162 protein-coding genes, 4 tRNA genes and 1 riboswitch are annotated in these 182,261 nt (G+C 32.1%); of the genes, 83 read left to right on the top strand and 83 right to left on the bottom strand.

Going from position 1 to position 182,261, the window contains the following annotated elements; translation table 11 throughout:
• Window positions 1-174: dodecin family protein (locus ACVC5O_RS12735; RefSeq protein WP_452219501.1), on the bottom strand; the 174-nt coding region annotated here is incomplete at its 3' end.
• Window positions 175-301: 127 nt separating this feature from the next.
• Entirely contained in the window at window positions 302-1,207 is a 906-nt protein-coding gene (locus tag ACVC5O_RS12730) for a NifU family protein (protein ID WP_452221864.1), read from the bottom strand.
• Window positions 1,208-1,468: 261 nt separating this feature from the next.
• On the opposite strand from ACVC5O_RS12730, the gene ACVC5O_RS12725 reads away from it, so the two are divergent.
• Window positions 1,469-2,485 carry a PorP/SprF family type IX secretion system membrane protein gene (locus ACVC5O_RS12725; protein WP_452221863.1) on the top strand — a complete coding sequence of 339 codons (1,017 nt, stop codon included), beginning with the start codon at window positions 1,469-1,471 and terminating at the stop codon, window positions 2,483-2,485.
• A 77-nt stretch (window positions 2,486-2,562) separates the two neighbouring features.
• Here ACVC5O_RS12725 and ACVC5O_RS12720 read toward each other — a convergent pair whose 3' ends face one another.
• Together ACVC5O_RS12720 and ACVC5O_RS12715 are read right to left on the bottom strand one after the other, a co-directional pair.
• Window positions 2,563-3,723, bottom strand: a complete 1,161-nt coding sequence (locus tag ACVC5O_RS12720; protein WP_452221862.1) for a vWA domain-containing protein — start codon at window positions 3,721-3,723, stop codon at window positions 2,563-2,565.
• A gap of 11 nt (window positions 3,724-3,734) precedes the next feature.
• The gene (locus tag ACVC5O_RS12715; protein WP_452221861.1) at window positions 3,735-4,754 is read right to left on the bottom strand and encodes an SIMPL domain-containing protein; all 1,020 of its coding nucleotides are present in this window, start codon (window positions 4,752-4,754) and stop codon (window positions 3,735-3,737) included.
• A 204-nt stretch (window positions 4,755-4,958) separates the two neighbouring features.
• On the opposite strand from ACVC5O_RS12715, the gene ACVC5O_RS12710 reads away from it, so the two are divergent.
• From ACVC5O_RS12710 to ACVC5O_RS12700, 3 genes are all read left to right on the top strand, one after another.
• Window positions 4,959-7,124: a histidine kinase gene (locus ACVC5O_RS12710; protein WP_452221860.1), complete on the top strand. Its 2,166-nt coding sequence runs from the start codon at window positions 4,959-4,961 to the stop codon at window positions 7,122-7,124.
• 97 nt (window positions 7,125-7,221) lie between these two features.
• Window positions 7,222-7,956 (top strand): LytR/AlgR family response regulator transcription factor, encoded by a 735-nt coding sequence (locus ACVC5O_RS12705; protein WP_452221859.1) that lies wholly within the window; start codon window positions 7,222-7,224, stop codon window positions 7,954-7,956.
• 247 nt (window positions 7,957-8,203) lie between these two features.
• Window positions 8,204-8,719 carry a gamma carbonic anhydrase family protein gene (locus tag ACVC5O_RS12700; protein ID WP_452221858.1) on the top strand — a complete coding sequence of 172 codons (516 nt, stop codon included), beginning with the start codon at window positions 8,204-8,206 and terminating at the stop codon, window positions 8,717-8,719.
• A gap of 5 nt (window positions 8,720-8,724) precedes the next feature.
• Here ACVC5O_RS12700 and murI read toward each other — a convergent pair whose 3' ends face one another.
• From murI to ACVC5O_RS12660, 8 genes are all read right to left on the bottom strand, one after another.
• Complete coding sequence (gene murI / locus ACVC5O_RS12695; RefSeq protein ID WP_452221857.1) at window positions 8,725-9,504, bottom strand: glutamate racemase; 780 nt, start codon at window positions 9,502-9,504, stop codon at window positions 8,725-8,727.
• A 67-nt stretch (window positions 9,505-9,571) separates the two neighbouring features.
• Window positions 9,572-10,072 (bottom strand): OmpH family outer membrane protein, encoded by a 501-nt coding sequence (locus ACVC5O_RS12690; RefSeq protein WP_452221856.1) that lies wholly within the window; start codon window positions 10,070-10,072, stop codon window positions 9,572-9,574.
• A 47-nt stretch (window positions 10,073-10,119) separates the two neighbouring features.
• Complete coding sequence (locus ACVC5O_RS12685) at window positions 10,120-11,148, bottom strand: OmpH family outer membrane protein (protein WP_452221855.1); 1,029 nt, start codon at window positions 11,146-11,148, stop codon at window positions 10,120-10,122.
• A gap of 233 nt (window positions 11,149-11,381) precedes the next feature.
• Window positions 11,382-13,982, bottom strand: coding sequence for an outer membrane protein assembly factor BamA (gene bamA / locus ACVC5O_RS12680; RefSeq protein WP_452221854.1), 2,601 nt, complete (start codon window positions 13,980-13,982; stop codon window positions 11,382-11,384).
• Window positions 13,966-14,706 carry an isoprenyl transferase gene (locus ACVC5O_RS12675; protein WP_452221853.1) on the bottom strand — a complete coding sequence of 247 codons (741 nt, stop codon included), beginning with the start codon at window positions 14,704-14,706 and terminating at the stop codon, window positions 13,966-13,968. Before ACVC5O_RS12675 ends, bamA begins: the two co-directional genes overlap by 17 nt.
• A complete protein-coding gene (porG, locus tag ACVC5O_RS12670; protein WP_452221852.1) occupies window positions 14,707-15,399 on the bottom strand; it encodes a type IX secretion system protein PorG in 693 nt (230 codons plus the stop codon).
• A 157-nt stretch (window positions 15,400-15,556) separates the two neighbouring features.
• Window positions 15,557-16,420, bottom strand: coding sequence for an NAD kinase (locus ACVC5O_RS12665; protein ID WP_452221851.1), 864 nt, complete (start codon window positions 16,418-16,420; stop codon window positions 15,557-15,559).
• A gap of 6 nt (window positions 16,421-16,426) precedes the next feature.
• Entirely contained in the window at window positions 16,427-17,086 is a 660-nt protein-coding gene (locus ACVC5O_RS12660; protein ID WP_452221850.1) for a CBS domain-containing protein, read from the bottom strand.
• Between the two features lie 91 nt (window positions 17,087-17,177).
• Here ACVC5O_RS12660 and ACVC5O_RS12655 point away from each other — a divergent pair, with 91 nt between their 5' ends.
• The 8 genes from ACVC5O_RS12655 to ACVC5O_RS12620 all read left to right on the top strand — a co-directional run bounded on the left by ACVC5O_RS12655 (window position 17,178) and on the right by ACVC5O_RS12620 (window position 24,401).
• The gene (locus ACVC5O_RS12655; protein ID WP_452221849.1) at window positions 17,178-17,891 is read left to right on the top strand and encodes a pyridoxine 5'-phosphate synthase; all 714 of its coding nucleotides are present in this window, start codon (window positions 17,178-17,180) and stop codon (window positions 17,889-17,891) included.
• Window positions 17,892-17,981: 90 nt separating this feature from the next.
• Window positions 17,982-18,749, top strand: coding sequence for an alpha/beta fold hydrolase (locus ACVC5O_RS12650; RefSeq protein ID WP_452221848.1), 768 nt, complete (start codon window positions 17,982-17,984; stop codon window positions 18,747-18,749).
• 14 nt (window positions 18,750-18,763) lie between these two features.
• Complete coding sequence (locus ACVC5O_RS12645; protein ID WP_452221847.1) at window positions 18,764-19,849, top strand: hypothetical protein; 1,086 nt, start codon at window positions 18,764-18,766, stop codon at window positions 19,847-19,849.
• Window positions 19,850-19,919: 70 nt separating this feature from the next.
• Complete coding sequence (locus ACVC5O_RS12640; protein ID WP_452221846.1) at window positions 19,920-20,267, top strand: phage holin family protein; 348 nt, start codon at window positions 19,920-19,922, stop codon at window positions 20,265-20,267.
• Window positions 20,268-20,394: 127 nt separating this feature from the next.
• The gene (gene tig, locus ACVC5O_RS12635; protein ID WP_452221845.1) at window positions 20,395-21,723 is read left to right on the top strand and encodes a trigger factor; all 1,329 of its coding nucleotides are present in this window, start codon (window positions 20,395-20,397) and stop codon (window positions 21,721-21,723) included.
• Window positions 21,724-21,821: 98 nt separating this feature from the next.
• Complete coding sequence (gene clpP, locus ACVC5O_RS12630) at window positions 21,822-22,496, top strand: ATP-dependent Clp endopeptidase proteolytic subunit ClpP (protein ID WP_452221844.1); 675 nt, start codon at window positions 21,822-21,824, stop codon at window positions 22,494-22,496.
• Between the two features lie 76 nt (window positions 22,497-22,572).
• On the top strand, window positions 22,573-23,805 hold the full coding sequence (gene clpX, locus ACVC5O_RS12625; RefSeq protein WP_452221843.1) for an ATP-dependent Clp protease ATP-binding subunit ClpX: 1,233 nt from the start codon (window positions 22,573-22,575) through the stop codon (window positions 23,803-23,805).
• A 50-nt stretch (window positions 23,806-23,855) separates the two neighbouring features.
• Entirely contained in the window at window positions 23,856-24,401 is a 546-nt protein-coding gene (locus ACVC5O_RS12620; protein ID WP_452221842.1) for a GNAT family N-acetyltransferase, read from the top strand.
• On the opposite strand, the gene ACVC5O_RS12615 is transcribed toward ACVC5O_RS12620, so the two are convergent.
• The gene (locus tag ACVC5O_RS12615; protein ID WP_452221868.1) at window positions 24,390-25,904 is read right to left on the bottom strand and encodes a GH3 auxin-responsive promoter family protein; all 1,515 of its coding nucleotides are present in this window, start codon (window positions 25,902-25,904) and stop codon (window positions 24,390-24,392) included. The genes ACVC5O_RS12620 and ACVC5O_RS12615 overlap by 12 nt on opposite strands.
• A gap of 43 nt (window positions 25,905-25,947) precedes the next feature.
• Here ACVC5O_RS12615 and ACVC5O_RS12610 point away from each other — a divergent pair, with 43 nt between their 5' ends.
• Both ACVC5O_RS12610 and ACVC5O_RS12605 read left to right on the top strand, forming a co-directional pair.
• The gene (locus ACVC5O_RS12610) at window positions 25,948-26,742 is read left to right on the top strand and encodes a DUF2797 domain-containing protein (RefSeq protein ID WP_452221841.1); all 795 of its coding nucleotides are present in this window, start codon (window positions 25,948-25,950) and stop codon (window positions 26,740-26,742) included.
• A 65-nt stretch (window positions 26,743-26,807) separates the two neighbouring features.
• On the top strand, window positions 26,808-27,032 hold the full coding sequence (locus tag ACVC5O_RS12605; protein ID WP_452221840.1) for a hypothetical protein: 225 nt from the start codon (window positions 26,808-26,810) through the stop codon (window positions 27,030-27,032).
• Window positions 27,033-27,105: 73 nt separating this feature from the next.
• On the opposite strand, the gene rpsU is transcribed toward ACVC5O_RS12605, so the two are convergent.
• The 4 genes from rpsU to ACVC5O_RS12585 form a co-directional block, all read right to left on the bottom strand.
• The gene (gene rpsU, locus ACVC5O_RS12600; protein ID WP_452221839.1) at window positions 27,106-27,300 is read right to left on the bottom strand and encodes a 30S ribosomal protein S21; all 195 of its coding nucleotides are present in this window, start codon (window positions 27,298-27,300) and stop codon (window positions 27,106-27,108) included.
• A 99-nt stretch (window positions 27,301-27,399) separates the two neighbouring features.
• Window positions 27,400-28,263 carry a sigma-70 family RNA polymerase sigma factor gene (locus ACVC5O_RS12595; RefSeq protein ID WP_452221838.1) on the bottom strand — a complete coding sequence of 288 codons (864 nt, stop codon included), beginning with the start codon at window positions 28,261-28,263 and terminating at the stop codon, window positions 27,400-27,402.
• Between the two features lie 129 nt (window positions 28,264-28,392).
• A complete protein-coding gene (locus tag ACVC5O_RS12590) occupies window positions 28,393-31,086 on the bottom strand; it encodes an AsmA family protein (protein WP_452221837.1) in 2,694 nt (897 codons plus the stop codon).
• Window positions 31,087-31,196: 110 nt separating this feature from the next.
• Window positions 31,197-31,901, bottom strand: coding sequence for a queuosine precursor transporter (locus ACVC5O_RS12585; protein WP_452221836.1), 705 nt, complete (start codon window positions 31,899-31,901; stop codon window positions 31,197-31,199).
• A gap of 72 nt (window positions 31,902-31,973) precedes the next feature.
• On the opposite strand from ACVC5O_RS12585, the gene folK reads away from it, so the two are divergent.
• On the top strand, window positions 31,974-33,104 hold the full coding sequence (gene folK / locus ACVC5O_RS12580; protein ID WP_452221835.1) for a 2-amino-4-hydroxy-6-hydroxymethyldihydropteridine diphosphokinase: 1,131 nt from the start codon (window positions 31,974-31,976) through the stop codon (window positions 33,102-33,104).
• Here folK and ACVC5O_RS12575 read toward each other — a convergent pair whose 3' ends face one another.
• Window positions 33,105-33,692, bottom strand: coding sequence for a hypothetical protein (locus ACVC5O_RS12575; protein ID WP_452221834.1), 588 nt, complete (start codon window positions 33,690-33,692; stop codon window positions 33,105-33,107). It lies immediately after the preceding gene.
• Between the two features lie 13 nt (window positions 33,693-33,705).
• Window positions 33,706-34,236 carry an RNA methyltransferase gene (locus ACVC5O_RS12570; RefSeq protein WP_452221833.1) on the bottom strand — a complete coding sequence of 177 codons (531 nt, stop codon included), beginning with the start codon at window positions 34,234-34,236 and terminating at the stop codon, window positions 33,706-33,708.
• 155 nt (window positions 34,237-34,391) lie between these two features.
• Between ACVC5O_RS12570 and mutS the strand changes: the two genes are divergently transcribed.
• From mutS to ACVC5O_RS12550, 4 genes are all read left to right on the top strand, one after another.
• Entirely contained in the window at window positions 34,392-37,004 is a 2,613-nt protein-coding gene (gene mutS / locus ACVC5O_RS12565; RefSeq protein ID WP_452221832.1) for a DNA mismatch repair protein MutS, read from the top strand.
• A 98-nt stretch (window positions 37,005-37,102) separates the two neighbouring features.
• Window positions 37,103-37,174, top strand: a tRNA-Gly gene (locus tag ACVC5O_RS12560).
• Between the two features lie 29 nt (window positions 37,175-37,203).
• Window positions 37,204-37,287, top strand: a tRNA-Leu gene (locus ACVC5O_RS12555).
• A gap of 245 nt (window positions 37,288-37,532) precedes the next feature.
• Window positions 37,533-38,528, top strand: a complete 996-nt coding sequence (locus tag ACVC5O_RS12550) for a LacI family DNA-binding transcriptional regulator (protein ID WP_452221831.1) — start codon at window positions 37,533-37,535, stop codon at window positions 38,526-38,528.
• 64 nt (window positions 38,529-38,592) lie between these two features.
• Here the strand turns inward: ACVC5O_RS12550 and ACVC5O_RS12545 are convergent, their stop codons facing one another.
• On the bottom strand, window positions 38,593-39,027 hold the full coding sequence (locus tag ACVC5O_RS12545; protein WP_452221830.1) for a hypothetical protein: 435 nt from the start codon (window positions 39,025-39,027) through the stop codon (window positions 38,593-38,595).
• 110 nt (window positions 39,028-39,137) lie between these two features.
• Window positions 39,138-40,373, bottom strand: coding sequence for a 3-deoxy-D-manno-octulosonic acid transferase (locus tag ACVC5O_RS12540; protein ID WP_452221829.1), 1,236 nt, complete (start codon window positions 40,371-40,373; stop codon window positions 39,138-39,140).
• A gap of 98 nt (window positions 40,374-40,471) precedes the next feature.
• Between ACVC5O_RS12540 and ACVC5O_RS12535 the strand changes: the two genes are divergently transcribed.
• Together ACVC5O_RS12535 and ACVC5O_RS12530 are read left to right on the top strand one after the other, a co-directional pair.
• Window positions 40,472-41,632 (top strand): DegT/DnrJ/EryC1/StrS family aminotransferase, encoded by a 1,161-nt coding sequence (locus tag ACVC5O_RS12535; protein ID WP_452221828.1) that lies wholly within the window; start codon window positions 40,472-40,474, stop codon window positions 41,630-41,632.
• A 167-nt stretch (window positions 41,633-41,799) separates the two neighbouring features.
• Window positions 41,800-41,991, top strand: coding sequence for a hypothetical protein (locus tag ACVC5O_RS12530; protein WP_452221827.1), 192 nt, complete (start codon window positions 41,800-41,802; stop codon window positions 41,989-41,991).
• 45 nt (window positions 41,992-42,036) lie between these two features.
• On the opposite strand, the gene lspA is transcribed toward ACVC5O_RS12530, so the two are convergent.
• The 10 genes from lspA to ACVC5O_RS12480 form a co-directional block, all read right to left on the bottom strand.
• Window positions 42,037-42,531, bottom strand: coding sequence for a signal peptidase II (lspA, locus tag ACVC5O_RS12525; RefSeq protein ID WP_452221826.1), 495 nt, complete (start codon window positions 42,529-42,531; stop codon window positions 42,037-42,039).
• Window position 42,532: 1 nt separating this feature from the next.
• A complete protein-coding gene (gene fabD / locus ACVC5O_RS12520; protein ID WP_452221825.1) occupies window positions 42,533-43,426 on the bottom strand; it encodes an ACP S-malonyltransferase in 894 nt (297 codons plus the stop codon).
• A gap of 211 nt (window positions 43,427-43,637) precedes the next feature.
• Window positions 43,638-45,194 carry an NAD(P)/FAD-dependent oxidoreductase gene (locus tag ACVC5O_RS12515; protein WP_452221824.1) on the bottom strand — a complete coding sequence of 519 codons (1,557 nt, stop codon included), beginning with the start codon at window positions 45,192-45,194 and terminating at the stop codon, window positions 43,638-43,640.
• 42 nt (window positions 45,195-45,236) lie between these two features.
• Entirely contained in the window at window positions 45,237-46,145 is a 909-nt protein-coding gene (locus ACVC5O_RS12510; RefSeq protein WP_452221823.1) for a dihydrofolate reductase, read from the bottom strand.
• Window positions 46,146-46,182: 37 nt separating this feature from the next.
• Window positions 46,183-47,040: an energy transducer TonB gene (locus ACVC5O_RS12505; protein ID WP_452221822.1), complete on the bottom strand. Its 858-nt coding sequence runs from the start codon at window positions 47,038-47,040 to the stop codon at window positions 46,183-46,185.
• Between the two features lie 15 nt (window positions 47,041-47,055).
• On the bottom strand, window positions 47,056-47,880 hold the full coding sequence (locus ACVC5O_RS12500) for a thymidylate synthase (protein ID WP_452221821.1): 825 nt from the start codon (window positions 47,878-47,880) through the stop codon (window positions 47,056-47,058).
• A gap of 237 nt (window positions 47,881-48,117) precedes the next feature.
• Window positions 48,118-49,848 (bottom strand): NupC/NupG family nucleoside CNT transporter, encoded by a 1,731-nt coding sequence (locus tag ACVC5O_RS12495; RefSeq protein ID WP_452221820.1) that lies wholly within the window; start codon window positions 49,846-49,848, stop codon window positions 48,118-48,120.
• 14 nt (window positions 49,849-49,862) lie between these two features.
• Complete coding sequence (locus ACVC5O_RS12490) at window positions 49,863-50,477, bottom strand: bifunctional nuclease domain-containing protein (RefSeq protein WP_452221819.1); 615 nt, start codon at window positions 50,475-50,477, stop codon at window positions 49,863-49,865.
• 165 nt (window positions 50,478-50,642) lie between these two features.
• Window positions 50,643-51,602 carry an electron transfer flavoprotein subunit alpha/FixB family protein gene (locus ACVC5O_RS12485; RefSeq protein WP_452221818.1) on the bottom strand — a complete coding sequence of 320 codons (960 nt, stop codon included), beginning with the start codon at window positions 51,600-51,602 and terminating at the stop codon, window positions 50,643-50,645.
• A 133-nt stretch (window positions 51,603-51,735) separates the two neighbouring features.
• On the bottom strand, window positions 51,736-52,482 hold the full coding sequence (locus ACVC5O_RS12480; protein WP_452221817.1) for an electron transfer flavoprotein subunit beta/FixA family protein: 747 nt from the start codon (window positions 52,480-52,482) through the stop codon (window positions 51,736-51,738).
• A 330-nt stretch (window positions 52,483-52,812) separates the two neighbouring features.
• Here ACVC5O_RS12480 and ACVC5O_RS12475 point away from each other — a divergent pair, with 330 nt between their 5' ends.
• The 8 genes from ACVC5O_RS12475 to ACVC5O_RS12440 all read left to right on the top strand — a co-directional run bounded on the left by ACVC5O_RS12475 (window position 52,813) and on the right by ACVC5O_RS12440 (window position 62,529).
• Entirely contained in the window at window positions 52,813-53,790 is a 978-nt protein-coding gene (locus ACVC5O_RS12475) for a pyruvate dehydrogenase complex E1 component subunit beta (RefSeq protein ID WP_452221816.1), read from the top strand.
• Between the two features lie 63 nt (window positions 53,791-53,853).
• Window positions 53,854-56,355 carry a DUF5686 family protein gene (locus tag ACVC5O_RS12470; protein WP_452221815.1) on the top strand — a complete coding sequence of 834 codons (2,502 nt, stop codon included), beginning with the start codon at window positions 53,854-53,856 and terminating at the stop codon, window positions 56,353-56,355.
• 430 nt (window positions 56,356-56,785) lie between these two features.
• Window positions 56,786-58,183, top strand: a complete 1,398-nt coding sequence (locus tag ACVC5O_RS12465; protein ID WP_452221814.1) for an arginine decarboxylase — start codon at window positions 56,786-56,788, stop codon at window positions 58,181-58,183.
• Entirely contained in the window at window positions 58,173-59,111 is a 939-nt protein-coding gene (gene speB, locus ACVC5O_RS12460) for an agmatinase (protein WP_452221813.1), read from the top strand. The genes ACVC5O_RS12465 and speB overlap by 11 nt, the downstream gene beginning before the upstream one ends.
• Window positions 59,101-60,075 (top strand): deoxyhypusine synthase family protein, encoded by a 975-nt coding sequence (locus ACVC5O_RS12455; protein WP_452221812.1) that lies wholly within the window; start codon window positions 59,101-59,103, stop codon window positions 60,073-60,075. The genes speB and ACVC5O_RS12455 overlap by 11 nt, the downstream gene beginning before the upstream one ends.
• Complete coding sequence (locus ACVC5O_RS12450; protein WP_452221811.1) at window positions 60,075-61,613, top strand: GNAT family N-acetyltransferase; 1,539 nt, start codon at window positions 60,075-60,077, stop codon at window positions 61,611-61,613. Before ACVC5O_RS12455 ends, ACVC5O_RS12450 begins: the two co-directional genes overlap by 1 nt.
• A gap of 83 nt (window positions 61,614-61,696) precedes the next feature.
• A complete protein-coding gene (locus ACVC5O_RS12445) occupies window positions 61,697-62,020 on the top strand; it encodes a hypothetical protein (protein ID WP_452221810.1) in 324 nt (107 codons plus the stop codon).
• 173 nt (window positions 62,021-62,193) lie between these two features.
• Window positions 62,194-62,529, top strand: coding sequence for a hypothetical protein (locus ACVC5O_RS12440; RefSeq protein ID WP_452221809.1), 336 nt, complete (start codon window positions 62,194-62,196; stop codon window positions 62,527-62,529).
• 44 nt (window positions 62,530-62,573) lie between these two features.
• Here ACVC5O_RS12440 and ACVC5O_RS12435 read toward each other — a convergent pair whose 3' ends face one another.
• From ACVC5O_RS12435 to ACVC5O_RS12410, 6 genes are all read right to left on the bottom strand, one after another.
• Window positions 62,574-64,025: a mannosyltransferase gene (locus tag ACVC5O_RS12435; RefSeq protein ID WP_452221808.1), complete on the bottom strand. Its 1,452-nt coding sequence runs from the start codon at window positions 64,023-64,025 to the stop codon at window positions 62,574-62,576.
• 163 nt (window positions 64,026-64,188) lie between these two features.
• A complete protein-coding gene (locus ACVC5O_RS12430) occupies window positions 64,189-65,679 on the bottom strand; it encodes a cellulose synthase family protein (protein ID WP_452221807.1) in 1,491 nt (496 codons plus the stop codon).
• Window positions 65,676-66,368 carry a glycosyltransferase family 2 protein gene (locus ACVC5O_RS12425; RefSeq protein ID WP_452221806.1) on the bottom strand — a complete coding sequence of 231 codons (693 nt, stop codon included), beginning with the start codon at window positions 66,366-66,368 and terminating at the stop codon, window positions 65,676-65,678. The genes ACVC5O_RS12430 and ACVC5O_RS12425 overlap by 4 nt, the downstream gene beginning before the upstream one ends.
• Window positions 66,365-66,835 carry a toxin-antitoxin system YwqK family antitoxin gene (locus ACVC5O_RS12420; protein WP_452221805.1) on the bottom strand — a complete coding sequence of 157 codons (471 nt, stop codon included), beginning with the start codon at window positions 66,833-66,835 and terminating at the stop codon, window positions 66,365-66,367. Before ACVC5O_RS12420 ends, ACVC5O_RS12425 begins: the two co-directional genes overlap by 4 nt.
• On the bottom strand, window positions 66,835-68,415 hold the full coding sequence (locus tag ACVC5O_RS12415) for a 4Fe-4S binding protein (RefSeq protein ID WP_452221804.1): 1,581 nt from the start codon (window positions 68,413-68,415) through the stop codon (window positions 66,835-66,837). Before ACVC5O_RS12415 ends, ACVC5O_RS12420 begins: the two co-directional genes overlap by 1 nt.
• A gap of 112 nt (window positions 68,416-68,527) precedes the next feature.
• On the bottom strand, window positions 68,528-69,877 hold the full coding sequence (locus tag ACVC5O_RS12410) for an NAD(P)/FAD-dependent oxidoreductase (RefSeq protein ID WP_452221803.1): 1,350 nt from the start codon (window positions 69,875-69,877) through the stop codon (window positions 68,528-68,530).
• Between the two features lie 193 nt (window positions 69,878-70,070).
• Between ACVC5O_RS12410 and ACVC5O_RS12405 the strand changes: the two genes are divergently transcribed.
• From ACVC5O_RS12405 to ACVC5O_RS12390, 4 genes are all read left to right on the top strand, one after another.
• Window positions 70,071-70,778, top strand: coding sequence for a DUF547 domain-containing protein (locus ACVC5O_RS12405; RefSeq protein WP_452221802.1), 708 nt, complete (start codon window positions 70,071-70,073; stop codon window positions 70,776-70,778).
• A gap of 46 nt (window positions 70,779-70,824) precedes the next feature.
• The gene (locus tag ACVC5O_RS12400) at window positions 70,825-71,685 is read left to right on the top strand and encodes a hypothetical protein (protein WP_452221801.1); all 861 of its coding nucleotides are present in this window, start codon (window positions 70,825-70,827) and stop codon (window positions 71,683-71,685) included.
• Between the two features lie 84 nt (window positions 71,686-71,769).
• Window positions 71,770-72,768, top strand: coding sequence for a glycoside hydrolase family 113 (locus ACVC5O_RS12395; RefSeq protein ID WP_452221800.1), 999 nt, complete (start codon window positions 71,770-71,772; stop codon window positions 72,766-72,768).
• On the top strand, window positions 72,765-74,024 hold the full coding sequence (locus ACVC5O_RS12390) for an outer membrane protein assembly factor (protein WP_452221799.1): 1,260 nt from the start codon (window positions 72,765-72,767) through the stop codon (window positions 74,022-74,024). The genes ACVC5O_RS12395 and ACVC5O_RS12390 overlap by 4 nt, the downstream gene beginning before the upstream one ends.
• Here ACVC5O_RS12390 and ACVC5O_RS12385 read toward each other — a convergent pair.
• The 14 genes from ACVC5O_RS12385 to ACVC5O_RS12320 form a co-directional block, all read right to left on the bottom strand.
• Window positions 74,021-74,710 carry a TIGR04283 family arsenosugar biosynthesis glycosyltransferase gene (locus ACVC5O_RS12385; RefSeq protein WP_452221798.1) on the bottom strand — a complete coding sequence of 230 codons (690 nt, stop codon included), beginning with the start codon at window positions 74,708-74,710 and terminating at the stop codon, window positions 74,021-74,023. The genes ACVC5O_RS12390 and ACVC5O_RS12385 overlap by 4 nt on opposite strands.
• 32 nt (window positions 74,711-74,742) lie before the next feature.
• Window positions 74,743-75,672 carry a DUF547 domain-containing protein gene (locus ACVC5O_RS12380; protein ID WP_452221797.1) on the bottom strand — a complete coding sequence of 310 codons (930 nt, stop codon included), beginning with the start codon at window positions 75,670-75,672 and terminating at the stop codon, window positions 74,743-74,745.
• A gap of 12 nt (window positions 75,673-75,684) precedes the next feature.
• Complete coding sequence (locus ACVC5O_RS12375) at window positions 75,685-76,584, bottom strand: sterol desaturase family protein (RefSeq protein WP_452221796.1); 900 nt, start codon at window positions 76,582-76,584, stop codon at window positions 75,685-75,687.
• A gap of 3 nt (window positions 76,585-76,587) precedes the next feature.
• A complete protein-coding gene (locus ACVC5O_RS12370; protein ID WP_452221795.1) occupies window positions 76,588-77,400 on the bottom strand; it encodes a purine-nucleoside phosphorylase in 813 nt (270 codons plus the stop codon).
• A 30-nt stretch (window positions 77,401-77,430) separates the two neighbouring features.
• Window positions 77,431-78,033, bottom strand: coding sequence for a TIGR04282 family arsenosugar biosynthesis glycosyltransferase (locus ACVC5O_RS12365; protein ID WP_452221794.1), 603 nt, complete (start codon window positions 78,031-78,033; stop codon window positions 77,431-77,433).
• Window positions 78,034-78,146: 113 nt separating this feature from the next.
• On the bottom strand, window positions 78,147-78,662 hold the full coding sequence (locus ACVC5O_RS12360; protein WP_452221793.1) for a rhodanese-like domain-containing protein: 516 nt from the start codon (window positions 78,660-78,662) through the stop codon (window positions 78,147-78,149).
• An 84-nt stretch (window positions 78,663-78,746) separates the two neighbouring features.
• A complete protein-coding gene (locus tag ACVC5O_RS12355; protein ID WP_452221792.1) occupies window positions 78,747-79,574 on the bottom strand; it encodes a metallophosphoesterase family protein in 828 nt (275 codons plus the stop codon).
• Window positions 79,575-80,212: 638 nt separating this feature from the next.
• Window positions 80,213-81,550, bottom strand: a complete 1,338-nt coding sequence (locus ACVC5O_RS12350) for a sodium:solute symporter family transporter (protein WP_452221791.1) — start codon at window positions 81,548-81,550, stop codon at window positions 80,213-80,215.
• Window positions 81,551-81,717: 167 nt separating this feature from the next.
• Window positions 81,718-83,160, bottom strand: coding sequence for a SusD/RagB family nutrient-binding outer membrane lipoprotein (locus tag ACVC5O_RS12345; RefSeq protein ID WP_452221790.1), 1,443 nt, complete (start codon window positions 83,158-83,160; stop codon window positions 81,718-81,720).
• A 309-nt stretch (window positions 83,161-83,469) separates the two neighbouring features.
• Window positions 83,470-86,664, bottom strand: a complete 3,195-nt coding sequence (locus ACVC5O_RS12340) for a SusC/RagA family TonB-linked outer membrane protein (RefSeq protein ID WP_452221789.1) — start codon at window positions 86,662-86,664, stop codon at window positions 83,470-83,472.
• Window positions 86,665-86,821: 157 nt separating this feature from the next.
• Complete coding sequence (locus ACVC5O_RS12335; RefSeq protein ID WP_452221788.1) at window positions 86,822-87,508, bottom strand: TIGR04282 family arsenosugar biosynthesis glycosyltransferase; 687 nt, start codon at window positions 87,506-87,508, stop codon at window positions 86,822-86,824.
• A 121-nt stretch (window positions 87,509-87,629) separates the two neighbouring features.
• Complete coding sequence (gene arsS / locus ACVC5O_RS12330) at window positions 87,630-88,685, bottom strand: arsenosugar biosynthesis radical SAM (seleno)protein ArsS (RefSeq protein WP_452221787.1); 1,056 nt, start codon at window positions 88,683-88,685, stop codon at window positions 87,630-87,632.
• Between the two features lie 182 nt (window positions 88,686-88,867).
• Window positions 88,868-89,203: an arsenosugar biosynthesis-associated peroxidase-like protein gene (locus ACVC5O_RS12325; RefSeq protein WP_452221786.1), complete on the bottom strand. Its 336-nt coding sequence runs from the start codon at window positions 89,201-89,203 to the stop codon at window positions 88,868-88,870.
• 66 nt (window positions 89,204-89,269) lie between these two features.
• Window positions 89,270-90,724: a membrane dipeptidase gene (locus ACVC5O_RS12320; RefSeq protein WP_452221785.1), complete on the bottom strand. Its 1,455-nt coding sequence runs from the start codon at window positions 90,722-90,724 to the stop codon at window positions 89,270-89,272.
• Window positions 90,725-90,993: 269 nt separating this feature from the next.
• Between ACVC5O_RS12320 and xdhC the strand changes: the two genes are divergently transcribed.
• Complete coding sequence (xdhC, locus tag ACVC5O_RS12315; protein WP_452221784.1) at window positions 90,994-91,764, top strand: xanthine dehydrogenase accessory protein XdhC; 771 nt, start codon at window positions 90,994-90,996, stop codon at window positions 91,762-91,764.
• A gap of 59 nt (window positions 91,765-91,823) precedes the next feature.
• Here xdhC and ACVC5O_RS12310 read toward each other — a convergent pair whose 3' ends face one another.
• From ACVC5O_RS12310 to ACVC5O_RS12280, 7 genes are all read right to left on the bottom strand, one after another.
• Window positions 91,824-92,237 carry a hypothetical protein gene (locus ACVC5O_RS12310; protein ID WP_452221783.1) on the bottom strand — a complete coding sequence of 138 codons (414 nt, stop codon included), beginning with the start codon at window positions 92,235-92,237 and terminating at the stop codon, window positions 91,824-91,826.
• A 1,099-nt stretch (window positions 92,238-93,336) separates the two neighbouring features.
• Window positions 93,337-95,661, bottom strand: coding sequence for a xanthine dehydrogenase molybdopterin binding subunit (locus ACVC5O_RS12305; RefSeq protein ID WP_452221782.1), 2,325 nt, complete (start codon window positions 95,659-95,661; stop codon window positions 93,337-93,339).
• A complete protein-coding gene (locus ACVC5O_RS12300; protein WP_452221781.1) occupies window positions 95,654-97,063 on the bottom strand; it encodes an FAD binding domain-containing protein in 1,410 nt (469 codons plus the stop codon). Before ACVC5O_RS12300 ends, ACVC5O_RS12305 begins: the two co-directional genes overlap by 8 nt.
• Before the next feature lie 413 nt (window positions 97,064-97,476).
• On the bottom strand, window positions 97,477-97,950 hold the full coding sequence (locus ACVC5O_RS12295) for a nucleoside deaminase (RefSeq protein WP_452221780.1): 474 nt from the start codon (window positions 97,948-97,950) through the stop codon (window positions 97,477-97,479).
• A gap of 142 nt (window positions 97,951-98,092) precedes the next feature.
• The gene (tamL, locus tag ACVC5O_RS12290) at window positions 98,093-100,414 is read right to left on the bottom strand and encodes a translocation and assembly module lipoprotein TamL (protein ID WP_452221779.1); all 2,322 of its coding nucleotides are present in this window, start codon (window positions 100,412-100,414) and stop codon (window positions 98,093-98,095) included.
• Complete coding sequence (locus ACVC5O_RS12285) at window positions 100,414-105,507, bottom strand: translocation/assembly module TamB domain-containing protein (protein WP_452221778.1); 5,094 nt, start codon at window positions 105,505-105,507, stop codon at window positions 100,414-100,416. Before ACVC5O_RS12285 ends, tamL begins: the two co-directional genes overlap by 1 nt.
• Window positions 105,508-105,742: 235 nt before the next feature.
• Window positions 105,743-105,818 (bottom strand) — tRNA-Phe (locus tag ACVC5O_RS12280).
• A gap of 100 nt (window positions 105,819-105,918) precedes the next feature.
• On the opposite strand from ACVC5O_RS12280, the gene ACVC5O_RS12275 reads away from it, so the two are divergent.
• The 7 genes from ACVC5O_RS12275 to ACVC5O_RS12245 all read left to right on the top strand — a co-directional run bounded on the left by ACVC5O_RS12275 (window position 105,919) and on the right by ACVC5O_RS12245 (window position 113,728).
• Entirely contained in the window at window positions 105,919-106,650 is a 732-nt protein-coding gene (locus ACVC5O_RS12275; protein ID WP_452221777.1) for a type III pantothenate kinase, read from the top strand.
• Complete coding sequence (locus ACVC5O_RS12270; RefSeq protein WP_452221776.1) at window positions 106,647-107,957, top strand: hypothetical protein; 1,311 nt, start codon at window positions 106,647-106,649, stop codon at window positions 107,955-107,957. The genes ACVC5O_RS12275 and ACVC5O_RS12270 overlap by 4 nt, the downstream gene beginning before the upstream one ends.
• Window positions 107,958-107,967: 10 nt before the next feature.
• On the top strand, window positions 107,968-109,344 hold the full coding sequence (locus ACVC5O_RS12265; protein WP_452221775.1) for a tetratricopeptide repeat protein: 1,377 nt from the start codon (window positions 107,968-107,970) through the stop codon (window positions 109,342-109,344).
• Window positions 109,344-109,898 (top strand): LPS export ABC transporter periplasmic protein LptC, encoded by a 555-nt coding sequence (gene lptC / locus ACVC5O_RS12260; RefSeq protein WP_452221774.1) that lies wholly within the window; start codon window positions 109,344-109,346, stop codon window positions 109,896-109,898. Before ACVC5O_RS12265 ends, lptC begins: the two co-directional genes overlap by 1 nt.
• A 48-nt stretch (window positions 109,899-109,946) precedes the next feature.
• Window positions 109,947-110,147 carry a hypothetical protein gene (locus ACVC5O_RS12255; RefSeq protein ID WP_452221773.1) on the top strand — a complete coding sequence of 67 codons (201 nt, stop codon included), beginning with the start codon at window positions 109,947-109,949 and terminating at the stop codon, window positions 110,145-110,147.
• Entirely contained in the window at window positions 110,148-111,437 is a 1,290-nt protein-coding gene (locus tag ACVC5O_RS12250; protein ID WP_452221772.1) for a hemolysin family protein, read from the top strand. It abuts the gene before it with no gap.
• Window positions 111,438-111,577: 140 nt separating this feature from the next.
• A complete protein-coding gene (locus ACVC5O_RS12245; RefSeq protein ID WP_452221771.1) occupies window positions 111,578-113,728 on the top strand; it encodes a peptidylprolyl isomerase in 2,151 nt (716 codons plus the stop codon).
• 76 nt (window positions 113,729-113,804) lie between these two features.
• On the opposite strand, the gene ACVC5O_RS12240 is transcribed toward ACVC5O_RS12245, so the two are convergent.
• Both ACVC5O_RS12240 and ACVC5O_RS12235 read right to left on the bottom strand, forming a co-directional pair.
• Entirely contained in the window at window positions 113,805-114,770 is a 966-nt protein-coding gene (locus tag ACVC5O_RS12240; protein ID WP_452221770.1) for a GYDIA family GHMP kinase, read from the bottom strand.
• The gene (locus ACVC5O_RS12235; RefSeq protein WP_452221769.1) at window positions 114,770-116,056 is read right to left on the bottom strand and encodes a hydroxymethylglutaryl-CoA reductase, degradative; all 1,287 of its coding nucleotides are present in this window, start codon (window positions 116,054-116,056) and stop codon (window positions 114,770-114,772) included. The genes ACVC5O_RS12240 and ACVC5O_RS12235 overlap by 1 nt, the downstream gene beginning before the upstream one ends.
• Before the next feature lie 149 nt (window positions 116,057-116,205).
• On the opposite strand from ACVC5O_RS12235, the gene ACVC5O_RS12230 reads away from it, so the two are divergent.
• The 3 genes from ACVC5O_RS12230 to ACVC5O_RS12220 all read left to right on the top strand — a co-directional run bounded on the left by ACVC5O_RS12230 (window position 116,206) and on the right by ACVC5O_RS12220 (window position 120,702).
• A complete protein-coding gene (locus ACVC5O_RS12230; RefSeq protein WP_452221768.1) occupies window positions 116,206-118,395 on the top strand; it encodes a S9 family peptidase in 2,190 nt (729 codons plus the stop codon).
• A 47-nt stretch (window positions 118,396-118,442) separates the two neighbouring features.
• Entirely contained in the window at window positions 118,443-120,053 is a 1,611-nt protein-coding gene (locus tag ACVC5O_RS12225) for a peptide MFS transporter (protein WP_452221767.1), read from the top strand.
• Window positions 120,054-120,144: 91 nt separating this feature from the next.
• The gene (locus ACVC5O_RS12220; RefSeq protein WP_452221766.1) at window positions 120,145-120,702 is read left to right on the top strand and encodes a thioredoxin family protein; all 558 of its coding nucleotides are present in this window, start codon (window positions 120,145-120,147) and stop codon (window positions 120,700-120,702) included.
• A 2-nt stretch (window positions 120,703-120,704) separates the two neighbouring features.
• Here ACVC5O_RS12220 and ACVC5O_RS12215 read toward each other — a convergent pair whose 3' ends face one another.
• Both ACVC5O_RS12215 and ACVC5O_RS12210 read right to left on the bottom strand, forming a co-directional pair.
• A complete protein-coding gene (locus ACVC5O_RS12215; protein ID WP_452221765.1) occupies window positions 120,705-122,738 on the bottom strand; it encodes a ComEC/Rec2 family competence protein in 2,034 nt (677 codons plus the stop codon).
• A gap of 33 nt (window positions 122,739-122,771) precedes the next feature.
• Entirely contained in the window at window positions 122,772-123,320 is a 549-nt protein-coding gene (locus tag ACVC5O_RS12210; protein ID WP_452221764.1) for a C40 family peptidase, read from the bottom strand.
• Between the two features lie 47 nt (window positions 123,321-123,367).
• Here ACVC5O_RS12210 and ACVC5O_RS12205 point away from each other — a divergent pair, with 47 nt between their 5' ends.
• A complete protein-coding gene (locus ACVC5O_RS12205; protein WP_452221763.1) occupies window positions 123,368-123,712 on the top strand; it encodes a hypothetical protein in 345 nt (114 codons plus the stop codon).
• Here the strand turns inward: ACVC5O_RS12205 and lpxB are convergent, their stop codons facing one another.
• From lpxB to surE, 3 genes are read right to left on the bottom strand one after another with little or no spacing between them, the layout of a single operon-like run.
• Window positions 123,713-124,822, bottom strand: coding sequence for a lipid-A-disaccharide synthase (gene lpxB, locus ACVC5O_RS12200; RefSeq protein WP_452221762.1), 1,110 nt, complete (start codon window positions 124,820-124,822; stop codon window positions 123,713-123,715).
• Window positions 124,823-124,882: 60 nt separating this feature from the next.
• Entirely contained in the window at window positions 124,883-125,161 is a 279-nt protein-coding gene (locus tag ACVC5O_RS12195; protein ID WP_452221761.1) for a hypothetical protein, read from the bottom strand.
• Window positions 125,154-125,936: a 5'/3'-nucleotidase SurE gene (gene surE / locus ACVC5O_RS12190; RefSeq protein ID WP_452221760.1), complete on the bottom strand. Its 783-nt coding sequence runs from the start codon at window positions 125,934-125,936 to the stop codon at window positions 125,154-125,156. Before surE ends, ACVC5O_RS12195 begins: the two co-directional genes overlap by 8 nt.
• A 166-nt stretch (window positions 125,937-126,102) precedes the next feature.
• On the opposite strand from surE, the gene ACVC5O_RS12185 reads away from it, so the two are divergent.
• Window positions 126,103-128,268 (top strand): carboxy terminal-processing peptidase, encoded by a 2,166-nt coding sequence (locus ACVC5O_RS12185; protein ID WP_452221759.1) that lies wholly within the window; start codon window positions 126,103-126,105, stop codon window positions 128,266-128,268.
• A 7-nt stretch (window positions 128,269-128,275) separates the two neighbouring features.
• Window positions 128,276-129,370, top strand: coding sequence for an ABC transporter permease (locus ACVC5O_RS12180; RefSeq protein WP_452221758.1), 1,095 nt, complete (start codon window positions 128,276-128,278; stop codon window positions 129,368-129,370).
• Between the two features lie 62 nt (window positions 129,371-129,432).
• On the opposite strand, the gene metK is transcribed toward ACVC5O_RS12180, so the two are convergent.
• A complete protein-coding gene (gene metK, locus ACVC5O_RS12175; RefSeq protein ID WP_452221757.1) occupies window positions 129,433-130,686 on the bottom strand; it encodes a methionine adenosyltransferase in 1,254 nt (417 codons plus the stop codon).
• Between the two features lie 257 nt (window positions 130,687-130,943).
• Window positions 130,944-131,064: riboswitch (SAM riboswitch) on the top strand.
• A 120-nt stretch (window positions 131,065-131,184) separates the two neighbouring features.
• On the opposite strand from metK, the gene ACVC5O_RS12170 reads away from it, so the two are divergent.
• The 6 genes from ACVC5O_RS12170 to ACVC5O_RS12145 all read left to right on the top strand — a co-directional run bounded on the left by ACVC5O_RS12170 (window position 131,185) and on the right by ACVC5O_RS12145 (window position 137,787).
• Window positions 131,185-132,480, top strand: coding sequence for an O-acetylhomoserine aminocarboxypropyltransferase/cysteine synthase family protein (locus tag ACVC5O_RS12170; protein WP_452221756.1), 1,296 nt, complete (start codon window positions 131,185-131,187; stop codon window positions 132,478-132,480).
• A 12-nt stretch (window positions 132,481-132,492) separates the two neighbouring features.
• Window positions 132,493-133,509 (top strand): alpha/beta fold hydrolase, encoded by a 1,017-nt coding sequence (locus ACVC5O_RS12165; protein ID WP_452221755.1) that lies wholly within the window; start codon window positions 132,493-132,495, stop codon window positions 133,507-133,509.
• Complete coding sequence (locus ACVC5O_RS12160; protein ID WP_452221754.1) at window positions 133,472-134,542, top strand: aspartate kinase; 1,071 nt, start codon at window positions 133,472-133,474, stop codon at window positions 134,540-134,542. The genes ACVC5O_RS12165 and ACVC5O_RS12160 overlap by 38 nt, the downstream gene beginning before the upstream one ends.
• A 79-nt stretch (window positions 134,543-134,621) precedes the next feature.
• Entirely contained in the window at window positions 134,622-135,881 is a 1,260-nt protein-coding gene (locus tag ACVC5O_RS12155) for a pyridoxal phosphate-dependent aminotransferase (RefSeq protein WP_452221753.1), read from the top strand.
• 68 nt (window positions 135,882-135,949) lie between these two features.
• The gene (locus ACVC5O_RS12150) at window positions 135,950-137,038 is read left to right on the top strand and encodes an acyloxyacyl hydrolase (RefSeq protein ID WP_452221752.1); all 1,089 of its coding nucleotides are present in this window, start codon (window positions 135,950-135,952) and stop codon (window positions 137,036-137,038) included.
• A gap of 5 nt (window positions 137,039-137,043) precedes the next feature.
• On the top strand, window positions 137,044-137,787 hold the full coding sequence (locus tag ACVC5O_RS12145; RefSeq protein ID WP_452221751.1) for a head GIN domain-containing protein: 744 nt from the start codon (window positions 137,044-137,046) through the stop codon (window positions 137,785-137,787).
• A 116-nt stretch (window positions 137,788-137,903) separates the two neighbouring features.
• Here the strand turns inward: ACVC5O_RS12145 and gldA are convergent, their stop codons facing one another.
• A complete protein-coding gene (gene gldA / locus ACVC5O_RS12140) occupies window positions 137,904-138,797 on the bottom strand; it encodes a gliding motility-associated ABC transporter ATP-binding subunit GldA (RefSeq protein WP_452221750.1) in 894 nt (297 codons plus the stop codon).
• A 333-nt stretch (window positions 138,798-139,130) separates the two neighbouring features.
• Here gldA and ACVC5O_RS12135 point away from each other — a divergent pair, with 333 nt between their 5' ends.
• The 12 genes from ACVC5O_RS12135 (at window position 139,131) to rlmN (ending at window position 149,484) form a co-directional block, all read left to right on the top strand.
• Window positions 139,131-139,958 (top strand): prephenate dehydratase, encoded by an 828-nt coding sequence (locus ACVC5O_RS12135; RefSeq protein WP_452221749.1) that lies wholly within the window; start codon window positions 139,131-139,133, stop codon window positions 139,956-139,958.
• Window positions 139,955-141,097: a pyridoxal phosphate-dependent aminotransferase gene (locus ACVC5O_RS12130; RefSeq protein WP_452221748.1), complete on the top strand. Its 1,143-nt coding sequence runs from the start codon at window positions 139,955-139,957 to the stop codon at window positions 141,095-141,097. Before ACVC5O_RS12135 ends, ACVC5O_RS12130 begins: the two co-directional genes overlap by 4 nt.
• A gap of 42 nt (window positions 141,098-141,139) precedes the next feature.
• Window positions 141,140-141,991: a prephenate dehydrogenase gene (locus tag ACVC5O_RS12125; RefSeq protein ID WP_452221867.1), complete on the top strand. Its 852-nt coding sequence runs from the start codon at window positions 141,140-141,142 to the stop codon at window positions 141,989-141,991.
• Window positions 141,992-142,048: 57 nt separating this feature from the next.
• The gene (locus ACVC5O_RS12120) at window positions 142,049-143,131 is read left to right on the top strand and encodes a chorismate mutase (protein WP_452221747.1); all 1,083 of its coding nucleotides are present in this window, start codon (window positions 142,049-142,051) and stop codon (window positions 143,129-143,131) included.
• An 88-nt stretch (window positions 143,132-143,219) separates the two neighbouring features.
• On the top strand, window positions 143,220-143,747 hold the full coding sequence (locus tag ACVC5O_RS12115) for a hypothetical protein (protein WP_452221746.1): 528 nt from the start codon (window positions 143,220-143,222) through the stop codon (window positions 143,745-143,747).
• A gap of 89 nt (window positions 143,748-143,836) precedes the next feature.
• Entirely contained in the window at window positions 143,837-144,790 is a 954-nt protein-coding gene (rsgA, locus tag ACVC5O_RS12110; RefSeq protein WP_452221745.1) for a ribosome small subunit-dependent GTPase A, read from the top strand.
• A gap of 12 nt (window positions 144,791-144,802) precedes the next feature.
• Window positions 144,803-145,255 (top strand): D-aminoacyl-tRNA deacylase, encoded by a 453-nt coding sequence (dtd, locus tag ACVC5O_RS12105; RefSeq protein ID WP_452221744.1) that lies wholly within the window; start codon window positions 144,803-144,805, stop codon window positions 145,253-145,255.
• 66 nt (window positions 145,256-145,321) lie between these two features.
• Entirely contained in the window at window positions 145,322-145,645 is a 324-nt protein-coding gene (locus ACVC5O_RS12100) for a nucleotide pyrophosphohydrolase (protein ID WP_452221743.1), read from the top strand.
• Window positions 145,646-145,648: 3 nt separating this feature from the next.
• Window positions 145,649-145,855 (top strand): hypothetical protein, encoded by a 207-nt coding sequence (locus ACVC5O_RS12095; RefSeq protein ID WP_452221742.1) that lies wholly within the window; start codon window positions 145,649-145,651, stop codon window positions 145,853-145,855.
• Window positions 145,848-147,089 (top strand): 3-phosphoshikimate 1-carboxyvinyltransferase, encoded by a 1,242-nt coding sequence (locus ACVC5O_RS12090; protein ID WP_452221741.1) that lies wholly within the window; start codon window positions 145,848-145,850, stop codon window positions 147,087-147,089. The genes ACVC5O_RS12095 and ACVC5O_RS12090 overlap by 8 nt, the downstream gene beginning before the upstream one ends.
• 80 nt (window positions 147,090-147,169) lie before the next feature.
• Complete coding sequence (gene queA / locus ACVC5O_RS12085) at window positions 147,170-148,219, top strand: tRNA preQ1(34) S-adenosylmethionine ribosyltransferase-isomerase QueA (protein ID WP_452221740.1); 1,050 nt, start codon at window positions 147,170-147,172, stop codon at window positions 148,217-148,219.
• A 224-nt stretch (window positions 148,220-148,443) separates the two neighbouring features.
• On the top strand, window positions 148,444-149,484 hold the full coding sequence (rlmN, locus tag ACVC5O_RS12080; RefSeq protein ID WP_452221739.1) for a 23S rRNA (adenine(2503)-C(2))-methyltransferase RlmN: 1,041 nt from the start codon (window positions 148,444-148,446) through the stop codon (window positions 149,482-149,484).
• Window positions 149,485-149,555: 71 nt separating this feature from the next.
• Here rlmN and ACVC5O_RS12075 read toward each other — a convergent pair whose 3' ends face one another.
• Window positions 149,556-150,803: a T9SS type A sorting domain-containing protein gene (locus ACVC5O_RS12075; protein ID WP_452221738.1), complete on the bottom strand. Its 1,248-nt coding sequence runs from the start codon at window positions 150,801-150,803 to the stop codon at window positions 149,556-149,558.
• Window positions 150,804-150,930: 127 nt separating this feature from the next.
• Here ACVC5O_RS12075 and ACVC5O_RS12070 point away from each other — a divergent pair, with 127 nt between their 5' ends.
• Entirely contained in the window at window positions 150,931-151,908 is a 978-nt protein-coding gene (locus ACVC5O_RS12070; RefSeq protein WP_452221737.1) for a polyprenyl synthetase family protein, read from the top strand.
• A 163-nt stretch (window positions 151,909-152,071) separates the two neighbouring features.
• Window positions 152,072-154,027, top strand: coding sequence for a DNA primase (gene dnaG, locus ACVC5O_RS12065; RefSeq protein ID WP_452221736.1), 1,956 nt, complete (start codon window positions 152,072-152,074; stop codon window positions 154,025-154,027).
• Here the strand turns inward: dnaG and ACVC5O_RS12060 are convergent.
• A complete protein-coding gene (locus ACVC5O_RS12060) occupies window positions 154,010-154,651 on the bottom strand; it encodes a response regulator (protein ID WP_452221735.1) in 642 nt (213 codons plus the stop codon). The genes dnaG and ACVC5O_RS12060 overlap by 18 nt on opposite strands.
• 104 nt (window positions 154,652-154,755) lie before the next feature.
• Window positions 154,756-155,544, bottom strand: coding sequence for an NAD(+) synthase (nadE, locus tag ACVC5O_RS12055; protein ID WP_452221734.1), 789 nt, complete (start codon window positions 155,542-155,544; stop codon window positions 154,756-154,758).
• A gap of 92 nt (window positions 155,545-155,636) precedes the next feature.
• Between nadE and gldB the strand changes: the two genes are divergently transcribed.
• Both gldB and gldC read left to right on the top strand, forming a co-directional pair.
• A complete protein-coding gene (gldB, locus tag ACVC5O_RS12050; RefSeq protein WP_452221733.1) occupies window positions 155,637-156,599 on the top strand; it encodes a gliding motility lipoprotein GldB in 963 nt (320 codons plus the stop codon).
• Window positions 156,599-156,931: a gliding motility protein GldC gene (gldC, locus tag ACVC5O_RS12045; RefSeq protein WP_452221732.1), complete on the top strand. Its 333-nt coding sequence runs from the start codon at window positions 156,599-156,601 to the stop codon at window positions 156,929-156,931. Before gldB ends, gldC begins: the two co-directional genes overlap by 1 nt.
• Here gldC and ACVC5O_RS12040 read toward each other — a convergent pair whose 3' ends face one another.
• Both ACVC5O_RS12040 and pruA read right to left on the bottom strand, forming a co-directional pair.
• A complete protein-coding gene (locus tag ACVC5O_RS12040) occupies window positions 156,932-159,310 on the bottom strand; it encodes a T9SS type A sorting domain-containing protein (RefSeq protein ID WP_452221731.1) in 2,379 nt (792 codons plus the stop codon).
• A 145-nt stretch (window positions 159,311-159,455) separates the two neighbouring features.
• On the bottom strand, window positions 159,456-161,084 hold the full coding sequence (pruA, locus tag ACVC5O_RS12035; RefSeq protein WP_452221730.1) for an L-glutamate gamma-semialdehyde dehydrogenase: 1,629 nt from the start codon (window positions 161,082-161,084) through the stop codon (window positions 159,456-159,458).
• Window positions 161,085-161,260: 176 nt separating this feature from the next.
• Here pruA and ACVC5O_RS12030 point away from each other — a divergent pair, with 176 nt between their 5' ends.
• Window positions 161,261-161,983 carry an NRDE family protein gene (locus tag ACVC5O_RS12030; RefSeq protein WP_452221729.1) on the top strand — a complete coding sequence of 241 codons (723 nt, stop codon included), beginning with the start codon at window positions 161,261-161,263 and terminating at the stop codon, window positions 161,981-161,983.
• The gene (locus ACVC5O_RS12025; protein ID WP_452221728.1) at window positions 161,976-162,983 is read left to right on the top strand and encodes a DUF6695 family protein; all 1,008 of its coding nucleotides are present in this window, start codon (window positions 161,976-161,978) and stop codon (window positions 162,981-162,983) included. The genes ACVC5O_RS12030 and ACVC5O_RS12025 overlap by 8 nt, the downstream gene beginning before the upstream one ends.
• Here the strand turns inward: ACVC5O_RS12025 and apaG are convergent.
• Window positions 162,980-163,366 carry a Co2+/Mg2+ efflux protein ApaG gene (apaG, locus tag ACVC5O_RS12020; protein WP_452221727.1) on the bottom strand — a complete coding sequence of 129 codons (387 nt, stop codon included), beginning with the start codon at window positions 163,364-163,366 and terminating at the stop codon, window positions 162,980-162,982. The genes ACVC5O_RS12025 and apaG overlap by 4 nt on opposite strands.
• 64 nt (window positions 163,367-163,430) lie before the next feature.
• A complete protein-coding gene (locus ACVC5O_RS12015; protein WP_452221726.1) occupies window positions 163,431-164,681 on the bottom strand; it encodes a type IX secretion system plug protein in 1,251 nt (416 codons plus the stop codon).
• 201 nt (window positions 164,682-164,882) lie between these two features.
• Between ACVC5O_RS12015 and ACVC5O_RS12010 the strand changes: the two genes are divergently transcribed.
• The 6 genes from ACVC5O_RS12010 (at window position 164,883) to nqrF (ending at window position 171,142) form a co-directional block, all read left to right on the top strand.
• Window positions 164,883-166,232 carry a Na(+)-translocating NADH-quinone reductase subunit A gene (locus ACVC5O_RS12010; protein ID WP_452221725.1) on the top strand — a complete coding sequence of 450 codons (1,350 nt, stop codon included), beginning with the start codon at window positions 164,883-164,885 and terminating at the stop codon, window positions 166,230-166,232.
• Window positions 166,233-166,335: 103 nt separating this feature from the next.
• Window positions 166,336-167,550, top strand: coding sequence for an NADH:ubiquinone reductase (Na(+)-transporting) subunit B (locus ACVC5O_RS12005; RefSeq protein WP_452221724.1), 1,215 nt, complete (start codon window positions 166,336-166,338; stop codon window positions 167,548-167,550).
• Between the two features lie 2 nt (window positions 167,551-167,552).
• Window positions 167,553-168,362, top strand: a complete 810-nt coding sequence (locus ACVC5O_RS12000; RefSeq protein WP_452221723.1) for a Na(+)-translocating NADH-quinone reductase subunit C — start codon at window positions 167,553-167,555, stop codon at window positions 168,360-168,362.
• Window position 168,363: 1 nt separating this feature from the next.
• Complete coding sequence (locus ACVC5O_RS11995; RefSeq protein ID WP_452221722.1) at window positions 168,364-169,023, top strand: NADH:ubiquinone reductase (Na(+)-transporting) subunit D; 660 nt, start codon at window positions 168,364-168,366, stop codon at window positions 169,021-169,023.
• Window positions 169,024-169,095: 72 nt separating this feature from the next.
• Complete coding sequence (gene nqrE / locus ACVC5O_RS11990; protein WP_452221721.1) at window positions 169,096-169,833, top strand: NADH:ubiquinone reductase (Na(+)-transporting) subunit E; 738 nt, start codon at window positions 169,096-169,098, stop codon at window positions 169,831-169,833.
• A gap of 1 nt (window position 169,834) precedes the next feature.
• Window positions 169,835-171,142 carry an NADH:ubiquinone reductase (Na(+)-transporting) subunit F gene (nqrF, locus tag ACVC5O_RS11985; protein ID WP_452221720.1) on the top strand — a complete coding sequence of 436 codons (1,308 nt, stop codon included), beginning with the start codon at window positions 169,835-169,837 and terminating at the stop codon, window positions 171,140-171,142.
• A 91-nt stretch (window positions 171,143-171,233) separates the two neighbouring features.
• On the opposite strand, the gene ACVC5O_RS11980 is transcribed toward nqrF, so the two are convergent.
• Window positions 171,234-171,686, bottom strand: coding sequence for a Na(+)-translocating NADH-quinone reductase subunit F (locus ACVC5O_RS11980; RefSeq protein WP_452221719.1), 453 nt, complete (start codon window positions 171,684-171,686; stop codon window positions 171,234-171,236).
• 112 nt (window positions 171,687-171,798) lie between these two features.
• Here ACVC5O_RS11980 and ACVC5O_RS11975 point away from each other — a divergent pair, with 112 nt between their 5' ends.
• Genes ACVC5O_RS11975 through ACVC5O_RS11965 form a run of 3 tightly spaced genes read left to right on the top strand, consistent with a single transcriptional unit; the run spans window position 171,799 to window position 174,089 of the window.
• On the top strand, window positions 171,799-172,665 hold the full coding sequence (locus tag ACVC5O_RS11975; RefSeq protein WP_452221718.1) for a DUF4846 domain-containing protein: 867 nt from the start codon (window positions 171,799-171,801) through the stop codon (window positions 172,663-172,665).
• A 53-nt stretch (window positions 172,666-172,718) separates the two neighbouring features.
• On the top strand, window positions 172,719-173,096 hold the full coding sequence (locus tag ACVC5O_RS11970; protein ID WP_452221717.1) for a Na(+)-translocating NADH-quinone reductase subunit F: 378 nt from the start codon (window positions 172,719-172,721) through the stop codon (window positions 173,094-173,096).
• 18 nt (window positions 173,097-173,114) lie between these two features.
• Window positions 173,115-174,089 carry an FAD:protein FMN transferase gene (locus ACVC5O_RS11965; protein WP_452221716.1) on the top strand — a complete coding sequence of 325 codons (975 nt, stop codon included), beginning with the start codon at window positions 173,115-173,117 and terminating at the stop codon, window positions 174,087-174,089.
• On the opposite strand, the gene ACVC5O_RS11960 is transcribed toward ACVC5O_RS11965, so the two are convergent.
• The 3 genes from ACVC5O_RS11960 to map all read right to left on the bottom strand — a co-directional run bounded on the left by ACVC5O_RS11960 (window position 174,090) and on the right by map (window position 176,148).
• Complete coding sequence (locus ACVC5O_RS11960; protein WP_452221715.1) at window positions 174,090-174,857, bottom strand: class I SAM-dependent methyltransferase; 768 nt, start codon at window positions 174,855-174,857, stop codon at window positions 174,090-174,092.
• A gap of 25 nt (window positions 174,858-174,882) precedes the next feature.
• Complete coding sequence (locus tag ACVC5O_RS11955) at window positions 174,883-175,257, bottom strand: GxxExxY protein (RefSeq protein WP_452221714.1); 375 nt, start codon at window positions 175,255-175,257, stop codon at window positions 174,883-174,885.
• Between the two features lie 72 nt (window positions 175,258-175,329).
• Window positions 175,330-176,148, bottom strand: a complete 819-nt coding sequence (gene map, locus ACVC5O_RS11950) for a type I methionyl aminopeptidase (protein WP_452221713.1) — start codon at window positions 176,146-176,148, stop codon at window positions 175,330-175,332.
• A 120-nt stretch (window positions 176,149-176,268) separates the two neighbouring features.
• Between map and ACVC5O_RS11945 the strand changes: the two genes are divergently transcribed.
• Window positions 176,269-177,540, top strand: a complete 1,272-nt coding sequence (locus tag ACVC5O_RS11945; RefSeq protein ID WP_452221712.1) for an acetyl-CoA hydrolase/transferase family protein — start codon at window positions 176,269-176,271, stop codon at window positions 177,538-177,540.
• Here the strand turns inward: ACVC5O_RS11945 and ACVC5O_RS11940 are convergent.
• The 5 genes from ACVC5O_RS11940 to ACVC5O_RS11920 all read right to left on the bottom strand — a co-directional run bounded on the left by ACVC5O_RS11940 (window position 177,537) and on the right by ACVC5O_RS11920 (window position 181,560).
• A complete protein-coding gene (locus ACVC5O_RS11940) occupies window positions 177,537-177,941 on the bottom strand; it encodes a BT0820 family HAD-type phosphatase (RefSeq protein ID WP_452221711.1) in 405 nt (134 codons plus the stop codon). The two genes, ACVC5O_RS11945 and ACVC5O_RS11940, sit on opposite strands and share 4 nt — an antisense overlap.
• Window positions 177,942-177,974: 33 nt before the next feature.
• Window positions 177,975-179,492 carry a 2,3-bisphosphoglycerate-independent phosphoglycerate mutase gene (gpmI, locus tag ACVC5O_RS11935; protein ID WP_452221710.1) on the bottom strand — a complete coding sequence of 506 codons (1,518 nt, stop codon included), beginning with the start codon at window positions 179,490-179,492 and terminating at the stop codon, window positions 177,975-177,977.
• 75 nt (window positions 179,493-179,567) lie between these two features.
• Window positions 179,568-180,335 (bottom strand): M48 family metalloprotease, encoded by a 768-nt coding sequence (locus tag ACVC5O_RS11930; RefSeq protein WP_452221709.1) that lies wholly within the window; start codon window positions 180,333-180,335, stop codon window positions 179,568-179,570.
• A 32-nt stretch (window positions 180,336-180,367) separates the two neighbouring features.
• On the bottom strand, window positions 180,368-181,093 hold the full coding sequence (locus ACVC5O_RS11925; RefSeq protein ID WP_452221708.1) for a M15 family metallopeptidase: 726 nt from the start codon (window positions 181,091-181,093) through the stop codon (window positions 180,368-180,370).
• Window positions 181,090-181,560: a GNAT family N-acetyltransferase gene (locus tag ACVC5O_RS11920; protein WP_452221707.1), complete on the bottom strand. Its 471-nt coding sequence runs from the start codon at window positions 181,558-181,560 to the stop codon at window positions 181,090-181,092. Before ACVC5O_RS11920 ends, ACVC5O_RS11925 begins: the two co-directional genes overlap by 4 nt.
• Window positions 181,561-181,596: 36 nt before the next feature.
• Here ACVC5O_RS11920 and ACVC5O_RS11915 point away from each other — a divergent pair, with 36 nt between their 5' ends.
• Both ACVC5O_RS11915 and ACVC5O_RS11910 read left to right on the top strand, forming a co-directional pair.
• Entirely contained in the window at window positions 181,597-182,022 is a 426-nt protein-coding gene (locus ACVC5O_RS11915) for a GNAT family N-acetyltransferase (protein WP_452221706.1), read from the top strand.
• Between the two features lie 122 nt (window positions 182,023-182,144).
• Window positions 182,145-182,217: transfer RNA gene (locus ACVC5O_RS11910), tRNA-Gly, on the top strand.
• The last annotated feature ends 44 nt before the right edge of the window (window positions 182,218-182,261 follow it).

Here is a 182,261-nt window from a genome sequence, read left to right as displayed (position 1 = left end):
GTTCACTCTAAAATCAGAAACTTCACCATCTTTAACACTAGCACTCTGATCTTTTACATATACAGAACGAATGTTCTTAACGCTTTTAGAGGCGTGTTTTACTGCTTTTTTTGTTGCATCTTCCCAGCTCTTGTCTGAATTTGATAATACTTCAATTACTTTTAATACTGCCATAATTATTATTTTGTGTTATTAATTTGTTTTCCTAAAATTACAAATAATAAAAGGAAGAAGGAATAGATTTATAATTGTATTAATACAAAGTTTAGATAAAGTGTATTTATTATAGATGAAATGACTTTTACCCATTAATAGCTTCAACTGTATTAACTTTTCCAGGCATCATTTCTTTAAGCATATTTTCAATACCATTTTTTAATGTAAAAGTAGAAGATGGACAACCACTACAAGCACCTTGAAGAATAACTTTAACAGATTTAGTTGCACTATCATAGGATTGAAACTGTATGTTTCCGCCATCACTAGCAACTGCAGGTTTTACATATTCTTCTAAAATATTAGTAATTTCTTTTGAAACATCATCTAATTTTTCATAAGTAGTATCTAACTTTTCAGCAGATTTATTTAATTGTTCTGGCGCTTCAGGTGAAATTATATTTTTTCCGCTTTCAATGTAGTTTTTAATAAATTCTCTAACCTCTATAGTGATGTCTTCCCATTGTGCTACTTCAAACTTTGTTACAGAGATGTAGTTTTCATCTATAAAAACACTTTTAACAAAAGGAAAGTGAAATAACTCTGTGGCAATTGGAGAATATTTAGCTTCATCAATAGATGTAAACTCATAAGAGGTAGTTGCTAATTTCTTATTTGCAACAAATTTTAAAACAGAAGGATTTGGTGTACTTTCTGCGTAAACAGTTACAGCTACTTTTTTCTGAGTTGCTTCTTCTTCTGTAATTACAATGCCATCATTATTTAAATAGGTTTCGATTTGCGTAGCTACTTCTTGTTTTACGTCCTCCCAATCTACAATATCAAACTTTTCAATAGCAATAAAATTACTGGTTAAATACACTTTTTTTACAAATGGTAAGTAAAATAATTGTTGTGCTATTGGAGAGGGTTTGGCTTCGTCTATATTACTAAACTCGAAGCTTTGGTGTTTGGTAATAAATTGATTTATCTCAAACTTTAATATCGATTTATTGGAGGTCTCTTGTATTGAAACTTTATATGAATTCATTTTAAGCTAATTTTTATGCAAAAATACTAAAAGAAATCTCTAGATATTATATATTTGATTTATTAATTAGACTTTATACTTTAGATTTTGTGTGTAATTGCTAAAACATTTATATATTTAAATCTTTAACTTTTGAGTTTAAATAAATAGAAACTAAATTTATATATTTGGGTTTCATTATAATTTAATTGAAAAAATTAAGTTTATATAAAGTTGAAGATTATTATATAGATACCAAATCTTCCTTTGAAAACAGAAACTATGAGATTAAAACAATTTTATATGTTAGCATTTGTGTTTGCTATCTTTACGCAACTTGCTAAATCCCAAGAAGGACTTCCAGTTTATTCAGATTATTTAACGGATAATTACTATCTAATTCATCCCTCTATGGCTGGTGTTGCTAATTGCGCAAAAGTTAGGATTACTGGTAGGCAACAATGGTTTGGGCAAGATAATGCACCTAAGTTACTTACGGCAAGTGTAAATGGAAGAATAGGAGAATCGCAATCTGGTATTGGAGCAATTTTTTACAGTGATCAGAATGGTTACCACTCTCAAAATGGTGCTTATTTAACTTATGCACACCATATTTTATTTTCTAGAAATGAAGTAGATTTAAATATGTTATCGTTTGGATTGAGTGCTGGAGCAATACAATATAAATTGGACGAAACTACTTTTTTAGCAGATGGACCAGACCCTTTAATTGGAGGCATTGAGCAAACTGCAACAAATTTTAATGTAGATTTTGGATTTTCTTACCATTTATATGATTTTTATGCACATGCAACAATTAAGAATGTACTTAAAAATGATGGTGTAAACTTTAATAATAATCCTGGAGATTTAAATTTTAATAACCTAAGAACATATTTAGTTTCTGTAGGTAATACGTTTAGTAATTTTGGAAGCGATTGGAGTTTTGAGCCTTCTATTTTATTTATGTATAGAGATGCTACAGAAGAGGCTTCTTTTGATATTAATGCTAAGGCTTACAAACAAATGGAATTTGGTAAACTTTGGGGTGGATTATCTTATAGACGTAGTTTAGATGGAGCGCAATTTGTAGATGGTACAGGTGTTAGCAGCCAAAAACTACAATATATTACACCTTTGATTGGAGTTAATTATAACGATTTTATGTTTGCCTATACATACAGTTACCAATCAAATTCTGTTGTGTTTAATAATGGTGGTTTTCACCAAATCACTTTAGGGTATAACTTTAATTGTAGAAGAGACCGTTACGATTGTAACTGTCCTGCTGTAAATTAATTGCACGATATATTATATTAAAAAAACGTCTTGAAAATCAAGACGTTTTTTTATGCGTATTAATTCCATTTTTTAAATTATTCCCAGTTATAGTTTTTGTCTTTAGCTTGTGTTTTAATAGCTTTTATCATTGCACTCTCTAATGCATTTTCAGTATCATTTTTTTGGCTAGAGAGGTATTGCTTTCGTTTACTATTAAGCTGTTGTATTTTATTTTGAATTGCTTTTCTTTCTTTTTTCTTTTTAGCAACATAAGCTTTAATTTCTGAAGTAGATTTCCCTTTTAATTCCGTTGGTAATTGTGATTCTTTAATGGCTTCATATTTAAATTTTTTGTCTTTTGAAGCATCTACTAGATCCCAAGATTCATTTTTGTAAAGGTGAGAACTTTTACTAACAGTTCTACTTACTGCGTTGGCACTGCTATAGCCTTCTGCATTTACATCTTGTTCTGCTTGCAACATCATTTTAGTACGTCCCAAATTACCATAAGCGACATAGGTTTTATTTAATTTTCTGTTTAGATTAAGAATCTCATCATCATAAGGAGAAGCAACGTGTACAGTTGCATGATTGTGGTTTATGGCCATATAGTTACCATGTGCTAAATCTGCACCATCTTTCCAATACGAAGCAATGCCTCCTTCGTAATTTCCGCAGAAAATAGTATTTATTGTTACATTTTTATCATGTGCTTTTTTAGCTGCTGTTTTATAGTTAATTGTGCCTTGGTTAAAAGGCTCGTTACCAGCAATGAAAATAAGTTTTAAATCGTCTTTGTTTTCATTCCACTGTAATTGGTCCAATGCAGTGTCTATAACTTGTCCGCAATATTCGTTGCCTCCTTTTGTGGTTAAGGAAAATAACTCTTTGGAAATATCGTCTAGGTCTTCGCTAAAGGCTAATACTTGCCTTATATAGCCTTCGTCTGCGTTAAGTTTATCGTTACCATATTCATACAAAGCTATTTGTAAATTAGGTTTTTCGTCTTCGCATTTTGCATAGGATAACTCGTTTACAATTTCCCAAAGTTGTGCTTTTGCTTGGTCTATTAAGCCATCCATACTATTACTTGTATCCAATAATAAAGCTACTTTTATATACTTTTTACTGGGCTTTGGAGTGTTTTTAACGTTAATGGCTAAGGCATTTTGATTCACTGTGTTCTCTTTTGCAGGACAAGCTGTGAGGCTAGCAAAACTTAATGCTATAACACTCAATTTTAATAATTGTTTCATGTTTTTTGTATTTAATTTTCTAGTTTTAATTCTTTTACTTTAATATCTCCATCGTTAGAAATAACAAAATATTTATTTTTAATAATCTCTTTTTCAACGGGTTCAGGTGTTTTTTCTTTTGGTTTTAATACATATTGTAATTTTAACTCCATCCCAAATTGCACTACAGGCTCTACTATTGAAGCGTTTATAACAGCATCATAATCCTTAAACGAAATAGGATCGTAGTAATAAGAGGTTTGTTTTTTTACGCTAACAATACCTTTAGGGTTCTTTATAGCTTCTAATGAAATACTATTAAAAGCCTGGTAATTTTTATAAAATTCTCTTGGAAAAAAACAATACTCATTCTCTGCAACTGTTATGTTGTACTGTTTAAGATCAAAGCCTAAATCACTATAAAACTGTTGTTTTTCTTTTAAAACAGTAAGCATTTCAGCTCTTAACTGTGTGTAAACGGCTTTAATATTGTCAATAAAATAATCGACTTTAACAAGATTGTAAATTTCATTATTTGCGCAAGCGGAGAGAATACTTTCAAACTGATTCACTTTTGTAAATTTTATATGAAGGTTTTGCTGTAGCTCAAACCCTTTTGGGACTTCATTATATTTTTTACTAAATAATTTGCGCTCCACAACAGTTTCGTAAACAGGCACAAACGAAATCACATCTATTACAATATCTTTACCAAAAACACCTTTAGAGAGTAGCATACTTTTTACTTTGGCTACACGCTCATTCATTAAACGATTCGTTTCTTCAGACGTTTCACCTATTTGAACCATGTTAAAAACAGCAGTGTAAGAGTCTGCAATTACATTATTAAGCGCTTTTACATCTATAGTAATTACAGGATTAGGCACTAAATTTTGAGTTCTAAAATTCCTAACACTGTTTCCGTAAACAGCTGCATTGCCTAGCTCATCTTGTGTAATAACATTTTGTCTAGAAATTGTTGCATTTCCTTTTATTTGTGCTTGTGCAAACATGGAGGAAACAAATAGAAGTACTAAAAAAGGATATCTCATAAAATTGGTTTTATATTATGAGGTAAACCTATGGCAACATTTTTTTTATAAAAACCGAGAATGAGTAAACGCTATTGTTTAATGAGTGAATGTGTTTTTTAACTTAGTGAAGCCTTCATTTTAATAGAAAAAAATGATAAAAACCATAAATGACCATTTTATTATACCAAGTAAAGTATGTAAGTTTATCTTTTAAAATTAAATATGAAACAGTTATTTGCTTCTTTATTATTATCGTGTTTTCTGTTAAGCGCTATTTCTCTAAGCGCACAGCAGGAACCTGCAATGGATAAAACACAAAAAAGGATAACTATAAAGGGATCGATTATAGAGACTGAAAGTAACAAGCCAATTAGCAAAGTAAACATTCAAGTTAATGGTGGCGAATACACAACATCTAATTTATCTGGTGACTTTAGAATTAAGGCTAAAGTTGGAGACGAAATGATAATTACACATAAAGATTTTGAAACTATTTATTATACTGTAAGAGACGATGATAAATTAACGATTAAAGTAGAGCCAAATGCAGCAAGTGAAGATTATGTAGTAAAACGAAAACAATCTAGCACGTTTAAAAGTTTAATAGATTCTGCACAAACCTATAAGAAAAAATCTGCCGAGAGAAGTATTGAGTTTATTGAAGATGCACTTTCCGAAACCAGTTCTGGCAAAGAAAACGGAGAGGCTTACGAAACCTTAGGCGATATTTACATGCACTGGAAACAGTACGATTTAGCAGTTTCTAATTACAGAATTAGTCAACAAAGTTATAAAACTAATACGATACAATTAAAGTTAGCTAAAGCATACGAGGCTAATAAAAACTATCAGGAAAGTATAACACTTTATAAGAGGTTAGAATCCAGTGATTTGTCCAATTACCAACAAGTAGAATTATACGAAGGTTTAGGCGATGTTTATGCAAAGACTAAGGATTACAATGCATCCACAAAAACCTATAAAAAAGGGTTAGAAATTGCTAAAAAGCACTTAATAACACCAAAAATAACAGATTTAACCTCTAAATTAGGTGCTATTTATAATGCAAGTGGAGCCACAGAAAAAGCAGAAGACTTTTATAATAGTTCTTTAGATTTAGCCTCTAAAGAAAATAAAAAAAGAGCTGTAATAGAAAAAATTAAGGTGGCCGATTTCCAAAACAGTAACCAATTATACCCTAAGGAAATACAATTAAGAAAAGAAGCTGTTAAAGAGATTGAAGATATTGAAACAGACTCTATTATAGATAATGAAAGCACATTTACATCTCAAAAACAAAACTATAAAATTGGTAATGCCTATTATTTACAACGCGACTATAATGAAGCCATTCCTTATTTAGAAAAAAGTATTACAGAAGCAAAAAAACGAGAAGATTTAGTTGTAGAAAAAGATGCTAAACGGAAGCTTTCTGAAGTCTATACAGCATCTGGAGATTCAGACAAAGCTTTAGAGGTTTTTAAAGATTACGTAGCTACTGTAGATGAGTTATATATTAAAAAAGAACAAGAAATCTCACAAGCTGCTCGTTTTAGTAGAGATATTGCTAATAAACAAAACCGAATTACAAGCCTTGAAAAAGACCGACAATTAAACATTAGCACCTTTCAATTAGCACAAGAAAAAAATAAACGACAGCAATTAATTATTTACTCATTAATTGGAGGTGTTCTATTGTTAATTTTAACAGCTTATTTAATGTACAAATCCATTAAACAGCAAAAATTAGCAAATAATTTATTAGCTTTAAAATCGTTACGAAGCCAGATGAATCCTCATTTTATTTTTAATGCTTTAAACTCTGTAAATAGTTTTATTGCTACAAATGATGAGCGAACAGCAAATAAATATTTATCGGATTTTTCAAAATTAATGCGTTCGGTTTTAGAAAATAGCGAGCAAGATTTTATTCCTTTAGAAAAGGAAGTAGAATTGTTAGAACTCTATACAAAGTTAGAGCATTTTAGGTTTCAAGATAAGTTTGATTATTCTATAACTGTGGACGAAGCCATTGCAGTTAACGACTTTAAAATTCCACCAATGCTCTTACAACCTTATATAGAAAATGCAGTTTGGCATGGCTTAAGGTATAAGGAAGAAAAAGGCCAATTAGATATTGCTATTACTCAAAAAAATAAAGATGAAATAGCCATAACCATAACAGATAATGGTATTGGTCGGGAAAAGTCCAAAGCCTTAAAAACCGAAAATCAGCAAAAGCAAAACTCTAAAGGCATGGGAAATATTAAAAAGCGAGTTGCTATTTTAAACGAAATGTATAAAGATAAAGTAGATGTTTTTATAGACGATTATCAATTGGAAGGCGATAAAGGCACAAAAGTAGTAGTGACTTTAAAAAAGGATTAGGTAAATAAAGGAAGGTGTTACCTCAAGAACATGTGAGAGGTCTTTTTAAAAACCAATATGTAACTAAATAAGGTTCCTGACTTTGCAGGAAATGACTATGAAATTAAACGCAATAATAGTAGAAGACGAAGAAACAAGTAGAGAAATAATAAAAAGCTACTTAAAAAAATACTGCCCAAATGTTTTGGTAAAAGGTGAAGCTGCTAATATAAATGAAGCTTTAGAGCTTATTAATAATCTAGAATTAGATGTGGTATTTTTAGACGTAGAAATGCCTTACGGAAACGCCTTTGACCTCTTAGAAAAAGTAGGAGACAGAACCTTTGAAACTGTTTTTGTAACAGCCTATAACCATTATGCTATAGAGGCTTTAAATGCACATGCGAGTTATTATTTAATGAAACCAATTTCTATAGATGAGCTTATTAAAGCTGTAGATTATGTAGTAGAAATTAAAACAAAAGAAGACGCGTTACAAGACCAAGTATTAGTACCAAAAACAAATAGTGTTAATGGTAAAATCACCTTACCACAACAAGATGGCTTTGAGGTTATAGAAACAGCAACAATTATGTTTTGTAAAGCAGACGATAATTATACCGAAATTTACCTTAACAACAACAAAAAGAAACTAGTAAGTAAAACACTAAAATATATTGAGGAGGCTTTGTCTAACGCTAATTTTGCAAGAGTACACAAGTCGTATTTAGTAAATGTAGATGAGATTGTAAAATATCAAAAAGGAAAAGGAGGCAGTGTAGTGTTGAGTAATGGAAAAGAAATCATGGTTTCAGCGTCTAAAAAATCGGATTTATTATCTTATTTTAAATGAATTCCTGCGTTAAGTAGGAATCTCATGACTATGAGTTTAAGACATTAATGATATTAAAATCAAAACAATTTCAAGCAATGCGAGAAGCACTAAATTATTTACTGTTATTATGCACCTGATGAAGTATCCAATTAAAAACAAAACAGTAAATTTTTTACAAGAAAAAGAATTCAATTAAAAAATAATAGTAACACAGAGCGAATCTTGTAGATTAAAGCCATGAGATTTTTTTTAAAAACGAATAGATATGCCAATAATACAACCCGTAAATAATAAAGCACCACAAATAGAAAAAGACTGTTATATTGCAGAAAATGCTACTATTGTTGGCGATGTTACCATAGGAAAACAATGCAGTATATGGTTTAATGCAGTATTGCGAGGCGATGTGCATTACATAAAGTTAGGCAATAAGGTAAATGTGCAAGATGGAGCAGTAGTGCATTGTACGTACCAAAAATACCCAACAACTATTGGTAATAATGTGTCTATTGGACACAATGCTATTGTACATGGTTGTATAATACATGATAATGTTTTAATTGGTATGGGAAGTATAGTAATGGATAATTGTGTAATAGAAAGCAATAGTATAGTTGCAGCAGGAGCAGTGGTTACCCAAAATACAACAGTAGAGTCTGGTAGTATTTATGCTGGAGTACCAGCAAAAAAAGTAAAAGACATTAGCCAAGAATTAATTAATGGCGAAATTAATAGAATTGCTGAAAATTATGTAAAATATTCTGGTTGGTTTAAGGAGTAGGTTTTTTAAAACTCTAAAAACTCAATCTCATATTTTCCTTTCAGTAAAGAGTTCATTACTTCTGTGTTTCCATTGGTGTAAAACGTATGATTTGAGATTCGTGTATTTAAATTTAGTAAATTATTAGCTTGTAAAACAGCCTTAGTTTGTTTGGCAACAGCCTCGCCAGAATCAATAATTTTTACGTGTTTCGGAAGTAGGCTAAGTAATTGTGGTATTAAATAAGGATAGTGTGTACAGCCTAAAACCAAATAATCAATATTAGCGGCTAACATTGGAGCAACGTAGAGTTTTAAAAGCGCTGTCATTTCTACAGAATTTATTTTGCCTGTTTCAATAAGCTCTACAATGCCTTCTCCTTCTTGCTCAATAACTTTTATGCCATTACTATACAAGCTAGTGGTTTCGTGGAATAAGTGGCTAGAAAGTGTTCCTTTAGTGGCTAAAATACCTATAGCTTTAGTTTTTGTATTTAATGCGGCTGGTTTTATTGCTGGTTCAATACCTATAAAAGGAACAGTGTACTTTTTACGCAGTACAGCAATAGCATTTGTAGTGGCTGTGTTACAAGCAACAACAATTATTTTACAGCCTTTACTAATAAGTAACTCTGTGTTTTTAATACACAACTCAATTATTTTTTCCTCACCTTTTGGACCATAAGGTGCGTTTTTACTATCTGCTAAATATAAGGTATGCTCGTATGGTAGTAATGCGTGCAACTCTTTCCAAATGGAAGTGCCACCAACTCCAGAATCAAATAATCCTATTTTTTGCGTATTCATAGTTTTACAAAAATAAAAAAGCTGCCTTTATAAAGGCAGCTTTGATATGTTTTATTTAAGCGTGTAATTATATTCCCATTTCTGCTTTTACAGCTGGTAATAAATCTGTGCCTTCTGCAACAATTAGCGATGCTCTATCCATAACATATTGGATACCTTGTGCTTTTGCTACTTTGTTAATTGCAGCCATTGCTTTTTCTTGAATAGGCTTTAATAACTCTATTTCTTTTTTCTGTAAATCTTGTTGCGCTTGGTTTTGTAGCAATTGGATGTTTTGTTGTAAAGTACCAACTTCTTCAGAGCGTGTTTTGTTTACTTCGTCTGTTACATTGTTTACCTCTGCTGCGTACTGCTTCATTTTGTTTTGGTAATTTGTAATCTGCGTTTTAATATCGGCTTCATAAGTTTTACCTAATTGCTCGATTTGAGTTTGTGCACTTTTCATCTCAGGCATAGCAGATATTAATGCTTGCGTATCGATATGAGCTACTTTATTTTGAGCTTGTGTAAAACTTGTTGCTCCAATAAATAATGCTGCTGCGATTAAAAGGGTTTTGAATTGTTTCATTTTTAAAAATAGTATTAACGTGTTATAAATTATTATTAATTGTGATTTTAGTTATCGTCTTTTTGCTCGTTTTCTTTATCTTCTTTAGCTTTTTTACGACTCTCTAAAATTTTCTTTTTTCTTTCTTCTAAGGCTTTTTTTCTAGCTTCTCTATCTGCTAATTTTTTTTGTTTACGTGCTTCAAGAATTTCTTCTCTTGTTCTTGGCTTATTACTAGATGTTGCCTCTGGTTTTTCTTCTGTTGTATTTTCTTTTACTTCTTCTTCATCTTCACTTGCATTATCACTACTCGATTTTCTTCCGCTAAGCTTATCTTCCCTTGCTTTTAATCGTGCAGCAAGTATGCTATCTCTTCTTTTTGTTGCTCTTAGTTTTTTCTCTTCTCGTTCGGCTAAAATTTCTGCTCTTCTTTTTTCTGAAGCCGATTTTCTTTCATTTATCTTATCTTCTACTTCTTTGTCTTTAGCTTCTTGTTTTCTGTCTATTTCAGGCAGTAATTCTTCATTTTTAGCGGCTCTTCGTTCTGCTTTTGTTTTAGCTTGTGTTCGTTTTGTAGATCGTGTTATGGATCTTAAAACTTCATCACTAATGTCAAATCGTTCCGCCGAATATAACATGACCACATCTGCCGATTTATCAAAAACAAAATCATATTTTCTTTTTTCGGCCATATCTTGCACTGCTGCAAAAATTTGATCTTGTACAGGTTGCATTAATTGCTTTTTCTGAATCATTAAATCACCATTTGGGCCAAATCGCTTTTGTTGGTAATCTAAAATTTCTTTTTCTTCAAAGGCAATATCTTCTTCGCGCTCCTCAATTAACTCTTTGGTTAATAATGCCTTCTCATTATTTAAATCCACTCTTTTTTGAGCGATATCTGCTAACTTTGATTCAATTTCTGTTTTCCACTTTTGAACTTTAGTTTGCATTTGTGAGGTTGCTTCCTGATATTCTGGAACGTTTTCTAAAATATATTCTGTATCAATGTAACCTATTCTAACACCACGTTGTGCTTGCGCGCTAAAAGTAAGTCCTGTGACTGCTATCAATAATAAAAGAACTTTTAATTTCATCTGTTTTGTGTTTTATAACTTTTTAGTTTCAAAAATCTTTGACAGATGTTTTAATGATGCTGTCTTGTTTTTGAATTGTTGTTTTCAAAATAACGAATTTTAATTTTAAAAATTTTAATTCTTCAAGTAAATCATCGATTTGTTATATTGAAAATATCGTGCCAAAAATAAGAATTAATTAAAATATACTATTATTTCTAGCCTTAAAAAGCACTAACTATCTATTTAAGGTTTTAAAATTGCTGTCCTATAATAAAGTGAGTTTCCCATCCATGTTTTAAGGTTTGACCTGGTAAAGCATCAAATCCATGACCAAAATCTATACCTAATAATCCAAAGGCTGGCATAAATATACGAATCCCTAAACCTGCAGATCGCTTAACAGTAAATGGGTTGTAATCTCTAAAATTATCATACGATGCTCCTGCTTCTAAAAAGCCAAGTGCATATATCTTTGCAGATTGTTTTAGTGTTATTGGATAGCGCAGCTCTAAAGAGAACTTATTATATATTGATCCACCATCTTGTGATGATAGTGCTTGGTTAGGATAACCACGCAGAGCTACTGCTTCTCTACCATCTAAACTATAGGTTCCTAATCCATCTCCTCCTAAAAAGAAACGCTCGAAAGGAATGACACCTCGATCTTGGTTATAAGCTCCAAGGAAACCAAACTCTATACTCGATTTAAATACAAAATCATCTATTACATTTGTGTACCAATCACCTTTAAATTTAATTTTATAAAATTCTAAGAGTTTAAAACGTTCTTGATCTATTTCTGCAACTCTATCACTTGCTGCAAGATTTTCCACAACATTACTTGTAGGATTGCTAAGTATAGCTAATTGGTCTTCGCGATCTTCGGCCAATGCTTTATAATCTACACCATTAAATAAAGAATACGGTAAAGAAAGTTTTGCTGTAACACCAAAACTAGATCCTCCTTTAGGGAAAATAGGATCGTTAAATGTGTTATTTCTACTTAATCCAACTGTATAGGCTAGGTTGTTTGAGTAACCATCTCCAAAAGTAAAGAGTCCTGTATTATAGTTTTTTAGGTTATAATGTTGAAAACTTAAGGCTTGTGATAGCGTAAAATAATCATCCGGAACCGATAGTCTTTTTGCTAAACCAACCGTTATACCTGTAATATTAAAGCGTCTGCTTTTGTCTGCACTTCTTGTTGAAGGATTGTATAAAAACTGTTTTGTATGCGATAATGATGTAGAAAACGATACTGGTTTTTTACCTCCTAACCAAGGTTCTGAAAAAGAGAAACTATAGGTTTGGTAAAAACGACTTGCTTGTAATCGTAAGGCTAATTTTTGTCCATCTCCAGAAGGGATTGGTGTATAGGCTTCTTTTTTAAAGATGTCTTTTATAGAAAAGTTATTAAAGGAGAGTCCTAGGGTACCTATAAAACCTCCACCTCCATAACCACCTTGTAGTTCTATTTGACTAGAGCCTGCTTCTACAACAGCGTATTCCATGTCTATAGTACCTTCGTCTGGATTAGGATTTTTAAAGTTAGGTGTTAATTGCTCTGCATCGAAAAAGCCTAATTGACTTAGTTCTCTAACGGTACGTACTACATTTGCTTTACTATATAGTTCACCTGGTCTTGTACGTAATTCTCTATAAATAACATGATCGTTGGTTTTATTATTACCAACTACTGTTACGTTATTAAAATAGACAGGTTTCCCTTCCGAAATTCGGATTTCCATGTCAATTACATTTCCGTCGGCATTAGTTTCTACAGGATTAATTGTAGAGAATAAATACCCATTATTTTGATACAAGTTAGTAATATCGTCTGCATCTGGTCTCGTATTGTCTGCAATTCGTTTTTCTAGCTCTACACCATTATAGGTGTCTCCTTTTTCAATTCTTAATTTACGTTTTAAAAAGGCATCAGAATAGACAGTGTTTCCAATAAACGAGATTTCTCCATAGCTGTACTTTTCTCCTTCCTCTACCTTAATAGCTAACGAAATGGTTTCGTCATTATTAAATGTAAGTGTGTCTGAAATTACACGTGCATCTCTATAACCGTTTTCTTTATATTTATCGACAATACTTGTTAAATCTTCTTTAAAGTCTGCTTCAATATATTTTGAGCGCTTAAGTACTCTTAAAAAGTTTTTCTTTTTAGTGTTTCTCATGGCTTTTCTAAGTTTTTTATCACTTAAAACGTCATTGCCAATAAACTCTATGTCTTTAATTTTAACTTTTTCGCCTTTATCTACATTAACAACCATATTAACTCTAGATTTTGCAATAGAATCTTTTACAGGAGTTGTGCTAATGTTAACTTTAGTATTTAAAAAGCCTTGTTTTTTATACTTATTTTGTAAGTAATTTTTAGTTGTAGTTACAAGGTTTTCGGTAACCTTAGAGCCTTTTATTAATTTACTCTCTTTAAGTGTGCTCTCTTTTTTCCCTTTTTTTACACCTATTAAATTTACGTCGTTTAATTCTGGTAAATCGGCAAGTCTAATTTCTAGGTTTGCAGTATTTCCATCGATATTAGTAAGGTAAATATCTATATCAGCAAATAGATTAGAATTCCATAATTTTTTAATTGCATTACTAATTTCTTCTCCAGGAATAAGCATGCTTTCTCCTTTTTTAAGACCTGAATATGCAATAATTGTTTGTTCACTAAAAGACGTATTGCCATTTACAGTGATTTCGTTTATTGTATAACGTTTTCCGTTACCATAAGTTAATTGCTGCGCTTGTAAATACGAGCAACTTATTATAATTAAAGCGGTAATTAAGTACTGTGTAAATGTTTTCAATGCTAATTTATTAGGTAATTTGTTCACTTGTTTTTCCAAAGCGTCTTTCTCTTTTTTGATATTCTATTATAGCCTCATACAAATGCTGCTTCGTAAAGTCTGGCCAAAGTACTTTTGTAAAATACATTTCGGCATAAGCTATTTGCCAGAGTAAAAAATTACTAACTCGTTGTTCTCCACTTGTTCTAATAAGTAGGTCAACATCTGGTAAATTTTGCGTGTAAAGATGCTCATTAATAACTGATTCATCAATATTTTCAGCAGAAATTATATTATTTTTAACTTTAAGGCTTATTTCTTTAACGGTATTTATGATTTCTTCTCTAGAGCCATAACTAAGCGCAAGGGTTAAAACCATCCTTGTATTACTTTGTGTAGCAGATATAACTTCATTTAATTCTTTGTACACTTTTTGTGGTAATGTGTTAAGATTACCAATGGCATTTAATTTTATATTATTTTTTTGAAGTGTTTTAATTTCTTTTTTTAATGAAGACACTAATAGCTTCATTAAGGTATCAACTTCTAATTTTGGTCGTTTCCAATTTTCGGTAGAAAAGGCATAGAGGGTTAAGTTTTTAATACCAAGTTCTGCAGACGCTTCTACAGTTTCTCTAACCGATTTTGTGCCATTTTCATGACCAAAAGCGCGCAGCATTCCTTTTTGTTTTGCCCAACGCCCATTGCCATCCATAATAATGGCAATGTGTTGTGGTAACCTATTTGTATGTATTTGTTGTAGTAAATCCACTTAATAAACGCAATAACAAGGGTTTCTTCCAAAGGTGTATGTTAATGTAATGCCACTAAACACATACCAATCGTTATTATTTAGATTTCCAAAGCCAAAATTATCTATATTGGCTTTAGAGTCTGGAACGCTTCCATCTAACTCATCAGAAAATGTATATCTAGCTGCAATTTCTATTCCTAATATTAAATTATTAGATACTGTAGTTTTATATCCTAACCCAATAGGAATTCCAAAAGCGAAACTAGAGGTGTTTTCGTCTGTAATTTCACCAGCAGAATTAAAATAAAAATTATCGTGACTAGCTATACTTACACCTGTAAATATATATGGTGTAGATTTACTGCCTCCATCGTGCAGGTTAAAATCGAAAAATGTAAATTCTATTCCTGCAGCAACTTCCAGGATTTGAGTATTAAATTTATAATCTCTTTGTATGCGTCGTGGATCGTCAGATTTGTTATCTATGCCTTCTAAGTCTGTAAAACTCACAGAAAGTCTGTAGGAGTGACGTGGACTTCTATTCCATTTGTAAATTCCACCAATAGCAAGTTGGTTTGGCGACACAAAGTCTGTTGCACCAACATCTCCAATAAAATTACTGCCACCAAGAAATCCACCAATTTCGTGAATTTGTGCGTAATTAAATTGAAAGCCGAATACTATAATTAATACGATGGTTAAATACCTCATAATTCTTCAAAGTTTGCAAATATAATAAATAAGATTAGCCTATTACAATTTGTTTGAAATAGTTATACTTTTAAACAGTTTTTGATAGAATTTATTGTTTATTCTCAACAGAAGAACGAATAATAACTATAAAATAAAAATTTTAGACAAACAGAAGTTAATTACGTTTATCTTCTCCCCAAAGTAGTTTTTTTCGTAGTGTATCTAAAAAACTTTCGTTTAAAAGCTCAATCATTTTTATTTTAAAATCGGCTTTTTTAATCGTAATTATAGTGTCGTTATGCAAGGTTGCGATTCTAGAATCTAAAGAGACTAAATAGTTATCCTCACGACCATCTACTTTTAATTGTATAGTTGTAGAGTCTTCTATAACTAGTGGTCTTGCACTTAAATTATGTGGTGCAATTGGTGTTAAAACAAAACTATTAGTGTCTGGAGTAATTACTGGTCCACCACAACTTAATGAGTAACCTGTAGAGCCTGTTGGTGTAGATACAATTAAGCCATCGCTCCAATAGGAGGTTAAATACTCATCGTTTAATTTAGTTTCTACAGTAATCATAGAGGTGGTATTTTTTCTACTTACTGCAATTTCGTTTAGTGCAAAATTTAATTCTGTTAAAGTGTTGTTTTTAGGGCTTGTTTCTATAGCAAGCAAGGAGCGTTCAGAAATCTTGTAATTCTTTTTTAAAATTTCACTAATTGCAGTTTTTATGTCTTCGGTTTGTATGGTTGCTAAAAACCCTAATCGTCCTGTGTTTATACCTATTATTGGAATGTCTAAATCCTTTACATAAGTTATGGCTCTTAAAATAGTACCATCGCCTCCAATACTTACCAGAAAGTCGTAGCTTCTATCTAATTCTGTAAATGTGTCAACATTAAAGTCGCTATTAATTGTATTAAAAAAAGTATTTTCCACAAAAACAGAAGCTTTTTCTTTTAACAATGCTTCAATTAATACCTTAAATGCAGTATTTGATTTTTCTGGATAATATTGACTGTAAACGGCTACCTTCATAACTAATTAAATGTCTAAATATTTTTTTAGGTAATCCGAGCGTTCCTTTAGGCTTTCAATAAAAGTATCTTCTTCATGACCAGACACTATATTATAACTGTAACGTCTAAAACTTTGCATAATATCATTTAGGCTTGTATTACCTACTTTTAATGTTATTTGTGCAATATCATTTTCAATTTTAGAAATAAATGCGCCAAACAGTTTTCCGTCGTTAGATTCTACAATTTGGCTAATTTCGCTAAAACTATAATCTGCCAAGCCTTTTTCCACAACCAGAATACCTCCAGCTTCAGCAAAAAATGGTGTTTCATTAAATAAAGTAATAATGTCGTTTAACTCAAAATAACCCAAATACGCATTATGCTCGCTTAAAACAGGCATAACGTTAGACGAGTTTTGAGCAAAAGCCTCCAAAATGTCTAGCCAATTGGTGTCTTTTCTAACAAAAAAACCTTCAATCGCATAGCTGTATTCGTTTAAAGATTTATTACTTTCAAAACAATGCGCATCTGTTTCAGAAATACAACCTAAATACACACCATCTTCATTTACTATAGGAATGTGCGAATAGGTAAGTTGGTTAAAAAGTAATTGTATATCGCTAACCAAACCAGTATTTAAAAGTGGCTTAATGTCGTTAATTATAAATTCTGAAGTATTCATGTCTTGTACCATATTGAGAGTGCAAATTAATCAAAAAAATGCTACTAATTGCGTGTTCTACTTTGTATTTTTGTGAAGTAAAAATTAAAAAATGACAAAACTTAGTGTAAACATAAACAAGATTGCAACCTTAAGAAACTCTCGAGGAGGTGATGTGCCAAACGTGGTTCAATTTGCTAAAGATGTGCAGCGTTTTGGAGCGCAAGGCGTAACCATACATCCACGACCAGACGAGCGTCACATTCGCTACCAAGATGCTTACGATTTAAAACCTATTGTCCATACAGAATATAATATAGAAGGAAATCCTATTGAAAAATTTGTGGATATGGTATTAAAAATTAAACCTACACAAGTTACTTTAGTACCAGATAGTGTTGATGCTATTACCAGTAATGCAGGTTGGGATACCATTAAAAACAAAGATTTTTTAGTTGAAGTAATTAAAGAATTTAAACAAAATAACATTAGAACTTCCATATTTGTAGATCCTGATGTAAAGCAAATTGAAGGTGCAAAACACACAGGAACAGATAGAATAGAGTTATATACTGAAGCTTTTGCACACCAATACAGCTTAGGAAATACAAACGCTATTGCGCCTTATATTGCATGTGCAGAATTAGCAAACTCGTTAGATTTAGGCGTTAATGCAGGCCATGACTTGTCCTTAGAAAATATTAAATTTTTTAAAGACAATATTCCTGGTTTATTAGAAGTTTCTATTGGTCATGCCTTAATTGCAGAAAGTCTATATTTAGGTATAGAAAACGTAGTTAATATGTATTTAAATAAGTTGCGTTAGCGCAATAGTTAGCACGTTGGAAAATTAAAAATTTTAATAATCCTCTGTGAAACAAGAGCAAAATTTGAAACAAAGTATTAAAACAATAAAATGCAGCAACTACATTCAAACATATTAGGAAAAGGGAAACCATTTTTAATCCTTCATGGGTTTTTAGGCATGAGTGATAACTGGAAAACACTAGGCAAGCAATTTGCCGAAGCTGGTTACCAAGTTCATTTAATAGACCAACGAAATCATGGTCGGAGTTTTTATAACAATACTTTTAATTACGAGGTATTAACCCAAGATTTAAAATACTATTGCGAGGAACATAACCTAAAAAATTGTATCGTTTTAGGGCATTCTATGGGAGGAAAAACAGTAATGACATTTGCAACGCAATATCCAGAATTAGTCTCTAAATTAATAGTCGCAGACATTTCTCCGCGTTTTTATCCTGTACATCACGATGCTATTTTAAATGGATTAAGCGCCTTAAATTTTGAAAGCTTAACAAGTAGAGGAGAAGCAGATGAGCAATTGTCGCAATACGTATCGGATTTTGGAACACGACAGTTTTTGTTAAAAAATTTATATTGGATAGAAAAAGGAAAACTAGCATTACGTATTAATCTAAAAATCCTTAAAGAGCAAGTAGAAGAAGTAGGCGAAGCGTTACCAATACATGCAAAATACAATGGAGATACTTTGTTTTTAAGAGGCGATAAAAGCGAGTATATTTCCAATCAAGACACCACAATAATAAAAAGCCATTTTCCAAACGCAATTATAAAAACAATTAAAAACGCAGGTCATTGGTTACATGCTGAAAATCCTAAAGATTTTTATAATGCTGTAACAGAGTTTATAAATTAAATAGTTTCATTATTATGAAATCATTACTAATCCTATTATGTTTTTTTGTAACTACAACTTATGTGTGGTCTCAAAACACTGAAACTGTTCAGAAATATTATGATAATGGACAACTTAAGTATGAAGGTCAAAAAATTGACAATGTACGTTCTGGAGATTGGAAATCCTATTATGAAACTGGAGAGTTAGAATCGGAATACAGTTATACCGAAGGTAAAAAGAATGATAATACTATATTTTATTTTAAAAATGGAGAAGTTAAATCTATAACAAAAAAAATTGACGATCTTGTTTTTTATAAAGAATATTACGAAAGCGGTAAACTATTTGTAGATCGTATTATTGGAATTGGAGCTTATAAAGAATATTTAGAGGATAATACGCTAAAAGTATCTGCAGAATATAATGGATTAGATATTATTGGTATTTGGAATAGTTACTACGATACAGGAGAGCTACAATGGCAAGTGCAATATGTTGATGGATACAAAGATGGATTTTATAAAGAATTTTTTAAAAGCGGAACACTTAAAACAGAAGGAACGTATAAAGAAAATTTTAAAAACGGAAAAGAAAAGAGATACAACGAACAAGGTGTTTTAACATGGGAAGGTGGTTATAAAAATGATGAATTAGATGGAAAATGGAAACAATTTAATACCGAAGAAAAAACCTTAGGTACAGTTAAATATGACGAAGGCACTTTAATCAAATCCGATGAAGACCTAGAGGTAAAACCCACAACTGTACCAGATGGTCTAATCGAAAAAGTGCCAATGCACCCAGAGTGTAAAACAGCTTTAGGTAATAATGCTGTAAAAAAATGCTTAAACGATGTTTTGAAAACGTTTATTATAAAGTCATTTAATACAGATTTAGCAGGTAGTTTTGGTTTGTCAGGAAAAAACAGAATTAATATTTGGTTTAAAATTAGTAAAACCGGAGATATAATTGATGTTAAAACTAAGGCGCCTCACGTCGCGTTATCTAGAGAAGCAGAGCGCTTATTAACTTTGCTACCAATTATGGAGCCTGGACAACAGCGTGGAGAAAAAGTGGATGTGCAATTTTATTTACCCATTACATTTATGGTTCAGTAGCTTTTTAAAGCTAATTCCCCTAAAATATATATAACATTACTAATTTATAACATACTAATAAAACAAAACTATGAACCTAATTATAAGATTATTATTAAACGCAATTGCTGTATTTTTTTTAGCTAACGTATTATCTGGTGTTACTGTAAATGGCTATGTCACTGCAATTATTGTAGCATTAGTAATTGCTATATTAAACTTACTTGTAAAACCTATTTTGGTAATTTTAACCTTACCAATAACCATTTTAACACTAGGTCTGTTTTTATTTGTAATAAACGCTTGCATCATATTATTAGCAGATAAATTTATAGATGGCTTTGGAGTAAAAAACTTTGGTACAGCACTTTTATTTAGCATATTATTATCCATTTTGCAATGGTTATTACAATCGTTTTTGAAAAAAGATAAAAAATAATTTAAGCATTGAAATACAGTGTGTTAAAAACTTTGTTGGAGTCTAAAAAAAGTAGTATTTTTGCACTCCTTTTTAACAGAAGAAAAACTAATGTTAAACGCCAATTAAAGGCTATAGATCATTTATAATGAATATTACAAGAGAAAACATTGATGCATTAAATGCAGTAGTAAAAGTAGATATCGCTAAAGACGATTATAGCGATAAAGTGGAGAAAATCTTAACAGATTACAGAAAAACTGCAAACATTCCTGGTTTCAGAAAAGGTCACGTGCCAATGGGAATGGTTAAAAAACAATATGGTAAGGCTGTATTAGTAGATGAGGTAAATAAACTAATTCAAGAAGGATTAAATAAATATTTAACCGAAGAAAAATTAGACGTTCTAGGTCAACCTTTACCAAAAACACAAGATGAAATAGATTGGGATTCAGATACTTTTACTTTTGAGTTTGAATTAGGTCTTGCACCAGAATTTAGTGTAGATTTAAAATCTAAGAAAGCCATTACTCATTATAAAATCGTTGCAGACGATAAAATGATTGATGAGCAAGTAGAAAATATCCAGAAACAATACGGAAAATTAATTTCAGAAAATGTAGTTTCTAAAGACAGTGAAATTACAGGAACCTACACTAACGAAGAAGAAGGAATTGAGAATACAGTAACTCTAACGTTAGATAAGTTTAAAGGTAAAGCGACCGAGAAGCAATTTATTGGAGCTAAACCAGGAGATGTAATTACACTTAAAACAAAAGGACTTTATAACGATGATCACGATTTAATGCATGCATTAAAAGTAGAACACGATAAAGCACATGGTTTAGATATTGAAGTGAATTTTGAAATTACAGAAATTAACAAACGCGAATTAGCAGATTTAGACCAAGAGTTATTCGATAAGTTATTTGGTAAAGACACCGTAAAATCTGTAACAGAATTAAAAGCAAAAATAAAAGAAGATGCAGAGAAGCAATTTGTACAGCAATCCGACCAAAAGCTTTTAAATGATGTTACTGAGCACTTAGTAGAAAACACAAAATTTGATTTGCCAGCAGAATTTTTAACAAAATGGATGCAAACTGCAGGTGAGCAAGAAATGGACGAAGCACAAGCAAAAGAAGAATACGAAAAATCCGAAAAAAGCTTACGTTACCAATTAATAGAAGGCAAACTAATGCAAGATCACGATGTAAAAGTCGATTTCGAAGACGTTAAAGCAAGTGCTAAAAACATGATTAGAATGCAAATGGCACAATTTGGTCAAATGAATCCTTCAGATCAAGAATTAGACGATATTGCTGCACGTGTATTATCAAATCAAGATGAAGTACGTCGTATTTCTGAGCAAGTTGTTAGTCAGAAATTATTAGAATTATACAAAGAAAAAGCCAACATCAAAAACAAAGAATTAACATACGAAAAGTTTGTTAAAGAAGTTTATGGTGATAAATAAACGTTCTTTCTTTTAAAGAATAATCATTATCTTTAGAGCGTTAAACAAGTTGTTGTTTAACGCTTTTTGTTTCAATTAAAATTAGATAAAAACAAACTATGGATTTAGGAAAAGAATTCGAAAAATTCGCAATAAAAGACCAAGGGATTAACAGTAACTACTATCACAAAATTGTAAGTAGCATGTATCCACAAGGGTTAACACCAAATATTATTGAGGAGCGCCAAATGAATGTTGTAGCAATGGATGTATTCTCGCGTTTAATGATGGATCGTATTATATTTTTAGGTATGGGAATTAGCGATCAAGTAGCAAATATTATACAAGCACAATTATTGTTTTTAGCAAGTACAGATGCTAATAAAGACATCCAAATATATATTAACTCTCCAGGAGGAAGCGTTTATGCTGGTTTAGGTATTTACGATACTATGCAATTTATTAAGCCAGATGTCGCAACAATTTGTACAGGTATGGCTGCATCAATGGGAGCAGTATTATTATGTGCTGGAGAAAAAGGAAAACGTAGTGGCTTACCTCACTCTAGAGTGATGATTCACCAACCACTAGGTGGAGCGCAAGGCCAAGCTAGTGATATTGAAATTACAGCTCGAGAAATTTTAATTCTTAAAGAAGAATTATATAAAATTATAAGTAAACATTCTGGTCAAGATTACGACAAAGTCTATGCAGACAGTGATAGAGATTACTGGATGAAAGCAGACAAGGCTAAAGAATACGGAATGATTGACGAGATTTTAAAGCGAGAGTAATAAGTATAACCTATAATAAAGCGTTAAGTATAAGCAGTTTTTTAACACTTTACTTTTCACTTTTAATGCATAAAAAATGGCAAAAGAAGAATTAGAATGTTCGTTTTGTGGTCGCAAAAAACCAGAAACCAATTTGTTAATTGCAGGTCTCGATGCGCATATTTGTGATCGATGCATACAACAAGCAAATGGCATTGTAATAGAAGAGTCTAAACAAAGCGATAATAGTGAACTTTCAGCAGAATTGATGCTGAAAAAGCCACAGCAAATTAAAGCCTTTTTAGACGAATATATTATTGGACAAGAATACACCAAACGCGTAATGTCTGTGGCTGTGTATAACCACTACAAGCGTTTACTGCAACCGCCAACAAATGATGATATTGAAATACAAAAATCAAACATCATAATGGTTGGTCAAACAGGAACTGGTAAAACATTAATGGCAAAAACAGTAGCCAGAATGTTAAATGTGCCTTTAGCAATTGTAGATGCAACCGTTTTAACAGAAGCTGGTTATGTTGGAGAAGATGTAGAAAGTATTTTAACACGCTTATTACAAGCAGCCGATTATAGTTTAGAAAAAGCAGAAAAAGGAATCGTTTTTATAGACGAAATAGATAAAATTGCACGTAAAAGTGATAACCCTTCAATAACTAGAGATGTCTCTGGAGAAGGCGTGCAACAAGCTTTACTAAAACTATTAGAAGGTACAGTTGTTAACGTACCACCAAAAGGAGGACGTAAGCATCCTGATCAAAAATTTATAGAAGTTAATACAGAAAATATTTTATTTATTGCAGGTGGTGCTTTCGATGGTATAAATCGTGTTATTTCTAAGCGTTTAAATATGCAAGCGGTTGGTTATAGTGCAGCTATGAATGATGATGATGTGGATAGAGATAATTTATTGCAATACATTATACCAAAAGATTTAAAAGATTTTGGTTTAATACCAGAAATTATAGGTCGTTTGCCAGTGTTAACCTATATGGATCCTTTAGATTCAAAAACCCTAAGAGCAATTTTAACAGAGCCCAAAAACGCTATTATAAAACAGTACAAAAAACTGTTTTCTATGGATGAAATTGAGTTAAATATAACTGAAGGTGCTTTAGAGTATATTGTAGATAAAGCCATTGAGTACAAATTAGGTGCAAGAGGGTTACGATCGCTCTGCGAAGAAATTTTAACAGATGCCATGTTTGAGTTACCTGGTTCCGATATTAAAAAACTAAACGTCACTAAGGCTTACGCCGAAGAAAAACTTAGTAAAACAACTCTAAAAAAGTTAAAAGCAGTGTCTTAATTATTATAATCACACATTACTATATAAACCATTTGTAAAACAATTTGCAAATGGTTTTTTGTTTATATTTAAATATGAATTTTTCGGAGTTAAAACCCATTACAACTAAAAGATTAGTGTTGAATTTAATTAATGAAAATGATATTGAGCTAGACTTTGCGCTTCGGTCCAACCCAATAGTTGGTCAATTTATTAATCGACCACTATTAAAAGATAGAACAGAAGCAATTACTCATATTCAAAAAGCTATAACATTAATAGCAGAAAATAAAGCAATAATTTGGACTATAAGAGATGCTAGAACAAGAATAGGTTTTGGTACAATTTGTTTATGGAATTTTTCTGAAGATAAAAAAACGGCAGAAGTAGGTTATAATATGTTACCAAGCTATTTTGGAAACAGGTTTATGACCGAAGCTTTAAAGGCAGTACTTCAATTTGGTTTTAAAACAATACACCTTCAAACTATTGAAGCCTATACAAGTTATAAAAACATAAAATCAATTCAGTTATTAGAAAAACAAGAATTCAAACTTATAAAAGGAAAACAGGACGAAGGTTTTCCAGACAATCGTGTGTATAGTTTAAGTGTTTAGTTTTAATAATTCATCTAAATAATGACGTGTATTAGAAAGTCTTGGTACTTTATGCTGTCCGCCAAGTTTATTATTCTGTTTTAACCAATCGTAAAATAACTTTTCTCTAGCAATGTGTATGGTTGGTTTGTTTAACGTCATATTATTATAACGTTTCGCTTCATAATCAGAATTTAAAGATTTTAATGCATTGTCAAACAATTCATTAAAATAATTAATATCACTTGGAGGTGTTTTAAATTCTATTAACCACTCATGCGCACCTTTTTCTTTACCATCCATAAATATAGGTGCAGCAGTATAATCTACAATTTCGGCATTGGTTTTTTTACAAACTTTTCTTAAAGCATCTTCGGCATTTTCAATAATTAGCTCTTCGCCAAAAGCATTAATATGGTGTTTTGTTCTTCCAGAAACCTTTATTCTATAAGGTGTAATTGAAGTAAATCTTACAGTATCGCCAATTTTATAACGCCATAAACCAGCATTTGTAGTAATTATTACAGCGTAATTTTTACCAATTTCAACACCACTTAAAGGAATCACTTTTTGATTTGGTGTTCCATAAGTATCCATTGGTATAAACTCGTAAAAAATCCCATAATCTAGCATAAGCAGTAACTCGCTAGAGTTGTTTTGATCTTGGATGGCAAAAAAACCTTCCGAAGCATTGTAGATTTCGTAATATCTAAAATTATTACGTGGTAAAATGGCTTTGTATTGATCTATATAAGGGTTGAAATTTACGCCTCCATGAAAATAGACTTCTAGGTTAGGCCAAATATCAAACAAACTGTTTTTGTCTGTTTTTTCGAGCACATTATTAAGCAATACCAACATCCAAGAAGGCACACCAGCCAAACTGGTTACGTTCTCATTTATGGTTTCATTAACTATGGCATCCATTTTGGTTTCCCACTTACTCATTAAAGATACTTTACTACTTGGTGTACTACTAAATTCTGCCCAAAACGGCATATTATCTATTAAAATAGCACTTAAATCGCCAAAAACAGTTCCGTTTTCTTTATACAACTCTTTACTGCCTCCAAGTCGTAAACTTTTACCAGTAAACAGTTGCGAGTTTTCATTATTGTTTAAATACATGCACAATAAATCTTTGCTTGCTGCATAATGGCAATCTTCTAAAGATTCTGTGCTTACAGGTATAAATTTGCTTTTCGCGCTTGTTGTTCCGCTAGATTTTGCAAACCATTTTATTGGTCTTGGCCAAAAAATGTTAGATTCTCCTAGTCTAGACCGTTCTATTAAATCTTGGTAATCTTCGTAAGTAGAAATAGGCACACGATCTGCAAATTCGCGATAACTTTTAATGGAGGCAAAGTCGTATTTTTTTCCAATTTGTGTGTCTTTAGCTGTATTTATGAGACTAAAAAGTAATTCTTCCTGTACTTCGTTTGGGTATTTTAAAAACAATTCAATTTGATGAAATCGTTTTTTTAAAAACCACGAAGCAATAGAATTTACTAAAGGAATTGGCATATTTATGGTATCTTTAAGTGCTAAAAATAACACTTTTTTTTATATGATTTATCAAGGCGTTTTAAGAAAAATGGTAACGGAATACGCAGAGCCTATTCAATATTATTTAATTTTTGAAAATGATTTTATTAATATGAATCAATTATTAAATAAAACCCTTGATTTTAAGTTTGTTAAACACCAATGCTTACATTGTAGTTTAGATAAAGACATTTACAGACAAGGGTTTTGTAAGTCTTGTTTTTTCGATATTCCGCAAGCCGCAGATTGGATTATGCGACCAGAATTAAGTACAGCACATTTAGATAAAGAAGATAGAGATTTAGAGTACGAGAAAAAGGTGCAGTTACAACCACATATTGTGTATTTAGCAAATTCTAGCAATGTAAAAGTTGGTGTGACTAGAAAAAGCCAAGTACCAACACGTTGGATAGACCAAGGTGCGCACGAAGCTATTGAAATTGTTGAGGTGCCAAACCGTTATTTAGCAGGTATTACAGAAGTTGCCTTAAAAGACCACGTTGCAGACAAAACCAATTGGCGAACCATGCTTAAAAACGATGTTAAAGACGAAGACTTAGTGCTTTGGAGAGATAAATTAGAGCAATATATTCCTGAGGAAGCAAAAGCCTATTTTATAGCCAACAATAAAGAAACTACTATTGATTTTCCTGTATTAGAATATCCTGAAAAACCAAAATCTTTAAATTTTAAGAAAACAAAAAATTACAAAGGTGTTTTAAAAGGTATAAAAGGCCAATACTTAATTTTTGAAGATAATACGGTTTGTAATATTAGAGGTAATGAAGGTTTTGTGGTGAGTTTGGAGATTTCTTGAATCCAATTTTAACACCTCTTTGAGAGAGTAACTATTTGTTTTTTAGTATTTTTAAAATAAAAGTTATGAAAATTCCAGTATTATTTTACGTTTACTTTACTACCTTGTTGTTAATCACATTAACTATAATGGCAACTATGAACATGTCTTTTGGTTGGGTGTTTTATACCATGTGTTTTGGTCAATTAATGGTTTTAGTTATGGTCTATAAAGTTTTAAGAGACCAATACACTACAACCAAAACCTTTAAGCATTTTTATGAAGATAATCCTATAAATTATAGGCAATAAGCATGCTGCAACCAAAAAAACCACGTCATTTTAAAATGCGTGGTTTTAATATATGGTTAGAGAAGTTTAAGATCTAAACTTCTTCTTGATCTCTTAAATGCTGAATATAGGCAGCCTTTTGTATCTCGCGTCTGCGTGCTACAGATGGCTTTGTAAAGTACTGCTTATCACGTAAGTTTTGCATAATTTTTACATTTCTATGCTTACGTTTATAGCGCTTAAGTGCTCTCTCTATATTCTCTCCTTCTTTAATTTCTATTTTAATCATAGTAACTATATGTATTGTTTGCTAAAATTTTCGGATTGCAAAGATTGGTATTTTTTCAATACTAAACAAATCTTTTAAATACTTTTAGCAAGCAATTAATTATCCTAAATAGGTTTTTAATATTTTACTTCTAGAATTTTGGCGTAAACGCTTAATTCCTTTCTCTCTAATTTGTCTTACACGCTCTCTGGTAAGGTCAAAAGTTTCACCAATTTCTTCTAAACTCATTGGAGATCCATTAGTTAATCCAAAGTTTAAACGTATAACATCACTTTCTCTTGGTGTTAACGTATCTAAAGCACGCGTAATTTCTAAATTAAGCGACTCGTGAATTAATTTTTTATCTGGATTTGGCGACTCGCTAGAACGTACCACATCATATAAACTATAGTCTTCACCTTCTTTTAAAGGCGCATCCATAGAGACGTGGCGACCAGAGTTACGCATAGATTGTTTTACATCACTAATAGTCATGTCTAACTCTTTTGCAATTTCATCTGGACTTGGTGGTCTTTGGTTTGCTTGCTCTAAATGCGAAACAACTTTACGAATTTTGTTTATAGACCCAATTTTGTTTAATGGTAAACGTACAATACGCGACTGCTCTGCCAAGGCTTGCATAATCGCTTGACGAATCCACCAAACTGCATAAGATATAAATTTGAAACCTCTAGTTTCGTCAAAACGCTGTGCTGCTTTTACCAATCCTGCATTACCTTCGTTAATTAAATCTGGTAACGATAGACCTTGATTTTGGTATTGTTTAGCAACAGAAACTACAAAACGTAAGTTAGCCGTTGTGAGTTTATCTAAAGCTTGTTGGTCACCTTCGCGTATGCGCTGTGCTAATTCAACCTCTTCTTCGGCTGTAATTAGTGGCAGTTTACTTATGTCTTGAAGGTATTTATCTAGTGATTTAGATTCTCGGTTGGTTACTTGCTTGGTAATTTTTAATTGCCTCATTCAGTATGTGTTTAATTATTATGAACCCATCAATTTACACCTTTTTTTGACAAATCCTAATTTTGTGTGGTTTATTTTTTATTTTAATTTTTTGCCTCTAAAAAATAATGGTGTAATACCTTGTTTTTATTAGTTAACGGAGTCTTTCTTTTTTTTCTTTTTCTTGCCTCCAAAAAGCCCTCCTAAAACATCTTTTACAGTCTCTTCTGTGCTAGATTTTGTTGAGTCTTTAGTGGTTTGGTTTCCACTTATAATGTCGTCTAAAACACCTTTTATAGGATTTGAATTTGGTGCTTGTGTTGTAGTAGAATCGTTTGGAGTAGTCTGTGTGTTTTGGTTTCCAATTACATCGCCTAATAAATCCTTAATTTTATCTTTACCAGTATTTAATAGTTTTTGCTTTTCAATTTCTATTAATTGCTGAGTTAAATTAGAAACTCCACTTGTTAAATCTGTTTTAACTGAAGGATTAGAGAGTGTACCTCCAATATTTGCAGTAATTGGAATGCTAATATTGTTTACAGCATTATCGTTTATTTTACCAATTAAACGATTAACCTCACTTCCTAAGTATTTTGCTGGAACTTGTAAAACAGCTTTATAATCCATAGTGTTACTAAAACTGTGGGAACCATCTATAGTTATGGCAATGTCTTTATATTTAATGTTAAACGGTTGTACGTTAACTTTTCCGTTTTCAAAACTTAATTTTGTGGTTAAGTCTTTTAAATCTAACTTACTAAAATCTACGAAACTCAGTGCATTGTTTAAAGCAGAAAATAAAGCTTCGTTTTTAGGTTTGTACTGTGCAGTTAATATTTCGGCAAAAGCTTCACCAGTTATAGAGTTTAAAATTGGAGTAAAATCGTCTCCCAAAACACCATTAAGCGCTATTGTACTGTTTAATTTTCCATCCAAAGCACTTGCAATTGGCGCTAAATTTTGCAGTAATTCTAAATCTTTAAACGATTGTGAGAGATTAAAATTTTTCATTCCAAGATTCATTGTAAATGCTGGAGTTTTAGTCGAAGTGTCCACGTAGCCATCCATCATTAAATTTCCATCAAAAATACTTGAGCTCATTTCGCGCAACACTGCTTTTTCATCTTTTATGTATAAATCTCCCTTTATATCATTTAATATAAGGTTATCGTAATATACCGTTTTTGCATTGGCATTGATTTTACAATCTAAAAAGGCAGGTATTTTTAAAGCATCTGCTGGTTCTGCACTTTGGTTTACTGGTTTGTCCGAGCCACCTTCAACCATAAAATCATTTACATAAAACGTATTAGAATTCACATTAAATTCGCCTTTTAATTTTTTATCGCTTAATAAAAAACCAAGCAAATTAGTAATTGTTCCTGTAGCTGCCATATCGCTTTTCCCTGTAGTCGCTTTAAAATTTTCTAAAGTAACTGTAGAGGGATTAAAAGTTACCGAAGCTTGCGAAATATTAATAGGATTTACAATATCTGCAGACGAGAATACAAAATCCGAAACAGACAGGGTTCCGTTGTTTTTAATGCGGTCGTAGGCATTAGTTTCAATAGCATTCATATCGAATTTTGTGTTTATTTTACCTTTTAAAACACCACTTAATTTGTTGTCTAATTCTAATGGATACGCTTGTGTAATATTAGCTAAATTTAAAACACCATCAATATTCGCATCTACAAGCATATTACCTGTAAGATTTTTTATAGTTGCTGAAGATTTAAAAACATCTTCATCAATTTTAAAATTTAAAGTATTTAAATCTACATACGTATCGTCTGTTTTTCCTGTTTTGTTTTTAATTGAAGCATTAATCGAAATAGTTTCGACACGTTTTGGTAAGTCAGGATATTTAAACGATGCATTGTTAGACATAATATTAATATCTAAAGTAGGAATCGTCTCCTCTGTAATTTTACCTTTTATAAGTCCGTTGACTTTAAAATTCCCTGTAGTTTCAACGTTTTCAATATTTTTAGAGTAGGCTTCTGGAGCAACGGCAAGAAAATCTTTAAAAGACGATCCTGGATTTTCGAATGTAATATCTACTTCTTGGCCTTCTTCTATTAATTTAACGTAGCCTTTAAATTCTAGAGGCAAATTATTTATAAATCCTTTATTGTCTTTAAAAGTATAGGTGTTAGTTTTTAGGTCTAAATCTATTAAAGCATTTAATTTTACCAGGTTATTGTTTAAATAATTTGTGCTATCAATATTTAAACTTACATAAGCTTCAGATTTAGTATCTAATTCAGAAATGGTTTCAGAAAACGTTCCGTTTCCAGAATGGTTAAGTTTATTCACATAAATAGAAGTATTATTGGCTTCGTCTAAATAAGTAAATGCACTATTTGTAATACTATAATTTTCTATATCTAACACAAAACCTTCAGTAGATGTCGTGTCTGCTGTGGTTGTGCTTTCTTTTGCAATATCGTAATTAGCATCACCTAACGCGTTTGTTTTTAACGTAATTAGTGCTTCGTTTATAGAAATACCATTAACTTTAATAGGACCTTCGTTGGCTTTTTTAAAGAGTTCTTTAATAGACATATCAAACGATAGGCTTTTTACAGTCGCTAAAGTTTCATCTTTAAAAGGTTGGAAATTAGTGATTGTAATCTCGTCCACACTCACATTAGCCTGTGGAAAACTACTTAAAAAACTAAGGTTTACATCCTTAAAATCCACATGTGCATTTACATTATTGTTTATAAAATTGCGCACCATATTTTTTATTTGCGATTGAAATAAAAATGGAGAAAAAATAAGGAGTAATAAAATTATAAGTAAAGATATTCCTGTAATTTTTAATATTTTTTTCATAGTAATATACTGAGAAAAGTTTAGTGTTAGTTTAAATTTAGTAGTATATATTATACGCAAAATTCTGCTTAAAAGACGTAATAAACGGCTATTTTAGGATAAATTTAGCATTATAAAAGTTTAATTTCTTCGTTAAGTTTTAAGTTGAAACGTTTTCGGAATAAATAAACACCAAGATATAAAAAAGGAGTGTCTAAAAATGCAACAAGGACTTTAAAAACAAAACCGCTTAATAGCAAGCCTATAAAGCTGCTCCAATCAATAATACTAAACGAACACAATAAAAACAGTACAGAAAAAGTATCTATAAATTGCGACAACCACGTCGAAAAATTGTTTCTTAACCAGAGGTGTTTGCCTTTGGTTAGCTTTTTCCAGAAATGATAAATTTGAATGTCTATAAATTGAGCAAATAAATATGCGGTCATACTTGCAAAAACAGCAATTGCAGAAGCACCAAAGACAGTATTAAACATATCATCTTTTACTGGAGAATTTGCTATTGCAGGCACAGCATTTGCCACTAAAACAATAAGTAACGAAAATAATGAAGCAAAAATACCAGCGATAACCACATCGTTAGCGCGTTTTTTACCATAAACCTCGCTAATTAAATCGGTTACTAAAAAGGTGATTGGATAAGGCAAAATACCAACCGAAATTTCAAACAGTTTAAATCCAAAGAGTTCTAAATCTAAAGGATACCAATAAAAAAACTTTTGAAAAATGAGATTGGAAACCACTAAAGCGGTAATAAATAAAGCGCCTAAAAACAGATAGATACGTTGTGCTAATAAGGTGTCCTTTATTGTCATTAAAAATTGTGAATAAATAGCTCACGTAAATATAAGTTAATAAATTATGTTTTAGTTATTTTGTGAGTTCCTATGGAGCAACCAAAAAAAGTATATATCGCACTTGGAAGTAATAAAGGCGACAAGTTTAAAAACTTGCAAGACGCTGTTAATCTTATTTTTGAAAAAATAGGAACAGTAATTATTGTCGCTAAAGTATTTAAATCTCCAGCAATGGGTTTTGAAGGTGATACTTTTTTTAATACCTGTTTGTGTTTAGAAACAACATTAAAACCCAAACAAGTTTTAAAACAATTATTAGCTATTGAAAACACTTTAGGACGTGTAAGAACACAAAAAGAAGGTTACGAATCTCGGATTATAGATTTAGATATTTTGTTTTATGGTGAAGAGATTGTAGATGAAAAAACGTTGCAAATTCCGCATCCTGAAATCCAAAACAGGCGTTTTGTTTTAGAGCCTTTATACCATATTGCTCCTAAGCTGAAGCATTACTCATTAGATATTGCTATTGCAGAACTGTTAAACAACACAAAAGATAAAAGTGTTTTAGAACCTGTAAATATTTGGTTAAAAAACCCATCTAAAAAATACCAATTTACCAACTATAATTATATTGCTATTGAAGGAAATATTGGTGCAGGAAAAACAAGTTTAGCCACAAAAATAGCGCACGATTTTAATGCGAAACTGGTATTGGAACGCTTTGCAGACAATCCGTTTTTACCAAAGTTTTACGAAGATGCTCAGCGTTATGCCTTTACTTTAGAGATGTCTTTTCTTGCCGATCGTTACCAGCAAATTAGCGACGATTTAGCGCAATTAGATTTGTTTAAAGATTTTGTAGTGAGTGATTACGATGTGTTTAAATCACTAATTTTTTCTAAAATCACCTTACAGCCAGACGAGTTTAAACTCTATAGGAAACTCTTCTATTTAATGTATAAAGATATTGCAAAACCAGATCTGTATGTGTATTTATACCAGAATACAGAGCGTTTGCAGGCAAATATTAAAAAACGTGGACGTAAATACGAAAGTAATATTGAGGATGACTATTTAGAAAAAATAAACACTGGTTATTTAGAGTTTTTAAAAACTCAAACCGAATTTAATGTGAAAGTTATTGATATTTCGGATCGTGATTTTGTAAAAAACCGCGAAGATTATTTGTGGATTTTGGGAGCGATTTGTGGTGAGTGATTAGTCTAACCAAATAGCTTCTCCGTTTTCACTAGATCTTGGAGGCATGCCTTGTCGTCCTTTAGTATGCCAGAAAATGTATTCTTTTTTATATTCTGAAATTCTGCCAGCATTATATTCCTCAGAAATTAATTCTTCTATTTCTGCAAAACTTTCTTTTGGTGAGTGAACAAAAATAAAATATGCTTTGGATTTGTAAACGCCAGTTCTTTTATTGTTTGGGAAGCCATATTTTTTAGTTAAATTAATTAGTAAATCGGTGTTGGAGTTGTCTATTTCATTAATTTTCAACCATAGACTATCAATAGATTTTCTGTAACTTTTGTAATCAATAGAGTCTAAAATAGTAGTGTTTCTATATTTTGAAATCATCCACGAGTTTGTTTCCAAGCCATAAATAGAATCTATTTGGTCTATATAAAGTCTAGGGTTTTGATCTAATTCATAAATGGAGTCAATAATTTTGTTTAAATAGATTTTATCTATTTCAGTTAATTCTGCTTTAATAGCTTCAATTTGTTTGTTTTTATCTTTTACACATCCTAAAATTAGTATAAGAATAAGTATTAAAAGATATTTTAACTTCATATAAATTAATATTTTAAACCATTAATTTAGAAAACAAATCCCAAACCACAACACCACAACTCACAGATATATTTAACGAATGCTTAGTGCCAAACTGAGGGATTTCAATTACATAATCACTAACATTTACCACATCTTGCGCTACACCTTTAACCTCATTGCCAAAAACAAGAGCATATTTTGTGTTCGTTTCAACGTTAAAATCATTGAGCATAATAGCGTTTTCGGCTTGTTCAATACTTGCAATTTTATAGTTTTTAGTTTTTAATTGTTCAATAATTTCTAGAGTATTTTCAGCATATTCCCAAGCTACAGTATCTGTACTACCTAAAGCAGTTTTGTGCATGTCTTTGTGTGGAGGAGTAGCAGTAATACCACAGAGGTAAATTTTTTCTATTAAAAAAGCATCACTCGTTCTAAACACAGAGCCTATATTATTTAAACTTCTAATGTTATCTAATATAATAACAATAGGTGTTTTCTCTGTATTTTTAAATTCAGCAACCGTTAATCTGTCGAGCTCGCTGTTTTTTAATTTTCTCATTAAAAATTTTTATTTTTTATTCCCATGAAGATAGGAGTCTCTTAATTATAGTTCTATACGATTTTGTGAACAACTGTAAATAACTTATGTGAGTTTCCCTTCTAAAAAAATCAATATTTAATTACATTTACAAACTTACTAAAATCAATTTTCCTTTGGCAAAAAAAGCAAAAAAAGTCACACCATTAATGAAGCAATACAATGCGATAAAAGCAAAGTATCCAGATGCTTTATTATTATTTCGAGTAGGTGATTTTTACGAAACTTTTGGAGCAGATGCTGTAAAAGCAGCAGGTATTTTAGGTATTGTGTTAACCAAACGAGGTGCTGGTAGTGAAACCGAAACCGAATTGGCTGGTTTTCCGCATCATTCTTTAAACACTTATTTGCCAAAGTTGGTAAAAGCAGGAGAGCGTGTTGCTATTTGTGACCAGTTAGAAGATCCTAAACAAACAAAAACCATTGTAAAACGTGGTGTTACAGAATTAGTAACTCCTGGTGTTGCATTAAATGATGAGGTTTTAAACTCTAAAAGCAATAATTTTTTATGCTCTGTTTATTTCGGGAAACTTAAAATAGGAATTTCATTTTTAGATATTTCTACAGGTGAGTTTTTAATGGCAGAAGGCAATCAAGAATATATAGATAAGCTGTTGCAAAACTTTAAGCCTAGCGAAGTACTAGTGTCTAAACAAAAGCGTAACGCATTTACTACTGCTTTTGGTAATGACTTCCATACGTTTAATCAAGAAGATTGGGTGTTTCAAAGTGATTATGCTTACGAAACTTTAACCAAGCATTTTGAGACTAAAACACTAAAAGGTTTTGGTGTTGAAGAGTTACAAGAAGGTATTATAGCCTCTGGTTCTATTTTACATTATTTAGGCGAAACCCAACACAATAAATTGCAACATATAACTGCTATTTCCAGAATTGCAGAAGATGCTTACGTGTGGATGGATAAATTTACTATCCGAAATTTAGAACTCTATAATTCCACCAATAATAATGCAGTAACCTTACTCAATGTTATTGATAAAACGTTGTCTCCAATGGGAGGACGTTTGCTAAAACGTTGGTTAGCATTGCCTTTAAAACAAGCCAATGTTATAAAACAACGTCATGAAGTGGTACAGTTTTTTACTGAAAACGAAACAGTTCATAAAAACATTCAAAATCATATAAAAGGGATTGGTGATTTAGAACGCTTAATTTCTAAAATCGCTACAGGTAAAGTAAGTCCACGAGAAGTGGTTCAGCTTAAAAACTCGTTAGATTCGCTTATACCAATAAAGTCATTATCGTCTAATTGCGATAACGAATCATTGAAAATTATTGGAGATACGTTGCAAGGTTGCGACGTGCTTAGAGCAAAAATTAAGGAAACTTTAAATGAAGAAGCTCCAGTTAATATTTTAAAAGGAAAAACTATAGCTAGTGGCTTTTCTGAAGAATTAGACGAACTAAGAGCATTATCTAAATCAGGAAAAGACTATTTAGACAATATGTTAAAACGCGAAAGCGAACGCACAGGAATTACATCGCTTAAAATTGCCTCTAACAATGTTTTTGGGTATTATATAGAAGTAAGAAACACGCACAAAGATAAAGTGCCAGAAGAGTGGATTAGAAAGCAAACTTTGGTAAGTGCAGAGCGATATATTACGGAAGAATTAAAGGAATACGAAACTAAAATTTTAGGAGCAGAGGAGCGCATTCTAACAATAGAGCAAAATTTATTTGCAGAATTGGTATTGTGGATGAATCAATACATAAAACCAGTACAACAAAATGCTTATTTAGTTGGGAAATTAGATTGTTTATGTGGTTTTGCACAATTAGCAAACGACAATAATTATGTATATCCTGTTATAGACAACTCGTTTGCTTTAGATATAAAAGAAGGAAGACATCCTGTTATTGAGCAACAATTACCTTTAGGTGAAAATTACATCTCAAATTCTGTATATCTAGACAGAGAATCACAGCAAATAATTATGATTACTGGACCAAATATGTCTGGTAAGTCTGCTATTTTAAGACAAACAGCACTAATAGTTTTGTTAGCGCAAATGGGAAGTTTTGTGCCTGCAGAAAGTGCAACTATAGGATTAATAGACAAAATATTTACTAGAGTAGGTGCGAGTGATAATATCTCTATGGGAGAATCTACATTTATGGTAGAAATGAACGAAACAGCTTCCATACTTAATAATATTTCAGAAAGAAGTTTAGTGTTGTTAGATGAAATTGGTCGTGGTACAAGTACTTACGATGGGATTTCAATTGCTTGGGCAATTAGTGAATATTTGCACGAACATCCTGCGAAGCCTAAAACCCTTTTTGCAACGCATTATCACGAGCTAAATGAAATGACTGAAACCTTTAGTCGCATAAAAAACTTTAATGTTTCGGTTAAAGAATTAAAAGACAATGTGCTGTTTTTGCGTAAGCTAGTAGAAGGAGGAAGCGAGCATAGTTTTGGAATACATGTTGCCAAAATGGCTGGTATGCCACAGCAAGTTTTACATCGTGCAAACAAAATATTAAAAAAATTAGAGCAGTCACATTCTAGCGAAGAGCTTACAGATAAGGTAAAAACTATTAAGGATGATATGCAAATAAGTTTCTTTAATCTAGATGATCCTTTATTGGAAAACATTAAAGACGAAATCTTACACATTGATATTGATACACTTACACCTGTAGAAGCTTTAATGAAATTAAACGAAATTAAGCGAATGTTGATGAAAAATAAAATGGCGTAAAATAAATTGAATTTATTTTACAAAAAGGCTTTGCAATTAATATAAAAATTTTAAATTTGCATCCGCAATAGCAATATTGTTTAGTTCATTTAAAGACTGCGAAAGTAGCTCAGGGGTAGAGCATCACCTTGCCAAGGTGAGGGTCGCGGGTTCAAATCCCGTCTTTCGCTCTGAGAATTTTTCCTAAAAATATTCCAATGCTGAAGTGGTGGAATTGGTAGACACGTTGGACTTAAAATCCAATGTCCATTAGGACGTACGGGTTCAAGTCCCGTCTTCAGTACACATAAAAAGTCGAAAACGAAAGTTTTCGGCTTTTTTGTTTTATAATGTTTCCGATTGTTTGCATTTATCAACACTTTTTATAACAAAAAGCGATTTATTTTATAAATCTACTTTTCTCAAAATGTTAACCTGGACTTGTTGTAGCCAATTTGCGTATTCCGTAATAAAGACTTTAATCAAATTGATAGCGCCTTTTTATTATGCCTTTATTTTAATTCAAAAAAATAGTTGTAATTTTAAAACATGAGTAATACAAACATGACATTAAAGGAACTAGCCAAAATAATAGGTGTTTCTGTATCTACAGTATCTAAAGCGTTAAATAATAGTCCGGAAATTAGTGAAAAAACAATTGTAAAAGTAAAGGAATTAGCCGCTTTGCATAACTACCAACCTAATAGAGTTGCTTTAAATTTAAAATCAGGTAAAACCAATACTATTGCTGTATTAATCCCAAGTATCCAGAATAATTTTTTTGCTGAAGTGCTTCGAGGTATAGAGGAAATAATAGATCAATCTAATTATAATTTAATTATATCTATTACAAATGAATCTAATACTAAAGAAGCGAGTAGTATTACTTCATTAGCAAATGGTGTGGTTGATGGTTTTATTGTTGCAGCTGCAGAAGAGACTCAAATCACAAAAAATATAGACCATTATCACAAAGCATTGAAATCCAATAAAGTAATTGTGATGTTCGATAGAGTAATAAAAGACCTTAATGTTGATAAAGTAATTGTTAATGATAAGGAAGCTGTACAAAATTTAACACTTGAGCTTATGTCTAAAGGTAAAAAGACTATTGCTTTAGTGAGTTCGATACATAATTTAAGCGTTGGAAAGTCTAGAAAATCTGGTTATCTAGAGGCTTTGGAATCTAATAATACCAATTTTATAATTGAAGCGCTTGTTGAGGATTTAGACCGTAAAATAGAGTATTTATTAACTACAACGCAAATAGATGCAATTATCGCTTTAGATGAAGATGCATCATTATCTGCAATAAAAATTGCTAAGAAGACTAATTATAAAGTTCCAGAGCAATTATCTATTGTTGGTTATGCAGGTGAGAAATTAGCAGAAAACACCAATCCTAATTTAACAACTATAAACCAACATGGAGCAGAAATAGGAAGGCAAGCGGCAAAGCTATTATTAAGTAAACTTGTAGATAAAAATAAAACCCCAGAAAAAACAGTTATAAAATCTACAATTGATAATAGAGGAACTTATTAAATTTATGATATAAAAAAAACCGTTTAAAAATTTAAACGGTTTTTATAGAATATTACGATAAAACTTATAGCTTATCTGCTTCTTTTTTAACTGCATTTGCAGCATCTTTAACGCCTTCTTTAGTTGCGTTAGCAGCTTTCTTTGCACCTTCTTCTACTTTGTTAGCAGCATCTTTAGCTCCTTCTTTAGTAGCTTTAGCTCCATCTTTAATAGCTTCTCCAGTTGCATCAATTGCATCACCTGTAGCTTCAGCAGCATTCTCTAAAGCATCACCTGTAGCTTCTGCAGCATTTTCTAAAGCGTTACCTGTTGCATCAACAGCATTTCCAACAGCATCACCTGTAGCTTCTGCAGCATCTTCTAAAGCCTCTCCAGCCTCGTTCATTGCATCACCAGTAGCTTCTACAGCATTTTCAGTCTTTTCTTTTGCATCTCTACAAGAAGTGAATGTTGCGCTTAATGCAAGTAATAAAGCAGCGCTTAATAATAATTTTTTCATTAGTTAAAGTTTTAGTGTTAAAATATTGGGCCAATTTACTAACTTATAAATAAATTATGCCAAAAAAATTAACATTTTTGCTAATATAGACAAAAGGTTAATTTCTTTGCTTATCTACGAATATAGTGCATGATTTGGATTACGGCTCCTCGATTATTTTTTATAAACTCACTATTTGCCTTGCCAGTTCTAGTTCTAAATTCAGCATTAATTAATAATTTATCTAAAACTTGGGTCAATTGATTAGTGTTTGATATGGAGAACATACCTCCATTAGAAATCATTCTTTCTGCTTCAGGAAATTTGTTATAGTTTTTTCCAATAATTATTGGAATACCAAAAACTGCAGGTTCTAGGGTATTATGCAATCCAGTTTTTCCCATCGCTCCTCCAACATAAGCAATATCTGCATAGCTATATACTTTACTTAAAAGGCCAATGGTATTTAGTATTACTACTTGAAAATCTTTAAGAGTGGTATTGTTTATTTCAGAATATAAAATTGTTTTTTTATTCAGGCTTTTTTTAAGACTATTAATTTGATTCTCATTGATGTTATGAGGAGCAATTATAAATTTGGTGTTCGAGGAATCTTGAGTGTTTATATAATTTACAATATGTTTTTCGTCTTCTTGCCAAGAACTTCCAATTACAGTTAGTAATTTATTGTCTTTAAATTGTTCTACAAAATCTAATGTATTATCTGTGTTTAATTGATTACTAACACGATCAAATCGAGTATCGCCAGAAACTGTTGTAGCATTATAGTTTATAGAGCTTAATAGCTTTTTTGAGGCTTTATCTTGAGTGAAAATGTGTTCGAAAGTAAAGAGTGCCTTTTTAAATAAACTTCCATACCACTTAAAATAGATTTGGTTTTCTCGGAATAATGCTGAAATCAAAATCGCACGATATCCTTTACGTTTTAAAGCTTTTAAATAATTTGGCCAAATGTCATATTTAACAAAAACTGTTAATTCAGGATTTACAAGGTTTATAAATCGCGAGGCATTTTTTTTAGAGTCTAAAGGCAAGTAGATTACACAATCTGCAATTGGAGAATGTTTTCGAATTTCGTAACCAGAAGGAGAAAAAAATGACAATACAATTTTATGTTCCGGAAAATCTGTTCTTAATGCTTCAAAAACAGGTAAACCTTGCTCATATTCACCCAAAGAAGCGCAATGAAACCATAAGGTTTTATCTTTAGGTTGTAGGCATTCATTTAAAATCTTAAACGTTTTTGCTCTGCCACTATTTCCTTGCTTAATTTTATTATTAAATAAGCCAATAGCTTTTAAAACTATAGCAGAAATACTAATTAATATGTTATATATAAAATTCAAATAGGTTCAACTTTAATGCTAAAATACGCTTCTTTAATAAAAATTCATTGGTTAGAATAATGAATTTCGTAAATTCGTAAGAATTAAAATTTTTACGTGTGAAAAAGATACAGATGGTTGATCTTAAAGGTCAGTACGAAGGGATTAAGAATAAAGTTAATCCAGATATTCAAGAAATTATAGACAATACAAGTTTTATAAATGGACCAAAAGTTCATGAATTTCAAAAAAACCTTGAAGATTATCTTAATGTAAAACACGTAATTCCATGTGCTAATGGAACAGATGCTTTACAGATTGCAATGATGGGTTTAGGATTAAAACCTGGTGATGAGGTTATTACAGCCGATTTTACTTTTGCAGCAACTGTTGAGGTTATTGCATTGTTAAATCTTACTCCAGTTTTAGTGGATGTCGATGCAGAAACTTTTAATATAGATATAGAGGCAATAAAAAAAGCAATTACTCCTAAAACCAAGGCCATTGTGCCAGTACATTTGTTTGGTCAATGTGCAGATATGGATGCTATTATGGCAATTGCTAAAGCGCATAATTTATATGTTATAGAGGATAATGCACAAGCAATAGGAGCAAATTACACGTCTTCTAATGGCAAAAAACATAAGGCAGGAACAATAGGCCATGTAGCATCAACATCCTTTTTTCCATCTAAAAACTTAGGATGTTATGGCGATGGAGGTGCAATTTTTACAAACGATGATGCTTTAGCTCATACCATAAGAGGTATAGTAAATCATGGCATGTATGAGCGTTACCATCATGATGTAGTTGGTGTAAACTCTAGATTGGATTCTATACAGGCAGCAGTTTTAGATGCTAAATTGCCAAAACTAGATGGCTATAATAAAGCAAGGCAAGATGCTGCCAGAAAATACAATAAAGCCTTTAGTAACCATCCCAATATTATAACACCTAAAACTGTGATGCCTTGCGAAGGTATTTGCGATACTTGCGATTGCCACGTGTTTCATCAATACACATTAAAAATAAAAGACACTAACAGAGATGCGTTAGTGAAGCATTTAAACAGCAAAGGTATTCCTTGTGGTGTTTATTATCCAATTCCGTTACATAAGCAAAAAGCGTATGCAGATTCTAGGTATAATGAAGCAGATTTCCCAGTAACAAACCAGTTAATTAAAGAAGTAATTTCCTTACCAATGCATACAGAGTTAGATGATGAGCAAATAGATTTCATTACTAAAACAGTGATTGATTTTATAAATTCCAAAAATTAACCATTGTAAAATCTGAAAAAAATTGTTACTAGAATTCCACATCTGTTAACGATATGGAGTATTTATTAACAGATTCTGATTAATAAATTGATTAACAAGGTTTTAACCACTTAAATTTGGAGTTGCATAGTTACTTTTGTTTCTTTGTAGTAATGAAATTAGATACTATGAAACTGATAAGAGTAAAAAGACAAACAAAATTAGAAAACAGATTTGCACCAAAAATGGGCAAATTGAAAGCAAAAGTAACTTATGTAAATAAGCAATTTTTAGGCATTACATTTGCAACATTACACAAGTATAGAGAAACCTATTATGGAGAGGTGAAAGATTGTAAAGATTGCCAATTAGCTAGATAGCACAACACTGTAAACACCATAAAAAAATATAAAAGCTTCGAAAATTTATTCGGAGCTTTTTTGTTTTTTATAACTTCTGAAATTGGAAACAATTAAACAACCCATTCCAAACATTACAGACATATCTGCGACATTAAAAATACCTGTTCTAAAAACACCTCCAAGATCTATATGAAACATATCGGTTACAGAGCCATAAACAATTCTGTCGTAAATATTAGCTAATCCTCCTCCTATAATACAGCAAAATCCAACAAGTGTTAATTTATCTAATCCTTTGTCTCTAAAAATATGAAGTAATACTAAGCCTAAAACAGCAATAGGTAACACTAATAATAACACAATTCTAAGAGCAGGACCTAAATCGCTTCCCAAACCTAAAAAAGCACCAGAATTTTCAACATTATGAAGCGTTAAATAGTCACCAATAATTTCGGTAGTACTACCAAAAGCCACATGAACTCTGGTAAAGTATTTTGTAACTTGATCTAAAGCAATATTAATTGCAATGAGCAAAACAATAAAAACAGTTCTATTCATATTAAGCTTTAGGTTCTATTATTGCAGATGCAGTTTCAGCTTCTCTATTAATTTTTTTAACTAAACCTTGTAGCACTTTTCCTGGACCAACTTCGGTAAATAATGTTGCTCCATCTGTAATCATTTGTTGTACAGACTGCGTCCAACGTACAGGAGCCGTTAATTGAGAAATTAAATTTGCTTTTATGTCTGCTTCGCTAATAACAGCATTTGCAGTTACGTTTTGGTATATCGCACAATTAGGTTTGCTAAACGTTGTATTTTCTATAGCAGCAGCAAGTTCTTCTCTAGCAGGTTCCATTAATGGCGAATGGAATGCTCCACCAACAGGAAGAACTAAAGCTCTACGAGCACCTTCTTCTTTTAAAGCCTCACAGGCTCTATTAACAGCATCTATTTCTCCAGAAATCACTAATTGACCAGGACAATTGTAGTTTGCTGCTACAACCACACCTTCTGTTAGTCCGCAAATTTTTTCAACAATATCATCGTCTAAACCTAAAACCGCAGCCATTGTACTTGGTTGTAACTCGCACGCTTTTTGCATCGCTAAAGCGCGTTGAGAGACTAAACGTAAACCATCCTCAAAAGTTAATGCACCATTGGCAACTAATGCAGAAAATTCTCCTAAAGAATGACCTGCAACCATATCTGGTTTAAAATTATCACCTAAAGTTTTAGCGAGTATAACAGAGTGTAAAAATATTGCTGGTTGCGTTACTTTAGTTTCTTTTAAAGCGTCTGCAGTACCTTCAAACATAATATCTGTAATATGGAACCCTAAGATTTCGTTAGCGTCCTCAAATAAATGTTGTGCAACGTCTGAGTTTTCGTATAAGTCTAAACCCATTCCTGAGAATTGAGCACCTTGACCTGGAAATATATATGCTTTCATTTGTCTTATTTTGAAATGCAAAAATAGGGATAAATTCTGTAAAGTAGAAAGACCAATTTGTTGAAAGAATTAAGAGTAAGGAGTTGACTAATTTCAATTTGAAATGCTTATCAAAAAAGTAAGATTTTCCGATTTTTCACTAAGTTATAATGTCCTTTAAATCAAGTCTAGATTTTAACAGCGAAGCGATCTTTGCTCTTGGTTCTGTTCTTTACAACCCAACACCAGCAGCTTCAGCGCAACGTTCGCCATCCATTGCAGCGCTAACAATTCCTCCAGCATAGCCACCTCCTTCACCACAAGGGAATAAATTAGTGATTTCAGGATGCTGTAATTTTTCGTTTCTGGGAATACTAACAGGAGATGAGGTTCTGGATTCTACACCAATAATATTTGCTTCTGCAGTATAATAGCCTTTCATTTTTTGTCCAAAGGCTTCAAACCCTTTTCGGAGTCTGCTTCCTATAAGTTTTGGTAATAATGAGTGCATTGGAGCACTATTTAATCCTGGTTGATAAGAAGTTGGATTAAGATCTTGCGACAGTTTACCTTCAACAAAATCGGTTAATCGTTGTGCTGGTGCAGTTTGCGTTCGTCCTCCAGAAGTAAAGGCTAAACGCTCTAAATCTTTTTGAAATTCTAAGCCTTTTAACTCACCAAAGGCTTCGTATTTGCGTAAATCTTTTTCAGCATTAATTTCCACAACAATACCAGAATTCGCAAAGCTATTATTTCGTCTAGAAGGTGACATACCATTAACAACAACCTCTCCATTTGCAGTGGCTGCTGGTACAATAAATCCTCCAGGACACATGCAAAACGAGTACACTCCTCTATCATTGACTTGGTGAACTAAACTATATGACGCAGCAGGCAATAACTCGTGTCGCTCTCCAGAACAATGGTATTGAATACCGTCTATGATATGCTGTGGATGTTCTACGCGAACTCCCATTGCAAAGGATTTTGCTTCTAAAGCAATGTTTTTATCGTTTAGTAAATAAAAAATATCTCTTGCAGAATGTCCTGTTGCTAATATTATACGTTGCGTTGCAAACTCTTTCTCATTATTAATGAGTAAAGATTGAATAGTATTGTCTTTAATATTAAAATCGGTTACTCTAGAATTAAAATGAATTTCTCCACCAAAATTTAAGATGGTTTCTCTAATATTCTGAACCACTTTTGGCAATTTATTAGTACCAATATGAGGATGCGCATCTACTAAAATTTGGTCTGTTGCACCATGAAACACGAGATTCTCGAATATACGTCGTACATCGCCTCGTTTTAAACTGCGCGTGTATAATTTACCATCGCTGTAGGTTCCTGCTCCACCTTCTCCAAAACAATAATTAGAGTCTTCATTAACATGATGGTCTTGGTTTATGGCTTTTAAATCTCTACGTCTGTCTTGTACATTTTTTCCACGTTCTAAAACAATGGGTTTAAAACCTAATTCTATACAACGCAAAGCTGCATACATTCCTGCAGGACCGAAACCAATAATATGAATAGGTTTTGCTTTAGAAACATCTTTATGATCAAACGTATAAGCAGAGTTTTCTGGTACAGGTTCGTTAATATAAACAGCTACTTTGTAGTTAAATATAATTTTGGGTTTACGTGCATCGATAGATTTACGCAGTATTTTGATTCCAGAAATTGTACTACGAGAAATATTTAGCCATTCCGCAGATTTTTTTAATAAAATATCTGGAATCTCCTCTTCCTTAAGAGTAACACGCAGTTGGATGTCTTTAATCATAGTGCAAAACTACGTAAAATACTATAAAGGAATTGTGTAATTTTATTTCCTTTCATAAGTCACAAACGAAAACGCGTATTTATGATTTTCGTCTTGTGAGTGTACTTTACTGGCTACCTCTTTCCAAAGAGATTGGTCAATTTCTGGGAAAAAAGTATCGGCATCAAAAGTTGCATGTACACGTGTGAGCTCAATTATTTCGGCATAAGGCATAGACTGTTTGTAGATTTCTCCTCCACCAATTATAAAAGGTTGGTCGTCGGTTTTTGCAATAATTAATGCGTCTTCAATAGAGTTTACAACCTGAACACCTTCAGGTACTTTATAATTTGTTTGTCTAGAAATAACAATATGTGTTCTGTTAGGCAATGGTTTCGGGAAGCTTTCAAAAGTTTTACGTCCCATAATTATATGGTGACCAGAAGTAAGTGTTTTAAAACGTTTTAAATCGTCTCGCAAATGCCAAATAAGATCATTGTTTTTTCCTATTTCATTATTTTCGCCAGCAGCTACAATTAGCGTTAGGTTTTTAATTGTTTTAATTTGCTTTGCTTTAAAAACATCGCTTTCTGCAATGTGTTTGTCTTCTTTAACTAATTGGGTTTTTAATTTTTCTATACGTACCTTTTGTTTGGAAACTAGCTTATCTAATTGAGCTTTTTCCCATTGTGATCCCATAAATTTATTAGTCACAAACACATTAAAAGTGTGGTATAAAATAAAGAATAGCCAGATTGCAATTGGATACACAAACCAATCGATATCGAAAGGTCTAAAGTGTTTACCAATTCCAAGAACAATATTTGCAATAATTAATAAAATGGCAAAAATTAAAAAAACTATAATATGTGTGTATAGGCGTTTTTTTTGCTTAATTCTGCGTTGCGCATTTTGTATAAGTTCTAATTGCTCCTGATCTATTTGTGGTTTACTTTTCTTTTTTCCAAACATGATGTGTAATTTATAAGAGTAATTTAGCTATTATTTATTAAAAAAATAGCATCATTTCTAAACTGTATTTTGTAACCACTGGTTTTCCGTTTGAATCGTAACCAGGTTTTAAAAATTTAGGTAAGCGTTTGGCAACTCTAATAGCCTCAATAGCAATTGCTTTATGGTTTGCTTTAGCGTTAACATTTGTAACTTTCCCTTTTTTATTAATATCAAAAGTTACTAAAAATTTAGTAGATTTTGCTTGTGGTAGAGCAGTTGCTGCAATATCGATATCAAAGCTTGATTTTATAAAATTTTTAATCCTGTCTTTTGTGCAAATTTTTAAACTTTCGGTGTCTAATTTTGCGCTACATTTTTTATGTAAAGGAAAGGTGTTGTTAGAATGGATTTTATCTTCAATATTTAATGTTATTGGTAGCCCAAAGGTGACCCTTACGGCTTTGCCACGTTGAAATCCAGGTTTTTTAAATTTAGGGATAGTAGCTACTACTCGTTTTGCTTCTTTCTCTAAAGCAGGATGCGCAGCTCTCGATTTTATATCGGTCACAGAGCCTTCTTTATCAATAGTAAAAAACACATGAATACGTTGAAGTCCTGCAGGTAAACCTAGCGAATTAGATAGTTTAATATTGAAGTTTTTAGACACATGTTTATTAATGGCATCACTCATGCACTTTTTACGTGCTTGATTGTCTAATTTTTCATTACAGCCTTTATAAATGGGTACATTTTCAATTACTGCAAAAGGAACTATAGCATCTTCACTTTCCTCAGGTTCTGGAATATGGTGAGTTGCTATTATAGTTTCGTCGTCGTTAGGACTTAGTGGTATTTCTTGACCTTGAATTATTAAAACGTGACATAGAAATGCTAGGAGTAGGATTTTTTTCATAAAAATAATAAAGAATTAAACAGCAACTGCACCTTTAATGTGTGGATGCGGATTATAGTTTTCTAACGTGAAATCTTCAAACTTAAAATCGAAAATATCTTTAACCTCAGGATTTAGTTTCATTGTAGGCAGTGGTCTGCACTCTCTTGTTAACTGAAGCTCTAATTGCTCAATATGATTGTTGTAAATATGAGCATCTCCAAAAGTATGAATAAAATCTCCTGGTTGGTAGCCACAAACCTGAGCCATCATCATAGTAAATAAAGCATAGCTAGCAATATTAAAAGGAACGCCTAAAAATATATCTGCACTACGTTGGTAAAGTTGGCAAGATAGTTTACCATCTGCTACATAAAACTGAAAAAAGGCATGACAAGGAGGTAAAGCGGCTTTGCCATTGGCTACATTTTCGCTAAACGATTTTGAAGTGTCTGGTAATACCGAAGGATTCCAGGCAGAAACCAACATACGACGACTATTAGGATTGTTTTTTAACGTTTGGATGGTTTCTTTAATTTGGTCAATTTCATCATCATTCCAATTGCGCCATTGATGACCATAAACTGGACCTAAATCTCCGTTTTCATCTGCCCAACTGTTCCATATTTTTACACCATTTTCGGTAAGGTAATTAATATTTGTATCGCCTTTTAAAAACCAAAGGAGTTCGTAAATTATGGATTTAAGATGTAGTTTTTTTGTGGTTACCATTGGGAAACCTTCATTTAAATCAAAACGCATTTGGTGTCCAAACACACTTTTAGTGCCTGTTCCTGTGCGATCTCCTTTTTGGTTTCCGTTGTCTAAAACGTGTTTTACTAGGTCGTGATATTGTTTCATCCCATCTTCCGTCTTCCCAAAGGGAAGAAACTTTCTTAAAATTAATAATTAATTATGCTTGAACGAATTTAAGCAAATTGAAATATATCTACTTGAAATTTTTAATAACAGATATTAAAAGTTATTAACGTAATGGTCTTGAAGAAAAAATACTTATGGCAATTATTAGCTATCAGTATTTTTAATATAGGATTTCGTTTTTTTGTGAAATGAGATTCTTGCATGCGCAATAATTGGTTACCCAATTATCATTCCTGCAATAGTCGCAGAAATTAAAGAGGCAATTGTACCACCAATTAAAGCTTTCATTCCAAATTTAGAGAGTTGCTTACGTTGTCCTGGAGCTAAAGATCCAATACCTCCAATTTGGATACCAATAGAAGCAAAATTTGCAAATCCACATAACATATAAGTTGCCATGATAATAGATTTTTCGAATTTTAAATGTGTTGAGTTGGCTACGTTTTTAAGTTCTGCCAATTGGATGTACCCAATAAATTCGCTTGCTGCTAATTTAACACCTAGTAATTGTCCCATAAGTGCCATGTCTTCTTTTGCAACTCCAATTAGCCACATTAATGGCGCAAATATATAGCCTAAAATAAACTCTAAAGATAAGCCATTGTAAGGCGTATTTGCAGCAATTATTTCGTTTAAAGAGGTGAAATGCCAATCTATATTTAGAGCTTGTATTGTAAAACCATCAAAACCAGCAATACCACCTAAAATACCATTAATCATTGCTATAAATGCAACAAATACTAATAACATTGCGCCAACATTAACTGCTAAACGTAAACCCTCTGTTGTTCCGTTTGCAATAGCTTCAAGGATATTTGAACCTATTTTTTCTTGCGATACTTTTACGTCTGTATTAACGTCTTCGGTTTGAGGAAATAATATTTTAGAAACAACAATAGCTCCAGGTGCTGCCATTACAGATGCTGCTAATAAATGTTTAGCGTAAAACAGCTGTAACGCTTTGTCTTCTCCTCCTAAAAATCCAATGTATGCTGCCAATACAGCTCCTGCAACAGTTGCCATGCCACCAATCATTACTAAAAGGATTTCAGATTTATTCATTTTTTCTAAATACGCTTTAATCAATAAAGGCGCTTCAGTTTGACCTAAAAAGATGTTTCCTGCAACGCTTAAGCTTTCGGCTCCAGAAATCCCTAAGACTTTAGTAAGTAATAAACCCATAAGTTTTACTACCTTTTGAATTATGCCTAAGTAAAATAATACTGAGGTTAACGCAGAGAAAAATATAATTGTTGGGAGGACTTGAAAAGCAAAAATAAACCCAAACGAATTGACATTTAACATACCACCAAATAAAAACTCACTTCCTGCTTGTGTATAGCTTAATATTTCGATAAAGCCTTTTCCAACAAACTCAAAAGCTGTTTTTACAAAACCTACTTTTAGTACTCCTATTGCAATTACAAGTTGTAATGCTAAACCCAATCCAACGGTTTTCCACTTAATACCTTTACGATTGCTACTAAATAAAAAGGCTACAAAAATAAGAGTAATCATACCTAAAGCACCTCGCCACAAACTTCCAAATGAGAAACCTTGACTAGGAATAATTTTACTTGTAGAGTTTGAAGCTACAGGTAAAGCTAATGCTTCGCTTTTATTTTCTTTGGACTGAAAATAGAATAGTTTATCCTTTTCTTTAAAAACTAAAGTCGAATCTGTGAGTTCTTTTATTTTAAAACGACGTATAGTGTCCTTAGGTGTGTTATAATAAAAAAGCAATAAGTTATTTTGAATGATATAATCTCCTTTTGCAGTCAGACTATTTTCATTTGAAAAAGTAGAAGTAAACTCTCCATTATTTAAATTTAGAGTTTTAAAACTAGTATTAGATTGTGTTGAAGACCATTCTTTGTCAATTGCCTGAGCAAGTAATGAGGTAATTCCAAAAAAAATAGCTGCAAGAGCTAAAACAATCTTTTTCATGTGGTACTGTTTAGTTAGCGTTTAGAAATTTCATCTCTAATTTTTGCTGCTTTTTCATAATCTTCGTTAGCGACAGCTTCGTCTAGTAAATTGTGGAGTTCCTCCATAGATTTAGATTTATAATCATCTATGGTGGTAATTTCTACTTCTTCATTTATAATATCTTCGACTAAAATAGGGTCGTTTTCATCGTGTTCATCTTCTTTTTTAGGGTCAACTTTTAGGTAAATTCCTGCTTTGTCTAAGATATTTTTATAAGTAAATATTGGTGCTTGGAAACGTAGTGCTAAAGCTATAGCATCACTGGTTCTAGCATCTATAATTTCTTCAATTTTATCGCGTTCGCAGATAAGGCTAGAGTAGAAGACGCCATCCACTAATTTATGAATAATGACTTGTTTGACTACAATATCAAATCTATCGGCAAAATTTTTAAAAAGATCGTGTGTTAATGGTCTTGGAGGTCTAATTTCTTTCTCTAAAGCAATGGCTATAGATTGTGCTTCGAAAGCTCCAATTACAATTGGTAGTTTACGGTCGCCATCTACTTCGTTTAAAATGAGCGCATAAGCACCATTTTGTGTTTGGCTATAAGAAATTCCTTTAATATTTAGTTGCACTAAACTCATAAATGATAAAACACAAAGAACTGTTTAAATTAGGACTTTACCAAACTGCATCTTGCAGATTTTGGGTTTTGTCTTTACAGCATAACACTCTTTAATGTTGTGGTAACGTGTAAAACCTAATTTAAACAGTCCTTATTATTATGAAATAAATTTATAAAAAATAATTTACTGTTGTGCTTTAAAAGCTTTTAATTTTTCAATAAGAGCAGGAACAACCTCAAAAGCATCACCAACAACACCATAATCTGCAGCTTTAAAGAAAGGTGCTTCTGGATCTGTATTGATAACTACTTTTACTTTAGAGGCATTAATACCTGCTAAATGTTGTATTGCACCAGAGATACCAATAGCAATATATAAGTTAGAAGCTACTGGCTTACCAGTTTGTCCTACGTGTTCGCTATGAGGTCTCCAGCCTAAATCACTCACTGGTTTAGAACATGCAGTTGCAGCGCCAAGCACTTCTGCTAACTCTTCTACCATTCCCCAATTTTCTGGACCTTTTAAACCACGACCAGCAGAGACTACTATTTCTGCGTCTGCAATTGTTACTTTATCTGTTGCTTTATCTACAGATTCTACTGTAACTCCAGAGCTAGGTAACGAAGGAGAAAAACTTTCCGCGGAAGCGTTACCACTAGCTTCTACTAATCCAAACGAGTTATTAGAGACTCCAACTATTTTGACTTCTGTATCTATAGTTGTTAGGTTAAAGGCTTTATTTGTAAATGCTGTGCGTTTAACTGTAAAAGGAGACGTGGCTGTTGGAGCTTCTACGACATTTGAGGCATAACCAGCTTCTAAATTTACCGCTAAAACTGGTGCTAAATATTTACTATCTGCACTTTGGCTAAGTATAACTACTTTTGCGCCTTCTTTTTCGGCAGCTTGTTTAATTGCTGCAGCATACATTTTTGCATTAAATTTATTTAAACTAGCGTCTGAGATGTTTAACACTTTATCCACACCATAGTTGCTTAAAGTGCTTGCATCGTCAACATTTACTGAAACTGCAGTAACACTAGTTCCCATTTGGTTGGCTACTGCTTTAGCGTAAGATGCTACTTCGTAAGCCGTTTTTTTAAATTTTCCGTTTTCTGATTCTGTATATACTAAAACTGACATAAAATTTTAAAATTTTAATTCCAAAACTAAATTCCAAAAGTTAACTATTGAGATTTAAGTTTTTAGATTTGATTATTTTTTAAGAAAAGCTTCCGTAATTATTCCCTTTTTTTGGAAGGGTTAGGGAAGGCTTTTATATTACCTTAGCTTCGTTGTGAAGTAAGTTTACTAATTCATCTAAATTATCTGCCTCTACAAGAGTTACTGCGCCTTTAGGAGCAGGTTTTTCAAATTTAACAGATGTAGTTTCTGTTGTTGTAGCACTAGCTTCAACGACATTAAGTGGTTTTTTACGAGCCATCATAATTCCTCTCATATTAGGAATACGCAAATCACTTTCTTCCACTAATCCTTTTTGTCCAGCGATAACTAAAGGCAAACTTGTGCTAACAGTTTCTTTTCCACCATCAATTTCTCTAGTTGCTTTAGCATTTGTGCCATCTACTTCTAAATTAATACAATTGGTTACAAAATTTGCATCTATCATTTCTGCTAACATACCAGGAACCATACCTCCATTGTAATCAATAGATTCTCTGCCAGCGATTACCAAGTCGTAACCACCTTCTTTAACCACTTTAGATAATTCTTTAGCCACTTGGTAACCATCTTTAGCTTCTGCGTTTACTCTAATCGCAGAATCTGCTCCAATAGCTAATGCTTTACGTAACGTTGGTTCTGTTTCTGGTCCACCTACATTTACAACATCTACACTTGCTCCTTGTTTTTCTTTAAACCACATGGCACGTGTTAAACCAAACTCGTCGTTTGGGTTAATTACAAATTGTACACCATTAGTGTCAAATTTTGTGTCATTTTCTGTGAAATTAATCTTTGAAGTCGTATCAGGAACATGACTAATACATACTAATATTTTCATATTTAAATAGTTTATTTTGAATATAATATTTACTTGAGTACGAAGATAATTATAATAATTTGAATTTTACTATGCGTGCATAATAAAATTTATATAAAATTGAGTATTTCTTTATAAACTTATGAGATTCTTAAAATTTTTCTGTTTTACTGAATAATATTCAATTAAAAATTAATTATTAAGGGTTTTATAATTGAGTTTCAGTTAAAAAAAGTGAAAGCAGTAATAAATTATTACTTCTTAAGCTTTAGTTCTTACCTTCAACTACATTTTTATGATATTTTATAACCAATAATTATTACTTTTGCTATTCGATTAAAAAACTAACACATGAAGACAATTCAATTTAGAGAAGCTATTTGTGAAGCTATGAGCGAAGAAATGCGCAGAGATGAAAGCATTTATTTAATGGGTGAAGAAGTGGCAGAATATAATGGAGCGTATAAAGCTTCTAAAGGCATGTTAGACGAGTTTGGAGCAAAACGCGTTATAGATACACCAATTGCAGAGCTTGGTTTTGCAGGTATTGCTATTGGCTCTACAATGACTGGTAATAGACCAATTGTTGAGTATATGACTTTTAACTTTTCTTTAGTTGGGATTGACCAAATTATAAATAATGCGGCAAAAATTAGACAAATGTCTGGAGGACAATTTAAGTGTCCAATAGTATTTAGAGGTCCAACTGCCTCTGCAGGACAATTAGCTGCCACGCACTCACAAGCCTTTGAAAGTTGGTTTGCAAACACGCCTGGTTTAAAGGTAGTTGTACCTTCTAACCCTTACGATGCAAAAGGTTTATTAAAATCTGCAATACGTGATGACGATCCAGTAATTTTTATGGAAAGTGAGCAAATGTATGGTGATAAAGGAGAAGTGCCAGAAGGAGAATACACAATCCCTTTAGGAGTTGCAGAAATAAAAAGAGAAGGAACAGATGTTACTATTGTTTCTTTTGGAAAAATTATAAAAGAAGCTTACAAAGCTGCAGAAGAGTTAGAAAAAGAAGGCATCTCTTGTGAGATTATAGATTTACGTACAGTACGTCCTATGGATCGTGATGCGATTGTAAAATCGGTTAAAAAAACTAACCGATTGGTAGTTTTAGAAGAGGCTTGGCCTTTTGGAAATGTCGCTACAGAAATCACTTATTTAGTACAATCTGAAGCCTTTGATTACTTAGATGCTCCTATTGTTAAAATTAATACTGCAGATACTCCTGCACCTTACTCACCAGTTTTATTAGCCGAGTGGTTACCAGATTATAACGAGGTAATTAAAGCGGTTAAAAAAGTGATGTACAAATAAAAACACAATATTTACGTTAATCAAACTTCATTAGCATGATTGTTGATGAAGTTTTTTTGTATTATGAATCATAAACTATTTATTTTATTCTATTTCATAGGAAGCCTATCGCTAATCGCACAAACTAAAGTTAGCGGTTACGTGTACGACGATTTCGATTATCCTGTTCCTTATGCCAATGTTGTTTTTGAAGGGTCTAACATTGGAACCATCACAGACGAAAATGGTAAATTTTACTTAGAGGACGACAAACGCTGGACAGCCATAAAGATATCTTTTATAAGTTACAAAACACAAACTATACCTTTGGATAAAGCAGTAACTTACGACTTAAATATTAAGTTAGAAGAAGACGTAGCAGCATTAGATGAGGTGGTTATTGTCTCTGGTAAACAACCCAAAAAGAATAATCCTGCTATAGATATTTTAAGAAAAATCTGGGAGAATAAGCGTAGTAACGGACTTCGAAAATACAAACAATACCAATACGATAAATACGAAAAAGTAGAATTTGACCTTAATACTATAGACAGCGCAACTATAAAAAGTAAGCTGTTTAGAGGTATGGAATTTGTTTTTGACCAAGTCGATACCTCTCGTGTTACAGGAAAAACTTATTTGCCAATGTTTATAAACGAAGCAGCAAGTAAAGTATATGGTGATAATAACATTAAAGAAGAACGCGAAGTCTTAAAAGGAAACAAAAACTCAGGCTTTAGTAATAATCAAATAATTATAGATTTTATAGACGATTTATATTCGGAATATGATGTGTATGATAACTACCTTAAGTTTTTCGATAAAAGTTTTACAAGTCCAATTTCACGAACAGGAATTAACACCTATAACTATGTGTTGGCAGACAGTTCTTTTATAGATAATAAATGGTGTTACAATATTATTTATTATCCAAGACGAAAAAACGAACTCACTTTTAAAGGCGACTTTTGGGTTGCAGATACCACCTTTGCGATTAAGGAAATTAATATGCAAGCCTCTAAAAGCGCCAATATAAATTGGGTGAAAGAAATTTATATTGAGCAAGAATTTGAGGTATTAAACGACTCTGTGTTTTTAATTAAACGCGATTATTTTATGTCGGATTTTGCTTTTAATAAGAAAGAAAAATCAAAAGGAATTTATGGTAAGCGTACTACCTTGTACGATAATTATGAATTTGATATTCCTAAAGAAAAAGAATTTTACAGCAAAAAAGTATATAGTTTTGATGAAGATTTATACAACCAAAGTGATGAATTTTGGGAGAAAAATAGACTAGAAGACTTAAGTAAAGACGAAAAAGGCGTTTATACCATGTTAGACACCTTAAAAAAGACTAAAAAATTTAAAAGGCTTTATAATATTGGAAGCATTTTGGCTTCAGGATATGTGGAGTTTCCAAGTTTGAACTTAGATTATGGTCCAATATTTTCAACCTTTGGATTTAATGATGTCGAAGGACTGCGTTTACGAGCAGGAGGACGTACCTACTTTGGTCAAAACGATCTATGGCGAATAGAAGGCTTTGGAGCTTATGGTTTTAGAGACGATAAGTTTAAATACGGAATCTCTGGGAAGGTACTAGTCGATAAAAAGAGTCGTTTTATAATCTCTGGAGGTACACGACGCGATGTTGAGCAAATAGGTGTTAACCTCACCTCATCTACAGATGTTTTAGGACGTAGTTTAGCATCATCCTCTGTAGTAGGAACTGGAGTAAACGATAAATTAACCAATGTTAACTTAACAACTTTGGCTGTAGAAGCTGAGCCAGCACGAAATTTTATTACTAGATTAAGTGGAACCTACAGAACCTTAGAGTCTGCTTCAAACACCTTTAGTTTAGATTATTATACAGACGATTCGCAAACCACAACAGCTTCAGAAATTCAACAATTTGAAACTGCTTTGTCTTTATCTTATTTCCCAAAACGAGAAATGACAGGTTATGGTGTAGAACGACGAACAAAAAACGATGATTTTGCACGTTTATTTACACAAGTAACCATTGGAGATCAAGGGATGTTTAATAGTGATTTTAATTATACAAAACTACAATTTTCGTACACGCAACCTTGGGCTTTAGGTGGTTTTGGACGTCTATATACAACAATTGAGGCAGGTAAAACTTATGGAGATGTACCATTAGGTTTATTAAGTGTTGTACCAGGAAACCAATCGTATTTCTCTATTTATAACACATTTTCAAACTTGGATTTTTACGAATTAGTAACCGACGAGTATGCCACATTACATGTAGAACATAATTTTAACGGTCGCTTATTTTCTAGAATTCCTTTTCTTAAAAAATACAACCTAAGAGCTATTGTTGGATTTAGAGGAGTTATTGGAGATATTTCGCAATCTAATAGAGATTTAAATGCATCTAATTTAGTTTATGTAGCTCCAAATAAAGAACCTTATTATGAGTATAGCGTAGGAGTAGGAAATATTTTTAAAGTCTTCCGAATCGATTTTAACTTTAGAGGTAATTATTTAGACCCAGTTTTAAATCCAGATGCTCGTAAATTTGGCGTTACTGGTAGTTTTGGGTTTTATTTTTAGAGTTATAGCATTTGAAAGTTTCTTATTTAACTTCCAATACACTAAAAATTAAAGTTTTAATTTTTTTTAATTTTTTTTTGAAAATAAGTTTGCAATTCAAAAAAAAGGTTTTCATTTGTATAATAATTAGCTGAACACTTTGAACTCTGTTTCTATGTTCGGGCTTTTGAAAATTAGGAAGTCATATTCAAAAGCAGCTTATAGATTAAGCAACCGAATTTTAAAGCTAACTTCCGCTTACTACATTTTAAGCCAACACTTGTTTGGCTTTATTCCTACGACTCAACCTCAAATACAGGTCTGAAAATTTTTGTGTTAGCGTTTTTCATTTTTAAAAACGACTACTAACAGTCCATTTTTAATATCTATTTTTTATTAACTTATCCATAAGTTAAAAACCATTTTTTACAATTAAAGTTTTTTAACACTAATGAATACTAAATACATTGACTTAATAAGTCAAACTTTCGATTTTCCACAACCAGAATTTAAGTTGGAGGAAAAAACGCTACAATTTCACGATATTGATTTAATGAAATTAATTGAGGAACATGGAGCGCCTTTAAAGTTCACCTATTTGCCTCAAATATCTAACAACATCCAACGTGCTAAAACCTGGTTTAACAATGCTATAGAAAAGCATAATTATAAAGGGAAGTACAACTATTGCTATTGTACTAAAAGCTCACATTTTAAACATGTGCTAAACGAAGCTTTAAAAAATGATATCCATATTGAAACCTCTTCGGCTTTTGATATTGATATTGTTGAAAACCTTAAAAAAGAAGGTAAAATCACTAACGACACCTATGTGATAAGCAACGGTTTTAAACGTGCGCAATATGTTACTAATATTGCAAGACTTATAAATGAAGGGCATAAAAACGCCATTCCAATTATTGATAATTACGAAGAAATTGAGCTACTATCCAATGAGATTGATGGTAAGTTTAATATTGGAATCCGTATCGCTTCAGAAGAAGAACCAAAGTTTGAATTTTATACTTCTAGACTTGGAATTGGGTATAAAAACATAGTACCATTTTACAAAAATCAAATTCAGAATAACAAAAAAGTAGAACTAAAAATGTTGCACTTTTTTATTAATACAGGGATTAGAGATAATGCGTATTATTGGAACGAACTTTTAAAATGTTTAAAAGTATATACAAGCTTAAAAAAGATTTGTCCAAGTTTAAATAGCTTAAATATTGGAGGAGGTTTTCCTATTAAAAACTCTTTAGCATTCGATTTTGATTACGAGTATTTAGTAGATGAGATTGTAAATCAAATACAAACTACATGTGAGGAAGAAGGTGTAGAGGTGCCAAATATATTTACAGAATTCGGAAGCTTTACAGTTGGCGAAAGTGGAGGCGCGATTTACGAAGTGTTGTACCAAAAGCAACAAAACGATAGAGAGAAATGGAATATGATTAACTCGTCTTTTATTACAACATTACCAGATACTTGGGCAATTAATAAGCGTTTTATTATGCTACCAATAAACCGTTGGGACCAAAGTTACGAGCGTGTTTTACTTGGTGGTTTAACTTGCGATAGCGACGATTATTACAATAGCGAACAACACATGAATGCTATTTATTTACCAAAATACAACAAAGAAAAACCATTATACATTGGCTTTTTTAATACAGGAGCATACCAAGAAACTATTGGTGGATTTGGTGGTTTACAACACTGTTTAATTCCGTCACCAAAACATATATTAATAGACAGAGATGCCGACGGAAACATCTCAAAAACAATTTTTAGCGAACAACAAAAAAGTGAAGACTTACTTAAAATTTTAGGCTATGCAAACTAAAACTTATGCAGGTATTTCGGAAGAATTTTCGAAACTTGAAACCTCAAAAATCGTATTAATTCCTGTGCCTTACGATGGTACAAGCACATGGCAAAAAGGAGCAGATAAAGGGCCAGAGGCTTTTTTAAATGCTTCAGAAAACATGGAGCTTTACGATATTGAAACAGAAACCGAAGTATATAAACAAGGTGTGTACCTTGCGGATGCTGTGACCGAAAATAGCTCGCCAGAAGCTATGGTAGATGCTGTGCATAAAGCAACAAAAAGCTTTATAAAACGCAATAAATTTGTGACTATTTTTGGAGGAGAGCACTCAATATCTATTGGTACTATTCGTGCGTTTAATGAGATGTTTCCAAGTTTAACTGTGCTGCAATTAGATGCACACGCAGATTTACGTAAGGAGTACGAAGGATCTAAATGCAATCATGCTTGTGCAGTTTACGAAGCCAGCCAAAACACTAATTTAATTCAAGTTGGAATACGTTCTATGGACGTTATTGAAACTACAGTAATGGACAAAGAGAAAACCTACTTTGCACACGAAATGGCTATTGACGATACGTGGATGGATGCTGCAGTAGATCAAATGACAGAGAATGTGTTTATTACAATCGATTTAGATGTTTTCGATCCTTCAATTATGCCAAGTACAGGAACTCCAGAACCTGGTGGATTATTATGGTACGAAACACTAGAGTTTTTAAAGCAGGTGTTTACAGAGAAAAATGTGGTAGGTTTTGATATAGTAGAATTATGTCCTAATAAAACAGACAAATCTTCAGACTTCTTAGCTGCAAAATTATACTATAAAATGCTAAGCTATAAATTTGAAAATGATGAAGCTGATGATGATTACGATAACGCATATAATACAATAAAAGAAAAAAATAACAGTGCAAAATACAACGAAGACGATGAGTACTAAAGGACCAATTTCACAATTTATAGAAAAACACTATTTACATTTTAATGCAGCAGCTTTAGTTGATGCAGCAAAAGGTTACGAGGCACAACTAGACAATGGTGCAAAAATGTTAGTATCGCTTGCAGGAGCTATGAGTACTGCAGAACTTGGTAAAAGTTTTGCCGAAATGATTAGGCAAGACAAAGTGCAAATTATCTCTTGTACAGGTGCAAACTTGGAAGAAGATATCATGAATTTAGTGGCACATTCACACTACAAGCGTGTGCCTAACTATCGTGATTTAACACCTCAAGACGAGTGGGATTTATTAGAGAAAGGCTTAAATCGTGTAACAGATACGTGTATTCCAGAAGAGGAAGCGTTCCGTAGAATACAAAAACATATTGTAAAAATTTGGAAAGATGCCGAAGCTGCAGGAGAACGTTATTTACCACATGAATATATGTACAAAATGCTACTATCTGGTGTTTTAGAAGCGTATTATGAGATTGATATTAAAGATTCATGGATGTATGCTGCTGCAGAAAAAAACCTTCCAATAGTTTGTCCTGGTTGGGAAGACAGTACAATGGGAAATATTTTTGCAAGCTACGTGCTTAAAGGCGAACTTAAGGCAAGTACAGTAAAATCTGGTATTGAGTACATGACGTTTTTAGCAGATTGGTACACAGCCAATTCATCAAAAGGCATCGGCTTTTTCCAAATTGGAGGAGGAATAGCTGGAGATTTTCCTATTTGTGTCGTACCAATGCTATACCAAGATATGGAACGTCCAGAAACACCATTTTGGAGTTATTTCTGCCAGATTAGCGACTCTACAACTAGTTACGGTTCGTATTCTGGAGCAGTACCAAACGAGAAAATTACTTGGGGAAAGCTAGATATTGACACGCCAAAGTTTATTATTGAAAGTGATGCAACAATAGTAGCACCTTTAATTTTTGCTTACCTTCTTGACTTATAATGGAAGACCATAAAATTGAAAATATAGAGTTAAAGTTTTTAACTGTTGACGATTTTGAGGAATTAAAATCGGCAACACTAGAATCTTATGGAGGCGTTTTAGATTCTTTTTGGAAAAAAGAACATATTGAGCGTTTAACTACTATTTTTCCTAAAGGTCAAGTCGTAATAAAAATTGATGGTAAATTGGCTGGTTGTGCCTTGTCGTTAATTGTAGATTACGATAAAATTGAAGACAACCACACCTATGCAGATATAATTGAAGGTGATAAGTTTAAAAATCACGATTCAGATGGTGATGTTTTATACGGAATAGATGTTTTTATAAAACCAGAATTTAGAGGGTTACGATTAGGAAGACGTTTGTACGATTACCGAAAGGAAATCTGCGAAGAGTTGAACTTAAAAGGCATTGTTTTTGGCGGAAGAATGCCAAATTACCACAAGCATCAAAATGATTTAACACCAAAAGAATACATTGAAAAAGTAAAGCGTAAGGAAATTCATGATCCTGTTTTAAACTTTCAAATTTCTAACGATTTTCATCCTTTAAGAGTAATAAAAGGCTATTTACAAGGCGATACAGCTTCAAACGAGTATGCTGTGCTAATGGAATGGGATAATATTTATTATACTAAAAAAAGCAAAAAAGCAAGTACTGTAAAAACCGTTGTAAGATTAGGTTTAATACAATGGCAAATGCGACCTTATAATGGCTTAAACGATTTGATGCAGCAAGTAGAGTACTTTGTAGATAGTGTAGCTGCTTACAGATCGGATTTTGCATTGTTTCCAGAGTTTTTTAATGCACCATTAATGGCAAAATATAATCATTTACACGAGCCAGATGCTATTAGAGAATTAGCAAAATATACTAAGGAGATTGTTAATAAAATGCAGCAATTATCTATCTCGTACAACATTAATATTATTACTGGTAGTATGCCAGAATTAATAGGAAATAAACTATATAATGTAGGTTATTTATGCCGAAGAGATGGTAGTTTAGAGCGATATGAGAAAATTCATGTGACTCCAGACGAAGCTAAAGTTTGGGGAATGCAACGTGGTAACAAACTACAAACATTTGAAACTGATGCAGGAAAAATAGGCATTCTAATTTGCTACGATTCGGAGTTTCCGGAGTTGTCAAGGTTACTCTCAGACGAAGGCATGGATATTTTATTTGTTCCCTTTTTAACCGATACTCAAAATGGCTATTCTCGTGTGCGTTTATGTGCACAAGCACGTGCAATTGAAAACGAATGCTATGTTGCCATAGCAGGAAGTGTAGGTAATTTACCAAATGTAAATAATATGGACATCCAATATGCGCAATCTGCCGTATTTACACCATGTGATTTTTCGTTTCCAAGTAATGGAATTAAAGCAGAAGCCACTACAAATACAGAAATGATTTTAGTAGCAGATGTTGATTTAAGTTTATTAAGAGAATTACACTCTTTTGGTGCAGTAAAAAATTTAAAAGACAGACGAAAAGATTTTTACAATGTTATTAGAGTGAATAACAATAAATAGTATTTTTATAATATATAAGCGTATAATTATTTCGCTTTCGCGGAAGTTAAAAAATAAGATTCCCGCTTTCTCGGGAAATAAATATGAAACATAGAAATGAAAATTTAAAACGCGTTATCGTAGATTTTAAAAAATTAACGCCAGAAATCTTAGCGATGTTAGTCGCAAAATTTCCTGATGGTTATGACGATAGACATATTATTTCATTTAGAAATGCAAAAAATGAATTAATTGAAGCTGTAGAGTTAATTACTGAAGATACAAAGTACTTAGTAAAAGTAAGTACAAAGCTAGAAATGACAATGGAGAATTATGATGAAGATGATTACGAAGATTTTGAAGATGACGATCCAGAAGCAATACAAGATCCTATTGAACCTTCTGAGGATTCAGATGATGACTTTTAATCATTTAATTTATTACTATTAAAACCGTAATCCAAAACACAAATAAAAGCGTATATCACTAAATTAAAAACCACGTGTAAGTAAATTGTTTACTTACTAAAAGCATTTCAGACTTGAGGTGGCAAACTTCTGAAAAAAGAAACACACTTTTTAATTTATATATTTTTTTATTTATGAAAACAAAATTAGTATTAGTTATAGCGTTACTATCGTTATCTCTAACAGGATTTACAACTTCAAATGTTGACTCAATTACAGGTGTTTATGATGGTTTTGATGAGTACAGTTACAACTTTGTAATTACAGACGAGGATGATAATGACACTATAATGTCTTTTCAAAATGTTTCTGATAGTGTATTAAAAGCATTCGATTTAAGTTCAGACGATTTAGTTGGTAAAACTTTCGAAATCACTTACGAAGTGGCAACAGAAACTTACGAAGACGAAGAAGGAAACGAAGAAGAAGCTGAGGTTTACAACATAGTAGCTTTAAAAGCTGTAAAATAAACCGCTAAAGCAATTTAGTTTAGCTTTTTAAAAATTTAATCTGTCTAAAATGAAATGGTGTTCTGTTTCTTTTTAGGCAGATTTTTTTTAATGAAAACTTCCCAAATAAACACACTATAAACAATTAGATATTCTAAAGCAATAATCCAGAGGTTTTCAGATTTGTCAGCTTTATTACTATTTAAATACGCTAAATAGCTTAAAATAATTACAAAACTCCAAACTAAAGGAAATTTATAATTTGTAAAAACACTTAATATTAAAAGTGTAGCAATATACCAAGGATGCACAGTTGTACTTAAAAACAAGTATAATGTAAAGGCAAAAAGCATAGTAGTAATTAAAGATTTCGTGGTATTGTTTTTTCTGAAAAAAGCCAAACATAAAACAGAAATAAATACAGTTAACGATAGTATTTTACCTATTACAGCAATCTCGTTGTAACCTCTAAATAAATAGCCAATTTCTCTAGCAACATAGTAAATACTTGCATTAAACTCAAAATTATTAAACCATAAGGCTACAGTTTGCGCATAATTAGAAACAAATTCTGAAGCGTAAAACGGAAGAAAAAAGAGTAGTGTGGTTATACCAACAATTGAGTAAAAGTAAAGCAGTTTTAAAAAAGGTTGAGTTTTAATTGGTAAAGTACTGTCATCCTGAACTTGATTCAGGATCTCATTGTTTGTAAACTTGTTATCAGATTTAGTAAACCACCTGAAAAACAAAGGCAAAAATAAAAGAGGTATTAATTTAACCGAAACGGAACAGGCAAACGCTACAGCAGCAGTTTTCCAATGGCCACAATGCAACAAATATAAGCTCCAAATTAAAAAGAAAATCATGACGCCTTCAAAATGCAAATTACCAGTAAGTTCAATAATTATAAATGGATTTAAGATGTACCAAAAAATGTGATGCGCAGGAAGTTTTAGTTTTTTTAAAAGCTTTTTCCCAAAATAAAGTGTCCCAAAATCGGCTGCAATTATTAGCAGTCTTAATACAACCACCGAACCTAAAATACTTTTACTAGTAAATAAGCCAGCGATTAAAAAACATAATTGATTAATTGGTGGATAATTGGTAAAGTGGCTTCCGTTTAAAGATCCCATTCCTGCATATAGTTCCTGAGCTTGTGCTACTGGAAGTGTATTTGCACTTATAAAAGATTCTGGAGTGTATAAATAAGGATTAAAGCCTTCTAAAATCATACAACCATCCCAAATAAAACGGTAAAAATCTTGAGATAAATTGGGTATGGCAAGTATAAAAACTGCTCGAAAGAGAAAGGCAATTGCAGTTAAAAACTTAATATTATAGTTGTTTTTTTTTACTAAAACATAGAATAAAAAAAATAAAATAGAGTAGAGAACTATAAGTTTTAAATATTCTGTTCTCACTAAATTATATGCAAAAATAATGTAGAAAACAATACTTAGTAACGCTAATAAAACAGGAAGTTTGTTTAGTTTTAAGAACGAAATATTTAGTCGCATACTCATTGTTTTTATGTTAACTGTATCTCTGCGTTAGTGATTGATGCGGCATCCTTTTTTGGTGTCAGTTCGAGTAAATTTGTGAAGCATGAGCAAATTTTTGTCGAGAACAAACCAAAAAAGATATAGCGGAAAGCACGACCTTTAGGGAACGCCAAAACAACTAAACTTTTGAGGTTAACGATTTAAAAAACACATAACCAAATCCTAAAAATAGCATAAGGTGAAATGGAAATAAACCAAAATCGCCTCCTTGGTCACCAACCACAAATGCACTGTACATTCCAAACGCGAAATAGAGCATGAGAAGGCCTTCAATAATTACATGCGCAGAAATATTTTTCTTTAAATATTTATTGCCTTTCCAGCTGTCTTTTAGGTTGTTAATATTGAATTTTGGTGTGCGAACAAAATCGCTACGTTTACCAAAATGACCTTCTAAAACAGCAATACTATTGTGTAGCGAAAATCCCATGGCTATGGAGAAAAACGTAAAAAACATAACTATATATTGTACAAAGTTTTTTGCACCACTGCCATAAGTTTTTTTGTACATAAACCAATAGCAAATAAAAAAGATTACTGTACTTACAACAAAGAAACTCATGACCAAAAAGTATAGTTTTAAATGCTCATATTCGTTTTTAATGTATAACATTGGAATACTTAATACACCAACAATAAGTACATTTAAAAACATAGTGCTGTTTAATAAATGCAATATGCTATGTATTTTTGTTTTAGATGAAATGTTTTTGCTTTTAAGAACGCGCCACATCATTTTTCTAAAATTTTCAGCACCACCTTTATTCCATCTAAATTGTTGTGAACGTGCTGCACTTATTACAACTGGCAATTCGGCAGGAGTTTCTACGCCTTCTAAATATTTAAATTTCCAGTTTTTAAGCTGCGCTCTGTAGCTTAGGTCTAAATCTTCGGTAAGTGTATCGCCTTCCCAATTACCTGCATCTACAATACAGGTTTTTCTCCAGATGCCTGCAGTACCATTAAAATTAATGAAATGGCCTTTACTATTACGTCCTACTTGCTCTAAAGTAAAGTGTGCATCTAAAGCGAAGGCTTGTATTTTTGTAAGTATAGAGTAGTTTCTGTTAATATGGCTCCAACGGGTTTGTACAACTCCAATGTCTTCAGTTTCAAAATAAGGAATGGTTTGTTTTAGCCAGTTTTTTTTTGGCAGAAAATCGGCATCAAAAATTGCTATAAATTCTCCTTTTGCAATTTTTAACCCTTCTTTTAATGCGCCTGCTTTAAAGCCTTGTCGATTGGCTCTGCAAATATGAGTAATGTCTAAACCTGAGGCTTTTATTTTTGCTATTTGTGCTGCTGTGGTTTGTACAGTTTCGTCTGTAGAATCGTCTAAAACTTGGATTTCTAGTTTTTCTCTTGGATAATCAATAAGCGCAATATTATCTAGCAAACGCTCCATAACATACAACTCGTTAAATACTGGCAATTGTATAGTAACAAAAGGGACTTTATTAGGATTAGAAAAATCTAATTCTGGTAATTTTTCTTTGTTTTTTTGTGCTGTTAGATAATTAAAAAGCAAGTTGAGTTGCGCTAAAGCATACATAAATATAAGCAATAGTGCTATGGAATAAATTACAATTATTATGCTTTCAATTATCATTTTTTAAAACTATACTTAAAAATCCAACCAAGGATTTTGATGCCTGCAAATATACTACCTTTTACGGTTCCTGAAACTTTAGAGACTCCTATCCTGTTTCTGTAGTTTACAGGAATTTCTTTATATTTTATATTTTGCTTTAATACTTTTAGTTGCATTTCTACTGTCCAACCATAGGTTTTGTCTTCCATATTTAAGCCTAATAGTGTAGTGTATTTTATGGCTCTAAAAGGGCCTAAATCTGTAAAGGTTGACTTAAAAAACAAACGCATTAAACTTGTGGCTAACCAATTGCCAAAAATTTGTTGAGGTGTCATGGAACCTTCCTCTCTAAGTCGTTTTACTCTGGCACCAATTACAAAATCTACGTCTTTATTTAGTATTGGAGCTATTATTTTGGTGAGTTCTTCGGGGAAATCACTATAATCGCCATCCAAAAACACTACGATGTCTGGTTTTTGAGTTTGTAAAGCAATATAATCCATGCCTTTTAAACAGGCATAACCATAGCCTTTTCTGTTCTCAGTTAAAACGGTTGCACCTGCTTGTTTTGCATTAGTTTCTGTAGCATCTGTGGAGTTGTTATTGACTACAATAATTTCATCTACAATTTTTGGAATGTCATGTATAACATTCGCAATGGAATCTTGTTCATTATAGGCAGGAATGATCACTTTTATTTGGGTCATTTTAAATCTCTTAAATTATTTTCTTTTTTAAAGGACTTAAAATCGGTCCATTCTTTTAGTAGTTTTCCTGCTTTAAATTTTTTGGCAGAGATTAGCTTTTTATTTTTGTATTGTAAACAGTAGCCATTTTTTTGATTGTTTTTTAGTTGGCACTTGTGGTTAATGTGTTCTTTTTTGTCGTAAAATAACCACCAATCGATTTTTGCTCCATTTAAATAATGGCCTTCTTTTTCTATAGTGCCATTTTTGCGATAAAAATACCAATACTTTGTTTCTTTACCATATTTAAAATGACCTTCTTTTTTTAACTTACCATTAGTGTAGTAGAATTTCCAGAATCCTGTTTGTTCTGTGTTTTTTATCCAACCTTCAGATTCTAAAACACCTGTATTAAAATAAAGCTTTTCGTACTTTTCTTGAGCAGAAATAGTAAAAGTAAAAACTAAAAACAGAATAAATAAACGCATTATTTTTGGTTTAATAAATCCATTAAATTTACATCGTTACCTAATAAAATTTCGGTTGGATTTATGCGTCCTGCTTCAGGTCCATTTTCTAATTTTAATACACCACGCGGACAAACAGCACTACAAACACCACAACCAACACAGCTAGAACGAATTATGTTTTCGCCCTTTTGTGCATAAGCTCTTACATCAATACCTTGCTCGCAATAGGTAGAGCAATTTCCGCAAGAGATACATTGTCCACCATTGGTTGTAATTCTAAAACGCGATTTAAAACGTTGTACAAACCCTAAATACGCAGCTAAAGGACAACCAAAACGACACCACACTCTATTTCCAAAAATTGGGTAGAAACCTGTACCAATAACTCCAGCAAAAATAGACCCAATCACTAAACTGTAAATACTTTGTACAGTCGATGTTTGAATACCTAAAACGGTTCCTGTATCACTAAAAAAGCTATATAGAGTCATCACTGTCATTACTACAACAAAAACCAGAACAGCATGTACTAAATAACGTTCTACTTTCCATGCAAATAATGATTTATCGGAGTGTTGCCTATAAGGATCACCAAGTGTTTCGGCTAAACCACCACAGCCGCAAACCCAAGAACAATACCAACGTTTACCAAAAAAATAGACCATTATTGGTACAATAACTAAGGTAAGTATAATACCCCAAACCAGAATAAAAATTCCTATTCCACCATTATTTATTAACTCTTTTAAATTCCATTGAAAAAAGAAATCGTAGTCTAAAGGGAATGCATTTTTAAAATCATAATATGGCATTTGTAGTCTTACCATAATTTCTGGAATAATAAACGCAAACACAATTTGAAAAAATAAAACAGAAGTCGTTCTAAAGACTTGGTAAATATTATGACGGTATTTTATGTACATTCTTACTGCCATAACTGTCATTACCACACAATACATAAACCCGTAAACAAACCATTGTCCAGCAGGATTTCCACTTAAAAACTCACTTATTGGATCTACTAAAAATGTCCAATTTGTGGCATATTCTGAGGCAAAATAAAGGACTAAATAAAATGAGACTAAAAAAATAAACACCATCCAACCAATCCAACCTCGATTTGTAGCACTGTTATGATAAATACCATCATTTTTTATGCCTTTTTTACCCAATAAAATAGCGTTAGGAAGAATAAACATAAGCGCTCCAATACTACCTAATCCAAAGGTTAAAAGCCACATTAACCCTTTATTGTTAACAATAAATCCATTCGCAGATTTTTTACCAATTGCAGCAGCTAAGTCACTGGACTTTGTATAAATAATTTTATCCCATTCCTTGTTGTTTTTATGGATTTCGTTAGCATTTTTTAATGCCTTTGAGATTACTGGAGATAGATTTTGCATTCCATTAAAGGTCTTATTATAAACATCATCCTTTAAGCTTTGAATAAAAACCTCACTTTTAAATTGGTTATCTCCAACAATTCCTTTTAGTTCTGGTGCTTCTAATTTAAAAGTACCTAAAAGAGGTAATGCAGTAAAAATGGCTAATCCAATTAAGAAAATGACCAATCCTATATTTTTTATTAATTTCATGCGTTTTTATTCTTTTTATATCTCCTGCAAGGTCTCAACAACCTTGTAGGCATGTTTAATTATTTAAAACTACAAGGTTTTTAAAACCTTGCAGTTTAAGAGTAAGTTTAAATTAGGCTTTGCTAAAAATGCGTTTCCAACTCTTTTTTTGTGCTGTAAGATTAGTATTATATTGTGTATTGTATTGGTTTATAATATCACTTTCGTAAGCTTTATAAAATTCGGGATCAAAATTGGCATCTTTTAAATAACTCATTACATAATCCACATCTCGTTTTTCAGTTAGCCATTTATCAAAAATGTGATGTCGCATGCGTATTCCAAAGGTATTTATGCCTAAAAACTCTTTGGTATTTTTATTAAAAGCAACTGTAATACAAATATCCTCTTTATGGTGTCTCCAATGAAAATGTGTTTCGTAATCTGGTCGTCCTTTTTCCCCAAATACCCAACCATAGGTTTGGTACTCTATGTCTAAAAATTTAGCCGAGTTAAACCAATGTCCAGGTCTATATTCCGTAGGATTATCACAAATAGTTTGCGCTAAAGTTTCTCCCATCATACGTCCTGTGTACCAAACAGCTTCAATGGCTCTGCGGTTTCCAATAGCGTTACGTTGCTCTGCACAATCGCCAATAGCGTACACATCTTTAACGTTTGTTTCTAATAGTCTATTAACCAAAACACCACGTCCTATTTCAATATTAGATGTATTTAAAAAGTCTATATTTGGACTAACACCAGCTGTTAAACCCACAACATTACAAGTAATTTCTTCTCCTGTTTCTTCAATAATAATTGATTTTACACGTCCATTATCATCAGCTTTAATTTCTTTTAAATTGGTAGATAAACGTAAATCTATGTGATGACTTTTAATATGTTCACTAATCATTGCGCTTTCACCTTCTGGCAACACACCATTCCAAAAACTACTTTCTCTAACTAAAAATGTAACAGGGATTTTCCGGCTTACAAGCATTTCGGCAAATTCAATACCTATTAATCCTCCACCAACAATTACAGCACGTTTACAGACCTCTTTATTAGGTGCGTTTTCTTCTAAAGTATCCAAATCTTGTTTACTATATAATCCTTGCACACCATCTAAATCTTGTCCTAGCCACCCAAATTTATTAGGTTTGCTACCTGTTGCAATAACTAACTTATCGTAATTAAGTGTGTCACCTTCAGCAAAATGCAGTGTTTTTGTCTCTGTTTCAACATGCTTAACAAACCCTTTTTTAAGTTCAATTCTGTTTTTTTTCCAAAACCAATTCTCATAAGGTTGCGTGTGCTCAAACTTCATGTGTCCCATATACACGTACATTAATGCAGTGCGAGAGAAAAAATAATCAGTTTCGGCAGAGACGATTGTGATTTTTTTGTTGGATGATTTTCTTACGTGTCTGGCTAGTGTAACACCAGAAATTCCGTTTCCTATTATAACAATGTGTTCCATTTGTTTTGCTTGTTGCGCTCTTATAGTCGAAACTAAATATAATAACTTAATTAATGATTAAACATTTAGAATGGATATAAATTAAAAAGAGTGTGTAAGTTTTAGCAGATAAATAAGACGCGAAAATTTTTTGTTTTTTTTGAAAGTTTTTTGAAGTGATAAAGACTGAAGCAATAATCAATTTATAATCAAGATGAAAAACATATTCTTTTTAATACTTGTTTTTATAGGAAGCTTCTCTGTTTCAGCACAAGATATTAATACCTTTTTTAGCGACACCTCTGTTTTTATGAAAGCAAATGTTGCTAACGGAAAAGTAGATTACGATGCCATAGCTAAAAACCCAGAACAATTGCATAAAGTTTTAAAACTAGCTGAAGGGATTCAGGTGGCAAAAACAGATGCTAAAAACTATCAGGCGTTTTGGATTAATGCCTATAATCTTTCAGTAATAAAAGGGATAATAGATAATTACCCAATTAAATCTCCATTGGATAAAGCTGGTTTTTTCGATAAAAAAACACATAGTTTGGCAGGAAAATCCATTACATTAAACGACATAGAAAACAAATTACTAAGAGCGCAATTTAACGATGCTCGTGTTCATTTTGTTTTAGTTTGTGGTGCAATAGGTTGTCCTCCTTTAATTAGCGAAGCTTATACACCAGACACGTTAGAGCAACAATTACAACAACAAACAGAGCTAGCTTTAAACAATCCTAATTTTATAAAAGTTAAAAAAGGGAAAGTACAATTGTCTGAAATTTTTAAATGGTATAAAGCGGACTTTATAAAAAACGGAAACGAAATAAACTATATCAATCAATTTAGAGAAAATAAATTGGAGTCTAATGCAAAAGTTACTTACTACACCTATAACTGGAACTTAAATAAAAAATAAATACAAACTAAAAACGCTCAACTAAAAGAGTATTATACCAAATTTTATGAAAAAATCACTTACATTACTAGTAATAATAGCCTTTACCTTTACAGGTTTTTCGCAAGAAGATGATACTGCTTCAAGTAATATCCAAACCTATACGCCTTCAAAATTATTAAGTAAAGGACAATGGGACATTAAATGGTTTAATAATTTATATACAGAAACCAAAGGGACTTTTAATGGTAACAAAGCAGATAAAGCGCGAGAAACGTATTTTACCTCTAGTATAGATGTGTTTACAGGAATTTCTAATAGCAATAGAGTTAATGTTGGTGTGTTAGCAGAAATTAGATCCAATGTTATTAACGATAGAAATGCAACTGATGTTTTTTCATTTGATGGTGAAACTGGTACTGCACGTTCTGGTTTTACGTCTTTTGCACCTGTAATTAAATTTAACCCTTTAAAGAGCGTTAGTAATTTTACTATTCAAACCGCTTTTCATATTCCGTTGTTAGATAATGAAGTTGAGCAAGGTGTATTTTTAGACCAAACCGCTTACACCTTTCAAAACCGTTTTTTTTACGATTATACTCTGCCAAGTGGAGATTGGCAATTGTTTACAGAGTTAAATACAGAGTATAATTTTGGCGAAGAAAACAGCTTTGCAAACAAAACATTTGTAGTAGCACCTGGCGTTTTTATGAGTTATTTTCCAGGCGATAAGTCCACAGTATTAGGTTTTGTGCAACACCAACAACGCTTTGGTGATTTCGAACAAGATTTTACCGCTTTAGGTTTTGGTGGAAAATACCAATTAACAAAAACATTAAATTTAGAAGCCTTGTACAGCAAATTTGTAAGAGGAAGTAATACAGGTTTAGGTCAATCCTTTAATATTGGGTTACGAGCTTTATTTTAACAGACTTCTGTTTATAATTAGGTATGTTTGTAAGTATCCCATTTTTGTAATGGGATATTTTTATATTTAAGCTTTATATAATTTATGCGTCTATTTGTAATTGTAATTTTGGTCTTTCTTTTTCAATCTTGTACAGCACAAGACGAAAAAATTAATGGTGTGAGTTTTGTGGCTTCTCCAGAAAAAATTAGCAAATTACATACAAAACCTGTAGTTAATGTAAATGCTAATTATGCAGCAATTATGCCTTTTGGGTTTATGAAAGCTATAGATACTCCTAAAATTATACACAATACAGAGCGACAATGGTTTGGAGAAACAAGAGCAGGAGCAAAACAATATATACAAGAACTAAAAAAGCAGAACATTAAAATAATGATAAAACCCCAAATTTGGGTTTGGAATGGTGAGTTTACTGGCTATATTAAAATGAATAGTGAAGCAGATTGGAAAGCATTAGAAGATACCTATACTAGTTTTATTTTAGAGTATGCAAGTCTAGCAAAAGAAACCAAAGCAGAATTGTTTTGTATAGGAACAGAGTTAGAAGGTTTTGTAACAGAAAGACCAGAATATTGGCATAATTTAATAAAGAAAATTAAAGAAATCTATAAAGGCAAATTAACGTATGCAGCTAATTGGGATGAGTTTAAGCGTACACCATTTTGGAGCGAATTAGATTATATTGGAGTAGATGCTTATTTCCCTTTAAGCGAAATGAAAACACCAACAATAGAAGCTTGTAAAGTAGGATGGCAAAAACACAAACCAGTAATTGAATCCCTTTATCAAACTCATAATAAACCCATTTTGTTTACCGAATTTGGATATCGTAGTGTGGATTTTACAGCAAAAGAACCATGGCAAAGCGATCACACCTTACAATCGTTAAATTTTGAAGGACAAACAAATGCAACTCAAGCCTTATTTGAAGAGTTTTGGGAGCAAGAGTGGTTTGCAGGCGGTTTTGTTTGGAAATGGTTTCATGCGCATAATAAGGTTGGTGGAGCAAATGACAACCAATTTACACCTCAAAATAAACCTGTGGAGCACGTTATTAAAACCTTTTATTTAAAAAAATGAAAAATATAGTTTACCTAATTTTATTGTTTGGTCTGTTTTCTCAGGCTCAAGATTTTACTGTTTTAGATTTAAAAGTTCAAGGCAATAAAAAGCTTAAATCGTCTTTTGTAAAAAAAATAGCATTAGTTAAAGCTCGAAGCGTTTTAGATTCAACAAAAATTGAAGAAGACATAAAAGTTTTAAAACGTTTACCTTCTATAGCACACGCCTCATATCAAGTATTTCCTGTTGGAGATTACACCTATAATGTGGTTTATACTATTGAAGAAAATTTTACAATTATACCATCTGCAAACGTTTATACTACTAACGACGATGAGTTTGCTTACCGTTTAGGACTCTACGAGTTTAATTTATTTGGACAAAATATTGCTTTTGGAGGCTTTTATCAAAAAGATATTTACAGCTCTTATGCTATAAATTTTAGAGCACCTTATTTGTTTTCTAGACATTTAGGCCTTGCTCTAAACCATCAAAATTTAACAACACAAGAACCAGTATTTTTTGATAATAGTATCGCAGATTATAAGTATAATAATAATTCTTACGAGGTTTTAGGACTGTACCAACTTAACCTTAAAAACCGTTTTGAGTTAGGTGTTAATTATTTTACTGAGGATTACAAGTATAAATCAGGAGCTACAAGTCCTGCCGTGCCTCAAAATTTAAAAGTGAATAAAATACTTTATAAATTTATTTACGAGTACAATAATTTAGATTACGATTATCAATATGTAGAAGGATTTAGAAGTATTTTTAACTTTCAATATGTAACCTCTAGAGATCAAACTCAATTACCTGCTTTTTTAATTGGTTGGAATGATTTTCAATATTTTAAGCGGTTTGGTAAAAAAGGCAATTGGGCAAACAGATTACGTTTAGGTGTTGCCACAAATAATGACACACCATTTGCACCTTTTTCAGTAGATAATAATTTAAATATTAGAGGTGTTGGTAATACTATTGACAGAGGCACTGCAGCAATAGTTTTAAATACGGAATATCGTTATACGTTATACGAAAAAAATTGGTTTTCTCTTCAAGGTAATGCTTTTATTGATGCAGGAAGCTGGCGAAATCCAGGAGGTGATTTTGGTGATTTTGCAGAGTCACAAAATTTAAGAGTATATCCTGGTTTTGGATTGCGTTTTATCCATAAAAAAATATTTAATGCAATTTTTAGAATAGATTATGGTATTGGTATTACTCCAGATGCCACACAGGGATTAGTTTTTGGTATTGGGCAATATTTTTAAGCAATATGCTTTTTATAATACGCATACAAATCGTCTGCACTAGCTCCAAACCATTTTTTAACATATATTGTCCAAAAGTGATATTGTAGTCTCCAAATGCCACGTTTTTCGTATCGTCTTGCCGAGGTTTTGAGTTTCTTATTTATAACTACAAATTCTTTACGTTTATATAATTCGTTAATTAAAATATTGTCTTCATAAATAGAAAAACTTTCGTCGTAACCTCCAATATCATCAAATAATGCTTTTGTAATAAATTGACTTTGATCGCCTCCTCTACATGCTCTCCATGAGAATTGAGTAAGCCAACTTGCTAAACGTAACCACCAATGGTTATTATCAAATTGTAATCTAAAACAACCTGCATTATTTCCTTTTTTTATTTCGTTTAAAATAAGCTCATCGTATCTGTTTGGAGGAAAAGAATCGGCATGAAGAAAGTAAAAAATATTACCTTTTGCAGCTTTTGCACCAACATTCATTTGTTTAGCACGTCCTTTTTGAGAATTTAAAACTTTAATGTTAAGGTCTAAATTTTTAACGCGTTCAATTGTATTATCTGTGCTTCCGCCATCAACAATAATTAGTTCTGAAATGGTAGTAAGCGATGCATTATCTATTAAATGATAGAGGAGCTCTTTAATATTTTTTTCTTCATTTAAAACGGGAATTATAATGCTTATCATATTTAACTTACGACAATTTTAAAAGATTGGTTTTAATTATTTAATTCCCAATTATAATCTTTGAAACTCTTTTTGGCATCTTCAGAAATAGTAATATCTGTATATTTATTTATAAAATCGATCACAGAACCCTCTGTTTTAAAATCTTTTGAAAACCATTTAAAGATTTTTGAAAGTTCTAGTTTGTTTTTAGAAATGGAGTTTTTTGTTGGGTCACTCAAAAACTCTTTAGTCAATCTTGTTAATTCGGTATCTAAATTACTCGCAGTAAAAGCGTTGTTGTTAAGTTTCGGACAGGATTTTGCTGCACAAACTAAGGCAAAATGAATACGAGGCTCATTCATTTTACGAATAATTTGGTGTTCTATTTGGTCTAAATTATACCATTTATCGCCAAGTTTCCATAAGCGTTGTTCCCAAGGGTCTTTTATGTCTTTAATGCTTTTTGTTGGATAATTACGTAGTATTAAATCTATTGTTAACGCATTGTAAGCGTTTATCCAATAGGCTAATTTTTCTTCTTTACTCCAATGGTTTTCTGGTAAATTTTTTCCTAGCGATTTAATGTAATTTGTTAAAGTTGAGCGTTCCGTTTTTATGCCTTTATAGTTTACTGCGCCTTCTTTTGACACGTATTTTTTTAATAAGTCGTCAAATTTTGAATGATCAAAGTCGAGTTTTTTTAAAGATTTATATGGTATTGAATCTTGTTTTGATTCTTTGAGAATGTCTTCAGCTTCATCTACTTTATCAACTTCCGCAATTGTATTTCCATTATTATCTACAACTTCTACTGTTTGCGTAATAATGGTTTCTTCTTCGTTTTTTTCTAAAGCTACATTTTCTTCAACTGTTGTTGCTTCAGTTGAAGCGGTTGCTTTTTCCCCATTTATAACCGCTTGTTTTGTACTGCAACACGATGTAATTAAAAAAGTGAATACAATTACACATACATATTTCATATAAAAATTATTTTATTGGTGCGCTTCCTTTTTTTTCGGAAACACATATAATTCCTGACTTAAAAAATCTTTTGGAAATGTTTCGTCACCTTCAAAACCAAGTTCTATATCTCTTCCGTTATGCGGAACGTAGTCTGTTTTAAAAATATAATCCCAAATACTTAGTGTTAGTCCGTAATTTACACCATACCTAACATGTTTTGGTAATTCTTTTGCATGATGCCAAATGTGCATTTTTGGATTATTAAAAATGTATTTAAAAACACCATAATCCCAGCCTAAATTAGCATGGTTTAAATGGCCTATTGTAATGGCAAAGAAATAAACAATAGCAACATCTTGCGCACTGTAATTTGCAATTATAGCTAATGGAATATAACGAATGGAGTTGTAAACTACTGGCTCCATCCAATGGTAACGTAAGTGCGCAGCAAATCCCATTTCTTTAACGCTATGGTGTACTTTGTGGAAATTCCATAGCCAAGGCACACGATGGAGTAAACGATGCGTGTTCCATTGTACAAAATCGTTTACTAAAAAGAAAATAAGTAGGCCTAACCATTTTGGTAAATCTGTAGAATCAAAAAGTTGGAAGCTTTTTAAACTTAAGCCAACAACCCCTAAAATATCATCGAAAAAAGCAGCAGCAGTATTAGATAAAGCAATGAGTACAATTAAATTTAATAGAAAAAAATTGAAGAACATATAAAAAGTATCTAACCAAAAATCTTTTCTAAAAACACCTTGATTTTTACGCCAAGGGAAAATAATTTCTAACAACCAAACAATTAAAGAAATAGCAATTAAACCATAAAAATAATTATCCCAATTATTTTGAAACAAAAGTTCTTGTTTAAGATAATTCCAATATTCGGAATAGGAGTTTTTTATTATGTCTATATATTTTTCCAAAATTTATAAGCTTTTAATTAACTCTTTAAATAGTGTAATCATATTGGGTTCTGCTTTGGCAGCCATAGCAATAATTTCGCTAATATTTACTGGCTTAAGGTTGTCTGGATCACATTCATCTGTTAATACAGAAATTGCAGCAGCCTTTAAATTTAGGTGGTTAGCAACAATTATTTCTGGTACTGTACTCATGCCAACAGCGTCTGCTCCAATAGTTTTTAACATACGATATTCTGCTCTAGTTTCTAATTGTGGTCCAACAACACTAGCGTAAACACCTTGGTGTAATTTAATATTGTTTGCCTTAGCAATGGCTTTAAATTTAGCATTGATTTTAAGATTGTATGGCGCACTCATATCTGTAAAACGCTCGCCTAAAGCTTCAACACCTTTAAACGCTAGAGGAGAGCCACCTTGTAAATTGATGTGGTCGTCAATAAGCATTAATTCTCCTTTTTTGAAGTTTAAATTTACAGCTCCAGAAGCGTTAGAAACCAATAATGTTGAAACGCCTAATTTTTCCATAACACGAACAGGATATGTTACATCTTGTAATGAATAGCCTTCGTAAATATGAAAACGACCTTGCATGACAATTACTTTTTTACCAGCTAAGGTTCCATAAATTAATTTTCCTTTATGAAACTCTACAGTTGCCGTTGGGAAGTTAGGAATGTGGTTATAACTCACTTCTGCAATTACTTCGATTTCATTTGTTAATTGTCCTAAACCTGTACCTAAAATAATACCTATTTCAGGGTTTTTAAAACCTTTAGATTTTAAATAGTTAGCAGTTTCTGTTATAAATTTAATCATAATCATTATCCGCAAAAACGGAAATATGTTTTAGAGGTTATAAAATTGTTTTAAAACGTCATAATGTTTCATATCGTTAAATGTATCGATATCATTAAGTGGTTTTAACAAAGATACGACCTTGTTTTTTAAATCTGCTAAAGTAGTTTCTCTAACCGTTTCGGTTCCCCAAGCTTTATTTTTAAAAATAGCTGGATGCAGGTTTTTCATACCTAAAAGGTAGTAGCCTCCATCTAAGGCAGGACCAATTACCACATCATTGCCTTCTAATTTTATAAAAGCTTCTTCAATAATGTCTTTATTTAAATCTAGTAAATCACTACCAATAATGATTACTTTTTGGTAACCTGAATTTAATAATTCTTCAAAAGCATTGTGCATGCGTTCGCCTAAATCATTACCTTTTTGTAGATTTTTTTTGAAATACACTGCACTCCAAATATCATTAGTATTAATTTCTTCGGAATAAAACACATAGCGATCAGCTTCTACTTGTTGAGCAACATTAGCTGTATGTTGCAATAAATATCTGTAAATATTTAAAGCAGATTGATCTCCCAAAGTTTTAGCCAAACGTGTTTTGCATTTGCCTAATTCTGGATTCCTTGTGAAGATGATTAATGCGGTTTTCAATAATTTAATTCAAGTTAATATTATTTTTTCTGTCATTCAGAGTGAAACGATGAATCTCTAATTGAAATGAGATTCCTCGTCGTTCATTCTTCTCTCTGTTGGAATGACAAAACTTAATTGCTTTTTTTTATAGCTTTAGGATAAACTTTAGTTCCGTTAGTTAACCATTTGCTCCACGCTTTGGAAAACGCATGAATACTATCGGTTTTTTTGTGTTCGGAATTATACACGTCGAAGTCATTGTTTTTCCACTCAAAAATTCCACCATATAAATTTTTAACATTGGTATAGCCAGCTTTTTGAAGTCTATTTGCAATCGTTTCAGACCTAATACCTAATGAACAATACACTACAATTGGTTGGTTTTTGTCTTTTAGTTTTAGAATGGTTTCTTGGAGATTAAAATGATTATAGCCAACAAAAATAGCATTTTTAAGATGGCTAACTTTGTATTCTGATATTTCACGAGCATCTAAAACAATAACTTCGGTTTTAGGCATAGCTAATTCTTGAACCGAAATATAAGGCACTTCATTATTATTATATTGCTTTAATAAATCGTCAAGCGATGATTGTGCTTGAAGTGAAAGCGAAACTATTCCGAAGAAAATAAAAAAAACTAATTTCATTTGTTTATAATTCTGTTTATGAAAGAGACTCTTCAGTCTCCCGATAATTATTGAGATGCTTCCGAATGGTATTTATTTAAAATTTTATAATTGAATTTCAAACCCTTGCAAAGCACTTTCAACTTCTGGTAAAATCTCTGTGTTGTCCCAAATTCCTGTTTTAATCGTTCTAGCATATTCTTGAGGTAATAATCCGTTATTCATTAATTTACTAGTTAATTTATAATTGTACTCTAAGGTATGATGCTTAAAGGTAAAACTTTCATTTATATCGTCCAAAATGGCATACCATACACTTGGTTTGCCATCATTTGCAGGCATTCCAATTACACCAGGATTTAGCCATAGTTTATTATCATGTTCATCATAAAAAGGTAAGCCGCAATGTCCACCTACAATTATATCGCTTTTAGTCGTTTCAAAGTCAGGTTGCTTACGTTCCCAAGGTGTAGATTTAAAAATAAATTCTGAAGTATTATTATAAGTGCCATGAACTATAGTTATACGCTTACCTGCATAATCAAATGTGATATGATCAGGAATAGTTTTTATAAACGCTATTGCGTTTTTCGATAATTTACTTTGTGCAAAAGGATACCATTGTTGCGAAAAACCGTCGCAACGAGAGCCTTTTCTAAAATCACAACCACAATCCTCAGCACCTTCGCGCAATTGGATTTCCACATTTCCAGCAATACTCTTGGCGTTCCATAGTTTAAACAATTGAACAGTTTCTTCGGGCTGTGCACAATACCCAATAATATCTCCTGTGCAGATACAATTTTTAGCAGAAATTTGTTCACGTTCAGTCACTTGCTTCAACGCTTCTAGCGCTTGCAAATTGCTATAGACACCACCAAAAAGCAATACTTTGCCTTTGAGCAGGCCTAAATGTTCTATTTTTTTATTCATATTTTTTATTTATCCTGCAAGGTTTTTAGAACCTTGTAGGTATGAATCTCTACTCTTTTTTGTAGGCTTCCAAAGCTTGCAAATAACTACAGGCACTATCAAAAAGCAATATTAAGCCTTTGAGTAGAATTAAATGTTCTAATTTATTTATACTTTTTACTCATCCTGCAAGGTTTTTAGAACCTCGTAGGTATGAATCTCTACTCTTTTTTGTAAGCTTCCAAAGCTTGCAGATAACTACAAACACTATCAAAAAGCAATATTAAGCCTTTGAGTAGAATTAAATATTCTATTTATACTTTTTACATATCCTGCAAGGTTTATAGAACCTCGTAGGTATGAATCTCTACTCTTTTTTGTAAGCTTCCAAAGCTTGCAAATAACTACAAACACTATCAAAAAGCAATAGTAAGCCTTTGAGTAGAATTAAATATTTTATTTATACTTTTTACATATCCTGCAAGGTTTATAGAACCTTGTAGGTATGAATCTCTATTCTTTTTTGTAAGCTTCCAAAGCTTGCAAATAACTACAGGCACTATCAAAAAGCAATACTTTGCCTTTGAGTAGAATTAAATATTCTATTTATACTTTTTACATATCCTGCAAGGTTTATAGAACCTTGTAGGTATGAATCTCTACTTTTTTTTTAATACCATCGGCATTATATACAACAAACAACAACTTAAAATTCCCCAAACATTTACCCAAAGCAAATCGGCATATTTGCCGTCTGTAAAAATTAAGGACTCAGGAAATACTCCGAAAACTAATATAAAACCAAAAATCAGTCCACAAATAATACTCAAGTAAAAACTTATTTTTGGGACGTCCATATTCCAGAATACAAATACTGGAGTTAAACCAATAACCATAGTCCCAGAAATGGTTGTGGCAGATAATATTTCGGCATCTAAAAACACAGGAAGTGTTCCTAAAATAGCTATTATTGCCATAGAAGCACGACCAAAAGTAAGGTTTTTTCCTAGTTTTAAATCGACAGCTAATAACTTAGAAAATGATGAAAACGTGGAATCTAATGTTGAAGCCGCAGAGGTAATCATAATAAAATTAATGACCAATAAAATGATTACACCAAAAGCTTTTCCAACTTCTACAGCTGCTTGACCTTTCATACCTTGTGTTTGCGCATAAACACCAATAAAACTGAACAGGATAATGCAAATTGCTCCTAAAACACTAGCTAATAAAAAACTACGTCTCGTCACTTTTGGCGAGGTTATAAAGGCACGATCTGTTAATACAGGATCATGAAATGGATAACTAAACGATTGTATAATCGCAGCAAAAAACAAGTTTAATCCTAACTCAAAACTCCAAGTTCCTGAAGTTGTAATATCTGAAACTTCGAAATTTTCCGTAGAAAAAATAGTTCCTAAAATGACTATTAATAATACTGAAAATAGTACCATTTGAATTACATCTGTAAATATAGAGCTGCTCAAACCTCCTTTTATAGCATACGCTAAAGTTAAAACTGTAAAGACGATAATAGCTAAATAGTATGGATTGCTTTCTCTGTCGCCAAAATAACTTCCTATAACCATCGTGTTGCTCCAAACCTCATTAAATAAACGAATAGCAATTAAGACGGAGAAAATGGCCATGGCACCTTTTCCAAATTTTGAGGTTAAAAATTCATGGATGCTATTAAAGCCTCCTTTGGTTCGCATTTGATAAATTAAAACACCTGCTACTGCAAATGATAAATAATAACCAGCATAAGCAACACCACCTACAATACCAAAATCGAGTCCGAGATTTGCAGCGTTAGTGATACTTTTTGCAAAAATCCATGAGATAATTAAGCTACCAGTTAACACCAAAGTGCTTGGTGCTTTGCGGTTACTTACAGCTTTAAAAAACTGATCTTTTGTTTTTGCTAAAGGCGACACTAAAAATAGTATCAAACTTGATCCGATAATTAGTGTCCATTGCCAATGTATTGTTTCCATAATTTTATCCTAACCTTCCCAGAGGAAAGTGGTTTTACTCGGTTGTAATTCTATTTTTTTATAGACCTCACAGGTTTTTAAAACCTGTGAGGCTTCATTACTTATTATTTATTGTTTATCCAGCCTCTACAACAGTTTTCCTCCTTTGGAGGGATTAAGGGAGGGTTTTACTCATCCCACCAAACCTTCACATTAATACTATTGTCATTTGTAGCTATTGCAGCTTGCGTATAATTCTCATTATTTAAAGCTTCTTCTTCTGCAGGATAAGGCATACGAACAGGGATTAAATCGTTATTAAAACTTGCTGAAATGGTTCGTAACTCAGGAAATCCAGTTCTTCGATATTCAATCCAACCTTCGTAGCCATTTATTACGTTCGCAATCCATTTTTGAGTTATAATTTGTTGGATAGGTGTTGTTCCAGCTGCATTAAATGCTGCATTTCCAGACAAATAATCTGTAGGTAAAGCTGTATTCCAATATTCAAAAGCGAACGCTACACCAGTTTCATATAAATTCTGAGCATCTGCAGTAATCAAATTTCTTGCTGCAGCTTCCGCTAGTGCAAATTGGACTTCCCAAGCTGTGATAAAATTGGCGTCAAGCGTTGCCGTGTCTTCTCTAAATGAGGTTCCTGCCAACGAATAATCTGCTAAGGCAACAGAGGTTTCCGAAGGATCAATTCCGTTTAATAATCCGTTGAATTCTCCTGTTGTTGATTCAGAAAAAGGTCTAAATAAAGTGCCAATTCTAGTATCATTTAAATCGGTTAAAATGTCTTCCATCGTTTCAGATAAGACAAAATTATTAAAATCTCCTACGCGTAATTGTGCTAATCTAAAACTGTTAGGATCTGTATTAGTAAAATTAAAAATCGCATTTTGCGTGTTTGTAGTAATATAATTGCTTTCATTAAAAAGGGTTTGAAGTTCTGCGGAAACATCAACTTGATTAGAAATACGAAGCAAATGTTTAATTTTAAGGGAATTTGCAAAACGTATCCAAGCGTTTAAATCACCATTAAACAAAATATCACCTTCTAATGGAATCACATCATTATAAGTTTCAATTGCAGCAATTCCTTTGTTGAGGTTATCTAAAATTCCATTATCGTTTAAATAAATATCTTGTTGTAAATCGTAAGCTGGCGTTACAGTTCCGTTAACGCCATTAAAGGCTTCAAAATACGGAACATCACCAAACAAATCTGTTAATCCAGCAGCCATGTATGCTTTTAAAATTAAAGCAGGACCTTCATAAACAGAAAAGGTTTCAACAGTTCTCGACTGATTTAAAATAATCTCATTATCACGAAGATTCGTATAAAATACTGGCCAAGGGTTCCCTCCCAATTGTGGTGATTTTAAGGCATGACGATCAAAGAGGTTAAAATCTAAAGCGGTTCTGTGTTGTGATAATAAATCGCCAGCAACAAAGCCTTCGTAGCTCATATTTTCTCCAAAATCATAAATGACTTGACGCAATAATAAACTAGGTTGAACGCTTACAGGCGAATTTGGGTTTGTATTAATTTCTTCGAAGTCTTTGGTACAACTTGCCGTTGCTAAAAGACCTATAACAGTAAATATGTATAGTATTTTTTTCATTATTTTTATTTTATCCTGCAAGGTTTTCAAAACCTTGTAGGTATTTTAAGTTTTATATTATTTTTAATCTTTTCAAACCTATAAGGAGTCCTCTTTCCTCGGAAACACCTTGCAGGCTTTCAAAACCTTGTAGGTATTTTTAAGTTTTATATTATTTTTAATCTTTTTAAACTTACAAGGAGTCCTCATTCTTCGGAAACACCTTGCAGGTTTTCAAAACCTTGTAGGTATTTTAAGTTTTATATTTTTTTTAATCTTTTCAAACCTACAAGAAGTCCTCGTTCCTTGTAAATACCTTGCAGGTTGAGATTAAAACTTAAATCCAGCTTTAAATCCAATACTTCGTGTTGTTGCATAACTCATATCTTCAACACCACTTACAAAGCCATTGCCTTGCACAGCGAGTTGTTCTGGATCAAAATGTGGGTTTTCGGTAATTACAAATAAATTGTTTCCAATAAGTGATAGGCTTAAATCTGCACCTTCTTTTAATCCTAAAAAGCCATCTTTTAATTGAAAATCATAACCTATTGAAAACTGACGAAGTTTTAAAAACGACGCATCATAAACGTTATTTTCTTCATGGTTTCTATCGTAAAATTGTCTATAATAGCTTTCTGCAGAAACTGCAACTATATTTGGTAAGCCTGTATTTTGGTTCACACCTTGAGCAATTATTCCTGCTTCTGGTCTGTATGCAGTCTCTGCTAATTGACCACCAACATTACCTAAAGCACGTGTTCTGGAGACGATTTCTCCACCTTGACGCCAATCAAATAAGACACTCAAATTCCAGTTTTTATAGCTCAAGTTATTATTCCATCCTAAGGTGAAATCTGGATTATAATTTCCTATTTTTTGAAGGTTATTGTCTGCGATAAATCGTCCGTTATCATCAATTAAAAAATCACCAGTATCGGTTTTTAAATAACCAGTTCCGTAAATATCACCAATGCGTCCACCTTCTTCCACTTGAAACCAAACCGTTTGGTTGGCGCTATTATAGATTCTGCTGTAAGCTAATGTTAAACGACCATTGTTTTGAGGTAATTCTTTAATAGTCGCGCGACTTGTAGCGAAATTAAAAAGTGTATTCCATCTAAAGTTTTGATTTCTTACTGGTGTTGCCCCTAAAATAAGTTCTACACCTTGTGTATTGACTTTTCCACCATTAACCACTTGTTGATTGTAACCCGATGAAATCGCAATAGGCAAAGAGATGATTTGATCTTTTGTTGTTGCATTATAATAAGTGGCATCTAAGGTTAAACGATCTTTAAAGAAACGTACATCTGTTCCAATCTCAAAAGAAGTAGTTTGTTCTGGTTTTAAGTTGGAGTTTGGAATAAAATTTTGGTCACTAAATGTTGGCTGGCCATTAAAAGGCGTTTGAGACATAAAAGCTCCAGAGGTTTGGTAGGCTCCAGTATCATTTCCAACCTGTGCAATACTTGCTCGTAGTTTAGCAAATGAAATCGTTTTTGGTAACTTGGTAAAATTTGAGAGTACAAAACTTGTGGATACTGAAGGATAGAAAAACGAAGTTCCATCTACCGAAAATGGTGTTGCCAAAGCGCTAGACCAATCGTTACGACCTGTGATATCTAAAAACAAAAAGTCTTTATAACCAAATTTTGCAATTCCGTAGAGCGAATTAATACGTTTTCTACTTTCAAACTGAAAGGCTTCAATTGGAGATGCAGCATTATTTAAACTGAAAATTCCTGGTTGCGCTAAGTTAACTGTTTGTAATTGTTTTGTTGAGGCATTTTGGTCGAGACGATTTCCGCCAAAAGACACATCAAAAGACACGTTACCAAATTGATTGTTATAATTAATGAGAACATCGGTATTGACTTCTCTAAATTTTACATCATGCTCTGCGTAACCACCATTTTGAAAACGGTTGCTACTAAAACTACGTCTCAGTTGTCTGGTTTCACTACTATAATCCATTCCTGAACGAAGCGAAACACTTAAATTATCTGTGATTTTATGGTGAACTCTAATGTTTCCGAAGATACGATCTCGCTCAAATGAGTTTCTATTCTCTTCAAGAATAAAGAACGGATTATCAAAAAAAGTATAGTTAAAGGAGTACTGTTGCACTCCTTCCAAACCAGGTTGCCAGTAGTTTCTTAAGCTATTAATGTTTAGCGAACGTGGTCCCCAAGCAACGAGTGAATAATTGACATTTTCACTACCATAACCATTAGAAGGTCTGTTGTCACTACTAGAATTCACATAACTTATTGAGGTGTTGATTTCGGTTTTTTCTGAAGGCTGAAAATTTAGTTTTGTAGCAAGCGTTTGCCTATCGAGATTTACGCCAGGAATGATAGATTCACTTCGTAAATCTGTAAATGATAATCGGTAATTACCAGTGTCAAATCCGTTAGAAACCGATAAATTATTAATAGTCGTCACACCAGTTTCGTAGAACTCTTTTAGGTTGTCTGGGTTTGATCTAAACTCGGTTGCAGTAATTGGTATTCCAGAATATAATGACGTGTCACCACCACGAACAAAATTACCATTTCCTAAATCTACAGGACTATCAAATTGCGGAATGTAAATCCCAGCATCCAATCGTGGTCCCCAAGAATAAGTGATATTATCACTAATTCCGCCACCCAATCCGTCAACATATTCAAACGCTCCAGATTGTCCTTGTCCATACTGATTTTGAAAGTCTGGCAAACGAAATGCAGAATCTACAAAAAGCGAGGTGTTAAAACTCACACCAAAACCTTTTTTGTTACGTCCATCTTTTGTTTTTATAACAATAACTCCATTAGAAGCTCGTGTGCCATACAATGCAGCAGCATTAGCACCTTTTAAAACAGTTACAGACTCTATGTCGTCTGGATTAACCTCCATGGCACCATTGCCAAAATCAATTTCTTGAAATCCAGCAGCAGCTTCATTAGTAAAATTAAACACAGTTTCGTTATTAATTGGTGTGCCATCAACAATAAATAATGGATTATTATTTGAGAACGATGATTCACCACGAATGGTTATTTTAGAGGAAGATCCAACACCTGTTGCACCTTGAGATATGGTTACACCTGCTAATTTTCCTGCAATATTGTCAAGAAAATTTACAGTTTTGACTTCGGTTAAAGCCTTAGAGTCCAGTTCTTGAACCACATAACCCAATTCTTTTGTTTCGCGTTTAAGACCTAAAGCTGTGATAACAACTTCGTCTAGGGATGAGGTATCTTCTGTTAATTCAATGTCAATTACTGTTTGTGTTCCAACGACAGCAATTGTCAAATTATATCCTAAATATGAGTATCTAATTTGATCGTCTGGTGATGATGCTTCAATAGAATATTTTCCGTTTTCATCAGAAATAGTTCCATTACCAGATACTGTGGTGATATTCACATAGGCTAGTGGTTCATTATCAAGTTTACTTGTTATAGTGCCTGTTATCGTAATTTGTGCATAGCTAATTCCTGAAAATAATAGCATTATGCAAACATAAATTTGCTTCATATAATGCCCATAAAATGGGTGCTTTTAATTGAAAATTTAGTTTTCCTACAAATTTTTTAAAACCATGTAGGTATTGAATTGGAATTTTATTTAATAAGTTGAGATGTAAACTTAAAAGAGACTTTTATTTTTAGAGTGTACCTTGCAGTTTAATTACTTATAAATATTGATGCAAGAAAGGAGAACCTTTATTAAAAAGAAGCGTTTGAGGAGATATTTTAATAGAGATATTAAAATATTTTATAATTTTTTTCTTTAAGCAAAGGCAAAGTTGTAAAAGTTTTGCAATGTTTTTTGAAATGAGTCTAAAACTATCAATAATTGTTTTTACATCTGAAAGCGTATCAATATCCGAAAGCATTTCCAAATACAATACGTTGATATTTTGGGACGTTACTATTTTGGAGATTCTTTGTCGTAAAGCTGTGGTTTGCCAAGGTAATTTTAAAAAGGTCTCAACGTTAAAATACGATTTTTTTAATCCCATTAAATAGAAACCACCATCTTTTGATGGTCCTAAAACAATATCATTTTGCGCTAATTGATGAAGCGCCTTTAAAATATGATTAGTTTGTAAATGTGGTGTGTCGTTACCAATAGAAATTACATTGTCGAAGCCTTTGTTGTAAACCGATTGAATGGCATTAGTAAAGCGTTCACCAAATGTTGAACCTGTTTGATTTTTTTCCGAAGATAAAAAATAAGGCAAGCCTGTTTTTTCAACAACCTTTAATGTTTGTGCGTTAAGTGCATTAAATAGCATTTGTGATGATTGAAACGGTTTTTGAGTCGCTTCAAACTCAGCAGAGTGTGCAAAAATTAATATGGCTGTTTTGTTATTCAAGTTTTTAAATTATCCTGCAAGGTTTTTAAAACCTTGTAGGTATGTTTTGTTCTCGTTTTAGGTCTATTTTTGCTATAATCTTGTTTACTCTTGTTATAGATTCCTGTTTTCGCAAGAATTTTTAAGCAACAACACCTTGACAGCTACTTCCTGCGCCTGCAGTGCAACCATAACAATGTTGTGAAATTACGATGTTTCGTCCTTCTAACAATTCTTCGTTAAATTCTGAAATATGTTTGGATTTACTATTTACTGGTAATTCTAACATTTGATTAAAATCGCAATCAAATAAATAGCCATCCCAACTAATTGATAATGTGTTGGTACACATTACATTGGCAACAGCTGCAGGATTGTAAGCTTCTACTAATTGATACATATAATCCTCATAATTTTCTGATGCAATTAAATAATCCAGAAAACGTGCTATTGGTAAATTAGTAATAGCAAAAAGGTTGTGAAATTGAATATTGAAATCTTCCATCAACGCCTTTTTGAAATCTTTTTCCATAGCAGCTTGATCTCCAGGTAAGAACGCACCAGAGGGATTGTACACTAAATCTAATCGCAACTCACTATCTGGTATTCCGTAGCCAACTCTATTTAATTCTTGTAAGGCTTTTATAGATTTGGCAAACACACCATCTCCACGTTGTTTATCTGTTTTGCCTTTGGTCCAGTGTGGCATTGAACTCACGACATGTACATTATGCTTTTTAAAAAACTCTGGTAAATCGTAATATTTTTTGTTGGCACGAATAATCGTTAAATTAGAACGTACAATGAAGTCTTTAATGCCTACTTTGGCAGCTTCTTCAACAAACCATCTAAAATCTGGATTCATTTCTGGAGCACCTCCTGTTAAATCTAAAGTATGAGCACCAGAAGTTTTAATCACTTCTAAACACTGTCTCATCGTTTCTCTTGTCATGATTTCTTTACGATCTGGACCAGCATCAACATGGCAATGCTCACAAACTTGATTACACATGTAACCAACATTAATTTGGAGAATTTCTAATTTTTTAGCTTTTAGCGGAAATTGGCTTGTCTCAGAAATCTTAGTTTTAAATGTTGGTAATTCTCCGTTTTGGAAAATGCCATTGGATAAAATTTCTAACTGTTTATTGCTTTGTGCTAAATCACTTCCTAGCTTTTTAAGGGACTTTGTTGCCATTAATAGGTAAAGGTTTTATATGCTTACGTAAATAATTAATTTTTGGTTTTACTTTAAAAGTGTATTAATTTTAAGCAAAAGGTTTTTATTTGTTACAATTTGCGTTAAGGATGGAGGCTTTGTTGGAGCTCCTCAAAGAGAGCGACTGCCGAGAGCCTGACCCTTGTGGTAACGCCAAAAAATTAACCGTCTAGTTTATTTACTTTATTCATCATTTGTACGCCATGTACTAAGGTTGCTCCACTTTTTATAGCAGCACCAACGTGTATGGCTTCCATCATTTCTTCTTTTGTAACCCCTTTTTGCAAACCGTCTTTTGTGTAAGCATCAATACAATATGGACATTGTTCTGTGTGAGCAACAGCCAAGGCAATTAATGATTTTTCTCTTGCTGTAAGTGCGCCTTCTTCAAAGACTTTTCCGTAGTATTCAAAAAATTTGTTGCCTAATTCTTCACTCCATTCGGTGATTTTTCCAAATTTTCTTAAATCTGCTGGATCGTAATATGTTTTTTGCATAGTGTTTTATTTAAAACTATAAATCTAAATGTTTCAGTCGTAAAGAACCAATTTAGCTAACGCTTATTAGTGATAATTTTTTTCAAGGAATTGTGTGACGTTAATAAATAATAGGCGTTCCACAATTTCTTTAGCTGAAATTTTATTGATTTCAAGCAGTTGATTTGAGTAATCTGTTAAGAAATTATTGGCGTGAAAAACAAGATGTTCTTTAACGTCTTTTAAGTTTTCTGATGTCCATAAGCCTTTCATGGGATTTATAATACCATCGAAATCCGAGCCTATTGCAACGGTGTCCCAACAGAATAGATTTTCTGCATTAATAACTAAAGCGCAATGTTTTACTTGCCTCCAAATTAGAAGTGTTTTGCGTTTTAATCGTCTTTTTTTACTTGGGAAATAGACTTTGGATCGCGCTATGGCTTTTTTGCTTCCTATACGTCTTTCGTCTAATTGAATACCAAATAATCCTTTTGATTTAGCAATTTTTATAATTTCAGAATCATAGAAATTAATATCAGCACTCATAAAAGCACTGCTGTATTCATAATCAGAGCTATCTGGTTCTGCAATGGAGCGTTTACCATTAACTGCACCATGGCTTACTATTATTGGTATATTATGGTTTGCAAATTCACTGTTTAAGTAGTTGTAATAGGATGTTCTGGCAGCAGTACTCATGTGTTTGATGTCTATAAGTATGCGCTTTCCATTATTTTTATCGAGAAGATTTTTTATAACATTCCAGCCTAATTCTGTAATGTCTGTATTTAATCCTCTGTTTTGATTTTTTTTAATTAAACCTATGGTTATGCTTCGTGCATGACCACAAATTTCGTTATAAAAATGGTGAGCAAGTGTTATAAATAAGGGAGGATATTCCCATTGTTTTACAGTATTTATATTTTGAAGCACAATTGCACTATTAGCAGTATTTTTGTCTTTATCTAAGCCTGTTTCAAAAGCATGAGCGCCTTCGATAGTAGGAATGAGGCTAATGACTCTTCGTGTTTCAGAAGATTGTGCTCTGTTAGTAATAATATCATTATAGTTTTTTGTTAATCTATAGGTAAAATGAATATTATCTATTTTTTGAGCAAAATTATGGAGTTGTAAATAGTAGTTGTATTCATCGTTTAGATCTTCAAAATAACTATTGTGGTTTCTAACATAATCAATTCTTTTTTGGCTAACTCCAGCGGCTAGATTTACTAAAATGTCTGAAACAAATTTAAAACCAATAAGCCTTTTGTTTAAAAAATGTTTTTCGAAAGGATACAAAGACACCACCACAACATCGCAATTGGCTTTTGCTAATGCAGTTAAATCTACTTGTGTGAATTTAGTAAGGGTAAGTAATCTGTTAACTTGGCGTTCTAAAAAATTTGGAGGACTATAATGCCAAATAGAATTTTTTCGGTTAGCATCTAGTACATTTTGTTTTTGTGGCTTGTATTTAAAACTCTTACTATAGGGTTTTAGTGCTGGATGACAATGTAAATCTATGTAAGTGGGTTTCATTTTTATCTTTTATTTTTCTAAAATAAGGAATAATCTTCTAAAATTTTAAAGTTTTAGCGCTTGTAAATCGCTTGTGATCTTTATTTTTACGATAAAATAAGAGTTTGTATTAAATAATTCTTTTTTCATTTTACTTAATTATTAGCAAGTTATGCTGTCTTTAGATGTGTTTTTGTAATTAAAAATATAGAGATGTTCGGTTTTGTATTTACGAATTTAGCTTAAAGACTAACTGTTTTAAAATGGGTTTAAAGTGAAATAATTTAGATATGAAAAACTGGCTTAACCTTTTATTAAAATTCTCTACAGAGCAACAACCTATTGCTTTAGTTACAGTGACTAAATGTTTGGGATCTACACCATGTGTTGTTGGATCTCGAATGATAGTAACTAAAGACAAAGAAATTTTTGGAACCATAGGTGGAGGAAAGCTAGAATTTAAAGCTATAGATGAAGCGATAATTGCTATTGCAGAAAATAAGATCATTGAATCTACTTACACACTCGGTCCAGAATTTGAACAATGCTGTGGTGGAAAAGTAGAATTTATTATAGAACCTATGAATCAATCGCCAGAATTATTTTTATTTGGAGCAGGACATATTGGAATCGAAATCGTTAAGCTTTTAATAGATACGCCTTTTAAAGTGCATCTTATAGACTCCCGAACCAATTGGTTTACTAACCTAGAATTAGACGAAAGCATTACTACTCACCAAACTAACGAAACCGATTTTAAGACCTTTAAAGATGCTGTAAAATGGGGAGAAAACTGTTATGTTTTGGTGTTAACGCATAATCATGCTATTGATTTTGATATTATAGCAATGGCATTACAAAATGAAACGAAGTTCCTAGGATTAATAGGTAGTAAGACCAAGAAAGTGCGTTTTAATAATATGCTTGTTAATGAAATGAATATTGCTGAAGGTATGCAGAATGTAGTTTGTCTAATAGGTTTAGATATTGGAGGCTATACACCTAAAGAAATAGCGATAAGTGTTGTTGCACAATTGCTAAAAGTGCATTATAATAAGTAATGTTTTCGTTTTATGTTTTGGTTTGGAATATGTCTAAGAGATTTCTGTTTGCGCAAGAATTATGAGCTAAAAAGCGTCTCACTCAATGCATAATAAATAGCCATTATTGCCGAAAAAATTGCACTTCCTATAAAACGCCATTTTATTTTAAAACGATTCTGAATAATATAATTTGCCAGAAACGAAATAGGAATATTTACCAGAAACGACCAAAAGGCAATTTCTAACAAGCCGAGATTTATATCCTGGATCTGACCAGAAAACAGCTTTATAAATAGTAAGTGTCTAGCAATCCACAAAGGATTAAAATAAATTATAGCTAAAATGGTTTTAGTTAATGTTGCTTTTACACCTTTTAAAAGCAATGTTTTTTTAACAATCCAATCAAAATAATTTGGGATTTCAAAAGCGTAGAAAGTTGCACCAACCAACATCATTCCTATTAATCGATAAATTGAAAATTCATCTAACAATACTGCAGCAATAGTATCACCAGCACTGTAAATAAGTGCGCCTTTTATTATGTTCTGTTTTTTATAGTGTAGTGCGATGAGCTGGTTGTTTTTTATCCTGCAAGGTTTCCAAAACCTTGTAGGTATTATTTTTTTTAATTGGCTTTTATACCTACAAGGTCAAAAAAAGACCTTGCAGGATATGTTACGACAATAATTAGCAAATTTAGGTGTCATTTTTTTGTTTAGGTTAATTTGATAAATTTTATTTTATAATATAACTTTTGTTTTATTAATCCTGCGAGGTTTCCAAAATCGTGTAGGTATATTTTTATTTTCCCGAAAGGTTTTAAAGTGGCTGACTGTTGTTCGCTGAGCTAAGTTAAAGTGAGCGGAAATTAAAAACGCTTAGGTATTAATTTTATTTTTATACCTACAAGGTCAAAAAAAAGACCTTGCAGGATATTTATAATATAACTTTTGTTTTGTTAATCCTGCAAGGTTTCCAAAATCGTGTAGGTATTATTTTTTTTAATTGGCTTTTATACCTACAAGGTTAAAAAAAGACCTTGCAGGATATGTTACGACAATAATTAGCAAATTTAGGTGTCATTTTTTTGTTTAGGTTAATTTGATAAATTTTATTTTGTAATATAACTTTTGTTTTATTAATCCAGAAAGGTTTCCAAAATCGTGTAGGTATATTTTTATTTTCCCGATAGGTTTTAAAGTGGCTGATTGTTGTTCGCTGAGCTAAGTTAAAGTGATCGGAAATTAAAAACGCTTAGGTATTAATTTTATTTTTATACCTACAAGGTCAAAAAAAAGACCTTGCAGGATATGTTACGACAAAAATTTAGGTCCAATGAAGTCTTTGTTCTTTGTTCTAAAAGCAAAGCGGTCTTATGTCTTTTTCTCATACAAACCCAAATAAGTGCGCCTTTTATTATGTTTTGTTTTTTGAAATGCAGTGCGATAATTACTGTTAGTTAGTTTTCCTGCAAGGTTTCAAAAACCTTGTAGGTATTGTTTTTGTTATTTTTCTGAAAGGTTTCAAATTTCTATTTATACCTACAAGGTCAAAAAAAACCTTGCTGGATATTTACCATAATAATTGAGGTCATTTTTTATACAATCCCATCAAAACCTTCTCTGGAGTCATAGGTGCATCAAACTCTAAATCATACTTGGGATTAAAAGCTTTTATAGCATTCTGAAGCGCAAAATAAGCACCAATTCCGTACATTAAAGGTGGCTCACCAACTGCTTTAGATTTTAAAATAGCCATATCATTTCCTTCGGTTTCTACAGGTATTACTTCTACGATTTTTGGTACTGAAAAGATATCTGGGATTTTATAAGTCGATAATGCATTAGATAACAATTTGCCTTCATCATTATAGGCAATTTCTTCCATCGTCATCCAACCAATACCTTGTATTAATGCACCTTCTACTTGACCTAAATCGATACCTTCACTCATACTTTTTCCGTAGTCGTGAACGATTTTTACTGAATCAAATTCGTAAATGCCACGCGTACAATCCACAGTTGTGGTAATAATTGCGGTTCCGTAAACGTGATACGCAAATGGATGTCCTTTTTCTTTGGTTTTATCGAAGTGAATTTCTGGAGTTGCGTAATGTGCGTTTTCAGTTAAAGCGACACGTTTTAGCATCGCTTTACTAATGAGAGCTGTCCAAGATAAATCAGTCTTTTTATTATTTAAATAAACGGATTCATCTTGCAATTCAATGTCTGTTTCCGAAGAATTCAATTCTTCAGAAGCGACAATTTTCAATCGTTCTAATAGCGAATTACAAGCCATTAACGTTGCTTTTCCGTTTAAATCTGCCGTAGAACTCGCAGCAGAAGGAGAGGTGTTGGCGACTCTAGTTGTATTGGTGGTTTCAATTTTAATTTTTTCGATCGGAATAGAAAATACATCAGCAGCAATTTGCATCATTTTGGTATTTACACCTTGTCCCATTTCTACAGCTGCTGTACTAATTCCGACACTTCCATCTAAATAAATATGAACCAATGCACGTGCGTGATTCATAGGCGTGTTAGTAAATGAAATGCCAAACGTAATTGGCATAAAAGCAATTCCCTTTTTAAAGCTAGAATTGTTTTTATTAAATTCTTCGACCTCTTTTTCTAATGCATCACTATTGAATAATGATTTAGCAGAATGCCAAGTGTTTTTAGCTACTACTTTTTTCGCAATTTGTCCATAAGAAAACGTGTCATTTTCATCTAGCAAATTTGCTTCCTGAATTTGTTTAGAATTCACACCAATCTCATGTGCCGCTTTTGCGATTGCAGACTCAATAACAAACATGCCTTGTGGACCTCCAAAACCTCTAAATGCTGTATTTGGTGGCAAGTTGGTTTTACAACTTAAAACGGTTGTAGTCACGTTTGGAACATAATAACTATTGGTGGCGTGAAATAATGTACGCTCAGCAATTGCTGGTGATAAATCTGCTGCTGCACCAGAATTTTGAAGAAATTCAGCTTGATAAGCAAGTATTTTTAAGTCTTTAGATAAACCAATTTTATATGTGCTTTCGTAAGGATGACGTTTACCTGTCATTCGTAAATCGTCATGACGATTCAATACTAATTTTACCGATTGGTTTAAATGAAACGTTGCCAAAGCTGCCATAACAGCCCAAGGTGTAGCTTGGTCTTCTTTTCCTCCAAAACCACCACCAAGACGTGTAACATCTATTTCAATTTTATGCATCGCAATCCCTAAAACTCTTGCTGTAGTTGCTTGCACTGCAGTTGGTCCTTGTGTTGATGAGGTGATTTTTATATTGCCATTTTCTAAGGGTTCTGCATAAGCGCCTTGAGCTTCAATATATAAATGTTCTTGACCGTTAGAAAACGTTTCGCCTTCAAAAACATAGTCGCAATCTGCAAATGCTTTTTCCGTATCTCCTAAACTAAATGATCTAGGTGCATTGATGAAACTGCCTTTTGCTTTCGCTTCTTTTGCAGTGGTAATAACTGGTAACTCTTCTATTTCAATGTCTATTAATCGTCTTGCTTGTCTGGCAATAAATTCGGTTTCTGCGACAATTAACGCGATTGGCATTCCCCAAAAATGGACTTCATCTTCTGCGAATAATGGCTCATCTGCTATGATTCCTCCAATTTCATTTTGTCCAGGAATATCTTTATAAGTAAAAATACGTTCTACACCTTCCAAAGCTTCTGCTTTAGAATAATCGATATTTTTAATTTTTCCGTGCGCTTTAGGCGAATCGAAAACAACTGCGTGAAACGTGCCTTGTCTCACATTTACATCATCTACATAAAGTGATTCTCCACGAACGTGCGTGTAAGAATCCAAGTTTTTAATGCTCTTTTTTAAAGCAATAGAAACAGCATCTAATTTAGAATCTAAGTTTTTATTTGATTTGTTTTTATGCATATTGAACAAAATCGTTTAAGATGAATTGCTTTGGAAATAACTCCGTAAAATGAGCGAAAAATAATTGTCTTGCTAACAAACGTTTATAATCACTTGTGCCACGAACATCGTTAATTGGTGAAATTTCCTTTTGAAGCATTTCGTTGGCTTCAAGAATAGTTTCAGAAGTCAGAGGTTTTCCTTTTAAAAATTGGGAAGTGTCATGCAAATACTTTGGTATTGCAGCAACTCCACCTATAGAAACGTGTGCTTCTGAAATAGTTTCATTTTCAATAGAAAGATAGATTGCCGAATTTACACTCGCAATATCTAAATGTGTTCGTTTACAAACTTTTTCAAAATTAAAATACGATTGTTCTGTTGGCAGCTTAAAGCTGATTTGTTTAAGCAGTTCGCCTTCCTTTAAATCATAAGTTTTATATCCTTGATAGAAATTTTTAAGTGCAATAGTTCGTTCTTTTTGGTCTTCATTTGTGATTGTAATATCACTATTTAAGGCTAAAAAGAAAATAGTCATATCTCCAATTGGTGATGCGTTAACCAAGTTGCCACCAAAGGAAGCCATATTTCTAATTTGCTCTGAAGAGACTAACTTTAAGTGCTTTTTTAAATTGGGTAAAATGGTATTCAATTCCGTGTGATTCCATAAATCTGAAACCGTTGAGTTTGTCCCAATTGTACAACTATCATCTTCAATTTTAATTCCTTTTAAATAGTCTTTTTCTGCAATTAAATGTACAGCGTCATCTATTAAATTATCGGCTTGTTGCACATATAAATCTGTTCCGCCAGAAACATATTTTCCTTTTGGTTGGTTAATGTCGTTTGCTTCTAATTCTTTTAATCGATTTGGAATACTCTCAAAATAATCTGGGATAAATCCATTATCGATCAACCAACTAAAAGTTGTTTCTGTTTTGTTTTGAAGTTTTTCAACAACCTGATGAGCTGCTTTCTCGATGGCTTTGTAACCTGTGCATCTGCAAATATTTCCACTAATAGCATCTAAAGCATTGCTGTAATTTTTATCTGATTTAGATAAAGCAAAACCTGTTAAAGCAACCACGAATCCTGGTGTGCAAAATCCGCATTGTGTAGCGTAATTTGCTTTCATAGCGTCTTGAGCTGTGGTTAATTGGTCTTTAAGATTTGTGCCTTCAACCGTTACAATATGTTTGCCGTGCGCATTTCCTAAAGGTGAAATACAAGAGGTAATACTTTGGTATTCTATGGTGTTGTTTTTTAGTGTGCCAACCAATAGCGTACAAGCACCACAATCGCCTTCACGACAACCAATTTTGGTTCCTGTGAGACGTTGTTGGTAACGTACAAAATCCAATAAAGTCATTCCAGAATTTTCTGGTGTTTTAATGGTTTTGTTATTTAGGTTGAAGGTTATCAATTATTTTTGTTTTAAAATTTGCCAGTTCGTCACTTCGAGTGAAATTTCTTTTTTTAGAATTTTGTATCGAGAAGTTTTAAAGTTAACAAAGGTTCTCGATACAATTTGCTCGTACCTCACAAATCACTCGAACTGACGATGAGGATTCTCAGTGCGTTTTTCGCGCACTCAAAATACTCGAACTGACGGTTGAACTTTTTATTATTATAATTTATTTTTCCTAACATATTTTATATTTATGTCGTCACTCCGAGTGAAATTCCTTTTTTGGAATTTTGTATCGAGAAGCTTTAATGGTAACAAAGGTTCTCGATACAATTTGCTCGTACCTCGCAAATCACTCGAACTGACGATGAGGATTCTCAGTACGTTTTTTGCGCACTCGAAACACTCGAACTGACGTCATTTATATTTTAATACTCAGTTTTATCTTCTTTTATACTCCATTGCTTAAAAGCTTCTAAAGCAATTTCTCTCGCCAATTGCTCAAAAGGAATACTTCTTTTTTCATAAGGCAAAGGGATTTCTTTATAAATAAACTCATCATCAAAACCAATGTTAGCAGCATCTACTTGGTTACTTCCATAATACACTTTGTCTGGTCGAGCCCAGTAAATAGCACCTAAACACATTGGACAAGGTTCGCAAGAGGTATAAATTTCGCAACCCTCTAACTGAAAAGAGTCTAGATTTTTACACGCATCTCTAATGGCTGTCACTTCTGCATGTGCTGTTGGGTCGTTTGTTGAGGTGACTTTGTTGTTGCCTCGTCCTACAATTTTTCCATCTTTAACAACAACGCAACCAAATGGTCCACCTTCGTTATTATTCATTCCTTTTATAGCTGCGTTTACAGCTTCTTTCATAAATTGTTCTTTATCTGTCATATTATAATAGGTATCTGTTTTTTAGAAATTTAAGTTTCAATAAAGATATCAATTTCAAGCAAAATAAATGCGTAAAGAAAAGTAAATTATAGAACTCTTAATTTACCTACACGTTACCAAAGTGCTAATTATGTAATTGGCATTAAAATGGATAACCAATCGCAAAGTTTAGAATGGGTTCGTCCACTTTAAAATCTAAGCGTTGTCCTTTTGGTAGTGAAGGATCATGAAAAGGAGCTGCCAAATCTAATCGAATTACAAAACCTTGCACATCTACACGTACACCAAAACCTGCTCCCATACCTAATTCGCTTAAAAAGTTACTTGTAAATTTATCTTTGTTTTCTGTTCCAAAAGCGGGATTGGATTTTGAATTCCAAACGTTTCCTGCATCTGCAAAAAGTGCTCCTTTAAGATAGCTGAAAAGTGGAAAGCGGTATTCTACATTTGCCTCTAAACGAATGTTACCTGTTTGATCGAAAAAAGTGCCTTCGTCTGTGCCTAATTCGTCGTAAGTACCAGGTCCTAAAGATCGAATCCTAAAGGCACGAACACTGTAAGGTCCTCCAGAAAAATATTGTTTCGTAAATGGAATAATATCGGAATTGCCATAAGCCAAACCATAACCTGCAAATAGGCGAGTGGCTATTTTTTGATCATTTCCAAAATTATAATGGTAGTGTAAATCGATATCTGCTTTTGCGTATTGTGCGTATTCTAAACCAAAAATTTGTTTTGGCGTATTGGGTTGCTTTTCTTTTCCAAAAAGACTGATAGTATTTCCTGCAATATCAAAGTTAAAATTAGCATAAAATTGATGTGTTTTATTAGTATCTACCAAGCCATTATAAGTAATGGAATAGGTGAGTCCTGAGATAAACTCTTGATCGAAACTGCGTTTTAAGAACGGATTATTATCTAATATCATTTGAAAGGCATCTGTAGTATTAGAAAGCCTTGTGTAATTTGTTGAGATTGGATTTATAGCATGTGTAACAAAACGGTTTGCATCCCAAACATAGCCAAATCTAGCATTGGCAGATAGTAGCGTGTATAGCTTGTTTCGGTTTAAATAATCGAAACCAATTGACATTCTTGTTTTGGGTATAGAATATTCAAAATAATTACTACTAATTTTTATAGGAAATAAAACTCGTGGAAAAATAAGTTCTGTTTTAGAACCCAATTCTAAACTGCTTAATCCAGCTTGGTTTCCACCAGCAATTTGGGTTTCGTAAGCCGCTTTTAAACTCATGTTTAATGTTTCTCCTCCATTAAAAAAGTTACGATTGCTATACGTTAATACCAAACCTGGTCCTGCAAAACTATTAGATTTAGTAACCGCTTGTAGCTCTGCTCTAAGTGCTCTTTTGTTTAATGGCGATAAATAGATGTTTGCTTCCAGAAATGCCAAACCGTCTTCTGTTATAGAGTCGGTTTCTTTGTATTGAATATTTACAAATTTATACGCTCCAATAGACGATAAACGACGTGCAGTATTTTTTGAAGTCTCTGGATTATAGAGTTGTCCTTCTTTTAAAGTAATAAATGGATCTAAGCGTTTAGGTTGAAAAAACTCTTGATCTTGAAAATAGTTTTTATCGTTAAAACGTTCTTTGCCTGAAATCTTAGTGTCTGTAGAAAGTTCGTAGTTTGGATAAACATTAACCCTCTTAATTTTATATGGTATTGTGGCTTTTTTAGGTACATCTTTTTTTAGCGTTAAATACAAATCAATTTTCTTGTCTTTGTACCTTGTGCTATCTGCTTCAAAAATTAAAAAATCTGGATTAAAATTGTAGTAGCCTTTTTTCTTTAAAACAGCATCTAAACGCTCACGCTCTAATTTCATATTTTGTAAACTAAAGCGAATTCCTTTTTTAAATTTTGAAATTTTAGCACTAGCTTGTAATTCTTCATAAAGAGGAGATGGTAAAGAATCTACCTGATAGGTTTCAATTGTATAGGGTTTTGGAACTGTTACAGTGTACTTTATTGTTGCTTCCTTTGCATCTTCATTGTCTGTAAACTTAGAGCTTGCAGCACTGTAAAAGAAGCCATTATTTTCTAGTTTATTTAACAACACTTCTTTAACTTCAAAAGGCTCTACATCACTTTTATATACAGGTTTTTGTCCGAATTTTTTATAGAACCATCGGTTTATAAATCCAGGATGTTCTTTTTGGTTTTTATAGTAATAATGCAAGCCTAAGTGCATGCCTAAAAACTTTGTATTTGGCTTTGGAGTAATAGCAGCTTCTAATACTGTTTTTAAATCTTCAGGATTTTTAACTAGGCTATCGGCTTTTATTTCGAGAGTTGCACCTTTGTACAATAGCTCGTCCTCTGGAATGTATTTTTTTACAGCACACGATTGAAATAGTAGAGCTAACAGCACTATTAAAGATGCTTGTTTGCAACATTTCAATAAAAAATCCTTCTTATGTAGTCCTAATTTAGCCACTAATTCTTATTTAATTCTTCGTTAATTGAATCTGTTTTTTCTTCAGTTTTTGACTTTTGGTTTTGTTCTATTTTCTCTCTTTCAATTTTCTCTTCATCAGTTTCATTTTTAATAATAGCATCCCAAAGCTCGCTAAATTGATTAAATTCTTGTGTAAAAATAAGACCAATACCACTAACAATAGTTTGTCCGTCGATTACGTTTTCAAACTCATTTCTTCGAAAGCCTTTTAATTTATAACGACCATTTTTAGTGAGTAAATACTCTAAACTAACGTTGCCAATTAAAGGTGTTTCTTCTCCTGTAGAGCTACTGCCTTGTAAATCGACTTCACTACCAACACGTACTACTAAGCGATCGTTAAATAAGCGTTTTTGTGCCGCAATATTTAACTGTGTTCTGTCTTGTGGTGCATTACCTTGATAGTCTGTATAGCTATCCAAACCAAAATCGAGTTCGAAGCCAGAATTGCCTAATAATTTATTAGAAAACATGTTTAATTGATCTGAAACGGCATCGTTTAAATTGTCTCTAGCTACTGTTGCAAAACCTCCTGTGCTACCATCGCTTCCTGGTTCTGGATAAAAACGGTTTAAAACTAAGAGTGAAAATACCTGACGATTTAACTCACCATCTTGTTGGTTAACCTGTTGCACACGACCATAAACTTGACCACCAATTGCGCCTTGTTCGTCCTCTGGCATATCTAATTTGAACGAAATTTTTGGAGCCATTAATTCACCATCGATATTTAAATACACATAAAAAGGTAATACTTGTCTAAATTTACTTTTAATAGATGGATCTGCACCAGAAAGTTGCGGAGCCATAAGTGGAGAGGCTGAAGCTTTTAGGTCGTAAATAGCACGAACATCTAATTTTGCATCAAAAGGATCGCCAGACCAGCTGACTTTACTTCCAGGTGCTAAATGGAATTTTCGATTAACGATATTATAGAGGTTCATTTCGTACACTCCAGAATCTACATTATAAGTACCTACCAAATCCATGCGACCGTTAGGTTTCATTAAAAATGTAAACTCACCATTACCAGAAACTTTAAAATAATCTCCAGTCTCTTCATCTATAATAACAGTTACTGTTGCTTTATCGCTAATGTTTAATAGGGTTTTTATATCTATGCCTTTAATTTTGGCTGTTTTTTCTTCGGTTTGTGTTAAAATAGCATCTGGATTATCTCTGTTTACGAACACCACAACACCATCTCGTTTTTCAACATTTACAGTTGCAGAAGGCATTACATAGGTAATATCTGTACTAGAACTTATATTAACATCTGCGCTGAGTTTAGGGATTTGTAAATCGCCAGTAAGTCTTCCATTAGCATCAAAACTAGCTTTGCCGTAAAGAACATCGTTATCCTCTTTAGTTGCATTTATAAATTGAAAATCTTTGGCTTTTATGCCTAAGTCAAACGTTGGATTGATAAAACTTTTTGTGCCAATATTGCCTGTAAATACTAAGCTATTATTGTCTTTGTCTTTTATTGTAAAGTTGGATAGTTGTATGCCTTCGTTATTAATAGAAATGGCTTCGTCCTCTAATAAAAAAGCAGCATTAAGCATTGCAACATTTAATTTGGCATTATTAAAGTTTAATTGTCCATTGTATTTAGGATTTGTGCTTGTTCCGCTAACTTTAAATTGTCCTGAAAAATCGCCATCTGTATCTTTTAGGTAGCCTTGAGAGAATTGCTCTAAAGCCTTCATTTTAAACGAATTTATACTTAGGTTTAAATCGAGGTTTGCACCAGTTTTATTTGCAATATAATCGCCTATTAAGTCTAAATCTATATCACCACCTTTAAGCGATGTGTTAAACGCATAACTGTCGCTGTCTAATGATCTTCCGATAATGGAAAGCTTGCCTAAAGGAGCTTCTAAAACTTCAAATTTACCTATTTCAAGATCTGCTAAAATACCAGTGTCTTTAAAGGGTTCTTCCAGAATAAAATCGCCATTAATAATACCAGAAGCTAAAGATTTTTCAGCATTAAAATAGCTTAAAAAGTCATTTAGATTAAAGTTTTTAAAATCTAGAGCAACATGTTGTTTGCTACTATTTGGAAGATCGTCCGTAAGTTCAACCGATTGGTTGCCATTACTAATTTTAAAGTTATTGAATTCTAAACGGTTTTCGCCAATACTCATTTCATTATCGTTTGGAATAGTCCAAGGCTCTTGATTAAAAGTTAAATTGTCTTGCAACACTTTAAAAGATAATCTTTCTCTATTACCAGTAATTTGAGATAAGACGTTAATTAGTTTTTCCTCTTCATTATAGGCAGTAATACTTAATAGCATTTGGTTATTTTTCTGGTCAGCAGAAATTTGTGTACGCTGTATATCTATTGCTCCTGCTTTAAAAGCTTTAAAACCAAAATCGAAATTTAAATCGGTTTTATTTGCATTTAATTTAAAAGCCAAACTGTCTAATTCTAAACCACTGTAATTTATATGAGGCGCAGTAATCTCTGCCAATAGTTTGCGTTCTGCTTGTTTAAAATCCACATTAATAGAAATGGTATCTAGTTCTTTAGCATTAACTAAAAGCACATCGTTTAGTAAAGGCGATTGTGCAATGTGGCCTTTTAATTTTAAATTTACAGGACTTAAAATGGTGTCTTTAACCTCAATATCGCGATAAAAATAACTGTATAAATGCTTTGTTAATGCAGTACTAAAACGTTGCGGATCTGTATTAGATTGTAATTCTAAATCCACAAGCTTATTATTTAATGTTATGGATGTGGTGTCTTTTCTAACAAAACCAGTTGCATCGATATTACCTAATAAGTAGGTTTTATTGTCGTAAATAATAACACCATCTTCAATATTGGCATCGAATTTATATTTTTCGGCATTACCTTTAAAAGTGCCTTTTAGATTTAAACCAGCTCTTATATCGCGACTCATAACACCCAAGCCTTGTAAATTAGCTCCAATAACATTTAAGTTTATTTTAGCTTCTGGCGCAACAGAGTCTAAAACTACTGCAGCATTGAGGTCTAAATTAAGATTGTCGTCTTTATAATTAGAGCGTATATTTCCTTTTCCGTCCTTAATGTTTCCGTTAAGTTTAAGGTTTTTAATAGCATAATTATTGTATCCAAAATCAGAAATTATGGCATTTAGGTTAGCATCTAAAGTATTTATGGTTTTTCCTTTTCCTGAGGCATCTAACGTTAGGCTTAAATTACCAATAGTTTCATTTTGTAGTAATTGGCTTAGTTTATAATCTTCAATATTAATTTTAGCATCAAAAGCTATTGTGTTTGTGTTTTTAAAATTACCATTAATACTAGCAATACCTTGAGAAGTAGTAATTTTTGAGTTTGTAAAAATGTTGTCTAAACTTCCATTTATAGTACCTGCAATTTCAATGTTTTGCGGTAGTGAAACACCTAAGTCATTCTCGTTAACAAATTGTAAGAGATCAGATTTTGTGGTTTCTGCAGAATAATTTGGAATAACTAATTGTAAATTATCTACATCTGTTGCGTTTAAAATATTCCCAGTAGCAGAGATTCTTGTGGTATTTCCCCAATTAATTAGTGCATTTTGTAAATTAATATTAGAAATATATCCATTTGCATTTAAAGTTCCAGTAAGTGGTCGATTGCTGAGCGTTTTAAAATATTCATTGTTTTTTAGCTCTGGCTGAAACTTTAAAACTTCATTTAAATCCACTTTAAAATCAGGAAGATTTAGAGCAATTTTTGAGCTTTCAGGTTTTTGGATTAATGACGCTAATGAAGTGTAATCCAATTGTAAATCGCCATTAATTGCATTGTTATTTAGCTGAAATTTTAAATCATCAATCAATAATGCTTTATCGGAAACACTAAAGTTTAGAGCTAAATTCTTCAAGTTTAAACCTGAAGCTTCTTTGAAATTTAAGAATTCTAAATCTAATCTGCCTTTTTTATCTTTTAAAAAAATAGAATGTCCTTTTAAATTTAAGTTGTTAAAAACTAACGCATTTGGATTAAATTGATTTTTTATCGCTTTTGCGTTACCAACAAAATAGCTAATGTTATCATTTTCAAGATTAATCCTTTTAATGGAAACTCTTAAATCTGGCCATTCAAAGTTTTTAACGTCTTGTTTTATGTCATTAGTGACGTCTTCCGCTTTATCTGTTATGGCATTATTTTCGGTTTCAGTATAAATTGCAATGACAGAGTTTTTTAAATCTAGTGTATTAATTTCGATGGTATTATCTGCTAAATTAGCATTGGGAATTTCGGTGTAAAAATTTGCAATGTTAATAGTTGCGGCCATTCTATCGGTTTCTGACTTGTAATTTGCGACTATGTTTTTAAGCGTTATTTTTTCTACGGAAAGTTTTGGCAATGCTGTGGCTTCACTATTTGTGTCAACAGGAATATCACTTTGAAAGAATTTAATTTTGGCGTTGGCTAATTCTATTTCTGAAGCTTTAAAATCCATAGCTTCAAGATTTACTCGTTCCATTTCCATTTGAAGAGTTCCAACATCAAAACGACTATCTATACCAGAAACAACATCGTTATAAACAATATCTATGTCTTTTAAATTCAGTTTACCTAAAACAATATCTAATGGTTTTGTAGCAGTAGTATCTGCGACTGTTTCAGTTTCGGTTGCAAAAGCATCTATTAAAAACTGAAAATTAAAACCATTTATGGAGTCTTTTCTAATAATATTTGCACGAAGTCCTTCCCAATCTAGTGATTCTACACCAATACCTTCGCCATTAATCATTTTCCATAACGGTACGTTTGCCTCTAAAGATTTAGAATACACTAAAGTATCGCCAGTTTTATCTTCAAGATATAAACCATTTAATTGAACATCGCCATTAAAAGTAACAAACAGTTTTTCGATTTCAACTTTTGTTTTGGTTTTATTAGAAATGTAAGATGTGGCTTTATTTATAATATAATTTTGTCCGAAAGGACTGCGAATAAAGAGCACAATCAGAAAGAGCACAACAAAAAGAATAAGAAACGTTTTACCAAAAATTCTTAAAATCCGGTGTTTTTTCTTTTTTTTAACGTTCGTTTTTTTATTTAAGTTGTCTTTATTCAATACAATTAGTGTTTGTGGCAACAAAATTACAGCAATATTGCAATAGGAGTGTTTATATTCTGTTTAATAAAACTATATATTTTGTTAAATTTTAAGCTTTATTAATGTTTAGTAAAACTAAAACTTTAATAAATGCAGTTTTTAGAGGCATTAAGCGATTAGGGTAAAAGGATTAATTTAAAAAATAAAAATGGGATAAAACCAAAAAACCCGAACATATAGTTCGGGTTTTTAGTGGTGGTGCCTCCAGGAATCGAACCAGGGACACAAGGATTTTCAGTCCTTTGCTCTACCAACTGAGCTAAGGCACCAATTGCATAAATGCGAGTGCAAATATATATTCATTTTTATAATCCGCAAAGGAAAATTTATAAAAAATCGTTTTGTAAATTAGCAATCTTAAATATAAGTATGAATTTAATAGTAGATGTCGGTAATTCTTTTGTGAAACTAGCTGTTTTTGAGAGTGATACTATTCGGTATAAAAAAGTATGTAAAGCAAAAGATTTTTTAAAAGAAGCAAAAAAGAGTCTTAAAAAAAACCAAGAGATTAATGATATTATAATTTCTTCAGTTGGAAAATTAAATACAGAAGACGTTCAGTATTTAAAAGAAGAACATACTGTTTTGGAATTAAGTTCAAAAACTAAAGTACCTTTTCAAAATTTATATGCAACACCCAAAACCTTAGGAATAGATAGGATTGCTCTTGTTTGCGCATCTGTTGATCAATTTAATAACACCAATGCTTTGATTATAGATGCAGGCACTTGTATTACTTATGATTTTGTGACTACAAATAATGACTATTTAGGAGGAGCAATTTCTCCAGGAATTAAAATGAGATACAACGCATTACATAACCAAACAGCTAATTTGCCTTTACTAGAAACGAACCAGCCTGTTAGTTTAATTGGAGACTCCACCAATAATTCTATACATTCTGGCGTTATTTATGGTGTTTTAAACGAAATTGATGGTGTTATAGGAAGTTATACCGAAAAATATACAGATTTAACAGTAATTTTAACAGGAGGAGACGCTAATTTCTTGTCAAAGCAATTAAAAAGTAGCATATTTGCCAATCAAAATTTTCTCCTCGAAGGATTAAATTATATTTTAGAATTTAATAAAAAACGATGATAAAAAAACTGGTTTTGGTTTTTCTTGCATTATTTGCAATTAAAAGTTACGCTCAAGAAGGAACAGCTTCACCATATTCTTTTTATGGTATAGGAAGTTTAAAGTTTAAAGGAAGCGTAGAAAATAGAAGTATGGGTGGATTAAGTGTATATACAGATAGTGTACATGTTAACTTTAAAAACCCAGCATCTTTTGCAGGTAATAATATAGCAATGTTTAATAATGAGAGCAGGCCTGTAAAATTTACCGTTGGTGGTTCTCATAGCAGTACAAAACTGTCTAGTAACTCTGGAGAAGATAGAGTAAACTCTACAACTTTTGATTATATTGGAATCTCAATTCCTGTAGGAAGATTTGGAGTAGGTATTGGTTTGCTGCCATATACCTCTGTAGGTTATAAATTAGAAAATAGAAATGAATTAGGAAATATTACAGACCGTTTTAAAGGTAATGGAGGATTAAACAAAGCGTTTTTAGCTGTTGGATATCAGGTTTTTGAAGGGTTTAGCATTGGTTTAGAAGCAGATTATGATTTTGGAAACATCCAAAACAGTAGTATAAATTTCTTGTATAACGACGACGACGAAATTATTCAGTACCAATCTAGAGAAACTAACAGGTCTGATTTAAGTGGGTTAAATTTTAATATAGGAGTACTTTATAATACTATGGTAACACCAAAGTTAGAGCTGATGACGAGCGCTACTTTTACGCCTCAAGCAGATTTAACCTCTAAAAACGAAAGGTCGTTTTCAACTATTAGAATTAGTACCAGTACAGGTGCAGAATTTCCAGTAAATACAATCGAGGCCGATTTAGAGTCTATTGGGTTAAAAGAAACAAATTTAACCTTACCATCCCGATTTTCTTTTGGAGTAGGAGTTGGAGAGCCAAGAAAATGGTTTGCTGGTGTAGAGCATACCACAACAAAAACAAGTAACTTTTTTAATCCACTATACGCGAATTCAGGTTCTACCTACGAAGATGGAACATCATTTTCTTTAGGAGGATTTTATATTCCGCAGTATAATTCGTTTTCAAGTTATTGGAAACGTGTAGTTTATAGAGCAGGAATGCGAGTGGAAAATACGGGTTTAAAAATAAATAATGAGTCTATTGACGAGTTTGGCATGTCTTTTGGATTAGGTTTACCAGTTGGAAACGATTTTCTCTCTAATGCAAATTTAGGGTTAGAATTTGGACATAGAGGAACAACAAACAATAATCTTATAAAAGAGAATTTTATTAATTTCCAATTAAGTTTATCTTTGAATGATAGATGGTTCCAAAAAAGAAAATATAATTAAACTTAAAATTATGAAAACTAAAATTACACTATTACTTACATTTTTATTCTTAGGAGTAACTGTAGGTTTTGCACAAAATGATTGTGATACTAAATTGTCTATTTTCCATGAGTATGTGAAAGCTAAAAATTACGAAGCAGCATACAAACCTTGGATGGAAGTAAGAACACAATGTCCAAAATTAAACAACGCTATTTACGTAGATGGAGAAAAGATTTTAAAAGATAAAATTGAAAAGACTCAAGGTGCAGATAAATTAGTGTATGTAAAAGATCTAATTAAAGTTTGGGATGAGAAAATGATGAATTTTCCTGAAAAATCTAAAAAAGGAGATATTATGTCTGACCAAGCACAATTAATGTATGAGTATAAAACCGAGTTAAATAAAACTGACGAAGAATTGTACAACATGTTTGATAAAGCATATACTACAGATAAAGAAAACTTTAAAAACCCTAAAGCCTTATATACGTATTTCTCTTTAATGGTAGATTTGTATGATGCAGGTAAAAAACAAGCTCAGGAGTTATTTAATAAGTATGATGATGTTACTGAAAAAGTAGAAACAGAAGTGGCTGCATTTTCAACTAAATTAAACGAAAAAATAGCTAAAGAAAACTCTGGTACAGCGTTAACGAGTAAAGACTTAAAGTATAAAAAATACTACGAAAGCTATTTAAAGAATTACGATTTAATTTCTGGTAGTATAGATCAAAAATTAGGTGATAGAGCTAACTGTTCTAATTTAGTACCATTATACGAAAGAGATTTTGAAGCTAATAAAACAAATGCATTGTGGTTACAAAGAGCAGCAGGTAAAATGTCTGAAAAAGACTGTACAAGCGATCCATTATTTTTTAAGTTAGTAAATGCTTACCATAATATTAGTCCATCTGCAAACTCTGCATATTACTTAGGGATATTAAAGGATAAAGAAGGGAAAAGTTCAGAAGCAATTACTTACTATGAGCAAGCAATTAGCTTACAAACAGATAACTTTAAAAAGTCTAAGTTATATTATAAGATTGGATTAAAATTAAAGTCAGCTGGAAGCTTTGGTAAAGCGAGGTCTTACTTTAATAAAGCTTTAGACTTAAATCCATCTAACGGAAGACCACACTTAGCAATTGCATCTATGTATGCATCTAGCGCTAAAAACTGTGGAGACTCTAACTTTAACAAAAGAGCAGTATTCTGGTTAGCAGCTAATGAAGCTAGAAAAGCAGGACGTAAAGATCCAACATTAAGTGGAGCATCTTCTCAATCTGTTAATAGTTATATGGCAAAAGCACCAACAAAACAAGAGATTTTTGCTGCAGGTAATGCAGGACAAACAATTAAAATAGGTTGTTGGATTGGAAGTAGCGTAACAGTACCAAGCCTATAATGATAATTAAACAAATAAATAGTAAACTAAACTTAGTCACAGCAATTGCTGTGACTTTGTTTTTTTCTTGTAAAAATAACTTTAAAGAAGTTCAAAAAATAGGAATATCCCAAAACGAGCCTGTTGGAGTAGCCAAAGGAATTAATTTAAAACGAACAGACTCTGGACGAGTGGTTGCGCACTTAATAAGTGCTAAAATGGTTGATTTTAGTAATAAAAGCTACCCTTATACAGAGTTTCCGGATGGTATTATTTTACATATTTACGATGACTTTAATAACAAAAGCACAGTCATTTCCGATTACGCTATTTCTTACCCAAAAACCGATTTAATAGATTTACAAGGCAATGTTATATTAACTTCGCATAAAGGCGATACCTTGTATGCAGATCAACTGTTTTATGATCAAAAAAAAGAATGGTTATTCACAAACCTTCCTGTAAAGTATAAAACAGGTTACGATATTATAGAAGGCCAAAGTTTTGACTCTGACAAAAACTTTAAAAAAACAGAAGTTTTAGGGTTTTCTGGAGATATTTCAGTTAAACAATAAAAGCCTTTATTTCTTATTTAAAACTATATTTGTATAAATTACAGTATTATGAAATATCTTAAATTTTCAAAATTTTTATACTTAGGTCTTGCAGCATTTTTAATTTACGATGTAATTAAAAATTGGAGTACAGATAAAAATCGCTCGTACATGAGCTTGTTTTTATTTGCATTGGCAGTATTTATGTTTCTATTTAGAAGAAAATTTGATAAAAAATACGAAGACCCAAAGGATAATAATTCCAAGTAAATGGCATTATACGTCACCATTATTGTAGTTTCATTATTACTGTCTGCTTTCTTTTCAGGCATGGAAATAGCGTATGTATCTTCTAACAAAATACATATTGAAATTGAAAAAAAGCAAGATGGTCTTTTAGCAAAAATACTATCTAGGTTAACCGCAAAACCTTCAAAATTTATTGCAACAATGCTTATTGGTAACAATATTGCATTAGTGGTTTATGCCTATTTTATGGGAGATTTGCTCATGCAATGGTTTAGCAGTTTTTTACCAACCGATAACGCTGTTTTAAATTATTTATTAGTCGATTTTAATTTATTAACCCAAACCATAATCTCTACACTATTAATTCTTTTTACTGCAGAGTTTTTGCCTAAAGTGTTTTTTCAGATTTACTCAAATACATTATTAAAAGTGTTGGCATTGCCTGCTTATATTTTTTATTTATTGTTTTGGTTTATTTCTTGGTTTGTGATTTGGATCACAGATTTTGTATTAAAACGCTTTTTTAAAACAGAAGGCGACCAAGTGCAATTAGCCTTTACTAAAGTAGAATTAGGAAACTATATTAGTGAACAAATGCAATCTGTAGAAGAGCACGACGATATAGATTCCGAAATACAAATATTTCAAAACGCATTAGAATTTGCAGAAGTTAAAGCCAGAGAAGTTATGGTGCCTAGAACCGAAATTATTGCTGTAGAAATTTCAGATTCGGTAAAATCAATAAATTCAGTATTTACAGAAACGGGTCTCTCAAAAATGTTAGTTTTTAAAGAGACCATAGACGATATTGTGGGTTATGTGCATTCTTTCGACTTATTTAAAAAACCTAAAACAATTAAGGCCATGTTAATGCCTGTAGAGTTTGTGCCAGAAACTATGCTAATTAACGATATTTTAAACGTTTTAATTAAAAAACGAAAAAGTATAGCTGTTGTGTTAGATGAATATGGAGGAACTTCAGGTATTATTACTGTTGAAGATATTGTAGAAGAACTTTTTGGCGAAATTGAAGACGAACACGATACTATAGACTTAATAGAAGAAAAAAAAGAAGACAACACCTATTTATTTTCCGCTCGCTTAGAAGTCGATTATTTAAACGAAACCTATAAACTAAATCTGCCAGAAGGCGAAAACTATGAAACCTTAGGAGGTTTAATCGTAGATAACACGCAGGAAATCCCACAACAAAAGGATGTTGTAACTATAGATGGCTACCAATTTAAGATTATAGAAGTCTCTAATACAAAAATAGATTTGGTAGAGTTAAAACGTATTGAGGAGGATTAAAAATTATTAAAAACTCACTTCCTGTAAATAAAATCCTAAAGACTTTAAGGAGACTACAAACAAAATACTAAATATCCCTTTTATTATTAAATAGAAAATGGTATTTTCGCGGACTTAATTGCACCAAAAACATAACATAAATGGCTATATTAAACAAAATTAGACAAAAAACAGTTGTCTTAATACTAGTAATTGCTTTAGCATTATTTGCTTTTATTTTATCAAGTCTTTTTGATAATAAAGATGCACTATTTAACAAATCTCAAGATATTGTTGCCACTGTAAATGGTAAAGATATTAATAGAGTGGACTTTATGAATAGAGTAGAAAACATGCAAAGACAACAGCAAGGTAGAGCTACTAATACACAAGTAATGAACTCTGTATTTGAGCAAGAAGTTCAAAGCATTATTTTAAACGATCAATACGAAGCCTTAGGATTATCTGTAGAGCAAGATCAAATGCGAGATATCTTAAAACAAAGTTTAGCAACAATGCCAGATTTTTTAAACGAAGCTGGTGTGTTCGATGAAAATAAATTAAACGAGTTTATTGCTAATTTAAAAGCAATCTCTCCAGAATTTGGATTTTTAAATGGGCAACCAATTAACTACCAAGCTTGGGTAAATTACGAAAACTCTGTTGCAGCAAATTACTTAAGACAAAACTACCTTAATATGGTTAAGGCAGGAACAACTGCTACTATTGCAGAAGGTGAAATGGATTATAAATTAGCCAACGATAAAGTAGATTTTAAATACGTACAAATTCCTTTTTCTTCTATACCAGATAGTACAATTACTGTGTCTAAATCAGAAATTAAAGCCTATATCGAAGATCATAAAAGCCAATACGAGGTAGAAGCATCAAGAAGCATAAACTTTGTAGAATTTAAAGAAGTAGCTTCTGTAGAAGATGAAAACGCTATAAAAGCTGAATTAAATGGGTTTTTAAATGGTACAACAGAGTATAATGAAAACACCAAATTAACAGATTCAGTTAAACCATTCTCTAAAATAACAGATAACGAAGCATTTATAAATGCTAATTCAGATTTAAAATTTGAAGATCGATTTGTAAACAAAAATCAATTACCAAAGGACGTTGCAGACAAACTATACAGTTTAAATGTTGGTGAAACTTTTGGACCATATAAAGATAATGGTTATTACAAAATATCTAAAGTAATTGCAGAATCTAAAATGCCAGACTCTGTAAAAGCAAGACACATTTTAATTCCTTTTGAAGGGTCTCGTTCTGCAACAGAAGGCGCGTTAACAAAAGAAGCCGCAAAACAACAGGCAGATAGCTTACTAGCAGTGTTTAAAAGAAGCAAATCTACATTTGCAGATGTCGCTAAAACAATGTCGTCTGATAAAGGAAGTGGAGCAAAAGGAGGAGATTTAGGATACTTTACTTATGGAGCAATGGTTCCAGAATTTAATAACTTCTCTTTCGAAAATAACACTGGAGATTTAGGTGTAGTAGAAACTGCATTTGGTTATCATATTATTGATATTGAAGATCAAAAAAACAAACAAAGAGTTATTAAAGTTGGTACAATAGCAAGAAAAATAGAACCTAGCGATGCTACTAACGATAAAATATTTAGAGATGCTTCTAATTTTGAATTGGCTGTGTCTGAAAAAGATTTCTTAGAAACAGCTAAAGAAAACAACTATACTGCACGACCATTAAAAAGTATTAAAGCTTTAGACGAAAATATACCAGGACTTGGTAACCAAAGAGCGATTGTTCGTTGGACTTTTGAAGAAGATAGTAAGGTTGGAGATGTTAAACGTTTTAATGTACCTGGAGGTTATGCAATAGTGCAATTGACAGCAAAAAACAATAAAGGCTTAATGAATGTGGAAGATGCTTCAGTAACAGCATTACCAGAAATTCGTAAGCAGAAAAAAGCAAAGCTAATTAAAGATAGAGTAAGTGCTACCAACTTACAAGATTTAGCCAATGCTGAAAAGCAAACTATTAAAACAGCTTTAGCAGTTAATATGAAAAACCCAACAGTATCTGGAGCAGGACGAGAGCCAATGGTTGTTGGTACAGCATTTGGATTAAAAGAAGGAGCAACTTCTGGTTTAATAACTGGTAACAATGGAGTATATATGGTAGAAACAACTAAAATTACACCAGCACCAGAATTAGATAATTACCAAGCTTTTGCTAATCAAGTATCGCAGCAAAAATCTAATGCAGTAAATGCTAAGTTATTTGCAGCTTTAAAAGAATCTGCAGAAATTGAAGATAATAGAGCAAATACAGTTCAATAAGAAACTGTAAACTCACAATAATAAAAAAAGTCCTTTTGAAAACTCAAAAGGACTTTTTTGTTTTGTATAATTAGTGTTAAATAACCATTTCGCTATAGTTTAAAATGGTAGTGTATCCTTTTTGTGTAAAATAGGCTTCAGGATTACTTTTAGAAGTCGCTAAAACAAAATCTCCGCCCCAAGCACCAAGACTTTTAATAGCACCTTCAAAATCACTAAAAAGTTTATTTTTAATAGGCTCCTGCTTAATTATACTAGAAATGACTTGCTCATGCTTTTCAATTAAAACACTAAACTCGTCCAACGTTTTACAAGCAATAACTTGTTGCGTAATGCTATTTATTTCTGAAATAATTTCAGCTTTATTAATCGTGTTTTTTTTGTATTGTGAGATGCCTTCTCTACTATTTTGTTTTTTATTCAAATGCACAAAATACAGCTGTTTTTTAAACGAAGGATTAAAATTTACTTGATGAATTAATCGTTTGTAATTTTGATCACAGTCAAAAGGTGTTTTTAATTGGTAGGTAATTGCTGAAGCATTTTTAGCACAAGCAATATCATAACCACTTCCTCCAAAGGTTAAATTAAGTAATTGGTAAGCATCTACGTTTGCCCAATTGGCAATATTATTTATAAGTGTAGAGGATGTGCCAAGTCCCCAATTTTTTGGGAATTCTAAAGCAGTAGTAACCTTGTAGCCTTGAGTGTTTTTTAAAAACTCTGGATTAAGCCGCTTTACAGCTTGTAGTATTTGTAAAAGTCTTTGAGAAACCTCATGGTTATTTTCAACTTGATTAAGGATTTCATTAGTTGCTAAATTAAACGTGCATTGAAACCAAACAGCTCCTTGTTGATCTAAACTTTTCCAAATTAGCAGATTGTCTTCAATAGGTTCAACTTGTAAACTTTGTCCAAATTGAGTAGGTACGGCAAGCGACAAAGCACCATCAAGCACAACATATTCTCCTGTTAGTAGTAGTTTTCCGCTACTATAAAACGAAGAGGTATTAGTCTCTTTTATGCTGTTAATTTTAGACATTAATTTCTTAAATTATTTATGGCTTCAACAACAGCACTATGTGTTACTGTATTGGTTTTAAAATGCTCAACTATTTTTTGTTTTTCTTCTGTAGTCGCTTCAAACTGATTGAGAATATTCATTAGGTGCATTTTCATGTGTCCTTCTTGTATTCCTGTGGTTGTTAGTGAGCGTAAAGCGGCAAAATTTTGTGCTAAACCTGCTACAGCAACAATTTGCATAAGTTGTTTTGCAGATGGTTTTTCTAAAACTTCTAACGCTAATTTTACTAAAGGGTGTAAACTGGTTAATCCACCAACAGTGCCTAAGGCTAAAGGGATTTCTATCCAAAACCTAAACATACCATCTTTAATTTCGGCATGCGTTAAACTACTGTATTCTCCGTTTCGCGATGCATAAGCATGTATTCCTGCTTCAACAGCTCTAAAATCATTTCCTGTAGCGAGTACAACAGCATCTATTCCATTCATAATCCCTTTATTATGAGTGACAGCTCTGTAAGGCTCTGCTTTTGCAATATGTACTGCTTGTACAAACTTTTCGGCATTAAAATCGTTAGTTGGTAACTCTTCGATAGCACAACTTACTTCTGCTTTTACAAGGCAGTTTGGTACATAATTAGAGAGAATACTCATTACTATTTCAATAGGATTGTTAAGGTGTTCTTCAGCTTCAGCTTTAAACGTTTTTGCAAACTGTTCTAAACACGAGTTTATAAAATTTGCTCCCATTGCATCCAAGGTTTCAAAAGTAGCGTGTAGCTGGTAGTATCCTTTAATACGTTCGGTTTTATCTACTAATTGTATATCTAAAATCCCTCCACCACGTTTTTCCATATTTTTAGTTATGGGTTTTGTAGCGTCTATTAATTTTGGTTTTATGGTCGTAAAATAGGTGTTTAATGCGTCAACATTTCCATGAAACATAAAATGTACTTGTCCTATTTTTTCAGTTGAAATCACTTCGGCTTTAAAACCTCCTCGCTCCATCCAAAATTTAGCAGCTTTACTTGCTGCTGCTACTACAGAACTCTCTTCAATAGCCATAGGAATAGTGTAAATTTTATTGTTAATCATAAAATTTGGAGCTACTCCAAGTGGTAAATAATAGTTGGTTATTGTGTTTTCAATAAACTCATCGTGTAACTTTTGAAGCTTTGCGTTCGAATTCCAATATTGAGTAATGGTGGCTTTAGAAGTTTCAGAATTATTTAAGTGTGTTTTTACAATCCAGTCTATTTTTTCGGATTTAGAAAGTTTGGAAAAGCCAGAAACCATGTTTTGCATACCAGTTGTTTTAAAGTTAGCAAAGATACTATTCTTGGTATAGAAATTGTGCCTCAACTTTTAATAATGGCTATTTAACTGTTAATATTTACGTTTTTTTGCATAATTTTTAGTAAACTTGACATCATTTTGTCTATAATGTATTCTTTATGAAATTAATAAAATCGCTTGCAGTTGTTTGTTTTTTAGTAACTACTTTAACAACAGCACAAAACAAAGAGATTACTCTCGAAGAAATTTGGAATGGCACTTTTAGAACACAAGGCATGGATGCCTTGCATTCTATGAAAAACGGACAACAATATTCTGTTTTAAATTTTGATAGAGTTTCTGGTTCTACAAGTATAGATGTTTACGATTATAAAACACTTCAAAAAGTAAAAACGTTAGTGAACTCTACGGATTTACAAGATTTACCTTATTTTACAAATTACACATTTAGTGCAGACGAAAATAAAATTCTTTTAGCGACAGAAGAGGAGTCCATTTTTAGACGTTCTTCTTTAGGGAAATATTATGTTTATAATACTGCCGAAAACTCTATTCACAGCATTGCCAATCATAAAATCCAAGAACCAACATTCTCGCCAGATGGCAATAAAGTAGCTTATGGTTACAATAATAATTTGTATGTAAAAGATTTAAACACAAATAAAGTTACGCAGTTAACAACCGATGGTGTTAAAAACAAAATAATTAATGGTATTACAGATTGGGTTTATGAAGAAGAATTTGCCTTTGTACGCGCTTTTGAGTGGAATGCAGACAGTGATAAAATTGGATTTATTAGATTTGACGAAACTCACGTGCCAGAGTTTTCAATGGATGTGTATGGCAAAAATTTATACCAAACACAAACAGTTTTTAAATATCCTAAAGCTGGTGAGAAAAACGCAATAGTGTCACTTCATGTTTTCGATTTACGTAAAGGGAAGCTAGAAGATATAAATGTTAGTAAAACATACAACGATTTTTATATTCCAAGAATAAAATGGACTAACAATCCTGATGTTTTGAGTGCTCAATTTATGAATAGACACCAAAACGAATTGGATTTATGGATGATTAATACCAGAACAAATTCTACAGATTTAATAGTAGAAGAAAGAGACAAAGCGTATGTTGACGTTACAGATAATTTAACGTTTTTAAAAGATAACAGTTTTATATGGACTAGCGAAAAAGATGGTTTTAACCATATTTACCATTATGATAAAAACGGAAAATTAATAAATCAAATCACCAAAGGCAATTGGGAAGTGACTGATTATTATGGTTTTGATGAAAAAGCAGGTAGAATTTATTATCAATCTGTAGAAAATGGATCTATAAACAGAGACGTGTATTCTATTAAATTAAACGGAACAGATAAAAAACGGCTAACTAGCAAAACAGGAACTAATAATGCGTCTTTTAGTGCAGATTTTACATATTTTATAAACACCTACTCAAGCTCTACAACGCCCTACACTTACACTTTAAACAATTCTAAAACAGGCGAAGTAATAAAAAATATAAAAAACAATGAGGCACTAATCACAATGCTTTCAGACTATAAACTGTCTAAAAAAGAATTTAGTACCATTAGTGTAAATGGTAACGATTTAAATATGTGGATGATTAAGCCTGCAAATTTTGATGCATCAAAAAAGTATCCATTATTTATGTATCAATATTCTGGTCCAGGATCGCAACAAGTAGCAAACAGATGGAATGGAGCCAACGATTATTGGTATCAATATCTTGCACAAAAAGGATATATTATTGCCTGTGTAGATGGCAGAGGAACAGGATTAAAAGGGGCAGAATTTAAAAAAGTAACTCAAAAAGAACTAGGTAAATACGAAGTAGAAGATCAAATTGAAGCTGCAAAATTATTAGCAAAGAGAAATTATATAGATGAAGAAAGAATAGGAATTTGGGGCTGGAGCTATGGAGGATTTATGAGTAGTAATGCTTTATTTAAAGGCAACGATGTCTTTAAAATGGCAATTGCAGTTGCTCCAGTTACAAGCTGGCGTTTTTACGATACTATTTATACAGAACGTTACATGACAACACCGCAAGAAAATGCTAGTGGTTATGATGAAAACTCACCTATAAACCATGTCGATAAATTAAAAGGCGACTTTTTATTAATACATGGTACTGCAGACGATAACGTGCATGTACAAAACACCATGCGTATGGTTGAAGCATTAATCCAAGCCGATAAACAATTTGAATGGATGATTTATCCTGATAAAAACCATGGTATTTATGGAGGAAACACTAGATTGCATTTGTATAAAAAAATGACCAATTTTATCGATAAAACACTAGGCGATAAATTAAAATGATTATAACTTATTACTTTTAAAAATTACTAACTAATAATTAATTAAATATGGAATTTAAATTTGGAGGTTCAGAAATTAACCAAAGGACTGTTTTAAGTCATCCCTCAGGACTGTTTATACTTTTTTTTACTGAAATGTGGGAACGTTTTTCTTACTATGGAATGCGAGCATTACTAGTATTATTTTTAATTACTGCAGTAACTGGAGATCCAGAAAATGGTTATGCAGCTGGTTGGGGTTGGGATCGTGCTGATGCTACTTTACTTTTTGGTTGGTATATTGGTTTAGTCTATTTGACACCTGTAATTGGAGGATATCTTGCAGATAAATTTTTAGGATTTAGAAAAGCAGTTGTTTTAGGAGCCTTTATTATGACCTTAGGGCATGCATCTATGGCTTTAGAAATATTTACAGAATATTTTTTCTATTTAGGATTAGTACTACTTATTTTAGGTAATGGTTTGTTTAAACCAAACATTTCTTCAATTGTAGGTCAGTTATATAAAGGACAAGGTAAAGAAAAAGATGCTGGTTATACTATATTCTATATGGGAATTAATGCTGGAGCCTTTTTAGGTATTTTACTTTGTGGCTATATAGGAGAAAAAATAGGATGGCATTATGGTTTTGGTTTAGCTGGAATTTTTATGTTTTTTGGAATGCTTCAATTTTATTTTGCTCAAAAAATATTTGGTCGAATAGGATTAACACCTCAAGGCACAAAAGATTTTGATGACGCTGTAGAAGATTCACTTGAAGAGTTAGGGGAAGATATTGAAGATGTTGTTGAAGAAGCTGAAAACTCCAAAGTTGTAAAAGACAGGTTGACAGTAATTGGTATTTTTGCACTGTTTACAGTATTCTTTTGGTGGGCTTTTGAGCAAGCAGGATCATCTATGACAATTTTTGCTGCAGATTACACAGACAGAGCCTTAACTGGTGACGGAGCAACTACTTTTAATATTATAAATACAATAATTACATTAGTTCCTTTGTTTGTTTTAACATGGGTTTTAGCAATGCTATTTAAACAAACCTTTAAAAAATATGCATTATCAAATATTTTTTTAGGAACTAGTTTTGCTATTATTTGGGGAATTGTAATTTGGATGCTTTATAGAGAATTTCAATCAGACTCAACGGAAGTTGCTGCTTCATGGTTCTCAGTTTTAAATTCATTATTTATAATTCTATTTGCACCTGTGTTTTCTAAGATTTGGGAAAGTAAATATAATCCTTCTGGACCTATAAAATTTGCTTTAGGCCTTATATTAGTAGGAGTTGGTTTTGCAGCATTAGCTTATGGTTCATTAGATATACCACTTGGAGCTAAAACAGCACAAGTAAGTATGATATGGTTAATACTAGCATTCTTATTACACACTTTAGGAGAACTGTGTTTATCTCCAGTAGGATTATCTTATGTTAGTAAATTAGCACCTGCAAAATTAGTAGGAATGATGTTTGGTATATGGTTTATCTCTAATTTCCTTGCTGGAGTAATTGGAGGTTGGACAGCTAGTTTTATGGACCCTATTTTAGAGGAGTCTGGTTTAACATACTTCTTTTTAATATTTACTTTAATTCCGATTGCTGCAGGTATAATTATGTTATTGCTTAACGGTACAATTAAGAAAATGATGCATGGCATTAAATAACAAACGTTAAATACATGATAAAACAGAACGCCTTTTTAAAGGCGTTTTGTTTTTTTTGTAACTTTGGTACAACAATTGTTAGAGATACACTATGAAAAACTTAATACTTACTTTATTATTTGCAGCGTTTACTGTTGGTACAGTTGCAGCGCAAGACATTAATTGGATTACGCTAGAAGAAGCTGTAAAACGCCAAAAGAAAAACCCTAAAAAAATAATGATAGATGTGTACACCAATTGGTGTGGACCTTGTAAATTATTAGATAAAAACACCTTTCAAAATAAAGATGTTGCAGACTATGTAAATAAAAATTACTACGCTGTAAAATTTAATGCCGAAGGGAATGCCGTTGTAAAATTTAAAGGCCAAACCTATAATAATCCTGGGTATAAGCCAGAATTAGCAAAACGTAGAAATACTGCTCACCAACTGTCTCGTTATTTTCAAATAAAATCCTACCCAACAATAGTGTTTTTAGACGAAAAAGCAGAGTTTATTGCACCAATTAGTGGCTACAGAAAACCTAAGCAGTTAGAGTTGTATTTAAAAATGTTTAAAAACGACGACCATAAAGCCTTAGACACACAAAATAAGTTTAACGACTATTATAAAGCCTTTACACCAGTGTTTGTAGAAAATACAAAGTAAGCTTAATAGTGTATAATAAACGCTCCCTTTTTGCTCGTGTAGTGAAAAGGGAGTTTTTGTTTGGTACAAGTTGTACTCCATCGCTTTACATAGGTTTTGTAATTACTGGCATCTGCAATTATTAGCCTAGGCTTTAAGGAATCAATCATGCGTTTTAAATTTATTTTTGGAGAGTTTCTTAATAATACATAATCTGGCTTAACAGATTTAAGAGAGTATATCCCTAGACTGTCTATAACTAATAATTTTTTATCACCTATTAGATATAAGCTTTTTAAAGAATCTTCATAAGTTCTTTTAATATGATTAGAGATTTTGTAATTAAGAATCATTTTATTGTTTTCTAAAGAATCTACACTATGAGAAATTATAAGATTGTTATTATGCTTTTCAAGTATTATACTGTGTCTGCTTTTATTCAGTATTACAAACGAATTAGTGTTAGTACTATAATTGGTAAAAACAAAAACACCTTGTAGCAATAGTATTGCAATTAGACAGTTTCTTAGTGTATGGAAATTTCGTTTAACATATAAACGTACAAGTGCTATTATAAATAAATAAGACGCAATGACATGAATAAAATCAAAAGATATATTTTGAATTAAAAATTGACTTTGATTCGAAATCCACTCAAAAAAGGAATTCATTAAGCTAATAAGGAATCCAAAAATATTAGCTAAAATTTGAGGTAGTATTTTTAGTAAAGCTAAGCTTATGATTAAAATTCCAAAAGCAAGTATAATGCCTATAAACGGAATTACTACTAGATTAGACAACCAGAATAAACCTGGGAATTGATGAAAATAATATAAACTAATTGGTATTACACCAAATTGAGCAGCCAAAGTTACCGTAAATATTTGCCATAATTTATCGATTACCCAAATTCTAAAAGAGATTAAATTATAGAGTAAAGGCTGAATAGATACTATTGCAAAAACGGCCAAATAGCTTAATTGAAAGCCAACATCAAATATAAATAATGGTTTAAATAATAATATTATAAATATTGATAACGCTAATGTATTATAAATGTTCGAGGGTCTTTTTACATGCATTCCAACAGCAACAACGCTAAACATAGTTGTTGCTCTAATAATTGAAGCTGAGGCTCCAGCGATGAGTGCATAACTCCAGAGCAATAATAAAATGAGTATTAATTTAATAATTTTTCCTTTTTTAATTTGCTCAATGGGTTTTAAAATAAAGTTGAGAATTAGTAATACAATACCAATATGTAAACCAGATACAGCTAAAATATGTATTGCTCCTGCATTTGTGTAGTGGGTTTGTACCTCTTTGCTTATATTTTGTCGTTGTCCAAGTATTAGTGCATTAATTATAGCTAACTCCTCTTTTTCAAAATTATAGTTATTAAGTTCAAAGTTTATTTGCTCTCTAAACTTATTAGCATAACCCATAAGCGTATTCACTTTTATTTTGGTTTTATATAATTCTGAGGAAGACATATAAAGTTGATTATAGATGTATTGCTTTTCTAAATACGTTTTATAGTCAAATTGGTTTGGGTTTGGAGAGGTGTTGATTTCAGTAAAGCTCTTTTTTGTAATCAATATATCATCAACTTTAAACTTTATCAAGGTGCTATCTTTGTAAACGTTGAGTAAAGATTTTCCACGAACATTTGTGTTGTCAATTTTTAGAATATCAATTACATATTTATCACTGTAAGCACTTGGTTTTAATAATTCTCTAATCTTAAAAGTGATAGTTTCTGGTTGTTTGGATTTTAGACTGAGATAGTTTTTATAATGATTATTAAAGTTTTTTTGATTATGAAAGTTAACACAAAGCACACCAACCATTATCATTGTTAAATATGCTACTAAACCAAACCAAATAGTTTTATGAAATTGTTTTTTGGCTATAAAAAAGAAAAGTAGCAAAAAGGAAAATAGTGCTACAACTAAAATTAGACTTATTGTCCAAGAAATAGAACAATAAAAGGCAATTAATATTCCTATAATTAAACAAAGTGTTAGTTTAATAACGGTAAAGTTAAGTGCCTTCATACCATGAAGATACAAATTTATTTTAGATATTTCCTACAACACACGTCGAGCTTGTACAAAGGCAAAGTACCAATATTTTTCAGAGAGATCAGAGATAATAACACCTCTACTGGTAGAAGCATGTATAAACTCTACCTTGCCTGTTCTAGAGGTAGTAACAATGCCAACATGGTTTACGTTTCGGCTATTTTTTTTAGTCGCAAAAAACAGCAAATCGCCTTCGCGTACTTCTTTTAAATCCACCCAATCACCATAACTTTTAAGCGATGTTGTACTGCGAGGCATTATTATGTTTTCTTTTTTAAAGGCAGTGTAAATTAAACCAGAGCAATCCATACCAGACTTGGTTGTACCTCCATATTTATAACGTGTGCCTTTAAATTTTTTGGCATGTTTAATAATTTTATCTGAGATGGCATGCGAACTAGCTGTAGGATACGTTGTGGTTGTTTTTGATTTGGATTGTGCTTTAATTACACGTTTGCTAGTACGCGCTTTTTTTGTAACTACACGTTTGTTTTTTGTAGATTTACATGCAGAAACAAAAATAAGTAACAGTAGGATAAGGGTTGTTTTTTTCATTATCTCGAAAATACTAAAAAATTTGAAACTTTTTGTAAATTGTAATTATGTTTAACTTACTAATGTTTCATTCTTCTACAGACGATTTATATATCTCCTATTTTTTATTAGGTATTAGCTGTTTTTTTGGGTTGTATTACTGTGTTGAAAAATGGAAAAAAACACAAAATGACGCTTCTATTTTTGAATATAATAAAACGCAAAACTTAAATCACTACACACTTAATTTTAATACTGAAGGAGTTGAAGGGAAAAAAGTGTCTAAACTCACTAAATTAATCTTGTTTAGTTTTTGTATTGTGCTAATTGTTACTCCTTTTTATGAATTTGTAGAAACATTACGACCAGAACAAGTAAATTACTATTTTTCTTGTTTAGGTATTAACACGTAACTACTTCACAGCCTCAACAATTAATTTAGCAGTGTTATCACTTGCACCTTTTCCGCCTAGTTTTTGTTCCAACTCATAGTAACTCACAAAAAATTTTGTGCGCTCAAAAGGATCTAAAATAGCATCTAGTTCTTTTTTTAAACGTTTACTATTAAAATCGTTTTGTATTAACTCGGTAACCACTTCTTTATCCATAATTAAATTAACTAAAGAGATGTATTTTAAAGTAATTATACGCTTACCTATTTGGTAAGAGAGCCAGCTGCCTTTATAACACACTACTTGTGGCACTTTAAATAACGCAGTTTCTAAAGTTGCAGTACCAGAAGTCACTAAAGCAGCAGTAGATACACTAAGCAAATCGTAAGTTTTATTATCTATAAAATGGACTTGCGATTGCTTTATAAACTGTTTATAAAACGCATAATCTTGGCTTGGAGCTCCAGCAATTACAAATTGATAGTCGTTATAATGTTTGGTAATACTAAGCATTACAGATAACATTTTTTTAATTTCTTGCTTTCTGCTTCCTGGTAATAACGCAATTATTGGTTTATTACTTAAACCATATTGGGTTCTAAATTCAAACTCATCGACTTGCGTTCTGTTAGAAATAGCATCGATTAATGGATGTCCTACAAAATGAACATCGTAATTGTATTGTTTATAAAAGTCTTTAACAAAAGGTAAGATTACATACATGGCATCTACATTCTGTTTAATTTTTTTTACTCTATTGGCTCTCGATGCCCAAACTTGTGGCGAAATATAATAATGCGTTTTAAAATTATTTTCTTTTGCCCATTTCGCAATACGTAAATTAAACCCAGAGTTGTCTATTAAAATAACAACATCTGGTACGTAAGTTTTAATATCGCTTTTGCATAAAGAAATGGCTTTAAAAATGGTATTTATATTCAATAAAACTTCGGCAAAACCCATAAAAGCTCTTTCCTTGTAATGTTTTACTAAAGTCCCTCCAACACTTTGCATAAGATCGCCTCCCCAAAATCTAAAGTCAGCATTGACGTCTTCCTTTAAAATGGATTTCATTAAGTTGGAGCCATGTAAATCTCCAGAGGCTTCGCCAGCAATAATGTAATATTTCATTTATTAGTTTTTCTTCATTTAATCTTTTAAAATGACTAGTTTTAGTTATTACTCTTTCATTTAAAATAACTTATTAATCACAAAAATTAGGGCTATAATAAAAGTCGCAATTAAAACCCCTTTTGCTTTATCTTCTTGATTTTTATTCAGAAAAAAATAAAAGACACCTAAATTTAATAAAGCGCCAAGATTAATTAGCTTATTTAGCGAATTAAATCTCATAATTTGCTCAAAAGACTCTGCAAAGCTATAACTTGAAAATATTAAAATGTACAATACGCTTCCTACTAGTGTAGATAATAAGCCAAAAAAAATTCCAATTATTACGTTTTTATTCATCGTTTAAAGTCCAAGAATTTAGTTGTTGAATACAATGGTGAGCGGTTAAATCAAATTGTACAGGAACTAGAGAAATATAGTTGTTGGCTAAAGCAAATTCATCGGTATCTTCACCATCGTCTAAATTTAAAAATTCTCCTGTTAGCCAGTAATAGTCTTTGCCCTGTGGTGTTTGTCGCTTATCAAATTTTTCTTTCCAATTTGCTTTTGCTTGTCGGCACACTTTTATGCCTTTAAGTTCTGTTTTTGTTTTATTTGGGATGTTAACGTTAAGTACAACACCTTCAGCTAAACCATTATTTAAAACATTTTCCGCAATAATTTTTACGTACGTTTTACTGGCTTCAAAATTAGCATTCCATTTATAATCCAACAAAGAGAAACCAATTGCAGGAATACCTTCAATACCAGCTTCTACAGCTGCACTCATAGTGCCAGAATATATTACATTTATGGAGGAGTTGGAGCCATGGTTAATACCAGAAACACATAAGTCTGGTCTGCGACCCATAATCTCATTAATGGCAATTTTCACACAGTCTGCTGGTGTGCCAGAGCACGTGTACTCTAAAACCGAATCGTCCTCATCAATCCTTACGCGTTCTAAATGCAGTGTAGAGTTTATGGTAATGGCATGTCCCATTCCACTTTGCGGTTTGTCTGGTGCAACAACAACAACATCTCCAAGAGTTTTCATCACGCTAATCAAAGTTCTTAGACCTGGAGCTGTAATGCCATCGTCGTTTGTAACAAGTATTAAAGGTTTTTTAGACATTAAAGTGTAAATTTAAAGCACAAAATTAATGAAATTTCATGTTAAATAGCTAATTTACTAGCTTTAACAAAAAATTAGTAGCATTAGATTTTATTGGCATGGTTTTTTCTTTAATTTAGTAACTTAAAGATTGTAATCTTTAGCAATCTTATATAATTTAGAAAATATGAAAAGGAATAATATATTATTATTGGTATTACTGTTTGCATTTGCCTCGTGTAGTTTTACCACAAATAACCAGATTGAAGGTGGAGAAACCGATAAAGATAAATTACTTGTACACGTTATTACACTAGCCTTAGAGCGTTTGCATTTTGAGCCTAAAGAAGTTAACGATGCGTTTTCCGAAGGTGTATATAAAGACTACATACAACAAGTAGATCCTTTAAAACGCTATTTTTTGAAATCTGATATAAAAGATTTCGAGGTTTATAAAGATAAAATAGACGACCAAATTAAGGAATACGACATTTCCTTTTTTAAGTTAGTACACGAGCGCTTAATAAAACGAATAGAAGAATCTAAAGCTATTTATAAAGAGGTTTTAAACACACCTTTTGATTATACTATAGATGAAGATTATAATTCAGACTACGAAAATTTAGAGTATGCTAAAAACAAAAAGCAACTTAAAGAGCGTTGGAGACAACAACTTAAGTTTTCTACCATTTCTACTTACGACGATTTAATAAAAGAGCAAAACGAAGCTAAAAAAGGCAATCAATTAGTAGAAGAAACTACAAACGATATAGAAAAAGTTAAAATTAAAACACTTGCAGAAATTGAAAAAGAAGCAAGAGAAGAAACTCTAAAATCCTTAGATGTATATTACACAGACTTTATAGACGATATGCAGCGCAAAGATTGGTTTGCTATGTATGTTAATGTTATTGTCGAAGAATTTGATCCGCATACTGCTTACTTAGCACCAAGAGATAAAGACCGTTTTGATCAACAAATGTCTGGTAAATTAGAAGGGATTGGTGCACAACTCCAAAAACGAATGGATAACATAAAAGTGGTTAAACTAATTTCTGGAGGACCAGCTTGGAGAGGCGAAGAGTTAGAGGTTAACGATGTTATTAAAAAAGTAAAACAAGAAGATGAAGACGAATCTGTGAGTATAGTTGGTATGCGAATAGACGATGCTATTAAACTCATTAAAGGACCAAAAGGAACTAAAGTGACGCTAACGGTTAAAAAAGTAGATGGTACAACAAAAGATGTTATAATTACAAGAGATATAGTTGAATTAGAAGAAACTTATGCAAAATCATCGATTGTAAAGAAAAACGAAAAAACTTATGGCATTATTAACTTACCTAAGTTTTATGTTGATTTTACAGACTATAAAAACAGAAATGCAGCCTCAGATATTAAGCTAGAAATCGAAAGATTAAAAGCTGAAGGAATGGATGGTTTAGTATTAGACTTACGTAATAATGGAGGTGGCTCTCTACAAACTGTAGTAGATATTGCAGGTTTATTTATAGAGGATGGTCCAATAGTACAAGTAAAATCTACAGGAGAACCTAAAGAAGTTTTAAAAGATAAAGACAAATCCATAATTTGGGATGGGCCTTTAGTAATTATGGTTAACGAATTATCTGCCTCAGCATCAGAAATCTTAGCTGCAGCAATGCAAGATTATAAACGAGCAATTATAATTGGTAGTAAGCAAACCTACGGAAAAGGAACAGTACAAAACGTATTGGATTTAAACCGAATGGTGCGTAATAACGAAGAAGATTTAGGCGCATTAAAACTAACCACACAAAAATTTTATAGAGTGAATGGAGGCTCTACGCAATTAGAAGGTGTAAAAAGTGATGTTGTAGTTCCTGGACGTTACAGCTTTATAGATATAGGAGAAAAAGACCAAGAAAATCCTTTACCTTGGGATAAGATAAGTCCTGTTGCTATAAATCAATGGACAAGCTATTACGATTACGATACAACTATAGCAAATAGTAAAGAGCGTATGAGCAAAAACGAACAGCTTATGCTTATAGAAAAAAATGCAAAATGGGTAAAAACGCAGATGGATGATAAATTATACTCTTTAAATTATAATACCTATAAAGCAGAGTTAAAATTAAACGAAGAAGAAGCTAAGCAGTTCGAAGCGATTTCAGATTACAAAACAAATCTCTCATTTAGTTCACTGCCTTACGAAGAGACCTTATTTAAACAAGACACAGTGTTAAAACAAAAACGAGACCGTTGGCATAAAGATTTGTCTAAAGATGTTTATATGGAAGAAGCTCTACATGTTTTAGACGATCTTAAAATGGCAGAATCTATAAAAAAAGTAGCAACCGTTAAAGATTAAACTAATAATGAGTCCTAAAACAAACTCATTAAGGCAATTAGCGCTCCAAAAATTTAAAAAAGATTTTTGGGGCGTTTTTAGTTTGGGTTTTATTGTGTTTGTAGGTGTAGTTTCAGTCTTTGCTTACGTATTTGCACCAGATAATTCACAGAATGCCAACCAAATGCATTTGTCAATTCACTCGCAAAAGCCAGGATTTAAAGCTACTATTTTAACCCTTCCTTCTAGTATAGAAAACGAACAATCGTTTATCGATAAGCTGTTTTTTGGTAAAAAAAATACAGATACAGAAATTCCTATATCTAATTATAAAGTTGAAGGTAGCCAGTTACACTACACAGAGTATGCTTCAGAAGGAATAGAAGGAATACAAAAAACCTTAGACTTAAATAGTATTAATATAACTTCTGCTGAAGCATTAATTACAACAAAAACATTTCATTTTGGTACAGATAAATACGGACGCGACGTACTAAGTAGAATTCTCGTAGGTGCACGAATTTCCTTTTTTATAGGCTTTGTAGCCGTTTTTATATCTCTAATAATTGGTGTTTTTATGGGAAGCTTAGCAGGTTATTTTGGTGGTAAAATAGACACTGTTATTATGTGGATTATTAATGTTACCTGGTCTATTCCAACATTATTGTTAGTCATTGCAATTACTTTAGCTTTAGGAAAAGGGTTTTGGCAAGTGTTTATAGCTGTAGGACTTACAATGTGGGTTGAGGTTGCTAGAGTAGTGCGAGGACAAATTATTAGTGTAAAGCAGATGCAATATGTAACTGCAGCAAAAGCATTAGGTTTTGGACACTACAGGATTATTACAAAACATATTTTACCAAATATTATGGCTCCTGTTATTGTAATTTGTGCCGCTAATTTTGCAGCAGCTATTTTAATAGAAAGCGGTTTGAGCTTTTTAGGCATTGGAGCGCAACCACCAATGGCAAGTTGGGGCGCAATGATTAAAGACCATTATAATTATATAATTTTAGGAAAACCTTATTTAGCCATTATTCCTGGCTTATGTATAATGAGTTTAGTAATGGCATTTATGCTTATTGGTAATGCCTTACGAGATGCTTTGGATGTAAAAGGATGATGTTATAAAATAGAAAACCCTTCAAATTTATGAAGGGCTTTACTACAAATTTTCATTGAATATTATAATCCAAAAGCTTCTTTTACTTTCTCCACATAATCTAATTTTTCCCAAGTAAATAATTCTACTTCTAAAGAAACATCTTCGCCATTAAGCTGAGAAAATGTTTTAGTTACAGTTTCTGGCTGTCTTCCCATGTGACCATACGCAGCAGTTTCACTATATATTGGGTTACGTAATTTTAATCTATTTTCTATAGCAGCTGGTCGCATATCGAATAGTTTTGAGACTTGTTTTGCAATTTCACCATCTGTCATATTAAAAGGGCAAGTACCATAAGTATCCACAAATATTGAGGTTGGTTCTACAACACCAATTGCATAACTTACTTGTACTAAAATTTCGTCGCAAACACCTGCTGCAACTAAGTTTTTAGCTATATGTCTTGTGGCATAAGCAGCACTTCTATCTACTTTACTTGGGTCTTTACCAGAAAAAGCACCTCCTCCATGAGCACCTTTACCTCCATAAGTATCTACAATAATTTTTCGGCCTGTTAATCCAGTATCTCCATGTGGTCCACCAATTACAAATTTCCCTGTTGGATTAATATGGTAGGTAATATCGTTGTTAAATAATACTTGTAATTGCTCAGGAAGTTTTGCAACAACTCTTGGTATTAATACCTCTACAATATCTTTTCTAATTTTAGCAAGCATTATGTCTTCAGCATCAAAATCGTCATGCTGTGTAGAAACTACAATAGCATCAATACGTTGTGGTGTATTATCGTCACTATACTCAATAGTTACTTGGCTTTTAGAGTCTGGTCGCAAATACGTAATGTCCTTATTTTCTCTGCGTAATTCTGCTAATTCTATTAAAATTTTATGCGATAAATCTAAGGCTAATGGCATAAAGTTTTCGGTTTCGCGAGTAGCATAGCCAAACATCATCCCTTGGTCACCAGCACCTTGTTCTTCTTTGGTAGCTCTATCTACACCACGATTTATATCTTCAGACTGTTCGTGGATTGCACTAAAAACACCACACGAATTTCCATCAAACATATAAGCACTTTTAGTATAACCAATTTTGTTTATAGTATCTCTCGCAATTTTTTGAACATCTAAATAAGTATTAGATTTTACTTCGCCTGCTAATACTACTTGACCTGTTGTTACTAGTGTCTCACAAGCGACTTTAGAGTCTTTGTCGAAAGCTAAAAAATTATCGATTAAAGCATCACTAATTTGATCTGCTACTTTATCTGGATGTCCTTCAGAAACACTTTCTGAGGTAAATAAATACGCCATTTTAAAAATATTTTATAATTAGGTGATTTGACGAAAACGTCCAAGGAAGTTTACACTGCCTTTAGCATTTTTTTTAATGTTATTTGTCTTAACATTAGAGGTTGCAATCAGTCAAATCTTTCCTCTTAAATTTGGTTAGGCAAAAGTAAAAAAATTAAATCGATTTAGAATTTTTTTAGCTTTTTTTATGTAATTATTTGGATATTAACTTTTTCTGTTGCAATATTTGTATTCACAAAGTTCAAACACTTACTGAAATGTTATCAAGAAAGGCGGAGAGATAGACTCTATGAAGCCTTAGCAACCCTTAAGCAATTAAGAAGGTGCTAAATTCTACTTAATTTTCGATTTATAAATCGATTATTGGATAGATAACTAAACACTAATTACTTTTCTGTAATTAGTAATTTTCTTTATAACATTTTTCTATTAAGTATGCTTCTAACGAGGCTTATTGGCTTTTGGTTTAATCATTAATTAACTCAAAAACTTAGAAAAATGAGTACACAACAATTCGCAACCAAAGCGTTGCACGCAGGACACGACGTTAGTCAAACTAATGGAACAAGAGCTGTTCCTATTTACCAAACAACATCTTATGTTTTTAACGATTCAGAACATGCAGCAAATCTCTTTTCGTTAAAAGAATTAGGTTTTATTTACACAAGATTAAATAATCCAACAAATCAAATACTACAAGATCGTTTAGCAGCTTTAGAAGGTGGTGTTGGAGCTGTTGCTTTTGCATCAGGTACAGCTGCAATTTCTACAGGATTATTAACCCTTTTAAGAGCTGGAGATCACATTGTTGCGTCTAGTAGCTTATATGGCGGAACTTATAATTTATTAAACGTAACCTTACCAAGGTTAGGCATTACTACAACTTTTGTAGATGCTTCTAATCCAGAGAACTTTGCAACTGCAGTACAAGAAAATACACGTGCCTTTTTTGTAGAATCTTTAGGAAATCCAAAATTAGATGTGTTGGATTTACAAGAAATTTCTAAACATGCAAAAGCCGCTAGAGTACCTTTTATTGTAGATAATACAGTAGCAACTCCAGCATTGTTAAACCCAATAAAACATGGTGCAAATATTGTAATCCATTCACTTACAAAATATATTGGTGGACAAGGAAACTCTCTTGGAGGTGTAATTATTGATGGCGGAAATTTTGATTGGTCTAACGGTAAGTTTCCAGAGTTTACAGAGCCATCTGCAGGTTATCATGGATTAAAATATTACGAAACTTTAGGAGCAGCTTCGTTAACGTTTAAATTAATTTTAGAAGGATTACGAGATTTTGGTGGTGCTTTAAGTCCTACAAATGCCTTTAATATTATTCAAGGTTTAGAAACTTTAGAGGTTAGAATTAAAAAACATTCTGAAAACGCATTGGCATTAGCACAATGGTTAGAAAATCAAGAAGAAGTCTCTTGGGTAAATTATCCTGGTTTAGAGAGTAATACATACCATTCACTAGCTAATAAATACCTTCCAAATGGACAAAGTGGTATTTTGACTTTTGGCGTTAAAGGTGGTTTTGAAGCTGCAAAAACTATTGCAGACCAAACTAAAGTATTTTCACTTTTAGCAAACATTGGAGATACAAAATCGCTAATAATACATCCTGCAAGTACAACACATCAACAATTAAACGAAGCGCAACAGCAAAGTGCTGGAGTTTCTCAGGATTTAATTAGGCTCTCTGTTGGTATAGAAAATATTGAAGACCTTAAAGCCGATTTAAAATCTGCATTTGCTGTGGTTAAAACTACTGTTCTTCAACATTAAAAAAGGATGTAAATGGCAACACTACATGATATAGAAATTTTAAATTATACCACTAAATCTGGTAAGGCAACGACTATAAAGTTGTCTTACCAGCTATTTGGTAGACCTTTACATACTGCTCCAATTGTTATGGTAAATCATGCCTTAACTGGTAATTCTGAAGTAACAGGAAAAAGCGGCTGGTGGAATGATTTAATTGGTAGCGATAAATGTATAGATACCAACAATTATACTGTTTTGGCTTTTAATAGTCCTGGTAATGGATTTAATTCTAAAAATAAAAATATAATACATAATTATAAAGATTTTACTGCAAGAGATGTGGCTAAATTATTTGCTCTAGCCTTGCAACAATTACAGATTAAAACACTGTTTGCACTAATTGGAGGTTCTGTTGGTGGTGGTATTTCTTGGGAACTCGCTGCATTAAAACCAAAATTAGCAGAGCATCTTATTCCTATTGCAACAGACTGGAAATCTATAGATTGGGTTATCGCAAATTGCCACATTCAAGATGTGATTTTAAACCATTCAAGTCAACCTCTTGTTGATGCAAGAATGCATGCAATGACGCTGTACAGAACACCAGAATCTCTAACTCATAAATTTAGCAGAAGCAAAAAAAATGTACATCTCTTTAATATTGAAAGCTGGTTGAATTATCATGGAAATGCATTAAATCAACGTTTTAGGCTTTCTGCTTATAAAATGATGAATCAGATATTACGTACTATAGATATTACGCATAATAGAGGTTCATTTCAGGAGGTAGCATCAAAAATTGAAGCTAATATTCATATTATCACAATTAATTCGGATTTGTTTTTTAAAGCTGAAGAAAACTGGAAAACGTATGTGGATTTAAAACTAGTGAAAGACAACGTCTCCATTTACGAAATAAAGTCCATCCATGGACATGATGCTTTTTTAATAGAATACGAACAATTATCTCAATTCTTAAAGCCAATTTTTAATATTAAAAAGAAACACATTGAAAACAATACACATCATCTTGTTCGGCATTGGTAATGTTGGCAGTACATTAATACAACAAATACTAAACACCAAAACACATTTTAAACAGCAAAATATTACTCTTAAAATAGTTATTATAACTAACTCAAAATTTGCTTTTTACGAAGAGGAAGGTGTTAACAATAGCTGGCAGAGTGATTTCAAAACCTTTTCTGTGCCATTTAAAATAGAAGATATTATTAGCCATGTAAAACAAAAACAATACAATAACTTGGTGGCTATAGATACTACTGCAAGTGCAGAATTTGTTAAAAACTATGTGCTTTTAATTAAAAATGGGTTTCATATTGTTACTGCTAATAAAATAGCGAATACTTTGCAATATGACTTTTATAAAAATTTGCGTTCAACACTAAAAAAACATAATAAGCAGTTTTTATACGAAACCAATGTTGGAGCAGCTTTACCTGTTATAGAAACTATACATTCTATTCAAAATTCTGGCGATAAAATTGAAAAAATTAAAGGTGTATTTTCAGGCTCTTTAAGCTATATATTTAATACTTTTTTTAATGAAGACATTTCATTTTCAGAAGTATTAAAAAAAGCCAAAACATTAGGTCTAACAGAGCCAGATGCAAGAGAAGATTTGTCAGGAAATGATGTTGCCAGAAAGGTGTTAATTCTTGCCAGAGAAATTGGATTAAAACTAGAGTTAAAAGATGTAGCTATTGAGTCTTTAGTGCCAAAGCATTTAAATGGTAAAACAACATTACTTCAATTTAATAAACGAATCCAAGAGTTAGATGCACCATTTAAGCTTAAAAAAGAGTCTCAACCTAAAAAATCTGTTTTAAGATACATTGGAGAATTAGATGTTTTAAACAAAACATTAGCAGTAAAATTAATTACTGTAAAAGAGAACTCAAATTTAGGAAGCCTAAATGGAACAGATAATATATTTGAAATTTTTACAGCTTCCTATAATAAGCAACCGCTTGTTATTAAAGGGTCTGGAGCAGGTAAAGTAGTGACAGCGCAAGGCGTGTTAAGCGATGTTTTAAAAGTAATAAAACACCTCAATTAGTTTGTTGTTAAGTTTTAATTAAAAGCTTTTATTTAAATATAACAATAAAGCTTACTTTTGCAAAAACAAGTATCGCATTATGAAAACATCTAAATTAGCCGAAGGATTAAAAGGGTCTGAAATTATAAAAATTGCTGGAGAAGTCAATGCTTTAAAAGCGCAAGGCGAAACCATTTATAACCAAACTATTGGAGATTTTGATGCTTCTATCTTTCCTATTCCGGAAACCTTAAAACAAGAAGTTATAGCTGCTTATAATGCCAACCAAACTAATTATCCACAAGCCAATGGAATGGACGTTTTACGCTCTAGCGTGTCTCAATATTTATCCAAAAACTTAGGGTTAGAATATAGTAAAGACGAAATTTTAATTTCTGGAGGAGCCAGACCTTTAATCTACGCTATTTATCAAACCATTTTAGATATAGACGATACTGTTTTGTATCCAGTCCCAAGTTGGAATAATGATGCTTACACGTACTTATCAAGAAACAAATCTATTATAATAGAAACTAAGTCAGAGGATAAATTTATGCCAACAGTAGAAAGCATAAAACCTCATATCGAAACAGCAAATTTAATTGCATTATGTTCGCCATTAAACCCAACAGGAACCACTTTCGATAAGCAAACCTTAACAGAGATTTCCCAATTAGTTGTACAAGAAAATAAAAGAAGAACAGCAGAACATTTAAAACCACTATATATATTATACGATCAAATTTATTGGCAATTAACTTATGGCAACACTGTACACTACAATCCAGTAGAGTTAGTGCCAGAAATGCGTGATTATACTATTTTTGTAGATGGTATTTCTAAAGCATTTGCTGCAACAGGTGTACGAGTAGGTTGGGCTTTTGGACCAGCACCTATTATTAATAAAATGAAAGCCTTATTAAGCCACATTGGAGCTTGGTCGCCAAAACCAGAGCAAATAGCAACCTCAAAATTTTTAATGCAAGACGCTAAAGTTTTAGAGTATTTAAAAGATATTAAATCCGAATTAAGTGCACGTTTAAATGCCTTTTACGAAGGGTTTAAATCGTTAGAAAACCAAGGGTTTTCAGTTAAAGCCATACAACCAGAAGCTGCTTTATATTTAACCGTTCAGTTTGATTTAATAGGAAAAACAACTGCAAACGGCAAAAAATTATCAACTATTCAAGAAGTGACTAGTTACCTCTTAACAGAAGCTAAGCTAGCGATTGTACCATTTTACGCTTTTGGGACTTCTCAAACAACAAATTGGTTTAGGCTATCTGTAGGAACCGCAAAAACTGAAGATATTTCAACCATATTTAAGCTATTACATAAGGCATTAGGCAAGTTGCAATAGAATAAAAAACTCAATACAACTAAGGTCTTAATAATTCTATTATTTTTGTGGCCTAACTAAATGTTTAAATGAGGCTACTATTTGTTTGCTGTTTCTTTTTTGGAACACTGTTTGTTTTCGGTCAAAAGGAAAATCCATTCACTTTGGATGCGAATTTTTTCTACGGAAATATTGCAGAGCACAACCAAGATATTTCACATTTAATAACAGGACACCCAACAGGTGTAATACTAAGTTATAATAAAAAAACCTTTGGTTTAGAGGGTTGGGAAAGTGACTATAATTTCCCAGATTATGGTGCTTCCTTTATATACCAAGATTTAAAAAATGAGTTTCTTGGCGATAATTATGGAGTGTATGCACATTATAATTTTTATTTTTTTAAACGGCATTTAATGTTCAGAATAGGACAAGGTTTGGCTTATAATACCAATCCTTACGATAAAGTTAGAAACTTTAGAAACAATGCGTTTGGTACACGCATACTAAGTTCAACCTATTTGATGCTTAATTATAAAGCTGAAAATATTTTTAATGGTTTTGGCTTTCAAACAGGACTGTCGCTTATACATTACTCCAATGCAAACATAAAAGCACCAAACAGTTCTATTAATAGTATAGCGTTTAATATTGGTGTAAATTATTTACTTAATGAAAGTGGTCAGCAAGAATATATTGTCAAAGAACCAGAAAAAACAAAAGAAAACGTAAAATACAATTTGGTGTTTAGAACAGGAGTCAACGAAAGCGATTTAATTAACTCTGGTCAATACGCTTTCTATATCGCTTCGGCTTATGCAGATAAACGTTTAAGCCGAAAAAGCGCCATACAAGTAGGAGCAGATGTATTTTTCTCTAACTTTTTAAAAACACAAATAAAATATAAATCGGTTGCATTTCCATTAGATAATGTGTCAGGAGACGAGGATTATAAACGCGTAGGCATATTTGTTGGACACGAGTTATTTATAAGTAAAACCTCATTAATTACACAATTAGGCTATTATGTGTATTATCCTTTCGATTTTGAAGGTCGTGTGTATAATAGAGTAGGTCTAAAACGTTATTTTGGACAAAAATGGTTTGGAGCATTAACACTAAAATCACATGCAGCAAAAGCCGAAGCTGTAGAATTTGGGATAGGAATACGATTGTAAATAACATGAAAAAACTACTATACATACTAGCAATAATAACACTCTTAGGTTGTAACTCCGAAAACGCACCAGACTGTTTCCAAAACACAGGAGATGTAATCGAAAAAGAGATTGATGTTGCAGCATTTACAAAAATCACAAGCTTTAAGGGTGTAGAATTATTTATAACACAAGGCGCAACACAACAAGTAATTGTAGAAACAGGAGAATATTTACTAGATGATATAGAAGTTAGTGTAGAAAACGGACGCTTACTTTTAAAAGACAATAACACCTGTAATTTAACTAGAGAATATGGTGTAACCAAAGTTTACGTTACCACACCAAATTTAACCGAAATAAGAAATAGTAGTACGTTAGATGTACATAGTATTGGCGTTTTAGACTTCGAAACTTTAGAATTAAAATCCGAAGATGATTCTGGAGAATTTTACAACGTAGGAAACTTTAACTTACAAGTAAACACAACCAGCTTAAAAGTAGTTATTAATAATATAACAAATACCTTTATAGCTGGCGAAACCGATAATTTACGCGTAAACCATGCCTCTGGAGATGGACGTTTTGAAGGTAGAAACCTAATTGCTAATAATGTGATTATTTATCATCGTGGTAGTAATGATATTATTGTAAATCCTCAATTATCGCTTACTGCAAATTTGGTAAGTACAGGTAATGTTATTGCAACAAATACTCCAGAAATTTTAAATATCCAAGAGCAATTTAATGGTCGTGTAATTTTTGAGTAATAGTTCTGTTAGGCGAAAAAACTCTTCAAATAAATCTTAAACAGCTTCAAGGGTTTTAAGAGATTTAAGCGATTCAAATTTTTTAAAGCTAGAGTAAGCAAAGCTTCAAATTAATTCTAAGCTGTCAATTCTCTAAACAAACTCTCTAAACTTGCATTTTTTTGGTTAAGCTGAAGAATTTTTAACTCATTATCGTGTGCGAAATCAAAAACGTGAGAACGCATGTCTTCCGATGTTTTAAAGGTGATTTCATAGATAAAATCGTGTGTATTTTTAACGTGTTTTGCGTTTGGTAACTTTAATAAAAAAGCATCTTCTACTCTATAATCAAATTCAACAATTACAATCTGTTCCTGTCCATCTCTTAAAGTGGCTAAAGATTTATTAGCAACAATTTCTCCTTTATTAATTATTATTACACGATCACACATCGCTTCAACTTCTTGCATAATGTGCGTTGATAAAAACACTGTTTTTTCCTTACCAATACGTTTTATTAAATGTCTAATATCTACTAATTGGTTAGGGTCTAAACCTGTAGTGGGTTCGTCTAAAATTAACACTTCAGGATCGTGCAATAATGCATTTGCCAATCCCACACGTTGCCTGTAGCCTTTAGAGAGTTGACCTATTTTTTTATGTGCTTCTGGAGTTAAACCAGTAAGTTCTATAACGTCGTTTACTCTCTGTTTTGTAACATTATATACTTGAGCATTAAAGCTTAAATACTCTCTAACGTATTGGTCTAAGTATAACGGATTGTGTTCCGGTAAATATCCAACACTTTGTTGCACTTGTTTAGTTTCAGTAGAAATTGAAAAATTATTGACTTTAGCTTCACCTTCTGATGGTGTAATAAAAGTGGTTAAAATTTTCATCATTGTAGATTTTCCAGCTCCATTAGGACCTAAAAAACCAACTATTTCTGGTTTTTTAACTTCAAAAGAAATAGTATTTAAAGCTTTTTGCGAGCCGTAAATTTTTGTAATATTTTCAACCTTTATAGACATATAAAAAATAATTTAATCCAAAAATAAACAAGTTAAGTTTAATAAAAACGTAAAAAAGAACACTTTACTATTTTTATTTGTTAAATATTTATTTACATTAGCAACTTATTAAATGTTCTGCATAAGCGGAAACAGAAGATGAAAACAATAAAAAATACATATTATAACTGGTACTATTTCTTTTTTAACACAAAGAGCGAGACGTTATATATGTAATTTTTATACCACATATTTTAAACTTAAGTCTCGATTTGTATCGAGACTTTTTTATTTACAACCTTTAAAGAAAAGCGAAAATAATTCTCCTGACAAAGAGAATCTAAAAACAAGAATTTGATTAAAACCGTAGCCATACAAGGAGTAAAAGGATCTTTTCACCATATAGTGTCTCAACATTTTTTTGATAAAAATATTCAGGTTAGCGAGTGCCTTAGTTTTGATGCTTCTGTAGAGCTATTATTAACTAACAAAGTCGATGCCTGTATTATGGCAATCGAAAACTCCATAGCTGGATCTATAATCCCAAATTATGCCTTAATAGATACTCATAATTTGCACGTGGTTGGAGAGCATTATTTAGATATTCAGCATAATTTAATGGCATTGCCAAACCAAAATATTGAAGAAATACAAGAAGTATATTCTCATCCTATGGCATTATTGCAGTGTAAAGAATTTTTTAAAAAACATTCTCATATTAAGCTAATTGAAGATAAAGATACAGCAGAAGTTGCGCAGAGAATACAAACTAAGCAACTTAAAAATGTTGGAGCAATTGCCAGTAAATTGGCAGCAAGTATTTTCGAATTATCGATTTTAGAAGAAAGTATTCAAACTATAAAACATAACGAAACACGTTTTGTTATTGTTAGGAAAAACGCTTCAGATAAAAAAAATAACACTATTAATAAAGCCTCTATTAAGTTCGAATTAGATCATAAAAGAGGAAGTTTAGCCACTATTTTAAACGTAATGAGCGATTGCCAATTAAATTTAACCAAAATACAATCACTACCAAAAATAGAAACCCCTTGGAAATATGCTTTTTTTGTGGATGTCACTTTTTTAAATTATGAAGATTATAAAAAAGCAGTGTCTTTAATGACAATAATGGCAACAGATTTTAAAATTTTAGGCGAATATAAAAATGCAAAATTATGATTGAAGTAGCAGACAGATTGCATAGTGTAGAGGAGTACTACTTTTCTAAAAAGCTTAAAGAAGTTAATGTGCTTAAAGCTAATGGTTTCCCTATTATTAATCTAGGTATTGGGAGTCCTGATTTGCAGCCACCAACACAAGTTATTCGTGCAATTACCGAAAGTTTAAATGCACCAAATGCACACAAATACCAAAGTTACCAAGGCTTGCCAGAGTTAAGAGAAGCGATTTCTGAATTTTATAAAGTACAATTTCACACTTATATAAATGCAGATAAAGAAGTGCTACCATTAATGGGAAGTAAGGAAGGTATTATGCACATTTCTATGGCATATTTAAATAAAGGCGATCAGGTATTAATTCCCAATCCAGGCTATCCAACATACACGTCTGTAACAAAATTAGTTGGAGCTGAACCTGTTTTTTACAATTTAGACGAAAACAACAATTGGGAACCAAACATTGAGCAATTAGAACAATTAGACCTGTCTAAAGTTAAAATTATGTGGTTAAATTATCCACACATGCCAACAGGAACTTTAGGGAATAAAACGCTGTTTAAAACCCTAATTACTTTTGCACAAAAACATAATATTTTATTAGTTAACGATAATCCTTACAGCTTTATACTTAACAATAAACCTCTAAGTATTTTTAATATTAAAGGCGCAAAAGACGTGTGTTTAGAGCTTAATTCGTTAAGCAAAACTTTTAATATGGCTGGTTGGAGAGTTGGGTTTTTATTAGGTTCGCAAGAGCATATAAATTCCATAATTAAAGTGAAAAGTAATATGGATTCTGGTATGTTTTATGGCATTCAAAAAGGTGCAATCGAAGCCTTAAAATGTTCTAAAATGTGGTATTTAAGTTTAAATAGTGTGTATGAGCAACGCAGAAAACTAATTTGGAAATTAGCCGAAGCTTTAAATTGCACTTACAACAAGGATGCTTCAGGATTATTTGTTTGGGCAAAATTACCAGCTTATTTTAAAGCAGAAGAATTTATAGATATGTTATTAAAAGAGCACAGCATATTTATAGCGCCAGGAACTGTTTTTGGATCACAAGGCGAAGGTTATGTGAGGTTTTCATTATGTGCCTCAACAGAAGATATAGAAGAAGCAATAGCAAGAGTTTAATAAATTCTTCCCTTAGGGAAGATCTTTAATATATAGATGGGAATAAATAATATATACATAATAGGAGTAGGATTAATTGGAGGAAGCTTGGCTTTAGACCTCAAACAGAAGCATCCTAATGTTACTGTTTATGGTATAGATACTAGTGAACAGCATTTAGTTGAAGCATTAGAATTACATACTATAGACGAAAAAGCAACTTTAGAAGATGTCAATAAAGCCGATTTAGTAATTTTAGCAATTCCTGTAGATTTTGCAGTGGTATTATTACCAGAAATATTAGATAAAATTTCAGATTTTGGCTTGGTTGTAGATGTAGGTTCAACAAAATTAGATATTTGTAAAGCAGTCGAAAATCATCCAAAAAGAAGAAACTTTTTAGCCATGCATCCAATAGCAGGAACAGAATTTTCAGGGCCAAAAGCAGCAACAAATAATTTATTTAACAACAAAACAAACATTATCTGCGAAGTCGAAAAAACAGCATTTAAACTACAAGAAAGCGCATTAAAATTATTTTCGAGTATTGGAATGCGTATGCGCTACATGAATCCTGAGTCGCACGACAAACACATTGCATACATGTCGCATTTATCGCACATAAGTGCATTTATGTTAGGAAAAACTGTAATTGAAAAAGAAAAAAACGAACGCGATATATTTGATATGGCAGGAAGTGGATTTGCATCGACTGTGCGATTAGCAAAAAGTTCGCCAGCCATGTGGACACCAATTTTTAAGCAAAATAAAACGAATGTAATAGAAACCTTAAATGATTACATTGCTAATTTAAAACAGTTTAAGGCTTTAATGGAACAGGATGATTTTGACGCTATTTATAGCGAAATGCAAGATACCAACCACATTAAAGAAATTTTAAAAGGAATAGAATAATTAATACAAATAATAGATTTTTCCTTTTAGGAAAATGTCTGAAATATAAAAAGGACTATGGAAAATAAAAAAGAAATGAGAACATGGTTGGACGATATGAAATTAGATCATCCATTAGTTATAGCAGGACCATGTAGTGCAGAAACCGAAGAGCAAGTATTAAAAATAGCACACGAGCTAAAAGATACAGATGTAAATTATTACAGAGCAGGTATTTGGAAACCAAGAACACGACCAGGAAATTTTGAAGGCGTTGGCGCATTAGGTTTAAAATGGTTGCAAAAAGTAAAAGCAGAAACAGGAATGAAAACCTGCACAGAAGTCGCTAATAGAAACCATGTAGAGCTATCTTTGGAGCACGATATCGATTTATTATGGATTGGAGCGCGATCTACAGTAAGTCCATTTATTATGCAAGAAATTGCAGATGCTTTAAAAGGAACCGATAAAATTGTTTTAGTTAAAAACCCTGTAAATCCAGATTTGGCTTTATGGTTAGGTGGTATAGAGAGGTTATATACTGCAGGTGTTAAAAATTTAGGAGCCATCCATAGAGGGTTTTCTACTTACGAAAAATCTAAATACAGGAACATTCCGGAATGGCAATTGGCAATTGAGTTTCAAAATAAATTTCCAGATTTACCATTAATTAACGATCCTTCACACATCACAGGAAAAAGAGATATGGTTTTTGATGTGTCGCAAACCGCTTTAGATCTTAATTTTGATGGTTTAATGATAGAAACACATACAGATCCAGACAATGCATGGAGTGATGCTGCACAACAAGTAACGCCAAAAACTTTAGTACGCATTATGCAAGATTTGCGCATTAGAAAAGAAACAGATCCTGAAGCAGAATATAATAATAATCTTAATAATTTAAGAGCTCAAATAGATGTAGTCGATAATCAAATTATTGATTTATTAGGCAAACGAATGAAGGTTGCAGATGGTATTGGAGCACTTAAAAAACAAAAAAACGTTGCAGTTTTACAAAGTAAACGTTGGAACGAGATTTTGGGTAAAATGGTATTAGAAGGAAGCGATAAAGGCTTAAGCGAAGAGTTTATTCTTAGATTGTTTAAGGCAATCCATCAAGAATCTATAAATCATCAAGAGAAAATACTTAAGCAATAATATTTGAGTTGCGAGTTAGAATAAAAAGGTTATTTTTGGCACGTCTTTTGAAAAGAAGACATTTTAATAACCTAAACTCTTAACTAAAATGAAAAAAGTATTACTATTATTAATTGCTGTTATTACAACTTCAGTTACAAGTGCACAAGTGGATCAAATTTTTAAACACAACGGAGAAGTTGTAAAAGGCGCAGTAAAGCGTGTTGAAGAATATACAGTTGTTTTTGTATATGAAGGTGAAGAAGCAGAATATACAATTGGAAAGTATGCCGTTGAAAAAATTATTCACTCTAGTGGTCGTGAGGAAGAAGTTTCAGAAAAAATAGTGATTAATAATCCTAAAGAAGATTGGGAGAAAGTGGTTATATTAGAAGACAAGTCATATATTGCTGGTTTAAAAAAAGGAGGAAATGTTAGAGGTAAAACAGGACTTATTAACTTTCAATCTGGTAATACTGGAGATCGTAAAGCAGAGAAAAAATTAAAAATTGCTGCTGCAAAATTAGGATGTCCTTTTATTTTATTAACTGCAGATAAAAGCACTGTTGGATCAAGTTCTAATGCCTTAGGAGGTTCACAAAACATCAAAAAAGGTATTGGATATAAATACAAGTAAAAAAAATAGTATAAGTATTAATAAAGACTGTCTTAAAAGGCAGTCTTTTTTTGTTGTATTGCATTTTTAAATTTTTCATCTTTGCAGTAATGACAGGATTAGTATATAAATCTACAGGAAGTTGGTACACAGTAAAAACAAATGCTGGTAAAACCTACGAGTGTCGTATAAAAGGCAAGTTTAGGCTACAAGGTATAAAAAGTACAAATCCTATTGCAGTAGGCGATTATGTAGATTTTGATCTAGACGAAGATAATAACGAAGTGCCAGTTGGTGTCATTAAGTATATCCACGACAGAAAAAACTATATTGTTAGAAAATCGGTAAACCTATCCAAACAAACACATGTTATTGCATCTAATATAGATCTTGTTTTTTTACTAGTAACTATAGATAATCCTCCAACCTTTACAAGTTTTATAGACCGTTTTTTGGTTACAGCAAAAGCTTACGGTATAAAAGCAATTTTACTATTTAATAAAATAGATACTTACACAGAAGACACTATTTTAGAAGTAAAATATTTAGCACACATATATCGTAAAATAGGTTATGAGTGTATAGAGATTTCTGCAATCACAGGACACAATATTAATAAAGTTAAAGGCTTAATGGAAGGTAAAGTGAGTATGTTTACTGGTCATTCTGGTGTTGGTAAATCTACATTAGTAAATGCTATCGAACCGCAATTAGATTTAAAAACAAAAGAAATTTCTACACAACACAGCCAAGGACAACATACCACAACATTTGCCGAAATGTTCGATCTTAGTTTTAATGCAAAAATTATAGACACACCAGGAATAAAAGGTTTTGGAATAGTAGATATGGAAAAAGAAGAAATTGGCGATTATTTTCCAGAATTTTTTGAGTTAAAACAAGACTGTAAATTTAATAACTGTTTACACCTCGAAGAACCAAAGTGTGCAGTAAAAAATGCTTTAGAAAACGACGAGATTGCAGCTTCTAGATACAAAAGCTATCTTCAAATTTTAGAAGGAGACGACCATCATTATAGAACAGATATTTGGGATAAAGAGTAGAGAAAAGTAGTTATGAAAGCAGTAATCCAAAGAGTCTCTAAAGCCAGTGTAACAATTACAGAACACAAAGTAGCGTCTATAAACAATGGATTACTAATTTTATTGGGTATTGTTGCAGAAGACACAGAAGATGATGTAAAATGGCTCTCAAATAAAATCTCCAACCTTCGTATTTTTAATGATGAAAACAAAGTGATGAATTTATCATTATTGCAATCCAAAGGCGACGCTATAATTGTAAGTCAATTTACATTACACGCAAACACAAAAAAAGGTAATAGACCAAGTTATATTAATGCCGCAAAGCCAGATGAAGCAATTCCAATATACAAGGGTTTTATTAAACAAATGGAAATTGATTTGGGTAAAAAAGTACAAACAGGAGAGTTTGGTGCAGATATGAAAGTTGAGTTACTTAACGATGGACCAGTAACTATAATAATAGATACTAAAAACAAACAGTAATACTAGTTCTTTAACTTGAAGGATAAGTAGTTTTATGGTAAATTTGTAAACTTTAAGACTAAAAAAATGAACATAGAAAACGCTCAAAAAGAAGTAGATAATTGGATTAAAGAACATGGAGTACGCTATTTTAACGAGCTAACAAACATGGCACAATTAACGGAAGAAGTTGGTGAAGTCGCAAGAATTATCGCAAGACGCTATGGAGAACAAAGCGAAAAAGAAAGTGATAAAAATAAAGATTTAGGAGAGGAATTAGCAGATGTTGTGTTTGTGGTTTTATGTTTAGCAAACCAAACAGGAATTAATCTTCAAGAGGCTTTTAATAAAAAATTAGACTTAAAAACTATACGCGATCGTAACAGACACAAAAGCAACCCAAAATTATAAGTAATGTTAACAAAATCGAACTTAAAAAAGTTATTAATAAATTCAACACTCTACTCAGGTTTATTATATGTATTATTTAACTATACAAAATATGGAAAACATGTTTTTAATTATAGAACAAAAGATAATTCATTATTAGTAGCTTTAGTAACAGGAGTAGTTTTGGCTATTTTATTCGCAATCTTGTCTCGAAAAAGAAAAGATGAGTAATATAAAAATTAATACTACTTCAATAAAACGCTCTAACGTTTCTATTACTATTACAGGCTCAAAAAGTGAGTCCAATAGATTGCTTTTACTCCAAGCGTTATATCCAGAGCTTGAGTTAAATAATATTTCTAATTCCGACGATTCAATACTAATGTCAAAGGCATTACAATCTAAGAATCAGATTATAGATATCCATCATGCAGGAACAGCAATGCGTTTTTTAACCGCTTTTTTTTCAACCCAAAACCAAAAAGAGATTACGCTAACTGGTTCCAGTCGAATGAAACAAAGACCTATTGGAATATTAGTAAACGCATTACGCGATTTAGGTGCAGACATTAGTTATATTGAAAATGAAGGCTTTCCGCCATTAAAAATTAAGGGAAAAACTCTAACCAAAAATAAAGTCGCCTTAAAAGCAAATGTGAGTAGCCAATACATTTCGGCATTATTACTTATAGCTCCACAATTAAAAAATGGCATAGAATTAACTTTACAAGGAGACATCACATCTGTTCCATACATAAATATGACTTTGGCTTTATTACAAAGTATTGGAGCGGAAACCTCATTTAAAGATAACTGCATTACAGTAAAACCATTAGAAACTAAAGGCTTAAAAACAAAAACCCTCGTAGTAGAATCCGATTGGTCATCAGCTTCCTATTATTACAGTATTGTAGCGTTATCTCCAATTGGATCGCAAATCACATTATCTTCTTATAAAATAGAAAGCCTCCAAGGCGATTCGGTTTTAGCAGAAATTTATAAACAATTTGGAGTCGAAACACAGTTTAAAAACCATACAATTTCAATTAAAAAAACAACCACAACATTTCAGGATGGAGCGATTCAATTAAATCTAAAAAACGCACCAGATATTGCTCAAACCATTGTAGTAACAGCATTTGGATTAGGACTAGCCTGTGACTTAACAGGTTTACATACTTTAAAAATAAAAGAAACAGACCGTTTAGAGGCCTTACAAACCGAAATCCAGAAATTAGGAGGTACAATAACAATTACTAATAACAGTTTACACCTTTTGGCTTCAAAAACAATGAAACAAAATATAGCTATAAATACCTATAACGATCACAGAATGGCAATGGCATTTGCACCTTTAGCATTACGTGTGCCATTAGTTATAAACGATTCAAAAGTCGTTTCTAAATCCTACCCAACATTTTGGGAAGACCTTATATCCATTGGCTTTAAAATAAATAAACAATAATAATTGCCTATTTACTTGACAACGCCTACTTTCAGATTGTATATTTGCAACTTTGCACACACTAAAATAGAATTTTTTATATGAAATTATCACACTTCCAATTTGAGTTACCAGAAGAGCTTCTAGCCGAATTTCCATCAGAAAACAGAGACGAGTCTAGGCTAATGGTTTTAAACCGAAAAGAGCAAACTATAGAACACAAACAATTTAAAGACTTAATCGAGTACTTTGATGAGGACGATGTGATGATACTTAACAATACAAAAGTATTTCCTGCACGTTTATTCGGAAACAAAGAAAAAACAGGAGCACGTATCGAAGTGTTTTTACTTAGAGAATTAAACGAAGAGCAACGCCTTTGGGACGTACTCGTAGATCCTGCTCGTAAAATAAGAATAGGAAACAAGCTATACTTTGGTGAAGACGAGAGTTTAGTGGCAGAAGTTATAGACAATACAACATCTAGAGGAAGAACATTACGCTTTTTATACGATGGATCTTACAAAGAGTTTAGAACCAAACTAAAAGAACTTGGCGAAACACCATTACCAAAATATATAAAAAGAGATGTACAGCCAGAAGACGAAGAACGTTACCAAACCATTTTTGCTAAGCACGAAGGTGCAGTAGCAGCTCCAACAGCAGGAATGCACTTCTCTAAACACCTTTTAAAACGATTAGAAATAAAAGGAGTAGATTTTGCAGAAGTTACTCTACATGTTGGACTAGGTACCTTTAATCCAGTAGAAGTAGAAGATTTGTCTAAACACAAAATGGATAGTGAAGAGGTTAGAATAGAAGAAAATACAGCCAATAGAATTAACCTTGCACTAAAAAATAAAAAGCGAATTTGTGCTGTAGGAACCACTGCAATGCGTGCAGTAGAAAGCGCTGTATCATCTAGTGGAACATTAAATACAATAGATGGTTGGACAAATAAATTTATTTTTCCTCCTTATGATTTTAGTATTGCAAACGCAATGATTACTAATTTTCATACACCAAAATCAACGTTATTAATGATGGCTTCTGCCTTTGCAGGACACGATTTTATTAAAAGAGCCTACGAAGAAGCAGTAAAAGAAAAATACAAATTTTACAGTTATGGAGATGCGATGTTAATTATCTAATTCCCATTTAAAATAGTTATCTAAGCCTCTTTTTTAGAGGCTTTTTTTTATGGCATTACCCAACTACGCTTAAGCTACGTTGCGTCGTGCTTTCACTACTCAATCTTTTTCTGCAAAAAAGGATTTCAAACAAGCCGTTCAATCACTAATGCACTTACCAGCAAACTATTCTCTAACAGTTAAAACCTATTTCCTAACCACTTTTTCATACTTTTGCAAAAACAATGGAAACAAAGAAAAAAGACATAAGAGCATTAACCAAAGAGCAACTTAGAGCGTTTTTTGAAGCAGAAGGCGACAAAGCCTTTAGAGGTAACCAAGTTTACGAATGGTTGTGGAGCAAAGGTGCACATACTTTTGAGGATATGACAAACCTCTCTAAGCAAACACGCACAATGCTAGAGGCCAATTACGTTATAAACCATATAGAGGTAGATGCTATGCAACGTAGCAACGATGGCACTATAAAAAACGCAATAAAACTACACGATGGTTTAATTGTAGAATCTGTGTTAATCCCAACAAAAACCAGAACAACAGCTTGTGTGTCTAGTCAAGTAGGTTGTAGTTTAGACTGTAGATTTTGTGCAACATCTAGATTAAAACGAATGCGCAACCTTAATCCAGACGAAATTTACGATCAAGTAGTCGCTATCGATAAACAAAGTAAGTTATACCATAATAAACCCTTAAGTAATATTGTATTTATGGGTATGGGAGAACCACTAATGAATTATAATAACGTACTCAAAGCCATAGACAAAATAACTTCGCCAGAAGGTTTAGCAATGTCACCAAAACGTATTGTAGTCTCCACCTCTGGTGTGCCTAAAATGATTAAAAAAATGGCAGACGATAATGTAAAGTTTAAGTTAGCAGTCTCATTACACTCTGCAATAGATGAGGTAAGAACCTCTATTATGCCATTTAACGACACATTTCCTTTGGCAGATTTGCGAGAGGCTTTGGTGTATTGGTACGAGAAAACAAAAAACAGAATTACTTACGAGTATGTAGTTTGGGATGGCATAAACGACAAAAAAAAGGATGTAGATGCCTTAGTAGCCTTTTGTAAATTTGCACCAAGTAAGGTAAATTTAATAGAATACAACCCAATAGACGATGGCGAATTTCAACAAGCCAATACCAAAGCATTAGATATGTATGTCTCAGTATTAGAAAAAAATAATATAACCGTAACTGTAAGACGTAGTAGAGGAAAAGATATAGATGCAGCTTGCGGACAATTAGCAAACAAAAAATAACAGAAAGTACTCATAAAATTATAAGTAAAAAAAGCGACCATTTGGTCGCTTTTTTTAAAGTTAAGTTATAATTAGTTTTTTACAAACTTAAGTGTTTTTGTACCATTACCAGTACTCACCTTTGCAATGTAAACACCATTATTAATTGCACCTAAACTCACAGATTCTTCATTAGAATTTAAAGTTTGCGCTAAAATTTGCTTTCCTAAAATATCATACACTTCGATATTAGTAAACGCAACACTTGTAGATTCTAAGTGTAAAGAATTAGTGTTAGAATTATAGTAGTGTTTTATAGAGTTTCCAGAAAATTCATCAACACTTAATACAGCTTGCACACTTAATTCAAATAATAATAAAATTCCACTATTTGCAGCAGGAGTAGTCGCTCGTATTGCAAAGTAAAAATCTCCATCAGTAGTTGGAGTATAAGTTACAGAACTAGAATAGGCATTTTGAATAAGAGTAGCTAATTCACCACTTTGAGTTATATTGTTATAAGTACCTAATACAGTTTGTGAAGCAGCTGCAGCAGATGGAGTATCAGTAACAACAATATCAAAGGATTCCATTGCAGCAGGAGCAGGATTGTTAAAAACATTATAAATCACATTAAAAGTGTATTCTCCACCTGTAACACCATTAAATACTGGTAAAAATAACCAGTCATCCTTTTCAATGTTAGCAGCTTGAGGGAAAATTAGACCTACAGCATCATTTGTAAAATCGCCATCAAAATCATTACCATTATTGTAGCCCCAAGTTGTTGCGTCTGCATTAGCATCCTCAATTGTATAACAAGCAATTAAAGGGTTAATATCGGCAAAGTCATAAGTGTAAGGGCTAGTTGTGCTACAATCTACAGGAGTTTCTGTTAAAGTAAAATCAAATCCAGCATCACTCCAAGTATCATCGAAAGCAAAAATGTAAGTCACACCAGTTTCAACAGCAAATGTAACCTCCGATAAATAATTTTGTACTCCAGCAGAGGGATCAACATCATCATTACCTGCAAGACAGGTTAATGCACCACAAGTTCCTGTGTAAACATGTAATCGTGTATCTCCTCCAGCATTAACTGCTAAATCAGTAGTAATATTAGCAATACCATCTACTGTAGCTGTAAAAGAGAACCACTCTGCAGCTGTTTCTACTTCAGCTTCGTTTGCTGCACATTCTGGTAAGGGTACTTCTGTGCCATCTACCATTGCTACAGTAGTTGTTCCTGCAGTGACAGCTTGTGCAGTAGCACAGGTTTGCTGCGCATAAGTGCCAATACAAAATGCAAGGCAAGTAATTAGTAAAGTAATTTTTTTCATAATTAAGGGTTTTAAATAGATTAATAGACTTAAATTTAATAAAAATTTGCTGTCCTAAAGAAGTTTTAGGTATTATTTATGTTTTCTAACGCTATATTATTCCATATTTTTGTAGCAATACACCATTTTGAAAATAACCGAAAAAATAAAACAGCCTATAGACTATGAGATGGAACTTTTTGAGAAAAAGTTTCTATTATCTATGTCTTCTAAAGTTGCATTGCTCAACAGGATTACACATTATATAGTAAATCGTAAAGGGAAGCAAATGCGACCAATGTTCGTGTTTTTAGTAGCTAAGATGGTTAATAATGGAGAGGTTGCTGAGCGTACCTATCGAGGCGCATCTGTAATCGAGTTAATTCATACAGCAACATTGGTACACGACGATGTTGTGGACGATAGTAACAGGCGTCGTGGGTTTTTCTCAATAAATGCATTATGGAAAAACAAAATTGCAGTACTCATTGGCGATTTTTTGCTCTCTAAAGGCTTACTTCTCTCTATAGATAACAATGATTTTGATTTGCTGAAAATTATTTCGGTTGCAGTTAGAGAAATGAGTGAAGGCGAATTACTTCAAATTGAAAAAGCTCGAAAACTAGATATTACAGAAACTATTTATTACGAAATTATAAGACAAAAAACAGCGACTTTAATTGCAGCTTGTTGTAGTCTTGGTGCAGCGTCTGTAAAGCCAAACACCGAAACTGTAGAAACTATGAGGCATTTTGGAGAGCTTATTGGCATGGCATTTCAAATTAAAGATGATTTGTTTGATTATGGTACACAAAGCATAGGCAAACCAACAGGTATTGATATAAAAGAACAAAAAATGACATTGCCTTTAATTTACGTACTTAACACTGTGTCTAAAAAAGATAAGAAATGGCTAATCAACTCTATAAAAAATCATAATAAAGATAAAAAACGAGTTAATGAGGTGATTGCCTTTGTAAAACAAAATGGAGGTTTGGAATATGCTGTAAACAAAATGAAAGCATTTCAAAAAGAAGCATTTGAGATCTTATTTACTTTCCCAAAATCTGAATATAGAGATGCTTTAGAGCTTATGGTTAATTATGTTATAGATAGAAATAAATAAAAAATGCCATATAATTTCAATAATAACCTTCAATAAACAGCTCTAAAGTACTGTTGTTTTCTTTGTCTCAAAATCGTTTTGTAATAAACTAAATGAGAGGCTTTTTTATTTTTATTCCTTTACAGATTATCTTACTTTTATAGACTTCAAAAAAAATAAAACTTTGATTTCAAAATCTACAATAGACCAAGTGTTTGAAACCTCTCGAGTAGAAGAGGTGATTGGCGATTTTGTACAATTAAAAAAGTCGGGCAGTAGTTTTAAAGGTTTAAGTCCTTTTAGCGAAGAGCGTACACCAAGTTTTATGGTATCTCCTGTTAAGCAAATCTGGAAGGATTTTAGCACAGGAAAAGGAGGTAATGCTGTTGCGTTTTTAATGGAGCACGAACATTTTACCTATCCTGAAGCCATAAAATATTTAGCAAAAAAATACAATATTGAAATTGAAGAAACAGAGCAATCTAACGAGCAAAAATTAGAAGCTAGTAAACGCGAAAGTTTGTATTTGGTTAGTGAATATGCAAGCCAATATTTTCAGAATATACTCCACAAAACAGACCAAGGCAAGGCCATTGGGCTAAGCTATTTTAAAGAGCGTGGTTTTACTTTAGAAACGATTAAGAAATTTAATTTAGGTTACGCCTTAGACGAGTGGCAAGCCTTTACAGACGAAGCCTTAAAAAAAGGCTATAAACTAGAGTTTTTAGCCGAAACAGGACTTACCATAGTCAAAGACGATAAACGGTTTGACCGTTTTAAAGGTCGAGTTTTATTCCCAATCCAAAGTATGAGTGGACGGGTTTTAGGCTTTGGAGGTCGTATTTTAACCAACGATAAAAAAGCAGCCAAATACCTTAACTCACCAGAGAGTGATTTATACCATAAAAGTAAGGTGCTTTATGGTATATATCATGCGAAACAAAGCATAGCAAAAGAAGATAACTGTTATTTAGTTGAGGGCTATACAGATGTTATACAATTTCATCAAACAGGAGTAAAAAACGTAGTGTCCTCCTCTGGGACAGCATTAACTAGCGATCAAATACGGTTAATTAACAGGCTAACAAAAAATATTACTGTGCTTTTTGATGGTGATGCTGCAGGACTGCGAGCCTCTTTAAGAGGTATCGATTTAATATTGGAACAAGGTATGAATGTAAAAATTTGTACCTTTCCTGAAGGTGAAGATCCAGATAGTTTTGCAAAACAAAACACATTACAAGAGCTTAGTTTGTATTTAAATGAAAAAGCTCAAGATTTTATACAGTTTAAAGCTTCTGTATTATACGAAGAGTCTAAAAACGATCCTATAAAAAAGGCTGAAACCGTTAGAGATATTATAGAAAGTATCTCTAAAATACCAGATAGAATTAAACAAGAAATTTATATCCAAGAATGTGCTAGAATTATGGATATAAGCGAAGCTGTTTTGTTTAGTTCCTTAGCTCAAATAAGTAAAAAAGAAGCAAAAGAAGCCTCTAAAAAAGACAATAGACAAGAGCCATTTCAGGTAATTAAACATCAACAACCTGTTAAAAAAGTTGATATTCAATATGTTTTAGAACGAAAAATTATTGAAATTTTATTACTCTACGGAAACAAAACCGAAGATTTTGAAGATTTAGTTTTAAAAGAAAACGAGCAAGGAGAATTAACCTTAGAGCCTGTAGTTCACAAAGCTAAAGTATTTGAAAAAATATACTTGGATTTGCAAGAAGACGAGATGGAGTTTACCAACACACAGTTTAAAAACTTATACTACATAATTATAGATACTTTAAATCAAAATCCAGACTTTGCAATAGAACAATTTGTAAACACTGTAGATATTGAAGTTGCCAATGAAATTACTTCTATAATAATGGACGATGAGCGTTACACTTTAGACAATTGGGAAAGCAAAAATATTTTTCCTAAAAGTAAAGAAACTACAATTCCGCAATTAGTAAACGAAACTATTCTTAGTTTACGTTGCTTTTTAATAGACCAAAAAGTTTTAGGTTTTCAAGAAGAAACATTAGCCAATAGAACAGAAGTTAACAGTTCTATTTTACAAGAAGTTAAAGATTACTCTAGTTTAAAAATGTTATTGTCTAGAAAATTAAGTCGCGTGTTGTAATCCACTAGCTGTTTTGGCTTTTTCTACCAAATCTACCAGATTAGAAACATTAAGTTTTTTCATTAAACGCGCTTTATAAGTACTAACTGTTTTTTCATTAATATCGAGTTCAATTGCAATTTCCTTATTCTTTTTACCAGAAGATAATAGTTTAAGAACTTCAATTTCTCTAACAGAAAGTTTTTTGTAAAAACCATCAGATTTTTTCCCTGTTCCGCTTTTTTTAATGTTTTGAGTTATTACAGGGCTTAAATAGGTGTTTCCTTGAGTTACTTGTTCAATCGCTTCTTTTAAGGTTATAACACTAGAGTTTTTGCTTAAATAACCATCTGCACCAAGCTTAATTGCGGTTATAGCATAAACTTCTTCGGGTTGAGAACTAAAGAAAATAACTTTTATTTTTGGGAATTCACGTTTTAAACGCCTTAATGCGGTTAAACCATTAAGTTTCGGCAAATCAACTTCAGTTAGAATAACGTCAACAGAATAATTTTTTAAATAGTTAAAAATATCTTCTCCGTTATCTACACTTGCTTTGATTTGAATGGTCTTGGAATTTGAAAATACAAATTCTAAACCCTTTCTGACAATGGGATGGTTGTCAACCAATAAGAGTGTAATCATAATCTTTTTTTGATTAGAAATGTCATGATATTACCTGAGGAAAGTAATAAGAATGTTGATAATAGCGTTGCAAATATAGTTATTTATTGCAATATATTTACAATTTATTTAATTTCTTTAGGGATTTCACAAATAGGAATAGGGATCATTTTGTGTTTATTGTTTCGATTATAGCGCTCAAAAATCTCAAAAACTTCTTTTTTTCGACCGTCAAAATCGCTAGATTTTTTACCTAAATCCTTCATTTTCATAGCCCATTCTAATTCTGGGTATGAAGCACCAATTTGGTCTTCGTCACTTCTTGCGTCACCAAAAAGGCCATCGCTTGGCGCAGCTTTCATTATAGAATTTGGTACATTTAAAAAGTCTCCAATAGCATATACTTCAGATTTCATTAAATCTGCAATCGGACTTAAATCGACTCCACCATCGCCATATTTAGTATAAAAACCAACACCAAAATCTTCAACTTTATTTCCTGTTCCTGCAACTAATAAACCATGTAAACCTGCATGATAATACAAAGTTGTCATTCGTAATCTCGCTCTTGTGTTAGCTAATGCCATATCTACAACAGCTTGTTTCCCTTCTAAAGTGACTTCGGTTTTAAATTCTTCAAAAACAGGAGTTAAGTCTGTTACTGTACTGTTTACATTTTTATAATTAGCTTTTAACCATTTTATATGCTCTTGGCCACGACTTACATGGCTTTCTGCTTGATGAATAGGCATTTCTATACAAAACACATCTAAACCTGTTTTAGCGCATAAGGTTGAGGTAACAGCAGAATCTATTCCGCCAGAAATACCTACAACAAAACCATTAACTTTTGCGTTAGTAGCATAATCTTTTAGCCAATTAACAATGTGGTTTACTACCTTTTCTGTTTGCATAATGTGATGAATTTTAAACAAAGAATACTACCTTTGCAAAGCAAAAATAAACCAAACAGTGTTGTAATAAAAATTAACTGTATTAAGTTTAAATGAAAAAATGTATTCTTCTTTTTAGTCTCCTAGTTGTAGTGTTTTCTTGCGAAAATAACACAAATAACGAATCTGAAATAAGCAAAATCCCTATAGATTTTGATGTTGAGCGTTTTGATATTGCTTTTGCAGAAACAGAAGCTACTGGTTTAAAGCGTTTAAAAGAAGCCTATCCGTTTATGTTTCCTGTTAAATATCCAGACTCTTTTTGGTTAGAACGAATTAACGATACCTTACAACAAGAACTCTCTGCGGAAACAAAAAAGGCTTTTCAGGATTTTAAAAGTACTAAAACCGAAATCACTAAACTATTTCAGCATTTAAAATATTATTACCCAGAATTTAAAACACCTCGTGTGGTTACAACTACCTCTTCTGTAGATTATAGAAATAAAGTGATTGTAACAGATTCTATTATATTTATTGCTTTAGACACGTATTTAGGGACAGATCATAAGTTTTACGAAACGCTACAAGCGTATATTAAGGCAGATATGAAAAAGGAGCAGATTGTTGTTGATTTGGCAGAGGCTTACGCAAATAAATACAGTTTTAAAACGCAAAGTAAAACCTTGTTAGATGAGATGATTACAACAGGAAAAAAGCTGTATTTTAAAGACGTTATGCTTCCTTTTAAAACAGATGCCGAAAAAATAGGCTATACCTCAGAGCAATTAGAATGGGCAAAAGCTAACGAAAGTTATATTTGGCGTTATTTTGTAGATAGAGAGCTGCTTTTTGATACAGATGCTAAATTACCAAGCCGTTTTATTATAAATGCTCCATTTTCTAAATTTTATTTAGAAGATGTAGATACAGAATCTCCTGGTAAAATAGGTCAATATATTGGTTGGCAAATAGTTAGGAGTTATATGAAGCATAACGACGTGTCTTTTAAAGACATGCTGAATAAAAGCGCAGAAGATATATTTAATAAATCAAAATTTAAACCACGTAAATAATGGCAAATATAAAATCTAAAATACAGTTAAATGTAGAACTAGATGAGAACAGAGTTCCAGAAAAATTAAACTGGACTGCAGAAGATGGTGGCATTACAAATGCTGAAGCTAAAGCAATAATGCTTTCGGTTTGGGATAGCAATGCGCAAGAAAGTTTGCGTATAGATTTATGGACAAAAGATATGCCTGTAGATGAAATGAAGGTCTTTTTTCACCAAACTCTTGTCGCAATGTCTAATACGTTTCATAGAGCTACGCAAGACGAAAAAATGACTGCAACAATGAAGGATTTTTGCGATTATTTTGCCGAAAAATTAGAACTTAAAAAGTAATTACTCTACTAGAAATTTCGTTTTTAAACTCAGTCCATTTTTGGTTTCAATACCTAAAATATATAATCCAGAAGCTAAATCTAATGGGAGTAGTGTTCTATTTTGCAAAGTTTGAGTGTTGTTAAACACAGATTTTCCTGTAATATCAATAATATTAATCTTTACAGCTTCAAAAGTATTGGAGCTTAACAGCGTAATATTATCGCTTATTGGATTTTTTTCTATTGAGATAATTTCATCTAAAAACGCATCTACATGTAATGTTTCTGGTATAATTTCGGCTAAAGCAAAAGCAACATTGCCTTGGGTTAGAGTGACATGAGGCTCGTTATCATCTGGCATATACCAATTCTCGAAAGGTGTAGTATTTGTAGTAGTTAGTGAATTGGTGGTTACATTATTTGGTGTGTGAAACCAGTTAATTTGATTGTTTGTAATATCTAAAGCCATACCACTTACACTAGGAATAAAATTAAAATAGTTGGTTTGTAAGTTGTTTAAAAAATCGCCAACTAAGCCAGTGGTATCAAAATCTTCGGTTAAAGCTTCTAGATCAAACAATCCACCAGAAGCAGCATCTATACCATTACTATAATTATACGCTCTTGAGTTTGCACTACTTGAGACATCAAATGCTGGAACATACCAAGCAAAATCAATGTAAACATAACTTGCTTCTGCTGTGAGAGTTGCACTTGGAGTAAAATTAACTCTTAATGTAGCATCTGTACCTGTAGCCACATTAAATGTGGTATTTAATATTTGGCGACCTGGCGTTAAATTTATACCATTAACATCTGGGTAACGAGCATTAATTCCGCTACCATTTATTATAGCTACATTTCTGGTATCTTCGGGGAAACCAGAAGCTGTTAATGTATTAAGTTTATAAAAAAATATATTTTTAAAAGGATGCGCTTGTGGTAGTGTTAAGTTGGAATCAAACTCAACTTCTTGAGAGTTATTGCTCACAAAATGTGCTTCTAATTGATCGGTAAGCATTTGGCGACCTGCATTAGATTTTAGCATACCATTAATAACAGGTTGTAATTCTTCTACATTTTGATTACCTATAAAAAAGAAATCATTTAAACCATAAGCCAAGTAATTAAATTGATGCTGAAAACCAATAGGAACATTAGCACCATGATGTGGAGAATCGAACGAAATCCATAATCGTGTATCGTGACTTAACGATTCACTTTCCATATAATTTAATGCAAAACGAGAGATTAATCCTCCCATACTTGGTCCAATAACCACATTGGGTTCAGAACCAATTTTTTGTGTATTAATTAGCGTAATTAAATCTACAAGTAGCATCGCATTACGCTCTATAAAATCAACTCCACCATCTACAAACGTATTGTCTGCTGCTCTTGTGTATTCTGGGAAATTTAAAATGATTACATCAAAACCTTCTGTTCTTACTAAATCTCCAAGGTTAGACGTTGTGCCATTGTCTTCGAAATTTAGCAACTCGTAAATGCCTGTAATATCTCTGCCGTCGTTTGGATCAAACCCATCGACTAAAAAAATAGGTTTGTCTAGTATATTATCGTCGCTTAAAAATATCTCGTATTCTCCAGTTCCTGGATGCGAAACTGCTTCGCCATACATCGATAAATCAGTAATAGTAGTAGCGGTTATGGTGTTAATCGTTCTGTTATATAAAGTATGTAAGTCACTATTCGAATATTTAATGGTTATAGTCGATTTGCGTAATAAGAGTTCGCCAGAATCTAATTCTATTTTAAATTGTAAAGTTTTTTTTCCAGGTAAATTGTACTGTATTGCAATATTTTCATTTAATGCTATGGTTTTAAAACCTAATCCATCGTTAAAATCTACACTTATATTCTGAATGGTTTTACCTGTGGTATTGTAAATATTTTCAGTAGATAATGTATAGTTTGCGTTTAATCCTTTGTGTTTGTTTTTTATAGCTGAAGCAATTGCGATAGAATTTAAATTGAAAACTGAAGCATTTGAATTGGTTCTTAAAAGATAACCTTCATGATCTTGAGTGATAGTGTTATTCTGAAACGCTTCAGGTTTAATAGTTTCATAATCACTAATTAAAATAGCTAAAGGAATAGTGGATGATAAATAGTTTTCTTTTTCTAAATTTTTTAAAGTCTGTAAAGGCAGTAAGCGTTGCGCTAAGTCACTTTGCGAAATCGATTTGTAAGCTTGGTAAAACCTATAATTATTAATTGCAGATTCATTATAAGCATTAAGGTCCACTAAAGGAGACTTTTGAAGTAGTATAGAGGTTTCCATACCAGAAGTATCAAACTTTGATAAAATATGTTTTTTGTTTTGAGAATTTGCAAAAAGTGCAACCTGTAAGACTAATAAGAGTAGAAGTTTTTTCATAGATAACATAAACCTTAATTAAGGAGTTTAAGGTAGTAATTTTTTACGAAAAGAGATATTGTGTTAAAATCTGCGAGTTAAAAACATAAAAAAAGGCTAACTAAAAATTACTTTCAGTTAGCCTTAAGTTTTTATTTAATGGTTGTTATTCTCCTAAAAAAGGATATCTGTAATCTACAGGAGTTACAAATGTTTCTTTAATCATTCTTGGAGAAACCCAACGTAAGAGGTTTAAAGCACTACCAGCTTTATCGTTTGTTCCAGATGCTCTTGCACCTCCAAAAGGTTGTTGGCCAACAACAGCTCCTGTTGGTTTGTCGTTAATATAAAAGTTTCCTGCACTATTTTGTAATGCTTTAGTCGCTTCGATTATAGCGTATCTGTCTTTAGATATTATTGCTCCTGTTAAGGCGTAATCACTAGTTTCGTCAACTAATTTTAGTGTTTCAGAAAATTTATCTTCATCATATACATAAATAGTAACAACAGGACCAAATAACTCAGTACACATTGTTTCGTATTTAGGACTAGTGGTTACAATTACGGTTGGCTCAATAAAGTATCCTTTAGATTTATCGTAATTTCCACCTACAATAACTTCAGCATCACTATCTTTTTTTGCTTGATCAATGTAAGAGGCTAATTTATCGAAAGAGCCTTCGTTAATTACAGCAGTTACAAAATTACTCATGTCTTCTGGAGAACCCATTTTAAAAGACTTCACATCTTCAATTAAATGTTTTTTAACCTCATTCCAAATATTAGAAGCCACATACACTCTAGATGCAGCACTACATTTTTGACCTTGAAACTCAAAAGCACCTCTAGAAATTGCAGTAGCAACTTGTTTTGGGTTTGCTGTTTTATGAGCAACAATAAAATCTTTTCCACCAGTTTCACCTACAATTCTTGGGTAAGTTTTATAGTTTTCTATATTGTTTCCAATCTGTTTCCATAAGTTTTGAAACACAGGAGTAGAACCTGTATAATGTAATCCAGAAAAATGAGGATTAGCCATTACAGTATCTGTTATCATTCCAGGATTTCCAAAAACAACATTAATAACACCAGCTGGTACACCAGCTTCTTCAAATACATCCATAATTACTTTTGCAGAATATATTTGGTTGTTACTAGGCTTCCAAACAACAACATTTCCCATCATAGCCATACATGCAGGTAAGTTACCAGCAATCGCAGTAAAGTTAAATGGTGTTACAGCATAAGTAAATCCTTCTAATGGTCTATATTCTACTCTATTCCATGCATCACTAGTACTTTCTGGTTGTTCATGGTAAATATCTGTCATAAACTGTACGTTAAAACGTAAAAAATCAATGAGCTCGCAAGCTGCATCAATTTCTGCTTGGTGTATAGTTTTAGACTGTGCAATCATAGTCGCAGCATTTATTTTTGCTCTATATGGACCAGCAATTAGCTCAGCAGCTTTTAAAAATATACCTGCTCTGTGCTCCCAAGGTGTTTCGGCCCAGTTTTTTCTAGCCTCTAAAGCTGTTGCGATAGCCTCTTCCACATTAGATTTATCTGCTAAATGGTAAGCGCCTACAACATGTTTATGATCGTGAGGAGGAGACATTGTTCTGGTGTTTCCAGTGGTAACATCTTTACCATTAATATACATTGGGACATCTATAGTCTCATTATACATTTTTTTATAAGCTTTTAAAACTGCTTCGCGCTCTGGAGATCCAGGTGCATAACTTTTTACAGGTTCGTTTACTGCTATTGGTACATTAAAAAATCCTTTTCCCATCATTAAATGTTTTTGTGTTTCCACGAAAGTGGAAATGTATTAGTTTTTAGTTGTCAAAATTTGAGTGCAAAGGTACAAAATATTTACCTACATTTTAGACAGTCAATTCTTAAACAATTCTTATAATTTACTTATTTTTTGTAAGTTGCCAATCCTTTTTTGGACTATTTAAACTTATGTGTACTGTAACCGTTTTTAATAAAGGTAATAATGATTTTGTGCTAACGTCTAACAGAGACGAAGCTCCCAACAGAGCTGCCTTGTCTCCAGATTTTTACACGCTTAATACTACAGAATTGCTTATGCCAAAAGATGAGCAGTCTGGTGGAAGCTGGATTGGCGTGAGCGATAAAAACAGAGTAGTTTGTTTATTAAATGGTGGGTTTAAACTCCATAAACGAAAAGAAAATTATAGACTAAGCAGAGGAGTTGTAGTAACCAATTTGTTAACTATGCAAAGTATTGATGAGGCTCAAAATTATGATTATTCGAATATTGAGCCTTTTACAATAGTAGTTGTAGATTGGAATACAAGTATGAATTTTTACGAAATTGTTTGGGATGGAGAAAACGTGCATTTTATATCCTTAGGATTAGAATCTCGTATCTGGTCGTCTTCAACCTTATATACCGAAGATAAAAAACAAAAAAGACAAGACTGGTTTATTAAATTTAAAAAAGAAAAACAACTGAATGCTAAAACGCTTTTAGAGTTTCATAATACTGCAGGACAAGGTAATTTAGATTATGGTGTAATTATGGACAGAGCTTTTGTAAAAACCACAAGCATTACTCAAATTGAAAAAACTGGGTCTGTGGTTATTATGCGTTTTGAAAATTTAAATACTTCTGAAACATATTATAAAACGTTTAACCTTTCAGAAGTTATAAATGGATAATAGTAAGCAAAATACAGGTGTTATTCTAACATTAGCCTATCCAGACACTATTGTTTCGCACGCAGAAGAATGGTATTCTTCTTTACTAAAATATATAGGTATTGGTAATAAAACAAGCGTAAGAGCTGGTCATGCTGCATTGGTTTTAATAAATAAAAACACAGGAGTTTTAGAATATCATGACTTTGGTCGTTATATTACTCCAAGACCTAACGGAAGGGTTAGAGGTAGTGATACAGATGGCGAACTAAGTATTCCTTTCAAGGCGCAATTTAATAATGGAGAGATTGCCAATTTAAATGCAATTTTAAAATTTTTAGCAACGCATCCTAAGTTAACACATGGCGATGGAAAACTATTAGCATCGGTTTGTGATGTTGTGAATTATGAGGAGGCAAGAAAACACATAACCAATCAGCAAAATAGAGGTTTTATACGCTATGCGGCTTTTGTGAAATCAGGTTGTAATTGTGCACGATTTGTTACAGAGGCGTTAATCGCTTCGGTTACAGATGCTGCAATGGTTAAAAAACTAAAACACTCTAAGTGGTTTACACCAAGTACTGTAGGAAACGTTGTATTGGCAAATACCAACCCGTTTCCTTTTGAGGTTTCTGAAACCGGAGAAATTAGCGAATTTAGTGGCTCTCAAAAAAGTGAGAATCTACGTTGTTTTTTAGATAAATTAAAAGGGTATCAACCTAATTTTGTAGGAACTTTGCAGCCTAAAACTGTTTCAGGATTACATGAAAAAGCGCAATGGTTACCAGGTATTGCTGCAGGAGCTTGGTTTGAATTGTTTGAAACTTCAAAAGCTTCAGAGTATCGTTATAGACGTATTTCTCCTTATGGAAATATAGATGTTGATGCAGTATTTTCTATTAAAGAGTCAGGTTTTAATTATAAAGATGCTTACCAAATAGTGCATTATTCTAATTGTAAATTCTTCCACATTAAACAAGGAGAAGCTATTTTTAGGTTTGACAAAATTGAAAATTAGTTAATTGCAAAAGGAGCACTTAACTTAAAAGTAGGTATAGTAACATTAAACTTTTTTGTAGTTGTAAAGTTTATCATACTATAGTAACCTCGCATTGCTCCAAAAGGAGACGTTAGTAAACAACCAGAACTATACGTATGCGATTCTCCAGGTTTTAAAACGGGTTTTTTACCAATAACGCCTTCACCAGTAACAATTTCTTCATTATTAAGAGCGTCTAAAATTGTCCAATGTCTTGCATTAAGCTGCACAGAGTCTTTGCTTTGGTTTTCTATAGTAACTGTATAGCCAAAAGCAAAGTGAATTTTATAGTTTTTATAAAATGTACCTTCAAAATTAGTTTCTACCGAAATTTTAATGCCTCTTGTTACTTGTTGCACCATAGCTAAATGCTTGCTTTTTAATATTTTAATTATACAAAAATAGTAAATTAAATCTAACTGTGTTTTAATTACTAATATTTACAGAGCTTCCTTCGCCAACACCAATTAATTTATCATAGCGTGTGCCTAAATCTCTGTAATAGACGAGCACCTTATAATTGTTTTCTGTTTGCCAAAAATTTCCGCCAATTAAGCCTTCGTCTAACTTTCCTTTTTCGTCCACAACTACATATTTGTAGTTGTAAAATCCTTGTTTAAGCAATAAACTGTTTTCATAAACTCCGCGTTCATGGCTGTAAGTCATTTTATTTGTGTTGTCTATGGCATAATTGTTATAGTTTCCATAAACATATACCGATTTATCAATTGGTAATTCGTCCATTAATAAAGAAAAATGAACCCAAGCATAATCTGCTTCAATTGCAGTGTCATCTGCATCTATTACAGTCACTAAAAAATTACCATTAATGTCTGGGTTGTAAGTATAGGCTTTGTCAAACCGCTCAACGTTTGTAAATAAATAACTATGGTATAATTCTTTTAATTCAATAAATTGAACACCAGAATTAGCGACTCTTAAATCCTTATTTTCAAAAAACAAATATTCATTGCCTGCCCAAAAGGACGTTTTATTAGTGTATCTGTAAATTAACTCGCTACCTAATGTGTATTGAGGTTCTAGACCAGAAATAGCAGTGTTAAGATTATTATTTTGTACAATAACGGTTTTAATTGTTTGTTTTGGATTTGTAAATGGGTTGCCATTAGGTGTAATTGAGATGTCAACAGATTGTTTAGTAGCAATGTTCGACACGTCTCGTGAGCGTTTTATTGCAACTCCAACATTTGCTCTGTTTTCGTAAACCATAAATTTTCTGGAAAATACGAGCTCATCGTAATCGTTGTAAACCTTTATCATATAATTACCTGAAACCCTTAAACCTTTTGTTCTTTTATTAGGAATAGTTAATTTGTAATGCGAATAAATTTGATAGGTATTTAAAGAGTTTTCATAATTAATAATTCTCTGGTTATCGAAACCGTTTAAATATTCAGCTTTAACTAAGTTAGAAGGTGTCCAGTCGTAATTAAAATGCTCAATCACATAATAAAAATCTTCTTCGTCGCCATTAAGTGCATCAAATTCTAAAATAATATATTCTCCTAGTCTTAAAATAGGAAGTTGACTTTCTGGTGTATTGCCTTTAAACGTTATTGTTTTTATATATTCTGGCGGATTAACTTCTTGCACTTGCGCAAACAGTAATGATGAAAAAAGAAAGAAAACCAAAAAGTGTTTAATGTTAAATCTCATTTATAAGGGTTTTAGTGTGGTAAAGATAAACAAAATCTGTGCCTAATTGAATTGCGTTATTTAGAACAATTATAAATAGCCTTTCTGTAGGTTTTTAAAAAGATAATTACGTATTTATTCGTAAATTTGCACCGATTTTTTAGAGCATTAAAAAACTTTAAAAATTGAATCACTAAACTATTAACAAATAGATTTAAGCGTATGTCAAAAGACATTAAGATTAAAAAAGGTCTAGATATTAAATTGGTAGGTGAAGCTGAAAAAACAGTTGAACAAGCCATTTTAAGTAATTTTTGTACCATAAGACCCGAAGATTTCCATAGTGTAATTCCAAAATTAATTGCAAAAGAAGGCACAACTTTAAAAGTAGGAGATGTTGTTTTTTATGACAAATCTAACGAAGTCGTAAAGTATGTATCTCCTGTTTCCGGAACTGTTGTTGAAATAGTAAGAGGACCTAAAAGACGTGTTGATGCTATTAAAATTCAGGCAGACAAAGAGCAATCATATAAAGATTTTGGTAAATTTAATATGGATGCCGATTCCGCAACTATTAAAGCTCACTTGTTAGAGTCTGGGTGTTGGTCTTTTATTAAACAAAGGCCTTATGATGTAGTTGCGAACCCTGAAAAAGAGCCAAAAGCAATTTTTGTTTCAGGATATTCAACAGCACCTTTATCTGCAGATTTAGATTTTGTGTTACAAGGTAAAGAAGCAGAGTTACAAGCTGCAGTTTCGGCATTATCTAAATTAACAGCAGGAGATGTTCATATTAGTGTTGGGTCAAACAATTCACCACTTGCTAATATATCTAATGCTAAAATTCATAAAGTGTCTGGTCCACATCCAGCAGGAAACGTTGGAACGCAAATTAATAAAATAGAACCTGTTAATAAAGGTGAGACTGTTTGGACTGTAAATGCTCAGGATTTAGTTATAATTGGAGAGTTATTGCTTACAGGTAAGTTTAATGCAGAGCGTATTGTCGCTTTAGCAGGCTCATCTGTGAAAAAGCCAAGATATTTTAAAACAAAAATAGGAAGTGAAGTAGCCACCATAATTTATGATAATGGAGTAGATAAAGACGCTAACGATCGTATTATTTCTGGTAATGTGTTATCTGGTAAACAAGTAAAACCAGATGGAAGTTTAGGCTATTACGATACTGTAATAACTGTAATTCCTGAAGGAGACGATTATGAATTTTTTGGTTGGAACAAACCTGTTTTTAATAAAATTTCTACCTCTAGAGCTTTAACATTCTCTTGGTTAACACCAAAAAAAGAATTTGCACTTAACACAAATACAAATGGAGAGCATCGTGCTTTTGTTACAACAGGAACTTACGAGGAGGTGTTTCCTTTAGATATATACCCATTGCAAGTATTAAAGGCATGTATGTATCAGGATTTAGACGAGATGGAAGCATTAGGTATGTACGAAGTTGCACCAGAAGATTTTGCCTTAACAGAATTTGTTTGTGTCTCTAAACAGCCACACCAACAAATTATTAGAGAAGGTTTAGATTTAATGCTAAAAGAAATAGGATAAGTTATTCATTTTCTAAATCAAAAATACAAACATAGTTTTGATTAAAATGAAACCAAAAAAATAACAATAGAGTGTTTTAAACATACGAAATGAAAAATACACCATGGGTTTAAAAAGTAATTTACATAATTTAAAAGAAAAGTATAAAGGCACTAAAATGGCTCCTGCGTTTAACGCAATCCATACCTTTTTATACTTGCCAAATGAGACCACACATAATGGGACTCATATTAAAGCAGCCGACGATTTAAAGCGTACAATGAATACCGTAATTATGGCATTGGTACCTTGTTTAATTTTCGGTATTTTTAACGCAGGTTATCAACATTATGCTGCAATCGATGCTGCCAAAGGAATTGTAACAGAAGTCTCTTTGTTTGGTAACTTCCTTACTTGGGATAATTTTGTACTTGGTGCATGGACTGTGTTGCCATTAGTCATCGTATCTTATGGTGTTGGTTTATTAGTCGAGTTTATTTTCGCAGTGATAAAAGGCCACGAAGTAGAAGAAGGCTATTTAGTAACAGGAATGTTAGTACCATTAATTGTACCTGTAGATATTCCATTATGGATGCTAGCAGTAGCAGTTGTTTTTGGTGTAGTTATAGGAAAAGAAGTTTTTGGAGGTACAGGAATGAATATTCTAAATCCAGCATTAACAATACGTGCATTTTTATTCTTTGCATATCCAACATGGATGTCTGGAGATAAAGTTTGGGTACATGGAGCAACAGAATTAGCAGGAACACCAGATGCTATTTCAGGTGAAACTGTACTTGGAGCCTATGCACAAGGAAACTCATTACCAAATGTAGATCTTATGGATATGTTCTATGGGTTTATGCCAGGATCTGTTGGAGAAACTTCAAAATTATTAATCATTATTGGAGCATTATTTTTAATCTTTTCAAAGGTTGGAAGCTGGAGAATTATTGTATCTACATTAATTGGAGCCTTAACCATGGGATTAATTTTTAATGGAGTGGTTTCTGCAGGATGGATTGGAGAATCAAGTAAGTTTTTTGGATTAATGGACGTACCATTTTGGCAACATCTTATAATTGGTAGTATTTTATTTGGTGCTGTTTATATGGCAACAGACCCAGTTACAGCATCGCAAACCAATAAAGGAAAATGGATATATGGATTTTTAATTGGATTTATCTCTATAATGATTAGAGTATTTAATCCAGCTTATCCAGAAGGTGTATTCTTAGCCATTTTATTAATGAACGTATTTGCACCAACTATCGATCACTACGTGATTCAAGGAAATGTAAAACGTAGAATGAAACGTTTAAAAGTAAAAACAGCATAATTATGGCAGTTAACACAGATAAAAATTCATATACAATACTATTTGCCATAGCAATGGTTGTGGTAGTAGGTTCATTATTAGCATTTACAGCTTCGTCTTTAAAGCCAAAAATTAAAGAAAATGAACGTAAAGAAAAGCAACAGAATATTCTGTATGCAATGGGAATAAATGGTAATGAAGGTTCTGGAGATATTACCTTTATCTCTGCAGATAAAGTTGCAGATGCGTTTAAAACTAATGTTTCTGAGCAGATTGTTCTTGAAGTAAAAGACGGAAAGATTTTAAAAGAAATGACTCGAGATGAGTTTATGAATTCTAAAGATCAAGGTGCAGGAAAAGAACCTTACTTAATAGATATTAAAAAAGAGCAAACTAAAGCTAAAAATGGTGAGTCAAGATTTTTACCATTATTTAAAGGTACGCAAGACGGAAAAACAGTTTATGTTGTGCCAATTAGAGGAAAAGGACTTTGGGATGCCATTTGGGGTTATGTAGCTTTAGATAAAGATATGGTTGTTAGAGGAACCTTTTTTGATCATGCAGGAGAAACTCCTGGTTTAGGAGCCAACATAAAGCAACGTTATTTTATGGACGATTTTTATGGAGAGCGTTTATTAACTGAGGCTGGTGTGTTTAAAGGAATCACTGTAGCAAAAGGAAATAATGACCCTATTAATGAAAGAAAAGACGATCATAAAGTCGATGCAATTGCAGGATCAACAATTACAGGAGATGGTGTAACAGCAATGATTAAAAAAGATATAAAATTGTATTTACCATACTTTACCAATTTAAAAAATAATAACAACTAATATGGGACTACTTTCAAAAAAGGACGCAAAGTTAATCACAGATCCATTAGCAGATAATAACCCAATTACTATTCAAGTATTAGGTATATGTTCCGCACTAGCAATTACTGCAGAGCTTGAAGCTTCACTTGTAATGAGTATCGCAGTACTTTTTGTTATGGGTGTTGGAAATGTCGTTATTTCTTTAATGCGAAATATTATTCCTTCAAAAATTAGAATTATTGTACAACTAATTGTTGTAGCTTCTTTAGTAATTATTGTAGATCAAGTATTGAAAGCCTTTGCTTTCGAATTGAGTAAAACACTTTCAGTATTTATTGGTTTAATTATTACTAACTGTATTATTATGGGACGTTTTGAAGCTTTTGCTTTAGCCAACAAACCATGGCGATCATTTTTAGATGGGATTGGTAATGCTTTAGGCTATGCAGTAATATTAGTAATTGTTGGTTTTTTTAGAGAACTATTAGGTTCTGGAACACTTTTCGGGATTCCTGTATTAGGAGATCCAATAGGTAGTCCAGAAACAGGACCAACAGGATTATATTCTTTTGGTTACGAGAATAATGGTTTTATGTTAATGCCTCCAATGGCTTTAATAGTTGTAGGACTAATAATTTGGGTACAACGTAGTAGAAATAAAGATTTAATCGAAGATTAAAAGAGACAATAAACAGCTTTTAGACTTTAGTAAACATTCGTTTATTCAAGATAAAACTTAAAAAATAAAAAAATGATAGAGCATTTAGAGTTATTTTTCAAATCCATTTTTATCGATAATATGGTATTTGCGGTTTTCTTAGGTATGTGTTCATACTTAGCCGTATCTAAAAAAGTAGCAACTGCTGTTGGTCTTGGAGCAGCAGTAATATTTGTACTTGCAATTACAGTACCATTAAACTGGTTATTAGATCAATTTTTATTACAACCAGGAGCCTTGGCTTGGGTAGATGGAAGTTCAAACGGAGAAGGTTTTTCTGGTATGGATTTAGGGTTTCTTTCCTTTATTATGTTTATCGCTACCATTGCAACAATGGTACAATTAGTAGAAATTATAGTTGAGAAATTCTCACCTTCATTATATAATTCTCTTGGAATATTTTTACCACTTATTGCTGTAAACTGTGCCATTTTAGGTGGTTCATTATTCATGCAGTCTAGAGAAATAGAAACTTTTGGTTTAGCAGTAAATTATGGGATTTCTTCTGGTATAGGTTGGTTTTTAGCCATCTTAGCTATTGCAGCAATTAGAGAAAAAATTAGATATTCTAACGTGCCAGCACCTTTAAGAGGACTAGGTATTACATTTATCATTACTGGTTTAATGGGAATTGGATTCTTAAGTTTTGGAGGTATGTTAACAGGTGGAGATGAAGAAGGAGAACCTTCTACAGAACCAACAGCAAAAGTAGAAACAATACAAACTGAGGACGCTAAGAAATTAGCTGAAACCACTAAATTAGTTGAGTAATATGATTTTAGCAGCAGGAACATTAGGAACAGTAATAACTACAGTAGTAGCCTTTCTAGTCATAGCATTAATACTAATAAGTCTATTATTAGTTGTTAAGCAAAAATTATCACCATCAGGACCAGTAAAGATATTAATAAATGGTGAGCGTGAAATTGAAGTTGCATCAGGAGATACTTTATTATCTACTTTAGGTGGTAATAAAATATTTTTACCATCTGCTTGTGGAGGTGGTGGAACTTGTATTCAATGCGAATGTCACGTATTATCTGGTGGAGGAGAAGCGTTACCAACAGAAACGCCTCATTTTTCAAGAAAAGAATTAGCGCAAGGCGCACGTTTATCTTGCCAAGTCAAGGTAAAGCAAGACATGGAAATTACAATTCCAGAAGAAGTTTTCGGAATTAAAAAATGGGAAGCAACCGTTGTTCGTAATTATAATGTAGCTTCTTTTATTAAAGAGTTTGTAGTTGAAATCCCTGAAGATATGGGTTACAAAGCTGGTGGATATATTCAAATTGAAATTCCGGAATGTACTGTTAAGTTCGAAGATATGGACATTACAGCACATCCTGAAGAGCATGATTCGCCAGATAAGTTTCAGGCAGAATGGGATAAATTTAAGTTATGGCCTTTAGTAATGAAAAATACTGAAACTGTAGAAAGAGCTTATTCTATGGCTTCTTACCCTGCAGAAGGAAGAGAAATTATGCTTAACGTACGTATTGCAACCCCTCCTTTTGATCGAGCTAAAGGTGGTTGGATGGATGTTAATCCTGGGATTGCCTCTTCTTACATATTTAACCAAAAACCTGGAGATAAAGTTATTATTTCTGGACCTTATGGCGAATTTTTTATCAACGAATCTGATGCAGAAATGCTTTATGTTGGTGGTGGAGCAGGTATGGCACCAATGCGTTCTCACTTATATCACTTATTTAAAACCTTAAAAACTGGTAGAAAAGTAACTTATTGGTATGGTGGACGTTCTAAACGCGAATTATTTTATCTAGATCATTTTTATCAATTAGAAAAAGACTTTCCTAATTTTAAATTTTACTTAGCATTATCAGAGCCTTTAGAAGAAGATAATTGGAAAGTAAAGGAAAGTTTAGATGCTCCTGGAGATGGATTTGTAGGTTTTGTACATAACTGTGTAATTGATAATTACTTAAATCATCATGATTCTCCAGAAGACATAGAATTGTATTTCTGTGGACCTCCATTAATGAACCAAGCAGTTCAAAAAATGGGAGAAGATTTTGGAATTCCAGATGAAAATATAAGATTTGATGATTTTGGAGGATAGAAGTAAACTATAAAATTCAAAATCATATAAAGTAAAAACCAGAACATCTTGTTCTGGTTTATTTATTTATTATAGTATGCGAAAATGTAATTTAATACACTAAATCATATTTTGGCTTATCGTTTTCAAATTCGAATAATTTTGTGTAGTCCATAACATTTTTTACGCCTTCTAACTCGCAAAGACATTTAATAGCTTGGCAAAGTCCATTAAATAAAACAGATTTGTCTTTTGGGTTTTTAGGTTTTTTATGCTTCCCGTTAAGCGGAAGACTATAACCGCAACCTTTTAAAAATTCTGCTTCAATTTGTAGTAATTCTTGCGGACTATAACCATTAAAGCGCTTCCCAAAATTTTGATTTACAAGTCCAACATAGTTTAATTGTGTTGAGCCATGACAATCTGTAATATGTTTCCAACTATCGTTTCTATCTAAAATATTTCCTACTGCACAACTATTACAGTACTCAGGATGTAACTCATTAGTATGAAAAGAAATATATAGTTTTTTTAAAGCCAATTCTAAGCGAAGTGTGGTTTTCATAATGCTAAAGTTTCAATTAAGATATTAAAAAAATGGCGCATAAATAAAATAAGTTTCTTAAAATAATTATAATGCATATACGAAAGCCAAAAAATAATGCGTTAATTTAAGTATGAAAAAAGGTGTATTAATAGTGTTTATATTACTTTCTGTAGTGGTTTTAGCATATCAATTTAAACCTGTAAAAAAAATTGAAACTAAAGTTGAAGCTAGTATTGTAACTCCAAGTTTAATTAATAAAGATAGTGTAACAATTGCCTCACGTGTAAATATTCCTGAGGGTTATAAACGCGTAATTTATCCTAAAGGTAGTTTTGAGGATTACTTACGACATTATGCATTAAAACCATTTGGCAGTAAAATTATAAATTTTGATGGCTCTGCTTACTTTTGGCAAGGAGGTCATATTGGGATTTTAGAAATTCCTGTGCCTAAAAATGGGTTACAACAATGTGCAGATGCACTTATTAGAATTAGAAGCGAATACCTTTGGGAAAATAATAGAAAGGATGAGATAGGCTTTAATTTTACATCAGGAGATTATTGCTCTTGGAATAACTACGCCAAAGGATTTAGACCTAAAATTAACGGAAACAAAGTAGTCTTTAATAAAACAGCTACAGCAAATTATACTAAAGATAATTTTTACAACTATCTAAATCTAATTTATATGTATTCTGGTACTTTATCATTATATAACGAACTAAAATCTATAAATGACAGTGATTTAAAAATTGGCGATATGTTAATAAAAGGTGGAAGTCCAGGCCATATTGTTATGATTTGTGATGAGGTTGTTAATGCTAAAGGCGAAAAACTTTTCTTACTCTTCCAAGGAAATACACCAGCTCAAAGCGTGCATTTAGTTAAAAATTTAGAAGATAATGCTATTTCTCCTTGGTATCAATTAAAAAATAACATCGTAATTCCTGTCTCTAATTATACTTTCTATGATTCTAAATTTGCAAGGTTTAAATAATTTGTTACTTGCCTTTTCTTCCGCGAAAGCGAAATAAACTTTATTTTTGCAGTATGAGTAAAGCACTAACAAAACAAGAACTTCATAACTTAGCCATGAATCATGTAGGCAAAGATTTAGAGTCGCGTGGTTTTGAGTTTATAGCTATTAATAGTAAACTTAAAAGACATCCTCAATTTGTGTGTATAGATAAAAATAGTCAGTATTTTTTTGTAATTGTACGTGCAGTAATTTTACCAGAAAATCCTAATAATTACGATGTGGTTTGGATGGAATCTTTTAAAAAACATGCTTTTGAAAAAGACGCTAAAGTATTATATGCTGGTGTTGGATTAGGAAATCCAAATGGAGAGGATTTACTAATTTATTTTAATGAAGAGTATTTAATAGAATACAACGGCATCCAAGTATTAGAAACTAATCTAAACTAAAACAATAACTTTTTTTAAATGAAGAAATTATTACTTGTAACTGTAGTAGTAACACTTTTTGTGTCTTGTAAGAAAGAACCTCAAAATTTTGCAATTTCAGGGTTTGTTTTTGGAACAAATTATAGTGTTAATTATAATGGACAGGAGAATTATAAAAAAGCTTTTGACAGCATTTTTTATGAGATAAATAAATCGATGTCTAATTACGAAGCTAATTCTGATATTTCTAAAATAAACAGAAACGAAAAAGTAATAGTAGATACCCATTTTGTAACAGTTTTTAAAGCTGCTAAACAAATTTATAGAGAAACAGAAGGTGTTTTTGACCCTACAATTGGCAAGCTAGTTAATGCTTGGGATTTTGGCTCAGAAAAACAAAAAACAGCCTTAGACACACTTAAAATAGACAGTTTAAAGCACTATGTAGGTTTTAACAAATTAGGCTTAGTAAATAATGAAATTAAAAAGCGCGAAGGTGCTTATATAGATTTTAATGCTATAGCAAAAGGATATGGCGTAGATGCTATTGCCAATTTTTTAGAGTCTAAAAATAGTGCAAATTATTTAGTAGAAATAGGAGGCGAACTAAGAGCAAAAGGAATAAATACTAAAAAACAAAGCGGTTGGACAGTAGGTATTGAAAATCCAAATTTTGATGGATCACAAAGCTTAAATAAAGTACTTGTTATAAAAGATGCTGCAATGGCAACCTCTGGAACCTATAGAAAATTTAAGATAGACGACCAAGGAAATCGCTATGCACATATTATAAACACTAAAACAGGTTATCCTAGTAAGACTAATATTTTGAGCGTCTCTGTGATTGCAGAAACTTGTATGATGGCAGATGGTTACGCTACAGCATTTCAAGCTATGGGAATTGAAAAAGTAAAACAATTTTTAGAACAACACCAAGACTTAAAAGCCTATCTAATTTTTGAAAATGAAAAGCAGGAATTAGAAACTTTGAGTTTAAATGGGTTTCCAGGCTAATTATTTATAAACCACAGGAATAATTTCACCTTTAGCCAAGCAATATTTTTCTATCGCTTCCGCGGAAAGATTTGAAGTATAATCAACTTCGTCAACTTTAAAACCAATGCTTCGTAATTTATCAAAATAGTCACGACCATACACTCGTACATGATCATATTGCCCGAAGATTTTTGCACGTTCTTTTTTATCTATAATACTGTTATCTTCAAAAGTAATATCTCTTGACAAGTCCTGCGGAATTTGAAAAACACCATATCCTCCAGGTTTTAAAACTCGATATAACTCTTGCATTGCTTTCGTGTCATCAGGTATATGCTCTAAAACATGATTACATAAAATCACATCATAGCTATTATCTTTAAACGGAAGATTACAAATATCTGCTTTTACATCTGCAATTGGAGATTCTAAATCGGTTGTTGTGTAGTTAATGTTTTTTAGTTTTTTAAAGCGTTTTAAAAAACATTGCTCTGGAGCAAAGTGAAGCACTTTTTTTTCAGCAGTAAAGAAATCGGTTTCATTTTTTAAATACAACCAAAGTAATCTATGACGTTCTAAACTTAAAGTAGATGGAGATAGCACATTGTTACGTTGTTTTCCATAGCCATAAGGTAAAAAGCTTTTAAAGCTTTTACCATCAATAGGATCTGTATAGGTATTTCCTCTTAAAAAAAAGGCTAAAACAGGACGTGCTACATAGCTTAACCTTATTAGTATAGGCCTAGGAATGATATTTAGAATTAATTTGAAGAGTTGTTTAGTCACGAATTTCACGAATTTTCACGAACAGCTAAAGTACAATCCTTTTGTATTTTAAACTATCTTCTCCAAAATTTATTAGTAAGCCTAATTTTAATTTTGAAACAGCTAAATAGTTTAGTGTTTGTTTTATATGCGATGAGACTAAACAATCAATTGCCTTTAATTCAAGTACTATTTTGTTATCAATTATAAAGTCTGCTTTATATTTATGTGGCAATAAATTTCCTTTGTAAACAATTCCATATTTTTTTTCACGCGAGTAAGAAATATTATTGTCCATTAATTCTATCTCTAAAGCATCTGCATAAACTACTTCATTAAAACCTTTGCCTAATTGATTATGAACCTCCATACAAATACCTACTATTTTATAAGCTTCTTCTTTGTATATGAGATTAGACATAATTTTGTTTTTTTAGATAATGAGTATTAAAAATTGAGTGAGTAAATTAGTGAAAATTAGTGGAATTCGTGTCTAAAGAATCAAAGCCTTCTGTCTAAACGCATCCTCTTCATCACTCTCAATACCTAAAGCTTCGTATATATATGCAAACGTTGATAATAACTCTGGTTTACCATCAACAATAGCCACATCATGCTCAAAATGTGCAGAAGGTTTTCCATCTAAAGTGGTAATTGTCCAACCATCTCTATGTTGTTTAATGCGTTTTGTTCCTAAGTTAATCATTGGCTCTATGGCTACAACCATACCTTCAATAAATTTTTTGCCTCGACCACGTTTACCATAGTTTGGCATTTCTGGATCTTCGTGCATTTTTCTACCTAAACCATGACCAACCAACTCTCTTACTACACCATAACCATGATCTTCGCAGTATTTTTGAATAGCATAACCAACATCACCAACACGATTACCAACTTTAAATTCTTTAATACCAACATACAAAGACTCTTTAGTAACTTGTAGTAGTTTTTCGGTTTCAGGAGCAATTTCGCCAACAGCAAAAGTATAGGCATGGTCACCATAGAAGTCGTTTTTTATTGCGCCACAATCTATAGAAATTATATCGCCTTCAACCAAAGGAGTACTGTTTGGTATACCATGTACAACTTGCGAGTTTGGACTCATACATAATGTATTAGGAAAATCATACAAACCTAAAAACCCAGGAATTGCTCCTTGGTCTCTAATACAAGCTTCTGCAATTTTATCTAATTCTAAAGTAGTTACTCCAGGTTTAACCGCTTTTGCAACCTCTCCTAAAGTTTTAGAAACTACTAAAGCTGCCTCGCGCATTAACTCTATTTCTTCTCTTGTTTTTACTATAATCATGCTAAAAAAATATGTGCAAATATACTTAAAATAAACTGCTTTTTTCTTTTAGAAATATGACTTTTGGCAGGTTTTTAAAAAGTAATAGGTTGTATTTTTGCAATCTAAAATTAAAAAATTATGTTTTCATCAGTTAGTGCCGAAGAAGCAGTAAAAGTTATTAAATCTAATAATAGAGTTTATATTCAAGCAGCAGCAGCAGCTCCACAATCACTTATACAAGCAATGACTGCGCGTCATGAAGAATTAAGAAGTGTTGAGGTTTGCCATTTACATACAGAAGGTGATGCTCCTTATGCAAATCCAGAATTGCACGATAGTTTTCATGTAAATTCTTTTTTTATTGGAAAAAATGTAAGACATACTTTAAAAGCAGGAAACGGTTCCTACACTCCAGTTTTTTTAAGTGAATTGCCAACATTGTTTAAAAGAAATATTGTTGATCTGGATGTTGCTTTTATTCATGTTTCTGTACCTGATAAGCATGGTTATTGTTCTTTGGGTGTTTCTGTAGAAGCTACTTTGGCTGCAATTGACAATGCTACAACAGTTATTGCTCAAGTAAATAAATATATGCCAAGAACTCATGGCGCTGGAATTATTCATGTTTCTGAAATTGATTTATTTGTAGAATCTAATGAGAAATTACCAACGCATGACCTAGCACAACCTACAGAAATTGAAAATAAAATTGGTGGCTTTGTTGCTAATTTAATTGAGGACAGAAGTACGTTACAAATGGGAATTGGTAGCATACCAAACGCTGTTTTGTCTCGATTAACAAATCATAAAGATTTAGGTTTACATACCGAAATGTTTTCTGATGGTGTAATTGATTTAATTTTAAACGATGTAATTAATGGTAATTACAAAAAAATAAATAGAGGTCGAGCACTTACAACATTTTTAATGGGTTCACAAAGATTATATGATTATGTAGATGATAATCCTTTTGTAGAAATGCGTGCTGCAAATTATACAAACAATGCAGCATATATAAAACAAAACCCTAAAATGGTAGCTATAAACTCTGCAATAGAAGTAGATGTAACAGGACAGGTTTGTGCAGATTCTATTGGTGCAAATATGTATTCTGGAGTAGGAGGGCAAATGGATTTTATTAGAGGAGCTTCTTTAAGTGAAGGAGGAAAGGCAATTATTGCTTTACCATCTACCACTAAATCTGGTATTAGCAGAATTGTACCAACGTTAAAACCAGGAGCAGGAGTTGTTACAACAAGGTCTCATGTGCATTATGTTGTAACAGAATATGGAGTGGCTAATCTGTATGGAAAAACAATTAAACAGCGCGTAAAAGAGTTAGTGCGTATTGCTCATCCAGATCATAGAGAAATTATTGATAAAGCGTATTTTAAATTGATAAGTGGTTAAAAGTTAAACCAGCTTTTTTTCTTTTTTTGTTTTGGTAGTGGAGGTGTTTCTTTTGTGAGCATTTGGTACACTTCTCCCCAACCTAATATGCCACCAATATTTCTGTCGTCTATAAATAAATCAGCATGTATTTTTCGGCTTACTCCATTTGTATTTTCTTCCTCAGGAAAGCTTCTGTTTACAGCATAAAACTCAATGCCATTTTCTCTACAGAATTCTACAGCTTCGTCTAATTTAACACCATGTCTGTAAGTCCATAAAATTAAACGATGTCCATCTGCTTGTAGTCGTTTAAGAGTTTCAAAAGCAAATAATCGCTCGTCTCCAATGCCTGGATACCCATCTTCTACGATTGTACCATCAAAATCTACAGCTATTATGAGTCCTTTAGAAATATTCATTTACTAAAATAATTAAGTGTAAAAATACAATAATTATAGTAATGACTCGCGAGTCATTACCTCTGGTTTGTCTAAGCCAATCAATTTTAAAATTGTAGGAGCAATATCGCCTAAAACACCATCCTTTATGCTAGTTAAGTGGTTATCTATTAAAATTACAGGTACTGGATTTGTAGTGTGCGCAGTATTTGGCGAACCATCTGGATTAATCATTGTTTCGCAATTCCCATGATCTGCAATCAGTAATGTGGTGTAATTGTTTTCTAAGGCAGTTGTAATAATGGTTTGTGCACATTGATCGACAACTTCGCAAGCTTTTATTGCAGCTTCCATAGAGCCAGTATGACCAACCATATCTCCATTTGCAAAATTTAAACACACAAAATCAATATCTCCTTTTTCTATTTCTGGAACAAGTGCTTCGGTTAACTCATAAGCACTCATTTCTGGTTTTAAGTCGTAAGTGGCTACTTTTGGAGAATTTTTAAGTATCCTGTTTTCGCCTTTAAATGGTGCTTCTTGTCCTCCAGAAAAGAAAAAAGTAACATGAGGATATTTCTCGGTTTCTGCAATACGCAATTGTGTTTTGTTATTTTTTTCTAGGACTTCGCCTAAAGTTTCTGTTAGATTATCTTTATTAAATACAACATTTATGCCTTTGTAGTTTTCATCATAGTTAGTTAGCGTTACATAATATAAGTTTAATGTATGCATGTTTTGCTCGTGGAAATCTTGCTGTGTTAAAGCTTCAGTTAATTCACGTCCTCTATCTGTTCTAAAGTTAAAAAAGAGTACAACATCTTCTTCTTCAATAGTTGCAACAGGATTTCCATTGGCTGTTGTATGTATTATGGGTTTAATAAACTCATCTGTAATATCATTGGTATAATTTTTTCTAATACTATCTGTAACATTAGAGGTGTAATCTCCAATACCATTAACCAAAGCATCGTATGCAAGCTTTATGCGTTCCCAACGTTTATCTCTATCCATTGCATAATATCTACCAGTAACTGTTGCTAACTTTGCATTGGTTTGAAGTAGTTTGTCCTCGAGCTCTGTAATAAAACCAAAACCAGATTTAGGATCTACATCGCGACCATCTGTAAAAGCATGGACATACACGTTGTCTAATCCAAAATTATGTGTAGCATCTAGTAAAGCAAATAAATGATTGATGTGAGAGTGGACACCTCCATCACTAACTAAACCTAAAAGGTGTACTTTTTTATTATTTGTTTTAGCGTAGGTAAAAGCATCAATTAAAGTTTGTTCTGTAGCTAAAGAATTATTGTCCACAGCCAAATTAATTTTAGCCAAATCCTGATATACAATTCGACCAGCACCTAAATTCATGTGACCAACTTCGCTATTACCCATTTGACCTTCTGGCAAACCAACATGTAAACCATCTGTACGTAAGGTAGCATGAGGATATTTGGTATAAAGTGAATCTATAAAAGGTGTATTAGCGTTATCTATGGCAGATACTTTTGGGTCTGGAGACATTCCCCAACCATCAAGAATCATTAAAATGACTTTTTTATTCATATTATTAATTTTGAAAAACAAATATAAACACAAAAGTCCTGCTTTTGCAGGACTTAATGAGTCTATTATACAAGGTTATTGATTTCTATATTTTTTAATTGATTCTCTAATTTTTTCAATTCTATTGTCAGGATCAGGATGAGAGCTTTGAAACTCAGGAGTTCTATTTGGTCCTGCAGCTGCTTTTAAAATTTTCATTACCTCAATCATTTCTTCAGGATCATAGCCAGCTCTTAACATAAATCGCACACCTAAATCATCACTTTCTAGCTCGTCTCCACGACCATTTTTAAGTAATGTGTTTTGTCCAACTCCACCAATTAATCCTCCCATATCTGCACCTACAGATCCAGCAGTAGATAATCCTTGCCAAAGTTCGCTATTGGCAATACGCTCTGCAGAGTGTTTTCCTAATACATGACCAATTTCGTGTCCTAAAACTCCTGCTAATTGGTCTTCGTTTTGCAATTGTTGAAACAAAGCATAAGTGATAAAAATTTGACCTCCAGGCAATGCAAAAGCATTTACTGTATTGGGATCTGCTAATAAATGAAACTCATACTTATAAGGTGTTTCTCTAGCAATACTATTATTTACCAATTTATTTCCAACATTATCTACTAAAGCTTGGTAGCTTTCGTTTGGGTACAAACCACCATGTTGTGCAGCCATTTGATCGCGACTTTGCAAACCCATTTGGATTTCTTGTTCAACAGTCATTGAGATGGCCTGTTTTTTTCCTGTATATGGATTTATTTCTTGTGAATTAAAATATTTAAAACCGAAATATGCCGCAATAGCTAATCCAATTAATAGTCTAAATTTTAAATTACCTCTTCTCATTATTTTTAGTTACTTGTTTTCTTGATTTAAAGTTACAAAAGTTCTGGGTTAATATCTAAAATATTTTCGTTCAGATACTTATTTATAAACTCATTAGTAAATGCATTATAGCCTTTTAATTTTTCTTTTTTTAAAAGTTGGGTAAAATCGAGGTCTCGATATTGTTTTAAATAACCATTAGATAATGGCTTATAAGTATAGTGCCAAGGTTCGTATTTAAAGCCTTTTCTGTTTGGTGTGTTGGTGTAAACTAAATAAAAACCATAGGTGTTTGCATTAGCATCCATCCATTCTTTTAAAGGACAATAGACACCATTATTATTAAAATGTGAAGGCGATAATACATTGCTAGGTTGCTTCACATTAGCATCAATTATATCTAAATCTGTTCCCCAATGGTGGCGAGAAGTGCCAGGTATTGTAGAGTATTCTATTATTTTTTTTATGGCATCTGTTTCAGAAAGACCTTGGTTTATATACCTATTGTATTTGCGATTCCAAATGCGTTTTTGATGCTCAAAACCTCTGTAACTAGAGACAACATGTATCTTTATGCCTTCTTTTAAGGCTGCAGTTTTCATTTTTTCGAATGCTGTTTGTGCTTCTTTTCTAAGCGTGTAACCATTTCCAAATAATTGAGGAGAGCCTTTACCTATTAACTCTTCATAAGACAAATTTTCTTGCGAAAAGTTTAGTTGAGGTATTGCAAATACAAGTATTGTTACTGCAATTATTATAGTTGTTATTTTTTTTGTCATAATACTTTATACATTACATAATGCGTGCCAATATTTTCTATTTCAAAAGCATTTCCAATAGCTGTAAAACCGTTGTTTTTGTAAAATTTTAATGCTCCAATTCTGGCGTTAAACCAAAGCAATTCTATTTTTCTTTTTTTTAATTCTAAGGCACCTGCTTTAATAAGTTGCTTTCCAAAATGTTGACCTTGATGCTCTTTTAAAACTGCCATGCCTCTAAGTCTGTATTGATTTTTTTGATAAAACAAAGGACTATTTTGTTTTACAAACGTAGCCACACCAATGAGTTTTTTATTTAAAAATAGGCCTAAATGAAATGTGCTTGCCAGATCATCACCATCAAAAACACAATCCTCAATGGGTTTTCCAGCTCTTAAAACAGGATGCCTTACAGAGTGTGTTTGTTTAGAAGCAATTAATTGTATGCTAACCTTTTGAGTATTAATTTTAGAGTGCTTTGTGCTCATAATTCAAAATTACTTAATTTTACATGAAAACAAACTATGCCTTTTGTGTTTAAAATAATTGAAAACTCTCAAATACATTCTATTATTCCTTTAATTCAAAAATTATCGAATAACGCAAATTCCGATGCTGTTTTAAAAGAAAGAATTACACAAATGAGTACTGAAAACTATGAATGTGCTGGTGTTTTTGAAGATGAAAAGTTAATTGGTATTTGTGGTATGTGGTTTCAAACACGACATTATGCAGGTAAATCCATGGAAGTAGATCACGTTTATATTGAAGAAGAATACCAAGGAAAAGGACTAGGAAAGCAGTTTTTTCAATGGATATACGATTATGCTAAACATAAAGGTTGCCAAACGAGTGAATTAAATACGTATGTGCAAAATTACCCTTCGCATAAATTTTATTATAATGAAGGTTACGAGATTTTAGGCTATCATTTTTTAAAAAAATTATAGCTAAAGAGTTTATAGCCAATAGTATGGGTTTTGGTTTTAGTTTGTAGTGAAAAATGGCCTATTATTTTTAACAGTTAAGCTTGAAGATTTTCTAATTATTTACTAAGTTTGCCAACGGAAACGCGAGAGTAGCTCAGTTGGTAGAGCGTCAGCCTTCCAAGCTGAATGTCGCCAGTTCGAACCTGGTCTCTCGCTCTAAAGCTTTATCTAAAAACGATGAGGCTTTTTTTTTGTACTAT

This window comes from Lacinutrix salivirga (genome assembly GCF_053604675.1).
This window is presented reverse-complemented; position numbering and strand designations above follow the sequence as displayed.

What these genes read in the sequence shown, in the direction of transcription:
- ACVC5O_RS12645 (WP_452221847.1), top strand. Translation starts at nt 18,764, where the DNA reads ATGAAATCATTACTAATCCTATTATGTTTTTTTGTAACTACAACTTAT.
- ACVC5O_RS12620 (WP_452221842.1), top strand. Translation starts at nt 23,856, where the DNA reads ATGGTTTTTTGTTTATATTTAAATATGAATTTTTCGGAGTTAAAACCC.
- ACVC5O_RS12030 (WP_452221729.1), top strand. Translation starts at nt 161,261, where the DNA reads ATGTGTACTGTAACCGTTTTTAATAAAGGTAATAATGATTTTGTGCTA.
- ACVC5O_RS12530 (WP_452221827.1), top strand. Translation starts at nt 41,800, where the DNA reads ATGAAACTGATAAGAGTAAAAAGACAAACAAAATTAGAAAACAGATTT.
- nqrF (WP_452221720.1), top strand. Translation starts at nt 169,835, where the DNA reads ATGATTTTAGCAGCAGGAACATTAGGAACAGTAATAACTACAGTAGTA.
- ACVC5O_RS12500 (WP_452221821.1), bottom strand. Translation starts at nt 47,880, where the DNA reads ATGAAACAATATCACGACCTAGTAAAACACGTTTTAGACAACGGAAAC.
- rsgA (WP_452221745.1), top strand. Translation starts at nt 143,837, where the DNA reads ATGACAGGATTAGTATATAAATCTACAGGAAGTTGGTACACAGTAAAA.
- ACVC5O_RS12495 (WP_452221820.1), bottom strand. Translation starts at nt 49,848, where the DNA reads ATGAAAAAGATTGTTTTAGCTCTTGCAGCTATTTTTTTTGGAATTACC.
- ACVC5O_RS12180 (WP_452221758.1), top strand. Translation starts at nt 128,276, where the DNA reads ATGAGTCCTAAAACAAACTCATTAAGGCAATTAGCGCTCCAAAAATTT.
- ACVC5O_RS11945 (WP_452221712.1), top strand. Translation starts at nt 176,269, where the DNA reads ATGTTTTCATCAGTTAGTGCCGAAGAAGCAGTAAAAGTTATTAAATCT.
- ACVC5O_RS12060 (WP_452221735.1), bottom strand. Translation starts at nt 154,651, where the DNA reads ATGATTACACTCTTATTGGTTGACAACCATCCCATTGTCAGAAAGGGT.
- ACVC5O_RS12705 (WP_452221859.1), top strand. Translation starts at nt 7,222, where the DNA reads ATGAAATTAAACGCAATAATAGTAGAAGACGAAGAAACAAGTAGAGAA.
- metK (WP_452221757.1), bottom strand. Translation starts at nt 130,686, where the DNA reads ATGGCGTATTTATTTACCTCAGAAAGTGTTTCTGAAGGACATCCAGAT.
- ACVC5O_RS12355 (WP_452221792.1), bottom strand. Translation starts at nt 79,574, where the DNA reads ATGAATAAAAAAATAGAACATTTAGGCCTGCTCAAAGGCAAAGTATTG.
- ACVC5O_RS12715 (WP_452221861.1), bottom strand. Translation starts at nt 4,754, where the DNA reads ATGAGATATCCTTTTTTAGTACTTCTATTTGTTTCCTCCATGTTTGCA.
- ACVC5O_RS12370 (WP_452221795.1), bottom strand. Translation starts at nt 77,400, where the DNA reads ATGATTAAATTTATAACAGAAACTGCTAACTATTTAAAATCTAAAGGT.
- ACVC5O_RS12225 (WP_452221767.1), top strand. Translation starts at nt 118,443, where the DNA reads ATGGAATTTAAATTTGGAGGTTCAGAAATTAACCAAAGGACTGTTTTA.
- ACVC5O_RS12510 (WP_452221823.1), bottom strand. Translation starts at nt 46,145, where the DNA reads ATGTTTGGAAAAAAGAAAAGTAAACCACAAATAGATCAGGAGCAATTA.
- ACVC5O_RS12575 (WP_452221834.1), bottom strand. Translation starts at nt 33,692, where the DNA reads ATGAAGTTAAAATATCTTTTAATACTTATTCTTATACTAATTTTAGGA.
- ACVC5O_RS12610 (WP_452221841.1), top strand. Translation starts at nt 25,948, where the DNA reads ATGATTTATCAAGGCGTTTTAAGAAAAATGGTAACGGAATACGCAGAG.
- speB (WP_452221813.1), top strand. Translation starts at nt 58,173, where the DNA reads ATGCAAACTAAAACTTATGCAGGTATTTCGGAAGAATTTTCGAAACTT.
- ACVC5O_RS12690 (WP_452221856.1), bottom strand. Translation starts at nt 10,072, where the DNA reads ATGAAACAATTCAAAACCCTTTTAATCGCAGCAGCATTATTTATTGGA.
- ACVC5O_RS12090 (WP_452221741.1), top strand. Translation starts at nt 145,848, where the DNA reads ATGAGTAATATAAAAATTAATACTACTTCAATAAAACGCTCTAACGTT.
- tig (WP_452221845.1), top strand. Translation starts at nt 20,395, where the DNA reads ATGAATATTACAAGAGAAAACATTGATGCATTAAATGCAGTAGTAAAA.
- ACVC5O_RS12340 (WP_452221789.1), bottom strand. Translation starts at nt 86,664, where the DNA reads ATGAAGCAAATTTATGTTTGCATAATGCTATTATTTTCAGGAATTAGC.
- clpP (WP_452221844.1), top strand. Translation starts at nt 21,822, where the DNA reads ATGGATTTAGGAAAAGAATTCGAAAAATTCGCAATAAAAGACCAAGGG.
- ACVC5O_RS12435 (WP_452221808.1), bottom strand. Translation starts at nt 64,025, where the DNA reads ATGCGACTAAATATTTCGTTCTTAAAACTAAACAAACTTCCTGTTTTA.
- ACVC5O_RS12220 (WP_452221766.1), top strand. Translation starts at nt 120,145, where the DNA reads ATGAAAAACTTAATACTTACTTTATTATTTGCAGCGTTTACTGTTGGT.
- ACVC5O_RS12595 (WP_452221838.1), bottom strand. Translation starts at nt 28,263, where the DNA reads ATGAGGCAATTAAAAATTACCAAGCAAGTAACCAACCGAGAATCTAAA.
- ACVC5O_RS12385 (WP_452221798.1), bottom strand. Translation starts at nt 74,710, where the DNA reads ATGATAAGCATTATAATTCCCGTTTTAAATGAAGAAAAAAATATTAAA.
- ACVC5O_RS12325 (WP_452221786.1), bottom strand. Translation starts at nt 89,203, where the DNA reads ATGCAAAAAACATATTACGATCCAGCAGATTTAAGAAAATTTGGAAAA.
- ACVC5O_RS12455 (WP_452221812.1), top strand. Translation starts at nt 59,101, where the DNA reads ATGAGTACTAAAGGACCAATTTCACAATTTATAGAAAAACACTATTTA.
- surE (WP_452221760.1), bottom strand. Translation starts at nt 125,936, where the DNA reads ATGTCTAAAAAACCTTTAATACTTGTTACAAACGACGATGGCATTACA.
- ACVC5O_RS12010 (WP_452221725.1), top strand. Translation starts at nt 164,883, where the DNA reads ATGTCAAAAGACATTAAGATTAAAAAAGGTCTAGATATTAAATTGGTA.
- ACVC5O_RS12130 (WP_452221748.1), top strand. Translation starts at nt 139,955, where the DNA reads ATGATTGAAGTAGCAGACAGATTGCATAGTGTAGAGGAGTACTACTTT.
- ACVC5O_RS12100 (WP_452221743.1), top strand. Translation starts at nt 145,322, where the DNA reads ATGAACATAGAAAACGCTCAAAAAGAAGTAGATAATTGGATTAAAGAA.
- ACVC5O_RS12240 (WP_452221770.1), bottom strand. Translation starts at nt 114,770, where the DNA reads ATGTCTAAAATTAACAGCATAAAAGAGACTAATACCTCTTCGTTTTAT.
- nqrE (WP_452221721.1), top strand. Translation starts at nt 169,096, where the DNA reads ATGATAGAGCATTTAGAGTTATTTTTCAAATCCATTTTTATCGATAAT.
- ACVC5O_RS12445 (WP_452221810.1), top strand. Translation starts at nt 61,697, where the DNA reads ATGAAACATAGAAATGAAAATTTAAAACGCGTTATCGTAGATTTTAAA.
- ACVC5O_RS12025 (WP_452221728.1), top strand. Translation starts at nt 161,976, where the DNA reads ATGGATAATAGTAAGCAAAATACAGGTGTTATTCTAACATTAGCCTAT.
- gldC (WP_452221732.1), top strand. Translation starts at nt 156,599, where the DNA reads ATGGCAAATATAAAATCTAAAATACAGTTAAATGTAGAACTAGATGAG.
- ACVC5O_RS12615 (WP_452221868.1), bottom strand. Translation starts at nt 25,904, where the DNA reads ATGCCAATTCCTTTAGTAAATTCTATTGCTTCGTGGTTTTTAAAAAAA.
- porG (WP_452221852.1), bottom strand. Translation starts at nt 15,399, where the DNA reads ATGAGGTATTTAACCATCGTATTAATTATAGTATTCGGCTTTCAATTT.
- ACVC5O_RS12265 (WP_452221775.1), top strand. Translation starts at nt 107,968, where the DNA reads ATGAAAACTAAAATTACACTATTACTTACATTTTTATTCTTAGGAGTA.
- ACVC5O_RS12400 (WP_452221801.1), top strand. Translation starts at nt 70,825, where the DNA reads ATGAAAAAATCACTTACATTACTAGTAATAATAGCCTTTACCTTTACA.
- ACVC5O_RS12295 (WP_452221780.1), bottom strand. Translation starts at nt 97,950, where the DNA reads ATGACAGATAAAGAACAATTTATGAAAGAAGCTGTAAACGCAGCTATA.
- ACVC5O_RS12250 (WP_452221772.1), top strand. Translation starts at nt 110,148, where the DNA reads ATGGCATTATACGTCACCATTATTGTAGTTTCATTATTACTGTCTGCT.
- ACVC5O_RS12170 (WP_452221756.1), top strand. Translation starts at nt 131,185, where the DNA reads ATGAGTACACAACAATTCGCAACCAAAGCGTTGCACGCAGGACACGAC.
- ACVC5O_RS12230 (WP_452221768.1), top strand. Translation starts at nt 116,206, where the DNA reads ATGAAATTAATAAAATCGCTTGCAGTTGTTTGTTTTTTAGTAACTACT.
- ACVC5O_RS12205 (WP_452221763.1), top strand. Translation starts at nt 123,368, where the DNA reads ATGTTTAACTTACTAATGTTTCATTCTTCTACAGACGATTTATATATC.
- ACVC5O_RS12430 (WP_452221807.1), bottom strand. Translation starts at nt 65,679, where the DNA reads ATGATAATTGAAAGCATAATAATTGTAATTTATTCCATAGCACTATTG.
- map (WP_452221713.1), bottom strand. Translation starts at nt 176,148, where the DNA reads ATGATTATAGTAAAAACAAGAGAAGAAATAGAGTTAATGCGCGAGGCA.
- ACVC5O_RS12440 (WP_452221809.1), top strand. Translation starts at nt 62,194, where the DNA reads ATGAAAACAAAATTAGTATTAGTTATAGCGTTACTATCGTTATCTCTA.
- ACVC5O_RS11955 (WP_452221714.1), bottom strand. Translation starts at nt 175,257, where the DNA reads ATGTCTAATCTCATATACAAAGAAGAAGCTTATAAAATAGTAGGTATT.
- ACVC5O_RS12000 (WP_452221723.1), top strand. Translation starts at nt 167,553, where the DNA reads ATGGCAGTTAACACAGATAAAAATTCATATACAATACTATTTGCCATA.
- ACVC5O_RS12210 (WP_452221764.1), bottom strand. Translation starts at nt 123,320, where the DNA reads ATGAAAAAAACAACCCTTATCCTACTGTTACTTATTTTTGTTTCTGCA.
- ACVC5O_RS12320 (WP_452221785.1), bottom strand. Translation starts at nt 90,724, where the DNA reads ATGAAACCCACTTACATAGATTTACATTGTCATCCAGCACTAAAACCC.
- ACVC5O_RS12605 (WP_452221840.1), top strand. Translation starts at nt 26,808, where the DNA reads ATGAAAATTCCAGTATTATTTTACGTTTACTTTACTACCTTGTTGTTA.
- ACVC5O_RS11925 (WP_452221708.1), bottom strand. Translation starts at nt 181,093, where the DNA reads ATGACAAAAAAAATAACAACTATAATAATTGCAGTAACAATACTTGTA.
- gldA (WP_452221750.1), bottom strand. Translation starts at nt 138,797, where the DNA reads ATGTCTATAAAGGTTGAAAATATTACAAAAATTTACGGCTCGCAAAAA.
- ACVC5O_RS12665 (WP_452221851.1), bottom strand. Translation starts at nt 16,420, where the DNA reads ATGAAGGTAGCCGTTTACAGTCAATATTATCCAGAAAAATCAAATACT.
- xdhC (WP_452221784.1), top strand. Translation starts at nt 90,994, where the DNA reads ATGAAAAACTGGCTTAACCTTTTATTAAAATTCTCTACAGAGCAACAA.
- ACVC5O_RS12360 (WP_452221793.1), bottom strand. Translation starts at nt 78,662, where the DNA reads ATGAAATTAGTTTTTTTTATTTTCTTCGGAATAGTTTCGCTTTCACTT.
- ACVC5O_RS12395 (WP_452221800.1), top strand. Translation starts at nt 71,770, where the DNA reads ATGCGTCTATTTGTAATTGTAATTTTGGTCTTTCTTTTTCAATCTTGT.
- ACVC5O_RS12425 (WP_452221806.1), bottom strand. Translation starts at nt 66,368, where the DNA reads ATGACCCAAATAAAAGTGATCATTCCTGCCTATAATGAACAAGATTCC.
- ACVC5O_RS12185 (WP_452221759.1), top strand. Translation starts at nt 126,103, where the DNA reads ATGAAAAGGAATAATATATTATTATTGGTATTACTGTTTGCATTTGCC.
- ACVC5O_RS12380 (WP_452221797.1), bottom strand. Translation starts at nt 75,672, where the DNA reads ATGAAATATGTATGTGTAATTGTATTCACTTTTTTAATTACATCGTGT.
- rpsU (WP_452221839.1), bottom strand. Translation starts at nt 27,300, where the DNA reads ATGATTAAAATAGAAATTAAAGAAGGAGAGAATATAGAGAGAGCACTT.
- ACVC5O_RS12305 (WP_452221782.1), bottom strand. Translation starts at nt 95,661, where the DNA reads ATGCATAAAAACAAATCAAATAAAAACTTAGATTCTAAATTAGATGCT.
- ACVC5O_RS12640 (WP_452221846.1), top strand. Translation starts at nt 19,920, where the DNA reads ATGAACCTAATTATAAGATTATTATTAAACGCAATTGCTGTATTTTTT.
- ACVC5O_RS12505 (WP_452221822.1), bottom strand. Translation starts at nt 47,040, where the DNA reads ATGAAAAAAATCCTACTCCTAGCATTTCTATGTCACGTTTTAATAATT.
- ACVC5O_RS12165 (WP_452221755.1), top strand. Translation starts at nt 132,493, where the DNA reads ATGGCAACACTACATGATATAGAAATTTTAAATTATACCACTAAATCT.
- ACVC5O_RS12415 (WP_452221804.1), bottom strand. Translation starts at nt 68,415, where the DNA reads ATGAAATTAATAAAAAATATAGGATTGGTCATTTTCTTAATTGGATTA.
- ACVC5O_RS11995 (WP_452221722.1), top strand. Translation starts at nt 168,364, where the DNA reads ATGGGACTACTTTCAAAAAAGGACGCAAAGTTAATCACAGATCCATTA.
- folK (WP_452221835.1), top strand. Translation starts at nt 31,974, where the DNA reads ATGGAGCAACCAAAAAAAGTATATATCGCACTTGGAAGTAATAAAGGC.
- queA (WP_452221740.1), top strand. Translation starts at nt 147,170, where the DNA reads ATGAAATTATCACACTTCCAATTTGAGTTACCAGAAGAGCTTCTAGCC.
- ACVC5O_RS12150 (WP_452221752.1), top strand. Translation starts at nt 135,950, where the DNA reads ATGAGGCTACTATTTGTTTGCTGTTTCTTTTTTGGAACACTGTTTGTT.
- ACVC5O_RS12275 (WP_452221777.1), top strand. Translation starts at nt 105,919, where the DNA reads ATGAATTTAATAGTAGATGTCGGTAATTCTTTTGTGAAACTAGCTGTT.
- ACVC5O_RS12475 (WP_452221816.1), top strand. Translation starts at nt 52,813, where the DNA reads ATGAAGACAATTCAATTTAGAGAAGCTATTTGTGAAGCTATGAGCGAA.
- ACVC5O_RS12120 (WP_452221747.1), top strand. Translation starts at nt 142,049, where the DNA reads ATGGAAAATAAAAAAGAAATGAGAACATGGTTGGACGATATGAAATTA.
- fabD (WP_452221825.1), bottom strand. Translation starts at nt 43,426, where the DNA reads ATGAAAGCATATATATTTCCAGGTCAAGGTGCTCAATTCTCAGGAATG.
- clpX (WP_452221843.1), top strand. Translation starts at nt 22,573, where the DNA reads ATGGCAAAAGAAGAATTAGAATGTTCGTTTTGTGGTCGCAAAAAACCA.
- ACVC5O_RS12270 (WP_452221776.1), top strand. Translation starts at nt 106,647, where the DNA reads ATGATAAAAAAACTGGTTTTGGTTTTTCTTGCATTATTTGCAATTAAA.
- ACVC5O_RS12470 (WP_452221815.1), top strand. Translation starts at nt 53,854, where the DNA reads ATGAATCATAAACTATTTATTTTATTCTATTTCATAGGAAGCCTATCG.
- ACVC5O_RS11980 (WP_452221719.1), bottom strand. Translation starts at nt 171,686, where the DNA reads ATGAAAACCACACTTCGCTTAGAATTGGCTTTAAAAAAACTATATATT.
- ACVC5O_RS12585 (WP_452221836.1), bottom strand. Translation starts at nt 31,901, where the DNA reads ATGACAATAAAGGACACCTTATTAGCACAACGTATCTATCTGTTTTTA.
- ACVC5O_RS12195 (WP_452221761.1), bottom strand. Translation starts at nt 125,161, where the DNA reads ATGAATAAAAACGTAATAATTGGAATTTTTTTTGGCTTATTATCTACA.
- apaG (WP_452221727.1), bottom strand. Translation starts at nt 163,366, where the DNA reads ATGGTGCAACAAGTAACAAGAGGCATTAAAATTTCGGTAGAAACTAAT.
- ACVC5O_RS12040 (WP_452221731.1), bottom strand. Translation starts at nt 159,310, where the DNA reads ATGAAAAAACTTCTACTCTTATTAGTCTTACAGGTTGCACTTTTTGCA.
- ACVC5O_RS12115 (WP_452221746.1), top strand. Translation starts at nt 143,220, where the DNA reads ATGAAAAAAGTATTACTATTATTAATTGCTGTTATTACAACTTCAGTT.
- ACVC5O_RS11920 (WP_452221707.1), bottom strand. Translation starts at nt 181,560, where the DNA reads ATGAGCACAAAGCACTCTAAAATTAATACTCAAAAGGTTAGCATACAA.
- ACVC5O_RS12730 (WP_452221864.1), bottom strand. Translation starts at nt 1,207, where the DNA reads ATGAATTCATATAAAGTTTCAATACAAGAGACCTCCAATAAATCGATA.
- ACVC5O_RS11915 (WP_452221706.1), top strand. Translation starts at nt 181,597, where the DNA reads ATGCCTTTTGTGTTTAAAATAATTGAAAACTCTCAAATACATTCTATT.
- ACVC5O_RS12650 (WP_452221848.1), top strand. Translation starts at nt 17,982, where the DNA reads ATGCAGCAACTACATTCAAACATATTAGGAAAAGGGAAACCATTTTTA.
- ACVC5O_RS12345 (WP_452221790.1), bottom strand. Translation starts at nt 83,160, where the DNA reads ATGAAAAAAATACTATACATATTTACTGTTATAGGTCTTTTAGCAACG.
- ACVC5O_RS12145 (WP_452221751.1), top strand. Translation starts at nt 137,044, where the DNA reads ATGAAAAAACTACTATACATACTAGCAATAATAACACTCTTAGGTTGT.
- arsS (WP_452221787.1), bottom strand. Translation starts at nt 88,685, where the DNA reads ATGGCAACAAAGTCCCTTAAAAAGCTAGGAAGTGATTTAGCACAAAGC.
- ACVC5O_RS12485 (WP_452221818.1), bottom strand. Translation starts at nt 51,602, where the DNA reads ATGTCAGTTTTAGTATATACAGAATCAGAAAACGGAAAATTTAAAAAA.
- gpmI (WP_452221710.1), bottom strand. Translation starts at nt 179,492, where the DNA reads ATGAATAAAAAAGTCATTTTAATGATTCTTGATGGTTGGGGAATGTCT.
- ACVC5O_RS12710 (WP_452221860.1), top strand. Translation starts at nt 4,959, where the DNA reads ATGAAACAGTTATTTGCTTCTTTATTATTATCGTGTTTTCTGTTAAGC.
- ACVC5O_RS12545 (WP_452221830.1), bottom strand. Translation starts at nt 39,027, where the DNA reads ATGAAAAAATTATTATTAAGCGCTGCTTTATTACTTGCATTAAGCGCA.
- ACVC5O_RS12215 (WP_452221765.1), bottom strand. Translation starts at nt 122,738, where the DNA reads ATGAAGGCACTTAACTTTACCGTTATTAAACTAACACTTTGTTTAATT.
- ACVC5O_RS12725 (WP_452221863.1), top strand. Translation starts at nt 1,469, where the DNA reads ATGAGATTAAAACAATTTTATATGTTAGCATTTGTGTTTGCTATCTTT.
- ACVC5O_RS12685 (WP_452221855.1), bottom strand. Translation starts at nt 11,148, where the DNA reads ATGAAATTAAAAGTTCTTTTATTATTGATAGCAGTCACAGGACTTACT.
- nadE (WP_452221734.1), bottom strand. Translation starts at nt 155,544, where the DNA reads ATGCAAACAGAAAAGGTAGTAAACCACATTGTTAATTGGCTAAAAGAT.
- ACVC5O_RS12550 (WP_452221831.1), top strand. Translation starts at nt 37,533, where the DNA reads ATGAGTAATACAAACATGACATTAAAGGAACTAGCCAAAATAATAGGT.
- murI (WP_452221857.1), bottom strand. Translation starts at nt 9,504, where the DNA reads ATGAATACGCAAAAAATAGGATTATTTGATTCTGGAGTTGGTGGCACT.
- ACVC5O_RS11930 (WP_452221709.1), bottom strand. Translation starts at nt 180,335, where the DNA reads ATGAGAAGAGGTAATTTAAAATTTAGACTATTAATTGGATTAGCTATT.
- pruA (WP_452221730.1), bottom strand. Translation starts at nt 161,084, where the DNA reads ATGGGAAAAGGATTTTTTAATGTACCAATAGCAGTAAACGAACCTGTA.
- ACVC5O_RS12515 (WP_452221824.1), bottom strand. Translation starts at nt 45,194, where the DNA reads ATGATTAAAGACATCCAACTGCGTGTTACTCTTAAGGAAGAGGAGATT.
- ACVC5O_RS12480 (WP_452221817.1), bottom strand. Translation starts at nt 52,482, where the DNA reads ATGAAAATATTAGTATGTATTAGTCATGTTCCTGATACGACTTCAAAG.
- ACVC5O_RS12405 (WP_452221802.1), top strand. Translation starts at nt 70,071, where the DNA reads ATGAAAAACATATTCTTTTTAATACTTGTTTTTATAGGAAGCTTCTCT.
- ACVC5O_RS12655 (WP_452221849.1), top strand. Translation starts at nt 17,178, where the DNA reads ATGACAAAACTTAGTGTAAACATAAACAAGATTGCAACCTTAAGAAAC.
- rlmN (WP_452221739.1), top strand. Translation starts at nt 148,444, where the DNA reads ATGGAAACAAAGAAAAAAGACATAAGAGCATTAACCAAAGAGCAACTT.
- ACVC5O_RS12465 (WP_452221814.1), top strand. Translation starts at nt 56,786, where the DNA reads ATGAATACTAAATACATTGACTTAATAAGTCAAACTTTCGATTTTCCA.
- ACVC5O_RS11975 (WP_452221718.1), top strand. Translation starts at nt 171,799, where the DNA reads ATGAAAAAAGGTGTATTAATAGTGTTTATATTACTTTCTGTAGTGGTT.
- ACVC5O_RS12720 (WP_452221862.1), bottom strand. Translation starts at nt 3,723, where the DNA reads ATGAAACAATTATTAAAATTGAGTGTTATAGCATTAAGTTTTGCTAGC.
- dtd (WP_452221744.1), top strand. Translation starts at nt 144,803, where the DNA reads ATGAAAGCAGTAATCCAAAGAGTCTCTAAAGCCAGTGTAACAATTACA.
- ACVC5O_RS12660 (WP_452221850.1), bottom strand. Translation starts at nt 17,086, where the DNA reads ATGAATACTTCAGAATTTATAATTAACGACATTAAGCCACTTTTAAAT.
- lptC (WP_452221774.1), top strand. Translation starts at nt 109,344, where the DNA reads ATGATAATTAAACAAATAAATAGTAAACTAAACTTAGTCACAGCAATT.
- ACVC5O_RS12420 (WP_452221805.1), bottom strand. Translation starts at nt 66,835, where the DNA reads ATGCGTTTATTTATTCTGTTTTTAGTTTTTACTTTTACTATTTCTGCT.
- ACVC5O_RS12005 (WP_452221724.1), top strand. Translation starts at nt 166,336, where the DNA reads ATGGGTTTAAAAAGTAATTTACATAATTTAAAAGAAAAGTATAAAGGC.
- ACVC5O_RS12410 (WP_452221803.1), bottom strand. Translation starts at nt 69,877, where the DNA reads ATGGAACACATTGTTATAATAGGAAACGGAATTTCTGGTGTTACACTA.
- ACVC5O_RS12700 (WP_452221858.1), top strand. Translation starts at nt 8,204, where the DNA reads ATGCCAATAATACAACCCGTAAATAATAAAGCACCACAAATAGAAAAA.
- lspA (WP_452221826.1), bottom strand. Translation starts at nt 42,531, where the DNA reads ATGAATAGAACTGTTTTTATTGTTTTGCTCATTGCAATTAATATTGCT.
- ACVC5O_RS12390 (WP_452221799.1), top strand. Translation starts at nt 72,765, where the DNA reads ATGAAAAATATAGTTTACCTAATTTTATTGTTTGGTCTGTTTTCTCAG.
- ACVC5O_RS12015 (WP_452221726.1), bottom strand. Translation starts at nt 164,681, where the DNA reads ATGAGATTTAACATTAAACACTTTTTGGTTTTCTTTCTTTTTTCATCA.
- ACVC5O_RS12095 (WP_452221742.1), top strand. Translation starts at nt 145,649, where the DNA reads ATGTTAACAAAATCGAACTTAAAAAAGTTATTAATAAATTCAACACTC.
- ACVC5O_RS12155 (WP_452221753.1), top strand. Translation starts at nt 134,622, where the DNA reads ATGAAAACATCTAAATTAGCCGAAGGATTAAAAGGGTCTGAAATTATA.
- ACVC5O_RS12450 (WP_452221811.1), top strand. Translation starts at nt 60,075, where the DNA reads ATGGAAGACCATAAAATTGAAAATATAGAGTTAAAGTTTTTAACTGTT.
- ACVC5O_RS12245 (WP_452221771.1), top strand. Translation starts at nt 111,578, where the DNA reads ATGGCTATATTAAACAAAATTAGACAAAAAACAGTTGTCTTAATACTA.
- ACVC5O_RS12490 (WP_452221819.1), bottom strand. Translation starts at nt 50,477, where the DNA reads ATGAGTTTAGTGCAACTAAATATTAAAGGAATTTCTTATAGCCAAACA.
- ACVC5O_RS11940 (WP_452221711.1), bottom strand. Translation starts at nt 177,941, where the DNA reads ATGAATATTTCTAAAGGACTCATAATAGCTGTAGATTTTGATGGTACA.
- ACVC5O_RS12235 (WP_452221769.1), bottom strand. Translation starts at nt 116,056, where the DNA reads ATGCAAAACATGGTTTCTGGCTTTTCCAAACTTTCTAAATCCGAAAAA.
- ACVC5O_RS12570 (WP_452221833.1), bottom strand. Translation starts at nt 34,236, where the DNA reads ATGAGAAAATTAAAAAACAGCGAGCTCGACAGATTAACGGTTGCTGAA.
- ACVC5O_RS12590 (WP_452221837.1), bottom strand. Translation starts at nt 31,086, where the DNA reads ATGAAAAAAATATTAAAAATTACAGGAATATCTTTACTTATAATTTTA.
- ACVC5O_RS11965 (WP_452221716.1), top strand. Translation starts at nt 173,115, where the DNA reads ATGAAGAAATTATTACTTGTAACTGTAGTAGTAACACTTTTTGTGTCT.
- lpxB (WP_452221762.1), bottom strand. Translation starts at nt 124,822, where the DNA reads ATGAAATATTACATTATTGCTGGCGAAGCCTCTGGAGATTTACATGGC.
- ACVC5O_RS12350 (WP_452221791.1), bottom strand. Translation starts at nt 81,550, where the DNA reads ATGGAAACAATACATTGGCAATGGACACTAATTATCGGATCAAGTTTG.
- ACVC5O_RS12075 (WP_452221738.1), bottom strand. Translation starts at nt 150,803, where the DNA reads ATGAAAAAAATTACTTTACTAATTACTTGCCTTGCATTTTGTATTGGC.
- ACVC5O_RS11970 (WP_452221717.1), top strand. Translation starts at nt 172,719, where the DNA reads ATGAGTAAAGCACTAACAAAACAAGAACTTCATAACTTAGCCATGAAT.
- gldB (WP_452221733.1), top strand. Translation starts at nt 155,637, where the DNA reads ATGAAAAAATGTATTCTTCTTTTTAGTCTCCTAGTTGTAGTGTTTTCT.
- ACVC5O_RS12255 (WP_452221773.1), top strand. Translation starts at nt 109,947, where the DNA reads ATGAAATATCTTAAATTTTCAAAATTTTTATACTTAGGTCTTGCAGCA.